Origin of the sequence: Alcaligenes sp. SDU_A2 (assembly GCF_038237375.1) — a bacterium.
Taxonomy (GTDB): domain Bacteria; phylum Pseudomonadota; class Gammaproteobacteria; order Burkholderiales; family Burkholderiaceae_B; genus Alcaligenes.
Map to the genome: position 1 here is coordinate 2,570,411 of NZ_CP151273.1, position 230,686 is coordinate 2,801,096.

General features: G+C 59.5%; 193 protein-coding genes, 5 tRNA genes and 2 pseudogenes (2 of these 200 cut by a window edge). 75 read left to right on the plus strand and 125 right to left on the minus strand.

Translation table 11 applies throughout. The features are described from left to right. The 8 genes from AADW57_RS11915 to hrpA all read right to left on the minus strand — a co-directional run. Positions 1-294, minus strand: the 5' end (the start) of a protein-coding gene (locus tag AADW57_RS11915; RefSeq protein WP_341667113.1) for a glycosyltransferase. It extends 855 nt beyond the left edge of the window; the window shows 294 of its 1,149 coding nt (coding positions 1-294); the start codon lies at positions 292-294; its stop codon lies beyond the left edge, outside the window. Between the two features lie 140 nt (positions 295-434). Continuing rightward, positions 435-1,607, minus strand: a complete 1,173-nt coding sequence (locus AADW57_RS11920) for a glycosyltransferase family 4 protein (RefSeq protein ID WP_341667114.1) — start codon at positions 1,605-1,607, stop codon at positions 435-437. After that, a complete protein-coding gene (locus AADW57_RS11925; protein WP_341667115.1) occupies positions 1,604-2,317 on the minus strand; it encodes a polysaccharide deacetylase family protein in 714 nt (237 codons plus the stop codon). The genes AADW57_RS11920 and AADW57_RS11925 overlap by 4 nt, the downstream gene beginning before the upstream one ends. 32 nt (positions 2,318-2,349) lie before the next feature. Beyond that, positions 2,350-3,144 (minus strand): glycosyltransferase family 2 protein, encoded by a 795-nt coding sequence (locus tag AADW57_RS11930; RefSeq protein ID WP_341667116.1) that lies wholly within the window; start codon positions 3,142-3,144, stop codon positions 2,350-2,352. Then, a complete protein-coding gene (locus AADW57_RS11935; protein ID WP_341667117.1) occupies positions 3,117-3,956 on the minus strand; it encodes a polysaccharide deacetylase family protein in 840 nt (279 codons plus the stop codon). The genes AADW57_RS11930 and AADW57_RS11935 overlap by 28 nt, the downstream gene beginning before the upstream one ends. Then, the gene (locus AADW57_RS11940) at positions 3,953-5,059 is read right to left on the minus strand and encodes a glycosyltransferase family 4 protein (protein ID WP_341667118.1); all 1,107 of its coding nucleotides are present in this window, start codon (positions 5,057-5,059) and stop codon (positions 3,953-3,955) included. The genes AADW57_RS11935 and AADW57_RS11940 overlap by 4 nt, the downstream gene beginning before the upstream one ends. After that, positions 5,056-8,532 (minus strand): DNA polymerase III subunit alpha, encoded by a 3,477-nt coding sequence (gene dnaE, locus AADW57_RS11945; protein WP_341667119.1) that lies wholly within the window; start codon positions 8,530-8,532, stop codon positions 5,056-5,058. Before dnaE ends, AADW57_RS11940 begins: the two co-directional genes overlap by 4 nt. Before the next feature lie 156 nt (positions 8,533-8,688). Next, a complete protein-coding gene (hrpA, locus tag AADW57_RS11950) occupies positions 8,689-12,480 on the minus strand; it encodes an ATP-dependent RNA helicase HrpA (protein ID WP_341667120.1) in 3,792 nt (1,263 codons plus the stop codon). An 84-nt stretch (positions 12,481-12,564) separates the two neighbouring features. Between hrpA and argA the strand changes: the two genes are divergently transcribed. Both argA and AADW57_RS11960 read left to right on the plus strand, forming a co-directional pair. Beyond that, positions 12,565-13,920 carry an amino-acid N-acetyltransferase gene (gene argA / locus AADW57_RS11955; RefSeq protein WP_341667121.1) on the plus strand — a complete coding sequence of 452 codons (1,356 nt, stop codon included), beginning with the start codon at positions 12,565-12,567 and terminating at the stop codon, positions 13,918-13,920. Positions 13,921-13,980: 60 nt separating this feature from the next. Beyond that, the gene (locus AADW57_RS11960; protein ID WP_341667122.1) at positions 13,981-14,253 is read left to right on the plus strand and encodes an oxidative damage protection protein; all 273 of its coding nucleotides are present in this window, start codon (positions 13,981-13,983) and stop codon (positions 14,251-14,253) included. A 73-nt stretch (positions 14,254-14,326) separates the two neighbouring features. Here AADW57_RS11960 and phoU read toward each other — a convergent pair whose 3' ends face one another. The 19 genes from phoU to AADW57_RS12055 all read right to left on the minus strand — a co-directional run bounded on the left by phoU (position 14,327) and on the right by AADW57_RS12055 (position 39,933). Further along, positions 14,327-15,055: a phosphate signaling complex protein PhoU gene (gene phoU / locus AADW57_RS11965; RefSeq protein ID WP_341667123.1), complete on the minus strand. Its 729-nt coding sequence runs from the start codon at positions 15,053-15,055 to the stop codon at positions 14,327-14,329. A gap of 89 nt (positions 15,056-15,144) precedes the next feature. Then, positions 15,145-15,828, minus strand: a complete 684-nt coding sequence (gene rpiA, locus AADW57_RS11970) for a ribose-5-phosphate isomerase RpiA (RefSeq protein ID WP_341667124.1) — start codon at positions 15,826-15,828, stop codon at positions 15,145-15,147. Positions 15,829-15,924: 96 nt separating this feature from the next. Then, the gene (locus AADW57_RS11975; protein ID WP_341669695.1) at positions 15,925-16,281 is read right to left on the minus strand and encodes a Spx/MgsR family RNA polymerase-binding regulatory protein; all 357 of its coding nucleotides are present in this window, start codon (positions 16,279-16,281) and stop codon (positions 15,925-15,927) included. A 97-nt stretch (positions 16,282-16,378) separates the two neighbouring features. Beyond that, positions 16,379-16,639 carry a PAAR domain-containing protein gene (locus AADW57_RS11980; protein ID WP_341667125.1) on the minus strand — a complete coding sequence of 87 codons (261 nt, stop codon included), beginning with the start codon at positions 16,637-16,639 and terminating at the stop codon, positions 16,379-16,381. Between the two features lie 25 nt (positions 16,640-16,664). Continuing rightward, entirely contained in the window at positions 16,665-18,203 is a 1,539-nt protein-coding gene (locus AADW57_RS11985) for a type VI lipase adapter Tla3 domain-containing protein (protein WP_341667126.1), read from the minus strand. 107 nt (positions 18,204-18,310) lie between these two features. Then, positions 18,311-20,524, minus strand: a complete 2,214-nt coding sequence (locus AADW57_RS11990; protein WP_341667127.1) for a T6SS effector phospholipase Tle3 domain-containing protein — start codon at positions 20,522-20,524, stop codon at positions 18,311-18,313. A 40-nt stretch (positions 20,525-20,564) separates the two neighbouring features. Continuing rightward, positions 20,565-23,345, minus strand: a complete 2,781-nt coding sequence (locus AADW57_RS11995; RefSeq protein ID WP_341667128.1) for a type VI secretion system Vgr family protein — start codon at positions 23,343-23,345, stop codon at positions 20,565-20,567. Between the two features lie 129 nt (positions 23,346-23,474). Beyond that, positions 23,475-24,611, minus strand: a complete 1,137-nt coding sequence (locus AADW57_RS12000) for a hypothetical protein (protein WP_341667129.1) — start codon at positions 24,609-24,611, stop codon at positions 23,475-23,477. A 126-nt stretch (positions 24,612-24,737) separates the two neighbouring features. Continuing rightward, positions 24,738-25,874 (minus strand): hypothetical protein, encoded by a 1,137-nt coding sequence (locus tag AADW57_RS12005; protein ID WP_341667130.1) that lies wholly within the window; start codon positions 25,872-25,874, stop codon positions 24,738-24,740. A 16-nt stretch (positions 25,875-25,890) separates the two neighbouring features. Next, positions 25,891-27,543 (minus strand): hypothetical protein, encoded by a 1,653-nt coding sequence (locus AADW57_RS12010; protein WP_341667131.1) that lies wholly within the window; start codon positions 27,541-27,543, stop codon positions 25,891-25,893. Beyond that, the gene (locus tag AADW57_RS12015; protein ID WP_341667132.1) at positions 27,536-30,412 is read right to left on the minus strand and encodes a type VI secretion system Vgr family protein; all 2,877 of its coding nucleotides are present in this window, start codon (positions 30,410-30,412) and stop codon (positions 27,536-27,538) included. Before AADW57_RS12015 ends, AADW57_RS12010 begins: the two co-directional genes overlap by 8 nt. Before the next feature lie 7 nt (positions 30,413-30,419). Next, a complete protein-coding gene (tssH, locus tag AADW57_RS12020; protein ID WP_341667133.1) occupies positions 30,420-33,092 on the minus strand; it encodes a type VI secretion system ATPase TssH in 2,673 nt (890 codons plus the stop codon). A 48-nt stretch (positions 33,093-33,140) separates the two neighbouring features. Beyond that, positions 33,141-34,226, minus strand: a complete 1,086-nt coding sequence (gene tssG / locus AADW57_RS12025) for a type VI secretion system baseplate subunit TssG (protein ID WP_341667134.1) — start codon at positions 34,224-34,226, stop codon at positions 33,141-33,143. After that, a complete protein-coding gene (gene tssF, locus AADW57_RS12030) occupies positions 34,199-36,028 on the minus strand; it encodes a type VI secretion system baseplate subunit TssF (protein ID WP_341667135.1) in 1,830 nt (609 codons plus the stop codon). Before tssF ends, tssG begins: the two co-directional genes overlap by 28 nt. A gap of 18 nt (positions 36,029-36,046) precedes the next feature. Then, the gene (tssE, locus tag AADW57_RS12035) at positions 36,047-36,541 is read right to left on the minus strand and encodes a type VI secretion system baseplate subunit TssE (protein ID WP_341667136.1); all 495 of its coding nucleotides are present in this window, start codon (positions 36,539-36,541) and stop codon (positions 36,047-36,049) included. An 86-nt stretch (positions 36,542-36,627) separates the two neighbouring features. Beyond that, positions 36,628-37,131 (minus strand): Hcp family type VI secretion system effector, encoded by a 504-nt coding sequence (locus AADW57_RS12040; protein WP_341667137.1) that lies wholly within the window; start codon positions 37,129-37,131, stop codon positions 36,628-36,630. 43 nt (positions 37,132-37,174) lie between these two features. Beyond that, positions 37,175-38,668, minus strand: coding sequence for a type VI secretion system contractile sheath large subunit (gene tssC / locus AADW57_RS12045; RefSeq protein ID WP_341667138.1), 1,494 nt, complete (start codon positions 38,666-38,668; stop codon positions 37,175-37,177). Then, positions 38,661-39,179 (minus strand): type VI secretion system contractile sheath small subunit, encoded by a 519-nt coding sequence (tssB, locus tag AADW57_RS12050; RefSeq protein ID WP_341667139.1) that lies wholly within the window; start codon positions 39,177-39,179, stop codon positions 38,661-38,663. Before tssB ends, tssC begins: the two co-directional genes overlap by 8 nt. Before the next feature lie 61 nt (positions 39,180-39,240). Continuing rightward, positions 39,241-39,933, minus strand: a complete 693-nt coding sequence (locus AADW57_RS12055) for a hypothetical protein (protein ID WP_341667140.1) — start codon at positions 39,931-39,933, stop codon at positions 39,241-39,243. A gap of 195 nt (positions 39,934-40,128) precedes the next feature. Between AADW57_RS12055 and tssJ the strand changes: the two genes are divergently transcribed. From tssJ to icmH, 3 genes are all read left to right on the plus strand, one after another. Next, positions 40,129-40,743 (plus strand): type VI secretion system lipoprotein TssJ, encoded by a 615-nt coding sequence (gene tssJ / locus AADW57_RS12060; RefSeq protein WP_341667142.1) that lies wholly within the window; start codon positions 40,129-40,131, stop codon positions 40,741-40,743. A gap of 67 nt (positions 40,744-40,810) precedes the next feature. Next, complete coding sequence (gene tssK, locus AADW57_RS12065; protein WP_341667143.1) at positions 40,811-42,148, plus strand: type VI secretion system baseplate subunit TssK; 1,338 nt, start codon at positions 40,811-40,813, stop codon at positions 42,146-42,148. A 22-nt stretch (positions 42,149-42,170) separates the two neighbouring features. Then, positions 42,171-42,929, plus strand: a complete 759-nt coding sequence (gene icmH / locus AADW57_RS12070) for a type IVB secretion system protein IcmH/DotU (RefSeq protein WP_341667144.1) — start codon at positions 42,171-42,173, stop codon at positions 42,927-42,929. 20 nt (positions 42,930-42,949) lie between these two features. Here the strand turns inward: icmH and AADW57_RS12075 are convergent, their stop codons facing one another. Next, on the minus strand, positions 42,950-43,507 hold the full coding sequence (locus AADW57_RS12075) for a hypothetical protein (RefSeq protein WP_341667145.1): 558 nt from the start codon (positions 43,505-43,507) through the stop codon (positions 42,950-42,952). 444 nt (positions 43,508-43,951) lie between these two features. On the opposite strand from AADW57_RS12075, the gene AADW57_RS12080 reads away from it, so the two are divergent. The 4 genes from AADW57_RS12080 to AADW57_RS12095 all read left to right on the plus strand — a co-directional run bounded on the left by AADW57_RS12080 (position 43,952) and on the right by AADW57_RS12095 (position 50,472). Then, positions 43,952-44,791: a M15 family metallopeptidase gene (locus AADW57_RS12080; RefSeq protein WP_341667146.1), complete on the plus strand. Its 840-nt coding sequence runs from the start codon at positions 43,952-43,954 to the stop codon at positions 44,789-44,791. A 212-nt stretch (positions 44,792-45,003) separates the two neighbouring features. After that, positions 45,004-48,687 carry a type VI secretion system membrane subunit TssM gene (tssM, locus tag AADW57_RS12085; RefSeq protein WP_341667147.1) on the plus strand — a complete coding sequence of 1,228 codons (3,684 nt, stop codon included), beginning with the start codon at positions 45,004-45,006 and terminating at the stop codon, positions 48,685-48,687. Continuing rightward, the gene (gene tagF / locus AADW57_RS12090; protein ID WP_341667148.1) at positions 48,684-49,667 is read left to right on the plus strand and encodes a type VI secretion system-associated protein TagF; all 984 of its coding nucleotides are present in this window, start codon (positions 48,684-48,686) and stop codon (positions 49,665-49,667) included. Before tssM ends, tagF begins: the two co-directional genes overlap by 4 nt. A gap of 1 nt (position 49,668) precedes the next feature. Then, positions 49,669-50,472, plus strand: a complete 804-nt coding sequence (locus tag AADW57_RS12095; RefSeq protein ID WP_445819147.1) for an OmpA family protein — start codon at positions 49,669-49,671, stop codon at positions 50,470-50,472. A 16-nt stretch (positions 50,473-50,488) separates the two neighbouring features. Here the strand turns inward: AADW57_RS12095 and tssA are convergent, their stop codons facing one another. The 10 genes from tssA to alr all read right to left on the minus strand — a co-directional run bounded on the left by tssA (position 50,489) and on the right by alr (position 60,504). Next, on the minus strand, positions 50,489-51,577 hold the full coding sequence (gene tssA / locus AADW57_RS12100) for a type VI secretion system protein TssA (RefSeq protein WP_341667149.1): 1,089 nt from the start codon (positions 51,575-51,577) through the stop codon (positions 50,489-50,491). Positions 51,578-51,695: 118 nt separating this feature from the next. Beyond that, on the minus strand, positions 51,696-52,502 hold the full coding sequence (locus tag AADW57_RS12105) for an ABC transporter permease subunit (RefSeq protein ID WP_341667150.1): 807 nt from the start codon (positions 52,500-52,502) through the stop codon (positions 51,696-51,698). After that, entirely contained in the window at positions 52,499-53,419 is a 921-nt protein-coding gene (locus AADW57_RS12110) for an ABC transporter permease subunit (protein WP_341667151.1), read from the minus strand. Before AADW57_RS12110 ends, AADW57_RS12105 begins: the two co-directional genes overlap by 4 nt. Further along, positions 53,416-54,546 (minus strand): ABC transporter ATP-binding protein, encoded by a 1,131-nt coding sequence (locus AADW57_RS12115; protein WP_341667152.1) that lies wholly within the window; start codon positions 54,544-54,546, stop codon positions 53,416-53,418. Before AADW57_RS12115 ends, AADW57_RS12110 begins: the two co-directional genes overlap by 4 nt. Positions 54,547-54,551: 5 nt before the next feature. Continuing rightward, positions 54,552-55,658 (minus strand): polyamine ABC transporter substrate-binding protein, encoded by a 1,107-nt coding sequence (locus tag AADW57_RS12120; protein ID WP_341667153.1) that lies wholly within the window; start codon positions 55,656-55,658, stop codon positions 54,552-54,554. 76 nt (positions 55,659-55,734) lie between these two features. Next, positions 55,735-56,454: a 3-deoxy-D-manno-octulosonic acid kinase gene (locus AADW57_RS12125; protein ID WP_341667154.1), complete on the minus strand. Its 720-nt coding sequence runs from the start codon at positions 56,452-56,454 to the stop codon at positions 55,735-55,737. 9 nt (positions 56,455-56,463) lie between these two features. Then, positions 56,464-57,237, minus strand: a complete 774-nt coding sequence (locus tag AADW57_RS12130; protein ID WP_341667155.1) for a sulfite exporter TauE/SafE family protein — start codon at positions 57,235-57,237, stop codon at positions 56,464-56,466. 7 nt (positions 57,238-57,244) lie between these two features. Continuing rightward, a complete protein-coding gene (gene radA, locus AADW57_RS12135; protein WP_341667156.1) occupies positions 57,245-58,630 on the minus strand; it encodes a DNA repair protein RadA in 1,386 nt (461 codons plus the stop codon). A 9-nt stretch (positions 58,631-58,639) separates the two neighbouring features. Further along, the gene (locus tag AADW57_RS12140) at positions 58,640-59,356 is read right to left on the minus strand and encodes an SDR family oxidoreductase (protein WP_341667157.1); all 717 of its coding nucleotides are present in this window, start codon (positions 59,354-59,356) and stop codon (positions 58,640-58,642) included. A 17-nt stretch (positions 59,357-59,373) separates the two neighbouring features. Further along, positions 59,374-60,504, minus strand: a complete 1,131-nt coding sequence (gene alr, locus AADW57_RS12145; protein WP_341667158.1) for an alanine racemase — start codon at positions 60,502-60,504, stop codon at positions 59,374-59,376. A gap of 155 nt (positions 60,505-60,659) precedes the next feature. Here alr and hpnC point away from each other — a divergent pair, with 155 nt between their 5' ends. From hpnC to hpnE, 3 genes are read left to right on the plus strand one after another with little or no spacing between them, the layout of a single operon-like run. Next, a complete protein-coding gene (gene hpnC, locus AADW57_RS12150; RefSeq protein ID WP_341667160.1) occupies positions 60,660-61,520 on the plus strand; it encodes a squalene synthase HpnC in 861 nt (286 codons plus the stop codon). A 46-nt stretch (positions 61,521-61,566) separates the two neighbouring features. Beyond that, positions 61,567-62,430 carry a presqualene diphosphate synthase HpnD gene (hpnD, locus tag AADW57_RS12155; RefSeq protein WP_341667161.1) on the plus strand — a complete coding sequence of 288 codons (864 nt, stop codon included), beginning with the start codon at positions 61,567-61,569 and terminating at the stop codon, positions 62,428-62,430. Beyond that, complete coding sequence (hpnE, locus tag AADW57_RS12160) at positions 62,427-63,728, plus strand: hydroxysqualene dehydroxylase HpnE (RefSeq protein ID WP_341667162.1); 1,302 nt, start codon at positions 62,427-62,429, stop codon at positions 63,726-63,728. Before hpnD ends, hpnE begins: the two co-directional genes overlap by 4 nt. Positions 63,729-63,740: 12 nt before the next feature. On the opposite strand, the gene speG is transcribed toward hpnE, so the two are convergent. The 4 genes from speG to alaC form a co-directional block, all read right to left on the minus strand. After that, positions 63,741-64,301, minus strand: a complete 561-nt coding sequence (gene speG, locus AADW57_RS12165) for a spermidine N1-acetyltransferase (RefSeq protein ID WP_341667163.1) — start codon at positions 64,299-64,301, stop codon at positions 63,741-63,743. 938 nt (positions 64,302-65,239) lie between these two features. Further along, positions 65,240-66,649, minus strand: coding sequence for a threonine synthase (gene thrC, locus AADW57_RS12170; RefSeq protein ID WP_341667164.1), 1,410 nt, complete (start codon positions 66,647-66,649; stop codon positions 65,240-65,242). Further along, positions 66,649-67,947 carry a homoserine dehydrogenase gene (locus AADW57_RS12175; protein WP_341667165.1) on the minus strand — a complete coding sequence of 433 codons (1,299 nt, stop codon included), beginning with the start codon at positions 67,945-67,947 and terminating at the stop codon, positions 66,649-66,651. The genes thrC and AADW57_RS12175 overlap by 1 nt, the downstream gene beginning before the upstream one ends. After that, positions 67,944-69,131 (minus strand): alanine transaminase, encoded by a 1,188-nt coding sequence (gene alaC / locus AADW57_RS12180; RefSeq protein WP_341667166.1) that lies wholly within the window; start codon positions 69,129-69,131, stop codon positions 67,944-67,946. Before alaC ends, AADW57_RS12175 begins: the two co-directional genes overlap by 4 nt. 168 nt (positions 69,132-69,299) lie before the next feature. Here alaC and AADW57_RS12185 point away from each other — a divergent pair, with 168 nt between their 5' ends. The 5 genes and pseudogenes from AADW57_RS12185 (at position 69,300) to AADW57_RS12205 (ending at position 73,983) form a co-directional block, all read left to right on the plus strand. Beyond that, a complete protein-coding gene (locus AADW57_RS12185) occupies positions 69,300-69,743 on the plus strand; it encodes an Mth938-like domain-containing protein (protein WP_341667167.1) in 444 nt (147 codons plus the stop codon). After that, the gene (locus AADW57_RS12190) at positions 69,740-70,207 is read left to right on the plus strand and encodes a peroxiredoxin (protein WP_341667168.1); all 468 of its coding nucleotides are present in this window, start codon (positions 69,740-69,742) and stop codon (positions 70,205-70,207) included. The genes AADW57_RS12185 and AADW57_RS12190 overlap by 4 nt, the downstream gene beginning before the upstream one ends. Before the next feature lie 52 nt (positions 70,208-70,259). Next, positions 70,260-71,959, plus strand: a pseudogene (locus tag AADW57_RS12195) (PhoH family protein). A 60-nt stretch (positions 71,960-72,019) separates the two neighbouring features. After that, complete coding sequence (gene pdxA, locus AADW57_RS12200) at positions 72,020-73,015, plus strand: 4-hydroxythreonine-4-phosphate dehydrogenase PdxA (protein ID WP_341667169.1); 996 nt, start codon at positions 72,020-72,022, stop codon at positions 73,013-73,015. After that, positions 73,012-73,983 carry a bile acid:sodium symporter family protein gene (locus AADW57_RS12205; RefSeq protein ID WP_341667170.1) on the plus strand — a complete coding sequence of 324 codons (972 nt, stop codon included), beginning with the start codon at positions 73,012-73,014 and terminating at the stop codon, positions 73,981-73,983. Before pdxA ends, AADW57_RS12205 begins: the two co-directional genes overlap by 4 nt. 783 nt (positions 73,984-74,766) lie before the next feature. Here AADW57_RS12205 and AADW57_RS12210 read toward each other — a convergent pair. From AADW57_RS12210 to AADW57_RS12260, 11 genes are all read right to left on the minus strand, one after another. After that, positions 74,767-76,137 carry a replicative DNA helicase gene (locus AADW57_RS12210; RefSeq protein WP_341667171.1) on the minus strand — a complete coding sequence of 457 codons (1,371 nt, stop codon included), beginning with the start codon at positions 76,135-76,137 and terminating at the stop codon, positions 74,767-74,769. 187 nt (positions 76,138-76,324) lie between these two features. Then, positions 76,325-76,780, minus strand: coding sequence for a 50S ribosomal protein L9 (gene rplI, locus AADW57_RS12215; protein ID WP_341667172.1), 456 nt, complete (start codon positions 76,778-76,780; stop codon positions 76,325-76,327). Between the two features lie 18 nt (positions 76,781-76,798). Further along, entirely contained in the window at positions 76,799-77,071 is a 273-nt protein-coding gene (gene rpsR / locus AADW57_RS12220) for a 30S ribosomal protein S18 (RefSeq protein WP_123051413.1), read from the minus strand. A gap of 91 nt (positions 77,072-77,162) precedes the next feature. Further along, entirely contained in the window at positions 77,163-77,480 is a 318-nt protein-coding gene (gene priB / locus AADW57_RS12225) for a primosomal replication protein N (RefSeq protein WP_341667173.1), read from the minus strand. A gap of 13 nt (positions 77,481-77,493) precedes the next feature. After that, complete coding sequence (gene rpsF, locus AADW57_RS12230; protein WP_341667174.1) at positions 77,494-77,877, minus strand: 30S ribosomal protein S6; 384 nt, start codon at positions 77,875-77,877, stop codon at positions 77,494-77,496. 148 nt (positions 77,878-78,025) lie between these two features. After that, positions 78,026-78,829, minus strand: a complete 804-nt coding sequence (gene folE2, locus AADW57_RS12235) for a GTP cyclohydrolase FolE2 (RefSeq protein ID WP_341667175.1) — start codon at positions 78,827-78,829, stop codon at positions 78,026-78,028. 148 nt (positions 78,830-78,977) lie between these two features. Continuing rightward, on the minus strand, positions 78,978-80,843 hold the full coding sequence (gene dxs / locus AADW57_RS12240; RefSeq protein ID WP_341667176.1) for a 1-deoxy-D-xylulose-5-phosphate synthase: 1,866 nt from the start codon (positions 80,841-80,843) through the stop codon (positions 78,978-78,980). 124 nt (positions 80,844-80,967) lie between these two features. Next, the gene (locus AADW57_RS12245) at positions 80,968-81,876 is read right to left on the minus strand and encodes a polyprenyl synthetase family protein (RefSeq protein WP_341667177.1); all 909 of its coding nucleotides are present in this window, start codon (positions 81,874-81,876) and stop codon (positions 80,968-80,970) included. Position 81,877: 1 nt separating this feature from the next. Continuing rightward, on the minus strand, positions 81,878-82,144 hold the full coding sequence (locus AADW57_RS12250) for an exodeoxyribonuclease VII small subunit (protein ID WP_341667178.1): 267 nt from the start codon (positions 82,142-82,144) through the stop codon (positions 81,878-81,880). Positions 82,145-82,305: 161 nt separating this feature from the next. After that, positions 82,306-83,169 (minus strand): sulfurtransferase, encoded by an 864-nt coding sequence (locus AADW57_RS12255; RefSeq protein ID WP_341667179.1) that lies wholly within the window; start codon positions 83,167-83,169, stop codon positions 82,306-82,308. Then, complete coding sequence (locus AADW57_RS12260) at positions 83,162-84,073, minus strand: DMT family transporter (RefSeq protein WP_341667180.1); 912 nt, start codon at positions 84,071-84,073, stop codon at positions 83,162-83,164. Before AADW57_RS12260 ends, AADW57_RS12255 begins: the two co-directional genes overlap by 8 nt. A gap of 242 nt (positions 84,074-84,315) precedes the next feature. On the opposite strand from AADW57_RS12260, the gene htpX reads away from it, so the two are divergent. Both htpX and AADW57_RS12270 read left to right on the plus strand, forming a co-directional pair. Continuing rightward, a complete protein-coding gene (gene htpX / locus AADW57_RS12265; RefSeq protein ID WP_341667181.1) occupies positions 84,316-85,200 on the plus strand; it encodes a protease HtpX in 885 nt (294 codons plus the stop codon). A 111-nt stretch (positions 85,201-85,311) separates the two neighbouring features. Beyond that, the gene (locus AADW57_RS12270; protein ID WP_341667182.1) at positions 85,312-86,976 is read left to right on the plus strand and encodes a Na/Pi cotransporter family protein; all 1,665 of its coding nucleotides are present in this window, start codon (positions 85,312-85,314) and stop codon (positions 86,974-86,976) included. A 740-nt stretch (positions 86,977-87,716) separates the two neighbouring features. Here the strand turns inward: AADW57_RS12270 and polA are convergent. Further along, the gene (polA, locus tag AADW57_RS12275) at positions 87,717-90,434 is read right to left on the minus strand and encodes a DNA polymerase I (protein ID WP_341667183.1); all 2,718 of its coding nucleotides are present in this window, start codon (positions 90,432-90,434) and stop codon (positions 87,717-87,719) included. Between polA and AADW57_RS12280 the strand changes: the two genes are divergently transcribed. The 4 genes from AADW57_RS12280 to hisM all read left to right on the plus strand — a co-directional run bounded on the left by AADW57_RS12280 (position 90,433) and on the right by hisM (position 93,399). After that, positions 90,433-91,101 (plus strand): LOG family protein, encoded by a 669-nt coding sequence (locus tag AADW57_RS12280; RefSeq protein WP_341667184.1) that lies wholly within the window; start codon positions 90,433-90,435, stop codon positions 91,099-91,101. The two genes, polA and AADW57_RS12280, sit on opposite strands and share 2 nt — an antisense overlap. A gap of 100 nt (positions 91,102-91,201) precedes the next feature. Further along, positions 91,202-91,993 (plus strand): transporter substrate-binding domain-containing protein, encoded by a 792-nt coding sequence (locus AADW57_RS12285; protein ID WP_341667185.1) that lies wholly within the window; start codon positions 91,202-91,204, stop codon positions 91,991-91,993. A 15-nt stretch (positions 91,994-92,008) separates the two neighbouring features. Beyond that, complete coding sequence (locus AADW57_RS12290; RefSeq protein ID WP_341667186.1) at positions 92,009-92,698, plus strand: ABC transporter permease; 690 nt, start codon at positions 92,009-92,011, stop codon at positions 92,696-92,698. Continuing rightward, entirely contained in the window at positions 92,695-93,399 is a 705-nt protein-coding gene (hisM, locus tag AADW57_RS12295; protein ID WP_341669698.1) for a histidine ABC transporter permease HisM, read from the plus strand. The genes AADW57_RS12290 and hisM overlap by 4 nt, the downstream gene beginning before the upstream one ends. A 44-nt stretch (positions 93,400-93,443) precedes the next feature. Here hisM and AADW57_RS12300 read toward each other — a convergent pair whose 3' ends face one another. From AADW57_RS12300 to scpB, 10 genes and pseudogenes are all read right to left on the minus strand, one after another. Then, the gene (locus AADW57_RS12300; protein WP_341667187.1) at positions 93,444-93,902 is read right to left on the minus strand and encodes a DUF1641 domain-containing protein; all 459 of its coding nucleotides are present in this window, start codon (positions 93,900-93,902) and stop codon (positions 93,444-93,446) included. A gap of 14 nt (positions 93,903-93,916) precedes the next feature. After that, on the minus strand, positions 93,917-95,107 hold the full coding sequence (locus tag AADW57_RS12305; protein WP_341667188.1) for an NAD(P)/FAD-dependent oxidoreductase: 1,191 nt from the start codon (positions 95,105-95,107) through the stop codon (positions 93,917-93,919). Between the two features lie 318 nt (positions 95,108-95,425). Beyond that, the gene (typA, locus tag AADW57_RS12310) at positions 95,426-97,243 is read right to left on the minus strand and encodes a translational GTPase TypA (protein WP_341667189.1); all 1,818 of its coding nucleotides are present in this window, start codon (positions 97,241-97,243) and stop codon (positions 95,426-95,428) included. Between the two features lie 3 nt (positions 97,244-97,246). Beyond that, positions 97,247-97,996, minus strand: coding sequence for a tRNA pseudouridine(55) synthase TruB (truB, locus tag AADW57_RS12315; protein WP_341667190.1), 750 nt, complete (start codon positions 97,994-97,996; stop codon positions 97,247-97,249). Between the two features lie 32 nt (positions 97,997-98,028). Continuing rightward, positions 98,029-98,445, minus strand: a complete 417-nt coding sequence (rbfA, locus tag AADW57_RS12320; RefSeq protein WP_341667191.1) for a 30S ribosome-binding factor RbfA — start codon at positions 98,443-98,445, stop codon at positions 98,029-98,031. A 3-nt stretch (positions 98,446-98,448) separates the two neighbouring features. Further along, positions 98,449-101,466 (minus strand): translation initiation factor IF-2, encoded by a 3,018-nt coding sequence (gene infB / locus AADW57_RS12325; protein ID WP_341667192.1) that lies wholly within the window; start codon positions 101,464-101,466, stop codon positions 98,449-98,451. A 68-nt stretch (positions 101,467-101,534) separates the two neighbouring features. Continuing rightward, positions 101,535-103,019 carry a transcription termination factor NusA gene (gene nusA, locus AADW57_RS12330; protein WP_341667193.1) on the minus strand — a complete coding sequence of 495 codons (1,485 nt, stop codon included), beginning with the start codon at positions 103,017-103,019 and terminating at the stop codon, positions 101,535-101,537. Further along, complete coding sequence (rimP, locus tag AADW57_RS12335; protein WP_341667194.1) at positions 103,016-103,507, minus strand: ribosome maturation factor RimP; 492 nt, start codon at positions 103,505-103,507, stop codon at positions 103,016-103,018. Before rimP ends, nusA begins: the two co-directional genes overlap by 4 nt. 329 nt (positions 103,508-103,836) lie before the next feature. Continuing rightward, the gene (rluB, locus tag AADW57_RS12340) at positions 103,837-105,489 is read right to left on the minus strand and encodes a 23S rRNA pseudouridine(2605) synthase RluB (RefSeq protein ID WP_341667195.1); all 1,653 of its coding nucleotides are present in this window, start codon (positions 105,487-105,489) and stop codon (positions 103,837-103,839) included. Positions 105,490-105,578: 89 nt separating this feature from the next. Next, a pseudogene (gene scpB / locus AADW57_RS12345) lies at positions 105,579-106,280 on the minus strand (SMC-Scp complex subunit ScpB); the annotation flags it as partial. A gap of 70 nt (positions 106,281-106,350) precedes the next feature. On the opposite strand from scpB, the gene AADW57_RS12350 reads away from it, so the two are divergent. Both AADW57_RS12350 and AADW57_RS12355 read left to right on the plus strand, forming a co-directional pair. After that, positions 106,351-106,427: transfer RNA gene (locus AADW57_RS12350), tRNA-Met, on the plus strand. Positions 106,428-107,060: 633 nt separating this feature from the next. Beyond that, a tRNA-Met gene (locus AADW57_RS12355) sits at positions 107,061-107,137 on the plus strand. A gap of 96 nt (positions 107,138-107,233) precedes the next feature. Here the strand turns inward: AADW57_RS12355 and AADW57_RS12360 are convergent. Next, on the minus strand, positions 107,234-108,178 hold the full coding sequence (locus AADW57_RS12360; RefSeq protein WP_341667196.1) for a hypothetical protein: 945 nt from the start codon (positions 108,176-108,178) through the stop codon (positions 107,234-107,236). A 140-nt stretch (positions 108,179-108,318) separates the two neighbouring features. On the opposite strand from AADW57_RS12360, the gene AADW57_RS12365 reads away from it, so the two are divergent. Then, a complete protein-coding gene (locus AADW57_RS12365; RefSeq protein ID WP_341667197.1) occupies positions 108,319-109,473 on the plus strand; it encodes a GNAT family N-acetyltransferase in 1,155 nt (384 codons plus the stop codon). Positions 109,474-109,476: 3 nt separating this feature from the next. Here the strand turns inward: AADW57_RS12365 and phaR are convergent, their stop codons facing one another. The 5 genes from phaR to AADW57_RS12390 form a co-directional block, all read right to left on the minus strand. Continuing rightward, positions 109,477-110,022 carry a polyhydroxyalkanoate synthesis repressor PhaR gene (gene phaR / locus AADW57_RS12370; RefSeq protein ID WP_341667198.1) on the minus strand — a complete coding sequence of 182 codons (546 nt, stop codon included), beginning with the start codon at positions 110,020-110,022 and terminating at the stop codon, positions 109,477-109,479. 52 nt (positions 110,023-110,074) lie between these two features. Then, a complete protein-coding gene (gene phbB, locus AADW57_RS12375) occupies positions 110,075-110,812 on the minus strand; it encodes an acetoacetyl-CoA reductase (RefSeq protein ID WP_341667199.1) in 738 nt (245 codons plus the stop codon). Between the two features lie 126 nt (positions 110,813-110,938). Then, the gene (locus AADW57_RS12380) at positions 110,939-112,573 is read right to left on the minus strand and encodes a PHA/PHB synthase family protein (protein ID WP_341667200.1); all 1,635 of its coding nucleotides are present in this window, start codon (positions 112,571-112,573) and stop codon (positions 110,939-110,941) included. A gap of 143 nt (positions 112,574-112,716) precedes the next feature. After that, positions 112,717-113,484: a peptidoglycan editing factor PgeF gene (pgeF, locus tag AADW57_RS12385; RefSeq protein WP_341667201.1), complete on the minus strand. Its 768-nt coding sequence runs from the start codon at positions 113,482-113,484 to the stop codon at positions 112,717-112,719. Continuing rightward, on the minus strand, positions 113,466-114,434 hold the full coding sequence (locus tag AADW57_RS12390) for an RluA family pseudouridine synthase (RefSeq protein ID WP_341667202.1): 969 nt from the start codon (positions 114,432-114,434) through the stop codon (positions 113,466-113,468). Before AADW57_RS12390 ends, pgeF begins: the two co-directional genes overlap by 19 nt. Before the next feature lie 113 nt (positions 114,435-114,547). On the opposite strand from AADW57_RS12390, the gene AADW57_RS12395 reads away from it, so the two are divergent. Beyond that, a complete protein-coding gene (locus AADW57_RS12395; protein ID WP_341669699.1) occupies positions 114,548-115,327 on the plus strand; it encodes an outer membrane protein assembly factor BamD in 780 nt (259 codons plus the stop codon). Positions 115,328-115,477: 150 nt separating this feature from the next. Here AADW57_RS12395 and AADW57_RS12400 read toward each other — a convergent pair whose 3' ends face one another. Further along, positions 115,478-117,532: an ATP-dependent DNA helicase gene (locus AADW57_RS12400; RefSeq protein ID WP_341667203.1), complete on the minus strand. Its 2,055-nt coding sequence runs from the start codon at positions 117,530-117,532 to the stop codon at positions 115,478-115,480. 277 nt (positions 117,533-117,809) lie between these two features. Here AADW57_RS12400 and AADW57_RS12405 point away from each other — a divergent pair, with 277 nt between their 5' ends. After that, entirely contained in the window at positions 117,810-120,164 is a 2,355-nt protein-coding gene (locus AADW57_RS12405; RefSeq protein ID WP_341667204.1) for a Tex family protein, read from the plus strand. 3 nt (positions 120,165-120,167) lie between these two features. Continuing rightward, on the plus strand, positions 120,168-120,683 hold the full coding sequence (locus AADW57_RS12410; RefSeq protein WP_341667205.1) for a hypothetical protein: 516 nt from the start codon (positions 120,168-120,170) through the stop codon (positions 120,681-120,683). Between the two features lie 377 nt (positions 120,684-121,060). Here AADW57_RS12410 and AADW57_RS12415 read toward each other — a convergent pair whose 3' ends face one another. The 5 genes from AADW57_RS12415 to AADW57_RS12435 form a co-directional block, all read right to left on the minus strand. After that, the gene (locus AADW57_RS12415; RefSeq protein ID WP_341667206.1) at positions 121,061-122,386 is read right to left on the minus strand and encodes a tryptophan--tRNA ligase; all 1,326 of its coding nucleotides are present in this window, start codon (positions 122,384-122,386) and stop codon (positions 121,061-121,063) included. A 34-nt stretch (positions 122,387-122,420) separates the two neighbouring features. Then, the gene (zapE, locus tag AADW57_RS12420; protein ID WP_341667207.1) at positions 122,421-123,512 is read right to left on the minus strand and encodes a cell division protein ZapE; all 1,092 of its coding nucleotides are present in this window, start codon (positions 123,510-123,512) and stop codon (positions 122,421-122,423) included. 160 nt (positions 123,513-123,672) lie between these two features. Next, a complete protein-coding gene (gene lpdA, locus AADW57_RS12425; RefSeq protein WP_341667208.1) occupies positions 123,673-125,100 on the minus strand; it encodes a dihydrolipoyl dehydrogenase in 1,428 nt (475 codons plus the stop codon). Between the two features lie 241 nt (positions 125,101-125,341). Then, complete coding sequence (gene odhB, locus AADW57_RS12430) at positions 125,342-126,550, minus strand: 2-oxoglutarate dehydrogenase complex dihydrolipoyllysine-residue succinyltransferase (RefSeq protein WP_341667209.1); 1,209 nt, start codon at positions 126,548-126,550, stop codon at positions 125,342-125,344. A gap of 34 nt (positions 126,551-126,584) precedes the next feature. Further along, positions 126,585-129,455 (minus strand): 2-oxoglutarate dehydrogenase E1 component, encoded by a 2,871-nt coding sequence (locus tag AADW57_RS12435; protein ID WP_341667210.1) that lies wholly within the window; start codon positions 129,453-129,455, stop codon positions 126,585-126,587. A gap of 518 nt (positions 129,456-129,973) precedes the next feature. Here AADW57_RS12435 and AADW57_RS12440 point away from each other — a divergent pair. Next, on the plus strand, positions 129,974-132,262 hold the full coding sequence (locus tag AADW57_RS12440; RefSeq protein WP_341667211.1) for an NADP-dependent malic enzyme: 2,289 nt from the start codon (positions 129,974-129,976) through the stop codon (positions 132,260-132,262). A gap of 646 nt (positions 132,263-132,908) precedes the next feature. Here the strand turns inward: AADW57_RS12440 and AADW57_RS12445 are convergent. Then, complete coding sequence (locus tag AADW57_RS12445) at positions 132,909-134,087, minus strand: MFS transporter (RefSeq protein ID WP_341667212.1); 1,179 nt, start codon at positions 134,085-134,087, stop codon at positions 132,909-132,911. A gap of 376 nt (positions 134,088-134,463) precedes the next feature. Continuing rightward, positions 134,464-136,230 carry an L-lactate permease gene (locus AADW57_RS12450; RefSeq protein ID WP_341667213.1) on the minus strand — a complete coding sequence of 589 codons (1,767 nt, stop codon included), beginning with the start codon at positions 136,228-136,230 and terminating at the stop codon, positions 134,464-134,466. Between the two features lie 248 nt (positions 136,231-136,478). Between AADW57_RS12450 and lldR the strand changes: the two genes are divergently transcribed. The 6 genes from lldR (at position 136,479) to AADW57_RS12480 (ending at position 142,922) form a co-directional block, all read left to right on the plus strand. After that, positions 136,479-137,258: a transcriptional regulator LldR gene (lldR, locus tag AADW57_RS12455; RefSeq protein WP_341667214.1), complete on the plus strand. Its 780-nt coding sequence runs from the start codon at positions 136,479-136,481 to the stop codon at positions 137,256-137,258. Further along, positions 137,255-138,394: an FMN-dependent L-lactate dehydrogenase LldD gene (gene lldD, locus AADW57_RS12460; protein WP_341667215.1), complete on the plus strand. Its 1,140-nt coding sequence runs from the start codon at positions 137,255-137,257 to the stop codon at positions 138,392-138,394. The genes lldR and lldD overlap by 4 nt, the downstream gene beginning before the upstream one ends. A gap of 100 nt (positions 138,395-138,494) precedes the next feature. Then, on the plus strand, positions 138,495-139,247 hold the full coding sequence (locus AADW57_RS12465) for a sulfite exporter TauE/SafE family protein (protein ID WP_341667216.1): 753 nt from the start codon (positions 138,495-138,497) through the stop codon (positions 139,245-139,247). Positions 139,248-139,484: 237 nt separating this feature from the next. Then, positions 139,485-140,492 carry a TRAP transporter substrate-binding protein gene (locus tag AADW57_RS12470; protein ID WP_341667217.1) on the plus strand — a complete coding sequence of 336 codons (1,008 nt, stop codon included), beginning with the start codon at positions 139,485-139,487 and terminating at the stop codon, positions 140,490-140,492. A gap of 91 nt (positions 140,493-140,583) precedes the next feature. Next, entirely contained in the window at positions 140,584-142,494 is a 1,911-nt protein-coding gene (locus AADW57_RS12475; RefSeq protein WP_341667218.1) for a TRAP transporter large permease, read from the plus strand. Further along, a complete protein-coding gene (locus tag AADW57_RS12480) occupies positions 142,479-142,922 on the plus strand; it encodes a GlcG/HbpS family heme-binding protein (protein ID WP_341667219.1) in 444 nt (147 codons plus the stop codon). Before AADW57_RS12475 ends, AADW57_RS12480 begins: the two co-directional genes overlap by 16 nt. 684 nt (positions 142,923-143,606) lie before the next feature. Here the strand turns inward: AADW57_RS12480 and gltA are convergent. From gltA to AADW57_RS12515, 7 genes are all read right to left on the minus strand, one after another. Then, positions 143,607-144,905 carry a citrate synthase gene (gltA, locus tag AADW57_RS12485; protein ID WP_341667220.1) on the minus strand — a complete coding sequence of 433 codons (1,299 nt, stop codon included), beginning with the start codon at positions 144,903-144,905 and terminating at the stop codon, positions 143,607-143,609. 18 nt (positions 144,906-144,923) lie between these two features. Beyond that, positions 144,924-145,184, minus strand: a complete 261-nt coding sequence (locus AADW57_RS12490) for a succinate dehydrogenase assembly factor 2 (protein WP_341667221.1) — start codon at positions 145,182-145,184, stop codon at positions 144,924-144,926. A 17-nt stretch (positions 145,185-145,201) separates the two neighbouring features. Then, the gene (locus AADW57_RS12495; RefSeq protein ID WP_341667222.1) at positions 145,202-145,918 is read right to left on the minus strand and encodes a succinate dehydrogenase iron-sulfur subunit; all 717 of its coding nucleotides are present in this window, start codon (positions 145,916-145,918) and stop codon (positions 145,202-145,204) included. Between the two features lie 13 nt (positions 145,919-145,931). Continuing rightward, on the minus strand, positions 145,932-147,638 hold the full coding sequence (sdhA, locus tag AADW57_RS12500; RefSeq protein ID WP_445819206.1) for a succinate dehydrogenase flavoprotein subunit: 1,707 nt from the start codon (positions 147,636-147,638) through the stop codon (positions 145,932-145,934). A gap of 75 nt (positions 147,639-147,713) precedes the next feature. Further along, complete coding sequence (gene sdhD, locus AADW57_RS12505; RefSeq protein WP_341667224.1) at positions 147,714-148,097, minus strand: succinate dehydrogenase, hydrophobic membrane anchor protein; 384 nt, start codon at positions 148,095-148,097, stop codon at positions 147,714-147,716. Next, positions 148,097-148,510: a succinate dehydrogenase, cytochrome b556 subunit gene (gene sdhC, locus AADW57_RS12510; protein ID WP_341667225.1), complete on the minus strand. Its 414-nt coding sequence runs from the start codon at positions 148,508-148,510 to the stop codon at positions 148,097-148,099. Before sdhC ends, sdhD begins: the two co-directional genes overlap by 1 nt. Positions 148,511-148,611: 101 nt before the next feature. Next, positions 148,612-149,382 carry a GntR family transcriptional regulator gene (locus AADW57_RS12515; RefSeq protein ID WP_341667226.1) on the minus strand — a complete coding sequence of 257 codons (771 nt, stop codon included), beginning with the start codon at positions 149,380-149,382 and terminating at the stop codon, positions 148,612-148,614. 293 nt (positions 149,383-149,675) lie between these two features. On the opposite strand from AADW57_RS12515, the gene AADW57_RS12520 reads away from it, so the two are divergent. After that, entirely contained in the window at positions 149,676-150,665 is a 990-nt protein-coding gene (locus tag AADW57_RS12520) for a malate dehydrogenase (protein WP_341667227.1), read from the plus strand. Positions 150,666-150,737: 72 nt separating this feature from the next. On the opposite strand, the gene prpR is transcribed toward AADW57_RS12520, so the two are convergent. After that, positions 150,738-152,705, minus strand: coding sequence for a propionate catabolism operon regulatory protein PrpR (prpR, locus tag AADW57_RS12525; RefSeq protein WP_341667228.1), 1,968 nt, complete (start codon positions 152,703-152,705; stop codon positions 150,738-150,740). A 238-nt stretch (positions 152,706-152,943) separates the two neighbouring features. On the opposite strand from prpR, the gene prpB reads away from it, so the two are divergent. The 8 genes from prpB to efp all read left to right on the plus strand — a co-directional run bounded on the left by prpB (position 152,944) and on the right by efp (position 161,780). After that, on the plus strand, positions 152,944-153,843 hold the full coding sequence (prpB, locus tag AADW57_RS12530; RefSeq protein ID WP_341667229.1) for a methylisocitrate lyase: 900 nt from the start codon (positions 152,944-152,946) through the stop codon (positions 153,841-153,843). Positions 153,844-153,933: 90 nt separating this feature from the next. Continuing rightward, a complete protein-coding gene (prpC, locus tag AADW57_RS12535; protein ID WP_341667230.1) occupies positions 153,934-155,097 on the plus strand; it encodes a bifunctional 2-methylcitrate synthase/citrate synthase in 1,164 nt (387 codons plus the stop codon). A gap of 111 nt (positions 155,098-155,208) precedes the next feature. Then, the gene (locus AADW57_RS12540) at positions 155,209-155,610 is read left to right on the plus strand and encodes a hypothetical protein (RefSeq protein ID WP_341667231.1); all 402 of its coding nucleotides are present in this window, start codon (positions 155,209-155,211) and stop codon (positions 155,608-155,610) included. A 13-nt stretch (positions 155,611-155,623) separates the two neighbouring features. After that, the gene (locus AADW57_RS12545; protein WP_341667232.1) at positions 155,624-155,899 is read left to right on the plus strand and encodes a GNAT family N-acetyltransferase; all 276 of its coding nucleotides are present in this window, start codon (positions 155,624-155,626) and stop codon (positions 155,897-155,899) included. Positions 155,900-156,025: 126 nt separating this feature from the next. After that, a complete protein-coding gene (gene acnB / locus AADW57_RS12550) occupies positions 156,026-158,611 on the plus strand; it encodes a bifunctional aconitate hydratase 2/2-methylisocitrate dehydratase (protein WP_341667233.1) in 2,586 nt (861 codons plus the stop codon). Between the two features lie 158 nt (positions 158,612-158,769). Then, positions 158,770-159,981 carry a DUF2863 family protein gene (locus tag AADW57_RS12555; RefSeq protein WP_341667234.1) on the plus strand — a complete coding sequence of 404 codons (1,212 nt, stop codon included), beginning with the start codon at positions 158,770-158,772 and terminating at the stop codon, positions 159,979-159,981. Between the two features lie 54 nt (positions 159,982-160,035). Further along, positions 160,036-161,151: an elongation factor P maturation arginine rhamnosyltransferase EarP gene (earP, locus tag AADW57_RS12560; protein ID WP_341667235.1), complete on the plus strand. Its 1,116-nt coding sequence runs from the start codon at positions 160,036-160,038 to the stop codon at positions 161,149-161,151. A gap of 71 nt (positions 161,152-161,222) precedes the next feature. Then, a complete protein-coding gene (gene efp, locus AADW57_RS12565; RefSeq protein ID WP_341667236.1) occupies positions 161,223-161,780 on the plus strand; it encodes an elongation factor P in 558 nt (185 codons plus the stop codon). A 93-nt stretch (positions 161,781-161,873) separates the two neighbouring features. Here the strand turns inward: efp and AADW57_RS12570 are convergent, their stop codons facing one another. Beyond that, positions 161,874-163,022, minus strand: coding sequence for an iron-containing alcohol dehydrogenase (locus AADW57_RS12570; protein WP_341667237.1), 1,149 nt, complete (start codon positions 163,020-163,022; stop codon positions 161,874-161,876). 128 nt (positions 163,023-163,150) lie between these two features. After that, positions 163,151-164,677: an aldehyde dehydrogenase family protein gene (locus AADW57_RS12575; RefSeq protein WP_341667238.1), complete on the minus strand. Its 1,527-nt coding sequence runs from the start codon at positions 164,675-164,677 to the stop codon at positions 163,151-163,153. 243 nt (positions 164,678-164,920) lie between these two features. Here AADW57_RS12575 and AADW57_RS12580 point away from each other — a divergent pair, with 243 nt between their 5' ends. Then, a complete protein-coding gene (locus AADW57_RS12580) occupies positions 164,921-166,762 on the plus strand; it encodes a sigma-54-dependent Fis family transcriptional regulator (RefSeq protein ID WP_341667239.1) in 1,842 nt (613 codons plus the stop codon). Here AADW57_RS12580 and AADW57_RS12585 read toward each other — a convergent pair. The 8 genes from AADW57_RS12585 to AADW57_RS12620 all read right to left on the minus strand — a co-directional run bounded on the left by AADW57_RS12585 (position 166,713) and on the right by AADW57_RS12620 (position 176,908). Continuing rightward, positions 166,713-167,177 (minus strand): DUF1178 family protein, encoded by a 465-nt coding sequence (locus tag AADW57_RS12585; protein ID WP_341667240.1) that lies wholly within the window; start codon positions 167,175-167,177, stop codon positions 166,713-166,715. The genes AADW57_RS12580 and AADW57_RS12585 overlap by 50 nt on opposite strands. 100 nt (positions 167,178-167,277) lie before the next feature. Next, entirely contained in the window at positions 167,278-168,978 is a 1,701-nt protein-coding gene (locus AADW57_RS12590; RefSeq protein WP_341667241.1) for an ABC transporter ATP-binding protein, read from the minus strand. Further along, positions 168,975-170,432 carry an ABC transporter permease gene (locus AADW57_RS12595; RefSeq protein WP_341667242.1) on the minus strand — a complete coding sequence of 486 codons (1,458 nt, stop codon included), beginning with the start codon at positions 170,430-170,432 and terminating at the stop codon, positions 168,975-168,977. Before AADW57_RS12595 ends, AADW57_RS12590 begins: the two co-directional genes overlap by 4 nt. A 7-nt stretch (positions 170,433-170,439) precedes the next feature. After that, positions 170,440-171,417 (minus strand): ABC transporter permease, encoded by a 978-nt coding sequence (locus AADW57_RS12600; protein ID WP_341667243.1) that lies wholly within the window; start codon positions 171,415-171,417, stop codon positions 170,440-170,442. Next, a complete protein-coding gene (locus AADW57_RS12605) occupies positions 171,417-173,603 on the minus strand; it encodes an ABC transporter substrate-binding protein (RefSeq protein ID WP_341669700.1) in 2,187 nt (728 codons plus the stop codon). Before AADW57_RS12605 ends, AADW57_RS12600 begins: the two co-directional genes overlap by 1 nt. Beyond that, complete coding sequence (locus AADW57_RS12610) at positions 173,597-174,160, minus strand: thermonuclease family protein (RefSeq protein ID WP_341667244.1); 564 nt, start codon at positions 174,158-174,160, stop codon at positions 173,597-173,599. Before AADW57_RS12610 ends, AADW57_RS12605 begins: the two co-directional genes overlap by 7 nt. Before the next feature lie 93 nt (positions 174,161-174,253). Next, positions 174,254-175,852 carry an acyl-CoA dehydrogenase family protein gene (locus AADW57_RS12615; protein WP_341667245.1) on the minus strand — a complete coding sequence of 533 codons (1,599 nt, stop codon included), beginning with the start codon at positions 175,850-175,852 and terminating at the stop codon, positions 174,254-174,256. Between the two features lie 51 nt (positions 175,853-175,903). Beyond that, positions 175,904-176,908 (minus strand): magnesium and cobalt transport protein CorA, encoded by a 1,005-nt coding sequence (locus tag AADW57_RS12620; RefSeq protein ID WP_341667246.1) that lies wholly within the window; start codon positions 176,906-176,908, stop codon positions 175,904-175,906. A gap of 91 nt (positions 176,909-176,999) precedes the next feature. On the opposite strand from AADW57_RS12620, the gene AADW57_RS12625 reads away from it, so the two are divergent. The 6 genes from AADW57_RS12625 to wrbA all read left to right on the plus strand — a co-directional run bounded on the left by AADW57_RS12625 (position 177,000) and on the right by wrbA (position 180,627). After that, positions 177,000-177,380 (plus strand): DUF423 domain-containing protein, encoded by a 381-nt coding sequence (locus tag AADW57_RS12625; RefSeq protein ID WP_341667247.1) that lies wholly within the window; start codon positions 177,000-177,002, stop codon positions 177,378-177,380. A 56-nt stretch (positions 177,381-177,436) separates the two neighbouring features. Beyond that, the gene (locus AADW57_RS12630) at positions 177,437-178,477 is read left to right on the plus strand and encodes an adenosine deaminase (RefSeq protein ID WP_341667248.1); all 1,041 of its coding nucleotides are present in this window, start codon (positions 177,437-177,439) and stop codon (positions 178,475-178,477) included. Continuing rightward, positions 178,470-179,069 (plus strand): DNA-3-methyladenine glycosylase, encoded by a 600-nt coding sequence (locus tag AADW57_RS12635; RefSeq protein ID WP_341667249.1) that lies wholly within the window; start codon positions 178,470-178,472, stop codon positions 179,067-179,069. Before AADW57_RS12630 ends, AADW57_RS12635 begins: the two co-directional genes overlap by 8 nt. Before the next feature lie 47 nt (positions 179,070-179,116). Then, positions 179,117-179,428 carry an I78 family peptidase inhibitor gene (locus AADW57_RS12640; protein ID WP_341667250.1) on the plus strand — a complete coding sequence of 104 codons (312 nt, stop codon included), beginning with the start codon at positions 179,117-179,119 and terminating at the stop codon, positions 179,426-179,428. A 5-nt stretch (positions 179,429-179,433) separates the two neighbouring features. Next, a complete protein-coding gene (locus AADW57_RS12645) occupies positions 179,434-179,841 on the plus strand; it encodes a PaaI family thioesterase (protein ID WP_341667251.1) in 408 nt (135 codons plus the stop codon). A 186-nt stretch (positions 179,842-180,027) separates the two neighbouring features. Continuing rightward, positions 180,028-180,627, plus strand: a complete 600-nt coding sequence (gene wrbA, locus AADW57_RS12650) for an NAD(P)H:quinone oxidoreductase (RefSeq protein ID WP_341667252.1) — start codon at positions 180,028-180,030, stop codon at positions 180,625-180,627. A 21-nt stretch (positions 180,628-180,648) separates the two neighbouring features. On the opposite strand, the gene AADW57_RS12655 is transcribed toward wrbA, so the two are convergent. Next, the gene (locus AADW57_RS12655; protein ID WP_341667253.1) at positions 180,649-181,818 is read right to left on the minus strand and encodes an alpha-hydroxy acid oxidase; all 1,170 of its coding nucleotides are present in this window, start codon (positions 181,816-181,818) and stop codon (positions 180,649-180,651) included. A 223-nt stretch (positions 181,819-182,041) separates the two neighbouring features. On the opposite strand from AADW57_RS12655, the gene AADW57_RS12660 reads away from it, so the two are divergent. From AADW57_RS12660 to AADW57_RS12680, 5 genes are all read left to right on the plus strand, one after another. Beyond that, a tRNA-Arg gene (locus AADW57_RS12660) sits at positions 182,042-182,118 on the plus strand. A gap of 131 nt (positions 182,119-182,249) precedes the next feature. Further along, positions 182,250-182,326: transfer RNA gene (locus tag AADW57_RS12665), tRNA-Arg, on the plus strand. A gap of 176 nt (positions 182,327-182,502) precedes the next feature. After that, entirely contained in the window at positions 182,503-183,528 is a 1,026-nt protein-coding gene (locus AADW57_RS12670; protein WP_341667254.1) for a DUF2931 family protein, read from the plus strand. Between the two features lie 741 nt (positions 183,529-184,269). Further along, positions 184,270-184,644, plus strand: a complete 375-nt coding sequence (locus AADW57_RS12675) for a hypothetical protein (protein ID WP_341667255.1) — start codon at positions 184,270-184,272, stop codon at positions 184,642-184,644. Between the two features lie 82 nt (positions 184,645-184,726). Beyond that, the gene (locus AADW57_RS12680) at positions 184,727-185,059 is read left to right on the plus strand and encodes a hypothetical protein (RefSeq protein ID WP_341667256.1); all 333 of its coding nucleotides are present in this window, start codon (positions 184,727-184,729) and stop codon (positions 185,057-185,059) included. 58 nt (positions 185,060-185,117) lie between these two features. Here AADW57_RS12680 and AADW57_RS12685 read toward each other — a convergent pair whose 3' ends face one another. The 4 genes from AADW57_RS12685 to AADW57_RS12700 all read right to left on the minus strand — a co-directional run bounded on the left by AADW57_RS12685 (position 185,118) and on the right by AADW57_RS12700 (position 188,844). Then, complete coding sequence (locus AADW57_RS12685; protein WP_341667257.1) at positions 185,118-186,554, minus strand: NAD(P)(+) transhydrogenase (Re/Si-specific) subunit beta; 1,437 nt, start codon at positions 186,552-186,554, stop codon at positions 185,118-185,120. Further along, positions 186,551-186,871, minus strand: coding sequence for an NAD(P) transhydrogenase subunit alpha (locus AADW57_RS12690; RefSeq protein ID WP_341667258.1), 321 nt, complete (start codon positions 186,869-186,871; stop codon positions 186,551-186,553). The genes AADW57_RS12685 and AADW57_RS12690 overlap by 4 nt, the downstream gene beginning before the upstream one ends. 3 nt (positions 186,872-186,874) lie before the next feature. Then, entirely contained in the window at positions 186,875-187,993 is a 1,119-nt protein-coding gene (locus tag AADW57_RS12695; RefSeq protein WP_341667259.1) for an NAD(P) transhydrogenase subunit alpha, read from the minus strand. A gap of 260 nt (positions 187,994-188,253) precedes the next feature. After that, the gene (locus tag AADW57_RS12700; RefSeq protein WP_341667260.1) at positions 188,254-188,844 is read right to left on the minus strand and encodes a phenylacetic acid degradation protein PaaY; all 591 of its coding nucleotides are present in this window, start codon (positions 188,842-188,844) and stop codon (positions 188,254-188,256) included. 116 nt (positions 188,845-188,960) lie between these two features. Between AADW57_RS12700 and AADW57_RS12705 the strand changes: the two genes are divergently transcribed. Continuing rightward, a complete protein-coding gene (locus tag AADW57_RS12705) occupies positions 188,961-189,212 on the plus strand; it encodes a hypothetical protein (protein WP_341667261.1) in 252 nt (83 codons plus the stop codon). Positions 189,213-189,263: 51 nt separating this feature from the next. Here AADW57_RS12705 and AADW57_RS12710 read toward each other — a convergent pair whose 3' ends face one another. From AADW57_RS12710 to AADW57_RS12760, 11 genes are all read right to left on the minus strand, one after another. Then, entirely contained in the window at positions 189,264-189,623 is a 360-nt protein-coding gene (locus AADW57_RS12710; protein WP_341667262.1) for a DUF4870 family protein, read from the minus strand. Positions 189,624-189,704: 81 nt separating this feature from the next. After that, positions 189,705-190,619: a prohibitin family protein gene (locus AADW57_RS12715; protein ID WP_341667263.1), complete on the minus strand. Its 915-nt coding sequence runs from the start codon at positions 190,617-190,619 to the stop codon at positions 189,705-189,707. Continuing rightward, on the minus strand, positions 190,609-190,749 hold the full coding sequence (locus AADW57_RS12720; RefSeq protein ID WP_341667264.1) for a hypothetical protein: 141 nt from the start codon (positions 190,747-190,749) through the stop codon (positions 190,609-190,611). The genes AADW57_RS12715 and AADW57_RS12720 overlap by 11 nt, the downstream gene beginning before the upstream one ends. Positions 190,750-190,894: 145 nt before the next feature. Next, the gene (locus AADW57_RS12725) at positions 190,895-191,455 is read right to left on the minus strand and encodes a hypothetical protein (RefSeq protein WP_341667265.1); all 561 of its coding nucleotides are present in this window, start codon (positions 191,453-191,455) and stop codon (positions 190,895-190,897) included. A 201-nt stretch (positions 191,456-191,656) separates the two neighbouring features. Next, complete coding sequence (locus AADW57_RS12730; protein ID WP_341667266.1) at positions 191,657-192,892, minus strand: NAD(P)/FAD-dependent oxidoreductase; 1,236 nt, start codon at positions 192,890-192,892, stop codon at positions 191,657-191,659. A 13-nt stretch (positions 192,893-192,905) separates the two neighbouring features. Next, positions 192,906-193,226: a 2Fe-2S iron-sulfur cluster-binding protein gene (locus AADW57_RS12735; RefSeq protein ID WP_341667267.1), complete on the minus strand. Its 321-nt coding sequence runs from the start codon at positions 193,224-193,226 to the stop codon at positions 192,906-192,908. Positions 193,227-193,258: 32 nt separating this feature from the next. Then, the gene (locus tag AADW57_RS12740; RefSeq protein ID WP_341667268.1) at positions 193,259-194,014 is read right to left on the minus strand and encodes an MBL fold metallo-hydrolase; all 756 of its coding nucleotides are present in this window, start codon (positions 194,012-194,014) and stop codon (positions 193,259-193,261) included. 2 nt (positions 194,015-194,016) lie between these two features. Then, positions 194,017-195,555 carry an AMP-binding protein gene (locus AADW57_RS12745; protein WP_341667269.1) on the minus strand — a complete coding sequence of 513 codons (1,539 nt, stop codon included), beginning with the start codon at positions 195,553-195,555 and terminating at the stop codon, positions 194,017-194,019. 28 nt (positions 195,556-195,583) lie between these two features. Further along, positions 195,584-196,255 (minus strand): hypothetical protein, encoded by a 672-nt coding sequence (locus AADW57_RS12750; RefSeq protein ID WP_341667270.1) that lies wholly within the window; start codon positions 196,253-196,255, stop codon positions 195,584-195,586. A 44-nt stretch (positions 196,256-196,299) separates the two neighbouring features. Continuing rightward, positions 196,300-196,551, minus strand: coding sequence for a hypothetical protein (locus AADW57_RS12755; RefSeq protein WP_341667271.1), 252 nt, complete (start codon positions 196,549-196,551; stop codon positions 196,300-196,302). A 75-nt stretch (positions 196,552-196,626) separates the two neighbouring features. Then, positions 196,627-197,319: a TetR/AcrR family transcriptional regulator gene (locus tag AADW57_RS12760; RefSeq protein WP_341667272.1), complete on the minus strand. Its 693-nt coding sequence runs from the start codon at positions 197,317-197,319 to the stop codon at positions 196,627-196,629. A gap of 82 nt (positions 197,320-197,401) precedes the next feature. Here AADW57_RS12760 and AADW57_RS12765 point away from each other — a divergent pair, with 82 nt between their 5' ends. From AADW57_RS12765 to AADW57_RS12775, 3 genes are all read left to right on the plus strand, one after another. Continuing rightward, positions 197,402-197,938, plus strand: coding sequence for a pyridoxamine 5'-phosphate oxidase family protein (locus AADW57_RS12765; RefSeq protein WP_341667273.1), 537 nt, complete (start codon positions 197,402-197,404; stop codon positions 197,936-197,938). Positions 197,939-198,078: 140 nt separating this feature from the next. Then, positions 198,079-199,089 (plus strand): hypothetical protein, encoded by a 1,011-nt coding sequence (locus tag AADW57_RS12770; RefSeq protein WP_341667274.1) that lies wholly within the window; start codon positions 198,079-198,081, stop codon positions 199,087-199,089. A 427-nt stretch (positions 199,090-199,516) separates the two neighbouring features. Further along, on the plus strand, positions 199,517-199,837 hold the full coding sequence (locus tag AADW57_RS12775) for a cupin domain-containing protein (protein ID WP_341667275.1): 321 nt from the start codon (positions 199,517-199,519) through the stop codon (positions 199,835-199,837). A 510-nt stretch (positions 199,838-200,347) separates the two neighbouring features. Here the strand turns inward: AADW57_RS12775 and AADW57_RS12780 are convergent. From AADW57_RS12780 to cysS, 6 genes are all read right to left on the minus strand, one after another. Beyond that, positions 200,348-200,440: transfer RNA gene (locus AADW57_RS12780), tRNA-Ser, on the minus strand. A gap of 60 nt (positions 200,441-200,500) precedes the next feature. After that, positions 200,501-201,754, minus strand: coding sequence for an aspartate kinase (locus AADW57_RS12785; RefSeq protein WP_341667276.1), 1,254 nt, complete (start codon positions 201,752-201,754; stop codon positions 200,501-200,503). Between the two features lie 217 nt (positions 201,755-201,971). Next, positions 201,972-203,078 (minus strand): tRNA lysidine(34) synthetase TilS, encoded by a 1,107-nt coding sequence (tilS, locus tag AADW57_RS12790; RefSeq protein WP_445819148.1) that lies wholly within the window; start codon positions 203,076-203,078, stop codon positions 201,972-201,974. Further along, entirely contained in the window at positions 203,050-204,015 is a 966-nt protein-coding gene (locus AADW57_RS12795) for an acetyl-CoA carboxylase carboxyltransferase subunit alpha (RefSeq protein WP_341667277.1), read from the minus strand. The genes tilS and AADW57_RS12795 overlap by 29 nt, the downstream gene beginning before the upstream one ends. Positions 204,016-204,042: 27 nt before the next feature. Next, entirely contained in the window at positions 204,043-204,714 is a 672-nt protein-coding gene (locus AADW57_RS12800) for a DNA-3-methyladenine glycosylase family protein (RefSeq protein ID WP_341667278.1), read from the minus strand. Next, positions 204,699-206,141 carry a cysteine--tRNA ligase gene (gene cysS, locus AADW57_RS12805; RefSeq protein ID WP_341667279.1) on the minus strand — a complete coding sequence of 481 codons (1,443 nt, stop codon included), beginning with the start codon at positions 206,139-206,141 and terminating at the stop codon, positions 204,699-204,701. Before cysS ends, AADW57_RS12800 begins: the two co-directional genes overlap by 16 nt. Positions 206,142-206,387: 246 nt before the next feature. Between cysS and AADW57_RS12810 the strand changes: the two genes are divergently transcribed. The 3 genes from AADW57_RS12810 (at position 206,388) to AADW57_RS12820 (ending at position 208,517) form a co-directional block, all read left to right on the plus strand. Further along, a complete protein-coding gene (locus AADW57_RS12810) occupies positions 206,388-207,035 on the plus strand; it encodes a tetratricopeptide repeat protein (RefSeq protein WP_341667280.1) in 648 nt (215 codons plus the stop codon). Between the two features lie 170 nt (positions 207,036-207,205). Further along, entirely contained in the window at positions 207,206-207,715 is a 510-nt protein-coding gene (locus tag AADW57_RS12815; RefSeq protein WP_341667281.1) for a peptidylprolyl isomerase, read from the plus strand. Continuing rightward, positions 207,675-208,517: a UDP-2,3-diacylglucosamine diphosphatase gene (locus AADW57_RS12820; protein ID WP_341667282.1), complete on the plus strand. Its 843-nt coding sequence runs from the start codon at positions 207,675-207,677 to the stop codon at positions 208,515-208,517. The genes AADW57_RS12815 and AADW57_RS12820 overlap by 41 nt, the downstream gene beginning before the upstream one ends. 4 nt (positions 208,518-208,521) lie before the next feature. On the opposite strand, the gene AADW57_RS12825 is transcribed toward AADW57_RS12820, so the two are convergent. The 5 genes from AADW57_RS12825 to AADW57_RS12845 all read right to left on the minus strand — a co-directional run bounded on the left by AADW57_RS12825 (position 208,522) and on the right by AADW57_RS12845 (position 214,331). Next, a complete protein-coding gene (locus tag AADW57_RS12825) occupies positions 208,522-209,820 on the minus strand; it encodes a type II toxin-antitoxin system HipA family toxin (protein ID WP_341667283.1) in 1,299 nt (432 codons plus the stop codon). After that, positions 209,817-210,122, minus strand: coding sequence for a helix-turn-helix transcriptional regulator (locus AADW57_RS12830; protein WP_341667284.1), 306 nt, complete (start codon positions 210,120-210,122; stop codon positions 209,817-209,819). The genes AADW57_RS12825 and AADW57_RS12830 overlap by 4 nt, the downstream gene beginning before the upstream one ends. An 890-nt stretch (positions 210,123-211,012) precedes the next feature. After that, positions 211,013-211,876: an undecaprenyl-diphosphate phosphatase gene (locus AADW57_RS12835; protein WP_341667285.1), complete on the minus strand. Its 864-nt coding sequence runs from the start codon at positions 211,874-211,876 to the stop codon at positions 211,013-211,015. Positions 211,877-211,899: 23 nt separating this feature from the next. Continuing rightward, positions 211,900-213,480 (minus strand): TerC family protein, encoded by a 1,581-nt coding sequence (locus AADW57_RS12840; RefSeq protein WP_341667286.1) that lies wholly within the window; start codon positions 213,478-213,480, stop codon positions 211,900-211,902. Between the two features lie 59 nt (positions 213,481-213,539). Then, positions 213,540-214,331 (minus strand): inositol monophosphatase family protein, encoded by a 792-nt coding sequence (locus AADW57_RS12845; RefSeq protein ID WP_341667287.1) that lies wholly within the window; start codon positions 214,329-214,331, stop codon positions 213,540-213,542. Between the two features lie 108 nt (positions 214,332-214,439). On the opposite strand from AADW57_RS12845, the gene AADW57_RS12850 reads away from it, so the two are divergent. From AADW57_RS12850 to AADW57_RS12860, 3 genes are all read left to right on the plus strand, one after another. Then, a complete protein-coding gene (locus AADW57_RS12850) occupies positions 214,440-215,285 on the plus strand; it encodes an RNA methyltransferase (RefSeq protein ID WP_341667288.1) in 846 nt (281 codons plus the stop codon). 6 nt (positions 215,286-215,291) lie between these two features. After that, positions 215,292-216,134 (plus strand): serine O-acetyltransferase, encoded by an 843-nt coding sequence (cysE, locus tag AADW57_RS12855; protein ID WP_341667289.1) that lies wholly within the window; start codon positions 215,292-215,294, stop codon positions 216,132-216,134. Positions 216,135-216,268: 134 nt separating this feature from the next. Continuing rightward, on the plus strand, positions 216,269-217,039 hold the full coding sequence (locus AADW57_RS12860; protein ID WP_341667290.1) for an IclR family transcriptional regulator: 771 nt from the start codon (positions 216,269-216,271) through the stop codon (positions 217,037-217,039). Between the two features lie 109 nt (positions 217,040-217,148). Here the strand turns inward: AADW57_RS12860 and AADW57_RS12865 are convergent, their stop codons facing one another. Both AADW57_RS12865 and AADW57_RS12870 read right to left on the minus strand, forming a co-directional pair. Further along, positions 217,149-217,985, minus strand: coding sequence for a mechanosensitive ion channel family protein (locus tag AADW57_RS12865; protein ID WP_445819207.1), 837 nt, complete (start codon positions 217,983-217,985; stop codon positions 217,149-217,151). A gap of 489 nt (positions 217,986-218,474) precedes the next feature. Continuing rightward, entirely contained in the window at positions 218,475-219,083 is a 609-nt protein-coding gene (locus AADW57_RS12870) for a class I SAM-dependent methyltransferase (protein WP_341667291.1), read from the minus strand. Positions 219,084-219,170: 87 nt separating this feature from the next. Between AADW57_RS12870 and AADW57_RS12875 the strand changes: the two genes are divergently transcribed. The 8 genes from AADW57_RS12875 to AADW57_RS12910 all read left to right on the plus strand — a co-directional run. Beyond that, entirely contained in the window at positions 219,171-220,169 is a 999-nt protein-coding gene (locus tag AADW57_RS12875) for an LLM class flavin-dependent oxidoreductase (RefSeq protein WP_341667292.1), read from the plus strand. Next, positions 220,166-221,077, plus strand: coding sequence for a LysR substrate-binding domain-containing protein (locus tag AADW57_RS12880; protein ID WP_341667293.1), 912 nt, complete (start codon positions 220,166-220,168; stop codon positions 221,075-221,077). The genes AADW57_RS12875 and AADW57_RS12880 overlap by 4 nt, the downstream gene beginning before the upstream one ends. A gap of 93 nt (positions 221,078-221,170) precedes the next feature. Beyond that, on the plus strand, positions 221,171-222,199 hold the full coding sequence (locus tag AADW57_RS12885; RefSeq protein WP_341667294.1) for a Bug family tripartite tricarboxylate transporter substrate binding protein: 1,029 nt from the start codon (positions 221,171-221,173) through the stop codon (positions 222,197-222,199). Positions 222,200-222,218: 19 nt separating this feature from the next. Then, positions 222,219-223,805, plus strand: coding sequence for a gamma-glutamyltransferase family protein (locus AADW57_RS12890; RefSeq protein WP_341667295.1), 1,587 nt, complete (start codon positions 222,219-222,221; stop codon positions 223,803-223,805). A 208-nt stretch (positions 223,806-224,013) separates the two neighbouring features. Next, positions 224,014-225,858: an ABC transporter ATP-binding protein gene (locus AADW57_RS12895; protein ID WP_341669703.1), complete on the plus strand. Its 1,845-nt coding sequence runs from the start codon at positions 224,014-224,016 to the stop codon at positions 225,856-225,858. Between the two features lie 139 nt (positions 225,859-225,997). Then, positions 225,998-226,762, plus strand: a complete 765-nt coding sequence (nagB, locus tag AADW57_RS12900; protein WP_341667297.1) for a glucosamine-6-phosphate deaminase — start codon at positions 225,998-226,000, stop codon at positions 226,760-226,762. A gap of 201 nt (positions 226,763-226,963) precedes the next feature. Further along, positions 226,964-228,124, plus strand: a complete 1,161-nt coding sequence (locus AADW57_RS12905; RefSeq protein WP_341667298.1) for an efflux RND transporter periplasmic adaptor subunit — start codon at positions 226,964-226,966, stop codon at positions 228,122-228,124. Next, positions 228,121-230,686: the 5' portion of an efflux RND transporter permease subunit gene (locus tag AADW57_RS12910; protein ID WP_341667299.1), read on the plus strand. It continues 545 nt past the right edge of the window; 2,566 of the gene's 3,111 nt are visible here — the first part of the coding sequence; the start codon lies at positions 228,121-228,123; its stop codon lies beyond the right edge, outside the window. Before AADW57_RS12905 ends, AADW57_RS12910 begins: the two co-directional genes overlap by 4 nt.

Sequence of the window (230,686 nt, forward strand, 5' to 3'; positions counted from 1 at the left end):
CATGACATGCCGGTGATCGGCACCGCCATTGCAGTGGGCAATGTCAAAACGTTCCGTTTTTAGAAAACGACGTAAATTCCGAATTTCCGGTATGGCAGAAAACACACGCGATGTATACAAGCCCGGCAGAACGCGTACGTGCGACAGTCGCGAAGCTTCACGAAACAGCCGCCCGGTCTCGGGCGCGGCCAGGGTGAATTGGCACCGTCCGGCCATTTCCCGCAACAGACTCAGGACATACGTCACGTGTCCACCGCCATTGCCATGATGGATATCGGTAATAAGTACTTTCAAGAATCGCTCCGCCAGCCGCCAACGAATGAACCCCATGCCGGGGTCCGTCAGGGACGCAGTGTATCTGTTTGTTCGGTCCCTGAACAATAGCTGAACAGCGTCGAATCCGATTCAACGCGACCTAATTACAACACTGGCGATCAACGACGCTGCAACACCTGCTGATAAAGCGCCTGGTAACGAGCGGCAACTGAAGGCCAACTGAACTGGGCCAACAATTGGCGGGAGTTTTCCACTAAATGACGGGCCGCAGCGGGATCTGCGCCCAAACGCTGCACTGCGTCGGCCAGCTCTGCGGCATTTTCGGGATGGGACAGCAAAACAGCGTGATGCCCAGCGCGTACATACTGGGCAAAGCCACACCAAGGGCTGGGGCTGAGCACCACGGGCAGGCCATACGACATGGCTTCCAGCGGAGCCATGCCAAAACTGTCGTTCAGTGTGGGATGCACATAAATGTCGGCAGCCCGATAATAAGGCTCGACATTAGAGGTTTCCCCCACCAGCACCACGCGATCCTCCAGCCCTTGTCCGAGCAGTTGGCGACGCATATCGTCGCGCAGGCTGGGCTTGCCGCCTACCACCAGCAAGCGATAGTGCGAAGGCATCTGAGCCAGGGCCGCCAAAACCGTGGCCAGTCCCTTGCGGATAGGATTGCGCGCTACTAACAAACAGACAATCTGCCCCGTTTCCAAGCCCAGCGCGGCGCGTGTTTGTTCACGCTGCTGTTCCTGACCGTCGGCCTGGGGCAGCAGCACACCCGGAGCAATGACCGGATAAGGATGCACATCGCCGTAAGCCTGCTGCAACTGCTCGGCAATCAGGCCCGACACGGCCACCACTGCCTGCGAACCGGCACGCAAGCGTCGCCCTTCCAGATGCAGATACATCGCGACCCGAGGACTGATATAAGAACCCAGTTTTTTTAGCCACGGCAACGAACGCACTCGCCAGTTATAACGTACCGGAGTGACATGAACGACTTCGACATCGCCGCACCAGCCATTCATGTGCGAATGCACAATATCAAAACCCTGGGCCGTGGCCTGAGCAGCCTTACGGGCAAAAAGCCAGCTACGCACCCAACCCGGCCAGCGTGACCAATGGCGGATTGGCACAAAAGGTAGTTTCAGATCGCAACGGCTGTCATAGTCGCGCGCGAACACCGTAATGTCATGGTGGCGGGACAGTTCGCGCATCAACTCCACCCCATACGCTTCAGCCCCGCCGAAACGGTTGCCGAAACGATCCACCACAAAGGCGATGCGCAGGCGTTGCGAGACCGGATCGGCGAAAGGGGGCGTGTCGCTCATGAGGATAGGGTGCGACGCCGATCTTCCAGACGCGTCAGACACTTTTGCAGAAAACGGAAAATATGGGTGGAACGCGCCACCGTGACGCGAGGCAGATCAAACAGATCATCATCGGCACGCGCCAAGCCCCGATTGGTGGTGGTGGCGTTGTCATAACCGGCCTGACGCACCAATTCGCGGATTGCCCTGGTCTGATCCCCATAGGGATAGCAGAATGCATTGACCTCGACCTGCAACAGATCTTGCAGCTCCTTGCGGGACTGAACGATCTGATAATGCGCTATTTCGGAAGAAACATCGGTCAGATGCACATGATCCAGCGTATGCGATCCTGCCTCGTGCCCCGCCGCCACCCAGGCACGCAGTTCGGGCAGAGACATCAGGCCGGAGTGCGGTACACCCTTGGGCTGATCCCAAAAGTTGGAACCATCCAGATGCCTCGTCACGATGTAGTTAGTCGCGGTAAAGCCCAGTTCGTCCAGCACCGGCATGGCATTCTGGAACACGTTGCGGTAGCCGTCGTCAAAGCTGATGCCCACGACTTTGCCCTGTTTTTCGCCACGCAAATACGGCATGAGCTGGGCCATGGACAAGCCGCGATAACCCAAACGCTTCAACCAGGTCATCTGGCGGCGAAAGTCGGTGGGATGCACGGTCAGGCCCCGGTAAGGCGAACCTTTGGGTGCCGGCACCCCGATCTGATGATACATAAGGATGGGAATCATAGCGGCATTATAAGCAGCTATTTTCTGCCCTGGCGTGTGTAGTACCAAAGCTTGCTGTAACGAAATAAGCTGCCCGACGCGGCCATGCAAGCCAGGATAAAGCCCTGCGCTCCATCCATAAAACCACGCCGCACGACGTAATGGCGCAAAAAAGTCCAGATGGCGTGGCCAGCAATCCCCGGCACACTGGTGGTCTTACCACGCGCCTGCATATGAAGCGCCGCCTCGGTCGAATACGCATTGATCTTGGCGATGAACACTTCCAGGCTGGCATACGGGTAATGCAAAAAATGCCCGTCCAAAATCGCCACCGGCTGATCGGTCTGAACGCTCTCGTGAACTTTGACGTCCTTGAAACGTGCCGTCCCGCGCCGGAACAAACGCAGTACTCGGTCTGGCCACCAACCGCTGTGCCGTATCCACCGACCCGCAAATTCGGACAGGCGGGCGATACGGTAGGCCGTGGCGCGCGGGTTGTCCAGCTCCTGCAATATCAACTGCGCCAATTCGGGGGTGACACGTTCGTCCGCATCGATCGATAGCACCCAGTCGCCTGTGGCCAGATCCAAAGCCCGATTTTTTTGCGGGCCGAATCCGGGCCAGTCGTTTGTAACACTGACCTTGGCACCCAGGCTGCGAGCTATGTCTACCGTGCGATCCGTGCTGCCGGAATCCAGCACAATGATTTCGTCGGCAAACGCCACCGATTCCAGGCATGCCTGGATATGCGCCTGTTCGTTCTTGGTAATCAGGATGACGGACAGGCGCGCAGCCTTGCCCGCGGCTACTTCTGGCGTTGCCGGCGTCGCCATGCTTTCCACCTGTTGAAAATAGGACCAATAAGCGGATGCACGGCCACGTTCAGCCGCCGCCCTACCGATGCGCCGCTGGTATCACGCACGGCAAAGCGGTAGATGTGCAAAGGATCGGTACCGGGCTGGTTGGAGCCAAACGCCCGCGTCGTATACAAATAACGGAAACCGGCCTGCTGGGCAATTTGTACGTAATCCGGGTCGAAATAGCCTTGCGGCCAGCAGAACTGATCCGACACAGAGCCCAAATTATCGATCAGGCTCTGGCGCGACTGCGCCAGCTCCCAACGCATCTTGTCGTTTTTCTGGGCGCGCAACTCGCCCAGATCCCAGCGCGTATGGGTGTGAGTATGGCTATGAAATTCAAATACCCCCTCGTGCTGCATGGCTCGGATTTCGCTCCAGCGCAAGATGACCTCATCGCTACGGCCAGCGGCAATGCGGGCCTCGCATTCGCGATGATCGGGACATTCGGGCACCTCGCCCTGGCCGGCATGCAAACGCACCGGGCCGTCGTTGACCCAGGAGGTCACCACAAAAATAACAGCGTTAAAGCCATATTTCTTGAGCAAGGGATACGCATAGACATAGTTGTCCAGATAACCGTCATCGAAAGTGATAAGGACCGACTTGCGCGGTACGCCCTGCCCTTGCAGATGACCGACAAACTGCTCCGTCGTCAAGCTGGTCCAGCCATGGCGCTTGAGCCATTGCAGATGCTGCTCGAAGTGTTCGGGAGACGCATTAATCATGCCGCCTTGTGGCGTGACATGGTGATACATCATCACCGGCACGGTGGTGGCCATTCTCATTTCTGTAATTCCTTGAGCCAGCGCAGATATGCGCCTTCCAGACGGTCACCCATCGCCGTGGGCGTAAATCGGTCATTGCTGCGGCAAAAGTCGCGTCCGGCTGCGCCCATCGCCTGACGCCGAGCCGGATCAAGGATCAGGCTTTCCAGCGCCTGAGTCAACGCCGCAATATCGTGCAAGGGCACCAGCAAGCCGCTTTGTCCCTCCAGCATCATCTCCGGCACACCGCCCACCCGGGTGCCGACTACCGGCAAACCGGCGCTGCCGGCTTCGACAAACACCGTGCCTGACGCTTCCATATGGGTCGCCAAGGCAAAAACATCCAGATTAGGCAGCAACGAAGGCACGTCAGAGCGAGGGCCCAGCAAGTGAACACGCCCAAGCAGGCCTTGTTCGACCACCAGTGTCTGCAACTCTTGCATGCCAGGTGAACCGCCCCCCACCAGAACCAGATGCAGGTGTGGATACGTGGCCAGCAGCGGCTGCATGGCTGCAATCAGTTCGCGATGTCCTTTTTCGCGCCGCAACACAGCGACACAACCGACCAGCACAGTATCGGATGCCAAGCTCAGCTGCGCCCGCAGATCGAGCGCGGGCGCGGCATCGATCACCGCAGGATCGACACAGGGATAGACCACATCCACCGCCCCCGGCTTGACGCCGCGCTGGATCATATGCTGGCGCACATACTCGCTGGGGGTGATGACACGTTTGGGCACGATGGTATAAGACAGCAAAGAACCGACCTTCTTGGCCAAGTGCCGCGTGCGCACGATCAGGGGGGTGCCGGCCAGCCGCCCTGCCACGCCGGCCAGCATGGCGTCGCGTCGACTGTGGCTGTTGAGCACATCGAAACGGCCATTGCGCAATACGCGCCGTAACTGACACACGCCGCGCAGGTAATTGCGCGTGCCGTCCATATACAAGGTATGAACGACAAAGCCTTCATCGCGCAGCCGCGCAGTCAGTTGGGCATGCGGCTGACACGCTGCCTCTACGTGGTGGCCGCGTTCGCGCAATATGCGCATCGCGCGCAAGATATAGTTTTCCTGCCCGCCAAAGCTAGTCGCGGCTTCTGAATGCAAAATGCGCAAGGGCGTCATCGGTAGCTGATCTCCACTTCGCTGCTAGCGTCCCATTGCTCCAGTTGCTCCAGCATGGCATCGGCCAAACGCACGCGCCATTCGTTACCCAGTTGAATGACACACTCGTAGTCAGGCCGCTGCAACTGCACCTGCACCGCCACCCCGCCACCTTCCTGGGCACGGTGCGGGGCAAGCAAAGCCTGCAAGCGCGCGGCATCGGCCTTGTCGCCCAGCACGATGCTCAGGCAACTGGCGCGTGTCTCGCGGGCCAATTGCAGATCGAAGATGGCATCGGCCGTTACCCGCAATCCCCCGGTATAGTCATCGTTGCTGACTTTGCCCTGGATAATGACCAGTTGGTCTTCTTTAAGACGCTGACGGTGTTCCTCGAACAATTCGTTAAAAATCGCCACTTCCACCTGGGCCGAACCATCGTCCAACATGGCATACAGCATCTTGCCGCGTCGCGTCATGCGTACCCGCACCGCTGACAACACCCCCGCAAACCACTGAGGGCTGCGCGATGCCTCCAGCCGAGCTAAGGGCGTAGGCGCAAAACGGCGCACTTCGTCGCGCCAGGCATCGAACAGATGACCGCTAAAGTAAAAGCCCAACGCTGTTTTTTCCTGGCGCAGTCTGTCCTGCAGACTCCAGGGCGCGACCTTGGCCACTTCGCCCTCGACGATATCGTCCGAGTCATCGGCAAATAAAGAGCACTGATTGGCGCTGCGCTCGGCCTGTTCAGCCGCTTCCACGGCGGCACCGATCGTGGCCAGCAGGGCGGCGCGATTATCGTCGATGCCGTCAAAGGCACCGGCCCGCACCAAGGCTTCGATGGTGCGCTTGTTGACCTGATGACGGTCCACCCGGCGACAAAAATCAAACAGGCTCTTGAATGGCCCCTCTGCTTTACGTGCCTGGACAATCGCCTCGACCGCCGCCTGACCCGTGCCCTTGACCGCACCCAAGCCGTAGCGCATGGTGCGCGGCGGCAGACCCTGGGCGGTATAGCTGTCCTGCACCGGCTCAAAACGATAATTGGACGCATTGATGTCCGGCGGCAACACCTGCACACCGTTGGCCAGCGCGTCTTTCCAGAAGATCTGCACCTTGTCGGTATCGTCCATATCCGATAACAAAGTGGCAGCCAGGAACTCGGCCGGATGATGGGCCTTGAGCCAGGCGGTCTGGTAGGCAATCAGTGCATAAGCGGCCGAGTGACTCTTGTTAAAGCCATAGCCGGCGAATTTTTCCATCAGGTCGAACAGTTTGACCGCCAGTTCTGGATCGTGCCCCTTCTTGACCGCCCCTGCCTCGAACAATTCGCGGTGCTTGGCCATTTCCTCGGGTTTTTTCTTGCCCATGGCACGTCGCAGCAAGTCGGCACCACCCAGCGAGTAGCCACCGATGATCTGCGAGATCAGCATGACCTGTTCCTGGTAGACGATCACCCCGTACGTGCTGCTCAGGGTGCTTTCCAGGTCCGGATGGAAATAATCCACCTCGGCACGACCGTGCTTGCGGTTGACAAAATCAACCACCATGCCCGACTCCAGCGGCCCTGGGCGATACAAGGCCAGCATGGCGATAATGTCCTCAAAGGTGGACGGGCGCAGGCTGCGCAAGAGCTCTTTCATGCCACGCGATTCCAGCTGGAACACGGCCGTGGTGTTGCCTTCGCACAGCAACTTGTAGGACGCGTCGTCATCCAGCGGCAAGGCCATGATGTCAAAGTCGCGCTTGTCCGCATTGAACTGCCGCACATAGCGCACGGCCCAATCCAGAATGGTCAGGTTACGCAAGCCCAGAAAGTCGAATTTGACCAGGCCGGCTGCTTCCACATCGTCCTTGTCATACTGCGAGACGGCGTTGGCATCCGGGCCGGACTGAGCATACAAGGGGCAAAAATCGATCAGCTTGCCCGGCGCGATCAGCACGCCCCCGGCGTGCATGCCCACGCTGCGCGTCAGACCTTCCAGGGGCTTGGCCAGATCGATCAGGGCCTTGACCTCTTCGTCGTTCTCGTAGCGTTCGCGAAAGGCAGGCTCATCAGCCAGGGCCCGCTCCAGCGTCCAGGGGTCAGCGGGGTTGAACGGGATCAGCTTGGACAGGCCATCGCACATGCTGTAGGGCAGCTCCAGCACCCGACCCACGTCGCGCACCACAGCTTTCGCTCCCAGGGTGCCGAAAGTGGCAATCTGGCTGACGGCCTGACGGCCATATTTTTCCTTTACATAGTCGATGACGCGTTCGCGGTTGTCCTGGCAAAAGTCCACATCGAAGTCAGGCATGGAAACCCGTTCGGGATTCAGGAAGCGCTCGAACAGCAAGTCGTAGCGCAGCGGGTCCAGGTCCGTAATACCCAGACTGTATGCCACCAAAGACCCCGCCCCCGAACCACGGCCCGGCCCCACCGGCACGCCATTGTGCTTGCCCCAGTTGATGAAGTCGGCCACGATCAGAAAGTAACCAGGGAAACCCATGGAAATAATGGTGTTGCACTCCCAGGTCAAACGCTCCTGGTAGGTGGGATACTGGGCCTGCCGTTCGGCCTGATCCGGATACAGCTGTTCCATGCGTTTGGCCAGACCTTCCTGGGCCTGATGCACCAGAAAATCGTCCAGCGTCATGCCGTCGGGAGTGGGAAAATCAGGCAGATAGGGTTTGCCCAGCTCCATTTCCAGATTACAGCGCTTGGCGATCTCCAGCGTATTTTCCAGGGCCGAAGGCACATCGGCAAAACGCCGCGCCATCTCGTCCGAATCCAGAAAATACTGCTCGGGCGTAAAGCGTTTGACACGCTTGGGATTAGCCAGCTGTTCGCCTTCTGCAATGCAAACCCGCACTTCGTGGGCGCGAAAATCTTCGGCGTCCACGAACTGAATAGGATGGGTCGCCACCACCGGCAAATCCAGCTCGGCCGCCAGACGCATGGCCGCCTGCACGTACAGCTCGTCGCCATCGGCACCACTGCGTTGCAGCTCGACAAAAAACGCGTCGGGAAACAAATCGGCCCAGTAGCGTGCGCACTGACGCGCCAGTTCCATATTGCCGGCTTCCAGGGCCTGGCCCACATCGCCCATGCGCCCGCCCGACAAGGCGATCAAACCACTGCGCCCCTGCAGCCAGGCGCGCTGCACTTCCGCCCGGCCTTTGTACTGATTGCCCAGCCAGGCCCGCGTCAAGATATCGCACAAGGCCAGATAGCCGGTCTCGTTCTGTACCAGCAAGAGCAGGCGCGCGGGTTTTTCGCGGTCATCCTCGTTCTGCAGCCAGATATCGCAACCCATGATGGCCTTGATGCCGGCTTTGCGCGCCGATCGGTAGAACTTGATCTGACCGAACAGATTGCTCAGGTCGGTCAAGGCCAGCGCCGGCTGACCATAGGCCAGCGCTTTTTTGATCATGTCGGGAATACGGGCGATGCCGTCCACCACCGAAAACTCGGAGTGGGATCGCAAATGGACAAAAGAGGGGTGTGTTTCGCTCATTCAGGAATTGTACTGAACCCGATAAAAAATAGGTTCCTCGCCCAACACCGTGAAACACATCTATTGGAGTTCTGACGATTAAAATCTGCACGCGAAACGGACTCCGGGCAAGGCAAACAGGCCCTGCTTGCCTGTCTGCCCTGCCCGACTGCCCTATCAACGCTGCAGCGCCGCCCAGGCTTTTTCCAGTCGCTTGACCGACACCGGCATGGGCGTGCGCAGTTCCTGTGCAAACAAAGACACGCGCAACTCCTCCAGCATCCAACGAAAATCGCGTAGGCCACTGTCCTGAGCACCTTTCAAGGCAGCCACCGCACGCTGGTACTTCAGCAGCAAAGGCGACATATCCTGCATCAGACGCTGGTCGCGTGCCGGGTCGGCGCGCAGCTTGTCCACCCGCGCCTGCACGGCTTTCAAGTAACGCGGAAAGTGGGCCAGCTGTTTGTATTCGCTGGCCTCCAGAAAGCGCGTCGGCATCAGTGCGGCCAATTGCTGCTGTATGTCCTTCAAGGCCTCGGGGTGGGCCTTGATCTGAGCCAGCTTCTTTTGGGCCGCGCTCCACTCGATCAGAATCTGACCGGCCAGCCGTGCCACCTCCTGGGCCACCAGCCCCAGGCGGCTACGACCTTCTAGAACACGCGCTTCAAAACCGGCCTGATCCTGAGGCCAAGGCTCCATCATGCAAGATTGCTCCAGCGCCACATCAATGATCTGTTCGCGCAATTGCTCCTGCGTACCCAGCGGTATGTACAGCATGCTGATGCGCGTCAGATCAGCAATATTCTTTTCCAGAAAACGCACCTGCTCGCGCAAGGCCAGCCTGAACAGGCAGCGCAACCCCTTGCGGTGTTCACGGCGTGCCTGTCCCGGATCATCGAACACATCCAGGTCACAGTGGGTTTTCTGGTCGATCAGCGCCGGATAGCCGATAAAGCTGCGCCCCTTGCGCTGGATCTCCATCAGTTCGGGCAAGGCCCCGAAAGACCAGCTCGTCAACTGTTCGTGGTCCAGCACCTGCGCCACTTGTTCATCGGCTGCGGCGATCTGCTGGAACGATGCCTGAGCCTGACGGCCATGCTCGGCCTTGAGCTGATCCAGATTGCGCCCGCCCGAGAGCATGCGGCCATGATCGTCGATGACGCGAAAATTCATGAACAGGTGGGCCGGCAATGTTTCTGGCTTGAAGTCGCTGCGCTGCGGACGCTGCTTGACCTGCTCCCACATGTCCTGAGCGATCGCATCCAGCAGACTCATGCCCGGGTCGGCCGCACGATCAAACCAACGCTGATGAAAGGCGTCGGCATATTCGGGCAAAGGCACACAATGGCGACGGGTGCGCTGCGGCAAGGATTTAAGCAGAGCCAGCACTTTTTCCTTGAGCATGCCAGGCACCAGCCATTCGCAGCGCCCGGCATCGATCTGATTCAATGCAAACAGGGGCACGCTAAGCGTGACGCCATCGCGCACCGAGCCAGGTTCGAAGTGGTAGTCCAGTGCCATCTTGACGCCCTGCCACTGCACCGAGCGCGGAAAAACTTCCGTTGTGATGCCCGCGGCGTCATGGCGCATCAGTTCATCGCGGCTCAGCTCCAGGCCCTTGGCCTGTTCCTTGGACAGACCCTTGTACCATTTTTCCAGCGTCGCGGTTTGGTAGACATCCTGAGGGATACGCTGATCATAAAAAGCGTAGATCAGCTCTTCATCGATCAGGATATCGGGGCGGCGCGACTGATGTTCCAGGCGCTCCACCGCGGAAATCTGCTGACGGTTATGTTTCAGGAACGGCAGGCCGGAATCAATCTCGCCCGGCACCAGGGCCTGGCGCAGGAATAGTTCGCGCGCCTGCACAGGATCGATCTTGCCAAAATGCACGCGCCGCCCGCTGTAGATCATCAAGCCATACAAGGTGGCGCGCTCGTTGGCCACCACCTGTCCAGCCTTTTTCTCCCAGCGCGGATCGGACCAGGTCTTGCGCAGCAGATGCGCCCCCACCTTCTCGACCCAGGTGGGTTCGATGCGGGCAATGCAGCGCGCAAACAGGCGCGTGGTTTCCACCAATTCGCCAGCCAGTATCCAGCGCCCCGCCTTCTTGGCCAGGCGGGAGCCAGGATGAATGACAAAACGCAGTTCGCGGGTACCTTGGTACAGTCCCGTCTCTTCGCTTTTCAGGCCTATATTGCCGATCAGGCCGGTCAGCAAGGCTAGATGCACCTGCTCGAAGGTGGCCGGCGAGGGATTGGCGACCCAGCGCTGCTCGTGTACCAGACTGCTCAACTGGGTATGGACATCACGCCATTCGCGTACCCGCACAGGCGAGAGCATGGCTTGCTTTAAGGCATTCATGAACTTGCGTTGCGAACCCTGCTCGGCCGACTGTTCTTGCAACCAATTCCACAATTTGACGTAAGACAGAAACTCGGACTTGTCGTCGTTAAAACGGGCATGGGCCTGATTGGCCGCCTCGCGTTCGTGCATGGGACGGTCGCGCGGGTCCTGCACCGACATGGCGGCGGCAATGATCAGCATTTCGCTCAAACAATGCTGCTCGTGACCGGCCAGCACCATGCGGGCCACTCTGGGGTCCACGGGCAGCTTGGCCAGAGCGCGCCCGACCGGCGTCAGGCCTTGTTGTTCATCCAGCGCGCCCAGTTCCTGCAGAACCTGATAACCATCGGCAATCGCCCGCCCCGTGGGCGGCTCCACAAAGGGGAAGGTTTCCACGTCGTCCAGTCGCAGCGCCTTCATGCGCAAAATGACCGAGGCCAACGAAGAGCGCAAAATCTCGGGGTCGGTGAACGCGGGGCGGCTCTTGAAATCCTGTTCGTCATACAAGCGTATGCACACGCCCGGACCGATACGGCCGCAACGCCCCGCCCGCTGGTTGGCGGACGCCTGGCTGATGGCCTCGATGCGCAACTGCTCGACCTTATTGCGCCAAGAATACCGCTTGATGCGCGCCAGGCCGCTGTCCACCACATAACGTATGCCGGGCACGGTCAACGATGTTTCGGCCACGTTGGTAGCCAGCACCACACGGCGCGCATTGCCCTTGGGGCGGAAGATCTGTTCCTGCTCGGCTTGTGACAGGCGCGCAAACAAGGGCAGGATGACGGTATTGATGGGTTTGTCTTTTTCCAGCGCCTCGGTGGCTTCGCGGATTTCGCGCTCACCGGGCAAGAACACCAACACATCGCCACTGCCGTGGCGCGCGCATTCTTGCACCGCATCGACAATCCCGACCATCAGGTCACGCTCGTCTTCCGATGCGGAGCGGCGCTCCTGGGCATCGCCCTGAGCGGGGTCCAGAATGGGACGATACTGGATATCGACCGGATACAGACGCCCCGACACTTCGATGACGGGCGCGCGCTTGCCCTTGTGGGCAAAATGATTGGCAAAACGTTCGGCATCGATGGTGGCCGACGTAATGATGAGCTTCAGGTCGCGACGCCGGGGCAGCAGTTGCTTTAAAAAGCCCAGCAGAAAATCGATGTTCAGGCTGCGCTCATGCGCCTCGTCGATGATGATGGTGTCGTAGCGGCTCAGCAAGGGATCGCGCTGCGATTCCGCCAGCAAAATACCGTCGGTCATCAGCTTGATGGCCGAACGCGGGCCGGTCTTATCGTTAAAGCGAATCTGGTAGCCGACCCAGTCGCCGATCTCGGACTGCAGCTCCTGAGCGATACGCTTGGCGACCGAAGTCGCCGCCAGACGGCGCGGCTGGGTATGGCCTATGATCTTGCCATTGAGCCCGCGTCCCATCTCCAGGCATATCTTGGGGAGCTGAGTCGTCTTGCCGGACCCGGTCTCGCCACACACAATGACCACCTGGTGGTCCCTGATGGCCTGGGCTATTTCGTCCCGGCGGCCGCTGACAGGCAGGTCTTCAGGGTACAGAATGGGCGGCAGCGTATGTGGGTTTTCAGTCAATTCTACGGACTCGTGCATGAAAGGTAGTTTCTGGTACAGACATCATTATAATTTTGGCTTCAAGCCTTCGTGCTCTCAATTTGGACGCATAGATCACCCGCAATGAACACAGACACCCCCGACTCGTTTACCGCTCTCGAACCACCCGATCAGGCACAGGCTCAATTTGTGCGATGGTTCCGGGAAGTAGCGCCCTATGTGCATGACTTTCGGGGCAAGACATTCGTGGTGGCCTTCGGGGGAGAGCTCATCAACGATGGACTGCTCAATACGCTGATCCCGGATCTGTCCCTGCTCTCGGCCCTGGGCATCAAGCTGGTTCTGGTGCATGGTTCGCGCCCTCAGGTCAATGAACAACTGCGCTTAAAGGGCGAAAGCACGCAGTTCGGGCGCGGCACCGAACCCACCAGTGCCGCCGCGCTGGAATGCGCCAAGGAAGCCGCCGGTGAAATCCGCCTGGATATCGAGGCCGCCTTCAGCCAGGGCTTGCCCAACACGCCCATGTCGCACGCGCAGATCCGCATTATTTCCGGCAATTTCGTCACGGCCCGGCCGGTGGGCGTGATCGACGGGCTGGATTACAGGCACGCCGGCTCGGTACGCAAGCTGGATGTGGACGCCATGCGCGTCATACTTAATCAGGGAGCGCTTATTCTACTCTCCCCGCTGGGTTTTTCTCCAACCGGCGAAGCCTTCAACCTGGACATGGAAGACCTGGCTACCAGCACCGCCATTGCGCTGCGCGCCGAAAAGCTGATCTTCCTGACCCCCGAGCACATCGGCTACTCCAACAATCTGGAGATCGACTCGGAACTGGCGCGCGCCGACGCCGACGCCTTGCTGGCCTCGGGCAAGCTGGACGAGGACTGCTCCACCTTTCTGCGCTACGCCTCCCAGGCAGTCAAGCGCGGCATCGCCCGCGCCCATCTGGTGCCCTACAAACAAGACGGCAGCATACTGCTGGAGATCTTTACCCACGACGGGGTGGGCACCATGGTGGTCGAGGACACCCTGGATGATCTGCGCCCAGCCAATCTGGACGATGTCGGTGCCATCGTGCAGCTGATCGAACCGCTGGAAAACGACGGAACACTGGTACCGCGCGGCCGCTCGGTTATCGAACGCGAAGTGGAACGCTTTACCGTTCTGGAGCACGACGGCATCATCTACGGCTGCGTGGCATTAATTCCCTACCCACAAGAGAGCATGGCCGAAATGGCCTGCCTGATCGTTCACCCCGAATGGCAAGGCTCGGGCGAAGGCGAAATCCTGCTGCGCCACACTGAAGCTAAAGCACGCGCAGCGGGCTTCAAACGTCTGTTCGTGCTGACCACGCGCACCTCGCACTGGTTCATCAAGCGCGGCTTTGTCCAAGGGGGTGTATCGGACCTGCCCAAAGAAAAACAGTCGCACTACAACCGTTCGCGCAACAGCATGGTCTTTATCAAGAAGCTCTGATCCGCGACCGGCATTAGGTACAATGTACCTATCCAAGCATTTGATTGAAAAGGAAAGAACATGGCTCGCATGGTCCAGTGTGTGAAACTCAAGCAAGAAGCCGAAGGGCTGGATTTCCCCCCGTATCCCGGCGAATTGGGCGTGAAGATCTGGCACAACATCTCCAAGCAGGCCTGGGCCAACTGGATGGACGTGCAAACCCGGCTGGTCAACGAAAATCGCCTGAATCTGGCCGATTCACGCGCACGCCAGTACCTGAAGGAACAGATGGAACAATACCTGTTCCAGGACGTCGATGTGGAAGCCCAGGGCTTTGTCGCGCCTAAATCCTGATTAATGCCGTCACCACGCAAAAACACCTGCCGCGGCAGGTGTTTTTGTTGGCAGCAAACAGTCTGTAAAAGACTTATTCCGTGTCTTGCTCTTGCGGCAAAGGCTCGCCGCGCGCGGTGCGCTCGGTGTTCTTGACGCCGGTATGGCGCACATCATCGCCACGCACCATATAGATGACACGTTCGGCCATGTTTTTGGCATGGTCGCCGATACGCTCCAGAGCACGGGCAATGAAGATCAAATCGATGGAATGCGAAATGGTGCGCGGATCTTCAATCATGTAGGTAATGATGTGGCGCAGCGAACCTTTCCACTCGCGATCCACTTCTTTGTCGCTACGCACGATCTGGGCGGCATGCACCGCATCCTGGCGCGCAAAGGCATCCAAGGCATCGTGAATCATGCCGGCCACCGAGGCGCTCATGTGGCGCAATTCAACCACTGGCTCGTAACCCACCGTGCTTTCATGCAGACGACGCGCCATCTTGGCGATGCGCTCGGCCTCGTCGCCGCAACGCTCCATGTCAGTCAACATCTTGGATATCGACAACAGCAAGCGCAGGTCGATGGCGGTCGGCTGATTGCGGGCGATCAGATTGGTGATGCGCTCGTCGATCTCGACTTCCAGACGATTGACTTCCTTTTCACGTTCGCGGACCAGATCGACCAGAGACATGTCTCCGGTCAGCAGAGCATCCGTGGCGCTACGGACCATGGACTCCACAATGCCGCCCATCTGCAAAAATAGCGAACGGGTGGCTTCCAGGTCGGAATGGAACTGCTTATTGGTATGTTCGTTCATAGTGGCCTTCTGTAACGGCGAAGTGGCTTTCGCCAAGCGCTGGGTCAGACACCTAGCTTAAGCACAAATTATGACAGAGACGTTAAGGTTCAGAAACCTGCGCCTGTAAGCACGCGCACCCCCTGCTGCCCGGCCACCAAAGCCACACTGGCCGGCTTCAGGGCGAACAGGCCGCAACAGATCACGCCCGGAATGTTGTTGATGCGCGCTTCCAGCGCCGCCGGATCAGCAATAGACAGACCGGCCACATCCAGTATCAAGCCGCCGTTGTCGGTAACGAATCCGGCACGCTCCACAGGCTGCCCACCCAGTTCGCGCAACTGACGCGCCACCGCGTTCAGGGCCATAGGAATCACCTCGACCGGCAAAGCAAATGCCCCCAGACGCTCGACCAGCTTGGACTCGTCCACGATGCACAAGAACTTGTCGGCCACCGAGGCCACGATTTTCTCGCGCGTCAGCGCGCCGCCGCCGCCTTTAGTCATATTCAGTTGGCCATCGAGCTCATCGGCACCATCGACATACCAGTCCATGCGCTCGATCGTATTCAGATCCTGCACGGCAATGCCCAAAGCCTGCATGCGTTCGGTAGAGCGGTTCGAGCTGGAGGCCGCCGCCTTGAAGCGGTGCTTGTGCGCAGCCAACGCATCAATAAATACATCGACGGTGGAACCTGTGCCTACGCCCAGGATGGCATCGGGCGTCAGCAAAGGCAGGATGTAATCGACGGCAGCCTGAGCCACCTGCTGTTTCAATTCGGACTGTGTATACATGGTTAATCACAAAAAACCGGAAGCCTTGGCCGGGCGGCGCGATGGGAACCGTCCGCGTCCGCGCAGACCTGCACGACCAGGCCGCCAGATCAAAATTCAAAGAAAACGAGCGGCAAATTTGCCTTCGTTGAAACCCACGCTGACCTCGTCTTGTGCCGTCACCAACACGGGCCGACGCACCAATGCCGGAAATTCGGCAATCAAAGCCAGCCACTGCGCATCGCTTTGCGGGTCTTTGCGTTCGTCGGGCAACTGCCGCCAGGTCATGGAGGCTCGATTGACCAGCTTGGGCCAACCACCCAGCTCCTGTGACCAGGCCTGCAAACGGGCCGGCTCTATAGGATGATCGCGGTAATCCACGAAATCCAGCGGCAGGCCGTGCTGCTTGAACCAGGCCTGCGCCTTCTGGCAGGTGCTGCAGTTCTTGAGACCATACAGCGTGGGCATAGCAATACTCCATTGTAATCAGAACTCGTCAATGACGGATTCTAGCGGAATATGCACACGATTTTTTTGGGAAGACTCCAGCGCCGCGATTCAGTCGCGCCCGTCAAATTGTCCCGGAGTGACCGCAAGAGGAAATCAGCCGCGCTCCGCAGGAGGTATGGTGACCGTCAAACGCCAAGGATCGTCCTTTTACTTTAACTCGCTCGTCGCCCTCCACAATAAAGCAGATGCCAGGGCTCGACGTGCAACGACATTGGTCTCCGACCCGGGCGACTGCCTTCCCCAAGACCTGAGACTGCTCATTGCCTGTCAAGACCTGGCAGCCCTTGTCGGTCAGGTCCTCCACTCGAATCACGCCGCGCATAAGCTTGGACTCCTTTTGACTATATTTAACGGAACGGATTGCTGTTGTTCGTCTTGGCCGCCCAGGCGGCTTTGATTTCGTCTTCGGGCGGGCTGACCATGATGAGGGTGGCGGTGCCATCCGGGCGACGGTGTACCGTCGCGCTGACCCCGCCTTGCTGGTAGCTGGCCACCAGCCCCAGTCCGATCTGCACCAGCGGCGAGCTGATGCCAGTATTGCCGATGCGTCGGCCTATGTCGTAGCCTTCTTTTACATGGTTTAGATCCGGCACGTGCGGGCCGATCTGGGCCAGCGCCTGATTCAGGGGGATGACCGAACGCGCATCGCCCGTGGTGTCGTAGAACACCCGCACCGGCGCCTGCCCCGCCGGCAGGGCCGCCAACGCCTGCTCCCAGCCGGCTTTGATCGCGCCCGCCTGATCCGCCTGACGCAACGGCTGGCCGTCTTCTTTACTTAAGGACACTGTCACAGGCCGATGCAGATAGCCCAGCAAGGGTGCCTGGTCGAACTGGCGCACCTGCCAGGTGGTCCAGCGCACGGGGATGTAGGGCGACGGGGTGAACTCCCCTGGGCCGTCGTTGCTCAAGGTCGACCACAAGCGGGGCAGGATGCGGTGCCACCACTCCGAGGACATGTAATCAGCGCTAATGGGCCATTGAGAGCCCAACGCCGCCTCCTGCGCTTTGGAATGCGCATAAAAACTATCCGGTCCTTGATCCCTATCATTTTCCCAGTAGAAGTTCCACAAGCGGGTAATGTCCAGATCCGTGGTGTTGCGATTGACCGGCCCGCTCTGCGCCACGGCATAAGGGCGGATGCGCGCGTCCACGCGATCCGAACGCGCCACCAGTAAAGTGGCGATGCTGTCAGGCATGGGTGGGATGACTTTACCCTCCGATGGCAAACTCGTATGCCCAGGGGTACGCAACAAGGAACGGCGCATGGAGCCGTCCTGACTGACCAACAAGGCTTCAGGCACATCCGGATGCGTATCAAAAAACGCAAACACCCGCTCCAACATCAGCACACCATCCTCGGTGTTGGCATCGTCCTCCCACAGCAGCAAATGCACCCCCAGGCTGGCCCCTTGCCGTAAACCGGCCAGGCGAGAAGAAGGCCGGGTCGCGTCAATATGCTTGGGGGGCTCCCAGATCAGCACTGGCACGGGCCAATGGCTAACGGCGTGTTTTGCGCCCGCTTTGAAACTAGTGTTACTGGACGCTCCCAATTCGGATATGCGTCTGGTATCCGTTGCAAAATAATCATCGATATTTTGCGACATATACGTCGCAAAATTATCGGCCTTCTCCTCGATTTTCTGCCAAATCTCGCGATTGGTGGCATGTTCGGTCACCACCCCCATCCCTCGCACCTCCAGCACATAATCGGCGCCGGTCCGCGCCAGCATGGCGGGCGAGCCATTGAAACCTTGCGGTTCAGTCGGCACGGGCGGCGTAGCCTGCGTCAGGGTAGGCTGGTTTTTTGAACTGAGACCATGCACGCCATAAGTCAACAAACCTAGGGCGGCGATTGCCATGATTCCGTTGCGTATCTGTACTCCCATCTGCGCCCGCTCCTCTTGCCAAAATAGTTCCGTCAATACCCATATCCCGATTGCCCAGACCAGGCACGCCAGGATAAAGAGAGTCACATATCGTCGTAGGCGCGGCGTCATGGCTGCCCACTCCGTGTATGACCGCCTGCTTGCCCTTGCAAGGCCTGCCCATCCGCCGTCAGCTCGCAATCCACCAAGGGCGGCGGCGAAACAGCTACATGGCTCTGGTCAGGAAAAATGCCTTTCCGGTAATACAAAACACACGCTTCGATCAACGCCCGCGTATCAGCCGATAAATTCTTGAAACACGGATTTTTAAGAAAGCCATCCATCTCTTTTTCTCGCCAATCCGCCATCAAATACAACAGTTTCCGCCAGTTTGAATTATCCAGCGTGATCGCCTGACCCACGGCCACGTCCATGGCCGTGACCCAGCGATGGTTCTCGGCGCTGCGCAAAATAGCGGAGTGATAGTTATTCGACTCCAGCTCATCCGGATCCTGCGCCAGCCGCGCACGGGCCTCATTAGGCGTTTCTTCACGCTCTACCGTCCCGCTGCGATCCCAATCCCCAGGCCGTGGCGTAAAGCGCCAGTTGTGCGCCTGGTCGTCCCGGGCCTTGCCTTCGTTGAACGCTGTCTTGTAGGGCGTCAAGTCGAGCGGGAACTCATGAACGGACTGGACAGCCACCCAGTGAAACGAGGCGTATTGATTCCCCAGCGCTACATTCTGGCCCACCTCGTCCAGCCAGAGCTTGCCGGCCACGTCTGCATGGCCGGGGCGCTGCCCGCCGCGCACGGCCTCGCCGCCATGCAGTTCAGGTTCGTGCGGCGGCGTCAGAACCTCGCCATTGATGAGACGTTCGCTGTTCTGCTCGAACGAAGCCTGCAAATACGCGGCCTTGCCACTTTCCACAGCCGTACCCCACACGGTCCCATCCGTATCCGGTCCGGGCTTGCGCCGCTGATGAACCTCGCGCACCCGCATGCGTCCGGCAGACAAACCTACCGCTACCGGATGGAGCTGCCCTGTTTTCGAGTCCCAGCGTCTTAGTCGGGTCCACATGCGCTGAAAAAATCGTTGCTCTTTCAATGCCTCCATAGCATCCAGTGACGGTCCCTTTTCATCCTGCACCGTATCAGGCACCCCAAAAGTGCCGATGCCCTGTATTTTTTTCATGCCGGTGACCGTATCCTCGGGGCAAAAGTACAGATAGACCTTGCCGCGGTTGTCACGCTCTTTGAAGGTAATCCATTCCTGGCCGCTCTTGTCCAGGCGTTCGCCCTGACTCGCACTCCAGCGCGGCCCGGAGCGCCCGCACGACTGCTCCGACGACAGCATCAAATCGGCCAAGGCCGGCACACTATGAGGCTTAGCGGTGACCGCATTGACAATATCCACCAAAGTCTTGAGCTTGCTGCGGCCCGTCAGATGACCATCGCGGTCCGTGGCATGCAAACTGTACGGCGTGTCCACCATGATGATGCAATCAACGCAGCGCTCACCCCAGCTCTTGAGCAGGGCCTGGGCCAACAAGGTAATGATGCTGCCCTGGCTGTGGCCCATGATGGTGATGGTTTCGTTTTGGGGGCTCTGGCCCGAGCGCAGTTCCAGCTTGGCCTGGCGAATCGTCTTGATCAGATGTGCCAGGCGAGTAGCAGCCAGCACAAAATAGCGTCGATCGGGGGCCGTGCCGGCATACACGGCCTTGCCGCCCAAGGCGTTGTGCATAGCAAACTTTTCGATACCCCCAAGCAAAAAACCCGGTTCATACATTTGCGGGATGTTGTTGGTGGCATTGGCAAAAAAACCGCCGCCCTTGGCGAAATTCGCATCCAGCCGATTGCCATGCACATCCTGATACTGGCCGCGCGTCATCAGGCGGCCGTTCTCGTCAGCCTGACGGCTAATGATGCGCCCCGGATTGTCGAGTGTGGCGATGTCCTGGTCAGCCGCCCGCAAACCCCAGTAAAAGGGCAGGAACACACTGGGTCCGTTTTCCCCTGACTCGCGTTGATGGAGATAAGTGTCTGGATCACTAAGGATGTCTTCATCCTTGGCGACTGCACTACGCTCCTGCTCCTGCCTGGCCTGTTGATACTGCCGTCCATACACGCCAGAGCGCATATCCGAGCGCCCCAGACGCTCATTCAGCCCCTGGCACAGGCCCTGTTCGACCGTGCCATAGTTGGCCCCGTTATCGTTCACCCCGTGGATGAAGATGACAATGCCCGGCAAATCCGCCGGGACCTGCACCTGGCGCATGCCGGGGCGGTTCGCCATCGTCAAGGCGCAGGCTCGCGCAATCACGTTGTCTGACATGATGTCCATCCTTCCGACTCCTTCACGCAATGCATGGGCTTATTCCGTACTACTTCATTATTTCGATACGAGCGATGCGCATGACCTCGTCCTGCACCAGAGAGGTTCGACCTTGGTCGTCGGATACTCCCTCCACGACCCGGCCGTCATTCAGACTGATTCGATACGCTTGATTGGCGGCCAGCGCAGGCCGATCAGCACTGTGCTCCGGATAATGCAGTTGAAACTGCTGATCGGTCGGCTTTCGGGAGAAAGCCGACACATCGACCTGATCCTTCGACGGCCCGCCCCATTGATGCGAGGCAGCCAGAAGCTGGATATCGTCTTGCGTGCCCAGCGTGACGCCGTCGCCGATCTTGATATAGCTGCCGTCGGCCGCAACCAGCCGTATGACCGGCGCGGTGATCAGTACTTCGTTTTCGGTGCTGGTCAGCGTCATGCCTTTTTGTGCATTGGCTGTCAGTGCGTCGTCCTGGGCTTGCAGCAGCACTGGGCCTTCACCGGCCACCGCCTGCACCCCTGTGCCGCGCGTAAACAACTGCATGCCTTGCCCCGATGTGACATTGAAACGCTGGCCACTCATCAGTTGCAGGTGCTGCTGCGCCACCTGGTCGATGTTCTCGCCGGCAAAGGTCAGATGCGTCTTGGGCGTCAGGCTGACTGTACCCGCCTGCGCGCCAAAGGCCATCAAGGCCTGGGAAGCCGCGGACACAGTCTTATCCGACGAGGCCTGTTCTGTCGATGTCCAGGTACGCAGCACATCGGACACATTCTGCTGCCCTTGCGTATCGGCTGCCTGCCCACCATGCTCTCCGGCATAGGAGCCCAAGGCGTGGAACAGATCCTGACACTGCTCCAGCAGACCCAGCAATTCTTCTCGGTCCAATTGCCCGCCCTGGGCCTGGCTGCGCGCATACGTGGTCAACAACATGCCCTGCGCCGCGCGCAAGGCCATCGCCGCGTCTGTGCGCAACTCGGCCCCCACGCCACGCTCCTGCCCTTTGCCTTGCTGGCGCGGTTGCGTCAGAAATCCTAAGTTAAGCTGGGAGTGGGCCTGTTCGCTGGCTAGCTGCGTGCTGATCTCTCCCGGCGTATCGTCAAATCGAAGCTGGTTGTACGCGGAGCCCTTGATTTCCTGGGTCTTGATACCCGAGAGATAGCGGTTCCCAGGCAGATTTCCGGTGTGGCTGAAGGTGGTGGGCGGATGCGCGCCATTGCTCAATACGCCCAAAATCACTAGGCGGTCCGGGTCACCTGCCAGGCATCCCAGCAAAACCTCCATGCCGATCCGAGGCAGAAATACGCCGCCAAAGCCATTGCCGGCCAGGCAAGACGACACGCGCAGCGGCGCACTGTCGCGGGCCGATCCGCTGACGCCAGCCCCTTGCGCGTGCGCATGATCAGAAGGGTCTAAGCCATGGATGCGCACCCGCACACGGCCTTGATCGTCGCAAAAAACCTCGTCGTCCTCGGGGCCGACAATGGTGCCTGTCAATAAATGGACCGCTGGCAAGTCTTTGCGAGGGTCGTAGGGGGGTGTCAGGGGAGCGCCCCGGCGCACGCAAGAAAAGCGGTTCTGATAGCGCGTCGGCTCTTGCGGGTAGGCCACGGGGACCCCCCCTCCCCCATCCACAGCAAGGCTTGTTTGGCTGGGCAGCAGTGCCAAGGCGCGCTCGTTCAACTCCTTGGGCAGGTTGTTCCAGATCGAATGATCGATCGAGGTGATCACGAACTGACGCTGCTCGGATGGCAGTTGGCTCCACATAGCCCCGTCATCGAGCAAAATCCAGGACCCGACGGCCAGATCGCGCACGGCACTGATGCCGTCATGACGCTGCGCCTGCCCCTGATGCGCCAGAGCCCGGGCCAGAGTAAGCCTGTCGTGGTCGTCCCAAGAGTCGCCCGTATGTGGAATGTCGATCGCCGTATCGGTCAATAAGCGAGCCAGATCGTTGCCATGGGTTCCCTGCTCCTGTGCAGCCGGAACAACTGACTCGTCCATGCGCGCCTTTTTATAGTCCCAGGACGGGCGGCTGACCGCGCCCGGTGCCAGGCTTTGATGCAAGGCGAAGTGGGTAATAGCGTCACGTTCTTCTACCGCTGCATTGCGTGAATGCAGACGCACCGTACCGGCCGGCCCCAGAGGCAGGCTCATGGGATCGTCACAACACACTAATGTATGAACCGGCGCATCGTCACCCTGGCGGTTCTGGGCCTGTGCCGACCCATGGCGCATGAATACCGTGATGCCTTCACGGCGCAGCAAGCGCCGCACGAAAGCAGCATCCGATTCGTTGACCTGACGGGTCAGTTCGCGGACGGGATACCGCTCGGCACGCAAACCGCTGATATCGAACTCAAAGGCTGCCGCCAGCGTGGCGCTGCGCTGACGCCATTCCGTCAGCAGAATGGTCAGAATATCCACAACGCCTAGTTGCCGAAAGACGCGTGAATTGATGCGCTTGTCCATCAAGGACAAGGCATCGCAGATGCGCAGGCGGTAGACACATAGCTCCCCATCGCTCTGTCCGATGCTCACGTCCTGCACGATAGCACTGATGGCATGCTCACGCCCTTGATCAGTGAGCAGTCGGACCGAGACGGGCACGCCCAAAAAAAGGTGCGGCGACAGATCGCGGCGGGCAGACAGGCACGTTAATTCGCCCTGGATGCCGGTCATCAAGCTTTCGTGAATGCGTGCATGCTGCACGGCCAGAAAGCGTCCCAGCACATCCTGCGCCGGTCCGAAAAACAAGGTCACGGGACGCCGTTCCCACTGCAGGGCACCCTGTGCAAAACGATCGATGGTTTCCAAGAACGACACTGGCATTACCTCTTTATCGGATCGGCATAATTCAAAAAAAGACTCAAGCTAAAGCTACCCTGACTGACACAATGTTCTTGGCTGTAGTCTGGCTCGACAAAAAAGAAGCGGTGAGGAGTGCAGGGGCCATGTGACTCAACACCTTGGACTGTCTTGATGGCTGTCCCACTGCCAGATCACTGAACCGTAGTGGTTACCGGGAATGTCGGGCATGACATCGCCTTCGTCATAGCGAGTTCGGCTGTTGTTCTTAGCAGGAGTGAACCACCAGCCCGATCGAGGGCACGGCTGTCCAGCGAGGGTGGACGGGGGATGGACTGATGCGTTAACGACGCTGCTAGCCTGCGTGTATGTGCCATCGTGTTCTTCGAATTCGCCTTCGATCAGCTCGACGAAATACCAGGAGCAAGGCTGCTCCTCTATGCTGAGACGGGATACCGCTAGTGGCACGGTGCTGAAATCAGGTAAGTTAGATCGAACCTGAAATAGGTCGTCTTTTTGTATGCCCAGATGCAGGTGTTCAAGCGCGAACGCGAACAAGCCCTGCCCGTCATCCCACAGGCCATGCCGCCCAACCGCCTGTAACGCTTGGTGGCCAAATTCGTTCAAGGTACATACTGGCCCCAGTTCTCCATACCCCCCTGTCCAGGCAAATTGCAAGGCACCATAAGGGTCGGTCTGCGGGACGTACAGGCCGGTTCTTGGCGGAACAGAACCACTGTGGCCCTCAATGTCGGTGCGTATCTTGAACCGAGGCAGTCTGGGAAACAAATGTTTGTATTCGTTCCATAAGTTCCAATACGAGAAATCGTTTCGCGTGGGAAAACGCCGCAAGATACCGTCGGCATTATCCGCATAAGAATAAATACAAGCGAACTTCTCCTGGAAGGTGTCTTCTTGTTCGCGGGTGGCCCAGAGCATGGAATGTCCGTATTCACTCAACATGCGAGCGCATTGATAAGCAGCGGTGCTGCTATAAATATCAACCGACCTTTTAGCAATCTGGCGCTGAATACTCTGCTGAAAATCAAGCAGCGCCGGGAAGGCATAGGTGCTGAAATGGGCGCTGGTACTTGTGGGGGACCAACGCAGATCGGCCAGGCCGATGGCGTCGAATGGAGCGCGCTGGCTGAGCACCGCGTCGGTCCAGAGGATGAGTTCATCGACCAAGGGCTTGAGGCCTTGCAGATACTCCAGCGAGGCAAAATGGTTGATCAACGTGGCCTGGCGCTTGTGCCAAGCATGCAATTCGGTGGTGGTGTCGGCCGTCATGAGCAGTCTCGCAGGTCTATTGTCTGAGTTCACTGAGCTGGCCCGGCAGCGCGGGCAAGTCCAGCTTGTTGGCTGTAGCCCGGCTCCACAAAAAAGCAGCGGTGGGGGGTGCAGGGGCCATGTGACTCAACACCTTGGACTGTCTTGATGACTGTCCCACTGCCAGATCACTGAACCGTAGTGGTTACCGGGCATGTCGGGCATGACATCGCCCTCGTCAAAGCGAGTTCGGCTGTTGTTCTTGGCGGGAGTGAACCACCAGCCCGATCGTGGGCACGGCTGCCCGGCGAGGGTGGACGGGGGATGGACTGATGCGTTAACGCTGCTACTAGCCTGCGTGTACGTGCCATCGTGTTCTTCGAATTCGCCTTCGATCAGCTCGACGAAATACCATTTGCAAGGGTGTTCATCAAACGTATGTATGGCGACGACCGGCGGAGCAAGGTGTCGCCTTGGCTCATGCGATATGGACGAAAAAAGATCATCTGTTTGTATGCCTTGATCTTGGTGTTTGAGTGCAAAAGCAAATAAACCCTCTTGATCGTCCCACAAGCCGTCCCGTCCGACAGCGCGCAAGGCTTTCCTGCCCAAATCGTTCAGAGTGCGTACCGGACCTAGCTCTCCGTATCCGCCTGTCCAGGCGAATTGCAGGGCGCCATAGGGATCTGTCTGGGGCACATAAAGGCCGGTTCTAGGTGGTGGGGAGCCGCTTTCGCCCCCGATATCGGTGCGTATGCGAAATCTTGGTAGTTGGGGGAAAAAATGTTTATATTTGTTCCAAATGACCCAATAAACAAAATCGTCGCATATCGGAGGGCGCCGCAAGATGCCGTCGATCTTATCCGCATAAGAATAAATACGAGCGAACTTCTCCTGGAAGGCGTCTTCTTGCTCGCGGGTGGCCCAGAGCATGGAATGCCCGTATTCGCTTAACATGCGAGCGCATTGATAAGCAGCGGTGCTGCTATAAATATCAACCGACCTTTTAGCAATCTGGCGCTGAATACTCTGCTGAAAATCAAGCAGCGCGGGGAAGGCATAGGTGCTGAAATGGGCGCTGGTACTTGTGGGGGACCAACGCAGATCGGCCAGGCCGATGGCATCGAACGGGGCGCGCTGGCTGAGCACCGCGTCAGTCCAGAGGATGAGTTCATCGACCAAGGGCTTGAGGCCTTGCAGATACTCCAGCGAGGCAAAATGGTTTATCAACGTGGCCTGGCGCTTGTGCCAAGCATGCAATTCGGTGGTGGTGTCGGCCGTCATGAGCAGTCTCGCAGGTCTATTGTCTGAGTTCACTGAGCTGGCCCGGCAGCGCGGGCAGGCCCAGCTTGGCGTCGATCATCTGGGCATCGAAATCGGTGTAGCCCCAGCCCGTGTCGAAGGGGCCGCTGATATTGGGATGTGTGATTTCTTCGCGCAAAGGCTCGTACTGAGATTGTTCTTGTGCGGGCAGGCGCTTGTATTGGGCATAGTCCATATCAGTGCGCGTCATTTCGCCTGTGCGGTAGTCTTTGCGATAGAAAACCGACCGGTCGGTATGGCGCACCGCCTGTCCGCCTACAGTGTTGACGGCGTTGCCGGCAGCATCGTACACCTGGGCGGCATCGAACTTGATCTGCTCCCAGCCGCCTTCCAGATAGTGATTAGGCAGAGCATCTTCTTTAATTTGAGCGGCTGCCGGCCCCCGGTAGACTTTCAGGGTCTGGCCGGGCGGAATATCGTAAGTAACGAATTGGCCATCGGCATTCCAGTCGGGCCAGACGGCCAGGTGTTTGCGCCAGGCCGCCTTGGGGTCCGGACTGCTCATGATTTGCTGCCAGACTTCTTCGGTCACCCAGTCCATGCTGGCGGCTTGGTTGCCTGGCGAAACCACGCGGTACAGGCGCATCGGGCCGCGCAGCTCGGCCTTGGTCATGCCTTGGGCGAAACTGGCGATCTCATGATCTTTCAACAGGGGAAAGCCTTCTTTAGCATTTTCAGTAATCTGTGTAAATCGCTGTGCAGGTACTAAAGGCTTATATCTTTCCGGTTCCCCCCGACTCAACCAGGCCGGTGGCGGCTGTGTATCCCACATCAGCGTCACCGCTCGCGCTTCGGGCAAGCCACCGCGAAAGTGCACATTACCGATATCAACAATACCGTGATGCTGCAGAATCTGCTCCAGTTGCAGACGCTGGATAATCGCGTCCATAATGTTGCGCAAAGGAGCCAGCGTACGATCCAGATGGGTGGTAGCCAGAACCCGCACTTTATGTACCATCGCCACCGTGGCTTGGGCTTGTTCGCCCACAACGGGAAGGTAGCGCACCATGTCGGCCAAGTTCTGTAACAGTGCAATGCCTCTGTCAAAAGCCTGCATCAATGTCGATACGCTGATGCGGTTGCGTATTTGCGTGGCTTGCTGCGCCAGCTCGCCAAAGACATTGTCCCAACCCAATAGTGTGCGCCAGTATTTTTGTACTTCGCGCTTGCGCAGCAAGGTAATAACCCAGGTCATGGCCTCGTCCACGGCCTTGCCTAACTGATTGGGCGCTGCCCGCCGTATGGCGACGAAAAAAATCTTCAACACGCCTTTGATGAGCGACCCCACCATGGGAATCAGGCCAATCAGGGTCATGCCCAGGAAGATCCAGCCGTCTATGTCGTCGGGGTCTTCATTGATTTTTTTGCAGTTCGCGACCAGATCGCGCGCATCGCAGACCTGGTCTACGCCGGGCACCATGGAAATAGCGGTATCAAAAACAATCTGCCCGGTACTGCGTTCGTCGTTGAAGTCGCCTTGAATGGCACCCCATAACCATTCGAGCACGTCGCCGGTGCCGTCGCTCAGGTTTTCGTATTGCTCGGTGACGAATGCCAGGGCGCGTCGCAATTGCCCTACGGAGACCAGCTCTGCGCTGTTGGGATTGTGAGAGGGCGATAGATCATCCATGACGTCGGCCTTTTAACGACGTGGGACCGTTCGAAGCGGCCATCAATAGTTTTTCTAGCGGATCAAACTTATGTTCGGCTTGGGCGGGACGGGCTTTATAAATGATGCGACGTACTGGCTTGCGTTTGTCCAGCTCGTGGTAGGCGCGGCCGTGCTCATCGAGCGCGCCGCTGATGGTCTGACCATCTTCGAAGTGGATCTCGTATTCCGCCTTGTCCATGTTGTCGCCGGTTTCTGCGTCCAGGTAATGCAGGCCGATCCAATGTTTGAAGCGGATCTTGCTGGTGGGCATGCGGGGCACCTGGGCTTGATCGCTCGACGGCCCGCCCCATTGATGAGCGGCGGACAAGAGTTGAATGTCCTTTTGAGTACCCACGGTGACGCCGCCGCCGATCTTGATATAACTGCCGTCGGCCGCGACCAACCGGATGACCGGCGCGGTGATCAGTACTTCGTTTTCGTTGCTGGTCAGGGTCATGCCTTTTTGCGCATTGGCGGTCAGTGCGTCATCCTGGGCTTGCAGCAGCACTGGACCTTCACCGGCCACCGCCTGCACCCCTGTGCCGCGTGCAAACAGCTGTATCCCCTGTCCCGCCGTGACATTGAAGCGCTGACCGCTCATCAATTGCAGGTGCTGCTGCGCCACCTGGTCGATGTTCTCGCCGGCAAAGGTCAGATGCGTTTTGGGTGTCAGGCTGATGGTTCCGGCCTGTGCGCCTAGGGCTAGCAGCGCCTGGGCGTCGGCCCTCGCATCGCTTGATGATGCTGCAGGCGGGGTTGCAGACCAATTGCGCATGGCATCGGATACATTCTGCTGCCCTTGCGTATCGGCTGCCTGCCCACCATGCTCTCCGGCATAAGAACCCAAGGCCTGAAACAGATCCTGACACTGCTCCAGCAGACCCAGCAATTCTTCTCGGTCCAATTGCCCGCCCTGGGCCTGACTGCGCGCATACGTGGTCAACAATATGCCCTGCGCCGCGCGCAAGGCCATCGCCGCGTCTGTGCGCAACTCGGCCCCCACGCCGCGCTCCTGCCCTTTGCCTTGCTGGCGCGGTTGCGTCAGAAATCCTAAGTTAAGCTGGGAGTGAGCCTGTTCGCTGGCTAGCTGCGTGCTGATCTCTCCCGGCGTATCGTCAAATCGAAGCTGGTTATACGCCGAACCCTTGATTTCCTGAGTCTTGATACCCGAGAGATAGCGGTTCCCAGGCAGATTTCCGGTATGACTGAAGGTGGTGGGCGGATGAACACCGTTGCTGAGCACGCCCAGGATGACCAGCCGATCTGGATCGCCTCCCAGACAATCCAGTAAGACCTCCATGCCGATCCGGGGCAGAAACAGGCCGCCAAAGCCATTACCGGCCAGGCAAGACGACACACGCAGCGGCGCACTGTCGCGGGCCGATCCGCTGACGCCAGCCCCTTGCGCGTGCGCATGGTCCGCCGCATCCAGGCCATGGATGCGCACCCGCACACGGCCTTGATCGTCGCAAAAAACCTCGTCGTCCTCGGGGCCGACAATGGTGCCTGTCAATAAATGGACCGCTGGCAAGTCTTTGCGAGGGTCGTAGGGGGGTGTCAGGGGAGCGCCCCGGCGCACGCAAGAAAAGCGGTTCTGATAGCGCGTCGGCTCTTGCGGGCAGGCCACGGGGACACCCCCACCCCCATCCGCAGTAAGGCTTGTTTGGCTGGGCAGCAGTGCCAAGGCGCGCTCGTTCAACTCCTTGGGCAGGTTGTTCCAGATCGTGTGTTCGATCGAGGTGATCATGAATTGGCGCTGTTCAGCCGGCAACTGGCTCCAGACCGCTCCATCATCCAAGAGAATCCAGGCCCCGACGGCCAGATCGCGCACGGCACTGATGCCGTCATAGCACTGTGCCTGGGCCTGATGCGCCAAGACCCTGGCTACCGTAAGCCGGTCATGGTCATTCCATGAGTCGCCTACGTGGGGAATGTCGATGGCTACGTCGGTTAGCAGTTGGGCAAGATCATTGCCATGTGCTCCCTGTTCCAGGTTAACCGGAACAAAAGACTCATCCATGCGGGCTTTTTTATAGTCCCAGGACGGTCGGCCGGCCGCGCCCGGCACTAAGTGTTGATGCAAAGCGAAGTGAGTAATGGCATCACGCTCTTCTACCGCTGCATTGCGTGAATGCAGGCGTACCGTCCCTGCCGGTGCCTGGGGCAGGCACATGGGATCGTCGCAACATACCAGCGTGTGCACCGGCGTATCGTCTTCCCGTGGGCTTCCGGTCTGGGCCTGCCCAGGACGAACGAACGCGGTGATGCCGTCACGCCGCAACAGACGCCGCACGAAAGCAGCATCCGATTCGTTGACCTGACGGGTCAGTTCCCGTGCAGGGTAGCGTTCCGCGTGCAAGCCGCTGATATCGAACTCAAAGGCCGCCGCCAGCGTTGCGCTGCGTTGACGCCATTCCGTCAGCAGAATGGTCAGAATATCCACAACGCCTAGTTGCCGAAAGACGCGTGAATTGATGCGCTTGTCCATCAAGGACAAGGCATCGCAGATGCGCAGGCGGTAGACACATAGCTCCCCATCGCTCTGTCCGATGCTCACGTCCTGCACGATAGCGCTGATGGCATGCTCACGCCCTTGATCCGTGACCAGTCGGACCGAGACGGGTACGCCCAAAAAAAGGCGCGGCGACAGATCGCGGCGGGCAGACAGGCACGTCAATTCGCCCTGGATGCCGGTCATCAAGCTTTCGTGAATGCGTGCATGCTGCACGGCCAGAAAGCGTCCCAGCACATCCTGCGCCGGTCCGAAGGACAGTGTGACGGGACGCCGTTCCCACTGCAGGGCCCCTTGGATGAAATGATCGATGGTTTCCAAGAACGACACTGCCATTGCCTCCCTATCCGACCCGGTAACGGAACTGCCCGTTCTTGAGCGCGGTGACACGCACCCGCGTCAGGGGCTGGCCCTGCGCCATGCGGCTCAGTACATGGCCGGCGATCTCCGGCAACAGGCTACCGTTAAGAATGTTGTCCACATTTCGCGCGCCTGAATCGACTTCCGTGCAGCGTGCGTAGATCGCGTCCACCAGGCTGTCATCCCATTCCAGCCTCGCCTGATGGTTCTGCGCAAAGCGATCGGCAATGCGCTGCAGCTTCAGCGTGATAATGCGCGCCAGAGAGTCGTCATCGATCGGATAGAACGGCACAACCGCCAGGCGCCCGAGGAACGCCGGCTTGAACTGACGATACAGAATGGGATTGATCGCCTGCAGCAGCGCTGCCGGTTCGGGACGGACGGGCTGGCCACCCGCCAGACACGCCTGCATGATGGCGCTAGAGGCAACATTGGATGTCAGAATGATGAGCGTATTGCGGAAATCAATTTCCTGGCCCTGAGCATCGTCCATGAAGCCCTTGTCAAAGACCTGAAAAAACAGTTCCAGAACATCGGGATGGGCTTTCTCGACTTCATCCAGCAGCACAACGCTGTAGGGCTGACGACGCACTGCCTCAGTCAGCACCCCGCCCTGGCCGTACCCCACGTAGCCGGGCGGAGACCCTTTCAGGCCGGATACGCTGTGCGCTTCCTGGTATTCGCTCATATTGATAGTGATGAGCTTGCGCTCGCCACCATACAAGGTATCGGCCAAGGCCAGCGCGGTTTCGGTCTTGCCCACGCCCGAAGGGCCCACGAACAGAAACACACCTTTAGGCTTGTGAGGGTCTTCCAGCCCGGCGCGAGAAGTCAGCATGCGTTGCTCGATCGCTTCCAGGGCGTGATCCTGGCCGATGACCCGCTCGGCCAGATGCTGCTTCAACGACAAAACGGCCTGAATTTCGTCAGCCATCATGCGTCCCAGAGGAATGCCAGTCCAGGCCGACACTACCTCGGCCACCGTCTGCGCATCGACCTGGGCCTGCACCAGAGGCTGACCACCCTGCTCGACCCGCAAGCTAGCCTGAAGATCGCGCCATTGCTTTTGCTTGGGCGTCAATACGACACTGCGCCGGCTGCGGCCGGATACAAGCTGCTGCTGCCCAGGCTGCGCCGCGTCGGCCTCCAGTTGCGCCCTCAAGGCATCGATCTGTGCGACCAGCTCTTTTTCTCGGCGATAGCGTTCCTCGTTGGATGCCAGGCGCGCGCTCCCCTGTGCCAGTATCTGGTCCAACTCCTCGATCTTGTCAGCGTGGCCGCCTTCGGCCACCTGTTCACGCACCAGGGCGCTACGCTGAACCCGCAGGCGCTCCAGCTCCTGACGATGCTCGTCGATCAAGGCCGGTTCTGTACTCCGTCCCAGAGCTACCCTTGCGCAGGCCGTATCCAGAACGCTGACCGCCTTGTCCGGCAATTGCCGGGCGCTGATATAACGATGCGACAGGCGTACCGCCGCCTCGACCGCTTCGTCCTGGACCCGCACGCCGAAATGCCGCTCCAGCAAGGGCACCATACCGCGCAACATACTGGCCGCCAAGGACTCGTCCGGCTCGTCCACTTTGACGAGCTGAAAACGCCGCGCCAAGGCCGCATCTTTTTCAAAATACTGCTTGTACTCGCTCCAAGTGGTGGCGGCAATGGTGCGCAGCTCGCCGCGTGCCAAGGCCGGCTTGAGCAGATTAGCCGCATCGTTCTGCCCGGCCTGGCCACCTGCGCCGATCAAGGTGTGGGCCTCGTCCACGAACAACACCACGGGCACCGAGCTCTGGCGCACCTCATCGATTACCCCTTTCAGCCGGTTCTCAAACTCCCCCTTCACGCTGGCACCGGCCTGCAACAGCCCCATGTCCAGCACGCGCAGGCAGACCGGCTGCAATGACGGCGGCACCTGTCCAGCGGCAATCTTCAAGGCTAACCCTTCTACAACAGCCGTCTTGCCCACGCCGGCCTCGCCCGTCAGGATGGGGTTGTTCTGCCGCCGCCGCGTCAGTATGTCGATCAACTGACGGATCTCCGGCTCCCGGCCGATAACCGGATCGATCAATCCCTGCCGGGCGCGCTCGGTCAGATCAATGGTGTATTGATCCAGCGCGGGACTGGCCTGCGCCCCTGTCGCCGTTGGGACCGACGCACTACCCAATAAGACCCCGGACTCCTGGCGCTCCTGAGAGCCGTCGGTCAGCGCATCGAAATGATGCTTGAGCTCATCCAGACGCACCGCTTCCAATTCTGGGGCGCTGCGTCGCATCATCGGACCGGTCTGCTCATCCGTAAGCAAAGCCAGCAGCAGATGCCCGGATCGGATACGCGCTGCGGCTCCATCCAGCGAAGCGATCAGCCAGGCGTGCTCGAACAGCGCTGGCAGACGCACGGCAAAGACTGGCGTACGCTGGCAGCCGCTCTTGAAACGCTTGAGCTCGGCCTCCAGTTGCGTCTGCACCTGCGCGCCATCGATACCGCTGCGGCGCAACACGATTGAAAAATCGGATGCCGGCTGCTCCAGCAGGGCCAAGCTCAGGTGCTCCACGTCCACCTCGTGGTGTCCCAGCGAAACACATAGATTGGCTGCGCGTTCCGCCGCCGCGCGGCTGGTCGCGCTCAGCTTGCCGATCAAAGTCTTCAAAGAAGTTGCCATGAGTTCATCATCCCGCCAGGTTCCGGACACCAAAGTAGATAAAACACATCAATGAATCGTGTGCAGCTCGTAAGTAGCGTCCGAACGGTCCCGCTCGGACGCCTGGGAAATCAAAAACGTGCTCCAGCCCAGCCGGCCCGCCCCGGCATCATCCAGCACACATGGACGTATGGACTGACCTGCCAAGATCAGGCGGACTTCGTACTCGTAGGTGACGCCGGCCAGCAGCGTGAGCAGCCGGCCCAGCGCCCCCGCCCGTTGCCCACCAGGCAGGAAGTCATGAAAAACGTCGGCCTCCAACGGCCCTATCCAAAGCCTGAGTCGCAAGTTGCGTTGCCAGATGCGCTCACCCACATACGCCGCTGCCCCCAGAACTGCGCCGACCTGCCCTAATCGTGTGCGCGCCTGTTCCGGAACCCGATACCAATGCCCCACAAACTGTTCGATGCGCAGCGGCGTACGAAAATAGTCCGCCAGCACCTGCTGCAAATAGACGGCGGACACGGGTCTTTGGCGTATGGCTCCTGCGTAGCGCGCCAGGACCTCGTCGCTGACATCGCCGCAGCCGTCCTGGACCAGGCGATCGCGCAAAGAAACATGTTCCAACCCCGCCAGGGAGAGCAGCACATGCAGATACGCCTGGCGAGGTCGGCTTTCGTGCTGCAGGCCCAGCCTGTACTTTTTCCAACCCGAATAGAACAGCGCCACCAGCCGATCGGAAAACAAATCAAAAAAAGCCTTGGCACCGGGATGACGTTTCAGGCTTTCAGCGTTGATCACGCGTTCGGAGTAGTGATGCGGCAAAGCACCCTGCGCACCCAGCAACCCCATAAAGGCCGGCACAATTTCCACAACGGCAATATCACCCTGGGCAATGGCCTGACTTAGCCGATCAGACGAAATGGGCTTGCCCTCGTGGTCATAGGCTTGGACAGATTCAATTTCGCTGGGCGAAAAGGCCAAGGTCGTCGAATTGCGAAAACGGCGCTGTACGGGCGGTGCGCGCTCCTGCCCTCGGGTCAGGGCGACATGACAGTCCCAACGATCCAGCAGGCGCATGGCCTGGAAGAAGCGAAAGCGCTGTGGACTGCGCAGAAACGCTTCGATCAAACCAGAATCGAGTCGCCGTTGCATGGTTCACACCTCATGATTTCTGTCCCATCTCGCCTGTCCAGCACCAGAAGCTGCACAAAACTGTTGGCATGGACGTACAGCGCAAAAAAATGGTTCAAGACACGCACAAAGGCATGCAGGCTGCTGCCCACGAAATAATCCATGTCCAGGCTCAGGCGAATTTCCACGCCTCGCACGAAAGAGGCGAACGGCTCGCCCGGCATCCATAAAGTGGCGGGCTGGTAGTCCAGCCCCACCAGACCGTCGATCTGGCGTTGCGAGGACGATGAACCGGCAAGGTCATATAATTTGAGGGTTTCCTTCAGAGACGGCAGCCCGCCCTGAACCAGTGATAGATGGTTCAGGGACAAATGCGAAATCAGTCGCCAGTGCGTCCCCCGTCCCATGGGAAAGCGCAAACTGCGGGTAGGCCGACGCAACAGGCGTATTTCCCGCGCCGGCGAACCGCCTTCCAGCGTCAGGTCGCCGCCCGCATGTCCCACAGAAATCAACGCCGGCAGATCGCGATTGGTGCAGCTTAAATCCAGGCTCAAGGTCTCGATCTGCGGCGTTGTCGGGCTGGAGGCCAGATCAACCAGCGTCAGCTCGGTTTCGTAACCTGGACTGATGCGGGCCGTCGTCGGATTGCGACGGGCCAGCCAATACCCCGCCGTGCTGTCCGGCGAATCCCCGTGATGCAGTGAATAGAACGGTTTAAATTCGGTCAGCGAATCGCCATGCGCCGACTGCTTGATCTGGCAGACCCGATCAATACTGTAGACCTCGTAGGCATAGGCGCGACGCGCATCGGCCACTACCGGATAAGCCACTTCAGTATGGGTCAGACGAATGGGCTCTGCCTTCTTGTGAAACAGATTGATGACGGGCACGCAGTCGGTGCGGACATGATGACGCGTCGTGGTCTCGAGCAAACGTCCCAGACTGGAGTCAGCGGCAATGCCTTGCAGCATGAAATGCAGCGTCACCCCACCGCCACCTGACAGCCTGGATATCAAAGGGGTCAGGTCCAGTTCGATAAAATTGAATTTTTCGGGAAAGGCAAAATGCTCCGCCAGCAGGCGGTAAGCCGGGTGCGAGGCGGCAGGAAAGTCGATCAGGGATTCGTGCTCCTGGTAGCCGCATGCCTGAAGCGGGATCTGCTCAAGTGGTTGCCAATCCTGATCTTGACCTTCATCGACGAAGGCCTGCACGGTTTTCAAAAGCAGCGCATCCCGCAACGCCGCTACCAGCGACGCATCCCCATGCAGATACAAGCGCAGGCGGGGCTGAAACGCAGCGCCATCGCGTTTCAGGGCCGATTTCAGGTGCAACGACAAGCGACTGCTTGCTTGAGGATGCACTCGTGCCTTGCTGGGTGCCGCCGGCGCGGCGGTGTAATGCACCTGATCCAACCACACCGGCAAAAGCGGCAGATCGTAGACCGTGCGGAAACTGCAGGTCACGCCTTGAACAGCGTGGGACTTGAGCACCGCCCCCCGAGGCAGCAAACCGGGAGCGGACAGCGCATCGTGGTCAAGCACGAACTGTGCAATAGAGCAGGAGGGGAAAGGACGCAAATAATGCGGATACAGCACATCAAACAGTGCGTGGGTCAGCTCCGGATAATCGTCGTCCAGCCGCTTGCTGACGCGCGCCGTCAGAAGCGCAAAAGACTCGATCAGACGCTCGACATGCGGGTCCTCGCACACCTCCGCCGTCAACCCCAACCCCGATGCTATTTTGGGATAGCGTTTGGAGAACTCTCGTGATGTGCCACGCAGAAAAGCCAGTTCCTGCTCGTAATAAGGCAATAACTCTTGCATATGGATTCCATCGGCCGCTTAGGACAGCTTATCGGCTCCCGCCGTACGCGCGCGGCCGCGGCTAACCTCGTACTGCAAGGTCGTGGGCTGCAGGGTCGCGTCAAACGTCACCGGCTCATGCACCGGCCCGACATCCAGGACCGCCGAAATGGCAAAGAAAAGCACTGCCGTGGCCCGGGCATCCACTTCCAGCGCCACTTTGACGTTACGCAGGCGCGGCTCATGCCGGGCAATGGCATTTTCCAGCGATGTGCAGATAAAGAGCCGGTCATAATGACTGGCCAGGCTGCGCCCGGAAAAATCGTCCATGCCGTAAGTCAAGACAGAACGGCGTATCTGCGGAAACGCAGCGAGACTATCTTTGGAAAACACCATGCGCGTATTCAAAAGCGATTCGATATCACGGGCCACGGCCTGTTTCAGCTCCTCGATATTGAAGCGACGCACCTGGTGCCCCGCTCCCTCATCGGCAAAGAACAGCTTGTCAAGCAGAGTGGGTTCAAAACCTTTCATGCTTCAGGGCATCCTGGCCATCCACAAACAAGAGAGCGCTATGTTCTTGCGCAAAAAACCGCTCTCTTGAGGTCATATCAACACGATCAGACCGAATAGGTCTTGTCGTTCTTGGTCAGGCTCCAGGCCCCCTGAGACACGCCGCCCTGGTTGCCGCCGATCTTTTGCTGGGTGTATTTCCACTGCACAGCGGCATACTTCAAGTGAAAGCGCTCCGAAGGCAAACCTTCCACTTCCACGGCGGGAGTGATGCGACTGATCAGCGCATTCTTGAGCTTGACTTCCAGGTATTTGACGCGCTTGCCTTCGCCGTCGGCACGCATGAAATCGATGGTCACCTCATCGAAGGTAGTGCCGCCGGATGCGTGCTGATACAGCAGCGGACTGACCACATCCAAATCTTTGACAAACACCATGTCGCCATGCTCGGTGCGCTCGGACGTATGGCCGCCGGCGGTGGAAGCGGTTGCTGAACGCGGCTGAATGATGTCATGCTTCCAGGAGCTGACCTCGATCCAATCGGCATGATCCTTGTCTTGCGACTCACCTTTGATGGCAGGCGAGCCGAACTTGATGTAGATGTCTTTCATAGCTTCCTCTTAAGCTGAACGGGAACGAACCAAGAAAAAGAGCTCAGAGTTTCTGTGCCTGGGCCGGCAGCTCCGCTACCAGACGCAGGGAAATCGAGAGCTCGTCGAGCTGGAAATGCGGACGCAAAAACGCGACGGCGCGAAATACGCCGGGTTTTCCCGGCACTTCCGAAACAGTGACCGACGCCTCGCGCAACGGAAACTGGGCTTTCTGCTCTTGACTTGCGTTGTCATCGAGCAAGACATATTGGGACAGCCAACGATTCAGAAAACTTTCCACGGACTGGGCCGATGCGAAACTGCCGATCTTGTCGCGCATCATGGACTTCAGGTAATGCGCCACCCGAGAAACCGAGAAGATGTACTGCAGTTGTGACGACAGCACCGCATTAGCATTGGCACTGTCGCTGTTGTACTTCTTGGGTTTTTGCACCGATTGCGCACCGAAAAAAGCGGCGTAATCAGAGTTCTTACAATGCACCAGCGGAATCAGGCCAAGATCGCTCAACTCTTTTTCGCGTCGGTCCGTGATCGCCAGTTCGGTTGGGCACTTCAGGGCCACTTCGCCGTCATCGGTGCGAAACGTATGCGTGGGCAGATCCTCGACCAACCCGCCGCCTTCGACACCGCGTATGGCCGCGCACCAGCCGAAGTCGGAAAAAGCGTCGGTCAGACGCGCTCCGAACGCCCAGGCGGCATTGCACCAGAGGTACTTGGAGTGATCGGTACCGTCGACATCCTCGACAAAGTTAAATCCCTCGACCGTACTGCCTTCCTTAGGGTCATAAGGCAGACGCCCCAGAAATCGCGGCAAGGTCAAACCCACATAGCGCGAGTCCTCGGATTCGCGGAAGCTGCGCCATTTGACGTACTCCACCGTGTCAAATACCTTGGCCAGGTCGCGTGGCTTGCCCAGGTCGGCAAAGGACTCCAGACCCAACAGCTCGGGCGAAGCGGCAGCAATGAAAGGTGCATGCGCAGCTGCGGCCACGTGCGACATCTGTTCGATGAAATACATATCTTCGGGCTGGCGAGTAATCTCGAAATTGCCCAGCAGCACGCCGAAGGGATCGCCGCCAAAGGTGCCGAATTCCTCTTCGTAGACCTTCTTGAACATGGCGCTCTGGTCAAACTCGATCGCAGTCTGGAAGTCGCGCACCAGTTCGCGCTTTTTGGCATTGAGCAGGCGGATCTTCAAGGTCGTGCTGGTCTCGCTCTGCTGCACCAGGTAATGCAGTCCGCGCCAGGTGCTCTCCAGTTGCTGAAAGGCCGGCGCATGCATGATCTGACTGAGCTGTTCGGAGATCAATTGATCCAGCTCAGCCACCCGCGCATCCAGCGTGGCCGACAGATTGTCCGATACCAGCACCGTGCCCTTCATGACTTCTTTCACCAGTTCGCCGATGATGTCCTTGGCGCGCACATGCTCCTCGTGCGATTTGGCGACCCGGCTTTCTTCCACAATCTGATCCAACAAGCCAGCCCCCTGCTCGGCAACCGGTGCTGTCTCCTGGGCAAGCGCATACTCTTTATTCATGGTCATCCTCCTGGGCAGCGGTTTCTTGTTCCAGCTGACGCAGCTTCTCGGTATTGGCCAGCACCGCGCTCAAAGCGTCCTCCAGCCTATCGTTGCCCGCCATCTTGTTGCGCAGGTCCGCAAGCTTGCTGCGCAGTTCAACCAGCTCGCGCAAGGGTTGAACCTTTTGCACCACGGCCTCGGGGCGAAAGTCGTCGATAGACTCGAAGGTCAGGTCCACGCCGAAACGGCCCCCTTCCTCGGTCAGGCGGTTCTCGGTCTGAAAGGCCGTGCGAGGTTTCAAGCCGGCCATCACATCGTCAAAATTGTCCCGGTCTACGCTTACGAACTTGCGATCGCGCAAGCGCGGCAGATCAACCTCGGACTGATCGCTGAAATCGCCCACTACCCCCACGACAAAAGGCAGCTCCTTCTGTTCGATGGCATCGCCTTTTTCGACGTCATAAGTCAGTTGGACACGCGGCGGACGCACTTTTTGCAGTTTCTTCTGGATGCTTTCTCGTTTCGCCATCATCGGCTCCCTGGTATCTAGATCTCGACCCGTGCAGGCTTGCAAGCCCGGCAGCAGGCCGTCAATTGGATAGGACGTTCAGCAATCCCGAAAACGGGTTGCGTTCTTCTGCACCGCCTTTAGGAGCCGTTGCAGGCGCAGCGACTGGCGCGGCAGGCGGCGCTGTCACCGGAGCCGACGCGGCTTCGGCTGAGCGCTCGACAGAGGTCTCTGTGCCGGTCGATACGGGGCGAGCATCGACGGGCTTAGCACGAGCGCGACGCGGTGACCGCTTGCGCTCTTTGGGAAACAAAGCGTCTTGCCCGAGTGAGTCGCGCAAGGCCTGCGCCAGGGCTTGGGCATCCACCCGGGCATTGCCAGCCAGCAGCGCGTTATCGCGTATATCGGCCAGGGACTGCAAAGCGATGCGCAATCCGCCCACCACACGCACCGACTTGGCCGTGAAATCATCCGGTTCGCGCTGCAGAGTTTCGTCGGCCGCCACAATGGCGGCACCATATTGCGCGTGATCGAAACGCAATTTGGCAATGTGCGACCAGACTAATCCTGATGAGGGATTGCGCCGGGCCAATTCCGTTAATTTCTCGATCGCCAGATCCAGATCATCGTCCTGTGCGGTTTGCAATGCCTGCGCAATAGCCGTGGTCAATTCGTTCTGAGATAAAGGCTCCAGTTCCTTTTGATTAGGCGACGAAGCACAACCCGTCACAAGAGCAAAAACAAGGCCACACGCCAAAAAACGAGGAAACATCATCTTTTTCCGTCAAGAAAAATAAATAAAAATCGGAGCAAATATAGCATCAAAATCAAACAAAGATACCAGAACAAGAAAACAGACCATCAAACAAGCGGCCTCACAAAGAAAGAAAATCAGAGAAACAGCGTAAAATAAAATCGAATTGCAATACGATAAATAAATTCAAATCATGAATAAAAAAGCGGCTTATATATGAAATCTAAATCAATTAGGATGCGGGCTCGATTTTGGGCACTTATGCTGGTCGCACTACCGCTGTTGGAAGGCTGCGTCACTATGGGAGGGGCCAGTGCCATTGGATCTTTGGCAGGTGCTGCGCTAGAGGCCGCCGGTTTGAAAAAACCGGAAAATGCACCGCTGGAAATTGCAGTAGCTATCCATGCCGGTAAGAACCTGAATGCCGCCTATGGTCATGGCGCCGCCGTGGTTACAAAAATATACTATCTAAATAATTACGAAACATGGTTGCGCATGGATATGAAGACCATGCTGTCAAAAGACGAAGAAAAAACAGCCTTGGGATCAGATCTGGAGCAAGTTCGGGAAATATCACTGATACCCGGACGTGTATACAATTCAAAAGAACAGCTACCCAACACAATTCGCTATATAGGAATAGCCACATTTTTTCATTCGGCTTATCCGCAACGCTGGAAATATGTATTTGATGCCAAAGAGGCCGAAAAAACAGGTATTGTTCTAGGGGCGCATGCTTGCGCCCTGTCTGTCACGCGCGGAAAAGCAATAGAGCGTCGGGATATGCCCAGGCATGATCCCGCCAGCTTGAGCATGGTGCGTTGCGAATAAAAGTCCTGCATGACCGGATTGACACTCCACATGCCATTTCCACTGTTCGTCATCGGAATTGAACACTGTGTATTACGCAAAACCTTTATGGGGCGAAGGCTTGTTTTTGCGCCCCCAGAACTTTCAGCAACAAGACGCCTACCACGAGCATCGACTCGGCTACGCCAGCCGCGCCATCCAGCCCTATTGCTGGGGGCTGCAGCACCTGAAGATAGACCTGGACGCGCTGGCTGTAGGCCAACTGCACATTTTGGAAATCGCCGCGATTTTCCCCGATGGCGAACAACTGAGCGCCCCTTCACGCGACGCCCCTCCTCCCGCGCTCAAGCTGTCTGAACTACCCAGCGCAGACAGACTGGTGATCTCGCTGGCCTTGCCGCTACAAAAATCCATGGGCGACAACCTCAGCCAATCCCAAGAGGACCGAGAGGCCCGTTTTGCGGCACGCACCGAGCCCACGGCCGACCTTTACACCAAGGCCGTCACCGCCGACATCACCTACCTTAAAAAAAACACCCGCCTGATCGGCAGCCACTCTCCCAGCGACCACCTGAGCACCATCCCTATTCTGCGCCTGATGCGCAATGCCAATGCCGGCTACGAGATCGACACTTCGTATATGGCACCGGCTCTCTCCATCCAAGCCAATCCAGCCTTGTATGAACAGCTCAAGCAAACGCTGGATGCCTTACAGGCCAAGATCAGCGCGCTGTACGGATTTCACCGCGAACCCAGCCAACATATCATCGAATTTCGTTCCGGCGACGTGGCATCCTTTTGGCTTCTGCACACGGCCAATGCCGCCCATGCGGCCCTGACCCACTTGTACCGCCACCCTCTCTTACACCCGGAGCGATTGTTTCAGGAGCTGCTGCGCCTGGCAGGCGCACTGATGACCTTCTCCAAGCAATACAGCCTGGCTGACCTGCCGGTCTACCAACACGAGCAGCCCGAGGCAGGCTTCGTCAAGCTGGACATCCTGCTGCGCGATTTGCTGGAAACCGTAATCTCCACCCGTTATTTTTCGATTGCACTCAACGAAACACGGCCATCCATCCACAGCGGACGCCTGGACTCGGGCAAGATCGATGCCAAGACCTCTCTTTTCCTGGGCGTGGGTTCGTCCCTGCCCGTAGCCCAACTTGAAGAACTTGTGCCGCTGCGCTTTAAGATCGGCTCTCCGGACGATGTCGAAAAACTGGTTTTGGCCGCCATGCCGGGTATCGTGCTTAATTACACACCGCAAGTACCGGCCGCCATTCCCGTCAAGCCCGGCACCGCCTATTTCGCCCTGCAATCGTCAGGCCCCTTGTACGACGCCATGCTACAAGGTCAAAGCATCGCCATTTATGCCCCGGCCGGCATTCCCGACCTGAAGTTAGATCTGGTCGCGGTCACGCAATAGCCTGTATTCGGAGATACCCACCATGACCACCGCCGTCTCCCCGCCTCCCGATCTTGTCACCGTGTCGGACGCTGTCGCCAAGCCCACGCTGGTCGATCTGTTCTACGAAGGCTTTCTGATGCTGTTCCTGCTCAAGAACGGTTCGGAGCCCATCAGCGCCGCCGATTACACCCGGCGGGTCCAGGACTATCTGGCCGATGTAGATCGCCAGGCACGAGCGATGAACATCGCCGGACAAGACTGCCATGCCGCCAAATACGCCTTCTGCGCCACCGTGGACGAGATCATTCTGCAGTCGGATTTCGCCGTCAAGCAGGAGTGGTACATCCGCCCCTTGCAACTGACGCTTTTTGGCGATCAGTTGGCGGGTGCCAATTTTTTTGAGCGGCTGGAAGAGTTGCGACTGGAAGGGGCCGCCCGCCTGCCGTCGCTGGAAGTCTTTCACATGTGCTTGCTGTTGGGTTTCCAAGGCAAGTACGTCTTTGAGGGACAAGAAAAACTAGGCTTTCTGACCAGCAAACTGGGGGACGAGATTGCCCGTATGCGCAACAAGCGCAGCGGCTTCGCTCCCTTCTGGGCGATACCCGACAAGATCAGCCACACCTTGAAGCGCGACATGCCACTTTGGGCGATGGCCGCTCTGGTATCGCTATGTGCCGTAGCGGGCTTCCTGGGCATCCGCTATGCCTTGGCCCAGGACACGCACGACATGCTGGGGCAGTATCAGCACATCGTCAGCGTAGGGCCTCGCTCGGCCCACCTGACCATCACCCTGCCCTGAAGCTCCGGTATCGGTCGCGCTCAGGGTTCGGGCGATGCGGTCTGCTCAGCCAGGCAGGCTTCATGCGCCAGATGCGCGCGACAAACTTGCGCCCGACAAGACGGACGCTGGAAGAAACTTTGTCGGTCGCATTCCTGCAAACGCGCCGATATCTGATCCACCGGAATGACGCGCATGCGCACTGCCCCGTCATCGACCAGTTGCACGCCAGCCAGATTGGACGACGGCAGGCCCATAGACAGCAAGCCGGCCAACACGGATACATCCACCTGCTTCTGGGCCGCAGCGCCCCGCCCCGGTATCGCTGACGGGGCCGGCTTGCCGGAAGAGGCGTGCGGCACGGTGCCTGACGGCGTGATGTGCGGCGCACGCGTCGAGCCTGCATCCCGCTCCGCTAACAAACCGGCAAGACCAGAACGCGGCGTGGCCGCCTGATCCAGCATCAGCAAGGGATTGCGCAACTCCCCCTGGTCATGCGCATCCGCTTCGTGCGCGGCCTGCGGCCAATCCTCAAGAACAGCCGCTGTCGTTACCGACGCTTCGGGCAAGGCCGGCACGGGCACTGTCGGAGCGTTCACGACGTTTTCCGAGCTGGTTGGAGCGGTAGAGATCCGAAATCCAGAACCGTTGTCCCGCGTCGCGGCGTACAGGGCAAGGCCTGCGCTCAGAACAAGCCCTGTCAGCAACATGGCGGTTTTGCGGCCTGCGCCGGTATTGGCAGGCTGGTCCCTGGCCCGAGCAGGTATTTGGACAACGCGCCCTTCCAATGCAGCCAGAATTCGGTGCTCTTTGTTCGGAGACGATCCGACTGCATTCATCAACGTAGGCACTGTCACGGCCACTCCTTTCTTGAAATTTCCCAGTTTTTTCAGCAAGCATATCAAATTCTCGTCACAAACAAATAATTAGCCGCCTTTTATTATTTACCTTATAAATCTCGCCTTAAACATTAATTAGATTGCAAAAAAACTATTTTTTATTTTGCTAAAATCATTTCTATTTTTTTCTCTTATCACGCCCGCATGCACTTTGCCCTTCTGTTGTTTTTTTATTTCCTGCTGTCCTTGGCGGTGCTGTCGTTTCTGATATTCCCGCCCCTGCGACAGTGGGCAATCGCCGGCAGTCGCCAAGTCTGCCTGCGCGCCGGCCATCTGCTGTCGCGCATTGGGCGCTATGGTCTGCTGATCGTTACCGCGCCCGCCGAAAGCACGGCCAAGGCGGTGCGCCACGCAGGGCGAACAGGTTGGCACCGCAGACACGCACTGGCAGTCGCCGCCCTCTTGCTGATACTGCCACCGCTGGTAGCGGTACTGGGACGAGACAGTCATGTATTTCGTCTGCACCAGGCGGCCCGTATCGACGACCGCATACAGGCCCTGCTGACTGGCGAACGGCTGGCCACGCCAGCGGCCTTGCCGCCGGATATGTTCACCACGCGGGAAGTCGAGCTGATCCGTCCGCAGCTGGTCCAGGCAAGCCGCGACTGGGATCTGCTGGATGCGGAATTCCGCCATCGTCTACTGCTCATCTACCAGATCATGCGCGAAGAGCACGGCTATGAAATGGTGCTGCTAGAGGGCTACCGCAGCCCCGAGCGGCAGGAAAAGCTGGCTGCCATGGGAACACATGTCACTCAGGCCCGCGCCTTTCAGAGCTATCACCAGTTCGGCCTGGCCGCGGACAGCGCCTTTCTGCGCAATGGCAAGATCGTCATCACCGAAAAAGATCCTTGGGCCATGCGGGGTTATGAGTTATATGGCGAAACAGCCGAAAAGGTCGGCCTGACCTGGGGCGGGCGATGGAAGATGATGGATTTCGGGCATGTCGAATATCGCCATCCTGGCGCACGGTCACAGCGCTGATATTTTTTGTTTCTAATTTCTTTCTTTTTCTTTTTCCCGTTTTATATGGACTTATTTCTCTCCCCTACATACACTTTTTCCTTTCTTGCATCGCATTGATTTAATCAAACACTTCTATCACAGCGTGTACGACCAGCCTCATGCCGAACCCATCTGGATTCTTTTCCCGCCTTGCCAGTCTTTTTCATGATTTCCGGTATTGGATCGGACGAATGATCGTCGCCCCGCGCACTTTTTCCCTATTGGGGCTGAGTGCGCTGATCATCATCTACTTTATGCTGGCCGACACTATGCAAACAGCAATGTGGTGGTCCGCATGGACGCTGCTTGTCTTTGCTGTTTTCGGCGCTGTCACGCTACTGTGGCGACGCCGCCGCAATCGCAAGGCCGGCCGCATCCTGGGCCAGGCCCTGGAAGAACAAGTACGGGCCAGCAAGACCCCCAGCGACCTGGGACAACTGCGCGAACGTCTACTGCACGCCGTGCGCTTGCTCAAAACGTCCAGGATCGGCCAGACATCCGGTCATGCAGCTTTGTACGAATTACCCTGGTATATCGTCATTGGCAATCCGGCGGCCGGGAAAAGCAGCGCCATCACCCATTCGGGCTTGCAATTTCCCCTGGAAGACTCCACGGGGGCCGGCATCCGGGGCGTAGGGGGAACACGCAACTGCGACTGGTTCTTTACCACCGAAGGAATTTTGCTGGACACGGCCGGCCGCTATTCAGTCCACGAAGAAGAGCGCACAGAGTGGCTGGGTTTTCTGGATCTGCTCAAGCGATACCGCAGCAAAGCGCCTATCAACGGCATCATCGTGGCCGTCAGCATCAGCGAACTGACTGCCACCGGACCCGAGTTTGCTATTGATCTGGCCAAAAACCTTCGCCAGCGCATTCAGGAACTGACCGAGCGCCTGGAAGTTATCGCGCCGGTCTACATCCTCTTCACCAAAACAGACCTGATCGCCGGCTTCACCGACTTCTTTGCGAACGAGAGCAACCATCAACGCCAGCAGGTCTGGGGCGCAACTTTTCCGTACCAGGCGCAGGATGCGCGGGATGCGGTGGCCTTGTTCGACGAACATTTCGAGATCCTCCACCAAGGACTCAAAGAAATCAGCACGGCCCAGATCGCCGCTCGGTCCACACATACCCTGCCGGCCGGTCTATTGACCTTTCCGCTGGAGTTCGCCGCGATCCAGCCGGCCCTGCGCACCTTTCTGGCCACGTTGTTCGAGCCCAACCCTTACCAGTACAAACCCATTCTGCGTGGGTTCTATTTCACCAGTGCTGTTCAGGAAGGTCAGGCACGCAGCAGTTCCACGCCGCATCTAAAAGCGTCCTTTGGCCTGCGCGGCGGCGAGGACAGCCAAAGCACGCCGGCCGCCCCAGAACGGCACGGCTACTTCCTGAAAAACCTGTTTTCCAACGTTATCTTCGCCGACAAGAACCTGGTCAAGCAGCACGCCAATCCCGGCCGCATCCGTCTGCGCTACGCGGGATTCTTCATGATGGTGCTGGGCCTTGGTCTATCGCTGGGACTGTGGGGCTGGTCCTATTACGCCAATCAGCAACTGGTGCAGAACGTGCGCGCCGACCTGGATGCCGTCGTGCGGCTGCAGGCCGACCGAACCGACTTGCAAAGCCGCCTGGAAGCCATGGAGATCCTGCAGGACCGGATCGAACAATTGGACCGCTTTGATGCCGAGCGTCCCTGGGCGCTGCGTTTTGGACTGTACCAGGGCGGACAGCTCAAGCAGCAACTGCTGGCCGAGTACTATCACGGACTACGCCAGTTCATGCTCACGCCGGTCCAATCCAGCGTAGAGGAATTTCTGTCCAAAATCCGCCTGCGCGCCGATGGGCCCGATGCCCTTGCGTCGACCGTAGCTGTGTCTGCCCCTGCAGACACGCTGTTCCAGGACGCCTCGCCATCCAATGCCGAAGACGTGCACAATGCACTGAAAGCCTATTTGATGATGGCCTCGCGTCAGCACGTGGAACCCAGCCATCTGGCCGATCAGATCACGCGTTTCTGGCGCGGCTGGCTGGAAACCAACCGCGGGGCTATGCCGCGCGACCAGATGATACGCAGTGCCGGTCGCATGGTGTCTTTCTATACTGGACGCCCGAGCGATCCGGCCTGGCCACAGATCGACCAGAATCTGGCCCTGGTCGAGAGCGCACGTCAAAGCCTGCGGGCGGTCATGCAAGGCATGCCTGCCCGCGAACGTGCCTACACCACGATCAAGGCGCGCGCCTCCACCCGTTTCCAGGCCATGACCGTGGCCCGCATCGTGGGCGATGCCGATGCCGACCTGATGACCGGCAGCTACGCCATTCCCGGCACCTTCACCCGCCAGGCTTGGCGTGAATATATCGAACCGGCCTTTCAGGAAGCCTCCCGCAAAGAGCTCCAGACTACCGACTGGGTGCTGGGGGTCAACAGCCGCGACGACCTGACCTTGCTGGGCAGCCCGGAACAGATCTTCAAGGGGCTGTCCGATATGTATAAGACGGAATACGCGCAAGAATGGCAAAAATTTCTGCGCGGGGTCAGCATCGCCTCGTTCAGCACCTTTTCCCAGGCCGTGGACGGCATGAACCGGCTGGGCCACCCCGATAACTCGCCCACCAAGAAACTGCTGCTGGAAGCCTATGCGCAGACCGCTTGGGACAATCCCCGACTGGTTTCTGCCGCTGCAGACACATCGCAGCCGCAGGCCGGCTGGTTCCGGCGCGTCATCCTGCGCCAGGACACACCAGACGCGCCCGACCCGGCTGCGCCCGCCACGGTCGAACCGGGTCCGGTCGGCGAGCAGTTCTCGGACATCGCCCGCCTTATCGCCGATCACGACGGCCAGTCTCTGTTGGGCAATTACATGGGGTCGCTGGCCAGCATCCGGACCCGCTTCAATCAGATCCAGAACCAGGGAGATCCCGGCCCTGGAGCGCTCATGCTCGTTCACCAGACCCTGCAAGGCAAAGGTTCGGAGCTATCCGATGCGCTGCGCCTGGTGGATGAGCAAATTCTGGCCGGACTGAACGATACCCAGCGCCAGACCTTGCGTCCTCTGCTGGTGCGCCCGCTGTCCCAGAGCTTCGCGGCCGCGCTGCCCACGGCCGAGGCCGAACTGAACAAAACATGGCTGGCACAGGTTTACGAGCCTTTTCAGGATAAGCTGGCTGGAAAATATCCCTTCAACCCGCAAGGTACGATCGAAGCCGGACCCGACGAAATCGGACGGATTTTCGGCCCCGAAGGTGCCATCAGCCATTTTGTGTCCGACACGCTGGCACCGCTGGCCATCCGGCGTGGCACCATCCTGACCAGCCGCACCTGGGGCGATCTGGGCATCACACTGCAGCCCGCTTTCACAGCCGGTTTCGCTCGCTGGGTGGCTCCGCTGTCCGGCGGTGCCGCAGGCAGCGCGCAGCAAGTACAGACCCATTTCCAGATCCAGCCCCGGCCGGCGGCAGGTGCCTCGGAATACACTATCGAGATCGACGGCCAGCAACTGCGCTACCGCAATACGCCGCCCCAATGGGTCAACTTCATCTGGCCCAACCCGCAAGGCGCACCGGGCGTGCGCATCACGGCCCAGAGCTTCGAAGGCCGCACCGTGGACATTGTCCAGGAGCCCGGACGCTACGGTCTGGAGCGCCTGTTGGCGTCGGCCCAGCGCACGACCAATGCCGACGGCTCATTCAACATGACCTGGAACGCATCCGGGGTGACTGTGCCTGTGCTGCTGCGCATCATCAGCAATACCCAGGCCAGCGCCGACGACGATGCGGCCAGCCAGGGCCTGTCGGGACTGGCCCTGCCGCGCAGCATTGCCGGCGGATCGGCCCCAGATGCTCCCGCCCCCTTGCAGGCGGGAGGACGGCCATGAGCATCCATGCCACACAAAGAGTCAATACGGCCTACTTCGGCAAGATTCCCACGCGTGGCGATTTTGTTAAAAACGCCTCACACCCGCAACTGATGGCCAGCCTGGACAACTGGGTCGCCCACGCCATGGGTCAGCTGGAACAGGACCTGGACTGGAAGACGCTTTACGACAACCTGCACGCCGTACGCTTCGCTTTCCTGGGCTCGCGCAGCAAGCTGGCCATTGCCGGTCATCTGCAGCCCAGCCGCGACCAGGCAGGTCGGCGCTTCCCTTTTTTATGCGCCACATCCCTGCCTGTCCCCCATTCGCTCGATTTCATCGCCCGCAGCCCCATGGCCTTCAGCCGAATATGGGGGGCAATGGAACGCTCCACGCAAAGCCTCATGACCAGTACCGCGCCTGACCAAGCCTTGTCCGAGCTGGATAATCTGGCCGGCGAAGTGCGTACGCAGGCGGACGACGGATTCGACGCTTTCATCGATCTGCAGACTATAGACGGCATGGTCTCGTTGCTCGCCCAACACGAACACACCATCGACTTCCACGATCTGGTTCTGGCCCTGGGCGCGCTGATGACACCTCTGCAATCCAGTGGCCGCTCACAGGCCGATCAGGGTCTGCTGCTGCCCCTACCCCGCGATCCTCTTTACATGAACCTGAGCGCTGCGTTCTGGCTCAGTCTGATCACTCCTTTTCTGGCGCGCGGCGACTTTGAACTGGCCGTCTTCGTGCTAAGGCTGGAAGGCCGGCAGCGTCTGGCGGTGGGGTTGCGCGGTGCACACCCCGATGATCTGGCCAGCCTGATTTCCACGCCCGCGCAAGCCTACCGACAGTTCCTATGCCTGGACCAGCCAGCCTGGATCAAAGACTTGCCTCAGCTGGACAGTGGCCAAAGCAAGCTGTCCAGCTATCTGCGCCAGCCCAGGCTGTCCCTGCGCACCGTGCGCGACACATTTCACGATGTCTTCACAGGAGCCTGATATGCCCCGTCTGATCGGACTTTCCGGCTTGCTCGGTCTGTGTCTGAGCGCATCCGCGCTGGCAAGCGGATCGGCGACCGTCATCCCCGCCAACATCATCCCCCAGCCGGGCCAGGTCTTGGCCAGCGGTGCCGTACCCGACGAAAAAACCAAGGCCGATGTGCTGCAGCGCTTGCAACAACTATACGGCCTGGGCAATGTCATCGACCAGATCGAGGTCGGCGGCGTCGTGGCACCACCCAATTGGTCGGGCCACGTGAACAATCTGCTCGACAAATCACTACAGCAGGTACACCGGGGACAGCTTGAAATCGACGGCACGCAGATACGTCTGACGGGCGAAGTGGCCAATGAAGCCACACGCCAGCAAGTCGCCAGCACATTGGCCACGGCGCTGAATCCTACTTACCGAATCGCCAACGGATTGCGCGTGGCCGGTGACCGCAATGAGCAAGCCCGGCTGGACAACACCCTGGCCGAGCGCATCGTCGAGTTTCAGACAGGCAGCGCCACTCTGACCAATACAGGTCGCCAACTGCTGGACGAACTGGCCGATGTGCTGCCGCAGATCAGCAGCCAACGGGTTCAGATCATCGGACATACCGACAGTTCGGGCAGTCGAGCCACCAACCTGGCACTGAGTCAGGCGCGCGCGGACGCCGTCAAAGCCTACCTGATCAATAAAGGACTGCCTGAATCGCGCTTCGAGACCAGCGGTGCCGGTCCTGACCAGCCCGTGGCCTCTAACGCGTCCGCCGAAGGACGCGCCAAGAACCGGCGCATCGAATTTCGCGCCAGCAACTGACCTGCCCTGCCGGGCGTCAGGACGAAGCCCGGCCCGCCACCACCCCCAATTGCTCCTGCAGACTGGCCAGCGTATCAGGATTTTTGATGACCTGCTCTAGCCACTGATGCAGCGGCATCTCTCCCCAATCCGCCGCTTTCTGCGCCATGTACGCCACCGGACTGTGCGGTTCGGTTTCCCGGAAAAAAGCGGCTATCTGACGCAACTGTTCCAAGGCCTGTTGGCGCGAGCTGATCAAGACTGGGTGGGCAGACACGGCAAGGCGCTCCTTGGGGATGGTCAACGTAGGTTCAGTGCGAACGACTGCCTGGGTCACTGTAGGATGCACAGGCTGGACGGGCTGCAAATCCACGCCGGCCTGCGCGGCAAAGCGTTGTATCAGTTCGGCATTGCCGTCCAGTTCCGCTGCTAGTCCCGACAGGGCCGGGCCTTCTTCGCCCAGCCGCTCCTGCAGCACCCGGTCCAACTCGGCCAAAGCCGAACGCGCGGCATCCAGCCCGGCCAGCGTCTGAACATAATGCGCGGCAGGCGTGTCCGCCAAGGCCTGATTGAAGTCCTCTAATGTCAATCGTCCGGCCGACAAGGAAGAGGCTTCGTCGGGCGAGCGCCGGATGGCCTGCGCAAGCTGCTGCGCCGCATCCCAATAGGCAATGCCGTAGCGCCCGGCGTCGCTGTGGGCCAGCGGCACATAGCGCGCCAGTTCACGGGCCCGATTGATGATCCAGGCCAGGTTGCCGACACGCGCCTGAATGTCATCGTCTTCCATGCGCGGATGCAAGCCGTCCCAGTAGCGATCGCATAAAGCAGCCAGAAAAGCCAGTCCGCCGGCCATGCCCTGGAATCCCTGCAACTTGATGCGGGACTCGATAAGCCAGCCCGCCACTCGCAAGTCCTTGGTCTGCTCGATCAGCAGGGCCTGCGCCATCTGCTGCACCTTGCTCCAGTCGGCCTCCTTGACCTCGCGCACCCAATCGCCCTGCTCAAGCTGCGGATCGTCTTCGCGTCGTGCCTCCTGGATGCGATCAAACTGGATGGAAAACGACATATCCTGTCCGCAAGGGTCTTGCTCAGAAACAGGCGACAACAACTCCTCTACTGCTCGCATTCCGGTCCCTCCCTGTACTGCGCCCCCTGGGCGCTGCTACAGCCATATTACGGCGCAATCGCAACGGTATGTGGCTAACCACTTTCGCTGCCATGAAGAGCATGGCAGCCCTACACGTTCAGGTGCGCTGTTCACGACGCACCTGAAGGCGGTTGGCGACAATAACAAATGTACCCACCACCAGAATGAACAGCGTGGCCAGGGCATTGATCTCGGGTTTGAGCCCCAGGCGCACGCGCGAGAACACCTCGACCGGCAAGGTCGTGAAACCTGGCCCTGATAGGAAGGAAGCGATCACCACATCGTCCAGCGAGAGGGTAAAGGCCAGCAGCCAGGCAGCCATCAGGGCCGGGGTAATCGAAGGCAGCACGATCTGAAAAAATGCCTTGAGTGGCGTGGCACCCAGATCCAGGGCTGCTTCCTCTTGGGAGCGGTCCAGCTCGCGGATACGCGACTGCAGAATTACCGTGGCATAAGCGGTGCACAAGACCACATGACCGATCCAAATGGTGAACACACCGTTTTGCTCGGGCCAGCCCAACAGGGAATTGAGCTCGACGAACATCAACAGCAAGGAAATGCCCAGCACGACTTCTGGGATGACCAGCGGCGCGCTGACCAAGCCTATATACAAGACAAAGCCCTTGAAACGTCCCATGCGGGCCAGCACGTAACCGGCCCAGGTACCCAGCACCAGCGACATGGTGGCAGTCAGAAAGGCCACCAGAAAAGACAGACGCGCGGCCGACAGCAACACCTCGTCCTGGAACAGGGATTCGTACCAGCGCAGCGAAAATCCTGCCCAGGATGTCATGATGGCCGAATCATTAAAAGAAAAGACCACCAGAAACAAAATAGGCACATACAGAAAGCCGAAGCCTATGGTCAAGGCCAGGGCGCGCAGCCAGGGATTGGGGCGGGTCATACGCGGCCTCCTCGCTGAGACTCGATCTGACGCATCTGGCTGTACTGGAACAGAATGAGCGGGATAATGAGCAAGAGCACCATCATGCAGGTCACCGCCGCCGCCATCGGCCAGTCGGCATTATTAAAGAACTCGGTCCACATGACCCGGCCCATCATCAGGGTGTCGGCACCGCCCAGCATTTCGGGAATGACGTATTCGCCCACGGACGGAATGAACACCAGCATGGCCCCGGCGACCACGCCCGGCATGGACAGAGGCAAGGTGACCCGGCGAAACGCCGCCCAGGGACGTGCCCCCAGATCGTACGCGGCTTCCAACAGACGGACGTCCAGCTTGACCAGATTGGCGTACAGCGGCAGGATGAAAAACGGCAGATAGGCATAGACCAAGCCGATGTACACCGCCAGATCGGTACGATAGATTTCCAGCGGGGCATCGATCAACCCTAACCAGAGCAGTACGTTGTTCAGCAGTCCGTCGTTGCGCAAAATGCCTACCCAGGCATACACACGCAGCAGCATGGATGTCCAGAACGGCAAAATGACAGCCAGCAACAGCACATTGCGCACCGCCGGAGACGAACGGGCAATGTAATAAGCCACCGGATAGCCGATCAGAATGCAACACAGCGTGGTCACTGCCGCCATCTTCAAGGAGCTGATGTAGGTGGCCAGGTACAGGCTATCGCTGAACAGCAGAATATAGCCGCGCAGATTAAGCACGAAGGAAATGCTGTCATCGGCGAACTGCGCCAGCGGCGTGTATGGCGGCACGCCGAAATCCAGATCCGCGAAACTGATCTTGAACACCAGCAGGAACGGCACCAGCAGGAACAGGATCATCCACAGGAACGTGGGCCCCACGACCAACATGCGGGTCGAGGGCAGCAATTTGCGCCAGGAAAAGTTCTTCATGCGCTCAGCACCGTTGCGCTATCATCGGACCAGGAAACGTACACCTCGTCATCCAGAACCGGCGCATCGGGCTGGGCCAGTGTGCCGCTGGGCATCTGCGCCTCGATCAGCATGCCGGCATCCAGACGGATCTGGTAGCGTGTGTAGCTGCCCATCCAGGCCACGTGCGTCACAATGCCGTGCCCCCAATTGGTATCAAGCTCCGGCATGTCGCGGCTGACCTTGATCTGTTCAGGACGAATGGATACCGATACCTCCATGCCCAATGGTTCGCTGATGCCGTGGCTGACATACAGCGGGCGGCTCAGCTCTTCACATTCGATATGCACATAATCGGGTTCGTCCACGGAAATGACACCGTTAAACAAATTGGTCGAACCGATGAAACCAGCCACAAAACGCGAGTTCGGGAAGGCATAGACGTCGTAGGGCGTGCCGTACTGAATGATCTGCCCTTCGGACATGACGGCCAACCTATCGGCCATGGTCATGGCCTCTTCCTGGTCATGCGTAACCATGATGCAGGTAACGCCCACGCGTTCCAGAATCTTGACCAGTTCAATCTGTGTTTTCTGGCGGATCTGCTTATCCAGCGCAGACATGGGCTCGTCCAGCAAGAGCAGCTTGGGGCGCTTGACCAGACTGCGCGCCAGCGCCACACGCTGCTGCTGCCCGCCCGAGAGCTGGTTGGGCTTACGCCGGGAAAAACCGGCCATCTGCACCAGATCCAAGGCCTCGAAAACGCGCTCGTGGATCTCGTTGCGCGGCACCCCTTCCTGCTTCAGGCCGAAGGCCACATTGGCCTCCACGGTCATGTGCGGAAACAGGGCATAGGACTGGAACATCATATTGACCGGCCGACGGTACGGCGGCAGATCGGTAATATCCTCGTTGTCCAGATAGATCCGACCGGAGGTCGGCTCCTCGAAACCAGCCAGCATGCGCAGCAAGGTGGACTTGCCGCAGCCCGAGCTGCCCAACAGGGCAAAACACTCGTGGCGGCGCACATCCAGGCTGACCGACTTGACTGCGACCGTGTCGCCAAAAATCTTCACGACTTCGTCCACGCGCACGAACGCATCCTCACCGCCCATCCAAGACGGCGCTCCGGTACGGATATCTTGCATGATGCCTAGCGCCCCGACTTCAGTTCGGCCCACAGGCGCGTTTGCAAACGCTGTACCTTCAAGGGCTGCGGCTTAATGACGAACAAGGTCTTGGACACCTCGGGCGATGGATAAATCATGGGGTTGTCGGCCACTTCTTTGACCACGAACTTGCGCGCTTCCTTGTTGGCATTCGGGTAGAACATGGTGTTGGTAATGGCCGCGTGGACTTCGGGCGTCTCGATGTAATTGATAAATGCATGCGCCTGCGCCACGTTGGCCGCGCTCTTGGGGATGGCCATCGTGTCAAACCATACGGGCGCGCCGCCCTTGGGAATGTAATAGTCGATAGCGTAGGGCTTTTTGGCCTCGCGGGCACGCGCGGAAGAAATCATGACATCGCCGGAAAAGCCGTAAACCATGCACAAGTCGCCGGCAGCCAGTTCGTCGATATAACCCGACGAGCTGAACTGGCGCACATAGGGACGAATCTGCTTGAGCAGGTCCAGCGCGGCGCGATAGTCGGCTTCGTTGCTGCTGTTGGGGTCTTTGCCCATGTAGTGCAGCACGGCAGGAAACACCTGAGCGGCCTCGTCCAGGATGGAAATGCCGCAGCCCTTGAGCTTTTCTGCATTCTCGGGCTTGAACAGCATGTCCCAGTTACCCAGGTCCACATCCGCGCCCATTATTTCCTTGACCTTGGTGACGTTGTAACCCAGGCCGTTGGTACCGTACCCCCAGGGAATCAGGTATTCGTTGCCCGGGTCTACATCGGACAACAGCGCCATGATGTCGGGGTCCAGGTATTTCCAGTTGGGGATCAAGCTTTTGTCCAGTTTCTGGAACAAACCGCCTTCGATCTGGCGGGCTGCGTAATGCGTGGACGGAACCACCACATCGTAGCCTGATTTGCCAGTCAGCAATTTGGCCTGCAACGTGTCGTTGCTGTCGTATACGTCGTAGCGCACGGTAATGCCCGTGGCTTTCTGAAAGCCGGACAGAGTGTCCGGTGCCGTATATTCGGCCCAGTTGTAGACGTTGACGACCTGATCCTGAGCCTGCGCGGCAGGCAAAATGGCAGCAGCGGCCAGAAGGCCGGCGAGTACCTGTGGCGTGTTCATCCCAAAAGACATCGCGAGTCCCCTTCCTATCGAAAGCGAAAAACCCAAAAGGCGAGATGATAAAGCTTTTTTGCGGCCAATAGTCGTATTAAAACTGCATTTGCTGGCTGTAGAAGAAGAACAGTTTCTGCCACCAGTCATCGCCCGCCTGCCCGCACACTTTACGCAGCGAACGGCGCAGGCGTTGCAGGTTGCCCAAGGCCAGGGAACGACTCAATGTACCCTGGCGGGCGCGGTCAAAATCAATCAGCCAGACCTTACCACTCGCGTCCAACAAAATATTGTAGGCGTTAAGATCGGCATGCCAAACCTGGAATTGATGCATGCGGACAATCTCGCGCGCCACCGCTTCGGGACACGCCGCTCCCAACACCTGGCACAAAGGGCGAACATCGGCCAGACGGCGGGTCATCAGGGCGGCCCGATAGCTTGGGCCACTGCGCCACCAGGCGGCGGCCAGCACCGATGGCACCGCCAAACCTTTGTGGTGTAAATAAGACATCACCTGGAATTCCCGCCAACTGCGGGTGCGTTCCCGACCTTGCCACAAGTAGGCCGATTCGTTGAAACGCGCCACCAAGCCGCCACGCCGATAATGACGCAATACCGCCTGACCGAACGGCCCTTGCACAAACCAGGCTGCCTGACGCCCGCCCTGCCCGACCTTGACCGCCTGATCGCCATACGCCTGCGGCTCAAACCAGCGCTGTAGTGTTGCCGGCGTCAGATCCAAGCCATCGCGCATCTCGGGGGCCAGCAAGGCCCCTCCGCCGGGCAAGGAAAAGACGGATTCGGACAAAGCGTTCACGACAGCTCCTTAGACACGCGCCAGCAGCAAGGACATGATCAGCACCAGCATGCAGGCAAAAATGAATTTCAACCGGACTTCAGGCAGTCTGTAGGCCAGGCGTACGCCGTACGGCACCAGCGCCAGGCTGCCTATGGCCATAGGCAGACCCACCTGCCAGTTGACCTGGCCATGCGCGGCATAGGTAAACAAGGCGACCAAGGTGCCCGGAATGATCATGGACAAGGCCAGCCCCTGCGCTCCAGTCTGGCTGTAGCCCATACGGCTGGTCAGAAACGGCACGACCAGCACCGAACCGCCCACACCAAACACACCGCCGGCCAAACCCGCCATCATGCCTACCGCCACATACCAGAGCGCCCCAAAAGAGCCGGGGTCCGGACGCACGCTTTCCTTGGCCTGCCGACGCGCAGGCCCCAGACTTTGATAAAAATAATACAGGGCGATGGCCAGCACAAACACCGAATAAATGCGGCGCAACAGTACGGCGTCCATACCCAGGGCCAGGCGCGCGCCCAACCAGGTAAAAACAATAGAGGACAATGCGCCCAAAGCGGCGCGGCGAAAATCGATATGATTGCGCCGATGGTACTGACGCACTGTCAACAGCACGGCCGGCACCACCATGACCAGCGCCGTACCCTGTGCCGTCTGCTGGTCCATGCCCAGAATCAGTCCCAGCAACGGAATGGCCAGCAGCCCGCCGCCGATGCCCAGCACGCCACCGCCAAAGCCGATCAGCGCACCGCCCAGCAAACAGGCCAGAATCAATTCAATGCCCATGCGAGCGTTACAGGTTTCGCAACCGCTCGACCGCGTCCTCGACCCGATCCACCGCCCAGATTTCCAAGCCTTCGATGGCCTGACGAGGCGCATTGCTCTTGGGAATCAAGGCAATACTAAACCCTAACTTGGCCGCTTCGCGCAGGCGCTCCTGGCCACGCGGCGCCGGACGAATTTCTCCGGCCAGCCCGATTTCGCCGAAGACCACCAGACCACGCGGCAAGGGCCGGTTGTTCAACGACGACAAAATCGCCAACAGCACGGCCAGATCGGCGGCCGGTTCGGTAATCTTGACGCCGCCGACGGCATTGACGAAAACGTCCTGATCGTAAGTGACCACGCCCGCATGGCGATGCATCACGGCCAGCAGCATGGCCAGACGCGAACTTTCCAGGCCTACGGACAAGCGGCGCGGATTGGGCACATGGGCCGAATCCACCAGGGCCTGGATTTCCACCAGCAGCGGCCGTGTGCCTTCCTGGGTCGCCATGACGCAGGAACCGGCCACACTTTGCGAATGCTGCGACAAAAACAAGGCCGACGGGTTGCTGACGCCTTTCAGGCCTTTTTCCGTCATGGCGAACACGCCCAATTCGTTGACTGCGCCGAATCGGTTCTTGAAGGCACGCACCATGCGAAATGACGAGTGCGTGTCGCCCTCGAAATACAGCACCGTATCCACGATGTGTTCCAGTACGCGCGGACCGGCCAGCGTGCCGTCTTTGGTGACGTGGCCGATGAAAATCATGGCTGTGCCACTTTGCTTGGCCAGCCGGGTCAATTGAGCAGCGCATTCGCGCACCTGCGACACCGAACCGGGCGCAGCGCTAAGTTGGTCCGAGTACAAAGTCTGAATGGAGTCGATGACCACGATGCGCGGCTGATGCGTCTGCAAAGCCTGACTGATCGATTCCAGACGGATCTCGGCCAGCAAGTCCACGCCATCGGTGGGCACGCCCAGACGCCGGGCGCGCAGCGCCACCTGCTCGGCGGATTCCTCGCCGGTGACATACAGTACCTTGGTCTGCTGCGCCAAGGACGACATGGCCTGCAACAGCAAGGTGGACTTGCCCACGCCTGGGTCGCCGCCGATCAGGATCACGCCGCCTTCCACCAGGCCGCCGCCCAGCACCCGGTCAAATTCGCCGATGCCGGTGGGCACACGCGGCAATTCCCGTGCCTGCACATCCGAGAGACTTTGCACAGGACTGGAGCCGGCCAGCGAAGCGAACCGATGCGCGGAAGCGGCCGCTGGCGACTCTACCGTTTCCTGAAGGCTATTCCAGGCTCCGCAGGCCGGGCACTTGCCCGCCCATTTAGGCGTGTCTGCCCCGCATTCGTTACAGACAAAAACAATCTTGGCCTTGCGGCCGGCGCGCGCGCCTGTAGCCATGCTGACTCCTTAGCGGCCGGCCAGGCTGCCGCCGCCATCCACACCTAGATTCTGGCCGGTGATGAACGCCGCCTCGTCGCTAAGCAGGAAGGTAACGGCCGCCGCTACTTCGGCGGCCTGCCCGAAACGTCCCAGCGGAATAGAGGCCAGACTGCGCTGCTCGGCTTCGCTGCCAACGGGATGCGACGCACGGAACAGCTCGGTTTCGATAGGACCGGGCGAGACGGCATTGACCGTAATGCCATAGGGGGCCAGCTCCAGCGCCCAGGTGCGGGTACAGCCCAGCAAGGCGCTTTTTGCCGCCGAATAACTGGTGCGTTCGCTGCCGCCATGCACCACTCGGCTACAGATGTTGACGATGCGCCCTTCCTTGCGCGCCTTCATGGACGGCACAAACGCCTGCGTGACCTGCACAGCCACGCGCACATTCAAGTCAAACACCTGATACAAATTACCCAGATCGACCTGGCCGATAGGCTCGGGAGACACCGCCCCTACATTATTGACCACCGCATCCACCGGGTATTTTTCGCGTATGACGCGCAGCATTTCCTCGGTTTCGCCCGCATTGCTCAGATCGCAGGAATACAAATAGCCGGGGAAATCGATATTTTCCGTGTGGCGGGCCAAGCCCACCACATGCGCGCCCGCATCGGCCAGACGCTGACTGATCGCCCAACCTATGCCTTTGGTAGCGCCGGTAATTAATACACATTTATTTTTCATGGCCTGCCTTGGTGGTGTTAATCCTGGATGGTGCGCGGCACGCGCGGCGCAACCGCGCAAATCAGTTCGTAGCCCAGCGTGCCCGCCGCAGCGGCGACCTCGTCCACGCAAGGGCCGCCCTGACCAAACAACACAACCTGGCTGCCCACGCCGGCAGCCGGCACGGGCGTCAGGTCCACGGCCAGCATGTCCATGGACACACGACCCAGCAAGCGCGTGCGCACACCGTTGACTACAACCGGCGTGCCTGTGCCCGCATGGCGCGGATAACCGTCTGCATACCCGCAAGCCACGACCCCTACCCGCATGGCTTTTTCAGCCACATAGGTATGGCCGTAACCAATACCCTCGCCCTGTTTGACGCCGCGCACACTGATCAGTTCGGCCGCCAGCGTCATGCCGGCCTGCAAGCCGAAATCCTGGGCGCTGATGCCGGCAAAGGGCGAACTGCCATACAGACAAATACCGGGACGCACCCATTGCTCCGGCTCGGCAGGCATATAGGCTCCCAGATCGGGGCTGAGCGTCGCGGCTGAATTACAAATGCTGACTGGTCCGGGCAACTCGTCGGTAATGCGGGTAAAGCAACGGATCTGCTCCAGGGTGGCATCGATATTGTCATCGGCGCGGGCAAAATGGGTCATCTTGCCCACCACTCCCAGCTTGCCGGCCTTTTGCAAACGCTGAGCGCGCTCGAATGCGGCCGGGTAGTCGTCCACATTGAAACCCAGACGATTCATGCCCGTATTGAGCTTGACCATTGCATTGAGCGCCCGCCCCGACTCCCACTGCTCCAGCATCTTGAGCTGCTCGTGGCCGTGGATGACCGTGGACAGGTCGTAATGGGCCAGGACATCCAGGTCTTGGGGCTGGAAAAAACCTTCCAGCAACAAGATGGGTCGTGTCCAACCCGCTTCGCGGCAACGTATGGCCTCCTGGATGTCCAGCATCGCAAAGCCTTCGGCCGCCTGGAACGCGCGCACGGCGTTTTCGATGTCGTGACCATAGGCATTGGCTTTCATGACGGCCCAGATATTGGGTCGCCGCACACCGGTCATGGAGGTCGCGCTATTCAGGCTCTGGATGACGATATCAAGATTGTGGCGCAGCGACGATACATGAATAGTCGCCGATATAGGACGTGGCATGGCTCTCCCCAAAGGAATTTGAGAGTCTAAACCAGCCCCTGTTGAAACGAAAGTGATGCGATGGCCTGCCCACCGTTTAGGACCGATCCATGATCTGACCGCTGCATCCCAAAGATCCTGAACAGCCCCCCGGCTCTGCCGTATACTGGCGGGCTATGTCTATCGAGCACTACGAAAACTTCCCTGTGGCCTCGGTTCTGCTGCCGCGCCGTCTGCGCCGCCCTGTGGTGGACATCTACCGCTTTGCCCGCAGCGCCGACGATATTGCCGACGAAGGCGACCTGAGCGCCGACGAACGCCTGGCCCTGCTGGATCAATTCCAGGCCGGCATCGAACAATTGCAATACCACCAGCCAGCCTTGGTGGATGCGCCGCACAGCCACATCTTTGTGCCGCTGGCCGCGACCATCCGCAATTACCAGCTGCCGCTCAAACCCTTTCTGGATCTGCTCTCGGCCTTCAGACAGGATGTCACTACCCAGCGTTATGCCGACATGACCCAGTTGCTGGACTACTGTTCGCGCTCGGCCGATCCCGTTGGCCGTCTGATGCTGCATTTGTACCAGGCCCACGATCCCGAGCGGCTGGAGATGGCCGACGCTGTCTGTACCGGGTTGCAACTGGTCAACTTCTGGCAGGATGTCGCCCTGGACTGGCACAAAAATCGTGTCTATATCCCACAGGAGCTGTTGCAGCGTTACGATCTGGATGATGACTACATCCAGGCCCGCTGTTCGTTGCAGCGCCATCCCGGTGCCGACGAACGCTGGCAGGAACTGATGGCGCTGCTGACCAGCGATGCGCGCCAGCGACTGCAATCAGGGCTGCCGCTGGCCGCCCTTCTGCCAGGACGCATCGGCCTGGAGCTGAAACTGATGATTCTGGGCGGGCTACGCATTCTGGAGCGCCTGCAGGCCGTTCAGTTCGATATGTTCTCCCACCGCCCTACCCTGACGCGCCTGGATTGGCTGCGCCTGACTGCCCGCGGCCTGGGGCTGACCCGAGCTGTTCGCTGAACCGCATAGATATGATTTCCTTAACCTCCCTGCGTCCTGAACATCCATGAGCCCAGACGAGTACTGTCAGAACAAGGCAGCCCAGAGCGGCTCCAGCTTTTACTACGCCTTCCTGTTCCTGCCGCCGGAGCGCCGCCGCGCCATCACCGCCCTATATGCCTTTTGCCGTGAAGTGGACGATGTCGTGGACGAAGTCCACGAGGAATCCGTGGCACGCATGAAGCTGGTTTGGTGGCGCAACCAGGTAGCCGAACTGTATCAAGGCCGCACCCAGCACCCAGTCATGCAGGCCCTGGCCCCGCATGTGCAGGCCTTTGGCTTGCCCCAGGAGCAACTGCTGGCCGTCATCGACGGCATGGAAATGGATCTGGATCAGGCCCGTTACGAAAGCTGGGAGGACCTAAAACGCTACTGCTGGCACGCCGCCGGGGTGGTCGGCCTGCTGTCGGCGCGGATTTTTGGTCAGACGCAAGAACAGACCAGCGACTACGCCGAAAAACTGGGCCTGGCTTTTCAGTTGACCAATATCATCCGCGATGTGGGCGACGACGCCCGACGCGGACGCATCTACCTGCCCCAGCAAGAGCTGGACCGATTCGAGGTGCGCACCAGCGAGATTCTGAATCATCAGCATTCGGAACGCTTTGAAGCCTTGATGGCTTTCCAGACCGAGCGTGCGCAGGAACTGTACCGGGACGCCATGCGCGCCCTGCCCGCAGCCGATCGGCGCGCCCAGCGCCCCGGCCTGCTGATGGCCGCCATCTACCATGCCTTGCTGAACGAAATCGCGCGTGACCGTTGGCATGTGCTGGAGCAGCGCATTTCGCTCACGCCCATACGCAAATTATGGCTGGCATGGAAAACCTGGGTGTCGGGCGGACGCGGCCTGCAACGCAAACTAGGCCGATGAAGGTCGCCGTCATCGGCGCGGGCTGGGCCGGCTGCGCCGCTGCCTGGGCGCTGAAGTCCCAAGGCCATGCCCCTACCGTCTTTGAGTCTGCCCGCCATATCGGCGGGCGGGCGCGCCGCATCTACAGCCCTAAACTGCAACGCGAACTGGACAATGGGCAGCATATTCTGCTGGGTGCCTACACCCAGACCCTGGGCCTGCTGCGCGAACTAGGGCTAGACGAAAGCACACGCCTGCATCGTCAGGAACTGGACATCGTGGCTGCCCAGGGCGACTTTCGCCTGCGCAACCGCGCCCTGCCCGCCCCCTGGCATCTGCTGGCCGGCCTGCTGAGCGCCCAAGGCATAGGCTGGAGGCAAAAACTGAAGCTGGCCCGTTTCTGCCGCTGGCTTGAAACACAGCGCTGGCGCGCTCCCGACGGGCTGACCGTGCTGCAATTGTTAGACCGACACGGCCAGGACGCGGACCTGATCCGCTTGTTCTGGCAGCCGCTGTGCGTGGCTGCCATGAACACGCCGATCGAACAGGCATGCGCCCAACTGTTCGCCCATGTGCTGCGCGATAGCCTGGGCGGCCCCCGTCAAGCCAGCCAGCCTTTGATTCCCTTGACCGATCTGGGGCGTCTTTGGTGCGAACCCGCGCTACACGAACTGGACGTACATCTGGGCCACCGCGTTCAGAGCCTGCAACTGACCAAGGACGGCGTAGACGTAGACAGCCAGCCGTTCGATGCCGCCATCCTGGCCTGCCCGCCCCCACAGGCCAGACGCCTGCTGTCCACCCTGCCAAGCACCGCGCACAGCGAACAACTATTAGCCGATCTGGACGCCATGCAGTACGTGCCTATCGCCACGCTGTATCTGGATCTGAATCAGCCTTGGAACCTGCCCCACCCTATGCTGATGCTGCACGATGTCACCGGCAGCGCAGGCCAGTGGCTGTTCGATCATAGTGCCCTGAAACCAGACGGCCGGGAAACGCTGCTTGCCATCGTCGTCAGTGATGCGATACGCCTGCAGGCGCTGCCACGGGAACAAGCGATTGCAGCCATTGTGGAGCAGATACGCAGCCAGACGCAGCGTTTCGGCCCTATGCCGACCGTGCGCAACACGGAACTGATCATCGAAAAACGCGCCACCTTCGCGGCCGTGCCCGGCCTGCGGCGGCCCAGCGTTACGACTGCCTGGCCTGCGCTGCGGCTGGCCGGAGACTGGACCAACACCGGCTACCCCGGCGTACTGGAAGGAGCGGTGCGCAGCGGCCTTCAGGCGGCCCACAGCCTGGGAACGACCACGTAACAACGGCTGCGTTTACTGCGCCGGCGGCGTCACCATCACCGTCTGGGCCGGCTTGTACCTGGCAAAAAAGTCCTGCTGAAACAAGCGCATGCGCACCACATCCCGATATTGGCCATTGATGAAGAACTCGTGCTTGAGCTCTCCTTCGACCTCGAAGCCAAATTTCTTGTAAATATGAATGGCTTTGTGGTTTTCCTTGTCCACAATCAAAACGATTTTGTACAGATTCAACACACCAAAGCCATATTCGATGGCCTGCATCGTGGCACGCGACGCAATCCCCTTGCCTTGGTATTCGGGCGCAATAATGATCTGGAACTCGGCCCGTCGATGGACATGATCAATCTCGACCAACTCCACCACCCCGACCGCCAATCCTTCCCATTGCACAATAAAGCGGCGTTCACGCTGGTCATGTATGTGTTCGTCGTAGAGCGCAACCAATTCCCCATAGGTTTCGTAGGGCTCTTCAAACCAGTAACGCATCACAATGGCGTTATTGTCCAGCAGGTGCACAAAGCGCAGATCCTCGCGCTCCAGGGGGCGCAGTTTGACATGGTGGTCGGTACTCATTGGGGGTTTCCTTTTCTGTTCAAGGGCTGAGCCTCTACAGCCGGTCTGAACGACTGGCCTGGATCATACCTAAGCCTCTTTATTTTCCATGCCGGGAATCGATTTATAAAGTTAAAACCCATTCATTGTATTGATGCTTTTGGGGCTTAAAGGTACGAAAGCACCGAATCGAGCGCAGCTTATGCTGCCTGGAGTGTACGACTTTAGCCAAGCAAAGATGGAGCTAAATCCAGGACAGAGATGGGGACTAGGGCTGGGCTATCAGAGTCGGGGCCAGAGATTGGGAATAGGCTAAAAAGCGGTATGCAGCATTCGGCCGCCGTTCAGGCTACCCAGAGGTTTTCTTGGGGCTGACTGCTTGCCGGGGCTACGCGCCGGTTCCCTGGTCGAACACGCGGCTCGGGTGCGCCTTGAACAGCTCACAACACCGATTACATAGCCCCGGCCATATGCGTTCAGTCCAAACAGAACATTCAGCGGATGGCTGATATGTTGGACAGCATACGCTGATGGTTCGCCGTTTGGGCCAAGCACAGCGGTGCCGTTCTCGCCAGGTCAGCCACAGTGGGCCAGCGGGCGAGTCAGGGCCTGCGCCGCAGGCAGGATGCCGGGGCGGGAGGCAAGGGGCGTGTTGTTCGAGCAGGACGCTTGTGATTCGTCCAGCGGACGAATCACCCTGCGAGTTCACGCCCCGCCCGCCCCGGTATCCTGACCAGGGAACCCGCGCACAGCGCGGGCGAAGGCCCCAGCCAAGCCGGCCCGCTGTGGCTGACCTGGCGAGAACCCGGGTTGCTTTCTGCCTGGCCCAAACGGCCCGCCCAATACGAAGGAGTCCCCGAAACATCTCGAAGAAGCAAAAAAAACCCATCAGTTGGAGATGTATCCAACTGATGGGGGTCGTTCACAAGCCAAGGGGATTGTTATCCCCGCGATACGGTTCAGACCGGCGCGTGCTCTTCGATGTAGCGACGCACCTGTTCCAGATCGGCATCCATGACCACGACCTTTTGGGGCAGTTCGGCCAGACCGGCCAGATGGGCCGGGACAGGCGCGGGCTGACCGATGGCTTCTTCGATGGTTTCGGAGAACTTGGCCGGCAAAGCGGTTTCCAATACCAGCATGGGAATGCCTTGATCGCGATGCGCCAGCGCCACTTTGACGCCGTCGGCGGTATGCGGATCGATCAGGGTCTGGTGCTGCTCGTACACCTGGGCAATGGTTTCCAGACGATCCTGGTGCGAACTGGCACCAGCCACGAAACCGTATTCGGCTTCAAAGCGCGGCAGATGTTCGCTAAGATCGAAATAACCATCACGCGCCAATTGTTCCCACAGCGCCTTGACCTTGGCACCGTCGCGTCCCAGCAAATCAAAAATGAAGCGCTCGAAGTTGGAGGCACGCGAAATGTCCATAGAAGGACTGGAGGTGGCGTAAGTGTGCTGCGAGCCGCGTGGACGGTAGATGCCGGTGCGAAAAAACTCTTCCAGCACATTGTTCTCGTTCGTGGCCAGCACCAGCTTATGAACCGGCAGGCCCATCTGGCGGGCGATATGCCCCGACAAGATATTGCCGAAGTTACCCGATGGCACGGCAAAGGATACTTTCTGGCCGGACGCCGAGGTGGCACGCAGCCAACCCCAGAAGTAGTAAACCACCTGGGCGCTGATACGAGCCCAGTTGATGGAGTTGACTGCCCCCAGGTGCATGCGCGACTTGAACTCCAGATCGCCCGCCAACGCTTTGACGATGTCCTGGCAGTCGTCAAATACGCCCTTGACCGACAAGTTATGGATATTGTCGTCCTGCAAGGAATACATCTGGGCGCGCTGAAATGCGCTCATGCGGCCAAAGGGCGAGAGCATGAACACGCTGACGCCGCGTTTGCCGCGCAGCGCGTATTCGGCCGCCGAGCCAGTATCGCCGGAAGTCGCTCCTACGATATTCAGGGTGCTGTTGCGTTTGGCCAGCACATACTCAAAAGCCTGGCCCAGAAACTGCATGGCCATATCCTTGAACGCCAAGGTCGGGCCTTGCGACAGGCCCAGCAATGCAAGACCAGGGGCCAGCGGCTTGACCGGCACGACCTGTTCGCTGTCGAATACGCCGGGCGCATAAGCGCGTTGGGTCAATTCCGCCAGTTCGCCCTTGGGTATATCGGTAACGAACAAGGACAGCACTTCGGCAGCCAGCTCGGGATAGCTGAGCGCGCGCCAGGACTCCAGCGTCTGGGCGCTGACCTGCGGGTATTGCTCGGGCATGGCCAGGCCGCCATCCGGAGCCAAGCCTTCCAGCAGGATGTCCGAAAACGGCTGCGGCGTCATGCCGCCGCGCGTGGATATGTAGTTCATTACAGATTCTCCACGCGCAGGCGGGTAACCGCTGAACGCACGAAAGACTGACCTTGAATCTGGCTGATGGCACCATTGATGGCCCCTTCGCGGGCCTCGTGGGTCAGGAAGATGATATCGGCATGATCGCCGGCCGGTTCCTGGAACATGGAGCCGATGGAAATATCCGACTGAGCCAGGATGCGGGCCACATCGGCCAACACGCCAGGGCGGTCATCCACGCGCAGACGCAGATAGTATGCAGACACGACCTCGTCCATAGGCAGAATAGGCGTATCGGCCATCGCATCGTGCTGAAAAGCCAGATACGGCACGCGGTGCCCGGGATCGGCATTTTGCAAGCGGGTAACATCGACCAGATCGGCCACCACGGCAGAGGCCGTGGGCAGATCGCCCGCGCCGGCACCATAGTACACGGTCTGGCCCACGGCATCGCCATGCACCAGCACGGCGTTCATGGCACCTTGCACATTGGCCAGCATGCTCTGGGCCGGAACCAGGGTAGGATGCACGCGCAGCTCGATGCCCTCGGGGCGGGCGCGGGTAATGCCCAACAACTTCACGCCATAGCCCAGGCGCTGCGCATGCTGCAGATCTTCCAGAGACAGGCTGGTAATGCCTTCCACGTGCGCTTTGCTGAACTGCACGGGAATGCCAAAGGCCAGCGAGGCCAACAGGCTGAGCTTGTGCGCGGCATCCACGCCTTCGATGTCGAAGGTGGGATCGGCTTCGGCATAGCCCAGGCGCTGCGCATCGGCCAGGGCTTCGGCGAAGCTGACGCCCCGGTTGCGCATCTCGGACAGAATGTAGTTGGTGGTGCCGTTGATGATGCCGGCCAGCCACTGAATACGGTTGGCCGACAGGCCTTCGCGGATCGCCTTGATAATGGGAATACCGCCGGCCACCGCTGCCTCGAAGGCCACCATGACGCCACGCTGATGGGCGGCCGCGAAAATCTCGTTGCCGTGTTTAGCCAGCAGCGCCTTGTTGGCCGTGACCACGTGCTTGCCCTGCGCAATGGCTTCCATGACCCATTCACGGGCCAGGGTGGAGCCGCCCACCAGCTCGACCACGATGTCGATCTCTGGATTGCGGACAATGTCCATGCCATCGGTCGTCAGGGTCATGTCGTCCCCGACCAGCGCACGCGCCTTGTCCAGATCGCGCACGGCAACCGCCACGATTTCAATGCGGCGGCCCGCGCGACGGGCGATTTCATCAGCGTTGCGTTTTAGTACGTTCCAGGTGCCGCTGCCGACCACACCCAGACCCAGCAAACCTACTTTGATAGGACTCATTTAACAAAACCGTCCTTACGGAACATTTCTTTGATGCCGCGCACCGCCTGACGGGTGCGTTGCTCGTTTTCGATCAGCGCAAAGCGCACGTAGTTATCGCCATACTCGCCAAAGCCGATGCCGGGGGATACGGCAACCTTGGCGTCGCTGAGCAGGCGCTTGGCGAACTCCAGCGAACCCATGTCCTTGTAGAACTCGGGAATCTTGGCCCAGATGTACATGGAGGCCTTGGGGATATCGACCATCCAGCCGGCTTCGTGCAGGCCCTTGGCCAGCACATCGCGCCGCCGGCGATATTGCTCGACGACCTCGGACACGCAATCCTGCGGGCCTTCCAGAGCCGCAATAGCAGCGACCTGAATGGGCGTGAAGGTGCCGTAATCGTGATAGCTCTTGATCCGCGCCAGGGCGTTGACCAGGGTTTCGTTACCCACCATGAAGCCAATGCGCCAGCCGGCCATATTGTAGCTCTTGCTCATGGTGAAAAATTCCACGGCCACATCGCGCGCGCCTTCCACCTGCATGATGGACGGGGCCACATAACCGTCGAAAGTAATGTCTGCATACGCCAGGTCATGCACGACCAGAATGCCGTGTTCGCGAGCCAGCGCGACGATGCGCTCGAAAAAGGACAGATCCACGCACTGCGCCGTGGGATTGCTGGGAAAACCCAGAATCATCATCTTGGGCTTGGGAATGGACTCGCGCACCGCTTTTTCGATTTCATCGAAAAAATCCACACCCGGCACCATAGGCACGGAACGGATATTGGCACCGGCGATGACCGCGCCATAAATATGGATGGGATAGCTGGGATTGGGCACCAGCACGGTATCACCTTTGTCCAGCGTGGCCAGCATCAGATGGGCCAAGCCTTCTTTGGAGCCGATGGTGACGATGGCTTCGCTATCCGGATCCAGTTGCACGTTATAGCGGCGCTCGTACCAATTCGTGATGGCGCGGCGCAGACGCGGGATACCTTTGGAGACGGAATAGCCATGCGTATCGGGGCGTGTCGAGGCCTCGACCAGCTTTTCCACGATGTGCGCGGGCGTCGCGCCATCCGGATTACCCATCGACATGTCGATAATGTCCTCACCACGACGGCGCGCGGCCATCTTCAGCTCGCCGGTAATGTTGAACACATAAGGGGGCAGGCGCTCGATGCGCGGAAAGCGGATCATGATATTCCTTGGAAAGACAATGGCGGCAGGCGCGATTGAAAAGGCGGGATTAAATCAAAGAGTTTAATCCATGATCGCGCATGTGAGAATCATTGCGCACAGCGCCGCCGCGCCCGTGGACCGTGCCGCTTTGCGCTATGATCAAGGCTGTAACGGGAGATCTTCATCGTGCAACTGCAACGCGAACACAATCCGGCCTTAAATGCCATCACCGCCTACGGCGATGACTACGTGGCCATCAATTTCCAACGTCACGATCAATCCATCTTCTTTGCCCCCGACGGCCCGGTCCAGGAACTGGCCGTACAGCACGCCGCCCAGTTGACGGTCGAGCACCTTCGCGCCTTTGTCGGCCTGGACAAGATCAAGCAAGACCCTATGGCATTTCTGGATGATGCGCCGCCAGCCCGCCCGGCCGACGCGCCGGAACTGCTGTTGATCGGCACCGGCCAACGCCAACATTTCCTGAACCCTGCCATTACACAGGAATTGCTGCAATTGGGCATAGGTGTGGAAATCATGGATACCCAGGCCGCCGCCAGAACCTACAATATTCTCATGGCCGAAGGACGCAAAGTCGTCGTCGCCCTACTGATACAGGAACCCGCATGAGCACCGTACAGACCGGATCACCTATTCCCGAGTTTTCCGTGCCAGCTACCCACGGCCCATTTTCCACGGCCAGCCTACATGGCCAAAAAACCGTGCTGTATTTCTACCCCAAGGACAACACGCCGGGCTGCACCACCGAATCGCAGAACTTTCGCGATGCCCTGCCCCAGTTCCAGGCGGCCGGTACGCAGATCGTTGGTGTTTCGCGTGATTCGCTGGCCTCGCACCAACGCTTTACCGATAAGCAAGAGTTGAATTTTTCCCTCGCCGCCGACACCGACGAAACCCTGTGCCAACTGTTCGGCGTCATCAAGATGAAAAACATGTACGGTAAACAGGTACGAGGCATAGAGCGCAGCACCTTCCTGATCGACGCCCAAGGCGTGCTGATCCAAGAATGGCGTGGCGTGAAAGTGCCCGGCCACGTGGACGCCGTGTTGCAGGCGGCCCAAGAACTGGCCTGAACCCTTATCGCGCCGGCCCGCACGCCGGCGCACAACCAGGAGTACGTCCTACATGCCGCTACCCAAGTTGCCCACCAAGCTGGGAACCCTGCTTAGCGAAGACGACGTGACCGTCGTCGTTGCCGAACCGCCGGCACCGGCACCCGAGCCGGCCGCCACGGTGCCGCAAGCCAAGGCCAAGCCGGCCCGCAACAAACCGACAAGCGCTCCACGCAAGGCCGAACCGGCTCCTGCAGCAGCCCCTCGCGCCGCCGCCACACCCACTGCAACGCCCGCGCCCGCCGCCACTGCGCCGGCCGCCCCCAGCCCCGTCGCGCCCCAGGTGCAGCGCCCAAGCGCGCCCGCCTGTCGCCGCAACTGCGCAAGCTGTTCGTGCTGGACACCAATGTGCTGCTGCACGACTCCAATTCCTTGTTCAAGTTCGAAGAACACGACATCTTCTTGCCCATGATGGTGCTCGAAGAGCTGGACCACCAGAAGAAAGGCCTGTCCGAAGTGGCCCGCAACGCGCGCCAGGTCAGCCGCTCTCTGGAAGGCCTGGTGGGCGATCACGGCCTGGACAAGCCCATCCATCTGGACGGCATCGGCAATACCGAAGCCCTGGGTTCGGTCATATTCCAGACCGTCGCCCTGGACACCCGCCTGCCTATCGAGCTGCCGGTCGGCAAGGCCGACAACGCCATCCTGGCCGTGGTGCATGCGCTTAAAGAGTCCATGCCCAAACGCGAAGTCGTGCTGGTGTCCAAAGACATCAATATGCGCCTGAAGGCCAAGGCGCTGGGCCTGCAGGCCGAAGACTACCGCCACGACCATGTCCTGGACGACTCGGATCTGCTCTACGACGGCGTCATGCCCCTGCCGGCCAATTTCTGGACCAAGCACGGCAAAAACATGGAGTCCTGGCAACAAGGCGGCACCACCTACTATCGCATCAGCGGCCCGCTGTGCAGCCAGTTCATGGTTAACCAGTTTGTCTTTACCGAAGGCGAAGAACCGCTGTATGCCCAGGTACGCGAAACCGCCGGCAACACCGCTGTGCTGGCAACCCTGCGCGACTACAGCCACGGCAAGAACAATGTCTGGGGGATCACGGCCCGCAACCGCGAGCAGAATTTCGCCCTGAACCTGCTCATGAATCCGGATTTCGACTTTGTCTCGCTGCTAGGCCACGCTGGCACAGGCAAAACGCTGTTGGCTCTGGCCAGTGCCTTGACCCAGACGCTGGAAACCAAGCGCTACAACGAAATCATCATTACCCGCGCCACGGTGCCGGTGGGTGACGATATCGGCTTTCTGCCCGGCACCGAGGAAGAAAAAATGCAGCCCTGGATGGGCGCGCTGGAGGACAATCTGGAAGTTTTGCACCTGGGCACGGGCAAGTCCTCGACCAATCTGGGCAGCGGACAGGAGCCTCAGCGCAACTCGACCATGGAACTGATACGCTCCAAGATCAAGGTCAAGTCACTCAGTTTCATGCGCGGGCGCACCTTCATGAACAAGTTCCTGATCATCGACGAAGCGCAGAACCTGACACCCAAGCAGATGAAAACGCTGGTGACGCGCGCCGGTCCGGGGACTAAAATCATCTGTCTGGGCAATATCGCCCAGATCGACACCCCCTATCTGACCGAAGGCAGCTCCGGTCTGACCTATGTAGTGGACCGTTTCAAGGGATGGCCGCACGCCGGCCATATCACCTTGCAGCGCGGCGAGCGTTCCCGTCTGGCCGATTACGCCAGCGACGCACTCTGACCGGTGCCACCGCATAACGAACCGGGTCCTGGACCCGGTTTTTTTATTGACATAGCGCACATGCACACACGCACAGAACACCCTGTCGGACTGACGATGGGCGATGCCGCCGGCATAGGCCCCGAAATCATCGTCCGCCTTTACGAACAAGGCCTGCCCCATCCCGCCGTGGTCTACGGCGATGCACACGCCCTGCGCCGTGCCATAGCCTTGGTCGGCGCGCAGTCGCGCTGGCAGGTACAGGAGGTAGATACTCCGCTGCTCGCCCCGCCCGGCATCATTGCCGTGCTGAACCGCTGGCAGGCACTGCCTGAAGATCTGCCTTATGGCCAGGTCAATGCCCTGGCCGGACGCGGTGCCTACGAATATCTATGCCATGCCATCGACGACGCGCTGGCCGGACGCATCCGCGCCATCGTGACCGCGCCACTGAACAAACAGGCCATGCAGGCCGGTGGCATCGCCGCGCCCGGCCACACCGAGATCCTGGCCGCACGCAGCGGAACCGAACATTTCGCCATGATGCTGGCCAATGACGAGTTGCGCGTGATCCTGGTCACCATCCATGAAGCCCTTGCTCAGGTGCCCGCCCTGATTAGCCACGAACGCGTGTTGCAAACTATTTATCTAGCCCACCGCGCCTGCCTGCAAGCCGGTATTGCCCAGCCACGGGTGGCGGTGGCCGGGCTCAATCCCCATGCGGGCGAAGGCGGCAAGTTCGGCCATGAAGAAATCGAGCACATTGCCCCGGCCATTGCGCAAGCACGCCAGGAAGGACTGAATGTCAGCGGCCCCTGGCCGGGCGACACCATCTTTATGCGGGCCCGCCAAGGCGAATTCGACATTGTGGTGGCGCAGTACCACGACCAGGGCCTGATTCCCGTCAAGTATCTAGGGCTGGACCAGGGCGTGAACGTCACCGTGGGCCTGCCTTTCATCCGCACCAGCGTAGATCACGGCACCGCCTACGACATAGCCGGCCAAGGGCGTGCCGATGCCGCATCGCTGGCCAGCGCGTACCACCTGGCCCTGACCATGAGCGCGCACACCCCATGATAAAGCGCCTGCCCACCGACCCCTTCTTGCTCAAGCTGTTCGCGACCGTCGTGCTGGCCAGCCTGCTGCCCGCTCAGGGCTGGGGTGTTCCTCTGTTCCACCACGCCACCCAGATCGGCATCGCACTGCTGTTCTTTCTGCATGGCGCGCGTCTGTCGCGCGAGGCCATACTGGGCGGTCTGGCTCATTGGCGTCTGCACCTGGCCATTCTGTCGGTCACGTTTCTGCTGTTCCCGCTGCTGGGCACAGGCATGGCGGCCGTGCTGCGCCCCTGGTTGACGGAGAACCTCTACCTGGGCGTGCTGTTTCTGGCCTGTCTGCCCAGTACAGTGCAATCGGCCGTGGCCCTGACGGCGATAGCACGCGGCAACGTACCGGCCTCTATCTGCAGCGCATCGGCCTCGACCTTACTGGGTGTATTCATCACTCCCTTGCTGATCAGTATTGTGTTGGCGGGAGCGACCTCCGCCCAGGCGGGCGTCTCTCTGGAGGCCGTCGGCAAGATCATGCTGCAACTGTTCTTTCCCTTTGTGTTCGGCCACCTGCTGCGGCCTTGGATAGGCGGCTGGGTGGGCAAGCACAATCAGTTGCTGAAAGTGGTGGATCAAGGCTCCATCTTGCTGGTGGTCTACACCGCTTTCTCGGGAGCGGTCGTGGGCGGCCTGTGGTCGTCCACCCCGATCAGCGCCCTGCTGGTCATTGTGCTGGGCAACGCTGTTTTGTTGACGTTGGCGCAAGGACTGGCCTGGTTGCTGGGCGGCTGGCTGGGTTTTTCCCGGCCAGACCGTATCAGCCTGCTGATGTGCGGCTCTAACAAAAGCCTGAGCAGCGGCATTCCGATTGCCAATGTCCTGTTCGCCAGCAGTGCCGTCGGAGCCATCATCCTGCCCATCATGCTGTTTCACCAGTGGCAGTTACTGGTCTGCGCGTGGCTGGCGGGACGGCTGGGCCGAAACGGCCAGGACTGAGGGGCGCTCGGAGCGAGGCGACGCCAGAACAAGGTTCTTCGCATCTTCTCGGGAACCACTGGTCATTCATGAGCAGAATACGAATGCCAGAAATCGCCGCTCAAGTCTAGGGCTGAGCCTCCTGGGCTGACGGCTTGCCGGTGCTGCGCACCGGTGCCCTTGTCAAGCACGCGGGCCGGGCGCAGCCTGAACTCCTGGGGTGTCTCGTCCACTGGACGAGACACAAGCACCCCAGTCGAACAGCAGGCCGCTTGCCTCCCGGCCCACGTACTTGCCGGCGGCAAGCCGTCTGACCCGCCCCCTCGCCCCAGCCCTAGACTTGAACGGCTTGCACCGACTAGACGACGCATCAGTGGTCTTGAATACATCGCTACCACCCACGCCTCATCCCACTGACTCAATAGATCACTCCAACGAAGAAACGCATTGAGCCGTTCGCAGGTGTGCGGGTCTCGTATGGGCGGGTAAGACGGTTTGCCGCAGGCGCAGGAACGATACGGGAGGCAAGCGCCGTTTTGTTCGAGCCCGACGCGTGTTGTTCGCCTGGGGGGCGAACAACCGGGCGAGTTAACGGCGCGCCCGTATCGCTCCTGCGACCAGGGTACCGGTGCGCAGCACCGGCAAGCCGTCAGCCCGAACGAGACCCGCACACCTGCGAACGGCGGCTTCAGTCGTAACTCTTCCTTCCGACGACAAGTCCATTCCGAAGATCAGCGAAGAACAAAAAAGCCAGTCAGCATAGAATGCCGGCTGGCTTTTTTCACGAACGAACCGAATCCCGGCTTAGTTCGGCGTAAAGTTCAAGAAACGCGTGCTGGCTCCGGCAAAGGTCAGGCGCACCGACCCGATGGGACCGTTACGCTGCTTGCCGATGATGATTTCCGCCGTGCCCTTGTCGGGCGAGTCAGGGTTATAGACTTCGTCGCGGTAAATAAACAGAATCAAGTCGGCATCCTGCTCGATAGCGCCTGACTCACGCAAGTCACTCATGACGGGCCGTTTGTTGGGGCGCTGTTCCAGGCTTCGGTTCAACTGCGACAGCGCAATCAGCGGACAATTCAACTCTTTGGCCAATCCCTTGAGCGAACGGCTGATTTCCGAAATTTCCGTAGCGCGGTTCTCGCCGCCGCTGGAGGACATCAGTTGCAGGTAGTCGATAATGATCAGCCCAAGCTGCCCGCATTGACGAGCCAGACGTCGGGCGCGGGCACGCACTTCCATCGAAGACAAGCCCGGCGTCTCGTCGATGTAGATCTGCGCTTCTTGCACCTGCTGCACAGCATGGGTCAGTCGCGGCCAGTCGTCGGCCGTAAGCTTGCCGGTACGCATGCGATGCTGATCTAGCATGCCTACCGAGCCGACCATACGCATGGCCAACTGCACCGCGCCCATTTCCATGGAAAACACTGCCACGGGCAGGCCCTGCTCGATCGCAACGTGTTCGCCGATGTTCATGGAAAACGAGGTTTTACCCATGGACGGACGCCCTGCCACAATGACCAGATCCCCCGCCTGCAAGCCGGATGTCATTTTATCCAAATCGGCAAAGCCGGTAGGCACGCCGGTGACTTCGGAATCGCCTTCGCGGTGATAGAGCTCGTCGATACGCTCGACGACCTGACTGAGCAAAGGCTGGATCTCCAGAAAACCTTGCGATCCGCGAGCACCTTCCTGCGCGATCTGGAACACACGTGTCTCGGCCTCGTCCAGAATCTGGCGCGCTTCCTTGCCTTGCGGGTTGAATGCAGCCGAAGAAATATCGTCAGCCACAGTAACCAGCTTGCGCAGCATGGAGCGTTCGCGCACGATCTCGGCATAGCGACGGATATTGGCGGCCGATGGCGTGTTATGCGCCAGCGCATTCAGGTAGGCCAGACCGCCGACCTCTTCGTTCTTGCCGGCGACCGACAAGGACTCGAATACAGTGACCACGTCAGCCGGGCGGGCCAGCCCGATCAGGCGGGTAATATGCTGCCAGATCAGTTTGTGATCGTGACGGTAGAAATCCTCGTCGGTGACAATGTCGGCCACCCGATCAAAAGCGGCATTATCCAGCAACAAGCCACCCAGAACGGACTGTTCCGCCTCGATGGAATGGGGCGGAACCCGCAAATAATCCAGGGTCGAATCGGTTTGAGCAGTCTTGCTTTCCACGCACACACCTTCAAAAATCAAAAAATCCCATGCTGTATGGCTTATATGCCTGCCTGCAGCGTTGTGGAAAGTTTCCGCCTTAACTTAAAAGAAAAAGCAGAAAACAAAAAAGCCGGCTTGCACCGGCTTTTTTGAGGCTTGGCCGGCACATTCCATAAAGGAATGTACCACGGGCGAAGCGGCAGGCTTAGGCGACGTCGCCCTGCACCACCACAGCGATGTCGGCCACGACATCAGCGTGCAACACGACTTGCACAGGGTACTCGCCAACGGCTTTCAGATGGCCGTCGGGCAGGCGAACCTGGGTCTTGACGATTTCGGCGTAGCCTGCACCCTGCAGGGCAGCGGCGATATCCATCGTGGTGACCGAACCGAACAGACGACCGTCCACGCCGGCTTTCTGAACCAGCGTAAAGGATTGACCGCTCAGCTTTTCGTTCAGGGCCTGGGCGGCAGCCAGTTTTTCGGCTTGCAGTTTTTCCAGTTCGGCACGGCGTGCTTCAAATTCCTGCAGAGCGGCAGCCGTAGCACGGCGGGCGATCTTGCGGGGCAGCAGGAAATTGCGGGCATAACCATCACGCACGCGAACCACGTCACCCAGATTACCCAGGTTGGCGACTTTTTCGAGCAAAATGACTTGCATGACTAATGTTCCTCTGGATTATTTGTGGTTGTCGGTGTACGGCAACAGAGCCAGGAAACGCGCGCGCTTGATAGCGGTGTCCAGCTGACGCTGGTAGTGCGCTTTCGTGCCAGTCAGACGTGCGGGGATGATCTTGCCATTTTCCTGGATGAAGTCACGCAGGGTGTCCAGATCTTTGTAATCGATTTCTTCAACGCCAGCGACGGTGAAGCGGCAGAATTTGCGGCGCTTGAACAGTGGGTTCTGTTGTGCAAATTTGCGTTTTTTGTCTTTGCCTCTACGGAAAGCCATTTTGAGCCTCGTTAGTAACCGGACAAAGTCCGGGAGAATTCAGTGTGAAGCGATGTGTAAGTGAACACGTCGCGACGATCGAGCCAGACTGTCAGACCGTGGCGGTGGCCTGCCCTGCAAAGTGACGCTGAAATTGCTGCACATGCAGCACCAGACGCGTAGACCCTTTGCGGGCCGGGGCGATAAATCCCTGAACTTGCAGACGGGCTCCCAAAGGAGTGTCCACCAAGGCCAAAGCATGCTCACCCAAAGCCACCACCTGCATCGCCAGAGCGATTTGCCGGGGATGGCCGGCTTCCATCACGGAGGATTCGTGTTCCAGAGCCAATTCCAGGGCTGGGACACCGGCCGGCGTATAGCGCAGCGGCTTGATGTCGATAAGTTGCCCGTCGAGACTGATCTGGTTCACGCAGTCGGAACTATTATTCTTCAGCTTCAGCCGCTGGTGCGCTGGCTTCTGCCGTTGCCTTGCGCGCTTCTTCGCGCTCGACGGACTTCATCATGACCGAAGCGCCTTCAGGGGCTTTCTTCGCGCCGGCGATGAGGTAACGCAGAATGGCGTCGTTGTAGCGGAAGGAATGCTCCAGTTCGTCCAGGATGGACTGACCGCATTCGATGTTCAGGCACACGTAGTGAGCCTTAACCAGTTTCTGGATGGGGTATGCCAGTTGACGGCGGCCCCAGTCTTCCAGGCGGTGGATGGTGCCGCCGGCGGAAGTGACGATCGCCGAATAGCGCTCGACCATGGCGGGCACTTGCTCGCTTTGATCGGGATGCACAATGAACACTACTTCGTAGTGACGCATGAAACAACTCCTTGTGGATATCGCCTGTCTGCACCCCGCCAACTACGCAAAAGCACACCAGACGCGACAGCCCGCCCGCTAATTTCGGGTCGAGCAAGAAACCATAAATTCTAGCACCAGGCCAGCACGGCTGACAAGATGCAATGCATCAGCCTTCTACGCTGGCGTAGGCGGAATGATTGTGGATGGACTCGAAATTCTCGGCCTCGATGCGATAACGCAACACTCCAGGCAAGGAACGCACGGTGACGGCCACATCGCGCACCAGGTCTTCGACAAATTTAGGGTTGTCGTAGGCCTGTTCAGTGACGTATTTTTCGTCGCTGCGCTTGAGCAGCCCCCACAGTTCGCACGAAGCCTGGCTTTCCACACGCCGGATCAAGGCAGGCAGATCGATGGCAGCGGGATCGCTAAACACGGCCTGCACGGTAACGTGCGAACGCTGATTATGCGCACCGTATTCGGAGATGGCCTTGGAGCACGGGCACAGACTGGTGACCGGCACCAGCACGGACAGCTCGAACTCGGGCTGCTCGCCCTGGGCCACGCGGGCGGTCCAGCTCAGCGTGTAATCCATCAGACTGGCCACGCCCGAAACCGGCGCGATTTTCTCCAGGAATACCGGAAAAGAGGCGCTGATGTCACCGCGCCCGGCATTGAGCAGCGGCAGCATTTCCTGGGCCATCTGCACGAAGCCGACCGGCGTCAAGGGCTGGCGACGGTATTGTTCGAGCAGCGCCACAAAGCGCGACATATGCGTGCCTTTTTCCTCGGGCGGCAAGGCCACCGTCAGCTCCCACTGAGCAACGGTGGGCACAGGCCCCTGCCCCAGGTCCAGCATCATCGGATGGCGAACCCCGCGCACGCCCACGCGCTGGATGGCAACATGGCGCGTATCCACGCTGCTTTGCACATCCGGCATGATCAAGGGTTTTTCCGACACTGTATTCATATCAGTCAGTCCGGTCGCCGCAGAGCGACAACCGCAATTAATCCGTAATAAGTGATTATCTTACGGTTATCGACCCGACAGTTCGATAACCGTATGAACAAAGCGAATATTTACGTCTTTGCCGACCCACCAGAGCCGGCAAAGTGCATCAGGCCTCAAGCAAACATGAGAAATGCTCACGGATGGCGTGCTCTATGCCCGTCGCATCCAAACCAAGTTCGGCAGCGATTTTTTTCTGGTCGCCGTGATCGATGAACTCGTCCGGATAACCCAACTGCAACACCGGCGCGGCAATACCGGCACGAGCGAAAAACTCCAGCACCGCACTGCCGGCCCCGCCCATGATGCAGGCCTCTTCCAGAGTGACAAATGCTTGATGCCCCTGTACCAGATCCTGCAGCAAGGTCTCATCCAGCGGTTTGACGAAGCGCATGTCCACGACAGTGGCATCCAGACTCTCGGCAGCCTTCAGGGCTTCGTACAGAATAGGGCCGAAAGCCAGCAAAGCCAGGCCCTTGCCCTGACGGCGCACCACACCCTTGCCCAGCGGCACCGTGGCCAGATCGTCGCCAGCCGGCACGCCCGCGCCTGCGCCGCGCGGATAGCGCACCGAACTTGGGCCGGGATGCTGATAGCAACAGGTCAACAGCAAGCGGGCTTCGCGCTCGTCGGACGGCGTGGCGACCACCATATTAGGGATGCAGCGCAGAAACGCAATATCGTAATTGCCGGCATGCGTCGCCCCATCCGCACCGACGATGCCGGCGCGATCCAGCGCGAAGGTAACATCCAGATTCTGCAGGGCCACATCGTGAATCAATTGATCGTAACCGCGCTGCAGAAAGGTCGAGTAAATGGCCACGACTGGCTTTTGCCCTTCGCAGGCCAAACCGGCCGCAAAGGTGACGGCATGCTGCTCGGCAATGCCCACATCAAAATAACGACGCGCAAATTTCTGCTCGAACTCCACCATGCCGCTGCCTTCGCGCATGGCCGGCGTAATGCCGTACAGCCTGGGGTCTTCGGCGGCCATATCGCACAGCCACTGGCCGAACACCTGCGTAAACGTAGGTCGGGGCGGAGTGGCCGGCTGAACCAATCCTACTGATGGATCGAATTTGCCCGGACCATGATAAAGAACCGGGTCGGCCTCGGCCAGCTTATAGCCCTGCCCTTTACGGGTGACCACATGCAAAAACTGCAAGCCGCCTAATTCGCGCAGATTACTCAGCGTATCGACCAAGGCATCCAGGTCGTGGCCATCGATAGGGCCCACATAGTTAAAGCCCAGTTCTTCGAACAGGGTAGCCGGTGTAAGCATGCCCTTGGCATGGCCTTCAAACTTCCGGGCCAGATCCAATACCGGCGGCACATGCTGCAGCACGGCACGACCTACATTCTTGGCCGCTGCGTAAAAGCGGCCCGACATCAGACGGGCCAGATAATGGTTCAAGGCTCCCACGGGCGGGGAGATGGACATGTCGTTGTCGTTGAGTACGACCAGTACGTTGACATCTGGGGTGACGCCCGCATTGTTCAAAGCTTCGAACGCCATGCCCGCCGTCATGGCCCCGTCGCCGATGACGGCAATGTGCTGACGATCGATGCCGGCGTTACGCGAGGCCACCGCCATGCCCAACACAGCGGAGATCGATGTGGACGAATGGGCTGTGCCAAAATCGTCGTAACGCGACTCGGAACGCTTGGGAAAGCCGGAAATACCGCCCTTCTGGCGCAAGGAACCCATCTGTTCGCGCCGACCGGTCAGAATTTTGTGCGGGTAGGACTGATGGCCCACATCCCACACGATACGGTCGTGAGGGGTATCAAAGACATAATGCAGGGCCGTGGTCAGCTCGACCGTGCCCAGATTGGACGACAGATGCCCCCCCGTTCTGGATACGGACTGCAGAACAAATTCCCGCAACTGACGGGCCAGTTCGGGAAGATCGCGCTGATCGAGCTTGCGCAGGTCAGCGGGCGACTGTATCTGTTCTAGAGAAACGGTTGTCATACTGAAGGACATCTATCCGGGCAAATAAGTGGAACGACGCTGCCAGGCAAGCGTCGTCAATCGGTTATTGTAAATCGCTTCGCGGCCAGCGCCAAAACCGGTGCCAAACCGCCTTGCACACGCCCTATCGGTCGCGACCCACAATATAGTCGGCCAACTGGTTCAAGCGCGCTGCCGCCGGACCCACCGGCCGCAAAGCCAACTGGGCCTGAGTATTCAGGGTGCCCAGCAATTCGCGCGACCCATCCATGCCCAGAATGGAGACATAGGTGGGCTTATTGTCGGCCGCATCCTTGCCTGCCGTCTTACCAAGGGTGGCGGTATCAGCCGTTACGTCCAGGATATCGTCCACGACCTGGAACGCCAGACCCACGGCCTGGGCATAGTCTTCCAGGCCATTGCGTACATTGGACGAAGCTCCGGCCACAATGCCACCCAACAATACGCTGGCTTCCAGCATGGCACCGGTTTTCATGCTGTGCATGACCTGCAACTGCTCGCGATTTAACTGCAGACCCACGCTGGCGCAATCGATTGCCTGCCCACCCGCCATGCCTGCGCTACCAGCGGCACGGGCGAGCTGAGAAATCGCCTGCACCACCAAGGCCGGCGCAATCGGCATCTGCGCCAACAACTCAAAAGCCAGCGGCTGCAAGGCATCACCGGCCAGCATCGCGCAAGCCTCGTCGAACTGAACATGCACAGTGGGCCGTCCACGGCGCAACTGATCGTCGTCCATGCACGGCAGATCGTCATGCACCAAGGAATACGCGTGAATCAATTCGACCGCGGCCGCCGCCAACTCCAGTGCCTTTTGCTGCGCAGCCGCCATGGGCTTGCCTTGCAAGGCGGCCTCGCCTGCCGCGTACACCAGGGCGGCACGGACACGCTTGCCGCCGCCCAGCACAGCATAACGCATAGCCTGATGCAGGCGGCACGGCTCCTGGTCGGCGGCGGGCAATAACTGCTCCAGCACGACTTCGGTCTGTTCGACCCGTTGCTGCAACCACTCGGAAAAACTGACAGAACCCATATTAAATGTCTCCATCCGCCTCGTCCCCGGACAAGGGACGCAGCAGATTGCCTTGCAATACACTGACTTGTTCCTGCGCAACGTCCAACTTGCGCTGGCAGAATTTGGCAAGCTCCACACCCTGCTCATAGGCCTGCAAGGCCTGCTCCAACGGCAGAGCACCGCTTTCCATCCGCGCCACCAGAGCCTCCAGTTGCGCCAGCGCGGACTCGAAGTCCTGCCCGGCAGATGTGTCAACGCTCTGATTATCGTCGCGAGATTTAACCATAACTTTTCCTGATCTATGAGGACTGCCCGGGCGCGAGGACGCCCGCTCGAAAAACGCATTGTACGGGAGCCGGGCGCAGAGCGCCGTTCACAGGAGCCAGAGGCGTAAACAGATAGGCAGAAAAAAGGCCGCCCGGCGGCGGCCCATGCACTGGCACCCGCTCAAGCGCGGGCCACGGGTCGGGCCGGATCGCTGACCCATTCGCTCCAGGAACCGGGATACAGATGCGAACCCTTGAGACCCGCCAGTTCCATAGCAAAAAGATTGTGACAAGCCGTAATACCCGACCCACACTGATGCACCACCTGCGCGGCCGGAACACCGCCCAAAAGGGCCGTAAACTCTTCGCGCAGCTGGGCTACCGGCTTAAAGCGCCCCTGCGCATCCAGATTGTTCTGGTGGGAACGATTCAAGGCACCTGGGATATGGCCGGCCACTGGGTCCATCGGTTCGATTTCGCCGCGATAACGCTCGGGAGCGCGGGCATCCAACACGGTAAATACCGGTTTGGCGATATTGGCCAAAACCTGGGCGACCTGAACGGTGGGCATGGCTGCCTGACTGGGCAGGTTCAGGCTCTGAACTGCTTGCGCCTCGGACACCGAAGGCTGGCGCTGTCCGGTCTGCACCGGACCGCCCGCCGCCTGCCAGGCCTGCCAGCCACCATCCAAAATAGCAACATGTTCGTGCCCCAGCCAGCGCAACATCCACCAGACATGGCTGGCAAACAGTCCGCCCTGGGCGTCATACACCACGACCTGCATGCTTGAGGTCAGGCCTTTAAGCCGCATCAAAGCGGCCAACTCCTGACGCGTAGGCAAAGGGTGGCGTCCGTTCAGACCGGTCTTGGGCGCGGCCAGATCGTTTTCGTGATCCAGAAACAAAGCGCCGGGAATATGCCCATGCTCGTAGGCGCGCTGTCCGGCGTGATGATCCGCCAAGTCGTGGCGCACATCGAACACCAGGCAATCGGGCCGCTCCAGGCGTGCCTGCAACTGCTGGGGGGTAATCAGAAAATCAAACATGCTCAGCCTCCTTGGTGGGCGTCTCTGACATGGGCGCGGCTTGCCGCCCGCGCAAGATACGATCTTCGCTATAGGTACGCCACGCCGAGAGCAAACCTGACCCGATGATAAGCGCCATGCCGGCCCAGGCCAGCCAATCGGGCAGATCGCCCCAAAAAACGATGCCGATAAGGGCGGCGAAAATAATGGTGGTGTATTGCAAGGCGGCCGTCAACAGCGCCGAGCCAAGACCAAAGGCCCGTGTCATGGTCAACTGACCGAACAGTCCTGCCAGCCCGACCCCCAGCAAGGCCAGCCACGCGCGCCAATCCAGATCCCGCCAGCCATCGAGCAGCAAACCTACCAGGCTGGACGCCACCACGAAACAGGAAAAAATCAGCACTGTGCGCCATTCCGGCTCACCCGAGCGACCCAGTGCGCGCACCTGCATCATGGCCACTGCCGCCAGGGCTCCGGCGCTCAGGCCCAACATGGCGGCAAACCACTGCTCTTCGGAAATGCTGGGACGCAACACGCCAACCACGCCCAAAAACCCCAGCAACACGGCCAGAATCCGTATCGGGTCACGCTGCGTGCCGCCCCAGGCCAGCATCCAGACGGCGATAAACAAAGGCGCGGTGTAGTTCAGACTGACCGCTGTCGACAAAGGCAGATAGGCCAGCGCGAAAAAACCCAGCCACATCGAAGTCACACCCGACACGTTGCGCCGTATGTGCAACTTCCAGCTTTTGGGTGCAATGGGACGGCGTCCGGCCTTGGCCCAGAAATAAAGCAGCAGAACCGATGGCAAGCCGCGAAACAGCACAATCTGGGGCATGGACGCCCCTGCGTCGGCGGACACTTTGACACAGGCCCCCATAATGGCAAACATGGCACAGGCCACCAGCATCCACAATGACTGCATGCGAACAAACCAGAAAAGAAATTAGGGGAAGCCATTACTATACTCCCCTGACTTGTAAAAATACCCAGACGTCCCCATATTGAACAGACCATGCGACACGATTATTGCCGCCCCCGGCCGAAGCGATACGCACGCAGCCTGCCAGGGCCGGAATTTTCTTGCCGCCGCCCAGCCAAACAACGCTAAAATTTTCTGCGCGCCGCAGGCCGCCTTATTTTTCAGTCATACCGGAATCCGTCTTCATGAAACGAATTGTTCTATTTCTGATCACCAACCTTGCCGTCATGCTGGTGCTGAGTGCCTCCATGAGCATTTTGGGTGTGGGACGATACATGAGCGCCCAAGGGCTGGACCTGACCCAGTTACTGATCTTCTCCTGTCTGGTCGGCTTTACCGGTTCCTTCATTTCGCTGCTGATGAGCAAATGGATGGCCAAGCAAAGCGTCAATGCCCGCGTCATCGATCCGAACGCCCCCGCCAATGCTGAAGAGGCCTGGCTGGTCGATACCGTACACCAATTGGCGGACCGCGCCGGCATAGGCCGTCCCGAAGTGGCCATCTACGACGGCGAACCCAATGCCTTTGCCACCGGTGCCTTCAAGAACGATGCGCTGGTTGCCGTGTCCACGGGCTTGCTGCGCGGCATGACCGAAGAAGAGGTCATGGCCGTGCTGGGCCACGAAGTCGCACACATTGCCAATGGCGACATGGTCACCCTGACCCTGATCCAGGGCGTGGTCAATACCTTCGTCATCTTTCTGGCCCGCGTCGCCGGCTACTTCGTAGACCGCGTGTTGCTGCGCAACGAGCGCGACTCGGTGGGCATAGGCTATTACGTTGCCGTTTTCGTGTTCGAGCTGATCTTCGGCGTGCTGGCTTCCATCATCGTGGCCTGGTTCTCGCGTCAACGCGAATACCGCGCCGACGCCGGTTCGGCTCAACTGCTGGGTTCGCGTCAACCCATGATCCACGCGCTGGCGCGCCTGGGCGGCATGGAACCCGGTGCCCTGCCCAAGAACTTCGAGGCCGCCGGCATCTCCGGGGGCGGTGCCGTCAGCGCCATGTTTGCTTCGCACCCACCCATCCCGGCCCGTATCCAGGCCCTGCAAAACGCCCAGTCCGTCTAAACGCCTGCAGCCCGTATCCCCACCCCGGCAGCCCTGGCTGCCGGGGTTTTTTATTGCCTGGCACTGAGCTCGATCCGATCTTTGTAACAATCGCTGCGCTATGATATTTGGATGAAAGAAATATTCACACTCCTCGATTTCGGTGGCTATATCGCCCTGCTCATGTGGGGCGTACACATGGTGCAAAGTGGCGTACAGCGTGCCTTCGGCGCAGAACTGGGAGTTTGGATGGGGCGCGCGCTGGGTCGCCCCCGACGCGCTTTTCTGGCCGGCGCAGCCATTACCGCCGCCATCCAAAGCAGCACCGCTACCGGACTGATGATTACCAGCTTTGCCGCCGGCGGACTGGTGGCGCTGGTCCCTGGTCTGGCGGCCATGCTGGGTGCCAATGTGGGTACGACCCTGATCGTGCAATTGCTGTCTTTTCAGCTGACTGCCCTGGCTCCGGCACTGATCCTGCTGGGTGTCTGGCTGTTTCGCGCCCACCAGTCGGGCCGCCGCCGCGACCTGGGCCGGGTCTTTATCGGTCTGGGCTTATTGCTGCTGTCTTTGCATGAGCTGGTTGCCCTGTTCTCGCCCATTCAAGACGCCCCTTTGCTCCAGACCTTGCTGCAAGCCCTGTCCGACTCGCCCGTCACCGGACTGGTGCTGGCGGCCTTGCTGACCTGGGCGGCGCATTCCAGCGTCGCTATTGTTGTGCTGATTATTTCGCTGGCCGGTCACCATTACATGGACCCACAACTGACCTACGCGCTGGTGCTGGGTGCCAACCTGGGCACCGCCATCAACCCGGTCCTGGAAGGCACCGGCGGCGACAAAGATCCGGCCAACAAACGCCTGCCCCTGGGCAATCTGGGCACGCGCGTGGTCGGCTGCATCCTGGGCATGTTGCTGTTGCCCTGGATTCCCGCTCTGATGAACTGGTTGACCGATGATCCCGCCCGCGCCGTCGCCAACTTCCATACGATCTTCAATCTGGCGGTCGCTGCACTGTTCATGCCGCTGCTCAAGCCTTACGCGCGCTTGCTCAGCCGCCAATTGCCACGCCGCAACGATCCGGATGACCCGGGCAAGCCGCTGTATCTGGACGAATCGGCCCACGAAGTGCCGGCGGTCGCACTGGGCAATGCCGCCCGCGAGGCCCTGCGCCTGTCCGATATGCTGCAAAGTATCCTGGGCACCGCCCGCCAGGCACTGATCAGCAATAGCGCACACAATCTGAATCACGCCCGCTATATCAATAACGCCGTCAGCCGGCTGGATCAGTTGATCACCGCCTACCTGGCACATCTGGATCAAGAAAATCTAAGCAAAAACGATATGCGGCGCCTGAACGATATATTGGCTTTCTCCACCAATATGGCCCACGCCGCCACCATCAGCGTCAGCGGCCTGCTGACACATACCGGGAAATTGCGTAAACAGGGCTGGCTGCTGCAGCAGGATGAACAAGACGAGATCGCCAAAGTCATGGACAGGCTGATTCGCAACCAGCGTCAGGCCGCCGCCCTGTTCGTGGCCGAGGACGTCAAGACGGCGCGCTTTCTGGCATTCGAAAAAGACTTTTTCCGCGACCTGGAATCCAGCGCCAGCGACCGGCACATCAGCAAGATCAAGTCCGGCCAACTGGATGCGGCCGACCAAGGATCGCTCTACCTGGAAATTTTACGCGACGTGCGCACCATTAATTCTTACCTGGTCAACGCCGCCGCCTACCCCATTCTGGCCAAACACGACGAGCTGCTGCCCAACCGAGTGCGCGACCCAGGCAATTGAACGCCGCGTCCCTAAGCCCCCCCCTGTCTGAGCGGGAAGCACTTTTTTCTAGAGAACGATCCGGCAGCAAAAAAAGGGGCTTCGAGGAGTTCCGAACGTCAATTTACCCAGTCGATGAGGAACTGGCTTTTTTGAAGATGCCATTCAAGGTGCAGCAAGACTGGAAGGCGCTGATAGCGCGCCGCGCCCTGGTCGGGCGTATGATCAGCGCGCTCCTAACTCCAGCGGTTTACATCCCGTCCCCGCGCCCCGCCTGGGGAAAACCATCCAACTCGCCCCTTCGAGCTTGCTGCATCTTCAACGGCTCAAAACACCCATAACATAGCCCCGGTCATACGCATTCATGTCCAACAGAACATTCAGTAGATGACTGATTACGGCGTACGCGGACGTCCCGCCGTTTAGGCCAAGCAGAGAGCCTTGGGTTCTCGCCAGGCCGGCCATAGCAAGCCGGCGGGCGAGTCAGGGACTTCGCCGCAGGCGGGATACTGGGGCGGGAGGCAAGGGGCGTGCTGTTCGAGCAGGGCGCTTGTGATTCGTCCAGGGGACGAATCACCCTGCGAGTTCACGCCCCGCCCGCTCCAGTATCCCGACCAGGGAACCCGCGCACAGCGCGGGCGAAGAACCCAGCCAAGCCGGCCTGCTATGGCCGGCCTGGCGAGAACTGCACTGCTGTGCCTAGCCCAAACGGCCCACCCCCGCAATCTGCACAGGACTTTTTTACGCCCAAAACACCTTGATCAGTGCGCCTGTTCCCAGTTATCGCCCACACCTACTTCGGCAACCAGCGGCACGGCCAGTTCGGCAACATGGCACATCAAACCCGGCAACTGCTCGCGCAGTAGCTCCAGCTCGTCGGGCGGGACATCAAAAACCAGTTCGTCGTGTACCTGCATGACCATCTGTGTCTTCAGGCCCTTTTCCTGAATCCAGTTCTGCACCGCCACCATCGCCATCTTAATCAGGTCTGCCGAGGTCCCTTGCATGGGCGCATTGATCGCCGCGCGCTCGGCACCGGCCATGCGCGGCCCCTTGGCCCCCTTGATCTCGGGCAACCACAGGCGGCGGCCAAAAACCGTTTCCACGAAACCTTGTTCGTGCGCCAGGGCCTTGATACGAGTCATGTAGTCCGCGACACCTGGATAACGGGCAAAGTATCGGTCTATATAAGCACGCGCGGCATCACGGGTAATGCCCAGGTTGCTGGCCAGGCCGAACTCGCCCATGCCGTAGATAAGACCGAAGTTGATGGCTTTGGCCGCACGGCGCTGGTCAGAAGTCACCTGCTCGGCCTGTACACCGAAAATCTCGGCGGCCGTGGCCCTGTGTACGTCCCCACCCTGTTCAAAGACCTGCTGCAGATTCTTGTCGCCCGACACATGGGCCATGACGCGCAGCTCGATCTGCGAATAGTCGGCCGACACGACCTTGCCCTGCTCGGACACAAACGCCGTGCGCACGCGTCGGCCTTCAGCGGTACGAACCGGGATATTCTGCAGATTGGGATCGGACGAGGCCAGACGGCCGGTGACCACGGCCGCCTGTGCATAACGTGTATGCACTCGACCGGTCTGGGCATTGACCATCTTGGGCAGCTTATCGGTATAGGTAGATTTAAGCTTGGCCAGACCACGGTATTCCAGCAATACCGCCGGCAAGGGGTAGTCCTGAGCCAAACGGGTCAATACGTCCTCGTCCGTGGAAGGCGCTCCACTGGCCGTTTTGCGCACCACGGGAATGCCCAGCTTGCCGAACAGAATTTCGCCCACCTGCTTGGGGGAGTTCATATTGAAGGGTTGGCCGGCCAGCTCATGGGCCTTGCCTTCCAGCTCCAGCATCTTCTGACCCAACTCGTGGCTTTGTTGATGCAAGGCCTGCACATCCACCTTGACGCCATTGCGCTCCACAATGGTCAGCACATCGGATGCCTGAACTTCCAGCAGGTAAATGCGCTCCAGGCCATCGTGCTCCGCCACTTTGGGTCGAAGGCATTCGTGCAGGCGCAGCGTATAGTCGGCATCTTCGCAGGCATACCGCGACGCCGTGGCAATGTCCACTTCGTCAAAACCGATCTGCTTGGCACCCTTGCCGCAGATATCCTCGTAAGACATGCCTTTAATGCCCAGCCACTGCAAGGCCAGCTCTTCCATATTGACGCGCTTGTGCGACTGCAACACATAGGCCTGCAGCATGGTGTCCTCGCGTATGCCCCGCAAGGCCACGCCTGCATTGGCAAAAACATGGCTGTCGTACTTGGCGTTGTGCAACACTTTGGCGGCCTTGGCATTTTCCAGCCAAGGACGCAATGCATCCAGCACCACAGCCTTGTCCAACTGCTCCAGCTCGTGCGTAGCACGATGCGCCACCGGCACATAAAAGGCCTGGCCGGTACGCACCGCCACGGATATGCCCACCAACTGGGCCAGCAGGGGATCGAGAGAGGTCGTCTCCGTGTCCAGGGCGGTCAGTTCGGCCTTGTTCAACAATTGGACCAAGGACTGCAGTTGCTGCTCTGTCGTCACCGTCTGGTAATCCAGCTCGGCAGGCAAAGCCGGCGTCTCGGTTTCCACTCGCGCATCCTGCGCTGGAATCCGTGTTGGATCGTCGGTCAGCTCGCGTAGCCAGGTGCGAAAGCCAAATGTTTCGTATACATCCTGCAGCACGGCTACATTGCGCGGTTCGGGCTCCAGCTCGGCAAAGCGGCCGCCAAAGCCGGGCACCTGGCAGTCAAGCTTGACCGTGACCAATTGACGGGTCAACTCGAACTTGGGACTGAAATCGCGCAGATTCTGTCCGGCAACCCCTTTGATACTGTCCGCATGACGCAACAGTTCGTCCAGGCTACCGTATTCGTTCAACCATTTGGCGGCGGTCTTGGGGCCGACTTTAGGCACGCCCGGAATATTATCGGACGTATCGCCGATCAGCATCAGGTAATCGATGATCTGCTCTGGACGCACGCCATACTTGGCCGTAACGCCCTCTACATCCAGACGCTCGTTGCTCATGGTGTTGACCAGTTGCACATGGTCGTTGACCAACTGGGCCAGGTCCTTGTCGCCGGTGGACACCACAGTATCTATACCCTGTTCGGCGGCCAGGCGGGCCAGCGTGCCGATGACATCGTCCGCCTCCACGCCAGGTTCGCAGATCAGGTGCCAGCCCAAGGCGCGCACGGTACGGTGGATGGGTTCGATCTGCACGGCCATATCCGGCGGCATGGAAGGACGGTTTGCCTTGTAGTCTTCGTAGAGATCATCGCGAAAGGTGCGGCCCTTGGCATCAAACACACACACCATGTAATCGGCCTGGTAATCCTGCAACAGACGGCGCAACATATTGATGACACCGTACAGGGCTCCCGTAGGGTGGCCCTGCGCGTTTCGCAGATCGGGCATCGCGTGGTACGCTCGATACAGATAGCTGGAACCGTCAACGAGCAACAAGGTTTTTTTCATGTCTAACAATAAAATCGTCCGTTTACCGGCCACAGAGCAGATTCCGACCATCATGCGGGAACTGCAGACTGCGGCCGATACATTAAAAGAAATGGGCGCTGGCGTCAGTGTATTTGGCAGCGCGCGCATCAAGCCCGGTCATCCGTACTACCAATTGGCTCAAGAAGTGGGACGACGCCTGGCCGGTGCCGGCGTCACCCTGATCGCCGGGGGTGGGCCCGGCCTGATGGAGGCGGCCAACAAGGGAGCCTTCGAGGCCGGCGGGCACAGTATCGGCCTGAATATACGCCTGCCCCACGAAACCACCAACAACCCCTACCAGACTCAAAGCCTGCAGTTTGAATATTTCTATTCGCGCAAGGCCACCTTTTTCATGCACAGCTGGGCCTATATTGCACTGCCCGGCGGCTTTGGCACCATGGACGAGCTGTTCGAGGTCATGACACTGGTGCAAACCGGCAAAGTGCCGTCCGCTCCCATTGTACTGATCGGCACCGAGTTTTGGTCCGGCCTGATCGACTGGATTCGCAGCCAGTTGCTGACCCTGGGCCTGATCTCGCCCAAGGACCTGGATCTGTTGGTGATCACCGACGATCTGGACGAGGTCATGACCTATATAAACAAGTGTTGCGTACTGCCTAGGGCCGAACCCGCATTGCCCCAGTAAGGCAGACGGGTTAAATTTGCATACTTTCTTCGGCCCTCCAACAGTAGGGCCGAATTTGTATTGAACGCCACAAGCCAGTCGATATTTGCAGGAGCACCACATGAACAAAATCCTAGCCCGCCTTCTGATGGCGGCTTTTTGCAGCGCGGCGCTGCCTGCTGTGCAGGCGGCCGGAATCGAGGAAATCCGCTTTGCCACCGAAGCCGGCTACCCTCCTTTTGAATACTTGAGCCCCAGCGGACAGTTGCAAGGCTTTGACATCGATATCGGCAACGAAATCTGTAAGCGCCTGCAAGCAAAATGCGTCTGGACCGACACCTCGTTCGACAGCCTGATTCCCGGTCTGCAGGCTCGCAAATTCGATCTGGCCAATTCCACCATGACGGCCACCGCCGCGCGCGCCAAGGTGATCGACTTTACCGAACCCATGTACATAGTGCCGGTGCGCCTGGCTGCCCGCAAAGGCAGCGGTCTGGAGCCCACGGCCCAATCGCTGGCCGGAAAACGCGTCGGCGTGCAGCAAGGCACCACCATGGAAACCTACGCGCGCCAGAACTGGGCCCCCAATGGCGTCACCGTGGTCGCCTATCCCAGTTACACCGACGCCTTCAACGATCTGGCCGGGGGACGCGTGGATGCCACCTTCCAGGAAGCTCAAAATGCCGTGGAAGGTTTTCTGACCAAGCCGGCGGGTGCGGATTTCGAGCTGACCGGTGCTGTCATCACCGACAGCGCCATTTTGAACGAGCCTATCGCCATGGGTCTGCGCAAGGGCAACAAAAAGCTCAAAAATGCGGTCGATGAGGTACTGCGCGCCATGAAGGCCGACGGCACGCTGCAGACGTTCGCGGACAAGTATTTCCAGAAAGACAACATCCGTATTGCCCCCTGACCTGGACGCCAGATAATGCTGCTTTACGGTTATGGGCCGCAATTGTTGGCCGGCACCTGGGAAACCATCAAACTGGCGATGCTCTCGCTGCTGGTATCCCTGGTACTGGGCCTGCTTGCGGCTCTTATGAAGCTGTCCCGCGCGCCGCTGCTGCGGCTGGCGGGCGGCCTGTATACAACACTGATCCGGGGCATACCGGATCTGGTCTTATTGATGCTCTTTTTTTTCAGCCTGCAAATCTGGCTGAACGATGTGACCGATTGGCTGGAAGTGGACATGATAGAGATCGACCCCTTCGGTGCGGGGGTGGTCACCTTGGGCTTTATCTACGGAGCCTATTTTGCCGAAACCTTCCGTGGCGCCTTACTGGCCATACCCAAAGGTCAGATCGAAGCGGGCAAAGCGTGTGGCTGGAGTCCATTGCTGATCCTGCGCCGCATCCAGATTCCGCAAATGATGCGCTACGCACTGCCGGGCCTGGGCAATAACTGGCAGGTGCTGCTCAAGTCCACCGCTCTTGTGTCGCTGATCGGCCTGAGCGATGTGGTCAAAGTCGCGCAGAACGCAGGCAATGCCACATTCAACACCTTTTTGTTCGTAGGCCTGACGGCCTTGATCTACCTGGCGCTCACAGCGGTCAGCAACGTAGGGCTGCGCTACCTGGAGCGGCGCTACAACATGGGCGTTCGAGGAGCCGAATTCTGATGGATGTACTGAACGAATTCTGGCGCGCCTACTTGTATCACAGCAACGGACAGCTCTCGGGGCTGGCCATGACCCTCTGGCTGCTGGTGCTATCGGTCACGATAGGCTTTTTCCTGTCCATTTTTCTGGCGATGGGCCGCGTTTCGGCCCGGGCCTGGCTGTCGCGCCCGATCGGCGCCTTTACCTATTTCTTTCGCGGCACGCCTTTGTATGTGCAGATCCTGCTGATCTACACGGCCTTATACAAACTGGCCATCATTCAGGCCGTGCCACCGCTGGAAGCCTTTTTCCAAAGTGGGTTTAACTGCCTGGTGCTGGCCCTGACGCTGAACACCGTCGGTTACACGACAGAAATCTTTGCCGGTGCCATACGCAATATGCCGCCCGGCGAAGTGGAATCGGCCCGCGCCTACGGCATGTCGGGCTGGACGCTATACCGACGCGTGATCCTGCCCCAGGCGCTACGCCGGGCGCTGCCCGCCTACAGCAACGAAGTCATTCTGATGCTGCACGCAACCTCTCTGGCGTTCACCGCCACCGTGCCGGATCTGCTCAAGATCGCGCGCGATGCCAATGCCGCCACCTACCAGACCTTTACCTCCTACGGCATTGCCGCCTTGATTTACCTGGGCGTGTCCTTTGCTCTGGTCGGCGCATTTCGTATCGTCGAAAAGCGCCAGATGGCGTTTCTGAACCGCTAGCGTGCGCCGGCGGGGCGCTCCGTCAAGGAGTGCCCCGCCGCGCATTAATCGCCGGTATGGTCCAAATTCTGATAGCGCATCTGCTTACCCATTACCCCGGCCGCCACTAAAAAGAAAGTCAGCCCGCGACGCACGTCCGGCTCTTTGGCCAAGCGCAGCAAACCCATCAATGAAGGTGTCTGCTCGGTAGCCCGTACCTGATCGGCGGCCATGCGCGCGGCATTACCCACCGCCCACACTGCACCTGTCCCCTCCTCCAGCGAACGCGCCAATTTCTCCACCATATAGTCATCCGTCATGTCCACCAGATCGGCCATTAACGATGCCACATCCACCAATCGATTCAAGCGACCGCCGGCCAGCAGTGGCTCTATCTTGGCCAGCAGCTCTTCCAGCCCTTTGACGCCCGGGTCCTCGCCCAGCAACGCCTGCAGCCCCGTCGGTGCCTGGGCAGCCGCCGCTGCCAGACCTGGCTCCAACCCCGTGTCCAGTTGCGTCTTCATACCCATCTCCTTGCTCAAATCAATCCACGGGCCACGGCCCAGTACACGCCCCGATTAAATCCCTTGCGCATCAAACCACCCAATTTGGTGGGCGGCGTGGGATGCACGTCTTCCGTGTAGTCGTACCAAAGAGGCATGCCGCCCTCCAGCCCCATCTGGGCGACGGCGACCACACGTCCTTCGTACTCATCACACGTGTGGCCAAAGCGAATTTCGGAAGCCAGATTATTGACCAATACCGGCGATTGGCTGTGGCAAGAGCCGCCTGCTTTGCTGATCGGTAGATCAACCGTGTCTCCCAACACATAGACATTGTCCAGGCCCAGCACCTTCAGGGTCTGGTGGTCGGTCGGCACCCAGCCCTCGCCATCGGCTGCCTGCGAAATGCCCGAGTCGCGCACAGCCGGCACAGCAGTAATGGGCGGGGTGGCCATCAGAATATCAAAAGGCTCTTCGCCGCCTTCTTCCGAATAAGCGATCTTGCGTTCCGGATCGACGCGGCTGAGCGTAAAGCCACGCTGGTGATGGATACCCCGCTGCTCGAAAATGGGCGGCAGGACCTGGCAAACCTCATCCTGCAGAAATAGACAATTGCGCAGCAACTGAGAAACCGTGGGATAGGTATACGATATCTGCACCTGATCGCGCACACCGCGCCGCCGCAGAAAATCGTCCAGCATCAACGTGGTTTCCACGGGCGCAATGCCGCACTGATGAGGCACATTGTGAGTCTTGGGGAAAGTCACGGTAATCAGCACTCGCCCTTTTTCCAGATGGCCCAGACGCTCGGCCAGCTGACGTGCAGGGGCATGCTGATAAAAATGATCCCCACCCTCTTTCAGACCTTCGATCTTCTCGGGAGCAGGCACGCAACCTGTCGAAAGGACCAGATAGTCATAGGAAATCTTCTTGCCGCTGGCGCAATACAGGCGACTGGCCGAAAAATCAAAACCGCTGACTTCCTCTAGCTGGAAATCGATCTCCGGGCGCAACAAGGAGCGTTGAGGACGCCGCAGTTCATCCCGAAAGAAAGCATTGAAAGCCACGTACATAAAAGCCGGCTTGTAATAATGCCAGGGCGAATTGGATAAAAGAGTGATGCGAACCTTTCCGGAGCGGATTTCCGGATACAGTTTGGTGACCAGGTGATTGGCGGTCATGGTACCGCCTATCCCTCCCCCTACCACGACAATATGCTGCGCCATCGGTGTTCTCCTTCAGGAAAAACGGACCGGCAAGACAGATGCCAAACGCCGGTCACAGGAACCAGCCATCGCATGACAGCAATGTATCGCCCGGCCATCAGAAAACCGGAGCGAGACCCCAAAAAGAAAGCCAACCGGCAGAGGCTCTGCCTGCGCATATAGATTAATAAAACCCTTTTTTATTATCTACAGTTATTAACCCCTAGCTGTTCATTGCGGGAAATGCCGTTCCTGCCCTACACATAAGCGTTGCCCAAAACGCAGAACGCCTGCACAAGGCAGGCGTTCTGGTACTTCGTCAACAAACAGAAGCGGCGATCAACCTTCGCGCATACTGCGGCGACGCTCGTGCTCTTTCAGGAAGCGTTTGCGCAGACGGATGGACTTGGGAGTCACTTCGACCAGCTCGTCATCGTCCAGGAAGTCCACCGCGTACTCCAGGCTCATGCGGATAGGCGGCACCAGGTCGATATGCTCATCCTTGCCGGAAGCGCGCACGTTGGTCAGCTTCTTTTCCTTGATGGGATTGACGACCAGATCGTTGTCGCGGCTGTGGATGCCGATGATCATGCCTTCGTACAGTGCTTCGCCGGGCGAAACAAACATACGGCCGCGATCTTGCAGCTTCCACAGTGCGTAGGCAACGGCGTCGCCTTCGTCCTGGCTGATCAGCACGCCATTACGACGCTCACCCACCGTGCCTTCGCGCATGGGGCGGAATTCGTCGAAAATGTGGCTCATCAAGCCAGTGCCGCGGGTCAAGGTCATGAATTCGCCCTGGAATCCGATCAGGCCGCGCGCAGGAATACGATATTCCAGGCGGGTACGGCCGCGACCATCGGGAATCATATCCTGCAGATCACCGCGCCGACGACCCAGCTCTTCCATGACGCCGCCCTGGTGGCCGTCTTCCACGTCCACGGTCAGCAACTCGTAGGGCTCCATCTTGACGCCGTTCTCTTCGCGGATCAGCACGCGCGGACGCGACACGGCCAGCTCGTAGCCTTCACGGCGCATGTTTTCGATCAGAATGGTCAGGTGCAGTTCGCCCCGACCGCAGACCTCGAACACGGTATCGTCGTCGGTATCGTTAACGCGCAGCGCCACGTTGGACTTCAGTTCGCGGTCCAGACGGTCGCGCAACTGGCGACTGGTCACGAACTTGCCTTCACGGCCCGCCAATGGCGAGGTGTTAACCATGAAGTTCATGGTCAGGGTAGGTTCGTCGATGCGCAGCAAGGGCAAGGCTTCGGGAACGGCCGGGTCCATGACCGTGCAGCCGATGCCGATTTCTTCGATGCCATTGATCAGCACAATGTCGCCGGCCTCGGCTTCTTCGACCTGCACACGCTCCAGGCCCTTGAACTTCAATACCTGATTGATGCGACCCTTGATGGCTTCGCCATCGGGGCCGAACTTGACCACCACATCCTGGCCGGAACGGACACGACCGCGGTTCACGCGGCCCACGCCGATCTTGCCCACGTAGGAGCTGTAGTCCAGCGAACAGATCTGCAGCTGCATAGGCCCGTTTACATCGTCGTCGCGCTGCGGCACGTGCTGCAGGATGGCATCAAACAGCGGACGCATATCGCCTTCGCGCACATCTTCGGTCAGACCGGCATAACCGGACAGCCCCGATGCGTAAATAATGGGGAAATCCAGCTGTTCGTCGGTGGCGCCGAGCTTATCGAACAGATCGAAGGTGGCGTTAATGGCGTAGTCGGGGCGTGCGCCTGGACGGTCGACCTTGTTGACCACCACGATAGGACGCAGTCCCAGTTCCAGCGCCTTGCGCGTCACGAAACGGGTCTGTGGCATGGGGCCTTCGACCGCATCCACCAGCAGCAGAACACCGTCCACCATGGACAACACGCGCTCGACCTCGCCGCCGAAGTCGGCGTGACCGGGGGTGTCGATGATGTTGACGTGCGTGCCTTCGTATTCGACGGCACAGTTCTTGGCCAGAATGGTGATGCCGCGCTCTTTCTCGATATCGCCCGAGTCCATGACGCGTTCCGAGACATGTTCGTTCTCGCGGAACGTACCGGCTTGTCTCAACAGTTGATCGACCAGGGTAGTCTTACCGTGGTCGACGTGGGCAATAATGGCCACATTGCGCAATGCGCGACTCATAACTCATCCTTCTGATTGAAGTTTCTTGGGCAAAATCTCGGTAGGCAAACTCTCGATGGCCAGCAAGGCCGACATCGGGTCTTCCATCGCCTGCAGCGGTTCAAGGCCATAAGCGTCGTCGATGTGAAAAGGACCCAGCTCCGTACGGCGCAAGGCCGACAGGTGGGCATAGCATCCCAGTGCGCGACCGATGTCCTGCGCCAGGGTCCGGATATAGGTTCCCTTGCTGCAGCGTACATACAGACGCGCGAAATGCGGCGTGCATTCCAGCACGTTTAACTCGCGAATCACGACCTGTCGTGCCTCGCGTTCCAGCTCTATGCCCTGACGGGCATATTCATACAGGGGCTTGCCATCGCGCTTGAGCGCAGAATACATGGGCGGCACCTGCGAAATCGGCCCCCGAAATGCCGGCAGCACCGCTTCCAGCGCATCCGGGCTTACTCCGGTGAAATCTGTTGCCTGCGCCACGACATTGCCGGTCAGGTCGCCCGAATCGGTTTCGGTGCCGAAGGCCACGGTGGCCTCGTAAGCCTTGTCGGCCTCCAGCATCGTGGCGGAAATCTTCGTGGCCCGGCCAAAGCAGCAAACCAGCAGCCCAGTGGCAAAAGGGTCCAGCGTTCCGGTATGGCCGGCCTTGCGGGCGTCCAGGGTACGGCGGGCGCGTTGCAGAGCGTGGTTGCTGGACAGGCCTACAGGCTTGTCCAAAAGCAACACACCATCAATCAACTGCCCGCGTCGTCGCGTAGCCATTGTGTATCAGTCCGTGAAAAACAACAGCCGAGTCAGGACTGTTCGTCTGGGTCGTCGGCTGGGGAGGCCGAGCCGTTCATTCGTTCGCTGTCGGCCTGGTTGGCGCTGTCGATCAGCTTGGACAGTGCCATACCGCGTTCCAGTTGCCTGTCGTGATGGAAATGCAGGGTGGGCACCGTATGTATGTGCAGCAGCTTATAGAGCTGCGAATGCAACCAGCCCGCCTTCTCCGATAGGACAGCCTGAGCCGTCTCGGGTTCGGCACCAAGCACCGAATAATAAATTTTAGCGTGTGCGTAGTCCGGAGACAACTCCACGCCAGTCAAGGTAATGAGACCAGCGCGGGTCATATCGATCTCGCGCTGGATCAGGACCGCCAGATCCTTCTGGATCTGGTCGGCCAGGCGCGTATTGCGCCCTGGGTTCGGTTTGGACTTGTGTCTTGCCATGAATTAAAGCGTCCGGGCGATCTCTTTGATCTCGAAGACCTCGAGCTGGTCGCCCACCTGGATATCGTTGTTGCCGCGCAGCGTGATACCGCAGTCGAAGCCGGAACGCACTTCCTTGGCGTCGTCCTTGAAACGGCGCAGCGAATCCAGATAACCGCTCCAGTGGACAACGTTATTACGCAGCAAGCGAACTTGCGAATCACGACGCACCACGCCTTCGGTAACCATACAACCGGCGATATTGCCAATCCGCGACACATTATAGACTTCGCGGATTTCGACCATGCCAATGATCTCTTCGCGCTGCTCGGGGGCCAGCATGCCCGACAGAGCCGCCTTGACCTCGTCGACCGCATCATAAATGATGTTGTAATAACGCAGATCAATACCGTTGGCTTCGGCCAGTTTCTTGGCACTTTGCTCGGCACGCACGTTAAAGCCGATCACGACGGCATTGGAAGCAATCGCCAGGTTCACGTCGCTCTCGGAAATGCCACCCACTGCGGCATGCACCACCACCACGCGCACTTCGTCGGTAGAGAGCTTGACCAGCGACTGCACCAGCGCTTCCTGCGAACCCTGCACGTCGGTCTTGATGATGAGCGACAGCGTCTGCGTGCCTTCGCCCAGGTTGTCGAACATGGACTCCAGCTTGGCGGCCTGCTGTCGCGACAGTTTGACGTCGCGGAACTTGCCTTGACGGAACAGGGCGATCTCGCGGGCTTTACGCTCGTCGGCCATCACGACCAGTTCGTCCCCTGCGCCGGGCACTTCGGTCAGACCCTGGATTTCAACCGGGATCGAAGGGCCGGCCGAGCTGAGCGACTTGCCGGTTTCGTTCAGCATGGCGCGCACCCGACCAAAGGATGCGCCGACCAACACGCTATCGCCACGATTCAAGGTGCCGCTTTGAACCAGGATGGTGGCCACAGGACCGCGGCCCTTGTCCAGACGTGCTTCAATGACGGTACCCTTGGCAGGCGCATCCACCGGCGCTTTGAGCTCCAGCATTTCGGCCTGCAGCAGCACGTTTTCCAGCAGTTCGTCGATACCCTGGCCGGTTTTGGCCGACACAGGAATGAAAGGCACATCGCCGCCGTATTCTTCCGGCACGACCTGCTCGGCAACCAGCTCTTGCTTGACGCGCTCTGGGTTGGCCTCGGGCTTGTCGATTTTGTTGATGGCCACCACCAGCGGCACACCGGCCGCGCGGGCATGGTGAATGGCTTCGCGAGTTTGAGGCATCACACCATCATCAGAAGCCACGACCAGGATAACGATGTCCGTTGCCTTCGTACCCCGGGCGCGCATGGCCGTAAAGGCTTCGTGGCCCGGAGTGTCCAGGAACGTAGCCGTGCCGCGCTCGGTTTTTACGTTGTACGCCCCGATATGCTGCGTAATGCCGCCGGCTTCACCCGAAGCAATCTTGGCGCGGCGAATGTAATCCAACAGCGAGGTCTTGCCATGGTCCACGTGGCCCATGACGGTAACCACAGGCGCGCGCGGCTTGAGCTCAGCATCGGTCGCCTCGGCATCGACCAGGAAGGCTTCCGGATCGTCCAGCTTGGCGGCAATGGCTTTATGGCCCAGCTCTTCCACCAGAATCATGGCGGTTTCCTGATCCAGCACCTGGTTGATGGTGACCATCTGACCCAGTTTCATCAAATGCTTGATGACCTCGGCCGCCTTAACAGCCATGCGGTGCGCCAGATCGCTGACGGAGATGGTTTCCGGCACATGAACTTCGCGTGCGATGAATTCGGCCACCTGCGGCTCGCGACGCTCGGGCTGCGCATTGCGACCACCGCGTCCACCCTTGCCGCGACCGGCCTTGGTGTTGGACTTCCAGCCTTCGCGGGCACCACCGGCCCCAGCCGATGCAACATCGGCCTTGGAGGGCTGCTTTTTGCGATTGGCATCGCCACCCCAACCGGGCGCGGCGTCGGTCTTGACGGTCTTGCCAGGTGCCTTGTCGGTCTTGGCACCCTTGACGTCTTTCTTGACCGCGCTCTTTGCGCCCGCCTTGCCGCTACCTTCGCCTTCAGGCTCAGGAGCACGCAACACTTTGCGCGGACGATTCAGCATTTCACGCAGCGCAGCTGCCTCGGCTTCAGCCGCCTTGCGGGCGCGCTCGCGGTCTTGATCCTGCTCCACATCGGCAGCAACGGGAGGAATGACGGGGCCACGAGCGGCGCGGCGCTGGCCCACGCCAGACATTTCCCGGGGTTTTCCGGTCGAAGCGGGCGACTTGGCCCCTTGAGGATGCTGAGGTTTATTCACAGGAGTAGATTGACGAGCTTCTGAAGCAGATTTAGTAGGTACCACTGGCTTCTCTTCGGCCTTGGCCTGGGTAGATGGAGCCTCGAGCGCTTCGGTCTGGGCCGGCACATGCTCTTCGGATGGCTCCGAAGGCGCGGCAACCTGCTCCTGAGGCTGAGGTTCTGGTTTGGATTGACTCTCTTGGACGGCGGCTACAGGCTCCACAGGAGCAACAGGTTCCGGCGCTGGAGCAGGAGGAGTCGACTGGACGAGCGGTTCGGCTGGTGCAGGTTCCGGCTTGACGGCCGGCGGCTCGGGAGCCGGTGCCGCAGCGACGGGCTCGACAACGGGCGCAACCGGCTCGGCGGGCTCTGGTGCCGCCTGGCTGGCTTGCTCGGCCTGCTCTGCTGCCTGCCTGGCATTTTCCTGGTGCATCGCAGCCGTTGCCTCTGCCACCAGCTCGGACGGGTCACGCTTGACAAACACGCGCTTTTTACGTGTTTCCACCTGAATCGTGCGCGAACGCCCGGAGCCGTCGTCCTGACGGATCTCGGATGTCTTGCGGCGGGTCAGGGTGATTTTATTCCCTTCCTGACTGCCGTGCGAGCGGCGCAACGATTCAAGCAGCTTCGCCTTATCCGAATCGGTGATGGCGTCATCGACCGATTTGAGCTCAATACCTGCGGTGCGCAGCTGCTCCAGCAGAACATTCGCAGGCATTTTCAGTTCTTGAGCGAACTGGGCGACAGTGTTACTCGGCATTCGACTCTCTCTTGCTTTACTACAACTATTCTTAATGAATACAACGCGCGGGACCTAGGGGGTCATGATCAGGCCTCGTCGTCAAACCAGTGGGCGCGAGCGCGCATGATGAGCTCGCTGGCCTCGTCCTGGCCCAGTCCGGTCATCTCGGACAGCTCATCGGTGGCCAGCTCGGCCAGATCGTCCAGCGTTGTAATCTCGTTTTCGGCCAGTTGAGCGATGATCTCGGGCGTAATGCCTTCGATGCCGGCCAGTTCCTTGGCAGCGGTCTGCACCAGCTCTTCCTTGGCGATGGCTTCGCTCAACAGCGCATTGCGGGCACGGGCACGCAGCTCGTTGACCATGTCCTCGTCAAAGGCCTCGATTTCCTGCAGCTCCTGCAAGGGCACGTAGGCAATTTCTTCCAGACCGGTAAAGCCTTCGTCGATCAGGATATCGGCCACGTCCTCGTCCACATCCAGGCGGGACATAAAGGCGGCGCGCACTTGCTCACGTTCTTCGTCCTGACGGTTGCGGCTTTCCTCGGGGGTCATGATGTTGATCTGCCAGCCGGTCAGTTCGGAGGCCAGACGCACGTTCTGGCCACGGGCACCGATGGCCTTGGGCAGGTTTTCTTCGTCCACCACGACATCCATGGCGTGCTTGTCTTCGTCCACCAGAATGGATTCGACATGTGCAGGCGCCAATGCGCCAATGACGAATTCGGCCGGATCATCGGCCCACAACACGATGTCGACCTGTTCGCCGCCCAGCTCGTTGCGCACGGCCGTCACGCGCGAACCACGCATGCCCACGCACGTGCCAATGGGATCGATACGCTTGTCGTAGGCAATGACCGCAATCTTGGCGCGCACGCCGGCATCGCGGGCGGCGGCTTTGATTTCCAGCAGACCCTGCTCGATCTCGGGCACTTCGTTCTCGAACAGCTCCTTGATGAACTCGGGTGCCGTGCGCGACAGAATCACCTGTTGGCCGCGTGCCGCGTAATCCACTTTCTGCACCCAGGCCCGGACACGATCGCCCACGCGGATGTTTTCCTTGGGGATCATCTCGGAACGGGGCAGGCGGGCTTCGATCTTGCCCATCTCGATGATGACATCGCCCTTGTCCATACGCTTGACCGTACCGGACACAATGGTTTCGCCGCGCTCCAGAAAGTCGTTCAGCACCTGTTCGCGTTCGGCATCGCGGATTTTCTGCAGGATGGCCTGCTTGGCCGCCTGCGCCCCGATGCGACCAAACTCGATGGGCTCGAGCTCTTCCTCGATGTAGTCGCCCACCTGCAGCTCGGGATCGATATCCAGCGCGTCGGAGTACAGTTCCTGCTTGTCCGGCTCTTGCAGGCCGGCCTCGTCGGGCACGACCAGCCAGCGCCGGTAGCCTTCGTGGTCACCGGTTTCCCGGTCGATATCCACACGGATATCGACATCTTCTTTGAAGCGTTTCTTCATGGCCGAGGCCAGGGCGCTTTCGAGCGCGCCAAAAACAACTTCTCGTGCTACCGACTTTTCTCGCGCCAGCGCATCGACCAGCAATAGAATTTCGCGACTCATCGCTTCTTACCCTTGAAATCAAGAACGGGGTCCAATTTGGCACGATCCACCTGGTCATAGGTGAAGTCGAGCTGCGTCAGCTTGCCCGATGCATCGTCCAGTTCGAGCCTAAAAACGGTATCCAGAGGCACATCGGCGGCCAAAGTGCCCTCTGGGGCGTGGAGCGTACCCACGAATACTTTACGACTGTCGATCGCCTCGTGCAGACGAACCTGCACACGCTGACCGGCAAAACGCACGAAATCGCCCACGCGCAACAAGGGTCTGTCCACCCCCGGCGAGGTCACTTCCATGCGCTTGTAGTCCACGTTCTCGACCTCGAAAACGCGCGACAATTGTTTGGACACCCATTCGCAGTGCTCGATACGCACCCCTTCCGGATGATCGATGACCACACGCAGCAGGCCCAGCGGCGCACGCTCCACGTCCACCAGTTCGTACTCTGTGCCTGCCAGGGTCTGTTGCACCAACGCTAGAATGTCTGCCATAAAATCCAAAAAAAATGGGCTGTACGCCAGCCCATGGTCACCATGCCAGCCTGCCGTCCGCCTTGCAGACAACAGCACCGGCTTCGCGCACTGCCAACGCCACAGTGAGTCCTGCCACACGCGCAGCCAGACTGACTACCGCACCCCACCCTGAACACAGCCAAGCAAGGCGGATCGCTGGCACGCAGCATCAAAAAAGACCCAGCAGGCACAAGTGCCACTGAGCCAAGTTCTTTATTCTACCAGAAAACCGGAAAATGCGTGCATTCACGCGGCCTTACAGGCTTGAATGCGCAGCGCCGGGCGCACGGCCCGGCACCTGCCTCTAACTATCGACGCCCGCGCCCCAGTTGGGACTCGTGCGCAGCCGAACCGGCCGGCTGCCAGTCATCATCACGACGTGTGCGCCGGCGCACCACCGTGGTCGGCTTCTTGGCACCCGGCTTGCTCCCCTGATGCGCGCCGGCGCGATCCGCACCGGACTTGCCGCGCGCGGCCGAGCGTCCTTCTTGGGGCCGCCCGTCCTGGGGCCTGCGACCCTGGCCGCCACGCGGCGACTCGCTGCGCTGGCGTTGTCCGCCGTGCTCACGCCGCCCCGCGTCGGGGTGACCGTTAGCCAGACCGCCACTGATGAACAAAGCGCCATTGGCCTTTTCATTGACCTGCGCCCCCCTGGCCGGACGCGGACGCGCCCCTGCCAGACGGCCGCCGCGCCCGATCCGGGCACCACTCAGGCCATTGTGCTCCAGCGTACCGAAACCCGGCGGCAAAGCACTGTCGTGTGACAAAGGCTGCCGCTCCCGGCGCGCCTGCCCGCCCTCTTCATCGCCATCCTTGACCAGCCCCAGACGCAGCATGAACGCCAGCACCAGATCGCCGTCCAGCTCTTCCCAACGGCCACGGCGCAGATTCTTAGGCAGGCCAACCTCACCAAAGCGGGTCCGGATCAAGCGGCTGACCGTAACACCCATTGCCTCGAACATGCGTCGCACCTCGCGGTTGCGCCCCTCGTTCAAGGTCACGCGATACCAGCGATTGCTGCCCTCGCCCCCCAGGTACTCCAGCGAACCGAACTTGGCCGGCCCGTCTTCCAGCGCAATGCCGTCGCGCAAAGACTGCATCTGCTCTTCGGTCAGCTCACCCAGAATACGCACAGCGTATTCGCGCTCGGCGCCATAACGCGGGTGCATCAGACGGTTGGCAATATCACCGGACGTGGTGAAAATCAGCAAACCCTCGGTATTCAGATCCAGGCGTCCCACAGACAGCCATTTGCCCATTTTCAAGGAAGGCAGGCGCCCAAACACAGTCGCACGCCCTTCGGGATCGTCGTGCGTCACAATCTCGCCGGCGGGCTTGTGATACAGAATGACCCGTGGCGGACGTTTGCCACCGGCACGATTGAGCAATTGGCCATTGACGCGCACCTTGTCATCCGCGCCCACACGCTGGCCGATATGCGCAGGCTCGCCATTGACGGACACCCGTCCGGCAATGATCAGCTCCTCCATATCGCGCCGCGAGCCTATACCCGCTTCGGCCAGCACTTTATGCAGCTTGGGCTGGACCAATTCACTACCCATATATTTGCCCAGCTTCTGGGACAAACGCGCCTGCTTGTCCAGGTGGCTGAATGCGATCTCATCATCGCCTTCCAGCACAAGCACCGGCGCATCGTCCGCAGAATGCCGTGCATTCGGACGACCACCACGCGCCGACGAGCCTGCCGAGCGACGGTTATTGGAGTTCTGGCCGGCAGCCGGCTTGCGCCGGGCCTGCGGACGGGCCGGCTTGGCCTTGACCTCGGTCGGCGCGGCAGCCTGGGCAGACTCACGCTGGCGAGGGGTCGACTCCTGGGTCGCATCGCCACGGCGGCGGCGAAACGGCGTACGCAGCTTGCGGCCCTGGCCCTTGGCGCGGGCACTTTTGCCATCCTGCGCCTGCGGCGCCGGGGCTGTATTCGTCTCGTGCGAATCAGTCATTTTTAATCATTTACTCCAGAGTTTTTTATTTCGTGCATCGAATCCACCTCTTGCCGCCCCGCATCCAGCGCGACGGCATCTTGCGCATTCGACTCAAATCCGAGCACACCCGGCGCAGCCTGCAACAAGGCCGGTTCTTGCGAACCGCCCATCAAAGCCTGCTCTCGGGCAACAGTGTCAACATGTATATCCAGGGCTTCATCCGCCTGCGGCTCACGGCCGGGCTGCCCCGCCACCGCGACATCGGCGGGCGATGGGTCCAACGCCTGCAGCGCGTCCAAAGACTCGACCGCAGGCAACTCGTCCAGCGAACGCAATCCAAGATCGTTAAGGAACTGGCGCGTGGTTCCCAACAAGGCGGGCCGTCCTGGCGCATCCCTGTAGCCAAGCACCTCGATCCACCCCCGGTCCTCCAGGGTGCGGACAATCTGCGTGGACACACCCACGCCGCGTATATCCTCGATATCTCCACGCGTCACGGGTTGACGCCAGGCAATAATGGCCAGGGTCTCCAGCACGGCACGGGAATATTTGGGCGGACGCTCCAGGTCCAGCCTGGACAAAAAAACCTGCATCGCCGGGCGGCTCTGAAAACGCCAGCCGCTGGCCACCTGAACCAACTCCAGGCCGCGCTCTTTCCAATCCAGCTGCAATAAAGCCAGATAACGCCGCAAATCGTCAGCCGTCACTTCCGGCGACACAAACATCTTGCGCAGTTCGGCGCTGCTCATGGGCTGTCGCGCGCACAGCAGGGCCGTCTCCAGGACGCGAATTATTTCACTTTCGGTCACTACTGGGAAGCCTCACTGTAAGACAAAACTTGCATATATTAAAAGTTCAGTGTTAATATTCTTTTTCCGGCGCGGGGTGGAGCAGCATGGTAGCTCGTCGGGCTCATAACCCGAAGGTCGTAGGTTCAAATCCTGCCCCCGCAACCACTACACCGGAATTCAGCCAAAAGCCAGCCACCACGAGCTGGCTTTTTTCTTGCCCGCTCAAAACACAGCCATCACTGTGCCGGCCACGCAGCACGGCTGTGCGCAGATTGCGCCCAGGCGCAATACCCGACACGGGCCGGCGACAGCAGACAGACAAAGTTAGGTTGACGGAATACATGCCTGGATAAGTCCTGGATCAATACCGGGATGAATCCGCGCCGGCCCAGCCAGCGCAAATACAGCACAAGAAAAAATCAGGGCGACCTGCGGGGCCGCCGATCATCGACAACGCCATCGCATCATCGAGAACCGGCCCAGCAAAATAAAACAGAGAAATTCGTTGCCGGCGCGCCCCTGTTAATGGGGGACCGACTGCGGTTACAACGCTACGTCCGAACTAGGACCAGCGGGGTACGAATGGCTGCTTGCGCGTTTGAGCTTTTTGAAAATGCCAGTCAAGCCATATCTGTACTCACGGTATCTATTACACCACCGCCATCGGCATGACGCAAGAAAATTGACCCGCATCCGTTACGACACGCCACTGCCACAGACAACAACGCACCTGATCGTGAAAAAAAAACCGTCACACTATGTACATATTCAAAAAACGTGTTATAGTTATTCTTCTGACGCGGGGTGGAGCAGCATGGTAGCTCGTCGGGCTCATAACCCGAAGGTCGTAGGTTCAAATCCTGCCCCCGCAACCAAACATCGGCAGCCTGCATTTTAAATCCAGGCTTCGCCTTAAAAAACCGGACTTAGTCCGGTTTTTTTTCGCCTGTTCCTTTTGCGCTCTCCTGTGTTCAGGGCAGGTTCTTGGGCGCGCTCAACACCATGCGCAACCAGTCGCGTACACGCACATAAGCAAACGGCAGATCTCCACGAGCATATCGCGCCTGTACCCGCATGCCGGACATGGCCTTGCGCACTTGATCCATAGATCCCGCCCCGCCCAGAGCCAGGCCATCGAGCGGCGGATCAAAGTCCAGGCGCAAATCCAACTGCCCTTTCGGTGCCGGCAACTCGCCGATAAAGTCCAGCAGGGCCTGACGACTGGCCAACGCCGCCGTGGAAGGCGGCATCAACATCACCGCTGTGCGCGCCGCCAGCAGGCCGGCCTGAATGGTCGGTTTGGGATCTTCATATAGACTGATGGAACTGACGACCGCCGGCATGATCATGCTTTGCACCAGTGCCACATTATCCAAGCGCAGCCGCAGATGCCGCAAACGCAATGCCGGCAGGTCCTCAAGCCGTAAAGGCTGCCCGGCCAACTCCGATGCCTGGGCAAGCACATGCACACTGATTTCTCGCAAACGCTCACCGCGCAGCACGGCTCGTTCGATACGCAACTGACCGGACTGCGCGTCCCACACATAGTCCATCCCAAAGCTCATGGGCAAGGCCTGCAGGCGCATCAGATAATCCTGGCCCGGCATCCGGCCGGTCAGAACATAAATACCAGTCACATCCAGGGCAAGAGTCTGGGGTAGATCCCCTTCCTCTCCACCTGACGCGAATCCCGACCCACTCAGGCGCAACTGGTCAAAGGCCAGTACCATTGACCCTGTCCCGGTTCCCATCTGCCCCTGCCGGATCACGCAAGTTTGCGGCTGATCCTGGACGTCCAAACTGCCTTCGTGCTGCGCATGCACAGCAAAGCGGCTCAGCAAAAATTCGCACACTGGCCCGGCCTGGGCAGCGCCCAGGAACATCATCAGGGCAGGTAAGATCAGCATTTTTTTCATGACTTCTACTCCAGGCGGACCACCCATGCCAGCCTGGACACCGGTTATGCCTTCCCAAGGTTCACAACGCTGGCTAGTATACAAATCCATCCTTGCCTGCGATAGACGGCAAGGGCCGCAACCCTCCGACCCGATTCGCCATGCCGCTGTCCGCACCCGCTCGTTTCTCGTTGCAGACCTGCCTGCAAGACATCCCCGCTTCCAGCTGGGATGCCTTGAGCGCAGGACATGTCTTTCTGCGCCATGCCTTTCTGCTCGCCCTGCAACAAAGCAACTGCGCGAACACAAACACTGGTTGGGGGGCAAACTTCCTGCTGATGCATCGCGGCGAACACTTATGCGGTGCCGTGCCTCTCTATCTGAAACATCATTCGCGCGGCGAATACGTGTTCGATCAAGGCTGGGCCCAGGCCTACCTGCGCAACGGCCTGGATTACTACCCCAAGCTGCTGGTCGCCGTCCCCTTCACGCCCGTCGGCGGGCCGCGGCTGCTGACCACACACCCTCAGGACAAATTGCTGCTGGCCCGCCAGTTGCAACAGCTTGCTCAAGACAATCAGCTCTCGTCCGTTCATGTGCTGTTTCCCTCCACCCAGGACAGGCAGGCTCTGGAGCAAGCGGGCTTCATGATCCGGCACGACGTGCAGTTTCATTGGCACAACCGCGACTATGACGATTACGAGGCTTTTCTGGCGGACATGACGCAACAAAAACGCAAGAAACTGCGTCAAGACAGCCGCAAAATTGCGGATCAAGGCATCACATTCCAACACCGGGAGGGAACAGATCTAGGGGAGCACGAGCTCGATTACTTCTACCAATGCTATGCCAACACGTACACCGAGCGCGGCCAGATTCCGTACCTGACGCGCGATTTCTTCGCTCGCCTGCGCACACACATGCCTGAAAACCTGACTCTGATCCTGGCGCGCCGCGACGGCCGCAACATCGCCAGCGCCCTGTCGCTGCACGACGGTCAAACGCTGTATGGGCGTTACTGGGGATGCACGCACTATGTGCCCGGCCTGCATTTCGAGACCTGCTACATACAGGCCATACGCTATTGCATTGCGCAGCGCCTGCAGCGCTTTGAAGGCGGAGCACAAGGCGAACACAAGCTATCGCGCGGCCTGGTGCCCGCCGCCACCTGTTCGGCACACTGGATGACCGACCCGCGCTTTGCACAAGCCGTCGGACAATTCCTAAACGACGAAGCGGGCCAGGTGGCCCGCTATCGCGACAGTTTGGCGGCACACACTCCGTTCAAGGCGCGCCCGTCACAGGATCAGAGCTAACAATCAGCCTTTTTTATCCTTGCCGCCCGTAGGCTGGACAAAAGGAAAGACCGAGAACATCTGACGTGTCTGATCCTGCATCTGATCCTGCATCTGCACGAACAAATTCTTGCTCTGGTCGATATAGTTGTTCATGACGGACTGCATAATGGGGGCTTGCACGTTCATGAACTGCGCCCAGGTCTCGGGACCGAACTGCGCCCCGTACATGCCCTTGGACTGTTCAGTCATGCGCTCCTGGATTTCCATAAAGGCCTGTATGTTTTTCTCCAGGTACGAGCCCATGACCCCCTGCATGGCATTGCCATAAAAGCGGATGATCTGCATAAGCACCGGCGTGGAAAACATGGGGATTCCACCGCTTTCTTCTTCGAGGATGATTTGCAACAGTATGCTGCGCGTCAGGTCTTCGTTGCTTTTGGCATCGACAACCGCGAACTCCTCGCCCGACAGAACGAGCTGCTTGACATCGACCAAGGTAATGTAGGCGCTGGCCTGCGTGTCATACAGACGTCGATTGGGGTACTTCTTGATGAGTCGAGATCCCATGCTGATGCTTACTTCCTAATCAATAAATACATAGAACAGATGCTTGTGAGCGTCAGCTCATGTGCAGGCCGCCGTTCAGGGAGAAATCCGCCCCCGTGGCAAAACCCGAATCACCCGATGCCAGCCAGGCCACCATAGCGCCGATTTCGTCCGGCGTGCCCAGGCGCCCGACCGGAATGGTAGCAACGATTTTTTCCAGCACATCGGGCCGGATGGCACGCACCATATCGGTTCCGATATAGCCGGGAGAAATAGTATTGACCGTCACGCCCTTGTTGGCAACCTCTTGGGCCAACGCCATAGTAAAGCCATGAATGCCGGCCTTGGCCGTGGAGTAGTTGGTCTGGCCGAACTGCCCCTTCTGGCCATTGACCGAACTGATGTTGATGATACGCCCCCACTTGCGCTCGACCATGCCGTCGATGACCTGCTTGGTCACGTTGAACAGGCTGTTCAAATTGGTATCGATCACTGCGCGCCAGTCCTCCTGGCTCATGCGTCGGAAGGTGCCGTCGCGAGTGATACCTGCATTATTGACCAGCACATCCACTTGTCCGAACTGGGCAAACACGCTCTTGAACGTCTCGACCGTCGACTCCCAGCTGGCCACATTGCCGACCGAAGCGTGGAAGGTATAGCCCTGCTCCGCCTGCTCATCCAGCCATTTCTGGAAATCGCGATTGGGGCCGCAGCCGGCGATCACCACAAATCCATCCTTGGCAAGACGCTGACAAATTGCGGTGCCTATCCCTCCCATACCACCAGTTACATAGGCTACTTTGCTGCTCATATACATCTCCTGAGGGGGTGACGAAGCAGGAATCGGTCTGCGGCGCCGCAGGCAGGCGCGTACCGCTTCCAGACAAGAGGAACAGGCGCACAACAGCCCTGTCCCGAAAAAGAACAGGTACGTCGCTTACTGCGCGCGCACTTTGACATAGCTGCCGGGTGCAGCCTCCAGAACAGGGTAACGCGCATGCCCCAGCGTACGCCGGGCACGCTTTCTGGAGCCGGACAAGGGCTTTAGCCAATCGATCCAGTCCGGCCACCAACTGCCTGGCACCGACTGAGCCTGGGCCATCCACTGCTCGGGATCGACGACCGAAGCCTCGCCCTGGGTCTGTTGCCCCACCCAAAAGTTGCGGCGTTGCTTGGCCGGCGGATTGATGACACCGGCAATGTGCCCCGAGGCTCCCAGCACAAAGCGATGCTGGGCGGCCGGCAAAGCGCGCAAGGACGCGTAGGCCGACTGCCAAGGCACGATATGATCGTCGCGCGAACCATACACATAGACAGGCAGGTCCAACTTGGCCAGGTCGGCGCAATGGTCACCAAAACGCACCCCTCCCGGCTGCACCAGACGGTTTTCCAGATACGTGTTGCGCAGATACCAGGTAAAGAATGGACCGGGCAGATGCGTACCGTCCGAGTTCCAATACAACAGATCAAAAGCCGGCGGAGTTTTACCCTGTAAATAATTGCTGCTGACGTAGTTCCAGACCAGTTCGGCCGGTCGCAAAAACGAGAAAGTGCTGGCCAGTTCGCGGGCGTTGAGCAATCCTCCCTGCCCCAGTTGCCACTCCCGGAAGGCGACATGCGCCTGATCGATGAAGACGTTGAGCACGCCCACATCCGAAAAATCCAGCATGGTGGTCAACAGCGTCATCGATGCCGCCGGGTCCTGGCCACGATCATGCGCCAAGGCCAGCGCGCTGACCAACAAGGTTCCGCCGATGCAAAAGCCCAGAGTATTGATCTTGTCCTGGCCGGACAGCTCCTGACTGACGCGGATCGCCTCCAGCACACCCTGCTCCATATAGTCCTGCCAATCCAGGGACTGCACATGGGCACCGTCGGCAGGCTGCGGGTTGCGCCAGGACATCAGGTAGACAGTCATGCCCTGATCCACGGCATGACGCACAAAGGAATTGCTCTCTTGCAGATCAAGAATGTAGAACTTGTTGATGCAAGGCGGCACGATCAGCAGCGGCACGGCATGCACCATCGTGGTCGTGGGCGCATACTGGATGAGCTGAAAGAGGTCGTTCTGATACACCACGGCACCGGCCGTCGTGGCCACGTTGCGGCCCAGCTCGAACTGACTCTCGTCGGTCTGGGTCATGCGGCCTTTCTGCATGTCCCCCAGAAAATTGCGCATCCCTTGCAACACCGACTGTCCGCCGCTGTCCACCGCGGCCTGCATGGCCTGGGGATTGAGCAACAAATAATTTGAAGGCGACATGGCTTCGGCCCACTGCATCAGGGAAAAATCCAGTCTTTCGCGCTGTGCGGGCTCTATCTGAGCCAGATCGAGCATATCGCGCATGGCCTGCACGCCCAGTTCCCAGACATGCGCATTGAATTTAGCCACCGGATTGCTCTGCCAGGCAGGGTCGGCAAACCGCCTATCCTTCAGTTCAGGCAAGTCGCCCGTCTTGGCCTGCTCCCAAAGACGTTGCCATTGCTGCACGTAGCGCTTTTGGAGTTCTGCGAACTGTTCTGCATCGTTGGAACCTGCAAAACCTTGAAACGCATTTTGATTATTCAACATCGGCCACCTTTAGACGATTCTGCCTCACCCTTTCATCATGGTGTTAGTAACAAAAATCGTCAATTGGGGTAATTAATTAGGCGAATCAGCCAATAGTAACTATTCGCTATTTTCATATACCCCAAAAGCGTACAAGCGGCATGTTACGGACTGGTTAAACGGGCAATAGTGGCCTGCCTACCGGTCTGGGGAGAGCGGCGATACGAATAGAAGCGTTCCGACTCTGTATACGTACATAATTGACTGAAATAAACCTGAATGTCCCCCGGACACAATAATTCCAATTGCCGTGCGGCCATGCCCGATAAATCGGCCTGCCATTTCCCTGCTTGTTGGCCTGCAATAAAAAAAGGCCGGTTTGCAGGATCGGCCTGCACAAAAGCATCAAATACTTCCTGCCCAACCTCAAAACAAGGCTGACTGATGGCAGGTCCTATCCAGGCCCGCCATTGCTGGGCCTGGGGACGCCGCTGCTTGATCAGCGCCATCATCCGCGCCAACACCCCGGCCTGCAGTCCACGCCAGCCCGCATGAGCCACACCGACGACACTGGCCCGTTCATCCCAGACCACGACGGGCAGACAATCGGCCGTCAGGATCGCCAGCACACGATCACTTCGGGTCGTGACGGCTGCATCGAACAAACGCGGTTCATCCGGCAGCACGTCCTGGTCGGCGTCCAGCACATCCGTGCCATGCACCTGTTGGAGCCAGACCGGCTCGGCCCCTAGCACGTCGCGCAGACGTTGCCGATTGGCCTGGACCTGCAGCGGATCATCGCCCGTATTGGTGCCCAGGTTCAGACTGGCGCGCTCACCGCTGCTGCTCCCGCCGATGCGCGTGGTGCAAAAGTAAAGCAGCCCGGACTGGTCCGGGCCGCTGACATTAGGGATCAAGGACGCGTGTTCCACGCAATCACCTCCTGGACAGACTGAAAATCCTGGGGTGGCGCAGCCGTAAAAGACTGGCGCAGGCCCGTATCGGGATCATCGAACTGCAAAATATGGGCATGCAGCATCTGGCGCTGCGCGCCGGCGATCATGCGCCCGCCATACAAGGTGTCGGCCACCAAGGGATGATGAATGGAACTTAAATGAACGCGAATCTGATGCGTGCGTCCGGTCTCCAGCCGACAGGCCACCTCCGTAACCGCTTCGTCATCCGGCGCGTAGCCCTGACGCACCGCCTCGTAATGGGTCACGGCTGGCTTGGGCGCGATCGACGCGGCGGCACTCATGCGTACCGGCACGCGTGCATCCCTGCCGATGGGCGCATCCACCGTGCCTTGCCCCGGCAACACACCGTGTACCAAGGCAAGATACTGACGCCCCATGCTGCGCTCCTGCAATTGACGCACAAAATGCGTCTGCGCCACTTCTGTGCGGGCCACCACCAGCAAGCCGGAGGTATCTTTATCCAGACGGTGCACGATCCCGGCGCGCGGTACCTGACGCAGGGCTGGAAAGCGAAACAACAAGCCATTAAGCAGCGTCCCGCGCCAGTTGCCCGCGCCCGGATGCGTGACCAGACCGACGGGTTTATTGACCACCAGCCAGGAATCGCTCTGGGCCAGGACCTCGAAAGCGACATCGTCAGGCTCGAAAGCCATGTCTTCGGGGGCTTGCTGCTCCCATACCAACACCGTATCGCCGGGATACACGGTATGCTTGGTCTTGACGATTTCGCCATTGACCAGCACATGCCCATTTTCCACCCACGATTGCAGGCGGCTGCGTGAATGCTGCGGAATCAGGCGCGCCAGCGTCTTGTCCAGCCGGTCCGGTGCCGAACTGATGGGAAGTACGAAACGCAGTGGCTCCGCAGAAAAAAGACTATCTTTTTCGGTATCTGTGTCAGGCATGGCGACAAATCATATAATTGACCCGCAATGCTAACACCAAGGATGCTTTTGTGACTCGTCTGAACCTCAACTTGCCGCGCGCGCGTGGCAACAAACTGGCCCGGCTGGCCACGATGATGGTTGCGGCTGCCCTGCTCGCAGGCTGCGGCACCACCAAAAAAGAAGTGGACCCAACGGCAGGCTGGACAGCCGAACGTCTCTATCAGGATGCCCGCCAGGAAATGTCCGCCGGCAACTGGAAAGATGCGCGCGCCCGCCTGGAGGCTGTCGAGTCCCGCTATCCGTTCGGCACCTTTGCCCAGCAGGCCCTGATCGATCAGGCCTACATTAACTGGAAAGACGAAGAACCCGCCAAGGCCTTGGCGGCCATCGACCGCTTCCAGAAACAGTACCCCAGCCACCCCGGCACGGACTACATGCTGTATCTGAAAGGCCTGATTTCCTTTACTCCACCCAGCGCCGCCCTGGCCAACGTCACGCAGCAAGACCCCAGCGAACGCGACCCCAAAGGTCTGCGCGAGTCCTACGAGGCCTTTAACGAACTGCTGCAGCGCTACCCCAACAGCCGCTATGCGCCCGATGCGGCCAAGCGCCAGACCTGGCTGGTCAGCACCATCGCCCAGAACGAAGTGCACGTGGCCGAGTACTACTACAAGCGCGGTGCCTACGTAGCCGCCATCAATCGCGCCCAGACCGTCATCACCGACTTCAAGGGCGTGCCGATTGCCGAAAAAGCCCTGTACCTGATGTACCTGTCTTACGACAAGCTGGGCCAGACCGATTTGCGTGACGACACCAAGCGCGTGCTGGACACCAACTTCCCTGATTCGCGCTATTTCAAAGAAGGCCTGGACGCCAAGGTCAACTACTGGAATCCGATCAACTGGTTCTGAGCCGATCCCAGCCGCACCCCAAACCCGCCATTGCCGGCGGGTTTTTTTTGATTGTGCGGTGGTGATCGTAACGATGACAGAAGAGCCGCCCGTTCTCGGGTGGCGGCTCCAGACAGGCATACTTACGGCGATCGGAACCAGAAATACTGTTTACTCTGGAGCCGCCTCTTGCGCAGAGGGTTCTCCCCTGGAGGACTCGGCCTGGCGCTTGCGCCTGTGCTCGTGCAAAAAAGCCAGAGCGCGAGCCGGGTCGCGTGTGCGGGCAAAGGGCGGCAGACCGCGCCAGAGCAGCTTGCCATACGGTTTGTCCACGATACGCGTATCGCCAACCATCAATACTCCCCAATCGCGTTCGGTGCGGATCAGGCGCCCTGCCCCTTGTTTCAGGGCAATGGCGGCTTCGGGCAACTGGTATTCCATAAAAGGATTACCGCCCCGTTCGCGGCATTCGTTGATGCGCGCCTCCAGCACCGGATCGTCCGGCGGCGCGAAGGGCAACTTATCGATGGCCACCAGCGTGAGGGCATCGCCGGGCAGATCGATGCCCTCCCAGAAGCTGGCGCTGCCCACCAGCACGGCGTTGCCACGAGCGCGGAACTCGTCCAACAAAACCTGACGGGACCGTTCGCCCTGGCGCAATACGCTGCGTTCGATATCGCGTTGCTCGAAGCGGTCGCGCAACATATCGGCGATGCGTTCGACCGAGCGCAAGGTGGTACACAAGACCAACACCCCGCCCTGACCGGCTTCGATCAGGGGCATCAAGGCATCGACAAAGGCTTCGTTAAAGCGTGGGTGACTGGGCAGGGGCAAGGTGCTGGGCACATAGAACAAGGCCTGATTGGCATAATCGAAGGGCGAAGGCCAGGCCTCGGTACGCGCATCGAACAGACCCAACTGACGCTTGAAATGATTGAAATCGCCATGCACGGATAAGGTGGCCGAGGTCAATACCCAGGACTGTTCCTTGCCCCGATAGCGCGAAAAAATCTTGGCTACCGACAAGGGGGCGCTGTGCAGGCGCAGATAATGCTGGCCGCTTTCCACCCAGCGCACAGCCTGATCCGCCTGTTCTCGCTCGTCGGAGTCATCAGGCAAGTAGGCATGGCGCCCCTGGCGATCGGGCTGGCTCCACTGAAACAGGCGGGCGCGCAAATCCAGGCCGGCCTTGTGCGCAGCGGTAAGATCGGGGTGGCGCTCGGCCACCATGGCCAGCATCTTGATGACCTTATCGAACGTTTCCAGCAGTTGTTCCAAAGCCTGGTCAAATGCATCCGGTTCGGGCAAGGCCTGAAACGTAGCGCGCCCCCCTTGCCTGGCCAAAGAAGCGGTACATAGATGCAGGTCGCGGGCGGCCTGCTCCAGCTTGCGCGCCACAGCGCTCCAGTCCACGGTTTCGCGCGCCTGGGCCAGGCCTGCCGCCTCGATCTGCCGACACAGATCCACGATCTGATAGAGCGAGACGCTGCTTCCCAAAAAGCGCGTCGCCACATCGGGCAACTGATGGGCCTCGTCGAACACCACCAGATCCACGCTGGGCAACAAATCGGTGACGCCTTCTTCGCGCAACGCCAGATCGGCCATGAACAAGGCATGGTTGACCACCACCACATCCGCTTCCTGCGCATGACGGCGTGCCTTCATGACAAAACAATCGCGCAGAAATGGGCAATCCTGCCCCAGGCAGTTTTCCCGCGTGGACGTGGCCCGATGCCAGATATCGGCATCTTCGGGGACTTCAGCCAGTTCGCCCTTGTCGCCCGAACGGCTGCGCTCGGCAAATAGTTGTATGGCGCGCAGATAACCGACCTCGGTACGCGATTTCAGCGCCCGGTCGTCCTGGCCCAGGCGCTCCAGATGATAATGACAGACGTAATTGCCACGCCCCTTGAGCAAAGCCACATCCACCGGCAGGGCCAGCGCCTTGCGCAAGTGCGGAATATCGCGCCGATACAGTTGATCCTGCAACGTGCGGGTGCCCGTGGACACCAAGGCCTTGCCCCCACCCATAAAGACAGGCACCAGGTACGCCCAGGTCTTGCCTGTGCCCGTACCGGCTTCGGCAATCAGCACGCCCGCCTCGGACACCGTCTGGCTGATGGCCTGAGCCAGTTCGAGCTGAGCCTGACGCGGACGGTAGTGCGAAACAGATTCGGCCAAAGGCCCCTGGGGGGCGAAAATATCGGAGTAATCCTGCAACAGCATGGGGCAAAAACCGGAAGTGAAATGTAAGCACGCGCCCAAGCGCAGACCTCGCCCTTCGGGCCGGGATGAAGCGCGGCATTACCTGTTATCCAGCGCCAGAGGCGCTCCTGAGCACTGATGAATAAGCGGCGACCTGGCGGCCAAAGTTCTTCTGGGCAGCAAGAACTGTCTACAATCACAGTGGAATACATACAAGATGATACCCGCCATTGCTGCGTCGCTGCCGGTCTTTATGGCAAAATGCGGCGCTTGAAGATCCTTTTACAACGATGGACTCATGACTGAAACGACTGCGCAGACCCTTGCCCGGCAACACGATCAACATCAGATTCTGGCGCTGCTGGCTACCGAACTGAACATCCGCGCCCCCCAGGCTGCCGCCGCGGTGGAATTGCTGGACAACGGGGCCACCGTCCCTTTCATCGCCCGTTACCGCAAGGAAGCCACCGGCGGGCTGGACGACAATGTACTGCGCGAACTGGAAGTGCGCCTGATCTATCTGCGTGACATGCAGGCCCGCCGACACGCCATCCTGGAGTCCATCGGACAGCAAGGCAAGCTCACCCCGGAGTTGGAGCAAGCCATCCTGGCGGCCGATACCAAACAGCGTCTGGAAGACCTGTACACGCCCTACAAGCCTAAACGCCGCACTCGCGCCCAGATCGCGCGCGAAGCGGGTCTGGAACCACTGGCCGACGCCATTCTGGCAGACCGCAACGCCGATCCGCTTGCGCTGGCCGAACGCTACCTGAACCCCGAGGCCAAGATCGAGTCGGCCAAGGCCGCGCTGGACGGCGCACGCGACATTCTGGCCGAACGCTTTGCCGAGCAGGCCGACCTGCTGGAGGCCATGCGCGACTATCTCTGGAAGGCTGGCCACCTGTACTCGAAAGTGGCCCAAGGCAAAGAACAGGAAGGTGACAAGTTCCGCGACTGGTTCGACTTTAACGAAGCATTGCGCCAACTGCCTTCGCACCGGGTGCTGGCCCTGCTGCGCGGCCGCCAGCAAGGAGCGCTGGAACTGCGCATCGGGCTGGACCCGGAAGCCGATCAGCTACTGCCCCACCCCTGCGTGCTGAAAGTAGCCGAACTGACCGCCATCGGCGCGAGCTTTGCCGCCGACGCCAGCCCGCGCGATCACTGGCTGGCCGAAGTCTGCCGCTGGACCTGGCGCGTCAAACTGCTGACCGCCTTTGAAACCGAACTGATCGGTCGCCTGCGCGACGATGCCGAACAAGAAGCCACCCGGGTTTTTGCCGCCAACCTGCGCGATCTGCTATTGGCCGCCCCAGCAGGCCACAAGGCCGTACTAGGCCTGGACCCTGGCATACGCACCGGCGTCAAGGTCGCCGTCATCGATTCAACCGGCAAAGTGCTGGACACCGCCACCGTGTACCCCTTCGAGCCGCGCCGCGATCGCGAAGGCAGCCTGCGTACGCTGGCCGCCTTGGCCACGCGTCACCAGGTCGAACTGGTTGCCATCGGCAATGGCACGGCATCCCGGGAAACGGAAAAGCTGGTCGCCGATCTGCAACAAGCCTTCCCGCAACTGCCCCTGACCCGCGTCATCGTGTCCGAAGCCGGGGCCTCGGTCTATTCGGCGTCCGAAGTCGCAGCGCAAGAGTTCCCCGACATGGACGTCAGCCTGCGCGGGGCGGTATCCATCGCACGCCGTCTGCAAGACCCCCTGGCCGAACTGGTCAAACTCGACCCCAAATCCATCGGCGTAGGCCAATACCAGCACGACGTAAATCAACGCGAACTGGCCCGCAGCCTGGACGCCGTGGTCGAGGACTGCGTGAATGCCGTAGGCGTGGATGTCAACACCGCCTCTTACGCCCTGCTGGCGCGCGTCTCAGGCCTGAACAATACGCTGGCCAAGAACATTGTCAGCTGGCGCGACGAGAACGGCGCGTTCCAAAGCCGTCGCCAACTGCGCGAGGTGCCTCGCTTTGGCGAAAAAGCTTTCGAGCAGGCCGCGGGTTTTCTGCGCATCCCCGGTGCCCAGAATCCGCTGGACGCCTCGGCCGTACACCCGGAAGCCTATCCAGTCGCGGCCCGCATACTGGAGCGCTTGCAGGCCGATGCCGCCAGCGTCATGGGCCAGGCCGGTTCCCTGAAGGGTCTGTCCCCCTCGGACTTTACCGACGAGCGCTTTGGCCTGCCTACCGTGCGCGATATTTTTGCAGAAATCGAAAAACCGGGTCGCGACCCGCGCCCTGAATTCAAGACAGCCCAGTTCCAGGAAGGCGTACACTCCCTAAATGACCTGACCCCCGGCATGGTGCTGGAAGGCGTAGTCACCAATGTGGCCAACTTCGGAGCGTTCGTGGATATCGGCGTACACCAGGACGGTCTGGTCCATATTTCCGCCCTGTCCGACACCTTTATCAAAGACCCACGCGATGTGGTGCGCGTCGGCCAGACCGTCAAGGTCAAGGTGCAAGAAGTGGACGTGGCCCGCAAGCGCATCGCCCTGACCATGCGGCTGAACGACGACGCCCCGGCAGGTGGCCGCCGCAGCGATTCAGGCACGCCCCCCGTACGGCGCGGCGGCCAGCGCCCTGCCAACCCCACCGCTGCGGCCCCGCAAGGTGCCATGGCGGCTGCTTTCAGCAAACTCCGGAGATAAGCCATGAACCAGACCGAGCACCTTTCCAGCCTGCAACGCCTGCTCAATCTGCTGACCGGATTCGAGCAGCACGAACAAGACATCCAGGACATCGCCCAATCCATACAAAACGCCTGCGCCAGCCCGGACGCCATGGGCCAGGCCTATGGCAGCCAGGCCCGCACCCTGATGGAACACGATCCAGAAGGCGCGCTGGTGCTGGCCATCGGCTACGAACTGGACGACTATCTGGCCCTGGCCGATACCGTGGACGAGCTGTGGGAAGAAATCCAGGGGGCCTTCGAGGCACGCGACCTGCCCCCGTTCCCCTACGACGACATGCCTTTTCAGGACGTAGACGGCTTTTTCGAGTGGGCCAACACGCAATTGCTGACCTGCCACCCCGACTACGGTCTGCTCGAATTTGCCCAAAGCTACGACGAGGAATTCCAGCTGATTCTGGTCAAGCGCGAACATATCCAGGAAATTCTGAACCTGTGCCAAAAGCTGGGCATCCCTGCCGAACCCTGCTGGAACTAAGCCGCTCCTGCGAACAGCAAAAGCTGCGGCATCTTGCGGCTTTTGCTGAGCTCGGCACAATCACCGACAGGCTCCTCACGCATCGCCAGACACAACTTGTACGCCATACCCGCACACGTGGGAGCCCTATAAGTCGCCCCCAGTCTTGTTATCAGTGAATCACCCATAGACCAAGGGTTGAGCTCTAGGCCATCAGGGCTTCGCGCCTTGAGCGACGTCTATAGAAAACCGGTTCGGCAATGAACATCCGCATCCAAACGTAATGCAAAAAAATGCCAGCCCACACTCAAGGGCTGGCAAGAGGATTTTACGCAAGGGTTTGTCAGCAGTCTGACATGCCTGCGATGCAGGCATTTTTATGTACGACAAAGCCGCGTTTATTCGTCGCGGAAAGTGGCCAGCGCCAGCTCAAGGGCTTGACGATCGCTTGTGTCCAGTTCGGCCACACGCTGATCCTGCCATAGCACGAACAAACGACCGTCCTGTTCGCTCAGCACTTCAGCCGGTGCCGCGCTTTGCAAGGCCTTGATCACTGCTCCAGCCTGTTTCGGATCGGCGTAGGAGCAAGACAGGAACAATTCCTGACCGTCCGCATCCATCAAGCGGAAACGGAACGTGCCATCACTGTCCCGAAAGTTCACAAAACGAGCCTTGCGGGCCTTGGCATCCGGTGCGGTGCCTGTCGCCGTCAAAGGATCGCGCAACCCAACCGCCGCTTTAAGCTCGTGAATAAACGGCGTTGCGTACGAACGTGCTTTACGGGCACCGACTTGCAGCAGCTCTTCGATATCCTGCGGACGGGCCATCAGGGATTCGTAGCGCTCCCGCATAGGAGCAATCAGATTCTCCAACTGTTCGTACAGGGCCTGCTTGGCTTCGCCCCAGCCCAGACCATCGAGCAACTGTTGACGGAAGGCCTGGCTCTGTTCGCGCGTAGAAAAAGCCTGGTACAAGGCCATCAAGTGCGAATCGTCGGGGTTCTTGGCTTCGCCCGGCCCCTTGGAATCAGTCACGATGCGGGCAATGGCCGACTTGAGCGCCTTCTGGCCACCCTCGAACAACGGGATGGTATTGTCGTAGCTCTTGGACATTTTGCGACCGTCCAGACCGGGCAGCAAGGCGACATCTTCCTCGACCTGCACTTGTGGCAACACGAAGATATCCCGGCCACGCCCGTACTGGTGATTGAAACTCTTGGCAATATCGCGCGCCATCTCCAGATGCTGCACCTGATCGCGGCCCACAGGCACTTTGTGCGCATTGAACATCAGAATGTCCGCCGCCATCAATACCGGGTAGCTGAACAGCCCCATCGTAACGCCATCGTCCGGCTCCACACCGCTTTGCTCGTTCTTATCGACCGAGGCCTTGTAGGCATGGGCGCGATTCATCAAGCCCTTGCCGGTCACGCAGCTGAGCATCCACGCCAGTTCGGGAATCTCCGGAATATCGGACTGGCGATAAAACGTCACTTTGTTGACATCCAGACCGCAAGCGATCCAGGTGGCGGCAATGGCGCGGCGGGACACAGCCACACGCTCGGGATCATCGCATTTGATCAAGGCATGATAGTCCGCCATGAAAAAAAAGGCGTCGACGTCGGACTGCTGACTGGTCCGGATAGCCGGGCGGATGGCACCGGCGTAATTGCCCAGATGCGGGATTCCGGTCGTGGTCACGCCGGTCAATACTCTAATCGTCATGATAGGAATTGCACTCGAAAAACAGGTGTAAGGATTAAAGCGTTACCGTCTGGCGTCGCTCGGACTCCAGATACTCGCGCGACTGCATCTCCAGCAGACGCGAGACGGTGCGATGAAATTCGTTGGCCATGGGACCGTCTACATACAGCTCCTCGGCCGGCACGGCGGCAGACATGATGAACTTGACCTTGTGGTCGTAGAACACATCCACCAGCCAGGTAAAACGACGTGCCGCCGATGCGTCGCGTGCCGTCATGCGCGGAACATCGGACAGAATCACGGTCTGAAAGCGCGTCGCCAATTCCAGATAATCGTTCTGCGAACGGGCGCTCTCGCACAAGGTCTTGAAGTCGAACCAGACCGCCGAGCCGGACAAGGCCACGGCGCGCACCTGGCGGTTTTCCACGGTCAGGACGGGGTCCACGGGTGCCGTGTCGGACAAGGACGAAAAAATGGCGTGCAGCTGGCCAGCGGTTTCCTCGTTCAGCGGCGTAAGGTACGTATGCACCTGCTCCAAAGCGCGACGCCGGTAATCCACGCCGGTATCCACATTCATGATGTCCATATTCTTTTGCAACAAGGCAATCGCCGGCAAGATGCGGTCGCGGTGCAAGCCATCCGGATACAGCGTGGAAGGCTCGTAATTGGAGGTCATGACAAAGGATGTGCCGCGCTCGAACAAGCCCAGCAGCAACTTGTACAGAATCATGGCGTCGGCCACGTCGGACACGTGAAACTCGTCAAAACAGATCAAGCGGTAACGCTTGGCGATGCGTTTGGCCACTTCGTCCAGCGGATCGGCCATGCCTTTGACCTGGTCCAGTTCCTTGTGCACGCCGCGCATGAATTCATGAAAATGGATACGCGTCTTGCGCTTGAGCGGCACGGTCAGGTAGAAAGCATCCATCAGGAAGCTCTTGCCGCGCCCGACGCCGCCCCACAGGTACACGCCACGCGGGATAGCCGGTCGCGACAACAAACGCCGCAAGGCGCTAGAGCGCGCCTGACGATAGGCGACCCAGTCGTCGTAAAAGCCCTGCAGACGCTCGATGGCGGCTTGCTGCGCGCTATCGGCACGGTAGCCTTTTTCGGCCAGGGCGTGATGGTAATACTCTCGAACGTTCATGACACCTGCTGGTAAATCAGTTTTGCCTGAGGAGTTGCCCGACCATATGTCGAGCCCCTCGCTACGCCTTACGCTTCCCCAAGGGGAGCCCGGGATGCAGCCCGACAACAAAAAGGGCGAGCCTGTGCCCGCCCTTTTCAAGTAACACCCTGAAAGTCTATCAGAAGTTCAGAGCGCGCTTATCAACAGCCAGAGCGGCTTCTTTCATGGCTTCGGACAGTGTCGGGTGCGCATGGCAAATACGGGCGATGTCCTCGGCCGCGCCACGGAATTCCATGATGGCCACCGCTTCGGCCACCAGCTCGGAGGCCACGGGACCGACGATGTGTACGCCCAGGACTTCGTCAGTCTTGGCATCGGCCAGCACCTTGACGAACCCGGTGGTGTCACCCAGAGCGCGGGCGCGGCCGTTGGCCAGGAAGGGGAAACTGCCTGCACGGTAGGCACGGCCATCGGTCTTGAGTTGCTGTTCGGTCTTGCCCACCCAGGCGATTTCGGGCGAGGTGTAGATGACCCAAGGCACGGTGTCGAAATTGACGTGCGGCTGCTGACCGGCCAGGCGTTCGGCCACGGCCACGCCTTCTTCTTCGGCCTTGTGGGCCAGCATGGGGCCTCGCACCACATCGCCCACCGCCCAGATGCCGGGCAGGCTGGTGGCGCAATCGTCGTCCACCACCACAAAGCCACGCTCGTCCAGTTTCAGACCAATGGTTTCGGCACCCAGACCGGCGGTGTTGGGCACACGACCGATGGACACGATCAGCTTGTCGGCTTCCAGCTTATGCTCCGCACCAGCAGCGTCCACGTAGTTGATGGTGACTTGCTTGGCGGTCTTCTTGATTTCGCCTACTTTCACGCCCACATTGATCTTCAGGCCTTGCTTGGTCAGAGACTTCAGGGCTTCCTTGGCCACGTCGCGATCCACGGCAGACAGGAACTCGGGCGCGCCTTCCAGAATGGTCACTTCGGCGCCCAGACGGCGCCACACGCTGCCCAGTTCCAGGCCGATGACGCCGGCACCGATAACGGCCAGCTTCTTGGGCACCTTGGGCAGACGCAGCGCGCCGTCGTTGGACAGAATTTGCTCTTCGTCGAACTCGGCACCCGGCAAGGCGCGCGCCGAACTACCGGTAGCGATGATGACGTTCTTGGCAACCAGCTCCTCGGCATTGGCACCGGCCACATTCACCGACCAGCCGCCGTCCACCTTGGCACCGAACGAAGCCGTGCCGTGGAAGAAGTTGACCTTGTTCTTTTTGAACAGGTACAGAATGCCTTCATTGTTCTGCTTGACCACGGTGTCCTTGCGGCCCAGCAACTTGTCCAGATTCAGGGACACGCCCTTGACATCCACGCCGTGGTCGGCCAGGTGCAGGTTGGCATGTTCAAAGTGTTCGGAGGACTGCAGCAAAGCCTTGGAAGGAATGCAACCGACGTTGGTGCAGGTGCCGCCAGGAGCCGCTTTGCCGTCTGCAGTGGACCATGCGTCTACGCAAGCCACGCTCATGCCCAATTGAGCGGCGCGGATAGCTGCTATGTAACCGCCGGGGCCGGCACCGATAACTACGACATCAAACTGTTTAGCCATGAGAATTCCATAAGAGACAAACACATCCGGGACCGCCTTCAGTCAGGCGGGAAAGCATCGGGCCGGTCGGTCCGGCCCCCCATCGTGCTTTGTAAATAAAGTCGGCCAAGGCTCGGAATCAAGCACTTGGCCGTAAAAATGTTCCTACGCAACGCAGCAATGAACCTGCCTGCCGTCCCCCGAAAGGGCTCTTGTCATCGCCGGGGCAGCCCGGCGGGACAAGACGTAGGTTACAGCGTGCTTAGACGTTCAACAGCAGGCGCTGAGGATCTTCCAGCGCTTCCTTCATGGCCACCAGACCCAGAACGGCTTCGCGGCCGTCGATGATGCGGTGGTCGTAGGACATGGCCAGGTAGTTCATCGGACGGATGACGATCTGACCGTTTTCCACGACAGCGCGGTCCTTGGTGGCGTGAATGCCCAGGATAGCCGACTGCGGAGGGTTGATGATGGGGGTGGACAGCATGGAACCGAACACACCGCCGTTGGAGATCGAGAAAGTGCCGCCTGTCATTTCTTCCAGAGTCAGCTTGCCGTCGCGGGCGCGCACGCCGAAGTCGGCGATCTGCTGCTCGATTTCGGCAATCGACATCTGGTCGGCATTGCGCAGGATAGGCACTACCAGGCCACGCGGGCTGCCAACGGCCACGCCGATGTCAAAGTAACCGTGGTAGATGATGTCCTTGCCATCGACCGAAGCGTTCAGCACAGGGTACTTTTTCAGGGCGGCCACAGCGGCCTTCACGAAAAAGGACATGAAGCCCAGCTTGACGCCGTGCTCTTTCTCGAACTGATCCTTGTACTTCTTGCGCAGATCCATGACGGCCTGCATGTTCACCTCGTTGAAGGTGGTCAGGATAGCGTTTTCGGACTGCGACTGCAGCAGACGCTCGGCCACGCGGGCGCGCAGACGGCTCATGGGCACGCGCTGTTCGGGGCGGCCGTCCAGCGACAGGGTGGGCGGTGCCACGGGAGCGGCGGCAGGCTTGCTGGCGGCAGGTGCGTTGGCTTGCAGGGCATCGCCTTTGGTGATGCGACCACCACGACCAGAGCCTTCAACGGCGCTGGCGTCCACGCCTTTCTCGGCCAGGATCTTGGCAGCGGCGGGCGAGGCCACGGAAGACACCGATGCGGCAGGAGCGGCAGCGGCTGGAGCTGGCTCGGCAGCCGGAGCGGCAGCAGCGGCGGGCGCAGCGGCACTGGCCTTGGCGGCCGAGTCGATGCGGGCCAGGATCTCGCCGGAGGTGACGGTGCTGCCGTTGGCCTTGACGATTTCGCTGAGCACGCCCGAAGCGGGAGCCGGCACTTCCAGCACGACTTTGTCGGTTTCGACTTCGATCAGGATCTCATCGGCCTGGACCATTTCGCCAGGCTGCTTCTTCCACTCGAGCAGGGTGGCTTCGGAGATGGACTCGGAGAGTTGGGGAACCAGAACGTCGGTAATTGCCATGATTGTATTTTCCGTATTTAAAAATTTGGGGTGCTTATTTGGTCAGCATGAAAGTTTTGCCACGAGGGCCGAAAGCCGATTCGATCAGGGCTTTCTGCTGTTCCTGGTGTTTGGCCAGGTAACCGACGGCAGGCGAAGCGGAAGCGGGACGACCGGAGTAGCCCAGTTTCTGGCCTTCTGTCATGTTCTCGTAGAGGTGATGCTGAATATAGAACCATGCACCTTGGTTTTGTGGCTCGTCCTGGACCCAGATGACTTCCTTGGCGTTTTCGTACTTCTGCAGCTCGGCCTGGAAAGCTTTGTGGGCAAAGGGATACAGTTGTTCCACACGGATAATTGCAACGTCGTTGCGCTCTTGCTCTTTGCGGGCATTGACCAGGTCGTAGTAGACCTTGCCCGAGCAGACCAGCACGCGCTTGACGGCGGACGCGGAGATGGACTCGTCCTGTTCGCCGATGACAGGCATGAACTGCCCTTCGGCCAGATCCTTCAGCGGCGAAGTGGCGTCTTTATTACGCAGCAAGGACTTGGGCGTCATGATGACCAAGGGCTTGCGGAAAGGACGGATCATCTGGCGGCGCAGCACATGGAAGATCTGCGCGCCATTGGTGGGCTGAACGACCTGGATGTTATTGTCCGCGCACAGTTGCAAGAAGCGTTCGATGCGGGCCGAGGAGTGCTCGGGGCCCTGGCCTTCGTAGCCGTGCGGCAGCATCAGGGTCAGACCACACTGACGGCCCCACTTGGCTTCGCCGGAGGTGATGAACTGATCGATCACGACCTGGGCACCGTTGGCGAAGTCGCCGAACTGGGCTTCCCAGATGGTCAGGATATTGGGTTCGGCAGACGCATAGCCGTATTCAAAAGCCAGCACGGCCTCTTCGGACAGCACCGAGTCGATCACCAAAAAGCTTGCCTGACCTTCGGAGACATTCTGCAGGGGAATGTAGGTGCCGTCGTTCCAGCGTTCGCGCTTCTGATCGTGCAGAACGGCATGACGGTGCGTGAAGGTGCCGCGGCCCGAATCCTGGCCGGTGATGCGGATGGCATAGCCGTTATTGACCAGCGTGGCAAAGGCCAGGTGCTCGCCCATGCCCCAGTCCACCTTGGCTTCGCCGCGCGCCATGGCACGACGGTCGTTCAGCAGACGATTGACCAGCGGATGCACCGTAAAGCCTTCCGGCACGGTGGTCAGCTTTTCGCCAATGCGGGTCAGCTCGGACATGGGCAAGGCGGTGTCGGCCTGATCCGTCCATTTGGCATTCAGGAATGCAGACCAGTCGGTGGCATACTTGTTTTTGTAGTCGGTCAGCACGGGTTCGACCGTGCGCTTGCCGTCTTCCATCAGTTGACGATAAGCCTTGACCAGATCTTCGGGTTCGTTCTCGGACAGCACGCCCTGAGCGACCAGTTTGTCGGCGTATAGCTTGCGCGTGCCGTTGTGCAGGCCGATCTTCTTGTACATCAAAGGCTGGGTCAGCGAGGGAGTGTCCTGCTCGTTGTGGCCCAGTTTGCGGAAACACACTACGTCGATGACGACGTCGTGCTTGAATTCGCGGCGGTAGTCCAACGCCAACTGAGTTACAAATACCACGGCTTCGGGATCGTCGCCATTCACGTGGAACACAGGCGCTTCGATCATTTTGACCACGTCCGTGCAATACAGCGTGGAACGCGTGTCGCGCGGATCGGACGTGGTAAAGCCGATCTGGTTGTTGATGACGATGTGCAGCGTGCCGCCGGTGCCGTAGCCACGGGTCTGGGCCAGGTTGAGCGTTTCCATGACCACGCCCTGGCCGGCAAAGGCCGCGTCGCCGTGCACCAGCACAGGCAGAACCTGGCTGCCGGTCTCGTCGTTGCGGCGATCCTGACGGGCGCGCACCGACCCTTCGACCACAGGGTTGACGATTTCCAGGTGGGAGGGGTTGAACGCCAGGGACAGATGGACCGGACCGCCACGGGTGGACAGGTCGCTGGAGAAACCGTTGTGGTATTTGACGTCGCCGTCGGTCAGGCCTTCTGCATGGCGGCCCTCAAACTCTGCAAACAGGTCGCCGGGCATCTTGCCCATGATGTTGACCAGCATGTTCAGGCGGCCACGGTGGGCCATGCCCACGATGATTTCCTGCACGCCGTTCTCGCCGGCGTGATTAATGACTTCGTCCATGCAGGCGATGAAGCTTTCGCCGCCTTCCAGGGAGAAGCGCTTCTGGCCTACGTATTTGGTGTGCAGAAAACGCTCCAGGCCTTCGGCCTCGGTCAGCTGCTGCAGAATGTGGCGCTTCTGGTCTACCGAGAAGCTGCCGGTGCCATGCACGGATTCCAGACGCTGCTGAATCCAGCGCTTGGCGACCGGGTCGGAAATATGCATGAATTCCGCGCCCACCGAACGGCTGTAGGTATCACGCAAGGCCTTGAGCATGTCGCGCAGCGTCATGGTGTCGGCTTTGGTGAAATAGGTATTGGTCGCGGAGTACACCTGATCCAGATCGGCTTCGGTCAAACCGTAGAAGGCGGGATCGAGCTCGGGGAAGCTGGGGCGCTCGGAACGCTTGAGCGGGTCCAGATCGGCGATGCGCGCGCCCAGCGAACGGTAGGCGGCGATCATGGACTGGATGGACACCTGTTTCATGGCCACGGCCAGGTCCGGTGCCTGGGAACGGGTCAGGAAAGCGTTGGCCTTGGCGCGCTGGGCAAAGGATTCGACGATAGGAGCGTGCGCCTGATCGCGCGTGTTATCGCGGCCGTCGGTGGCGGGCAGATGCTGCAGCTGATCGAAGTAATCGCGCCACTGGTCGGCGACGGAACCTGGGTTGTCGAGATAGGACTCGTAGAGTTCTTCGACATAGGGAGCATTGCTCCCGAATAAATAGGAGTTACTGAGCAGTTCTTTTTGCGATGACATTATTACGCTTCACCTATCCGAGTGCTTCACTCGTGTTGAGATGCAGGAAAACCTTCCGCGACACGGCCACGCCGGTTAGCGGATAGCGGAGCAGAAGGCAACGTGTGACGCCTTATACAAGCCGTATGTTTTCTAGTATAACGCCGCGGGCAGAAGGCGCAATTATTGACATCCAAAATGCTTGGCCCCTGCCGGAGACCGTTGGCATTAACAAACACATCGCCCTGAATGGTCCTTTTCGGCTCCGAAGCCGACTGTAAATCCGAAAACCCCCGATTCGCCCCCCGCAGCGCCCCACACGGGATAAAAATTCCGATATGCTAAATGGTCTGGAAATCCCGGTTGCCGCTGGCCTTTCCTCTTGCGCCGCCTCCCGACCCCCAGGCGCACGAGCGCCTGCACCGCACCCGGTCGCACACATGGCATATGCTGGCTATAACAAATCAGCAACTATCCAGCGCCTGGATTTCTTATAAATTATTGTTTGCACAAAAAATATCCTCAGGAGCTTTACCACAATGGATGCCAACGCCGATCTGGCCAAACTTGCGCTGGACTATCATGCGTATCCCACCCCCGGCAAAATCTCGGTGGTGCCCACCAAGACGCTGGCCAATCAGGACGACCTGTCGCTCGCCTATTCGCCCGGCGTCGCATCGGCCTGCATGGCTATCCATGCCGAAGGCGAGGAAGCCGCCGCCAAATACACCTCGCGCGCCAATCTGGTTGCCGTGGTCACCAATGGCACAGCCGTGCTGGGCCTGGGCAATATCGGCCCACTGGCCGCCAAGCCGGTCATGGAAGGCAAGGGGTGCCTGTTCAAAAAGTTCGCCGGCATCGATGTGTTCGATATCGAGCTGAACGAAAACGACCCCGACAAACTGGTGGACATCATCGCCGCGCTGGAACCCACCCTGGGTGGCGTGAACCTGGAAGACATCAAAGCGCCCGAGTGCTTCTATATTGAAAAGAAGCTGCGCGAGCGCATGAGCATTCCCGTGTTCCACGACGACCAGCACGGCACCGCCATTATTTCCTCGTCGGCCGTCATCAACGGCCTGAAGGTCGTGGGCAAAGACATCGGCGACATCAAGCTGGTCTGCTCGGGGGCCGGCGCGGCCGCCATTGCCTGCCTGGACCTGCTGGTGGCTGTGGGCGTCAAGCGTGAAAACATTTACGTCACCGACTCGCGCGGCATCATCTGGAAGGGCCGCGAAGAAAACATGGAGGCCAACAAGGCCCGTTACGCGCAGGATACCGACGCCCGCACACTGGCTGATGCCTGCGTAGACGCCGACGTGTTCCTGGGCTGCTCGGCCCCCGGCGTGCTGACGGCTGACATGGTCAAGACCATGGCCAGCCAACCCCTGATCCTGGCACTGGCCAACCCCGAGCCCGAAATCCGTCCCGAAGTGGCCAAAGCGGCCCGTCCCGACTGCATCATCGCCACCGGACGCTCGGACTACCCTAACCAGGTCAACAACGTCCTGTGCTTCCCCTTCATTTTCCGTGGCGCGCTGGACGTGGGTGCCAGCGTCATCAACGAAGAAATGAAGCTGGCTTGCGTCAAGGCCATCGCCGAACTGGCTCGGGCCGAACTGAATGACGAAGTCGCCACGGCCTATGCCGGCCAGGACCTGAGCTTCGGTCCCGACTACATCATCCCCAAGCCGTTCGATTCCCGCCTGATCGTCGAAATCGCTCCCGCCGTGGCCCAGGCCGCGATGGATTCCGGCGTAGCCGCCCGTCCTATCGAGGACATGGAGGCTTACCGCCAGAAACTGATCGCCATGACCTACCACTCCGGCCCGCTGATGCGTCCCCTGTACATGCAGGCCAAATCCGCGCCCAAGCGCATCATCTATTCCGACGGCGAAGACGAGCGCGTCCTGCGTGCCGTGCAGACCGTGGTTGACGAAAAACTGGCCCTGCCGATTCTGGTGGGCCGCCCCAGCGTCATCGACATGCGCGTCAAGAAAGCCGGCTTGCGTCTGGAAGCGGGCAAGAACGTGGAAATCGTCGATCCCGAAGACGATGCCCGCTTTACCGAAACCTGGACAGCCTACTACAAGCTCAAGGCCCGCGAAGGCGTCACCCCCGATATCGCCAAGGCCATGATCCGCAAGCACAACTCGCTGATCGGCGTCATGCTGTTGCAACGCGGCGATGCCGACGGCATGATCTGCGGCGTCGCCAGCAACTACGACAGCCAGCTGAACTACGTGGACCAGGTCATCGGCCTGAAGAAAGACGCACAGACCTTCGCGGCCATGAACGTGCTGATGCTGCCTACCCAGACCCTGTTCGTCTGCGATACGCACGTCAACGAAAACCCAACGGCCGAGCAGATCGCCGACATGACCATCCAGGCCGCCGAGGAAGTCAAGCGCTTTGGCGTCATGCCGCGTGTTGCCCTGCTGTCGCACTCGAACTTCGGCAGCCGCCAGACCGAGTCGTCGCGCAAGATGGCCAAGGCCCGCCAGATTCTGGCCGAGCGCGCGCCCGAGCTGGAAGTGGACGGCGAAATGCACGCCGACTCTGCACTGTCGGAAAAAATCCGCCTGAAAGCCTTCCCCGACAGCACGCTGCGCGGGTCGGCCAACTTGCTGATCACGCCTAACCTGGACGCCGGCAACATCACCTACAACATGCTCAAGATGACGGGCAGCAACGGTGTGGCCATGGGCCCCATCCTGCTGGGTGCGGCACGTCCTGTGCATATCCTGACCACCAGCGCCACCGTGCGTCGCATCGTGAACATGACGGCACTGGCCGTGGTGGACGCGCAGATCGAAGCCCGAGGTTAAGCCTGGAACGCCCAGTTCCTGCCGCCTGAAAACGGCGGGAACCAAGCACCCAAAAAGCCTGATGCCCTTGTAGGGATCAGGCTTTTTTTTAGGGTTTCCGAAGAATGCCGAGCGCCAGTTCACCCAGACGATGAGGAGCTGGCTTTTTTAAGACGCCATTCAAGGCACCGATGAAAGCGACCCGGCGATATGCATTCTTGCCAAACAGAACATGCAGCGAATGGCTGATACCTTGTGCAACATACACGGACGCCCCGCATGTGGGCCAAGCACTGCGGTGCCGTTCTCGTCAGGCCGCAGCGGGACGGCGGGCGAGTCAGGGCCTTCGCCGCAGGCGGGATGCTGGGGTGGGAGGCAAGGGGCGTGCTGTTCGAGCAGGGCGCTTGTGATTCGTCCAGTGGACGAATCACCCTGCGAGTTCACGCCCCGCCCGCCCCGGCATCCCGACCAGGGAATCCGCGCGCAGCGCGGGCGAAGGCCCCAGCCAAGCTGACCCGCTGCGGCCGGCCTGGCGAGAACCCAAGGTTCTGTCCGCTTGGCCCAAACGGCCCGCCCAATACGAAGGAACCCCCGATATCTCTCGAAGAACCTTTTTTTATGCCTTGTCGTTGATCGGCGTGATCGCAACCGAACTTCCAAGCGCGTCTTACCCCCGACGCAAGCAAGCGCAAAGCGCCAGACACAATAGCGCTCCTGACAACACCACACCGCTTAATACCGACCAAGCCGCAGCAAATCCAGCCGAACCCTCCAAAAACCAGCCAAATAAAGGCGGCCCGGCCGCAATGCCGCCGAAAAACCCCAAGGACACCATACCGGCCGAGCTTGCTACGCCGCCAAATCGCGCATCCCGCAACAACATGCTCATGGCCAGGGCATTCGTCGCCGCCACGCTCAATCCCATGCCGATTACGCCTAGCCACAAAGGCCAGTGGTGCAGTTGATCCGCTTGTTGCAAGACCCACAAGGACACGCTGGCCAGCAGAAACAAACCGGCCAGAAGCCCGGTTTCGTCGCGCAACCGGGCTCCCAGCGGCGTCAAGATGACTCGCGACGCAATACCCATTACCCCAAAGCTGCTGATCATGGCACCAATCGCCACCGCCGACACGCCTAACTGATGGGCATACACCCCCAAATAAGTCATGAACGAAGACAAGGCCAGCCCCGCGCACAGCTGAATCGACATCAACAGCCGCAACCAGCCGTTGGGCACGCCCGGCCGCACAGTCAGGCCTGGCGCAACCGCCGCCTTTCCAGAAAGCTTGCGGGCTGCGAAAACAGCGAACATCACAGCTAACGGAGCCCATATGAGCAATGCCCCGCGCCACCCCCAGGCCACGGTCAAAGGCGGAAGCACCAGGCCTGCCAACAAGGCAGAGGCCTGTACGCCGGACTGCTTCAAGCCAACCATCCCAGCCTTGCGAGAGGCCGGCACGGCTTGGGCGATCGCCTGATTGGTCGCAGGATTGGCCAGGGACTGCGCCAGGCCGCACAACAGCAAGGCTGCCATCAAACCACCAAAACCGGGCAAGATCCCCACCAACAAAAAGGACAAGCCCACCAGAGCAAACAGACTGACCAACCCGGCCCGCGAACCCATGCGCTGCACCAAAGCGCCGGCCCAGGGCGAAATAAGCGCGGCCAGGCCAAAAGTCGCGGTCGTCAACCAACCCAACTGCTGACGCGCTATGCCCAGATCGGCAATCAACAACGGGCCCAGAATGCCGATGGCATAAAAAATCATCATGGGCATACCCATAGCCGTCAGCAACAAGACGGATAGGCCTAACTGAGGGGAAAGAGTAAACGCGCGTTGCTGCATGAAGCCTCCGGCACCATAGAGAAGGATGGACTGTCGGAGCCGAACGCCATGCCAGGAAGGACTGGAAATCTGCAAGGCACGCAAGCGCCAAGGGTCAACGGCAACAATCCCTTTTTATGATAATGATAATCATTATTTTTATTATTGAAAGCAAATACCGAAATAACTGCGCCTGAGGCTTTGGGTCAAACCCTGACCCTGACCAACAGAGGGAAAAACCGCTATCCCGATGGATCAACACAATAGTCAACGCTCTTGACGCTTTGCCAAACCATAAACATCAAGGGCGACGCCAGATTGGCGTCGCCCTTGATGTTGGCAAGCAGCCCGACGGGCTGCTTGCACTGCGCTTTTCAAGCAATCCTAGCACTGCACATTAGGTCGCCAGGGAGGCTGCCGGTTGACGACCACGCGTCAGGCTCAGGCCGCCGATGACCACGGCCAGCCAGACTGCCGCCGCCACCCACCACCCGATAGACCCGGTAATCAACGCCTGACCAATCAAGCCAGCCTGAATGACGTAATACACCATGGGGATCAGCGTCTTGCGCACAATTTCGCCTTCGCGGCCCAACATCCCCACGACCGCACCGGCTGCAACGACGTTATGCACGCAAATCATATTGCCGGCAGCACCGCCCACCGCTTGCAGGGCGACCACGATCGCGGACTGATCCAGGTTCAAGCCGATCTGTTGCGCCGTCGAGAACTGGAAGTACGAGAACATCATGTTGCTGACGGTATTGGAGCCGGCGATAAAGGCACCCAGGCTACCCACCCAGGGCGAGATGCTGGGCCAAGCCTGACCGGCGGCGGCCGCCGCGCCCTGAGCCAGAACCAGCGGCATGCTGGCCATGGAGCCATCGGCCGCCGCCGAATTGATAAACACCTGGACCATAGGCACGGCCAACAAGAGCGCAGGCGCTGCGCTGCCCATCGTGCGCACCGAGTCCTTGACGCCGACCATGAACTGCTTGCCGCTCATGCTGAAAATAGCGATGCAGGCCAGCGACACCAGAATCAGAATCGCGCCGGGCGAATACAGCAACTGGATGGACGAGGTGATATTGGTGCCCAGAATCCCCGTAATCTTGAAAGTCGCGTCAGGACCGGTCAGCCAAGCTTTGACGGACGGCACGGTACGCGTCAGGATCAACAGCAACACCACCAAGGCGTAAGGCGAGAACGCACGCAGCACGGAGAAGCGCTGAGTCTGTTCGGTGTCGTCCATTTTGACGGTGCCCAGCCAATGCGACGGCCACTGGCGACGATCCGGAAAGTCGAACGTCTTGCTCGGCTGAAACCAACCCTTGCGGGCGGCGGTCACCACAATGACCAGACCCACCATCGCACCCAGCAGCGAAGGAAACTCAGGCCCAAGGGTCACGGCGATCAGGTAGTAAGGCACCGTAAAGGCCACGCCTGCAAACAAAGCGAACTTCCAGGCACCCAGACCTTCGGCAAAAGAGCGGCGTTCGCCAAAGAAGCGGGTCAACAGGCCGCACAGGATCAGGGGAATCGCAAAGCCGATCAGCGCATGCACCAGCGCCACGTTTTCCACGATCTGCTGCAAGTACTCCAAAGGCTGCATAGGCGCAATGGCTGCCGCCACATCGGCCTTGTTATCGATACCCGAGCGCACGCCCACCAACATAGGTGTGCCGACGGCACCGAAAGATACCGGTGTGGACTGGATGACCAGCACCGACATGACAGCGGCCATCGCCGGAAAGCCCAGCGCCAGCAACAGAGGAGCCCCGACCGCCGATGGCGTTCCAAAGCCGGACGAACCCTCGATCATCGAGCCAAACAGCCAGGCCACGATAATGACCTGCACGCGGCGGTCCGGAGAGATGTCCATGAACCCCTGGCGGATGGCGGTCAGAGCACCACCCACCTTTAAGGTATTCAGAAGCAGCACGGCCCCAAATACAATGAACAGCAGCGTCAGGGCCGTGACCACGCCATTGATGGTGGCCGCCGCCACCACCGAGCCCTGGCTGCCCCAGACAAACAAGGCCAGGCAGGCCGTAACCACGTAGGCGGCCCCCATGGACAATTTGGCAGAGCGGCCCATCACCACCATCAATAGGAACACGACCAGCAGCGGAGCCAATGCCAGCAAAGTGTACGCAAGATTCATCCCATTTCTCCTTCGTGTGGATAGCACGGTTATCGGTGAAGGGGCTCTTGAACCCGTCTGGGCGCAAGGCGCGGGCGTGACCTCGGGATGCAGGCACCCACCCTTCTTCTATTTAGATCGGGGAATGATAGCGGTATTACCACTTCTGGATTATTAGCAGTAACCCTTACCTACACCCTGGATTTTTGGCCGTATAATGACCATCAATTCCAAAAGTGGTATTACCACTTAGACTGGAAACCGACTCTATGACTACGCTTTCAAGTGCCCGTCTTTCTGATCAGGTTGCCGAGAAAATCCGGCAACTGATCCATGATCAGCAATTGCAGCCCGGCGACCGGATTCCTTCCGAACGTCACCTGGCCGAACTGCTGGCGGTATCGCGCGTCCCGATCCGCGAAGCCCTGCGCTCGCTCAATTCCCAGGGACTGCTGGTCACGCGACGCGGCGGCGGCACGTATGTGCAAGAAAGCGAACTGATGAATTGGCCGGCGCAAAGCATCGCGCCATTGGGCGAACTCATCAGCCAGGACCCGTTGTACCGCTACGATGTGCTCGAAGCGCGCCATGCCCTGGAAGCATGCACAGTCTGGCATGCCGCCCAGCGCGCCACCGAAACCGACAAGAACCACATCCGTCGCTGTTTCGACATCATGGTGCGTCACCAGCAAAACCAGGATGCGGAACTGTCGGCACGCGCCGATGCCCAGTTTCACCTGGCCATCGCCCAGGCCTCGCACAATGTCGTGCTACTGCAAATCATGAACGGCCTGTTCCAACTGGTCTTTTCCACCGTCAAAGAGAACCGTCGCGCCATGTTCGAATTCGACAATGCGCGCGAAGTCGAACTGCTGACCCGCCAGCACGAAAGCCTGATGGACGCCATTTTGAACGGCGAGGCCGACCAGGCCCGCGACCAGATCGCCCTGCACCTGGATCACGTCCAGACCAAACTGCGGCTCTCTGAAGAAAACAATGCTCGGGAACAGCGCCTGTCCCGTTTCAACAGCCATCTCTCGCAATCATGATCATTTCCTCTCCGACCGATTTCCGCGCCCAGGCGCAACGCCGTCTGCCCCCCTTTCTGTTTCACTACATTGACGGCGGTGCCTATGCCGAAGAAACATTGCGCCGCAACGTACAGGACCTGGCAGGCATCGCACTGCGCCAACGCGTGCTCAGCGACATGTCCAGCCTGGATCTGGGCGTAGAGCTATTCGGAGAAAAATTGTCCATGCCGGTCGCACTGGCCCCGGTGGGCCTGACCGGCATGTATGCGCGGCGCGGCGAAGTCCAGGCGGCCCAGGCCGCCGATCGCCACGGCATCCCCTTTACCATGTCCACCGTTTCGGTCTGCCCGATCGAAGAAGTGGCACCGGCCATCCAGCGCCCCATGTGGTTCCAGCTATACGTGCTACGCGATCGCGGTTTCATGAAAAGCGTGCTGGAACGGGCCCTGGCCGCCGGTTGCTCCACCCTGGTATTTACCGTAGATATGCCCGTGCCCGGCGCGCGCTATCGCGATGCGCACTCGGGCATGAGCGGCCCGAACGCTGCCCTGCGACGCTATGGTCAGGCCGTTACACATCCGCGTTGGTCGCTGGACGTAGGCCTGCGCGGCCGTCCGCATGACCTGGGCAATGTGTCGCGCTATCTGGGGCGGGCAGTGCAGCTGGAAGACTATATAGGCTGGCTGGGTGCCAACTTCGATCCATCCATATCCTGGAAAGACCTGCAATGGATTCGGGACTTCTGGCCCGGTGCCATGGTCATCAAGGGCATTCTGGACGCCGATGATGCCCGTGACGCCGTGCGTTTTGGGGCTGACGGCATCGTGGTGTCCAATCACGGCGGTCGCCAGCTGGACGGGGTGCTGTCCTCGGCCCGTGCCCTGCCGGCCATTGCCGATGCCGTTCAGGACGACCTGACCATTCTGGCTGATTCAGGTGTGCGTAACGGCCTGGATGTGCTGCGCATGCTGGCCCTGGGTGCCAAAGGCGTGCTGATCGGCCGCCCCTTTGTGTATGCCCTGGCCGCTGCCGGCGGTGCCGGCGTGTCCCACTTGCTGGAACTGATGGAAAAAGAACTGCGTGTGGCCATGACCCTGACCGGCACCCGCGACCTGTCCCGCGTCAGCCGCGACTGCCTGGCCGCCTTGCCCTGAGCCCAACGATACCCTGCGGCTGGACCAAGCCAGGGGCATAGCGAATCACTACAATCGGGGGGGAGTTTTCCTCCCGATTTTTTTAGCTTCAACTATTCCCATGCCGACCACGCTGCTGATTGCTCTCATCATAGGCCTGGGCACCTATTTCCAGACCGTTACTGGGTTTGGCCTGGCCATGATTGTCATCGGCCTAAGCAGTCTGCTCAAACTGGCCCCGGTCGCCTTTCTGGCGACGGTCATCAGCCTATTGACGATTGTGAACGGCACAGTCGCCTTGCGGGGCAAACACCATCTGATCCATTGGCCATCCACCTGGGCGGTACTGGCCGGCGTCGTTCCATCCACCGTGGCCGGCCTGATGCTGCTGGACTATCTGAGCAGCCAGGCCAGTTTGCTGCTGGAGTTTCTGCTGGGTCTGGTCATTATGTACAGCGGCATATCCTACGCCCTGAAGTCACCTGTGCGCAGTCGTATGTCCGGTTCCTTGTCTTTTTTCTTGAGCGGTGTCCTGACCGGGCTGTGCGGGGGGCTGTTCGGCATTCCCGGCCCACCCATCATCTTTCAGCTATATCGTCAGCCGCTGGAGTTTCCGACCGTACGGCATATGCTGCTGTTGATCTTCTCGACAACTTCAGCGGTGCGATGCGCGCACGAATGGGCCATCGGCGAACTGCAGACCTCCGCCATATGGACAGCCGCCATCGCCATGCCCCTGGTTATGCTGGCCACCTGGATCGCCCAGCGCCACCCTCCCCCAGTGCGTCCGAGCACATTGCAGCGCCTGACACTGATTATTCTGGTGCTGATCGGCCTGAGCCTGTGCCTGCCCGCATTAAAAGCCTGGCTGTAAAAAACCGCTTGCTTTCTGGACCCATAGCGCAAGTCCAGCACTTTTCATCTACAGGTTTACACTGATTTCGGCACCAAAAGTTCAGATTACAACAAAATCCGATTGACAGCCTAATTACCCATCGCCAATATCCAATCAAGTTCCAGTAAACGGAACTATTAATGTCGTAAAACGATATTTCATACAGCCCGTATGAAAATAGATGCCCAGACATCCATAACGATATTGGAGGTTGACATGAAAGCTCTTGCCTACGCCCTGCCCCTGGCCGCCTGCCTGGCGGCCTTCCCTGCCCAGGCCGACTACAGTGGTCCGGCCATCAAGTTTCGCCTGGCCCACACTGCGCCACCCGGCAATCACATCACCCAGGCCTATCAGACCTTCGCCGACCTGGTCAAAGAAAAATCAGGCAACAAAATCAAAGTGCAACTCTTTCCTGGGGCCGTGCTGGGCAGCGACCGGGTACTGATCGAAGGTGCCCAGAAAGGCTCTCTGGAAGTGGGCGTCAGCTCCACCCCGAATCTGGCCAACTTCTCGGCGATGTACCAGGTATTTGACCTGCCCTACATCACCACCCCTGCAAAACAAAACCAGTTCTATCAATCGATGGACCCCGGCGGCCCGCTGAACAACTACTTTGAAAAAGTCGCCAATGACATCGGCCTGCAACCCATCATGTATGCCGAGTACGGCTATCGACACTTCGTGTCGGCCGCCAAGCCCCTGAGCCGCACCGAAGATCTGCGCGGCCTGAAAATGCGCACGACCGACTCTCCAGTCGAAGTGGATGTGGCCAAGGCACTGGGCACCAACCCCGCTCCCATCGCCTGGGGCGAAGTCTATACGGCCCTGCAACAAGGCACCATCGACGCCGAAGGCAACACCTTTCCCCACCTGGCCGGAGCCAAACATCACGAAGCCCTGAAGTACGCCATTACCTCGGCGCACAACTACGGTATGCAAGTGGCTATGGCCAACAAAGCCTGGTGGGACAAGCTGCCGCCTGAAGCCCAGCAAATTATTCGCGAGTCCGCCCAAGAGGCGGTACAGGCCCAGCGCGAACGCTACTATCCCGACAACGAAAAGAAGGCCCGCGAGGAGTTCGCCAAAGCCGGCGTCGCCATTCACGAGGCCAGTCCCGCCGATCTGGAGCAGCTACGCGCCCTGACCCGGCCGGTCTACGAGCAATACGCTCAGAAGTTGCCCGCCGATCTGGTGCAACTGGTCATAGACACACAACAGTAACAAGGCCCGGCACCACGCCGCGTTCCCGCCTGCCGTTCGCCTTGGCGTTCCGGCAGGCCCTGTGCTGCCTGCGCCGGGAGGACAAAACAATATGAATTCTGCTTCTGCACGACTGAATGCGCTGGAAAAGCCATTCTTGTTCATCGGCCTGTTGCTGATGATTCTGATCATCAATTACCAAACCTTGTTCCGCTACGTCATGGCTACGCTCAGCCATCTGGCGACTGCGCCCGAGCAGCGCGCCTGGCTAAGCACCATCATCGATCCGGACCGCCTGCTGGCCACGCTGCGCTCGATGATAGGCTGGGCAAGCTGGACCGAAGAACTGTCTCGCTACATCTTCATCTGGATATCCTACCTGGCGGTGTCCCTGACCATTCTTACCCGTAGCGGCATCCGCGTGGATGTGCTGCACAAAGCCATGAATCCCGCCTGGAGCCGACGCCTGTGGCTGTCCATTGACTTGCTCAGTCTGCTGCTGACCGGCCTGCTGTGTTTCATGGGCGCAGAGCACATCCAAATGCAGCTGCAGTTCCCCCAAACCACACCCGCCTTGCAGATCAGCTATGCCATTCCGTATCTGATTCTTCCCATCGGCTTTGGCCTGATGGCGTTGCGCTGCGTGCAGGATATCCTGAACATGCGCGCCGAGCTTACCCCCTTGGACTGGGCCGCCGGGCTGTTATTGCCCGCGCTGCTGGCCCTGCCCGTTTTGCTCAGCGACGAGCTCAACCCCAGCCTGCTGCTGTTCGGCTACTTTGCCGTGCTGGTCGCCCTGGGCGTGCCGATTGCATTTTCGTTGGGGCTGGCCACGCTGGCCACTGTCGTGGGGGCCGGAACCTTGCCGATGGACTACCTGGCGCAGATCGCTTTCGTATCCATCGACTCCTTTCCCATCATGGCCATTCCCTTCTTTATCGCCGCCGGCGTATTCATGGGAGCGGGCGGTCTGTCCAACCGCTTGCTGGCCGTTGCTGACAAGCTGGTCGGGTCGCTGCCTGGCGGACTGGCTCTGGCCGCCATCATGACCTGCATGTTCTTTTCGGCCATCAGCGGCTCAGGCCCGGCAACGGTGGCCGCTATCGGCACCATCACCATTCCAGCCATGATCGCACGCGGTTACGACAAAGCCTTTGCCGCCTGCGTGGTGGCCTGCGCCGGTGCCATCGGCGTCATCATCCCCCCCAGCAATCCATTTGTGGTCTACGGCGTGTCAGGGCAGGTATCGATCGGCAAGCTGTTTGTCGCCGGCATCGTACCGGGCATTCTGATGGGCCTGGCACTGATGTTGGTGGCCTACCTGATCTCGCGCCGCCAGGGATGGCGCGGCGAACCCGGCGACCGTTCGCCGGCCGCCATAGGCCGCGCCATCTGGGAGGCAAAATGGGCACTGCTGGTGCCTGTCATCATCCTTGGCGGCATTTACGGCGGCATCATGACGCCTACCGAGTCAGCTGCCGTCGCAGCGCTGTACGGCCTGCTGGTAGGACTGTTTGTGTACAAAGAAATCACACTGACCAAACTGTGGAACGCCACCATCGAATCAGCGGTGACTTCATCCATCATCATCTTGCTGATGGCGATGGCCACGCTGTTCGGCAACATCATGACGATCGAACAGATCCCCGAGTTCATTGCCGAGCAAATACTGAGCCTGACCGACAACCGTATCCTGATCCTGCTGTTCATCAACGTGCTGCTGCTGGTGATCGGCATCTTCATGGAAGCGCTGGCCGCCATTGTGATCGTCACTCCCGTGCTGTTGCCGCTGGCCTTGAAAATGGGCGTGGACCCGATCCACTTCGGCATCATCATGGTCATGAATCTGGCCATCGGCTTTGTTACTCCACCAGTAGGCGTGAACCTGTTCGTGGCCAGCGGCATCGGCAAAATAGGCATAGAAAAAATCGCCCGTGCCGCCCTGCCCTTCCTGGCCATCATGCTGCTGATTCTGATGCTGGTCACTTACGTACCGGAGGTCTCTCTGTGGCTGACGCGATAAGTCCCATTCTGGCCCAGCCCCGCCTGGGCTTGGAGCCGGCACGCCAGATCCTGCTCTGGGCGCTGGAGCGCGCCCGCCAGGATGGCGGCGCACCGGTATGTCTGTCGCTATGCGATGGTCAGGGCGAACTCTTGCACTTTCTACGCATGGACCTGGCACCCGCCCGCTGCATCGCCATCGCGCAAGCCAAGGCTTATACCGCCGCGCGCTTTGGCGTACCAACCCGCAGCCTGGCGGAACGGCTGGAACGCGAAGCCCTTTTCCTGCCCGACTTCCAGGACAGCGGCCTGTGCAGCCTACCCGGCGGCGCACCCTTGCTCTGGCAGGGCCACTGCATCGCCGCGCTGGGAGTAAGCGGTCGCAGCCTGGATGCGGACGAGGTGCTGTGCCGGGAGGCGATACATCATGCGCAGACGCTGTTAGCTTGAGTCCGACCAGTATGGCCGCCAAAAAGTGGGCTTCGCCTATTTTCGGCGACCACCGTCTATTCATGAGCAGAATGCGGGCGCTAGAAATCACCGTTCAAATCGAGTACCGCTGCCCTGATCGGGACGCATGACCGGACGAGTCCTTAACTCCGGCTGCTGGCTTGTCCGCCGGACAAGCAGCAAGCACCGCCATCAAACAGAACGACGCCTGCACCCGGCCCGCACGTCCCTCCGTTTAGGCCAAGCACATCGGTGCCGTTCTCGCCAGGCTGGCCGCAGCGGTCCGGCGGGCGAGTCAGGGCCTACGCCGCAGGCGGGATGCCGGGGCGGGAGGCAAGGGGTGTGCTGTTCGAGCAGAATGCTTGTGATTCGTCCTGTGGACGAATCACTCTGCGAGTTCACGCCCCGCCCGCCCTGGTATCCTGACCAGGGAACCCGCGCAAAGCGCGGGCGAAGGCCCCAGCCAAGCCGGCCCGCTGCGGCCAGCCTGGCGAGAACCCGAAGTTCTCTACGCTTGGCCCAAACGGCCTACCCAATACGAAGGAGTCCCCGAATTTACTGGAAGAGTTCTCCAAAAAAAAGTGCACCTTAAAGGTGCACTTGGCGTCCGAACCAGCAGCCCGGCTGCCATTACCTGCGGTCAGTACGCCTGGAAGACTCCAAACATCTGACCACAAGCCATTCTTAACGCTTAACGTCGCGCTGCGTATCGCCCACGTACAACTGACGAGGACGACCGATCTTGTAGTTTGGATCGGACAGCATTTCGTTCCACTGGGCAATCCAGCCTACCGTACGGGCCAGCGCGAAGATCGCGGTGAACAAGGACGTAGGAATGCCGATGGCGCGCTGAACGATGCCCGAGTAGAAGTCCACGTTCGGGTACAGTTTGCGCTCGACGAAGTACGGATCTTCCAGAGCAATACGCTCCAGCTCCATCGCCAGCTTGAACAAAGGATCGTTCTGCAGGCCCAGGGCTTCCAGCACTTCCTTGCAGGTTTCCTGCATCAGCTTGGCGCGCGGATCGTAGTTCTTGTAGACGCGATGGCCAAAACCCATCAGGCGCACGCCCGAGTTCTTGTCTTTGACCTTCTCCATGAACTCGCCGACCTTGTCGATACCGCCATTGGCCTGCAGCTCTTCCAGCATGTTCAGACATGCTTCATTGGCACCGCCGTGGGCAGGACCCCACAGACACGCCACACCGGCAGCGATGGCGGCAAACGGGTTAGTGCCCGAAGAACCGCACAGACGCACCGTGGAGGTGGAGGCGTTCTGCTCGTGATCGGCGTGCAGAATGAAAATGCGGTCCAGAGCGCGCTCGACCACTTCATTGACGTGGTAGTCCTCGCAAGGAGTGGCGAACATCATGCGCAGGAAATTGCCCGTGTAGGACAGATCGTTCTGCGGGTAGATGAAAGGCTGGCCCAGCGAGTACTTGTAGGTCATGGCCACCAGCGTAGGCATCTTGGCGATCAGACGGATGGCCGAGACATGACGGTGGTGAGGATTGGTGATGTCCGTGGAATCATGATAGAAAGCCGACAGCGCGCCCACCAGACCGGTCAGGATGGCCATAGGGTGCGCATCCGGACGGAAACCACGCAGGAAATACTGCATCTGCTCCTGAACCATGGTGTGGTTCGTGACCAGAGAGTCGAAATCCTGTTTCTGGCCGGCATCGGGCAGATCGCCATTCAGAATCAGGTAACACACATCCATGAAGTCGCAGTTCTGCGCCAACTGGTCGATGGGGTAGCCGCGATACATCAGCTGGCCCTTGTCGCCGTCGATGTAGGTGATGCCCGATTCGCAGGAAGCGGTCGCCATGAAACCCGGGTCGTAGGTAAACATACCCGTCTGACCATAGAGCTTGCGGATATCAATGACCTCCGGGCCCACGGTTCCCTGGTACACAGGGAATTCGACCGCAGGGCTGCCGTCGGAGAAAGATAGCGTGGCTTTCTTGTCTGACAATTCCATCACTTTTTTCCTCAATGGTTAAAGCTTTCGCATAATTTCCACTAGCCGCCGGATGTCGGGCGTATCGAACCGCCCTTCTGGCTCGGAACGAGCCAGAAGGACATCCAGCAAAACTGTATCGTCCATTTCGAACAAGAGGGTCAGGGCCGACACGTCCACATCAGTAAGCTCAGTTTCGTGCCGATCCAGAAAACGGGTGATCATCAGATCGTTTTCCAGCAAGCCCCGCCGAGCGCGCCAGCGCAAGCGGGCGCGTTCCAGTTCCGTCAATGTTCTCATTGGTCCATACCCACCTTTTAGATGCTGCGACGCACCAGCATTTCTTTGATCTTGCCGATGGCGTGCGACGGATTCAGACCCTTGGGACAGACGTCCGTGCAGTTCATGATCGTATGGCAACGGAACAGGCGGTACGGATCTTCCAGGTTGTCCAGGCGCTCGCCCGTGGCTTCGTCGCGCGAGTCGGCGATAAAGCGGTAGGCTTGCAACAGACCGGCGGGACCGACGAATTTATCCGGATTCCACCAGAACGACGGGCAGGAGGTCGAGCAGCAAGCACACAGAATGCACTCGTACAGACCGTCCAGCTCTTCACGCGCTTCGGGGCTCTGCAGGCGCTCTTTTTCGGGAGGCGGCGCGTCGTTGATCAGGTAAGGCTTGACCGAATGGTACTGATCAAAGAAATGCGTCATGTCCACGATCAGATCGCGGATCACAGGCAGGCCGGGCAGCGGACGCAACACGATGGGTTCCTGCAGATCGCGCAGGTTCGTGGTGCAAGCCAGTCCGTTCTTGCCATTGATGTTCATGGCGTCCGAACCGCACACACCTTCACGGCAAGAACGGCGCAGCGCGACACTGTCGTCCACGTCGTTCTTGATGCGCAGGATCGCGTCCAGCAACATCTTGTCGGTAGGCTGCAGCTCGACTTCCAGCTTCTGCATGTAGGGACGCTCGTCCTTATCAGGATCGTAGCGGTAGATTTCGAATTTGACCTTGCGAGTTTGGCTCATTTCAATATCCTGCTTAGAAAGTCCGGGCCTTGGGCGGGATGGATTCGGCCGTCAGTGGCTTCATCTGGACGGGCTTGTAGTCCAGACGGCTGCCTTCGGAGAACCACAGGGTGTGACGCAGCCAGTTCTCGTCGTCACGCTCGGGGTGATCGTTCAGGGCATGGGCACCACGGCTTTCGGTGCGATTCGCCGCAGACTTGGTCGTGGCACGCGCCACTTCGATCATGTTGGCCACTTCCAGCGCTTCGATGCGCGCAGTGTTAAAGACCTTGGACTTGTCTTTGAAGTAGATGTCCTTGACTTCAGGCACCAGCGACTCGATGGCGGTCACGCCCTTGTTGAGCAGATCCATGGTGCGGAACACGCCGCAGTGCGCCTGCATGGCGGTACGGATCTTGTTGCCCACGTCCTGGGCTTTTTCACCCGAGGTGCGCGACTCCAGGCGGTTGACGCGGTCCAGGGAGAACTCAATGGAGGACTCGTTGATTTCCTGGTGGGCGTGCTCTTTCTCGGGGTGCGAGGCCACGATGTGGTTGCCCGAGGCACGACCAAATACGATCAAGTCCAGCAGCGAGTTCGTGCCCAGGCGGTTGGCACCGTGCACCGACGTGGCCGCGCATTCGCCGATGGCGTACAGACCGTTGACGATTTTGTTCTCGCCGTTGGCACCGGGCACCACGACCTGGCCGTAGTAGTTCGTCGGAATACCGCCCATCTGGTAATGGATGGTGGGTACCACGGGAATCGGGTCCTTGATGGGGTCCACGTTGCCAAACTTGATGGCGATTTCGCGGATCGAGGGCAGACGCTTTTTGATGACGTCGGCACCCAGGTGATCGAGCTTGAGCACCACGTAGCTGCCGTCGCCGCAACCGCGGCCTTCCTTGATTTCCTGGTCCATAGAGCGGGACACGAAGTCGCGCGGGGCCAGATCCTTCAGGGTAGGGGCATAACGCTCCATGAAGCGTTCGCCGTCTTTGTTCAGCAAAATGCCGCCTTCGCCGCGCACGCCTTCGGTAATCAGCACGCCTGCGCCGGCCACGCCGGTGGGGTGAAATTGCCAGAACTCCATGTCCTGCAGCGGCAGGCCGGCACGGGCAGCCATGCCCAGGCCATCGCCCGTATTAATGAAGGCGTTGGTAGACGCCGCCCAGATACGGCCGGCACCACCGGTGGCCAGCACCACGCGCTTGCCTTCCAGGATGTAGATTTCGCCGGTTTCCATTTCCAGGGCGGTCACGCCCAGCACATCGCCCGCTTCGTTGCGCAGCAGATCCAATGCCATCCATTCGACGAAGAACTGCGTACGGGCGGCCACGTTACGCTGGTACAGCGTATGCAACATGGCGTGACCGGTACGGTCGGCAGCGGCACAGGCGCGCTGCACGGGCTTTTCGCCGAAATTGGCGGTATGGCCGCCAAACGGACGCTGGTAAATGGTGCCGTCGGCGTTGCGGTCAAAAGGCATGCCGAAGTGTTCCAGCTCGTACACGGCGTGCGGTGCTTCGCGGCACATGAACTCGATGGCGTCCTGGTCGCCCAGCCAGTCCGAACCCTTGACGGTATCGTACATATGCCAGTACCAGTGGTCCTCGCTCATGTTGCCCAGCGATGCGCTGACGCCACCCTGAGCAGCCACGGTGTGGGAGCGGGTTGGGAATACTTTGGACAGGACCGCTACGGACAGACCGGCCTGAGCCAGTTGCAGGGAGCAGCGCATGCCGGCGCCGCCGGCACCGACCACGACCACGTCAAACTGGCGGCGGGGAAGAGAAGTTTTGATGGAAGCCACGGTTTAGAGACTCCAGATAATTTTTGCAAAAAACACGACAGATGCCACCAGCCACAACAGAGTCAGCACTTGCAGCAGCAGGCGCACTCCGGCGGGCTTGACATAGTCCATCCAGATGTCGCGCACGCCGATCCAGGCATGCCAGGACAAAGACAGGAAGAACAGCGTGGCCAGCAATTGGCCCAATGGCAATGCGCCGATACGGAAAGTGAACAGGCCGCGCCAGGTCTCGAAATTCAGTTCGCTGCTGAACAGGATGCCGCCGACGATGACCAGGGTGTAGATGGCCATGATGACGGCCGTAACCCGCTGCGCCAGAAAATCGAGCGTGCCGTAGTGAGCGCCGACAACCAGGCGGTGTGCGCCGATGCGTTCGCGATTAGCCATTACCAGACCCCAAAAAGTTTCAGACCAAAGACCAGAGTCAGCGCCAGGCTGACGCCGAAAACCATGCCCGCCGACTTCTTGGCCGACTCCTTGTCGTTGCCGATGTGCAGATCGAGGATCAGGTAACGGATGCCAGCGCAGAAGTGGTGCAGATAACCCCAGATCAGAGCCAGCAAAATCAGCTTACAGACGGGATTGTCGACATAGCTGCGCAGGGTCTCGAACGATTCGGGAGAGCTGACACTGAGGGAGAACAGCGGCAACAGCACGAGCGGCAGACAAAGGAACAGCAATGCGCCGCTGACGCGATGCAAAATCGACGATTTTGCCGCCAGTGGCAAGCGGTAACTCAATATCTGCGGCACGCTGATATTGCGATACTGCGGGCGCTGCTTGGGTGCGGTATCAGACATGATGGCCTCGAAGTAGATAAAAAAAAGAAATTACAGATAAACCTTGGTATTTTCACCGATTTGACAAGACGATGCAGTATCAAATGCCGTATGCCGTCGGTCTAGTTCAAAGTGTTTCGATAATGAAAGCGCTCGGTGAGGTACAGGCCGCGACGCAGTTCCACAGGACGGTCGCCATACGTGTAGGAGACCCGCTCGACCTGCAGCAAGGGCGTGCCCTGGGCAACCTGCAACACGGCGGCGGCTTCTCCTGCGGCGGCAACGGCGCCGATCTTTTCGTCGGCTCGCACCATGCTGACGCCGAACTTGCTCTCGAACCAGGCATACATAGGGCCTTTGTTCTGTACGGCCGCCTCCAGGGTCAGGCCCTTGAAGGCCGAACCGGGCAACCAGATATCGTCGTAAATGGTGGGGACTTGCTCGAAGGACAGCACCCGACGCAGATTGACCACCATATCCGAAGTGCGCAGATCCAGCAGCACGGCCACATCGGCAGGTGCTTTAAGGCGGCGCACATCCAGGATGCGGCTGGAGGAAGGCACGGGCTTGCCGTCGTCCGGGGCCAGGCGCAGGAAGCGAAAACGCACGCGGGCTTCGTGGTGCGTGGCCACGAAGGTGCCCTTGCCCTGGCGACGGATCAGCAGATTGTCGGCCGCCAGCTCGTCGATGGCTTTACGCACCGTTCCCTGGCTGACCTGAAAACGGGCCGCCAACTCCAGTTCGCTGGGAATGGACTCGCCGGGTTTCCACTCGCCGCGATCCAGCCCTTGTAACAAAAGAGCCTTGATCTGCTGATACAGTGGGCTATAGGCCGCACTGGGCGCGGATTTTTCGATTTCCGAGGCGCGTATGGGCGGCACGTTTTCAGACATGGTTGATAATGAACAAGTGCGCACGACACGCCGGGGCGCGGCGAACTTGTAAACAAAATAGACAGTACGCTAATTTTCGCATGCCCCGCCCCGAATGTCTAACACTCTTCTGTCTTATATAAGATATAAGACGTTTGACGTGCTGCCGGTTTTGGTCTAGGCTGCGCAGTGAAAAAAAGGGCTGTGAACGCCCTGCGAAAAACCGCCAGCCAGGCTCGATGCGACACCCGCAAAAGCATTAAACTGTGTTTTTCGTCCTCGACTTTCAAACCCAAAAACGGAGTCATACTCTCATGTCCAAACCCGCAATGCGTGTTGCCGTCACTGGTGCCGCCGGTCAGATCGGCTACGCCCTGCTGTTTCGCATCGCTTCCGGCGAAATGCTGGGCAAAGACCAGCCCGTGATCCTGCAGTTGCTGGAGCTGCCCGACGAGAAAGCCCAGAAAGCCCTGAAGGGCGTCATGATGGAACTGGACGACTGCGCCTTCCCGCTGCTGCAAGGCATGTCCGCCCACAGCGATGCCGAAGAAGCCTTCAAAGATGTCGACGTGGCCCTGCTGGTGGGCGCACGCCCACGCGGCCCAGGCATGGAACGCAAAGACCTGCTGGCTTTCAACGCCCAGATATTCACCGCCCAGGGCCGCGCCCTGAACAAAGTCGCCAGCCGCGACGTGAAAGTGCTGGTGGTCGGCAATCCGGCCAACACCAACGCCTACATCGCCATGAAGTCCGCCCCCGATCTGCCGGCCAAGAACTTCACCGCCATGCTGCGCCTGGACCACAACCGCGCCCTGTCGCAGTTGGCCACCAAGTCCGGCAAGGCGGTTGCTGACATCGAGAACCTGATCGTGTGGGGCAACCACTCGCCCACCATGTACCCTGACACCCGTTTCGCTACCGTGAACGGCGAGAAGATCGACGCGATCATCAACGATCAGGCATGGAACCGCGACACCTTCATCCCCACCGTGGGCAAACGTGGTGCCGCCATCATCGAAGCCCGTGGCCTGTCCTCGGCCGCTTCGGCTGCCAACGCTGCCATCGACCACGTGCGTGACTGGGTCCTGGGCTCGAATGGCAAATGGGTCACCATGGGTGTTCCTTCGGACGGTTCCTACGGCATCCCAGAAGGCATCATCTACGGTGTGCCTGTGACCACCGAAAACGGCGAATACAAGCGTGTGGAAGGCCTGGAAATCGACGCCTTCTCGCGTGAGCGCATGGACCACACTCTGAACGAGTTGCTGGAAGAGCGTGACGGCGTGAAAGATCTGCTGGGCTGATCGACACACCCAGAAAAATCCCCGCCAGCCCTGCCGGCGGGGATTTTTTTTGACTCTGCCCCCCCCCACCTACTAGGAACGCAGCTTGCGCCACAAGGTCGTGCGGCTGATTCCCAGACGCGCAGCAGCCTGCTCACGATTGCCACCACATTGCTCCAGCACCTGCAACAGATACGCATGTTCGCTACGTTCGCGCTGACCGCGTAAACTCTCCGGCCCCAGCCGCTCTACCCCCGCCGCATCATCGCCCGACGCCACGCCGCCGGCAGACACATCCCTGGCCCGGCTTGAAGCCAGCAGTTCCGGCACCAGCCCCTCCACAGACAGTGCCTGTTCGGGCTGAGCTGCACCCAGCACCATCAGGCGCTCAATCAGATTTTCCAGTTCGCGGATATTGCCCGGCCAATCGTAATCCTGGCCCGCCCGCAGCAAAGCCTGCACCCACCCCTTGGGCATTTGCGCGCCCAGACGCTGCGCCACTTTGTCGGCCAGGTGCGCCGCCAACGCAGGCAAGTCCTGACGTCGCTGCCGCAGCGGCGGCAAATGCAGGACCAGAATATTCAGACGATAAAACAGATCCTGACGAAACCGGCCATCGCGCACCAGCGCCGCCAGATCGCGGTGGGTCGCCGCAATCACGCGCACATCCACCGGAGCAGGCTCTATGGCCCCCAGACGCAACACCTCTTTTTCCTGTAGCACCCGCAGCAGTCGCGTCTGCAAGGACAACGGCATATCGCCGATCTCATCCAGAAACAGCGTGCCGGTGTGCGCCGCCTCGAACAGCCCCACCTTGCCACCGCGGCTGGAGCCGGTAAACGCGCCTTCCACATAGCCGAACAATTCGCTTTCCAGCAGCCCATCGGGAAACGCGGCACAGTTGATCGCCACGAAAGGCTGTGAGCGCCGCCCACTGGCCTGATGCATGCCCTGTGCCAACAGCTCCTTGCCGGTGCCGCTCTCGCCGATAATCAAGGCCGTGGCCGCGCTTTGCGCACAGGCCTGCGCCTGCTTGCGCACCCGACACATAACGGCGCTGTCTCCCACCAGATCGGACAGGCTATAGCGCGCGGCATGCGACACCGCACGGTGGCTGCGCGAGCGCAAGCTGCGGTCCAAGCGCTGAATCGCCGCCGGGTCCTGGCACACCAGCACCGCGCCGGTCAGACGCCCCTGCTCCAGAATGGGCGTGCGGCTGACCACTGCCATGCGCTCACCCACAGGCTGCACCACGTCCTGCTGAGCGTCCAGGCTACGCAGCGTGGAACGTAATTGCAGCTCGGGCTTCAGATCGCTCAGGCAGCGTCCCAGCAGTTCCTGCGCAGGCCGCCCCAGCCAGGCCTCCATTGCCGGATTCACCGTTTCGACCCGCTCCTGCGCATCGACCGCCACGACGCCATCGCGCAACTGAGCCAGAATCGTATTTAATCGCTCCCGACGTGCCGATTCAGCACGCGCCACCCTGGCCAGCTCAATCGCCCCTTCCAGAGCCTCGCACACAGCGCCCTGGGAATAAAGCAGGACACCGTCCATGCCACTGTCCCGCGCCAGATCCACCACCAACCCCGGTGCCAGCACACGCTGCACGCCAAGGCTGCGCAACTCCTGAACACAGCGACGCGCATCGCTTTGGCTACGATAGGCACGCAAATACACCGGCAAACCAAAACGCTCGATAAATGCCTGTAACTCGGGCGGCGGATCGCCATACGTAACGACGGCCATGCTCTGCACGGACGGGGCTGACTGAGCCAAGCCGCGCAAAATATCGAACCCGCCCGGACGCACCAGCACCACCGGCACATCCAGATGTTCACGCAGATAATGGCCATTCGAACCGGCAGACACCAATACATCCAGCTCGCCCAAGCGACGCATGGCCTGAATCATGTCCACCGCCTCGCCATAGGCTTTGTCCACGATCAAGATTTCAGCCTGATCGCGGTACAAGGGCACCAATTCCTCTAGCAGAGAGCGCAAACCGTGCAGGCCGACCGCGACCACACGCAACCGAGGCGAATCTTGCGATACCACAGACATCAAAGCCTCCACAGCCCAAAAACGAAACAGTGTTTCAGATATAGTTTCAATAATGAAACATGATTGAAGATGAATCAAGCGCATGTCCACGCCCCGCCCTTCCTCAAAACCCTGTGCAGCCACGCCCCGGCACACTGATCGGACAGCCTTTAAAATCTGGCACGTTGTTTGCTTAATTTTTTTCAGCATGGCAGCCAGGCCCTGCGCCCTGCCCCACCTTTCTTGATACGGAGCAATCATGAGCCACCACGACACGACATCGGCCGGCAGCCGTTTTCGCCAGGCCCTGCGCGACGAACAACCTTTGCAAATCATCGGCGCGATCAACGCCAACCACGCCTTGCTGGCCCAGCGCGCCGGCTACCGGGCCATCTACCTGTCCGGCGGCGGCGTGGCCGCCGGCTCCCTGGGCTTGCCCGATCTGGGCATCAATACCCTGGACGATGTGCTGACCGATATACGCCGCATCACCGACGTGTGCGAACTGCCGCTGCTGGTCGATATAGACACCGGCTTTGGCGCATCGGCATTCAACATCGCCCGCACGATCAAAAGCCTGATCAAATTCGGGGCCGCCGCCTGCCACATCGAGGATCAAGTCGGTGCCAAGCGCTGCGGCCATCGCCCCGGCAAGGAAATCGTCAGCGCCGGCGAAATGGTGGACCGCGTCAAGGCGGCGGTAGACGCACGGACCGACCCGGACTTTTTCATCATGGCCCGCACCGACGCGATTGCCGTGGAAGGCGTGGATGCCGCCTTGGAGCGCGCGCAGGCCTGCGTGCAAGCCGGCGCCGACGGCATTTTCGCCGAAGCCTGCTATGACCTGGACACCTACCGCCGCTTTACCCAGACTCTGAACGTGCCCGTGCTGGCCAACATTACCGAGTTTGGCAAGACGCCGTTGTTCACCGTGCAAGAACTGGCTTCGGCTCAGGTGGCGATGGTGCTCTACCCGCTGTCGGCCTTCCGTGCCATGAATAAGGCCGCCGAAACCGTGTATCAGGCCATCCGCCGCGATGGTCATCAGAAAAATGTGGTGGACTTGATGCAGACCCGTGAAGAGCTATACGATCGCATCGGCTACCATGACTACGAACAACGGCTGGACGCTCTGTTCCAGAAAAACAAGAAATCCTGAGTCCGGCCCGCTCCCGGCACGGAGCCAGCCAGACCCGCCGCTTATCCAGGCGCACGGCCACACCGTGTGCCCACCAACCAGGAGACCCGCATGAGCAGCACCGAGAACACCCCCGCCGCCGGCTTCAAACCCAAGAAATCCGTCGCCCTGTCGGGCGTGGTGGCCGGCAACACCGCCCTTTGCACCGTTGGCCGCAGCGGCAACGACCTGCACTACCGTGGTTACGACATTCTGGATCTGGCGCAGGCCTGCGAATTTGAAGAAGTGGCCCACCTGCTGATCCACGGAAAACTGCCCAACCGCGACGAACTGCGTGCCTACAAGCAAAAGCTCAAGCGCCTGCGCGGCTTGCCTCTGGCCGTACAAAGCGCGCTGGAAACTCTGCCCGCGCACAGCCACCCCATGGACGTCATGCGTACCGCCGTCTCGGTATTGGGCTGCGTGCTGCCCGAAAAGGACGATCACAATCTGCCCGACGCGCGCGACATCGCCGACCGGCTGATGGCCTGCCTGGGCTCGGCCCTGCTGTACTGGTATCACTACAGCCACAATGGCGAGATGATCGACGTGCAGACCGACGACGACAGCATAGGCGCGCACTTTCTGCACCTGCTGCACGGCGAAAAACCGTCGGCCCAGTGGGAACGCGCCATGCATACCTCGCTGAATCTGTACGCCGAGCACGAGTTCAATGCCTCTACATTCACCAGCCGGGTCATTGCTGGCACGGGTTCGGACTTTTATTCGGCCATCGCCGGTGCCATAGGCGCGCTGCGCGGCCCCAAGCACGGCGGTGCCAACGAAGTGGCCTTTGAAATCCAGAAGCGCTACGACACACCCGATCAGGCCGAACAGGACATACGCCAGCGCGTGGAAAACAAAGAAGTCATCATCGGCTTCGGCCATCCCGTCTACACAGTCTCGGACCCTCGCAACGAAGTCATTAAATCCGTTGCCAAAGAGCTGGCCGAACAGGACGGCAACACGCGCATGTACGACATTGCCGAACGTCTGGAAACCGTCATGTGGGACGTCAAAAAAATGTTCCCCAATCTGGACTGGTTCTCGGCCGTGTCCTACCACACGATGGGCGTGCCAACGGCCATGTTCACCCCGCTGTTCGTCATAGCGCGCACCGCCGGCTGGGCGGCGCACATCATCGAACAACGCATCGACAACAAAATCATTCGCCCTACGGCCAACTATGTAGGACCGGAAAACCAGGCCTTTGTCCCCCTGGATCAGCGCCCCTAAGCACCGGTACGCATGCGCCTGCCCAGCCCGGCATGCGCTATCATGCATCCGTAATTTGATGCACAGCCCCGCAGCCTTCGGCCTGCGGGGCCGATTTTTCCGGTGACCTCGATGTTCTCTGATTTTGTCCACTACGCGCTGCCCCTGGCCGCCACCCTGATGCTGGCCTGCGCCCTGACCGCCTTGGCCAGCGGCGCTTATTTGCTGCTGTTTAATCTGCGCAGCACCCACCAGGCGCTACGCCACCCCTACCTGGACCAGCACCCCTGGAGCCGTCTACCGATCACACTGAAGGCCGGAATCTTGCTGGACTACTTTCTGCGCCTGAACTTTCCATCCCGCCACAGCGGCGTGTTCGGCAACGCCAACCGCCTGCTGGCGCACGTACAGCGCGACCAGGTGCCTATGGGCATCAAATGGCCGCTCATGGGACTGTGGGGCGGTTGTTTCATCGGACTGGTCTGCATGCTGGCGCTATGGGTGCTGATCGCGCTGCAGCCGGCTGCCACCTGAAAGGAATACGTCTATGAATCTGAACATACAGCACGATCCCCACGCCCGGCAGTTCTTCTGCACGGTCGATGCGCTGCGCTGCGTCATCGACTACGAACTGAATGGCACTGTCATGAGCATCACGCATACCGGAGTGCCTGCGGCGCTGGAAGGCCGCGGCATCGCCGGCCAGTTGACCCGTTACGCGCTGGAAACCGCCAAAAAGCAACACTGGACGGTACGGCCTTTATGCAGCTATGCCGCCGTCTACATCCGGCGTCACCCCGAATACGCCGACCTGCTGGCCTGATTCAGCTTTCTGCAAGTCTTATATAAGATATAAGACCCTTGCCTCACTTCCCGCTTCAAATTACAATCGGGACACTATTCGATTTTCCCGAATTCCATTTCAACCCTCACCGATAGGCCCTGCACCATGCTGGACTCTTACCGCGAACACGTTGCCGAGCGCGCCGCGCTGGGCATTCCTCCGCTGCCTCTGTCGGCTCAGCAAACTGCCGACCTGATCGAGCTCATCAAGAACCCGCCTGCCGGCGAAGAAGCATTCCTGCTCGACCTGCTGACGCACCGCGTCCCCGCCGGCGTGGACGACGCCGCCAAGGTCAAGGCCTCTTACCTGGCCGCCGTGGCGCTGGGCACCGAGACCTGTGCCCTGATCAGCCGCGAACGCGCCACCGAATTGCTGGGCACCATGCTGGGCGGCTACAACATCAGCCCACTGATCGAGCTGCTGGATCAACCCGGCCTGGGTCAGATCGCCGCCAACGGCCTCAAGAACACCCTGCTCATGTTCGACTCCTTCCACGATGTGCAGGAAAAAGCCGAAAAGGGCAATGCCTACGCCAAGGAAGTGATGCAGAGCTGGGCCGACGGCGAATGGTTCACCAGCCGCCCCGAAGTCCCCGAAAGCATGACCATCACGGTCTTCAAAGTTACCGGCGAAACCAATACCGACGACCTCTCGCCTGCCCCCGACGCCTGGAGCCGCCCCGACATTCCGCTGCATGCCCTGGCCATGCTCAAGAATCCGCGTCCCGGCATCACCCCCGAAGAACCCGGCAAAAAAGGCCCGGTCGCCTTCATCGAGTCGCTCAAGGAAAAAGGCAATCTGGTGGCCTACGTCGGCGACGTGGTGGGTACCGGCTCGTCGCGCAAGTCCGCCACCAACTCGGTGTTGTGGTTTACGGGCGAAGACATCCCTTACGTCCCTAACAAGCGCTTCGGCGGCGTGTGCCTGGGCAGCAAGATTGCTCCCATCTTCTACAACACCATGGAAGATGCCGGTGCCCTGCCTATCGAGCTGGATGTCTCGCAAATGGAAATGGGCGATGTGATCGAATTGCGCCCCTACGACGGCAAGGCCCTCAAGAACGGCCAGGTCATCGCCGAGTTCCAAGTCAAATCCGATGTGCTGTTTGACGAAGTGCGCGCCGGCGGCCGCATTCCGCTGATCATCGGCCGCGGTCTGACCACACGCGCCCGCGAAGCGCTGGGCCTGCCGCCCACCACGCTGTTCCGCCTGCCGCAAAGCCCCGCCGACACCGGCAAAGGCTATTCCCTGGCCCAGAAGATGGTCGGTCGCGCCTGCGGTCTGCCCGAAGGCACCGGCGTGCGTCCCGGCACCTACTGCGAACCCCGCATGACGACAGTCGGCAGCCAGGACACCACCGGCCCGATGACACGTGACGAACTCAAGGATCTGGCCTGCCTGGGCTTCTCGTCCGACCTGGTGATGCAGTCCTTCTGCCACACCGCTGCCTACCCCAAGCCCGTGGACGTCAAGACCCACCACGAACTGCCCGCCTTCATCAGCACGCGCGGCGGCGTTTCGCTGCGCCCCGGCGACGGCATCATCCACTCCTGGCTGAACCGCATGCTGCTGCCCGATACCGTGGGCACCGGCGGCGACTCGCACACCCGTTTCCCTATCGGCATCAGCTTCCCTGCCGGCTCCGGTCTGGTGGCCTTTGCCGCTGCTACCGGCGTGATGCCGCTGGACATGCCTGAATCCGTGCTGGTGCGCTTCAAGGGCGACATGCAGCCCGGCGTCACCCTGCGCGACCTGGTCAACGCCATTCCCTTGTATGCCATCAAGCAGGGCCTGCTGACTGTGGAAAAAGCCGGCAAGAAGAACATCTTCTCCGGTCGCATCCTGGAAATCGAGGGCCTGCCCAACCTGAAGATCGAACAAGCCTTCGAGCTGTCCGACGCTTCTGCCGAACGCTCGGCCGCCGCCTGCACGGTGCGCCTGAACAAAGAGCCCATCATCGAGTACCTGAACAGCAACATCACGCTGCTCAAGTGGATGATTGCCAACGGCTACGAAGACGAACGCACCCTGGGCCGCCGCATCAAGGCAATGGAAGCTTGGCTGGCCGACCCTCAACTGCTGGAGCCGGACGCCGACGTCGACTACGCTGCCGTCATCGAAATCGACCTGGCCGACATCCACGAACCTATCGTGGCCTGCCCGAACGACCCCGACGACGTCAAGACCCTGTCGGACGTGGCCGGCACCGTCATCGACGAAGTGTTCATCGGTAGCTGCATGACCAACATCGGCCACTTCCGTGCAGCCTCCAAGCTGCTGGAAGGCAAGCGCGACATCCCCACGCGCCTGTGGGTCGCTCCGCCGACCAAGATGGACCAACAGCAACTGACCGAGGAAGGCCACTACAGCGTATTGGGCGTGGCCGGCGCGCGCATGGAAATGCCGGGCTGCTCGCTGTGCATGGGTAACCAGGCACAAGTACGCGAAGGTGCTACCGTCATGTCCACCAGCACCCGCAACTTCCCCAACCGTCTGGGCAAGAACAGCAATGTCTTCCTGGGCTCGGCCGAACTGGCCGCCATCTGCTCGCGTCTGGGCCGCATCCCGACCCGCGAAGAGTATCTGGCGGACATGGGTGTTCTGCAAGCCAATAGCGACAATATCTATCGCTACATGAACTTCGACCAAATCGAAGAGTTCAAGGAAATTGCCGACTCCGTAGGCCTGTAAGCCGCAGGGTTTACTTGCAACGCCTTCGCCGCAGTACGCGGCGAAGGCGTTTTTCTTTGTTTGCTCCCTATTCTCGACACGCCCCTTCCCGGCCCGGTCTCCACCTGGACCGTGCCACGGAGTAAACTAGGGTGTCCATCAACCGGCAACGTATGTCAATGTCGCAACTCAATCCCAAACTGCTCGCTCAACAACCCAAGGAAGTCCAGCGCCTGGTCAACTATGCCGACGCCCTGGTGCGTTCCGGTTCGCAAGTCGAAGACCGCTATTGGCAAGGGCTGGCTGCTCAGTTGCTGACCAAACTGTACGCCGGTCGCCGCAACAATACGGTCGAGCAGACGCTGGAGCTGCTGGGCAACCAACAACAGCATCAGCACTACGAAATCATGATGGAGCTGGCCGAGTCCCAGGCCGAAAGCCTGCGCATCGAACACAACGGCATCCACTACGACGCCTTATTGTTCTCCGCCCCTCTGACGGCATGGACACGCTATCAACTACCCCAAGGCACCTTGACCGACACCCAGCGCCAGGAACTGGTGGCTGCATTGCAATCGAGCATTCTGGCCGAAGGCAGTCTATGCGCACTGGTCCCTGACCTGGTCAGCTACGACGAAATGCCCCAGACCTATCAACAGGCCTACGAATGGACACAGGCGCTGACGGCCAAGGCACTGGGCCGCAGCCGCGACGATGTGCGCCCGATCGCCCCGCAGGAAGCCAGCACGCTGCTGGCCGATGCGCGCTTTCTGGTGGGCGTTGCCCTGGTGCCGGTCGGACAGGCCCTGTTTCGCTGGCAGACGCCCAGCGACAATGCCAACGCCGCCCACCTGGCCTGCATAGAACAATGGGTGCAAAAATGCAGCCCCATCCTGGGCCCCTTGTTCACCGGCTGCCAGATCCAGTACCTGGCCCCCAACGCCTACTACGTCAACACCCGCGAGGCCGACCGCGAAATCCGCCCTTTGTCGGTCCAGGCCGGCGTTACCTGGCTGCAGACCGCTGCCAATATCACACCGGACCAACTGCGCGCGGTAATCGTGGCCTGCGGCAACGAACTGGTCGAAGAATACCGCGTCGGCTTCAGCACCTTGGCCTCGCCCACCGTCATCTACGGCTGCATCTGGCCGGTGCTCAGCCAGGAAGAAGCCGAGGCCTCACTGAGCGACGACAATCACATCGATATTCCGGACATCATCGCCGCCCTGCTGAAAACGCTGGGCGTGCAACATGTACAGCGTCTGCCCGGCCTGCATTCGACCGAAATCTGCGATGACTGCCACGCGCCTTTCTTTCCCGACATTCACGGCGAGATGCAGCATCCCGAACTGCCCGACGAAATCGACCTGGACCCGGTCCAGCTGCACTAAAGGCGTTAAGGTAGCCATCAAGGCATTCCCACAACTTGTCATTGCCCGCGTCTGATGCCATCCATTGACCTATTCTGCCGTGTCGTCGATAACTTCGGCGACATCGGCGTGTGCTGGCGACTGGCCCGCCAGTTGGCCGCCATGCCCGATGTAGGCCAGGTCCGTCTGTGGGTGGACGACCTGCACAGCTTCCGGCGCATCCAGCATCAAGTGCGAGAGCAATTGGACAGCCAAGACATCCTGGGCGTGCGCATCGAGCACTGGCACGCAGCGCGTCTGCACTATCCAGAACCGTACCCACTGTTGATCGAAGCCTTTGCCTGCGAGCTGCCCGCCGCTGTCACAAAACAGTTGCGGGCTGACCGCCACGTATGGATCAATCTGGATTACCTGAGTGCCGAAAACTGGGTGCTCGGCTGCCACGGCCTGCCCTCGCCGCAACCGGGCGGTGCCGCCAAATACTTCTTTTTTCCGGGTTTTCTGCCCGGCACGGGCGGTCTGCTGCGCGAACCCGGTCTGCTCGAACAACGCGCGGCTTTTCAACGCGACGATGCCGCCTACGACGCCTTGCTGGCCCGACTAGGTGTAGCTTTGGACAAGCGCCAGGCGCTGCTGGCCGGCACCCTGCGCCAACTATTCCTGTTCTGCTATCCCAATGCACCGGTGCAGGCGCTTGCCCAGGTCCTGGGGCAACAAGACAGGGACACCCTGCTACTGATTCCCGACTCCGTCGCGGCGCACTTGCCCACCCTGACCGGCCCGCGCCTGCACATCCAGGAAATACCCCATGTCGACCAGGCCGACTTCGATGCCCTGCTCTGGCGCAGCGACGTAAATATCGTGCGTGGCGAAGACTCTCTGGTGCGTGCCATCTGGGCCGGTGTGCCCATGATCTGGCAGCCCTACATCCAGGATGACAATGCCCATCTGGACAAACTGGATGCCTGGTTGGACACCACCCCCCTGTCGGCCCCGGTACGGGCCCTGCATCATGCCTGGAGCAGCGCCGATCCCGCCGCCGCCACCCAGGCGCTGCAACATTGCCTGGCAAAAGACGCGATGGCGCAGTGGCGCAACGATGCCAGAGCCTACTGTGCGCAGCAGGCGCAACGCGCCGATCTGGCCGCCAGTCTGCTCAGTTTTTACACCCAAGTCGTCCGAAAACGCTAAAATAGATTGTTTTTCTTCAAAGCTCCCTGACAGCATGATCGGCGGAGCCACCCCATTCGGAGTTTTTTTTAATGAAAATCGCACAAGAATTGCGCGTTGGCAACGTCGTGATGGTCAATGGTGACCCTCTGGTCGTTCAAAAGACGGAATACAACAAATCCGGCCGTAACTCCGCAGTCGTCAAGCTGAAGTTCAAGAACCTGCTCAGCGGCTCGAACAGCGAAGCCGTGCACAAAGCCGACGAAAAATTCGACATCGTCATGCTGGAAAAGCGCGAGTGCACCTACTCGTATTTCGCCGATCCCATGTATGTCTTTATGGATGACGAGTACAACCAGTACGAAGTCGAAGCCGAAAGCATGGGCGACGCCCTGAACTACCTGGAAGAAGGCATGGCTGTGGAAGCCGTCTTCTACGAAGGCCGCGCCATCTCCGTGGAACTGCCCACCATCATCGTGCGCGAAATCACCTACACGGAACCTGCCGTCAAGGGCGATACCTCCGGCAAGGTGCTCAAGCCCGCCAAGATCAACACCGGCACGGAAATCAGCGTGCCCCTGTTCTGCAACATCGGCGACAAGATCGAAATCGATACCCGCACCAACGAGTACCGCAGCCGCGTCATGTAAGCAGGTCACAGTGGCATCAAAAAAACCGCAGCGTAAAAACACTGCGGTTTTTTTTATCGCCATCAACTTGGCAAAGAGCCTTCCCGGCCGCGGCTACCGCTCGCCATAGGCTTCCTCGAAAATGCCAATGACTTCTTCTTTTTCCGGTTGGATAGGATTGGTCAAGCCACAGACGTCTTTGAGCGCGTTATCCGCCAAGACTGGGAAATCTTCGCGTTTGACGCCCAGCTCCGCCAGCGACTTGGGAATGCCCACGATATCGGCCAGTTTCTTGATGGCGGAAATAACATCCAGCCCTTTCAGATCAGGATTGTTGTCCGAGAGCAGCTTACCCAGATCATTAAGCCGGGGACGCACTGCCTGCATATTGAAGGTCTGGACATGGGGCAGCAACAAGGCATTGCAGACGCCATGCGGCAGATCGTAAAAACCACCTAGCTGGTGAGCCATGGCATGCACATAGCCCAGCGAGGCGTTATTAAATGCCATGCCAGCCAAGAACTGGGCATACGCCATTTGTTCGCGAGCCAGCTTGTTCTTGGGCTCGCGCACGGCCGTCGGCAGATACTTGGCCACCAGCTCCACCACTTTGACTGCGCAGGCATCCGTCAACGGGGTCGCAATCGTGGAAACATAGGCTTCAAACGCATGGGTCAAAGCGTCCATGCCGGTCGCTGCCGTCAAGGCCGCCGGCATGCCCTCCATCAGCTCCGAATCGTTGACCGACATGAAAGGCGTCACGTGCCGATCAATAATGGCCATTTTCACGTGGCGGCGCTCGTCGGTAATGATGGTGAAACGCGTCATTTCCGATCCGGTGCCCGCCGTGGTATTGATGGCCAGCAGCGGCAGCTGAGGTTTGGTGGACTTGTCCAGGCCCTCGTAGTCCTCGATCTTGCCGCCGTTGCTGGCAACCAGCGCAACCCCTTTAGCGCAATCGTGGGACGAACCGCCCCCCAGGGAGACAATCAAGTCGGCACCTTGCTTGCGCAAGGCATCCAGACCGGCATTGACATTGCTGACCGTTGGGTTCGGATTGACCTGGTCAAAGATCGCCGTATCGATCTTCTGGGCCGCCAACTTTTCCGCCACCAGTTTGGCCATGCCCATTTTGGACAAGGACGCATCGGTAATGATCAGCGCCTTCTTGAAACCCATCTTTCCGACAATCGGCATGGAACGGTCCAACGCGCCCGGTCCAAGAATATTGTGAGCCGTGATGAAAAATTCAGAAACTGTCATTTTGTCTACCCCTAGGAAGGATTCAGAATAATCGTTGCTATCACATAGACATACAAACCCAAGTCATGCAAAAAAAACGCTCCCCCGCCTGGAATGCCAGGGGAGCGGTCAAAACAACAGCAATCAAATCAGAAAAAGCCCAGCGCATTGGCGCTATAACTGACCAGCAGGCACTTGGTCTGCTGATAATTGCTCAGGGCTATCTTGTGCGTTTCACGGCCGATGCCCGAACGCTTGTAGCCGCCGAAGGTCGCGTGCGCAGGATACAGGTTGTAGCAGTTGGTCCAGACACGACCGGCTTCCACGCCCCGGCCCACGCGATAGGCACGCGACCCATCGCGGCTCCAGACACCCGCTCCCAATCCGTACTCGGTGTCGTTGGCAATAGCGATGGCCTCGTCTTCGTCCTTGAAGGTCGTAACTGCGGCGACCGGGCCGAAGATTTCTTCCTGGAAAGTACGCATGCTGTTGTTACCCAGCAGCATGGTCGGGCTGACGTAATAACCGCTGTCCAGGCCCTGCCCTGGGCGGTTGCGTTCGCCACCGATCAGGCAACTGGCCCCTTCCTGACGGCCCACATCGATATAGCCCAGGATGCGTTCCATTTGCTGCTCGGACACTTGCGCGCCCACCATCGTGGTGGCATCGAGCGGGTTGCCGCTCTTGATCCGGCCCACACGTTCGATGGCTCGTTCGATGAAGCGTTCGTAAATGGATTCCTGCACCAGGATGCGCGATGGGCAGGTGCAAACCTCGCCCTGGTTCAAAGCGAACATGGTCAAGCCTTCCAGCGCCTTATCCAGGAACGCATCATCGGCCTGCATCACATCTTCAAAAAAGATATTGGGGCTCTTGCCGCCCAGCTCCACCGTGGCCGGGATCAGGCGGTCGGCCGCTGCATGCAGAATCTGCTTGCCCACGGGGGTAGAACCGGTAAACGCGATCTTTGCGATGCGCGGCGACGAAGCCAACGCCTGCCCGGCTTCTTTGCCGTAGCCGCTGACCACATTCAACACCCCGGGCGGCAACAAATCGCCAATAATTTCCATCAGCAACAAGATGGATGCCGGGGTCTGCTCGGCCGGCTTGATCACGACGGGACAACCGGCAGCCAGCGCGGGGGCCAGTTTCCAGGCCGCCATCAGCAGCGGGAAGTTCCAGGGGATGATCTGGCCCACTACGCCAATAGGTTCATGAAAGTGATACGCCACCGTATTGGAATCGATGTCGGAAATGGCTCCTTCCTGAGCGCGCAGGCAACCCGCAAAATAGCGGTAGTGGTCCACGGCCAGCGGCAAGTCGGCAAGGCGCGTCTCGCGGATGGGTTTGCCGTTGTCGATGGTCTCGGCCACCGCCAGACGCTCCAGGTTTTGCTCGATGCGATCGGCAATGCGCAGCAGAATATTGGAGCGCTCGGCCACCGATGTCGCGGCCCACTGGGCACGCACTTTATGGGCGGCATCCAAAGCCAGCTCGATATCGGCGGCACCCGAACGCGGCACTTGGCAGAACACCTGCCCGGTTACAGGGGACACATTGTCGAAGTACTCGCCCGCGACAGGCGGCACCCAGCGACCACCGATATAGTTTTCGTAACGGGACTTGTAGGGGAATTCCAGATCCAGGCCCAGGGATTTCAGGTCTGACAGATTCATGATGTCTCCTTGTTGAAATAAACGGATACGCCAACAGGCGCTCCGAGGATGAGGGTCGTTCAATGCCTTCATCTCGTTTTTATCAAAGCAAATAGCGTGCCAATCTATCTAGCGGTTGTCCCGACTCGTGATAAGGGCCCTCTATCGCCATAATGTTCCAAGCAAGCGGTGCGCAATGCGACAGTCCCTGTCGCGGGCCGCAACCACTGTCGCATTCGGCGACACCTCTACCGGAAAGACGCCATGCCCTCTCCGACTTCCTTACCCCAGCGCGCGGACGATGCGCTGCTGCGCCAGTCCTGGGAACGCTGCCAGGCATTTAGCTATTCCCTCAGCCAGGAACCCCAGGACCTGAGCCAGGGCGCATTGCGCCAACTGCTGGAACAGCAGCACAATCTGCTGCACCACTCGGCGGCGGCCGTACACGAACTGGCCGTTCAGGTGCGCCCCCACCACAGCCTGGTGCTATTGTGCGACGCACAAGGCACCGTGCTGCAACAGGCCGGCGATCCGCATTTTCTGCAACGCGCCGAGCGGGTCGCATTGCGGGCCGGCGTAAGCTGGGCCGAACATCATCGCGGCACCAATGCCATCGGCACGGCCTTGTTCACCGGTCAGGCCATTCGCATACACGGCCAACAGCACTTTTTGCCCGGCAACCGCATTCTGAGCTGCCACGGCGCGCCCATCCGCAATCCGTACGGGCATATTGTCGGCGTCCTGGACATTTCCGGACCGGCGGATCTGGAACACCGCTACGCACTGGACATGGCCCGCCTGTACGCCCGCCAGATCAGTCGCCAAATGCTAAAGTCGCTGTGCTCGCCGCAACACCGCCTGCTGCATCTGCACACCGATCCCTCTCTATTAGAGGGGCCCCTTAGCGGTCGCCTGCTACTGGAAGGCGACACCATTGTCGCCGCCGACGAATTAGCGGCCTCTCTGCTAGGCCAGGATTGGCAGAAACTGCCCGGCATGGAGTTGGACGATGCCCTGGAGCTTGCCCGTCAGCACCAAAGATCTGCTGCTCTGCATGTACGCCCCTCGCCCACAACACGTCCGGCCACGCTGGCACGCGCGCCCCGCAGCCAAGACCGGCTTCTGTCCGACGATCAGCAAGATGTGCTGGAGCCGGCGCTGCGTGCCATGAACATGGGCTTATCCATCCTGCTGAGCGGCGAGAGCGGTTCGGGCAAAGAAGTGCTGGCGCGGGAGCTGCATCGGCGTCACCGCGCACAGCCCGGTCCCTTCGTGGCCGTCAACTGTGCCGCCTTGCCCGAATCCCTGATCGAAGCAGAGCTGTTCGGCTACGAGGCCGGAGCCTTTACCGGCGCGCGTCGCCAAGGTTATGCCGGCAAACTGCGTCAGGCCAACGGCGGCATTTTATTTCTGGACGAAATCGGCGATATGCCGTTGACCCTGCAAAGCCGCCTGCTGCGCGTACTACAGGAGCGCGAAGTGCAGGCCCTGGGTTCGGAGCAGACACATGCGCTGGATTTTCGGCTGATCAGTGCCAGCCATCAGCCCCTGGAGGAGCTGGTGCGCCAAGGACGCTTTCGCGCCGATTTATTTTTCCGGCTGCAGGACTATATCTGCCGTGTTCCGGCCTTGCGCGAACGCACCGATCTGGGTGAACACATTCTGAGCGAACTGGCCCGCCTGAGCGAGCACCACGGCACTCCGCGGCTGCACCAAGATGCCTTGCTGCACCTGCAGAACTACGACTGGCCCGGCAATTATCGTCAACTACGCTCGGTGCTGCTGCAAATCCTGGTGCAGGACAGGCCGGGCCGAATCTGGCGCGCCGCCGATCTGCCCGCCTTGCCCCAGCTCAACCCACAGCAGACTGCCCCCGCCCCTGCGCACGCAGCCGCACCCATTGCCATTCCCACCGCCAGCAATCAGCGTGAACGCGAAAACGCCGCCCTGCGGGCAGCCCTGGCACAGCACAATGGAAATATTTCGCAGGCGGCGCGTGCGCTAGGCCTGCATCGCAGCACCGTACACCGACGACTGAAGGAGCTGGAAGCAACCGCTACTGCAAGCGGTCATCGTCCAGAAAGTCGGGAATCGGCATGGCAATAATGCCTTCCTCGGCCAGTTCCTTGTACTGCTGGAGCGTTGCCTGGCCACGGATCGAGCGTGGATGGCTTTGGCCATCGTGTATGCGTCTGGCCTCGGCCGCAAACTGATCACCGACATTATCGGACTGGCGGATAAGTGCGCGCAGTTGGGCCATCAGTTCGCCTTGGGCGGCACCGCTCATTGCGGTTTGCTGCGAAGGAACAGGCAAACCCTGGCCAGCCCTGGGTGGATCGGCCTGCTGTACCCCCACATTGATGCGTGGCGCAGACAACTTGCGGTTGACCTGTCGGCTATCGCAGACCGGGCAGCACAACACCCCCCGCTGCAGCTGCTCTTCGTAGCTGTCGCGGGAGCTGAACCAACCCTCGAACACATGACCGTGTTCGCATTCGAGATCAAAAACCTTCAGGCTCATGGTGCGCTTATAAATAACTGACCGGACCGCCCTATTGTAGACACATACCCCACACCCAGATAGTCATCCGGATGACGTACGCCGCCAGGGCGTAGTAAGCCTATAACCTGGGCACGGCGGCCAGCAGACGCTGCGTCTGCTCCTGCCGGGGATGAAACAGGACTTGTTCGGCACTGCCCTGCTCGACAATACGTCCCTGCGCCATGATGGCGATACGATCGGCCAGGTATTCCACCACCCCGAAATTATGCGTAATGAACAGATAGGCCAGCCCCAGTTCATCCTGCAACTGCTGCATCAAATCCAGAATCTGCGCCTGCACGGATACATCCAGCGCAGATGTCGGTTCGTCGCAAATCAACACTGCCGGCTCCACCGCCAAGGCACGGGCAATCGCAATACGCTGACGCTGCCCACCGGAAAATTCGTGGGCATAGCGATCCAATGAATTTCTGGGTAAACCCACCTGATCCACCAGCGTTTCCACCCGCTTGCGGCTGGCCTTGCCATCCAGATCGGGGCGCAAGGCCGACAAGCCTTCCTGAAGAATATCGCCCACCAGCATACGTGGGTCCAGCGAACCATACGGGTCCTGAAAAATAATCTGCAAACGCGCGCGCTGTTGCCGCAAAGCCTTGCCATGCGTGTTCAGCAAATCTTGACCGAGCAAGCGTGCCTGCCCGCCGATCTGCGCCTGGCTGTCCAGCAAACGCATCAAGGCCCGGGCCACCGTGCTTTTTCCGCAGCCCGACTCGCCCAACAAGGCCAGCGTTTCCCCCTTGCGCAGTTGCAAGCTTAGCCCCTTGACCACCGCGACAGGCGGCGGACGCCGCCACCAGGAGCCGGACTGCCGGTACGCAACGGACAGATCCTGGATATCCAGCACCACGGACGCGTCCTTGTCCCGCGACCAGGACGGTCGCTTTGCCGGCGAAGGCTCCGACATAGCCGACAGCGGTCGGCCTCGCTTTTCGTAGGTTGGCACAGCACCCAGCAGTTCTTGGGCGTAGGGGTGGGTAGGCCGCAAAAAGAACTGACTGGCCAACCCCGACTCCACGATCTGACCGTGGCGCATCAAAGCCACGTAATCGGCATACTGACGCACCACCGCCAGATCGTGCGTAATGAGCAAGATCGCCAGCCCCATTTCTTTTTGTATGTCAGCCAGCAACTGCAAAATCTGGGCCTGAACGGTCACATCCAGCGCCGTGGTCGGCTCGTCGGCCACCAGCAGTGCCGGTTCGGCGGCCAGCGCAATCGCAATCATGATGCGTTGCTTCTGCCCACCGGAAAACTGGAAAGGAAAATCATCGTATCGCTGCTCGGCCGCTGCAATCCCTACCCGCTGCAACCAACGCACGGCAGCCGCTCGTTCCTGGCCCTTGGGAGCCACGCCGTGCCGCCGTATTACTTCACTGATCTGCCGGCCTATGGACATGACCGGGTTCAGACTGGTGGATGGTTCCTGGAAAATGACACTGACCCGCCGTCCGCGCACATCCTGCATCTGCGCCTCGTTCAGGCTCGGCAAATCCCGCCCGTCCAGCTCGACCGTGCCGGCCTGCATCCACGCGGCCTCGGGCAACAGGCGCAAGATCGCCATCGCCGTCATGCTCTTGCCGCAGCCGGATTCCCCGACCAGCGCAAAGGTCTCGCCGCGATGCACCGCCAGAGACAGATCGCGCACGACGCTCTGCACACCTGCGTCGGACTGCACGCCCACTTGCAGACCGTGGATGTCCAGCACACAGGCACCGCCGGATGCGGCCGGTTCCAGATCGGTTTCGGAGTTGATGGTCATGCTTTGCTCTCTTGCTCCGCCCTGCGCTGGCGCAAGGGCTGGAAACGACGCGTGCGGGGATCAAAGGCGGCCTGCACCGCATCGGCAAAAATATTGGCCGACAGCACCAGTGCCAACATGAAAGCAAATGCGCCGGCCAAGCCCCACCAGATAACAGGATCGCGCGACAACTCGCTGCGCGCCGCATCAATCATGCGACCAAATGAAGGCATGCTGGGGTCCACGCCTATGCCCAGATACGACAGCACGGCCTCATACAGCACCAGCCCGGAAAACTCCAGGATCAAGGTAATCAGCACGATATGCATGACATTGGGCAAAAGGTGACGGAACATGATGCGCAAGGGCCGCACGCCAAAGGCCTGAGCGGCCTGCACATAATCGAGTTCGCGCAGCTTCAGGACCTCGGCGCGCAGCAGCCGGCACAGCCCCGCCCAACCGGTCAGCCCCAGAATCAGACACAACAGGAACAGGCGCAAGTCGGCCCGCGCCGCCACCGTATCGAAACTGTCGGGATGCGTATCGATATACACCTGCATCATCAAGACGCAGGCCGCGATCAGCAACACGCCGGGAATCGACGTCAGGGTGGTGTAGATGTACTGAATGACATCGTCCACCCAACCACGAAAGTACCCTGCCGCCAGCCCCAGGATGATCGCCGGCGGCAGCATGGCGAAGGTGGTCAACGTGCCGATGACCAGCGCGGTGCGCACGCTCTTGAAAGCCTGCCACAGAATATCGTTGCCGGTGCGATCTGTGCCCAGCACATGATAGTTGGCGCTCAGGCTGATGGCCACGCACAGCACCAGCCCCAGCAGGCTGGCGCTGATCCAGACGGCGCGCCACGGCACCAGCCCCTGACCCTGCCACCAATACGTCCACGCCGCGCGCCAACCCGGCTCCAGCGCCTGACTGCGCCCCCAGACTGTCAGAAGCAGAACCAAGCACACTGCCCAGCCCAGTCCCCAAGCCAGTCCGCGCCAGGCTAATTGACGAAGGTCTCGATAATGAGCCTGAACCGTATCCATCCCTACGCCAGCATTGATCAGCCGCGGAAAATCCCGCACCGGCTCCCCACCCACCAACATGCTTTCTTTGGTCAATTGAAAACGGGCCAAAGGCGCGGAATAGGTTTTTTCCACATCCGACAGCCCGGCACCGACCAGCACATCGTCCAGCACGGAACGGGCCACCGGTGCGTACGAGGGCGCAGCAGATGACTGCCCCGGCGCAGGCGGCAACAGCGGACGGTAGTGAATGGAATCGAGCAGCCCCACCAAAAGAAAAAATGCCAGAAACACCGCCGCGCATATGGCCGAAGGCGTACGCGCGACACTGGCCCAGGCCGATCGCAGACCGGGGCGGCGGCTGACCCGAAACGCGTAGACGGCCATGGCCAGAAACAGCGCCAGCACAAAGGTATCGGTCCAGAGAAAGACGAACTGTGGCATGGCGGACTCAACTAAAACGAATGCGGGGATCAACCAGCGTGTAGGAGATATCGGCCAGGATCAAGCCCGCTATGTACAGCAGCGACCCCAAAAACACCATTGCCCTTACGATGGAAAAATCCTGGGCATTGATTGCATCAATGGTAAAGCTGCCCAGCCCCGGAATCCCAAAAAAAGATTCGGAAATCAAGCTGCCCATAAAGAGCAGCGGCAAGGCAGACACCGTCCCGGTCAAAATAGGCAGCAAGGCATTGGGCAGCACATGCCGGAACAACACCCAGCGTTCGCTCAAGCCTTTGGAGCGCGCCGTGCGCACATAATCCCGACTGGCCTCTTCCAGAAACAGGCTGCGGTAAAAACGCGATTCGGCCCCCACTCTGGACAGAATGCCCACCAGCACGGGCAAGACCAGGAAACGCCAATTATCCACGCCTTGCACCCAGCCGGAAAACGGTACCCAGCGCAAAACGCGGGCAAACAGCCACTGCCCGGCAATGATGTAGAACAGCCCGGAAATCGACATCAACACCACGCACAGCACGACCGCCGAAAAATCCAGCCGGCTGCCACGGAAAAACACCATCAACAAGGCAAAGCTGACGCAAACCCACAAGCCAAGAAAAAAAGTAGGCAGTGCCAGAGCCAGGCTAGGGCCCATGCGATTGCGGATCTGGTAGCCGATATCCTGGCCCTGATCGGACAGACCGAAATCCAGACGCAGCAAAGGCAAGGAGCGTTCGTAGAAAATGGTGTCCGTCACGCGCGCGCCGCCCTGCGCCTGGCCGTTGTAGAACAAAGGCTTGTCGTAACCGCGCTCGGCCTTCCAGTTGTCTATGGCCGACTGGCTGACACGCTGGCCACCTATGGACAGACGCGCCATGTCGTCGGGCGTATTCACGGCAAAGAACAAAACAAAGGTCAGCAGGTTTACCCCGATCAGGATCAGGATGCCGTACAGCACGCGCCGCAGCAAATAGGAAAACATCAGGACCTCTCCTTGGGCAGGGCGACACGACGGCGACGCTGCCAAGCCATGCGCCACACAAGCAAGACCAATGCCAGCAAGGCCAATGTCAGGGGAATAAGCGGCCACCAGACAGGACGGTTCCAGGCCTGGATCAGTTGCACGCGCTGCGACGCATCGATCCGGTAATACTGCAGACTGTCGCGTATCATCAGGGACGGCTTGGCATTGCGTACCCAGGACTGATAGGCACCGCCTGCATTGGGCACATAGCCGAACATCCAGGGCGCATCGTGCTGCACGACCCTGACCATGTCGTGGATCAAGGCCTCTTTATCGGGCCCATCGTTCAGAAAGCGCATCTGCTCGTACAGCCGGTCAAATTCCGCGCTCTGGTAGTTGGCCGCATTTTCGCCGCCGTGATCCACTTTGGCCTGCGGCCCGTACAGCAAGGTCAGGAAATTTTCGGCATCCGGGTAATCGGCCACCCAACCCCACAAAAATATCTGCGCCGCCCCCCGCTTCATCTTGTCCTGGAAACGGTTGTAATCGGTGGCACGCACTTCCAGTTGCAGGCCGACCTGCGCCAATTGGCGACGCATCCAGTCTACCGTGGCGTCCGAACCCATGCCGCCCATCGAGTCGTAATACAAAATCAGGGGTTTGCCGGTGCGCTCATCGCGCCCATCAGGGTAGCCGGCCTCGCGCAGCAGCGCGCGCGCCTCGTCCAGACTGCGGCGCTGCACGGTCTGATCCTTGACGGTATACACATACGGATTGGCCCCCTGCGGCAAAGGCTGATAACCCGGCACGCCCGGCGGCAACGGACCGTGCGCCACCTGCGCCTGATCATTCATGAAGATGGACACATACTGCTCCCAGTCAAACGCAATGCTGACCGCCAGCCTCAGCTTGCGATTGCGTTCGGCTTGTTCAGGCGTATCGCCCTTGCCCACCACTGGATCGTGCCAGTTAAACCCCATATAGAACAGTTGCGCCTCGGGGGCCGTGCGCAACTGCAGCCCGAGCTTCTTGTACCGGGCTGCCTTGTCGGCCGAATCGTTGGCCGCCACCGTCATGGCTACACCGTACTCGCCCCGCTCGACCTGGGGAATGTCGTAATAACCCTGCAAAAACTTGCCCATCAAGGGCACGCTTTCTTTTTCCAACGAAAAAACCACTTTATCCAGAAAAGGCATGGTCTGGCCGCAATCGTCCAGCAAACCGGCCTGCTGGTCACCCGGCGCGCCCACGCAAGGGTAAGGTGTGCCCCGATACAGGGGATTGCGGCTCAGCACATGACGCCGATTGGTCTGGGACTCGGTCAGCATGAATGGGCCCGTGCCCACCGGCCAGTTGTCCAGCGTCAGACCGTGCTGCGCCATGCGCGGCTGGCTGTAGAAACGCTCTGCCTCCCAAGGGACCGGGGCGGTAAAGGTCATGGCCAGCCAATACTTGAACTGAGGATATTTGCCCAAGACCTCAATACGCAACGTATGGTCATCCAAGGCCTGTACACCCGGCAAGACAAAGGGACGCAAATCCAGCCAATCGGGACGTGGCGACTGCTTGTCCGCTTGCGCCAATTGATCGCTGAACTCCTTGAAACCACGCACATGCTCGGCCATGACGGCAGAAATCGGGGAGGCCAGACGCGGGCTGGCCAGGCGCTTGAAGGCGTAGACATAATCCTGGGCGCTCAATGCACGCGATCCGACATGCTCGAAATCGCTGATGCTGAATGCCTCGCGCAGATCGGCGGCACGCATCGGGTAGTAGCGATACCGCCCGGCATCATCCTGCGCAAACGCGGGATGGGGCTGAAACGCAATACCCGGTTTAATGGAAATATCGTAACGACTGATTGCGACTTGTTCACCCGGCACATCATCGGGCAGACGCTGTCCCTTGGCATCCAGATAGACCGGCTCTGTCAGCGCGGCGGCTGCCTTTGGAATCAGCCTGTACGGCCGGTCCAGGTAGTGGTAACCATACAAAGGCTCGTAAATAGAATAGGTAAATGGCGTCTCGTCACCCGAATACGACAGCGCCGGGTCCAGATGATTGGGGGATCGCGTCGTAAAAGCGCTGTACAGCACCTTGCCCGCGGCACTATGTTCTTCGTAGGGGCTGTTGACCGGCTTGCTGCATGCCGCGAGCAAAGCACAGGCCAGAACAGGCAGCCAACGCCGCCACCGGCCTAGCATTTTCCACGCTGCCAGCAATGGTAGCGCCATTCCCAAGGCGGCACCGCTTTGCCCTCGGACCAGACTCCCAGGCGCGCCTCCTTGGCCTGCTGCTCCAGTCCGTCAATCCGCGCATCATACAAAAAACGTTCTTTTTTCTCGCGATTAGCCATGGCCAGACCGGCCTGCACCATTTTCTGATTGGCGGTTTCCCCGCCCTCCAGCAGCACATCGCAAATGGCCCGGCCATGCCTGTCCTGTTCCCGACAAGCCAGCCGTACCTGCTTGCCGGCCACCAGTTCGGACAGATAACGCCGGGAAGCCTGGGCATAAGGCTGGCCGGGACGGCGCGCGTCCTTGCTCAGCTCCGGCGCATCGATGCTGGAGAGGCGCACGCGCTGCTGACGGCGATTGTCCAGCAACACCGTCAAAGTATCACCATCAGCCACCCGCACCACCTGCCCGTGCAGATCGAACGGCTCGGCCTGCGCCACCGTACTGAACAAGGCGAACAAGGCCGCCGCCACAGCGACGCCCGGCCATATCGAAAACCACTCAGGCAAAAAATGAACTCTCATGGTACGGACAAGACTCCAGGAAAAAGACACAGGCTGGCTGACAAATTATAGGTTTTGCCCACCCCCTGTCCAGCGTATTGTCCCGGGCTTGGCTTATGCCTGCAGACGTGGCCAACTGCGTAGCAAATAGTCGCGCGCGGCGGACACGCCCTCCAAACCGAATACAGCGCGCGGACCACCGGACAGCCTGTCATCGATAAAAAGATCAGCCAGGCCCGCCGGGGCCAGTTCCCGCATCAGGCAAGCCTGGTACAGCAGCGCCAGCGACTGCGCCCAGGCGCGCCCACCCGCCAATTCCGACACCCCCATCAAAGCCCGGGCAGCAGCTTCCAGTCGCGTATCACCAGCGCAACGCCGGCTCAAATCGTCTTGCAAGGCCGCATGCACCTGCGCTTGGGCCAAGGCGCGCTGCGCATCCAGGCACATGACATTGCCCGAGCCTTCCCAGATGGAGTTGACCGGGGCCTCGCGCAGCAGGCGCGGCATAGGACCGTCCTCGATATATCCGTTACCGCCCCAGGTCTCCATCGCTTCGGCGCACAGCGCCACTGCCCTGCGGCAGACCCAGAACTTGGCAACAGGGGCCAGCACCCGCAATACCCCTTGCGCAGATGCATCGTCACGCCCTTGCAGCTGAACCAGAAAAAACCCCAGATGCGCCGCAGCCTCGCTCTCTAGCGCCATATCCAAAAGCACCGCCTGCATCAAAGGCTGATCGATCAAAACCTTGCCAAACGCGCGTCGATGCCGGCAATAATGCAAGGACTGGACCAGGGCTTGGCGCATCAGGGCAGCACTGCCCAGAACACAATCCACGCGGGTGCGCGCCGCCATGCCGGCCAGCATGGCGATGCCTCGCCCGGGCTGGCCCACGCGCCAGCCCACAGCACCGTCAAACTCTACTTCCGCACTGGCATTGGAGCGATTGCCCAGCTTATCTTTCAGACGCCGGATGCGCACACCGTTACGCTCTCCAGAGGCCAGCAGGCGCGGCACCAAAAAGCATGACAACTGTTCTTGATCGCGTGCCAGCACCAGATGCGCATCGGCCTGAGGCACGGAAAAAAACCACTTGTGACCAAACACACGAAAAGCTGCTGCTTCGGGCTGCGCCTGCGTGGTGCAGCCACGCAAATCGGACCCACCCTGCATTTCCGTCATACCCATGCCCACGACCACGCTACGCTTGCTGCTCACCGGCACACTGGCAGCGTCATACTCGCAGCGGGCCAGGCGGTTGCGCCACTGGCCGAAATCATCACCCTGCAACAAAGGAGCGGCTGCCCGCGTCATGGTCATGGGGCACAAGGTCCCGGCTTCGATCTGTCCATGCATGTAAAAACCCACGGCGCGAGCCAGATGCAAACCGGCCGACCCGGTCTGCGGCCAGACATGCAGACCGCGCTCCATCCCCAACGCCATCAAGGCATGCCAGGCCGGATGAAACTCCAGCTGATCGATGCGTTCGCCTTGCGCTGACCAGAGCCGACATGAGGGCGGCTGAGCATTGGCCAAGGCTGCCTGAGCGCGCCACTGCGCCGAACCCAACGTCCGCCCGTAGCCTTCTAAACCATGCTGTTCCCCTGTCAGCAGGCTACGTTGCAACCAATCAAGCAGTACCGGGTCGTCCAGCAGCAAATCGTCGTCCACCAGATCCGGTACCTGGCTGCGCCGTTCCCTATCCAGATTCATAAGGCCTCCATGCGTACGCTGCGGCCCGATCACTCTGCCCTGACAGTCAGGCTAGAGCCACTTGGCCTGCTTGAACTTCCAATACAAGAACCCACAGGCCCCGCCCATCAAGGACAGCGCCATGGGATAACCCAAAGGCCATTTCAGCTCCGGCATCAGCTCGAAGTTCATGCCGTAGATACCTGCCACCGCGGTAGGCACCGCCAGAATAGCCGCCCAGGCTGCCAGCTTGCGGGTGGTATCGGTCTGCTGCATCTGACCGATCATCAGCCCGCCCTCGAACGCGAAAGCCAGGGCTTCGCGCATGCTGCCGATAAATTCTGATGTACGCGAGACACGATCGGCCACTTCGCCGAAATAAGCACGGCTTTCCGAATCGATGTAACTCAGCTCCACTCTTGAAAGACGGCGGCACAGCTCGGCCAGAGGGGTGACCGCCGTGTGGATGCGCAGCAAATCGCGCCGCAACCGATAAATACGGCGCACATCGCTTTCCTTGAAACCCCGGATCAGAAACTGCTGTTCGATGGTTTCCACCGCCTTTTCCATCTGCTCCAGCGACACAAGATACTGATCGACGATCAGATCCAACAATTCCGAGGCCACATAGTCGCTGCCGCGCTGCAACAGCTCGGGCGAGTTTTCCAGACGAGAACGCAATTCCAGATAGCTGCTGTTCGAGCCCCGGCGCACCGTCAACAAAAAACCGGGACCGATGACCAGTTGCGTACTGCCAAAGACCGGCCGCGTCTCCTTCATGCCCAGGGTAATAGCCACCACGATCAGACAATTGCTGTACTCGACCAGCTTGGGCCGACGGTGCGGAGCAAGCAGCTCTTCGATGGCTTTGCTGGGCAAGCCAAGCTGCCCGGCCACGCTCTCCAACAATTGGTCGTACGGCTCTTTCAGTCCTATCCAGACAAACCCGTCCTGCCCTGGATCGCGCGGCGGCAACTGATGCACATCCAAGGCCTGGGCCGGCTGGCCGGGTTTGTATTGAAACGCGGCCACAACGGCCGCCTGTTCGTCCGGGCTCAAGGCACCCGTCGCATCCATATTCGCTCCTTGCGGGCAACGCCATTTTTTTATCCGATAATAGCACCCGATACTCTCTGCGCCGCATTGGCCGCACCTTGCAAGGATAGACATGACCCCTCGATTCGCAATTGCCGCCGGCGCTCTGCTCATGGCCTTGGGCACAGGACTGGGCGCATTCGGCGCACACGCGCTGCGCGCTATGGTGGACGCTTCTTCACTGGCCGTCTGGCACACTGCCGTTCTCTATCAGATGCTGCACGGTTTGGGCCTGCTCTTGAGCGCATCTCTGGGCGCGTATCTGCACCCGCGCTGGCAGGCACGCAGCGCCACTTTGATGCTGGTCGGCACGCTCATTTTCAGCGGCAGTCTGTACATCCTTGTCCTCACCGGCGTCAAATGGCTCGGAGCCATCACCCCTATCGGCGGCACGGCCATGATTCTGGCCTGGCTGGCGCTGGCGATGGCCGCCCTGCGCCACGCCAGGCCCTGAACCGCAGCAGCTCCGTATAATGACAGGCTCTCTCCCTGTCACTCCTGGAGCCCGACGTGACCGCCTCCCTTCTGTCCCTGCGCGACTTCGTACGCACCCTGCCTAAAGCCGAGCTGCACCTGCATATCGAAGGCACGCTGGAACCGGAACTGATCTTCGCGCTGGCCCGGCGCAATGGCCTGCGCCTGCCCTATCCCGATGTGGAAAGCCTGCGCGCCGCCTATCAGTTCACCGACCTGCAGTCCTTTCTGGACCTGTACTACGCCGGTGCCGGCGTGCTGATCACCGAGCAGGACTTCTTTGACATGACGCTGGCCTACCTGCGTCGCGCCCATCAGGACGGCGTGGTGCATGCAGAAATCATGTTCGACCCGCAAACGCATACGGTTCGCGGCGTGGCGATGGAAACCCTTTTTGCCGGCATTGCCCGCGCTGCCCGTCAGGCCCGCCAGGAACTGGGCATCAGCAGCCTGCTGATCCTGAGCTTCCTGCGCCACCTGAGCGAAGACGATGCCTTCGCCACCCTGGAGGCCGCGCTGCCGCTGCGCGAACAATACGCAGACCTGTGGGTCGCCATCGGCCTGGACTCGGCCGAAAAAGGCAATCCACCGGCCAAGTTCGAGCGCGTCTACGCCCGCTGCCGCGAACTGGGCTTTCGCCTGGTGGCCCATGCTGGCGAAGAAGGTCCGGCCGACTATGTACGCGACGCGCTGGACCTGCTCAAGGTCGAGCGCATCGACCACGGCGTGCGCAGCGAAGACGATCCGCCACTGATGCAGCGCCTGATCGAGCAGGCCATCCCATTGACGGTCTGTCCGCTGTCCAACCTCAAGCTCAAGGTCTTTCCCGAACTGAAGCAACACAATCTGAAACGCCTGCTCGACCGCGGCCTGAATGTAACGGTGAATTCCGACGACCCTGCCTACTTCGGCGGCTATGTGCTGGACAACTATATGCAGACCGCCCAGGCCCTGAACCTGCAAGCCGAGCAATTGCGCGCACTGGCGGCCAACAGCCTGCGCGCCTCGTTCATGCCCGCCCAGGACAAGCAGGCCTGGCTGGAGCGTCTGTCCACCGTGCCCGCACCCCATGCCTGAACAGACACACTGGTTGCCGCGCGCGTTTTTCGCACGCGATGCGCGTCTGGTCGCCCAAGAACTGCTGGGCAAGACCTTGGTGCTGAACGACGAGCGCGGCCAACGCCAGGCCGTGATCGTGGAAACCGAAGCCTACCTGGGCCCACAGGATCAGGCCGCGCACAGCCGACGCGGCATCACAGCCCGCACCCGCATCATGTTCGGTCCGGCCGGCTATGCCTATGTATATCTGATCTACGGCATGCACCACTGCCTTAACCTGGTCAGCGGCATAGAAGGGGACGGCACAGCCGTCCTGCTGCGCGCCGCCAGTTCCCCTGTCGACACGAGCGCCTCGCTATCCGGTCCGGGGCGGCTGTGCAAAGGTTTGAACATCGATAAGCAATACAACGGCATGGACGCCTGCACCGCAGCCCTGCATGTGCTGGATGCCCCACCTTTGCCTCCATCACAAATACGCATCGGTGCCCGGGTGGGCGTGGAGTACGCCGGCGACTGGGCCCAGGCCCCGTTGCGCTACGCGATCGCCGGCCATCCAGCAGCGTCGGCAGGCTGGGGCGGCAAGACACGCCGCCCTAGTCAGGCGGCGTAGAAAAGGTATCATTGACCCCTCGGGTCTGATGTTTTCAAGGATCACTTATGCGACCTTCTTCCCTCCTGACTTTGTTGCCAACCGTCTTGCTGGCAGCCTGCACCGCCACCGGCGGTGCCTCCTCGCACACCCCCGCATCGTCGGCCCAGCCTGACGGCGGACAGTGCAATGCCGACGCGCTTAATCCCGCCGGCCAACAAGCCAGCGAAAAACACGTGCAAAGCCTGGTAAAACAGGCCGGTGCCGTCCAGGCCCGCATCCTGTACCCAGACCGCATGTACACCACCGACTACGACTCCACCCGTCTCAGCATCCGCGTGGACGCACAAAACAATATCATCTCGGTGTACTGCGGCTGACCGGCATGGACATTCAACAAGCGCGAGACGCCCTGGACACCTTGTTCGCCCCCTGGGTCCGGGCCCTGAACCTGCAGGTGGAACACATCGGCGATGGCAGCGCCACCCTGCGCCTGCCCTTTTCCGAGCAGATTACCCACGTCGCCGGTGTCATCTGCGGACAGGTCTACATGGCAGCCGCCGACACAGCCATGGTTCTGGCCGTCAGCAACAGTCTGGGCCAGTTCCGCCCCATGACTACCGTGTCCCTGAACACCAGCTTCGTGCGACCAGTCAGTCAGGGCGACGTAAAGATACAGGCCCAGGTGCTCAAGCGCGGCAAGAGCTTGGCCTTCGGCGACGTCAAACTATTGGATGAGCAGAACCGTCTCGTCGCCCACGCCACTACGACTTACGCGCTGCTGCCCGCTTGAGGCCACACGCCCGAGCACCAGAAATCGGCAATCGGGACTGCTTCCGCCTTAGACCTCTGGCATCGCCGTCCGGCAAGCTCTATCATGCAAATTCGGCGTCCCGAGCAGGCAGGCCATTGATCAAGCTGCCGCCTTGTCCGACACCAGCGCCGCTTTCCACACGGTCACACTTTCGGAGCAGATACGATGGCAAAAGTCCTTGTTCTCTATTATTCCGCCTACGGCCACATCGAAAAAATGGCGCAAGCCGTTGCCGAAGGCGCGCGCAGCGCAGGTGCCACAGTGGACATCAAGCGCGTTCCCGAACTGGTTCCGGAAGCGGTTGCCAAAGCCGCCCACTTCAAGCTCGATCAAGCAGCGCCGGTTGCCAGCATCGCCGAACTGGAACACTACGATGCCATCATCGTAGGAACGGGCACCCGCTTTGGCCGCATCAGTTCGCAAATGGCCAGTTTCCTGGACCAGGCTGGCGGACTGTGGGCACGCGGAGCCTTGAACGGCAAGGTCGGTGGAGCCTTCACCTCCACCGCCACGCAGCACGGCGGCCAGGAACTGACCCTGTTGTCGGTGATTCACAATCTGATGCACTTCGGCATGATCGTGGTGGGCCTGCCCTACAGCTTTGAAGGCCAGACCCGCCTGGACGAAGTCACCGGCGGCAGTCCCTATGGCGCATCCACCCTGGCCGGTGGCGACGGCTCCCGCCAGCCCTCTCAAAACGAACTGGACGGAGCGCGCTACCAAGGCAAGCACATTGCCCAGATTGCCCTGAAACTCAAAGGGTAAAACGGGCTGAGCGATGTCGCGCTAGTAACCGGGGCGATCGAAGATATCGGGGTTAAGCAAGATGGAGCGATCCACTTTATCCACCGATGTACGTCCGCAGAACGCCATGGACACATCCATTTCGTTCGCCATCAGTTGCAACAAGCGCGCAACGCCCGCCTGACCCGCCGCGCCCAGCGCATACAGGAAAGCCCGACCTATCATGGCGCCCTGCGCACCCAGGGCGCGGGCGCGCAACACATCCTGACCGGAACGGATGCCACCGTCCAGCAGCACTTCGATGCGATCGCCCACCGCGTGCGCAATGGCCGGCAGGCAAGAAATGGATGACGGCGCGCCGTCCAACTGACGTCCGCCGTGGTTGGAAATAATCAGGGCGTCCGCGCCGCTGTCCACTGCCCGGCGCGCATCGTCTGCATCCATGATGCCCTTGACGATCAGCTTGCCGCCCCAGACTTTCTTGATCCACTCGATATCATCCCAGCTCAAGGACGGGTCAAACTGCTCGGCCGTCCAGGTCGACAAGGAACTAAGATCGGATACGCCTTTGGCATGGCCCACAATATTGCCGAATGTACGTCTGCGGGTCGCCAGCATATGGCGGCACCAGTATGGCTTGGTCGCCAGATTGATCAAATTGCGCAGCGTGGGCTTGGGCGGCGTGGATAAACCGTTCTTGATGTCCTTGTGCCGCTGGCCCAGCACTTGCAGATCCAGTGTCAGGACCAGGGCGGAACAATTGGCCGCCTTGGCCCGGGCGATCAGATTTTCGATGAAACCCCGGTCGCGCATCACATACAACTGAAACCAGAACGGCGTGCGCGTCGCCTGAGCCACGTCTTCAATCGAGCACACACTCATCGTGGACAGGGTGAACGGAATGCCGAAATCGCGCGCCGCCATCGCAGCCAGCATTTCACCGTCGGCGTGTTGCATGCCGGTCAGACCGGTAGGCGACAAGGCCAGCGGCATCGCCACCTCCTGGCCCAGCAAGGTCGATTTCAGGGAACGGCTTTGAATATCCACGGCCACTTTCTGACGAAACTTCAGTTTCTGGAAGTCCTCTTCGTTGGCCCGGTACGTGCTTTGCGTCCAGGAGCCGGAGTCGGCATAGTCGTAAAACATTTTGGGCACGCGGCGTTTGGCCACGAGCCGGAAATCTTCGGTGCAGGTAATTTTCGAGAGGTCCATCCAGTCGGCTCCAAAACAATGGCGTAATGATGCGCGTTTGTGCCACGGGGGGCAAGCCGCCTGTACGGCGGCCCGCTCCCCTCTGACACCCACCTCCCTGGGTGCAATACAGATTTGCACGTGGCACGGACCGGCTGCTCGCTGCCCTTAGCGTATATTTCGCAAAAAATTACGTTCATATCGTGACACGCCTAAAAACCCGTGTTATAGTTCTACTTCTTTAGCGGCTGTAGCTCAGTTGGATAGAGTACTTGGCTACGAACCAAGGGGTCGTGGGTTCGAATCCTGCCAGCCGCGCCAGTTTCAAGAAATCTTCCCGCCAAGCGGGAAGATTTTTTTTGAAGCAGGTCATAAAGAAAGCACTTGTTTTTTGCGGTTAAATCACAAAAACACTTGCAAACATATCAAGATGGTTTAAAATAATCGTCTTTGCGGCTGTAGCTCAGTTGGATAGAGTACTTGGCTACGAACCAAGGGGTCGTGGGTTCGAATCCTGCCAGCCGCGCCAAATATCATCAAAAAGCCACTTCTTCGGGAGTGGCTTTTTGACGTTCCAAGCCGGGCTATCCGCTTGGCTGGTATGATCTGCACCGCTTACTGTCAAAACGCAGACATACCAAAGGCCCCGTACATACTATGTTCTTGCGCCCCGGAACAGCCGCTGCAGGAGTCGCTATGGTTTTAATGGCAACGCTCCCCATCGCCACCCATTCAAAAAACGCCACCCATCCCGGCAAAGCCGCCTGGCAGGCCACGCTATCGGCTCCGCTGGACTATCCCATCGACATTATCAGTGGCGAGCTCGTATCCACCGATGCCCGGCAAGCCTTCGACCCCATCTGGGGCACCATCAATACCGGCTGGGGCCACGGCTCCGGCTTTCTGGGCCATCCAACCCAAAAAAGCACCGCCCCTGCGTCCATGACACTGACGTGGTATTCCCATGTCGAAAAAAAATTCTTCACCGGGTCCTGGAACCTGGATACACGGCGCTTATCACACTACTTCAACACAGACTATTCAGTCCGCAATCCCTACACGCAACGCATCCATAAAGAAACCTACCACCGCTTTACGATAGGGATGGCCCCTAAAGGGCACGTGCAATTATGGATTGGGGGCGATAACGAACAAAAAGAAGCGGGCACCTACCAAGCCCACGAAATCCAAGTACGTCCCAACGCACTTGCAGAAGATGCCAAATATTTAGCCAACCCCGAATTCTTACGCCTTGTTTATCGGGATGACCTGGACAACAACGCAAAAACCCAACGCTATCTTCAGCTTTACGGAAAAACGACACCCGAACGCCTGCAAGCCTGGAGCACCCCCAGGACATGGAAAATCGTAATAGAGTCCACCGACCAGCAAACCATCCACCAGCCTGCCGTAGATATCTTGCACTTAATTAATGGCGAACGCATCGCCAACCTAAGCCACCCGATCTTAAACTACAAGACCGATCACCTGGCCCCACCCGAATTACTGCTCATTAGTTGGTCCGACCCGCAAGGCCGGCGCAAACGCATCAAAATGCATTTTGATGCCCAAAAAATCCAGCAAGCGATGCGCACCCTGTCTGCCGGCAACACCGACATCATCCTGAGAGTCACCCTTAGCGATCAGCAAAGCAACGCACAAATCATGCTGCAGGCCGCTCAGGAAAAAATCGACCCCACCCTGCTCAAACTGGAATTTGGCTATTTATAATTCGATACAATTGCATGGCGTGGGCCATTTCCCTCCCCTTGCTGCGCGATGATAAATAAACCACTTTTCTACGCACAAACTAATGTGGGGATACCTTTTTTCGTCTTGCATCTGCTTTACACGGTGGATTCGTCATCACAATAAGCCCTCATCCCCGTAATTCCGAACGCCAATTTACCAAGTCGATGACAAACTGGCTTTTTGAAGACGCCATTCAAGGCACAGCACATTCGGACGGGGTTGACGGTTTGCTGGCGTGGCGCGCCGGTGCCCTGATCGGGGCACATGGCCGGGCGTGCCGTTAACTCCGGCTATAAACGGCCTGCCCAATACGAAGAAGTCCCCGGCATTTAGCTAAAAACCTTAATAAGGCGGCACCCCAGCCATTACTGACTACAAAAAACAAGCATGCTTATCTTTCTGGCAGTCAATAATGCGTGAATTTCACGAAACAGAAAAGTCGCAATCGTAACTTTTTTCCACTACAATGAAAAAATAATAAATCCAAACTATTATTGCCCATATTAATTAAAAAGATGGGAGATACGTTTCCAAAAAACGCTTATTCAAAGACGCACCTTGAATGGCGAGTTATAAAAAAAGAAACATGGAAAATAACGTGCCCCCGGCAAGAACCGGCCTACGGTTTCTATCGGGGGCAAAATATCGTGCATCGCCCATCCGCTGGATAAGGCACAAAACAAACTACACCGATGCATTCATCAACTGAAGAGGAAACCTATGACACGTCGTATCCTTGTTGCACTTTTGCTGTCCATTCCACTGACCGCCTGCCAAACCCTACAGGGCGGCGGCATGGGTGGCGAAGATAAATTTACCGCCTCCTATGCGCGCACGCATCTCAAAGAAGGCGTTACAAGCGTCGAGGACGTACGCCGGATTTACGGCCCTCCCCACTCGGTCGATGAAGGCCCGACCGGACCTACGATGTGGGTCTATCGGCCTGACGAAAACAACCCAACCTCGGATCTGCTCTCGACGGCCATGAATGCCCTCGGAGCGGGTGCCATCAGCACTGCCGCCCCCACAAAAAATCGCGTTTTTTTCGTTCATTTTGAACGCAACAAAGTAAGCTCTTACAGCCTGCAACAATAAAAGCGGCTTCTCCAATTTTTCACAAAAAAAGCCTGAGATCGGTTGATCCAGGCTTTTCTGCTGCACCACAACAGGACTCACTATGTTTCAGCGCACATTGCTCTGCCTGCCTGCCGCCCTATTACTGGTGTGCGGCCCCGCCGTCGCCCAGGAAGCCAATCCTTCTATTCAACTGGCCCAAATGAGCGGAGCCATGCACGCGGCCGCTCAGGTCTGCGGCGACTATAGCGATGCCCAATTGCAGGACATGAAAAACAAACAAAAAGAATCCATGAAAGACATGGGCCTGAACGATCAGGACTTTAATGCCGCTTTTGAGCAAGGCCTGCAACGCGGCCGCAAAGACCTGGAAGGGGCAACAGAGGCACAGCGCAAACAAATGTGCGAACAACTGCGCTCCGGCCCAAAATTCTGACTGCGGACAATGCCATCGCGCCGGCCCCGAAAAAAACTCGAAACCGGCGCGCGTCCCACTACAAGGCCTTGACCATATCCTCGATGGTTTTCTTGGCGTCGCCAAACACCATCATGGTCTTGTCCATATAGAACAAGTCGTTATCCAAACCGGCATAGCCAGCGGCCATGGAACGCTTGTTCACGATGACTGTCCTGGCCTTATAAGCTTCCAGAATCGGCATGCCGGCAATCGGCGAAGCCGGATCGGTTTTGGCGGCGGGATTGACCACATCGTTAGCCCCCAACACCAAGACCACATCGGTCTGGGCAAATTCGCTATTGATGTCATCCATCTCGAATACCTGCTCGTAGGGCATCTCCGCCTCGGCCAGCAAGACGTTCATGTGCCCCGGCATGCGCCCGGCCACCGGATGAATGGCGTAACGCACCGACACGCCCTGGCTGGTCAGTTTGTCCGACAGCTCCTTGAGCGCATGCTGCGCACGCGCCACCGCCAATCCATAGCCCGGCACGATAATGACCGATTCGGCATTGCTCATCATAAAGGCGGCATCTTCGGCACTACCCGACTTGGCCGTGCGACTACCCTGCTCCGATGCGCCCGCCGCTCCCGATGCTGCCGCACCGAACCCGCCCAACAAGACATTGAAAAACGCCCGGTTCATGGCCTTGCACATGATGTAGGACAGGATCGCCCCCGACGCGCCCACCAACGAACCAGCAATGATGAGCATGGCATTGTTCAGCGAAAACCCGATACCGGCTGCCGCCCATCCCGAATAACTGTTAAGCATAGACACGACCACCGGCATATCGGCCCCGCCGATAGGGATGATGAGCATCACCCCGAGCAGAAACGACAAGGCCAGCAACAGGAAGAACGCCCACCAGGCCTGCGTCAGCACAAAAACCGCCCCGCACGCCAGCGCCAATAGACCCAGCAGCAGGTTAAGCCAGTGCTGCCCCTTGAAGGTAACGGGAGCCCCCTGGAACAAGCGGAACTTGTATTTGCCGGACAGTTTGCCAAATGCAATGACAGACCCGGAAAACGTGATCGCCCCCACCAGTGTTCCCAGCGCCAGTTCCAGACGGTTGCCCACCGGCAGACTCGCGTCCGCGGACGCAATACCAAAAGCCACCGGCTCCAGCACAACAGCGATGGCAATGGCAACGGCGGCCAAACCTATCATGCTGTGCATGAAGGCCACCAACTCCGGCATTTTGGTCATCTGCACGCGCCGTGCCATGATGGTGCCCAACAAGCCCCCCACCACCAGCCCGGCCAGCACCCGCAACAAGCCAGGCACGGCCTGCCCGGGAGCGGCCAGGGAATAAATCAGCACGCCCGTGGTCAGGATAGCCAGCGCCATGCCAACCATGCCGAACAGATTGCCACGCCGCGAACTGGCCGGATGAGACAAGCCTTTGAGCGCCTGAATAAAACACACCGAGGCCAACAAATAGCACAAAGTCACTGTGTTCATGGAGATCATGGACGCTCTCCCCGGGCTGCATTTTTAGCCGGCTTTTTCTTGAACATCTCCAGCATGCGCCGGGTAACCAGAAAACCGCCAAATACATTCACAGACGCCAAGGCCGTGGCGGCAATCCCCATTGCCTGGGCCCAAGTGCTTTCGGTCAGCGCGGCAGCCAGCATGCCGCCTACAATGATGATGGCCGAAATCGCGTTGGTCACCGCCATCAATGGGGTATGCAAGGCCGGAGTCACGGTCCATACCACGTGGTAACCCACATAAATGGCCAGCACGAAAATAATAAGATTGATAACAACAGGTGAAATGATGTCCATGGCTCAGGCTCGCTGCGTTGGAAAGAGTCGTTGGCCCGCCTGCGTAACCCGACTGGCATTGACGATATCGTCATCCTCGGGGATATGCAGTTCATCGGATTGATCCTTCAGTATCAATCCCAGGAAATTGCGGATGTTACGGGCATACAAAGCCGAGGCATCGGCACCGACGCGAGCCGGAAAGTTGGTTTCCCCGACCAGCGTCACGCCATACCGCTGCACGATCTGATCCGCTTCGGTCAAGGCGCAATTGCCGCCCCGCGCCGCTGCCAGGTCCACGATCACCGAACCGGCACGCATGGAGCGCACCACCTCTTCGCTGATCAGACGCGGAGCCGGCCGCCCCGGAATCAGGGCAGTGGAAATAATCACATCAGCCAATGCGCAACGCTCGGCCACGACCTTGGCCTGTCTTTCCAGCCAGGAAGCCGGCATAGGCCGCGCGTAGCCACCCACGCCCTGCGCCGCTTCGCGTTCTTCGTCCGTTTCGTACGGCACGTCGATAAATTTGCCTCCCAGCGACTCAATCTGTTCGCGGGCGGCAGGCCGCACATCCGAGGCCTCGACCACGGCCCCCAGGCGACGGGCCGTAGCGATGGCCTGCAAACCTGCCACACCGGCCCCCAATACCACGACACGCGCCGCCTTGGCCGTGCCGGCGGCCGTCATCATCAACGGAAAGAAACGCGGATATAAGGTCGCCGCTTTGAGCACTGCGGCATAACCGGCAATATTGGCCTGCGATGAAAGCACATCCATGCTCTGGGCCCGCGTCGTGCGGGGGATCAGCTCCAGCGCATACGCGCTGCAAGCACTGGATGCCAAGCGGTCCAGACCGGCTGTGTCGTACGGGTCAAGCAAACCCACCACCACATGCTCGGGCCGTAGCCGAGCCGGGTCCAGATCCTGTACGCCGACCACCAGCAAGATGACCGCCTGGTAAGGATCGCCAATACGCGCACCCGAACGTTCGTAATCCTCGTCCGAACAGCCTATGCCTTGTCCCGCCCCCGATTCCACAATTAAGACATGCCCTGACTTGACATAGTCTTTCACTGTGTCCGGTGTCGCCGCAACCCGACTTTCTCCTGTTCCCCTGGACCTGAATACACCCAATTGCATATACGTCCCCCACCCATGCTGGAGCCTACATCTGCTTTCCGATCGCGCTGGCTTGCGCGCAAGAGCCAGAGACGCAACCGGGCCATCGATCAGGCCCCCGCCGGACAGGCACACGGCCTGCAGGGGCTGACGCAGCCCGATCGTTCAAACGATAATACCCCTGTGCCTGTTACACCGGAAAACAGATTGACGTCACGTGTTGCAGGACCGCGACTGATCAGGAAGGTTACAGTCAAGTACCGTAGTAAATGACGCGTAGGTCAGTCCTGCGGGTAGATCTGATCATCACGCAAACGGGGACGATCCGGCTCCACCTCGGTCAAAGGATGAACACGCTGCATACTTGCCAACGAACGCTGTGCCAGACGCTGATACATGCGCGTGCCAAAATGCTTGCCGTCGATAGACGCTTGGTCCAGTTCCTTGACCACTCGGGCAGGAGAGCCGGCGACCAGACTGCGCGGCGGCACCGCCATGCCTTTTTTAACAAAAGCCATCGCACCGATAATGCTGTCTGCGCCGATATCGGCACCATCCATGACCACCGCATTCATGCCGACCAGCACATTTCGTCCGATGACACAGCCATGCAACACGGCACCGTGCCCCACATGCCCGTCCTGCTGCACGACGGTGTCCTGCTCGGGCGTGCCATGAATAACGCACGTATCTTGAATATTGGACCCGGCCATCATGACGATGCGTCCGAAATCGCCGCGCAGACTGGCCAGTGGTCCGATATACACCCCTGCCTCAATGATCACATCCCCGATCAACACCGCTGTCGGATGCACATACGCGCTAGGGTGAACGACCGGCACCAGGCCGTCGATAGAATAAATGTTGTGCATGCCTGCCTCTTGATGTGTTCTGAAACCCGGTGCGCCGCAACCCGGAACAAAGTGTGATCATAGACTGTTCAGGCCGATATAATGCCGCATTCCACTTTACGTTTCATGCGATGAACATGTTGTATTACTGGCTCGCCTTCGCGCTGGGCATGCTGTTCTATGCCGCCTATCTGTCCAGCCCCATGCTGATTTCACTGGGCATGATCCACATGAAAGACCGCCGGGAATCGCCTTCGCTACTGTGGCTGTTTGCCCGCCAGATCGGTATCATCGCACGCCTGCTGCCCGCTTTGTTGATGAAACCCGTGCCCTTGCTGCTGTGGATGGGTGGTCTGGGCCTGACCGTCTACCAGGCCTTCGCCCTATAAAAAAAACAGCCCGCGCATGCGGGCTGTTTTAAACGGTTATGTATTGCCGGATCAAGCAATAGGTTTGCCATCGTTCAAGACCAACAGGCCCTTGACCAGGCGGTAGATCACCCAGACGCCCACGATAAGGGCAGTAATAAATCCAATCACAACAAACATCAGCAGGAAAGACACGACGCCGCCGATCACACCGATCCAGAACGTCTTGATCTGCCAGGTAAAGTGCGACTCCAGATAGGTGCCGCGCACGTCGTCACGCTTGATGTAATTGATGATGATGGCCACCAAGGCGGTAATGCCGCCAAAAATGGACAGAATATACAAAGCATAAATAATCAGTGTCAGATTGCGCTGGCTGACCAATTGCTCTGTACCGTCGCGCGAAGGACGTGGACTAAGATCGTTATTCATTAAATAGGTATTTCCAAGAAAATGGCAAAACCCGCACGGCCTGGCCGCGCGGGACACCATACAGGCGTGGGCGCTCTCAGTTTACCGCAGGCCGATGAACGGTAGAGTCGAACCGGGAATCAAACTTTGCGGCAGCTTGCCATCCCACTTCTCCACCGCATTCAGATTGACCAAATTGGTATTTTGCGCAAGGGCCTGCGACTTGGCCCGAATGGCCTCTGCTTCGGCTTCGCCCCGCAGCTTAATGCCGTCAGCCTCGGCCATATAGCGTTCGCGCTGCGCGCGAGCTTCGGCTTCGGCCTGCACCACCTGGATCTCGGCCTGAATAGACGCGGTCTCTTTTTGTTGACGCGTCGTCTCGATCTGCACCTGGGCCAACATGCGATTTTCGATGGACTGCTCGTAAGCCTGCGAAAAAGACACTTCTTCCACCTGCACACCCATCATCTGCAACGGAGCCCCTTCCAGAGACACGCGCATCGCATCGTTAATGTCGCCGCCCAGTTTTTCACGATTCTGAATCGATTGCGCTGCCGTGTACTTGCCGAATACGTTCTTGATGACATCCAGCGCCTTGCGCTCCAACAAGCGCGCCTCCAGCGCTTCGAGCGAACCGTACTCCGAATACAGTTGGGCCACATCACCCTCGGGCACCCGATAGGTCACCGACGCAACCATGGAAGCGGACTGCTGGTCGAAACTATACGCTTCCAGCTGCATGCGCACCGTGTGGTCCCGCACCGAGATCTTGCGCACAGAATCAAAGAACGGCACTTTGAAATCCAGCCCGGGTTCTGCCACCCGCACCAGCTTGCCATTGCGCAGCACCACGCCGCGCTCGCCCTGATCGACCTGCAAAAAAGACCCCATCGACGCGACCAGCAACACCAGAAAAAGCACCAGGCCCAAACCCAGGAACTTCAAGCCAGTCAAGCGGCCTGCCAAGGCACCGCTGAATGCCTTCGAGCCAGGCAGCGAGTTTTTATCAACGCTCATCGCGGCCTCCCTCGTCAGGCAACTGCGCCGGCCCTTTAGGCTGACGGCGTTCGGCCATGACCTGGCGGGCGCCTTTTATAATCAGGTAAGCCACGACCGCAGCCCCCACGAGAATCAGAATGATGCGCATAACGCTTTCTCTTTCACATGATTTGAAACAGAGCAGCATTATCGCCCAAGCATTCCCAACGGACCGGAAAAAAAGCGTCAAAACATGTCAACGGCTTCTTTTTGAACACATATGCCCAAAAAATCAGTCGCGGCCGATGTAAATCCTACTCGATAGACGAGAGCGCCGCATCCAGGTCTGCCATATGCGCTTGCACCAGCGGCGCATCGGGCCGCGTGGACACCACCATGCGGATGTGGTCACGGCTGTCGTAGAAGGTACGCATGATCTGTTCCAACTCGGCCGTAGAATATTGGCGAGAATTATTCAGCAAATCCTGCTCCAGCTCGTCCAGGCTCTCGTAAAGCGCGTCCAGCTCTTTTCGTTCCTGAATATACAGCCGTGTCAGCAGAACGCGGTCACCCACCTGGGCCCACTGATCCACGCCTGAAAAACCATGCCGTTGGGCTTGCCGGTTAAGCTGATGATACAGATCCGAGTCACGCTCGATCCGACCGATATACAAGGCCTCAGGCACACCATCGGGCGCACTGTCCTGCCAGAACTGTTCACCCTGGTCCACCGACTGCAGCATGGGCAACATATCGCCAAGGCTCTGGACATAGCGGGTCACGAGCTTCTCGTTCAGGGAAAACGCAGCCTCATCCGCCATCAGGGGCAAACTGAAAAAGGCAAAACCACATATGCACAGGATTTTTCTGATCATCGCTCGCCCTGGGGAAAAAACGCCTCGCTCCTGAACTGCGCAAAGCATGTCTATCCGATTGTAAACAGAGCGGCACTTTTCATTGCTTGTTGCTGCGCGAATAAACAACACTGGTAAACGCGAATTGCACAGATCTGCGCCAAGGAGCTTGACGAGTCCTAACCCTACAGTGGACACAGACCGACGGGCCCGTGACAACATCTACACGCCGGCCACCACGCCAGCGCGCTGAAAGGCATCAAAATCAGCGGACTGCAGCTCGGACAAGGACAAGTCCCACCCTCCCTCCAGGGCCAACTGCCGACGCGCCACCATATGCGCGGCCGGACAATTGACGGTCGCCACTGCCGCCACGCCCGGTCCCGAAAAACAATATGCCACAGCCATCTGCGCCTGCTCATCCACAAACGTGCGCACCTGGTCATAAGGCCCCTGCTCACCGGCAATCTGTATTTTCACATCCCCCTGGTCAGACCAATACCAAGGCAAGGCCTTGTACACCCCCTGTTCCTGCCCCATCAGCCGGGCCGCCAGATAACGAGCCTGGTCATGCGCATTCTGCACAGACTCCAGCCGTCGGCTCCGGCCGTCCGCACCGCGCACGCGCGCGCAATCACCGATGGCGTAAATCCCAGGCGTGCCGGTCTGCAGATAGGCATCGACCAACACGCCATTCTGAACCTGCAATCCAGCCGCAGCGGCCAATTCATCCTGCGCATCAGAACCCACTCCTACCACCAGCAGATCCAATGGCAAGCGCCGGCCCGACTGCAACAACAACTCGATGACCGTGTTCCCCTCGGTCATGCACTCCAGCACCGAATCGGCCAATACAAACTGCACGCCGGCCAGCTCGTGGCGCACCCGCACATACTCGCTCAGGCTTGGCGGCAGGCTACGCGACATGACACGATCGGCCGAATCCACCACCGTGACCTGCATGCCCGCCGCGCAGGCGGCGCGCGCAAACTCCAGGCCTATAAACCCTGCCCCCAGCACCACGGCATGGCCGCACACCGGCATACGCTGCTTCAAGGCGCGCGCCTGATCCAAAGTGGCAATGGAGAATACATTTTCGGGGGCCTGGGACTGGATCGCCAAGCGGCGCGGCCTGGAACCCAGAGCCAACACCAGCGTATCGTAATTCCAGGCCTGCCCCTGCGCCGATACGGTGCGATCCGCAGGATCGATACTGTCTATACCCGCCCGGTGCAGTTCAATCTGTTGGGCCTGAAAAAAATCGGCTGGACGAAAAGCCAGACGCTCCTGCGGCACCTGTCCCAGCAAATAGCCCTTGGACAAGGGCGGGCGCTGATAGGGCAGCTCCGACTGGGCCTCCATCAGCAAGATCTTGCCCGCATAGCCATTTTTTCGGAGGGCAACGGCTAGATTGACGCCAGCATGCCCCGCCCCTGCCACAATGGTCGTGTGCGCCATGCTCTACTCCACCCTATTCAGCGTGCTCGACAGGAATGCTCAAGCGCATGCCATCGAGCTCGGCACAGGCCATCAACTGACAAGACAGCCTGGAATTGGCCTGTCGACCCTGCGCAAAACCCAGCATATCCCGCTCCATGGCCTGCATCTGCGGCAAGCGCTCCAGCCACGACGGGTCCACGTACACATGACAGGTCGCACAAGAACAGGAGCCCCCACAATCGGCATCGATTCCCTCCACGCCTGCGCGGACTGCACTTTCCATCACACTCATGCCGGACTCGACCTCCAAGGTGCGCTCCAACCCCGTCGCTTCCACAATAAATACTTTCATCTTCCCCATCCTTTTTTATGGTCGACTGCTCATCACAACTGAACGACACACGTCCCCAGTTCCCGGGCCGAAGACGGCGGCGGCGGCCTGTATGCATTTCGCCCGCTGCGCCCGCAGAACATGGCAAATGTCTTCAGATTGCCGATCTTCAGGTACACATTCTTGTCCTTGAGCGCTCCGAAGCACTGGCCGATCGGCTCCAGGTACTGATGGCCCGGATAGACCCGCGTATCCTGCGGCACGCAATCTTTGAGTCGCTGCAGCGACTCGAACATGTCCTGCACCGAGCCGGTAGGCCCACTGCACAACCCCACGCCTTCCATAAACAGGGTATCGCCGGTAAACAGGCAATCCCCCACCAGAAAGCAGCATGAACCGGACGTATGCCCCGGCGTGGGCAGAATCTGGCAAGCCAGGGTGCCGCAATACACCCACTCCCTGCCATGCGTCAGCCGCAAGGCAGGGTCCCGAAACCCGGAAACCTGTGCCTCGATATGCGACAGATAAATAGGGCAGCCCTGCAACTGCGCCAGCTCGGAGGCGGCCGCGATATGGTCGGCATGACTATGGGTAACCAGCAGACCACGACAGTCCAGGCCATGCTCCTGCAGCAAATTCGACAGGAACACCGCGTCCCAGCCTGGGTCGATGACGACGGCGTCGCGGGACTGCGGATCAAATACCACGAACATATAATTGCGAAAAGCCGCCCGCCCTGACTCCACCACCAACAGTTGACAGGAACCAAGCTTGGCTTCGGGCTCTGCGCAGGCAAGCTGCCCAGACATGCTCAGACCTCCTGAAGCTCGGTGACCAAACTGCGGTACTGCTCCCGCAGCACGACCTTTTGTACCTTGCCCATGATGTTGCGCGGCAGGCTGTCCACCAGCACGATCCGCGCCGGCATATCCGTTTTATCCAGCTCCGTATCCAGACGTTCCTGGATTTCCTGAACCGATACCACCGCACCGGGCTTGGATACTACGATCGCCACCGGAACCTGCATGCCCGAACCATCGGGAACAGCAATGACGGCGCTTTCCGCCACGCCGTCGATCCGGTCTATGCACTCCTCGATAACTTTGGGAAACACGACTTTTGTCGCCGTTTTAACGGCGTCCTTGACCCGGCCGACGATATGCAGATAGCCGTCGCCATCGAAATAGCCATAGTCTCCGGTAATAAAGTAGCCATCGGCACGCATGTCTTCGGCCGTTTTCTCGGGCAGTTTCCAATATCCCGAAAACAGGTTTTCACCGCGCAATTCCACAAAACCGACCTGCCCCGTCTCGGCGGCTGTACAACCATCTTCCTGCATGATCCGGATGGATACACCCGGTAATGCCAGCCCTACGCTGTTGGGACGACGCTGGCCGTCATACGGATTGGAGGCAATCATGCTGCCCTCGGTCATGCCGTAACGCTCCAGCACCGTATGGCCGGTGCATTGCTGCCACTGCGCATGGGTCTGGGGCAACATGGGTGCCGAACCGGAAATAAACAAACGCATAGACGCGGCCGCCGCCGCCAGGCCTTCTTGCTTGAGCAAGGCCATATAGAACGGCGGAACCCCCATCAGCACGGTGGCCTGTGGCAACAGACCCAGCACGCGCCGCACCTCGAAGCCAGGCAAATACAGCATGCTTCCTGCACAGGCCAACATGACATTGGTCGCCGTGAACAAGCCATGCAGATGAAATAACGGCAGTGCGTGGATCAACACGTCTTTATCCGTGAAATGCCAGTAATCCACCAAGGTAGTGGCATTCGATGCCAGGGACCGATGCGTATGCACCGCCCCCTTGGGCCTGCCCGTTGTCCCGGAGGTGTAAAGAATCGCCGCGACATCCTGCGCCGCGCGCGCCTGGGCCTGAAAGCCGGGCTCAAAGCGCGCCATGCCATCGACCAGCGTACCGGTCTCGCCCACATCCAACGTCAGGCAACGGGACAAGGCCCGCACAGCCGGCAAGTCCTGGATGGTGGCGTGCATTGCGCTAGAACACACCAGCACGCTAGGTTCGGCATTATCCAAAAAGTACGCCAGATCTTCTTGTCCGTAGGCTGGGTTGACCGAAACATACACAGCCCCCGCCAACACCGTGCCCATATACAGCTCCAGCGAGGTCACGGTTTTTTCGGTGAAGTTCAGCACCCGGTCGCCCGGCCGCACGCCCAGTTCATGCAAAAACGCGGCAATACGCTCGCTGTTCTCAAAAAAGTCGCGATAACTGCGCTCCAGATTCCAGTCCACAGCGCGGATGAACACCTTGTCCTCCAGGCCTATGGATGGTTGTCGCAGTACGGATGCAAGGTAATTATTGGTATACATAGTCTCACTCGGTCTTGGTTTTATTTTTTTACGCTACGGCCTGAGCAAGGCGGCTTTCGTACTTGCTGTAGATTCTGTTGTAGCCCATGCCAAAGCATGCGCTGTACAGATCGCCGCCATCACTGGATTTAATGTCGCAGGACAGGGAAAACGCCTTCAGGTGAAGATTGATGGACCCACACGCCAAGCCGTCCACAATAAACTCGCTTTTCAGATTCTGATTTTCCTGGAACTTCTGGCGAAAATCATTCGCATTGAAAAACGGATCGGTGGCCTTTTCCAGCTCCACATCCAAGCCAATTTGCCGTATCAACCCGGCCACCTGTTGTTTAACATCTTCTATCCATGCCTGGACTACCGCCAGATCAGCCGACAAAAAGATGTATTCCCGCATCAAGAACGAAATCTGCCGTTCTCCAGGCGCGTAATACTTTTCGCATCTGAAGCAAAAACACTTATTACTCAACAAAGTATCTTTGTGTAATTTTTTTCCAGAAAGGTTATAAAAGACCGGATAACAGCAGGTGGGCGACAAAAGATACTTTTCTTTTTCATCTATGTCGTTCCCGACACGAAAGGCATGCTGTGAAAAAGACTGGAAATACTTTTCCGCCAAGACAAAGTCGGCCGGCAACATGGGCGACACACTCATATCGGTCGCCCCGGAAAAACAGGGCAGCGCCGCCAGCCAGCCATCCATGTCGGCCTCGAACTTGGGGCTGATCGCCATTGAATTATTGAAACTCATCCCAGCTCCTTGTCCAGAAAGAATTTGGCGACCATCGCATCGACACTGACCATGTCATCGAGATCCAGCTCCTCAAACGCAATGCTCGTTCCCGACAACTCCTCCAGCAGCAAAACCAGATTCACAATATTCAGGCTGTCCACGATTCCGGACTCGATCAACTCCGTCTGCGCGTTGATCTCCAGCTCACGTGGTTTGATGGCCTCTTTCAAGTAATCAACAATTCTGCTTTTTATTTCGTCAGACATTTTTATCGCTCTCAAAAAAAAGGCCTCCTCCGATAGGCGGCCATCTTGGTCAACCCGTGCGAACAACAGGTTTTTTTAGTCGAAACTTCTGAAACAACTGTCCGCCTCAACCATGCTCTCCAACCTGGCAAGGCGCCGTTCCTGCTCGGCCGCTTCCTGTCTCAAGCGGGCGTTTTCCCCCTCCAGCAACAACAACCTATCCTGCGGCGCTGTCTGCGCCTCCTGGGCAAGGGCTCTTTGGGCAGCATCACATGCGCGCCCAAGCGCCCGCTCCATGGCATTGACATCGTCATCCACCAACAACCAAATCGAGGCTCCTTCCAGGCACGCCACCGCGTCTCTGGCGACCGCCCTTGCTGCCGGCTGCCCGACCTGGGGAGCTTGCATCAGGGCAGCCATCAAATGCGCCTCCAAAGCCACAAAAAAATGCTTGACCGGCACATCCGTCAGAGACAGATCCAACCCGTACAGCAGGTGAAAACCAATACATCTGCGAGTGCTGCTCAACAGCCTGCTCATCTGACCAACAATGGTCTCGAAATCCCGCAAAGCCTCGCCCGTCAATACTGACGCGGCAAGCAGTTCATCCAAAACCCGTTGCAGCGCCAAGGACACCAACTGTTCTTTATTCGCAAAATGGCTATACAGCGATGCCTTCTGCAAGCCTACCGCTTTGGCGATGTCGCTCATGGACACGCCATTGAAACCCCGCTCCCGCACCAACTGCGCAGCCACATCGACGATATGGTCTTTGCTGACTTTTGTCATGAAAACTTCCGACCGTTCGGTTGTAAAAATAGCGAATAAATCGTAGAATTTTGTATCCCATTTGTCAAGCTGGAGTCTTCTAATGACGGATTTGAATTTTCCTACCGACTCTCCCATCGAGCACGAAGGCGAGCTGGAAATGCGACGTCGGTTTCCCAGCAGCTATCAATGGGACGAATACAACATCAAAGGAATGGTGCGCAACGTCATTCACCCCGGCTTTGCCCGCTTCATCGAAGCCCTGCCTTTTTTCTTTATTGCTACCGCCAATCAGCACGGCCATTGCGATGCCAGCTACCGCGGCTGCGAAACATCCAAAACCGGCGAACTGCTCCCCCCGCTCAAAGTCATCGACGAAAAAACACTGATCTTTCCCGACTACAGCGGCAACGGTCTGTACAACAGCCTGGGCAATATCCTGACCAACCCGCACATCGGCATGCTATTTATCGATTTCAGCCGCCGCACCCGCGTTCGCCTGAATGGCATTGCCCATATTTTTGACGCCACTCCCGAAATCCTTCAGATCTGGCCCGACGCCCAGGCCTATGTCCAAGTCAAAGTCGAACAAGCCTACGGAAACTGCCCCGCACGCATTCCCCGCATGGCTCTTATTTAAATCCCGCCGATGACAGCAAGGCCAATACTACGCCAGGCTGTAAAAAACAAACTACCCCGCAAATACCCCACCCTATCGATTAAAAACAGGGTGCAGCCGGGGCGCTCTCAAAATCAATTATCTGGACGGAGTTTTATTTCATGACCGGCACAAAAGAAATCACCATACGTGATCCAAAACACGGCAGGGAGGTGTTTACCAATGAATCCTTCCGAGTCGATCACCCTTTTCGCACGACCCGACAAATCTTCGGCCCCAATGTCTTGGATACCGAAGGCTCTGTTCATTTGAAACGTAAAAGAATCTGGAATACGACGTTCGGGCGGCGTGCCATCAATTCGGAACCGTTTCAGGAAATCATCTGCGACGCCGTTCGACAAGGCTTGATATACGCCCAATCAGCTAACAATCTCTATCTGGCCGCAACCTATATTCCGAACAAAATTGTTCTGGATGTATTGGGCTGCTCGGAGTTGGACCCATTGACGCATTTTGAACAAGTCCGGCCACTGATCGGCTTTCTGGAGTCCGGCCATAAGCCCGACGGTTATGCGCAAGCCAAGCAATACGTGCGCAATCCCATGTTCTATCAAAAAGCAGAATTTTTTGAGGGCTTGAGCGATAAAGAGCGGGAAAACGATATTGCGCTGCTGGTGGGTGCAGGCATCGAAACCACTGTTATTTCCCTGAAAATCCTGATGAGCGCCTGGGCTCGAGACCCCAACCGCTTCAAGGCCGCCATCGAACATCACGGCGTGGAAACTTTTGTCGAACTATTGCTCAACGCCGACCCGCCGCTGGGCATTGCGACAAAATACTGTTCGCAGCCCACATCGTTCAAGGACGTGCAACTGGAAAAAGGCGACATTGTCCATGTCAGCATTCTGGATGCCAACCAAGGCGCACAATGCCCATTTCAACACGCTGCGCCAAGCAATCAAGACAATGGCCCGGCGCTGACATTCGGCCTGGGGCGACACCACTGCCCTGGCCACCTGCTGGCCAAGGCCGAACTGGCCGAACTGGCCCGTGCGCTGCTCAAGCTAGATCCCGCCCACTTTGATTTCCTGGCACCATCCGACCCGCAAGAAAAACGCGCCCTGAACTTTCGTCATCCACCAGACTGGATCATAAGAAACCAGCCCCTCTAATCCAGAAACAGAAAAAACCGCTGCAAAAGCACAAGCTCGTAAACCCGAGCACCTCTGTGCAGCGGTTTTTTTGGTTCTTCGAAGAATTCCCAGAGCCAATTTACCCAGTCGATAAGGAACTGGCTTTTGTAGACGCCATTCAAGACGCAACAACCTCGAACGACGCTGATGGCTTGCCGTTTGGGCCAAGCACAACGGTGCCGTTCTCGCCAGGCCGGCCGCAGGAGGCTGACGGACGAGTCAGGGCCTTCGCCGCACTGAGCGCCGCAACATTAAGCGCCGTGGTATGCGCACAAACCATTCCTTCCCCTGGTCGACTGGAAGGCACAACGGCTTTTCTAAGCCAGGCAGACACCCCGAAAAAAGCCACGAAAAGCCATCCCGAGTGGTTCCGTGGAACCGGTAAATCTACTTTGGCTCACTCGAAATGAAGCCGGGCTACACCTATCCCGCCCACAACCATCCCGCTCCGGAAATTTACTACGTCATCGACGGTGAAGCGGAGTGGTACGTGGATGACGAAAAGAAAACCGTCAAACCAGGCGATGTAATCTATCACCGCCCCTACGCTTCTCATGGCTGGACAGTCACCGGCGACAAGCCGCTTAAAGCAACCTGGTTATGGTGGTCCGAAGGCGACGGCAGCGTTCTGAGCAAAAGCGCCAAGATGATCAATCCGGAAACGGCCAGTAAAGAAGAAACCGCCAACCCCGCTTCCGTACCGCTTCCACCCGTACGCCAGAAGTAATTCGATCAACAAATGTCAAAAAGCCAGCAGGGCCGGGAAACCGGCCCTGCTGGCTTTTTTTAACTAACAGGTCATACGCACCCAAAAGAAACATCGGGCAGCACATAAAATTAAAACCATAACGAGCGAACAGATACGCTGTATCCCATCAAAGCAAGAAAATCGAACACTGCGATCAAGCGAACCCAATGAATACATGCCCCCATTTGCATGAGAAAGTCCGGCCTTAGCAAATACTTCCACACTAAATTGGACATACACCCGCGCCGTGCGTATAAATTCAGGCGTTTTGAACACTACCGACGCAGGTTCTTGGCCCGGCACGGCTGAAACGGAGTGATTAGCGGTTTCTGGCGAAGTCTACCCCCTGTTTATGGGGCAAAGCCTGCGGATGGAATGGTGTAATCAACCGCGCCTGATGAACGACCCTCCCCCGTTTACGGGGTAGCGCCCAACTATTGAACAAAAAGAAAAAGCCCCTGAAAAATCAGGGGCTTAATTCTATCTAGCTGGCGGAGACGGAGGGATTCGAACCCTCGATACGGGTATAAGCCGTATGCTCCCTTAGCAGGGGAGTACCTTCAACCTCTCGGCCACGTCTCCAGCTCTAGGAAAGAAGCTACTATAGCATTTTAAAAAAACCAATGCAAATAGCAAAAGGAATTATTTTTCCTGATCCAGCTCGAATGTTTTGTGCAAGGCGCGCACCGCCAGTTCCATGTACTTATCGGCAATGATGACCGAGGTCTTGATCTCGCTGGTGCTGATCATCTGGATATTGATGCCTTCCTGCGACAGCGCACGGAACATGGAGCTGGCCACGCCTGCGTGGTTGCGCATGCCGATGCCGACAATGGAAACCTTGCACACGGCGTCATCAAAGACAATTTCACCGGCACCCACGGCAGGTCCGATCTGTTGGGTGAGCAAATCGCGGGTGCGCAGCGCATCGTTGCGGCTGACCGTGAACGAGAAGTCCGTGGTGCCTTGCACCGACAGATTCTGCAGAATCATATCCACTTCGATATTGGCTGCGGCGATGGGGCCCAGAATGGAATAGGCCACGCCGGGAGTATCGGGCACGGCGCGCAGGGTGAACTTGGCTTCATCACGGCTGAAGGCGATGCCCGAAACAACGGCAGCTTCCATTTTTTGATCTTCCTCGAAAGTAATCAGCGTGCCCGAAGTCATTTCTTCTTCGAGCGGAATCAGGGGGTCTGTCAGAGAGGACAGGACGCGAACGGGAACCTGGTATTTGCCGGCAAATTCCACCGAGCGGATCTGCAGCACCTTGGAGCCCAAAGAGGCCATTTCCAGCATTTCCTCGAAGGACACCACTTTCATGCGGCGAGCTTCTGGAACCACGCGCGGATCGGTCGTGTAGACGCCGTCCACATCGGTGTAGATCAGACATTCGGCCGCCTTCATGGCTGCCGCCACGGCCACCGCCGACGTATCGGAGCCGCCGCGTCCCAGCGTGGTGATGTTGCCTTCTTCGTCCACGCCCTGGAAGCCGGTCACGATGACCACGCGGCCTGCATCCAGATCCTGGCGGATGCGGGTATCGTCAATCGAGCGGATACGAGCACGCGTATAGGCGTTGTCGGTCTGCACAGGAACCTGCCAGCCGGCGTAGCTGCGCGCTGGAACGCCCTGCGCGGCCAAGGCCATCGCCAACAAGGCGCTGCTGGCCTGTTCGCCGGTAGCCGCCAGCATATCGAGTTCGCGGGGATCGGGTTGGGGACTGAGCTCTTTGGCCAGGCCCAGCAGACGGTTGGTTTCGCCGGACATCGCCGACGGAACCACGACCACCTGGTGACCTGCCGCATGCCATTTGGCAACCCGGCGCGCCACATTCTGGATGCGCTCGATCGAGCCCATCGACGTGCCGCCATATTTGTGTACGATCAGGGACATCTTTTACTCTGCATCAAAGGGCTTAATGTCTGGAATAGACACCAAAACGATCTATTTTAACGATTTTCTGCTATTGCGCTTGGGCTTGAGCCGATAGACCAGAAAAAAAATCAGGATGCGGCAAAAATATAAAAACTGTCGGGCCGCTGCCCGACCAGCCAGCATCGCCCGGGCAGGAGCATTTCCTGCACAGCCCGGCTCTAGGGCGCGAGGTGGATCACTGCGTCACGGAGACGGGCTCGGCCGGCTCCACTTGCACACGACCGCGTACGCAACGGATTAGCCACGGGCCATGCTTGAGCTGCAGCTGGCGATCGTGCCCCAAAGCGTGAACACCCCGCAATTGCCGCATCAGCTCGGTCAGACGCGCCTGCGAAGGCATCCCTATCCCCTGCCCATGAAGCCAATGGCGAAGGACCAACGCCTGACGGGCTGGCTCCAGCGCACGCCAGGCCGCCAAACTGAAACTGCGACCGTCATCGCCCAGTTCCAGGGTCTGCAGGTCCTGTCGGGCAACACTGTCCAACACATCGCGGGTTTCCCGACTAAGATGCGCCTGGCGCTGCAGCACAGCCTGCCAACCCGGCCAACGCGCATTCAGCACGGGCGTCAGCAGTTCGCGCACGGCACCGCGCGTGTAATCGGGGTTCAGATTGGTGGGGTCTTGCACCGCCTGCCAGCCGCAGGCGGCCGCAAAGCGTTCGCCGGCCTGCAAAATACCGTGGCGCGGCTGCTCCAACCAGGGACGCCAATACCGTAGTCCGTCGCGCCGGGTACACGGGGACATCGCCCCCAAACCCGTCGGCCCCGCTCCACGCAACAAACGCAAGAGCACGGTTTCTGCCTGATCGTCCTGATGATGCGCCAGCAAAATATCGCCTACACCCACAAAATCGGCCAGTTCAGCCAAGGCACGATATCGGGCGTCCCTAGCGGCGGACTCCATGCCATCGGAGCTTAATGCTTGGGCACTGAGCTGCACGCGCACACTATGACAGGGACGGTACAAATACCGGGCCAAAGCATGAACCCGCCCTTGCCACTGGTCCGCCGCCATCTGCAAGCCATGATGAACATGAAAAAAATGAAGTTCGATCCCACGCTGTCTGGCCCATACATGCGCATGAACAGCCAGCATGGCCGAATCGGCACCGCCGCTCAGACCCAGCCCCAGGCGATGAGTTGCCTTAAATGGCAGGTTCTGGGCCAAGGCCTGCAACAACGCCGGATCTGGCTCGAAGTCCAGTCCGGCCAGATCCCGCCCTAAAGGGCGGGTACGACGCACAGAGGCATCGTCAGCTGCGGACTTCCTGGAAGCGGCCATACGCCAGCAAACGCTCCATACGCTGCGCCAGCAATTGTTCGGTGGACAGGCCCGAGACCTGACGCAGCGCGTCGGCCAAAGCACGGCCCAGTTGACGCGCCATCATGGTGGGGTCGCGGTGCGCGCCGCCTATGGGTTCATTGATGACCCGATCGACCAGATTCAGCTCTTTCAGACGCGAGGCCGTAATGGCCAGCGCCTCGGCGGCTACGGGAGCCTTATCGGCGCTGCGCCACAAAATCGACGCGCAGCCTTCGGGCGAGATGACGGCATACGTGGAGTACTGCAACATGGACACCACGTCGCCCACGGCAATGGCCAACGCCCCACCCGAGCCGCCTTCCCCGATGATGGTGGAGATAATAGGCACACGCAGCTTGGCCATGGCAAACAGATTGTGGCCAATGGCTTCGGATTGGCCACGCTCTTCCGCCCCGATGCCGGGATAGGCACCGGGCGTATCCACGAAAGTAAAGACGGGAATGCCGAATTTCTCGGCCAGACGCATCAGGCGCAGAGCCTTGCGATAGCCTTCGGGGCGAGGCATGCCGAAATTGCGACGAGCGCGCTCTTTGGTGTCACGGCCTTTCTGGTGGCCAATGACCATGCAGGGCGTGCCGTTAAAGCGCGCCAGGCCACCGACGATGGCCAGATCGTCCGCATACATGCGGTCGCCATGCAGCTCGTGAAAGTCGGAGAAGATCTCGCGCACATAGTCCAGCGTGTAGGGCCGCTGCGGATGGCGGGCCACCAGGGCTGTCTGCCAGGGCGTGAGCTTGGCGTAGATATTCTTGGCCAATGTCTGGCTTTTTTGCTGCAGACGGCTCAGCTCTTCTGAAATATCCACAGCGGAATCAGACTGTACGTAGCGTAGCTCTTCGATCTTGCCTTCGAGCTCTGCCAGCGGCTGCTCAAATTCCAGGAATGTATTTCGCATTGTCGGGTCTTAAGGTTTGGGCCTAATTTAATATCGTACAGCAACCGTGTTCAGGCTGCGCCACAGATGCCAGGTCGCCACCGTACACCACGGTGCCCAGGCCTGGGCTACTTCACGCGCTTCAAACCGGGAAACCGGCTCGCCACTGAAATAGTGCTGGGAAATTGCCTTGAGCAGACCGGCATCGTCCAAAGGCAGGACGTTGGGCCTGTGCAAGTTGAAAATCAGAAACATATCGGCCGTCCAGCGGCCTACGCCGCGAATGGCGCACAGGTCGGCAACCACTGCCTCGTCGGGCATGGCCTGCCAAGCCTGAGGGTCGATTTTACGGGCATCGAAGTGCAAGGCCAAATCGTGAATGTATTCCACCTTGCGCTTGGGCAGCCCAAGAGCACGCAGTTCGTCCGGCGACAGCGCCAGCAAAGCGGCTGGGGATAGCGGCTGCCCACAGCGCTCGAGCAAACGCTGCCAGAGCTGGTCGGCCGTGCGCAACGCCACCTGCTGACCGACGATGGAACGCGCCAGCGTCATGAAAGCGGGTGCCTGATGCTGCAACCAGTGTTCGCCATGCTGAGGAATCAGCTTGCGCAAGATGCGGTCGCGCCGCATCAGTTGCGCGCAAGCCTCATCCCAATACGCCGGCTTGCCGACCAGACGCACCTGGGAATCAGCCAAGGAGCCGGCTATGCCCTGCGCCATTGCGTCGCTCCACCTGGCCGGTCCTCGAGTTCGATACCGTGCTGTTTGAGCTGGTCGCGGATGGCATCGGCCCGGGCAAAATCGCGGTCTTTCTTGGCCTGGGTGCGCTCGGCCACCAGGGCGTCGACGGCATCGCCGTCCAGCGTGCAGGCGGCCGCATTGCCCAGGTAGCGAGAGGGCGATTGCCAGTACATGGCAGGATCAAGCTGCAACAGACCCAGCACGCCGCCCAAGGCACGCATCAAGCCGCTGGCCTGGGCGTCCTGGTCGCGGTTGGCCTGCCCGGCCAGCTCGAACAGCACCGCCACGGCACCAGCCGTATTGAAGTCGTCGTCCATCGCCTGCGCGAACGCCAGCGCCGCTCCTGCAGTCCAGTCTATATCCACCGGCGCAGCGGGCACATTCTGCAGCGTCTGATACAGCCGGTCCAGCGCATGCTGGGCATCGAGCAGATTATCCGGCGCGTAGTTCTGCAGGCTGCGGTAGTGATTGCGGACAATGAAAAAGCGCACCATCTCGGCTTCGCGCGGATTGGCCGCATAGCTGCTTTGCTCATCGTTCAGGCCGTCCGGCGCGATGGTGTCACGGATACGCCGGAAATTGCCCAAGGATTTGGACATTTTTTCGGAATCCACCATGAGCGGGCCGCAATGCATCCAGACATTGGCCAACTGGCCGCCAAAAGCGCCTTCGGTCTGGGCGATCTCGTTCTCGTGGTGGGGAAACTTCAGGTCCGGGCCACCGCCATGAATATCCAACGGCAATCCCAGCAAAGCCTTGCTCATGGCCGAACACTCGATATGCCAGCCTGGACGCCCAAGGCCATACGGAGATTCCCACTTGGACTCGGGCGGCTCTTCGTCCTTGGCCGATTTCCAAAGCACGAAGTCGAGCGGATCGCGTTTGGCCGAATTAAGCGCCACACGTTCGCCGGCACGCAAATCGTCCAGGGAACGCCCCGACAACTTGCCGTAACCGGGGAACTGGCGCACGGCGTAATTGACATCGCCGTCTTCGGACTGATAGGCCAGGCCGTTTTCCTGCAGCTTGCCGATGATGCCCAACATATCCGGGACATGCTGGGTGGCGCGCGGTTCGGAGTCCGGGCTTTGCACGCCCAAGGCCTTTTCATCGGCATGCATGGCGGCAATATAAAAGTCGGTGACCTCGGACATGCGCTGATTACGCTCGACCGCGCGACGAATGATCTTGTCGTCGATATCGGTGATATTGCGCACGTAGCTGACCTGGTAGCCGCTGGCGCGCAGCCAGCGCTGAACCACGTCGAAACTGACCAGCATGCGCGCATGGCCAAGATGACAGAAGTCATACACGGTCATCCCGCACACATACATGCGTACGTGGCCCGGCTCGACGGGGGTGAACACCTCTTTGGAGCGTGACAGCGAGTTATAAATGCGCAACATGGGCTGTAATCGTCATAAAATCGAACTTTTGTGCCAGGGACTATGATGCTGGCCAGCTGTCCGGATTTCCCGCCCTACAATGGGCAAGGTTAGAATGATGGTCGTCAAGTATAGCAAGCAGACCTCGTTAAAGGCAGCAATCAACCAACCTTCCTGGTCTCCAAGCCAGATTTTATAGGCGCTCCCGCTGTGTTCAGTACACCTAGACGGAATCGGTTTCTTGCTCCCTGCGCGCTAGCCCTCTTTATGGCTGCAACGCAGGGCGCAATCGCCCAGCCCCATCCACCCGCCCAGGTCGCACCCGCGCCCACCGCTGCGGATTCGCGCGTCAACGACCCGTTGCTGGATCTTCCCCGCGAACAAGAACGCGGCTGGAAAGGCCTGGCACGCGCTCTGGACGTATTGTCCCCCGGCGTGGACACATCGGTGCCGTTGGGCGCAGCAGAAATCAGCAAGCGCATCAATCGCCTGATCGCCCAAGGTCGCTACGACGATGCGCTGCAAGCCATAGAAAACCGCCTCAAGCAACGTGAAAGCAGTGGCGAACCGGGTGCCGATGTGCAATTGCTGTTCCTGAAAGCCCGTGCCTTGTCAGGCAGCGGCCAGCACAACAAGGCCATCCGCATCTACCAGGACATGACCACCTATTACCCGGAGCTGCCCGAGCCCTGGAACAACCTGGCCGCCGAATACATCGCCCAGGACAAGCTGGACATGGCGCTGGAGGCACTGAAAATGGCCCTGACGGCAGACCCATCGTATGCGCTGGCCCGCAACAACATGGGCGAAGTGCAACTGATGCTGGCCAATGACGCCTATCGCAAGGCGGCTTCCGAAGGCGTGTCCAATGCGGCCCAGCGAGCAGAACAAACCAGCCGAATTCTGCAACAATAAGGCTTTCACTGAACGGGACTTCCCGCTTGCCTATGTTTGCCACCGCTTTTCAATGGAATGCGCAGGCCCGACGCCTGCGCACTCTCGGTATTGCCGCCTGTCTGGCCATGTCCGCCATGGTCAGCGCACCTGCCGCGGCAGATTCTTCAACCCCCTCCCAAGGTACATCCATGAGCACTTCCCCGCGCGTCAAATTGCAGACGAACCAAGGCGATATCCTGATCGAGCTGAACGCCGACAAGGCTCCCGACACCGTCGCCAACTTCCTGAATTACGTAAACAGCGGTTTTTACGACGGCACCGTGTTTCACCGTGTCATCAATAACTTCATGATCCAAGGCGGCGGTTTTGAAGCCGGCATGAAGCAAAAGCCCACCGAAGCCCCTGTCAAGAACGAAGCCGACAACGGCCTGAAGAACAACAAATACACGCTGGCCATGGCGCGCACCTCCGATCCCCATTCGGCCACGGCCCAGTTCTTCATCAACGTCGCCGACAACGACTTCCTGAATTTCACCGCTCCCACCTCCAATGGCTGGGGCTACGCTGTCTTCGGTCAGGTCATCGAAGGCACGGAAATCGTGGACAAGATCAAGACCGTGCGCACCGGCAACAAAGGCTTTCATCAGGACGTGCCCGTTGAAGACGTCGTCATCGAAAAAGCCACTGTCGCTGAATAAGCAAGTCCTGCCCGGTATCGTCTGGATTGCCGCCGACCTGCATCTGGGTCCGGACAATCCAGCGACTATCCAGGACTTTCGTGCCTTCCTGGACAAGGCACAGGCACACGCCGATGCCTTGATCCTGTGTGGCGACATCTTCAACGCCTGGATAGGCGACGACCAGACGGCCCGACCTGCCGCCTGGCTTAACGAAGTCAGTCAGGCGCTGCGCCAGTATGGCGAACACCGCCGCCTGTACCTGATGCGCGGCAACCGCGATTTTCTGCTGGGGCAGGCCTATGCCCGCCATGTTCATGCCACGCTACTGCCCGACCAGATCTTGCTGGACACCAGCGCAGGATGCATCCTGCTCTCGCATGGCGACGAATACTGCCTGGACGACCCCGCCTACCAGCGTTTTCGCCGCTGGGTGCGCAAACCCTGGCTGCAAGCCCTTTACCTGGCCTGCCCCTTGAGCCTGCGACAGCGCATTGCCGACACGGCGCGCGCGCGCAGCCGGCAAGGCAATCGCTACAAGGCGGACAGCATCATGGATGTCAGCCCAAACGCCATCGAACATGCCGCAGCCACCCACTCCATCGTCGCTTTGGTACACGGCCACACCCACCGCCCGGCTCGCCACGCCATTGCCGGCCAGCCCGGCACACAACGCTGGGTACTCCCCGACTGGGACCACCCCAACAGCCATGCGGCACGCGGTGGCTACATCAGCATTGACGGCACCCGCGTGTGCCTGCATCAATGGGGCCAGGCCGATCTGTGCCAGACCATGACAACCGCTAGTGAGCAGCCGGCCTGATTCATCAGCGCGTCAACGCCAATCCACCCTGCAGGCGCTCCATGACGGAGCGTTGCATAGACTCGGGTGCGTCCTTGAGCAAAGCCGGCCATTGCGCTTGCGCCTGGCGCACCCGCTCGCGCGCCAGACGTACGTAGTGCGATGCCCGCGACACGCCCGCCTTGCGAATCAAGGCTTCCAGGTCATTCCAGCTGAACTGGCGCAACTGCTGATCGATACGTCGGTTGACCGTGTAATCTTGCGCCCCTACCGACTCGAAAAAAGCAGTGACGCAGACTGGATCATAAAGCGGGGCAAGCTGGGGTTGACGAGCATCCGGGTAGACCAAAGCCCAATTCTTTAAATGCGCATCGGTATTGCCCAGCAAAATAAAAGCGACGAAACGCAGGATGAACTCTCGCAGATCGTCCACCCGCTGGCTGGACACTGCATCGAGCACCCGCAAAATATCGGCATAATCATCCAGGCCACGGCCATATTTATGTCGGGGCGAGAACCCCAGCACTTGAGCAAACTCCTCCATATGGATGCGTAGGCCATCCGCCCCCCGATCAAAACGAGGCACCGCCAGAATATGCTCGAATGGCACGGCCTCGGGCAGCTCGGCCTGTGCCCGCGAAATAATGCTGGCTTGCGCGCAATCCAGCCCCAAAGCCCGACACAGCTCGTAGCCCGAATACTCGTTGTGCACCAGATCAGGGTGGCGTGACGTCGGCAATTTCAGGATGGTGGACCCGGCCAGCCCGTGGCGACGCACGATATAGCGACGGCCATCGTAAACAGCCGAAAATTTGGTTACGACCCCAGGCAATGCAGCAGCATCCTCGACCGGATCTTCGACAAAGCCAGGTTCCAGCACATCCAGCCCCAGCGCGGTATGCCACAGCCGGACCGCATCGGGGATGCCCTCTCGCACAGGCACGGGTTCTACTTCCAAAGCCCCCATCAAATCATGGCCCGCAGCCGCCAGTAACTCAAACTCGTCATCGACCGAGCAATGGCGCTCATGCGCCAGACGGTCACGGTTGTGGCCTTCTGGCAGCAAATTGGCAAAATAACTGGGCCAGCGCCCATCCGTGCGAACCAGACGAGTATCGCGCGGCGCAGCCAAAATAGCCTGTGTCGCCGCCTCGTCCTGTCCGACATACGCCAGTGACAATACCGGACGCATGGGATCGGCAATATAGTCCTCATCAAATGACACCCGCAGAATATCCCCATACTGGGATAAGTACCCTATCGGGCGGCGGCGGCGATCCGGCAAATGCATCCACATCCGCAGATACTTGATCGAGGTACTCATGATTTTTTCCGCAAGCTATCGGCCAGAGACAACGGTGCTGCCGCACCGACATCCTGCGCCAGATACCGCCCACCTGAAGCCAGAAAAGCTTCCAGCTCCTTGCGCAGGCCTTTAGGGACCACCATGTAATGAGCGCCCAGCACACGCGCCAGCTCCTCCAGGGTAGACAATTGCGGATCTACCTGGCCGCGCTCAATCTTGCTGACCGTCATCCGCGACAAACCGGCCAGACGAGCCAGTTCCGCCTGCGTCAAGCCGTGCGCCTTGCGGAGCCGTATCAAATCCTGAATTAAGCTAATCATGGATTGCTTTTCCTATTATTTGATAACCAAGATTATCAACACAGGAACAACAAGTCAAAAAGATAATCAAGACTATCAAAATATCAAAAAAGATAATCTAAATTATCTTTTATAGGAAAATACAGAAAGACCATCAGGACTACAACGCGCTCTCCCTTCGGTCTACGCAAGACAAAAAAGGCTCTTCGAAGAATTCCGGGAGCCAATTTACCAAATCGATGAGGAACTGGTTTTTTGAAGACGCCATTCAAGACGCAGCGCGCTCGGACAGGGCTGATAGCTTGCCGGCGCTGCGCGCCGGTACCCTGGTCGGGGCGCATGGACGGGCGCGTCGTTAACTCCGGCGGGTTACTTGTCCGCCGGACAAGTAACAAGCGCCGCCGTCAAACAGAACGACGCTTGCACCCCGTCCCCACGCCCCGCCTGCGGCAAGCCATCCGACCCGCCCCGCCCGAGCGCGCTGCGCCTTAAACGGCTCAAAATACCGATGACATCGCCCCGGCTATACATAGTCATACCCAACAGACCATTAAACGGATGGCTGATATCTTGTACGACATATACGGACGTCCTGCCACTTGGGCCAAGCACAGCGGTGCCGTTCTCGCCAGGTCGGCCACAGCGGGCCGGTGGACGAATCACCCGGCAAGTTCACGCCCCGGCATCCTGACCAGGGAACCCGCGCGCAGCGCGGGCGAAGGCCCCAGCCAAGCCGGCCTGCTGCCGTCGGCCTGGCGAGAACCCAAGTTTCTGTCCGTTTGGCCCAAACGGCCCGCCTACTACGAAGGAATCCCCGGCATTTAGCGAAGAACCAAAAAAAACCCAAGCAGACTACCGCCTGCCTGGGCTTCAATAAGATGACGGGCAGGCCTACCTACCCGCAGGAAGAATCAACGGGCCAACAACCAGATCAGCACGACCACGCCCAAGGCAATCCGATACCAGGCAAAAGGCCGGTACGTGTGGTTGGAGACAAAGCGCAACACCGCTTTGACCAGCACTAAAGCGCTCAGAAAAGCAGCAACAAAACCCACCACAATGGCCGAGGTCTGATCGGCGCTCAGCGCCGAACCATTGCGATACAAATCATAGACAGTCGCTGCCAGCATCGTAGGCATGGCCAGGAAGAAGGAGAACTCCGTAGCCGTCTTGCGTTGTATGCCTGCCAACATGCCGCCGATAATCGTGGCACCTGAACGGGACGTACCCGGCACCATTGCCACGCACTGCGCAAACCCCACTACCAATGCTTGCTTCCACGTAATTTCTTCCAGCGCAAACGCCGTGGCGCGCCTGGAGGTCGCCGTTTCTCCATCAGCAGGCGCAGGCGTATTCTTGGCAAACTCGGGCTTGCGTTCCACCCACAACATGAGCAAGCCACCCAAAACCAGGGTCACGACAAACACAATCGGATGGTGAAACAACGCTTTGACATATTTGATGGTCAAAGCCCCGATGACAGCCGCCGGCAGAAAAGCAATGAGCAGATTACGCGTGAACATGAGCTCTTTGCGTTCGCCCCGCAAGGTCCCCCCAATCAGTTGGATAAGACGCGCGCGGAAAATCCAGATAACCGCAAGAATAGAGCCGAACTGGATGACTACTTCAAAAACCTTATCATCCCCCGAGGAAAAATCGATCCAGCTTCCCAGTATCAGCAAATGCGCCGTACTGGATACCGGGATGAATTCGGTAAACCCTTCAATAATCCCCAACAGCAGAGCTTTCAGCAAATACAAAGTGTTTTCTGTCATGTGGCTTGAAATAAGAAAAAAACTTAAACAACCGACTCGTCGGCAAACATGGCCGGATCAGCCGGCAAGCGCTCCAGGCGCACCAATGCAATGCGCCGACCATCCAGCCTGTCGACGGTGAAACGATACAGCATACCTGCTTGCACCAACTCGCAACAATCACCCGCCTCGGGCAGATGCCCGAAACGCTCCAGCAAATAACCCGCCAGGGTCGCGTATTCTTCGTCCTCGTCAACCAGCCCGTCCACGCCCAGGACCTGTTCCAGATGATGCAGGTCGGTAGATCCGTCCAGCAGCCAATGATCCGGGGACTGCTCGACAATATCCGGGGACTCGTCCTCGTCGGGAAAGTCCCCCGCGATGGCCTCGAAAATATCCAGTGGCGTAACCAGACCTTCGATGGCACCAAATTCGTCCGTCACCAACACCAATTGACCACGGCTTTGCTTGATGGTTTCCATCAACTGCAAGATCCCGATGGACTCGTGTACAAACAAAGGCTGGCGCAATTGGTCCACACGTATGTGCCCATGAACCAGCAGGTCGCCCAACATTTCTTTGGCGCGCCCTATGCCGACCACCTCGTCGATCCCGCCACGGCATACCGGCAACATGCTGTGCGGCGCGGCAGTGATTTTTTCGCGCAGCACATCCGGGGCGTCCTGCAGATTGATCCACGTAATATCGTTGCGCGGCGTCATGACCGAGTGCACATTACGTTCGGACAGCGTCAACACGCCGCTGACCATATTGCGCTCCTCGTCCCCAAAGACCATTTGCGCGCCACTGGGCAAGCCCGGACCGGCCACCGCCGACTCAAAGATGGGGCGTTTACCCAACATGCGCAGCACGGCTTCGGCCGTACGTTCACGCATGGGGCGGCGCGCCTCGGCCAGCCGCAATTTACGGCGCGCCAACTGATTGATGACTTCGATAAGAATAGAAAAAGAAATGGCCGCGTACAGATATCCCTTGGGCACATGGACGCCGAAGCCTTCGACCAACAGGGAAAAGCCGATCATGAGCAAAAAGCCCAGACACAGAATGACCACAGACGGACGGCTGTTGATGAACGCCGTCAACGGCTTGGAGGCGACCAGCATAATGCCGATGGCAATAATGACCGCCGCCATCATGATGGGCAGATGGTCGACCATGCCTACCGCGGTAATGACGGCATCAATCGAGAACACCGCATCGAGCACGACGATCTGCGCGACGATGACCCAGAAACTGGCGTACATGCGCGAACCCGACGCATGCGCCCCCCGGTTGTCGATACGCTCGTGCAGCTCCAGCGTGCCTTTGAACAGCAAGAAGAAACCGCCCACGATCAGAATCAGGTCGCGGCCCGAGAAATCCAACCCGGCCACCGACAGCAAAGGATCAGTCAGTTGCACCAGGTGCGAAATGACCGTCAGCAGCCCCAGGCGCATGATCAGGGCCAGCGACAGCCCGACTATCCGCGCACGGTCGCGCTGGTGCGGCGGCAGCTTGTCGACCAGAATGGCAATGAAAACCAGATTATCGATGCCCAGGACAATTTCCAGGACCACCAGCGTCAACAGCCCGACCCAGGCCGTCGGGTCCATCAGCCACTCCATGTCAGTTCCCTTTCCCCGTCATTAAAAAAGAACACCCCGGCAAGCCGGGGTTTTGTATTCTAGTCCTGCAGATGCGCCAACATCTGGGTAAAGATCTTGGGGCTGGCCGCCAGCACATTGCCGGTTTCTTTCCATGTCTGTTCGCCATCGAAATCCGCGACCAGGCCGCCGGCCTCTGTGACCAACAGCGAACCGGCCGCCAGATCCCAGGGCTTCAGATTAATGGCGCAGAACCCATCCAGACGGCCGCAGGCCACATAGGCCAAATCCAGAACCGTTGCGCCGACGCGACGCACTGCCGCGCAGTCGGCCAGCATATCCGCAAACGGCGAGGTGCTTTTGACGCCCGCGCCTGAATCGGGGACGTGCGCGCCGATCAGCGCATCGTGGTAGCGGGTCAGGCCCGAGACGCGGATACGCCTATCGTTCAGGAACGCACCGCCACCCCGTGTAGCCGAGAAAATCTCGTTACGCGTGGTGTCGAAGATGACGGCTTGCATCGTCTGGCCGCGCTGCTGCAAAGCGATGGAAATCGCATAGGCAGGAAAGCCGTGGATAAAGTTCGTTGTGCCGTCCAGCGGATCGATGACCCACTGAAATTCGGGTTCGCCTTCGCCACGCGGCTCCAGGGGAGGACGCACACCCGATTCTTCGCCGATGAAACCGTGGTCGGGGTAGGCTTCGCTGAGGATCTCGACAATGGCTTCCTCTGCTGCGCGATCCACTTCCGTGACATAATCTTTGGGGCCTTTACGCGCAACCGACACGTGTTCGAGATCGAGACTGGCGCGATTGATAATGGTGCCGGCACGGCGAGCCGCCTTGATGGCGGTATTGAGCATCGGGTGCATGGAAATTCCGTTTTTTTAACAATAATTGAGCCTGCCTTGCTCGCCCTGACGCAGGACACGACTGCGTGGGCGAGCACAGGAAGTGCTGCTTCAAACCAGCTATTTTAAATGACTCAGACGCAAGCATCGGCATTTAACGATAATTTTGACCGGGTTCGCTTCATTATGGTGCAACCCAGCCACCCCGGAAACGTCGGAGCGGCGGCGCGCGCCATCAAGACTATGGGTTTTGGCCAGTTATGTCTTGTCGATCCCCAAGACCCACACGTCCAACACGATCCGCAAGCCATCGCGCTGGCCAGCGGCGCAACCGATGTGCTGGCCAGTGCCCGCATTGTTCCCACCCTGGCCCAGGCCCTGGAGCCCGTTACCCTGGCCTTCGCCCTGACTGCGCGGCCCCGCTACCTGGGCCCGCCGGCTGCCGATATACGCCAGACCGCCGAACTGAGCCGCGATCACCTGCGACAGCACACAGGCACCGTCGCCATCGTGCTCGGCACCGAGCGTGTCGGACTGGCCAACGAACACATAGACCAGTGCCAATATGTCTGCCATATCCCGGCCAACCCTGAATACAGCTCGCTGAATGTCGCCCAGGCGCTGCAATTGGCTGCCTGGGAACTGCGCTACGCCCTGATTGCCGATCACGGCGAACTGATTCCACACACTGAAGGCAAGGCCGACCCAGGCAAAGAACTGGCGACCCAGGACAAAGTGCAAGCCCTGATGGCCCACTGGGAGCAAGCCATCGAAAGCGTCAAGTTCCTGGACCCGCGCCACCCCAAGAAACTGGTGCCGCGCATGCGCCACCTGTTCACTCGCAAGCAACTGACCGTGGACGAGGTGGACATGCTGCGGGGCCTGTGCACGGCCATGATCAAGACCGCCCACGCAGCCGGTTTCCCGGTTCCCGAGGCGGCTTCTCCCAGCACGCCGCAAAGCATGCAAGAATAAGCACCTATGCTTAAACAGTTACGCGAAGACATCGCCTGTATCCTGCAGCGCGATCCAGCTGCACGAAGCACGCTGGAAGTGCTGACCTGCTATCCCGGCCTGCACGCCATTCTGGTCCATCGTCTGGCCCACCGCCTATGGAACAACAACTGGTTCTGGCTGGCGCGCTTTTGTTCGCACCTGGGGCGAATGCTGACCAGCATCGAGATCCATCCGGGCGCGCGCATAGGACGGCGTGTCTTCATCGATCACGGTTTCGGCGTTGTCGTCGGGGAAACGGCTGAAATCGGCGACGACTGCACCATTTATCAGGGGGTGACGCTGGGAGGGACCCGCCTGTACAAAGGCGAAAAACGCCATCCCACCCTGGAGAGCGGCGTAGTCGTAGGTGCAGGCGCACAAGTGCTGGGCGGTTTCACGGTCGGCTCGGGCGCGCGCATCGGCTCGAACGCAGTTGTCGTCAAACCCGTCCCCGCCGGAGCAACCGTGGTGGGCAATCCGGCACGCCTCATTGTCAAAGACCAGCCCGAGCAGGCCCAAAAAACGTCGCCCGCAACGGACTCCCCTTGTCAGACCTCTGTCTGGGACAGCGAGCCGCTACAAGACCTTCTACGCCAACGTCGCGCCGAGCCCGACATGAGCAGTGACCACCCTGCCTTTGAGGCCTACGCGGTCGGCGGCTCCAGCGACGATCCGGTCGCCAAAGTGCTGCACGAGCTGATAGACCACACGGCACGCCAGGACGCGCGCATACACAAACTGTGTCAGGCACTGGAAGAGCTCGGGCAACGCGTCGAAAATGGTCAGCAACCCCTGGACGCAGAGCGCCTGAACAAAATGGTGCAGTAAAGCACCGGCAAGGCAGATGCGCAGCACAAGGTCCCATACCCCGCAAAACAGACGACCACCTGATGGACACCTGAGCCCGACGCGTTTATTCTTACCTAAACCATTTTTCGGTCAGCAACAGCGCGTTTCTATTCATGGACACATCCGATATCGTCGAGCCAACGGACATGGCTGGCCCCCGCACCTTGCAACGCGGTCTGCTGGTGCTCAAGACGTTGCAAAATCATCAAGGCAAAGGACTCAGCGTAACCGATCTATCGCGCGCTACCGGTCTGCAGCGCCCCACCATTTATCGCCTTCTGGCCGCACTGATGGACCACGATCTGGTCCAGAGCAGCACCCATAGCCGGCGCTATACGGCCACCCGCCAGGATCATGGCCTGCTGGGCCTGGACCCCCGGGTCACGGTCATGCAACCGATCATGCAGGAACTGGCTCAGTTGACCGGCGACGCTGTTTTTCTGGTGGGCCGGGACGGCGACGATTCCATCAGTCTGTGGCGCGAGATCGGCCCTTACCCGGTACAGATTCTGGCCACCTACGCGGGAAAGCGACAACCGCTGGGAGTGGGTTCGGGAGGGATGGCTTACTTGGCCAAACTAGGCGATGACGCCGTCGACCAGATCATTGAGCGCAACACCGGCCTGCTCGATCAATACGGCGGCATGACTCAACGTGAAATGCGCCAACTGGTGGCCAACACCCGCATACGTGGCTACTCGGTCGTAGGCAACTATGCCGTGCGCGGTGCCCTGGGGGTAGGCGCGGCCTTGTGCGACCATAAAGGACGCCCGATTCTTGCCATGAGCATTACGGCCATTACCGAACGCATGCCGGCACCCCGCCAGAAAGAAATCGCCAGCCTGCTGCGCGATGCCCTGGATTCGGTGGCAGGCAAGTTCTAGCCTGATACCACCCGACAGTTGCTCTCTGTGGCCCTGCAGGAATAATCGGAACGGGCCACGCATAAAAAAACCTCGCCCATATGGGCGAGGTTGACAACAACAATAACGATCAGGCCGCTTTTTCGGACACCGGCGATTTCAGGATTTCGCGCACCGGCACCGGCGTCTGCAAGCCGGCGCGATTCAAGACCTGTACCGCCTGACGATACAAATCGTGGCGCAAGGCCCAGAAATCATCCGCCGTCGCCCAGGCACGCATATTCACGGTAATGACGCTGTCCTTGTATTCCATGGCCATGACTTCCGGAGCCGGGTCTTTCAGAACCTTATCGTGGCCGTCGAGCAGTTCCTTGAGCAGATCGATGGCGCGGTCCAGATCGTCCCCATAGCGCACGCCTACGCCAATATCCAGGCGACGGGTGGCATTGCGGCTGTAATTGATGATGGGATTGCCCCAGATCAGGCTATTGGGCAAAGAAAAATGAATGCCGTCCACCTGCACAAAACGGGTCAGGAAAAGTCCCACTTCCTGCACCGTGCCATCTCCCTTGCCCACGACCGACACGAACTCGCCGGCCCGCAAAGGACGCAGCATCAAGAGCATGATACCGGCCGCGATATTTTGCAGCGTTCCCTGCAAAGCCAGGCCAATTGCCAAACCGGCCGCGCCCAGAACAGCAATGATGCTGGCGGTCTGCACGCCAAAACGCGCCAGCACAGCCACCAACACAAAAATACGTATGGTCCAGACCGTCACGCTCTTGCTCATGGGCACGATCGTAGGATCGATGCGCGGAGAGCTTTTCGCCAAGCGCTCGATGGCACGCCCGGCCATGGACGACAGCCACCAACCGATGATCAGAATCAACAGGGCGATCACCAGATTCAGGGCAATGGCCTCGACGGCGGGAAACTCCACCATCCATGCTTTGAGTTTTTCCACTATCGACTCTCCTTGGCAATACAGTCATAAGGATCGCAGGGGCGATCCGACAGCCGCCATCATAGCCTTTTGGCCCCCCAGAACCCAAGCCGCCACCAGGCCTGGCCTTACCCACAAAAACTGTGGATAGATCACAGGAAAAACTGGGTAAATCGACAAAAGACCATTACAAAACAATGAACTATAAAAACAGAGCAGCAAACGACCAAACCGGGAAAAACCCCGTGCTCTTATCCACCCAAAATGTGGACAAGTCGCAGGATAAGCCGTGCAACACCCACATTAATCCTTTTATATCAACAAGCTACAACCCATGATCATAAAAAAGACAATTTTTGACGTTTTCATGACTGGCGGCAGGTTTTTTTTAGCAAGCTGGCTTATCCACAAAAGGTGTGCATAAAATCCGGGAAAACCCTTGGAGTAACAATAAATATCATTACAAAACAAGCGATTGCTTAGACGGGTCAAGAAATCACCAGCGTGCGTCGTTCAGGGCAGACTGCGCCACACTGAAGCCAGCCACGGCTGTTCGTGGCGCGGCTTGCCTTCGGGCCGGTAAAAATGACGCACCTCCTCGAACCCTGCCTGCCGCATGCGCAGCGCCCATTGCTCCCAGGAGTAATAGCAACCATACCGTTCGCCATGCCAGCCCTCCTCGCCTTGGCCGCGCGGATTAGAAGCGAACAGTATGCCGCCACTGCGCAAGCTGCCCCGCAAACTGGCCAACACCTGGGGCAGATCGGCGCTGGGCACATGAAACAGCACGGCATTGGCAAATACGCCATCAAAGCCAGCCTGGGGTAAGTCCATATCCAGAAAATCCTGCAAAAGAACAGTCAGCCCGGTTTCACGACGTGCCATCTCCACAAAGGCGGGGCAGGCATCCAGGCCTACCGGCCTGTGCCCCAGCGCCTGAAAGGCCAGTAAGTCCCGCCCTGGTCCACAGCCCAGATCCAGAATGTCGTATGGACCAGAGCCCGGCAAGGCATCGAGCAACGCCTGCCGATTCTGGCTGACATCGTGATCCCAAGTGCCGTCTCTGAAGGCCTGGGCATGGCGTTGATAATGATCCACGGTACGGCGGCTGGTTTCTTTCATGATCACCCTTCTCTGTCCTGTGGGCTTGCTTGACGCCCCCTAACTATGGGTTGACTATATCCCGAATCCCCGCCTGAACATTACGCCATGAAGCCTAGCTACCCACTCTCCGTCCTGGATCTGTCCCCTGTCACCCAAGGCTCCACGCCAGCGGAGTCCTTTCGCCGCTCCGTCGATATCGCCCAACATGTGGAAAACTGGGGCTACCATCGCTACTGGCTGGCCGAACACCACGGCATGCCGGGCATTGCCAGCGCCGCCACATCGGTGCTGATCGGTCATATCGCCAGCCAGACCCGCCATATCCGCGTCGGTGCCGGCGGCATTATGCTTCCCAACCATTCGCCTTTGCTGATCGCCGAGCAATTCGGCACGCTGGAATCCCTGCACCCAGGGCGCATCGACCTGGGCCTGGGACGCGCGCCCGGCTCGGACCCCGACACGGCCCGCGCCCTGCGCCGCAACCTGAACAGTGACCCCGATCAGTTCCCGCGCGATGTCATGGAGCTGCTCGATTATCTGTCCGACGAACCGCGGAACCGCATCCTGGCGGTGCCGGGCAAAGGACTGAACGTGCCGGTATGGATATTGGGCTCCAGCCTGTTCGGGGCACAGCTGGCCGCCGCCCTGGGCTTGCCTTATGCCTTTGCTTCGCACTTCGCCCCCGCTCAGTTAATGCCGGCCATCGACATTTACCGACGGCAGTTCCAGCCCTCCGCCTATCTGACCAAGCCCTATGTCATGTTGGGCTTTAACCTGTTTGCCGCCGACTCTCAGGACCAGGCCCAGTGGCTGGCTTCATCCTGGCAACAATCGTTTGTCAATCTGCGCAGCGGCCGTCCCTCGCAACTCCCACCGCCCGTAGACAACTACTACGAACAATGCAGCCCGCCTGCCCAAGCCCTGCTGGACTCTTTGCAAACCTGTAGCGCCATCGGCGATCCGGCACGCGTGCGCGAACAGATGCAAGCCTTCATACGGCTGACCGGTGCCGACGAGCTGATGCTGAATGCCAATATCTACGACCACCGGCAACGCCTGCGATCGTACGAAATTGCAGCCGAACTGCGCAGCACGCTGACATGAACGCGCGCCGCCTGCAGGAAATCGCCCTGCGCTATTTTCTGGAGGTCGCGCGCTGCGGGTCCATTTCCGAAGCGGCCGCCAATCTGCATGTGGCCGCCTCGGCCATCAGCCGCCAGATCAGTGGCCTGGAAGAGAATCTGGGCACGCCGTTGTTCGAACGCCACGCACGCGGCATGACCTTGAACGCTGCCGGTGAACTGTTGGCCGCCCACGCACGGCGCAGCGCCCTGGATGCCGAGCGCACGCTGCACGACATCGCGGCCTTGCAAGGTTTGCAGACCGGTCTGGTACGCATCGCCGCCTCGGAAGGCGTGGCCGCCCAGCTTCTACCCCATTGCATCGGGCAGTTTCGCCAGGCCCACCAGGGCGTGCGCTTTCAACTGGATGTGCTCGGGCCCCAGCACATTTCCATGCTGCTGCTCAGCGGCCAGATCGACATAGGCATCAAATTCACCCAGACAGCGGAAAAAGACATCAAAGTCCTGTTCCGACGCGATGCTCCTGTTATGGCTTTGGCCGCTCCCGGCCATCCACTGATGCGCACACAACGCATCAGCCTGAAAACGCTGCTGGCCCACCCCTTGGCCCTGCCTGGCCCCGACACAACGGTGCGGCAAATGCTGGATGTGGCCTGTAGCGCACAAGATCTGGACTTGCGCCCGGTACTGAGCAGCAACCATATGCATTCGCTGCACCAGTTCGCTCTGTCCGGTGCGGGGGTCACCGTATCGGCCGAACTGTCGGCCAGACACCTGATCGAGCAAGGTTTGCTGCAAGCTTGCCTGATTCAGGAACGCGTACTGCTTAGCCGCCAGATCGAGGTCCAGGCCCTGGCGGGACGCCGCCTGCCACCCGCCGTGCGCAGCTTTGTCGACTTCCTGTTGCCGCGCCTGGACAGCCCGGCTTAACCATTGCCGAAAAGGCAAACCTGTCCTGCTTATTTCTTGCTGGTTCGGCATCAGTGGCTTTCCTATCATCTCTTTATTACTGGAGGAGCCCTGATGACCACCACACACCCCACATCACTGCCGCCCGGCCAAGCGAACCGACGCAGCCGCTGGTTACGTCCCCTGCGCGCCCTGGCCGGCGCACTATTGGCCAGTGCCTGCCTGAGCGCCCAGGCCGGCAACTGGCCCGAACGCCCCATTCGCTTGATTGTGCCCTTTCCCACGGGGGGGGCCACCGATGTGATCAGTCGTCTGATCGCCGAGCAAGCCGCCAAAGAACTGAACGCCAACATCGTGGTGGACAATCGTACCGGCGCAGGCGGCACCATAGGGACTGGCGAAGTAGCCCGCAACAAAGCCGATGGGTACACCCTGTTGCTGACCACCAGCAGCACGCACGCCGTTGCCCCTCATCTGTACAAATCATTGCCCTATGTGGTGGAGCGAGACTTCACGCCCATCGCTCACTTGGGCGATGCCGCCAGCGTGCTGCTGGTGACTCCATCCGTACCGGCGACGACGCTGGGCGAACTGATTGCCCATGCACGCGCACAGCCGGGGGAACTGAACTATGCCAGCAGCGGCAATGGCACCATTGTTCACCTGGGCACCGAAGCCTTTCTGAATCAGGCGGGCATCGAGATGTCGCATGTGCCCTACCGCGGCACCGGACAGGCCATCAACGACATGCTGGCCGGCTCGATCCATGTCTTGCTTGATGCGATTCCTACCGGCATGCCTTATGTGCGCAGCGGTCAGTTGCGCGCCCTGGCCGTGACCGGCAGGCAGCGCTCCGCCCTGGCTCCCGAGCTGCCGACATTTCAAGAGGCTGGATTGCCCGACTACGAATCCCTGACCTGGTTCGGTCTTTATGCTCCGGCAGGATTGCCCGACGAGATCCGGGACAAGGTGTATGCTGCTTTTAACGCCAGCATCCAGAACGACGCCGTTCGCCAGCGTCTGCAAAGCCTGGGCGTAGACGCGCCGCGCAGCACCAGCCGGGATGAGTTCATCACTCTGGTGCGCGAGGACAGCCTGCGCTGGAAGCGCCTGATCGATGCCGCCGGCGTACACATTCAATAACGACACGACAGAGCACCGCATGGACTGGACCAATCCTTACCCTTCATCACGATCGGCCGTGCTGGGCCGCAATATGGTCAGCACATCACACCCGCTGGCCGCCCAGGCCGGACTGCGCATGCTGCTGTCTGGCGGCAACGCAGTCGATGCCGCACTGGCTGCCGCCCAGACCCTGACCGTGGTCGAGCCCACGGGCTGCGGCATAGGCAGCGATGCCTTCGCCATTGTCTGGGACGGCCAGCAACTGCACGGCCTGAATGCCTCGGGCCGCGCCCCGCGTGCCTGGACGCCCGAGCGTTTCCAGGGTCGCGAGCAAATGCCCGACAAAGGCTGGGAAAGCGTCACCGTGCCCGGTGCCGTCTCCGCCTGGGCAGAGTTGTCCAATCGATTCGGCGCACTGAGCATGGAACAGGTCGCGGCCCCTGCCATCCACTATGCCCGCGAAGGCTTTGCCGTTTCGCCCATTATCGCCCGCCTCTGGGAGCTGGGCCGATTGCGCCTGGGCGATCAACCCGGCTTTGCGCAAGCCTTCCTGCCCGAAGGACGGGCTCCCGCCGCGGGCCAGTGGTACCGAAATCAGGATCAGGCCGATACGCTCGAGCGCATCGCCGCCACGCAAGGCCGCGACTTCTATACCGGCGAGTTGGCCAAACGGATTGCCGCCTTTTCTCAAGCGCATGGCGGCGCTCTGACTGAACAGGACTTGGCCGAGCACCGCGCCAACTGGTGCGGCACCATCAGCCGCCCATTCGCCCATTCTGTGTTGCACGAAATTCCACCCAACGGCCAGGGACTGGCGGCGCTGATGGCATTGGGCATCCTGGAGCACGCAGGCATAGGGCGCGAACCCCTGGACCATGCCGATACCGTACACCTGAGCATCGAAGCCATGAAACTGGCCTTTGCCGACCTGTACGAGCACCACGCCGACCTGGAACATATGCGCCACCCGCCCGAGCACCTGCTGGACGATGCGTACCTGCGCGAACGCGCTGCACTGATACGGCGCGACCAGGCCGGCGACCCGGGACATGGCCTGCCCGGCCCGTCCGGCACCGTCTATGTCACCGCCGCCGACGCCAGCGGCATGATGGTGTCCTTGATTCAGTCCAACTACATGGGCTTCGGATCGGGCGTGGTGGTGCCAGGCACCGGCATCAGCCTGCAAAACCGGGGGCATGGCTTCAGTCTGCGTCCCGATCATGTCAATCTGGTGGCTGGGGGCAAACGCCCGTCGCACACGATTATTCCGGCTTTTGCCATGAATGCAGACGGGACGCCGCAAATGTCCTTTGGCGTCATGGGTGGCCCGTTCCAGTCCCAGGGCCATGTGCAAATGGCCTTGCGGGTGCTGCTGTACGGCCAGAATCCGCAGGCAGCGGCCGATGCGCCACGCTGGCGCGTCACCGGTGGGCGCGGCGTGGCCGTGGAACCGGATTTCGATCCCGTCGTCATCCAGTCCTTGCGTGAACGCGGTCACGACATACAGGTGGAAAGCGGCAGCGGCGTGTTTGCCTTTGGCGGTGCGCAATTGATTCTGCGTCAGGGCGAACACTACGTGGGCGGCTCGGACCCCCGCAAAGACGGCCAGGTCGCCGCGTTCTGACCCGGCACAGAGGCGGCGCGGCATCCATCTGCTGCGCCCCTGCCAAACAAACGCAGCGCACAACGGCAGCGCCGCGACCGGCACGGGAATTTCACGCCAATGCAACCCGGCGTGCGTTACGATCGGAACGCGCCGCCTTTAACCTGCAGGCGACGCTTCCATGATCCCTACCCTGCCTTGCGCAGGCTTGCCAGCCGGAGCCCTATTGGTGCTGTCTTTTTTCGAACGACGTGTTTCCCCCTACCCCGAACATCACGCTGACATTCCCCCTACCGGCTTTTTAGCCTTTCTTTGGGCCTGCACACGCGGTTCGCGCGGCTGGCTCGCCCTGTCCATCATCACCTCGGTTGCCTTGTCCGCCTACGAGGCGCTGCTGTTCGGCCTATTAAGCTACATCGTGGACTGGCTGCCGTCGGTCGACCCGTCACTATTCTGGACAGAGCACGGACCGACCTTGCTGGGCATCGCCGGCATATTGCTGGGTAGCGCTTTGTTGCTGGGACTGCACACCCTGATCATGCATCAGGTACTGGCCATCAACTTTCCGATGCGATTGCGTTGGCAATTTCATAAGCTGATGCTGAACCAGAGCATGTCTTTCTATGCCGACGAGTTCGCCGGCCGCATCACCACCAAGATCATGCAGACGGCTCTATCGGTGCGCGATACGCTGTTCATGACGGTAGACGTACTGGTCGGCATGGGTGCCTACCTGATCAGCATACTTATTCTGACCGCCAGCTTTGAGCGCCAGTTGATGATTCCCTTCCTGCTGTGGGTCATCAGCTACGGGCTGCTGTGCTGGTACTTCGTGCCTCGCCTGGGCAAGATAGGCAGCAAGCAGGCCGACGCCCGCGCCCTGATGACAGGCCGCATTACCGATGCCTATACCAATATCAACACCGTCAAGCTGTTCGCGCATACCCGGCGCGAAGCATTGCACGCCCGGCATGCCATGGAACGCTTCCAGGAAACCGGCTATGCGCAAATGCGTCTGGTCAGCCAGTTTGAAGTGGCCAATCATGTCGTGGCCACCTTGATGCTGCTGGGTTCTTCGGGGCTGGCGCTGTACTTGTGGTCCAAGGGCGACATCTCCGCCGGCGTGGTGGCGGCGGTCATGGCCGTCGCACTGCGCTTGACCGGCCATTCCCAGTGGATGATGTGGGAGCTGACCGGCCTGTTCGAGAACGTAGGCACCATTCAGGACGGCATCAACACCCTGACGCGCCAGCCCACCGTGGTGGACGCCCCCGAGGCCCGCCCACTGCAAGTGCAACAAGGACGGATCGAGTTCCAGAACGTCAGCTTTGCCTATCGCGACAAAAGCCGTCAGATCATCGACTCTTTGAACCTGGTCATCGAGCCGGGCGAGCGCGTAGGTCTGATCGGACGCTCGGGCGCGGGCAAGTCCACGCTGGTCAATCTGCTGCTGCGTTTTCACGATGTAGACAACGGCACGATACGGATCGACGGCCAGGACATTGCCCATGTAACCCAAGACAGCCTGCGCGAAGCGATCGGCATGGTGACCCAGGATACCTCTTTGCTGCATCGCTCGATGCGCGACAATATTCTGTACGGACGCCCCGACGCCACCGAGCAACAGTTGGAGCAGGCCACCGAGCGGGCCGCCGCCACCGACTTCATAGCCGGCCTGCACGATCAGGAGGGCCGCCAAGGCCTGGACGCGCATGTGGGTGAACGCGGGGTCAAACTGTCGGGCGGCCAGCGCCAGCGCGTGGCCATTGCGCGCGTCATGCTTAAAAACGCCCCCATCCTGCTGCTGGACGAAGCCACCAGCGCCCTGGACTCGGAGATCGAAGCCGCCATTCAGGAAAGCCTGGATACGTTGATGCAAGGCAAAACGGTGATCGCCATCGCCCACCGCCTGTCCACCATCGCTGCGCTCGATAGGCTGATCGTGCTGGATCAGGGCCGCATCGTCGAGCAAGGCAGTCACCAGGAACTGTTGCAACAAGGCGGCCTGTACGCCCGCCTGTGGGCGCGCCAAAGCGGCGGCTTTCTGGGCGAAACAAGCAAAGAACAGGACTGAGCCCTGGCCTGAGCACAAAAAAATGTACTGACGTAGACTTAGGCTGCCATTAGAATCCACGCAAGCTGATTGCTTCGCCGCCCTGCGGCGAAGCTTTTTTTTCAATCCGATTCGCTTTTACACGCAGACACTCGACACTATGTTCCTTGTCTTTCCTGACTCCGACGCCATCGCCCGTCACCTTAGCGCACGCCTGGTCGAACTCATCCGCAACGATCCGCAGGCCGTCCTTGGACTGGCCACCGGCGGGACTATGGAGCCCATCTACGCCCGTTTCGTCCAGCAAGCCAAGGACAGCAAGCTGGATGTGTCGCGCGTCAGCAGCTTCAATCTGGACGAATATGTGGGCCTGTCGGCAGTGCATCCGCAAAGCTACAACCATTACATGCACCAGCATTTGTTCAATCACCTGGCCTTCGATGAGGCGCGCCTGCGTCTACCCGACGGCCTGAGCGTAGAGCTTGAGCAGCATTGCCAGGACTATTCGGATGCGATTGCCGCGCACGGTGGTGTCGCCCTGCAACTTTTGGGCGTGGGTACCAACGGTCATATCGGCTTTAATGAACCGGGCACGCCCTTTGACAGCCGCACGCACGTGGTTGCGCTGTCCGAACGCACGCGCGTGGATAACAGCCGGTTTTTTGATTCCATGGACCAGGTGCCCGCATCGGCCATTACCATGGGCATACACGACATTCTGAGCGCGCGCGAAATCGTGCTGGTGGTCACCGGTGAACACAAGGCGCGCACGATGCTCAATTACCAGAACGGCGGCATTACCGAAGCGCTGCCGTTTACCGCCCTTAAACGCCATGCCAATGTCCACATCCTGCTGGACGAAGCCGCCGCCAGCCTGCTGGATGACCAGGCCTGCCGTCGTGTCGTGCAGCCCACCTGCGCCTAAGGCCCTTGCCGCGTGATGCACGCGGCGCAAATCGGAACACGGCGCAGGCTTGCGCGCCATCGTTGCAATCGGGCGCGGCGACCTACGCTCTTAATCCCGCCGCCCTTCCTGTCTCTTCACTGTTTATCAACGAGCATGTCGCCATGATGCGAAGATGCCGGCGCCAGTGTCGCGCCGCCCCTTTGCCTCTTGATTGGTCACATGAACTCTCTTGCTGCCTGGTTGACACGTCGTCGGCTCCTGCTCTCTGGACTGATCCTGCTACCCGCCGTCTTCTGGCTTGTGCAGCAGACCGATCCAGCCTCCACCGACATTTCTGCGGCCCCGCCATCGGTCAGCACTGCCGTGGCGCAGCAAGCACAATGGTCCCGGTCGCTGCGCATCTTCGGCACGCTGGTTGCCAAAAATGAAATTGCCATCAGCAGCGCTCAATCCCAACTGCGTATTGTCCGCATCCTGGCCGAAGAAGGCGACCAAGTCGATGCCGGACAGATACTGGCCGAACTGGATGATGGCGAACAACTGGCACTGGTAAACCAAGCCAAAGCAGAACTCAAACAGGCCGAGGCGGGGCTGCGCGAACAAAAGGCCGAGTATGAAGAGGCGCGCGGCCACCACGCGCGACTCAGTGCCCTGGGCACCGGTCCGATCAGCGCCCAACTGATCGATGAGCAAAAGATGCGGGCGCGGACAGCCCTGGCACGCCTGCACGCCGCTCAATCGCAAGTCAATCACGCTCAGGCCAGCCTCAAGCAGACACAGGAACAACTCGACAAGACCATCATATACGCCCCCGAGCCCGGACTGATATTGCGGCGTCATGCCCAGGAGGGGGCCGTCAGCGGTGCCCAGCCCCTGTTCATTCTGGCCGCGCAAGGCACCCTGGAGCTGGAAGGAGAACTGCCCGCCGGGGACCTGGCCCAATTGCAGACCGGTCTGCCCGCCCGCATCCAGTTGCCCGCCCACGAACAACCGCTGCCAGGACAAGTCAGGTTGGTTGCCGTGCGCGTCGATCCCTATTCGCGCTTGGGCAAAGTGCGTATTGCCCTGGACGAAACCGTCGGCCCGGCCCGGGCTGGACTGTTTGCCCATGCCTTGCTGGATTTGCCCGTGCGCCGCCTGCCGGTCGTCGTGCCTGCCAACAGCATTGTTGCCGATGCTTCCGGCCGTCTGTCCGTATTGGTGGTCGGCGCAGATCGCACCGTCAGCCGACGCCAGGTACAAATCGGTGAATACAAGCAAGACCTGGTGGAAATCCGCTCCGGCCTGCAGGCCGGCGAACAGGTCGTCGCTCAAGCCGCCGCCCTGCTGCGCGACGGTCAGGAAATCACCCCAATCAGCCAGGCCTCTGACGCCCCATGAATTTTCAGTTGTCCTCGTGGGCGATACGCCGCCCCGTCCCTACGATCGTGCTGTTCCTGATTCTGACTTTATGCGGATGGCTGGCCTTCAAGATACTGCCCATTCAGGCCAGTCCCCAGGTCAGCTTTCCTGTGGTGTCGATCTCCATCGCGCAAGCCGGCGCGGCACCCAGCGAGCTGGAATTAGATGTGGCGCGTCCTATCGAAGACGTGCTGGCTGCGCTACCCGGCCTGAAACGCATCAGCTCCACCTTGAGCGATGGACTCTACCAAGGCAGTGTCGAGTTTCAACTCGATGTGAATCCGGATCGCGCCGTCAACGATGTGCGCGATGCCATCGCCAAAGTACGGGCGGAACTGCCCGGCTCCATCCAGGAACCCCAGATCAGCCGGGTCGATGTCGAGGACGAAGCGCTGAGCTACTACGCTGTCGCGGGGGACGGGCAGTCTGCGTCCGATCTGTCCTGGTTCGTCGACAATACCGTGCGCCGCGCCTTGCTGGCGGTGCCCGGCGTCGAGCAGGTCGAGCGCATGGGCGGCGTACGACGCGAAATCCGGGTCGAACTCAAGCCCGAACGCTTGCTGGCTCTGGGCATCAGCGCCGCCGAAATCAATACGCAATTGCGGCATCTGAACGTCAATCTGCCCAGCGGCCGCGCCCAGCTGCACGGCCAGGAACAAGCCATACGGACATTGGGAGGGCAGCCCGACCTGCAAGCACTGGCCGCCTTGCCCATCAGCCTGGGCAATCAACGCTGGGCTCGTCTGTCCGAACTGGCTGATGTCCAGGACGGACACGAAGAGATTCGCCAGCAAGCCCGCTTGAACCAACAGCCCGTCGTGGGCTTTGCCATCTATCGCGCCAAGAGCGCCAGCGATACGGTGGTCGACCAGCACGTACGCCAGGCGCTGGCGCAGTTACAGGAGCGCGAGCCCCATATAAAGGTCACGCCAATTCTGACATTGGTGGACTACACCTACGACAGTTTCAAGACATCCATGACGGCGCTGTTGGAAGGGGCTGTGCTGACCGTACTGGTCGTGCTGATCTTCTTGCGCAATCGACGGGCAACACTGGTTGCAGCCCTTGCCTTGCCGCTGTCCATCCTGCCCACCTTCGCCGTCATGGCGCTGCTGGGCTATACCCTGAACAGCATTACCTTGCTGGCCCTGACACTGGTGATCGGCATTCTGGTCGATGACGCCATCGTCGAGATCGAGAACATTGAACGTCATCTGGCCATGGGCAAGCGTCCCTTTCAGGCAGCCATCGACGCAGCTGACGCCATCGGCCCCGCCGTTATTGCGATTACCGCCGCCATTGTCGCAGTGTTCTTGCCGGTCAGCTTTATCGGCGGCTATATCGGCCAATACTTCGAGCAATTCGGGGTGACCGTCTCTGCCGCCGTTCTGGCCTCGCTGCTCGTGGCCCGCCTGGCCACGCCCTTGCTGGCCGCTTATCTGCTACAGCCTGCCGACGCCTCTCATTGCGAGCGGCAAGGGCCTTGGATGAGCCGCTATCTGACACTGCTGTCCCTGGCCTTGCGCCACCGCCGTTTGACGCTACTCTGCGGAGTCGGTGTACTCGCCCTGTCCTTGCTGCTCGTACCGCTTCTGCCCTCGGGCTTTCTACCCGCCTCTGATGTGGGCATCAGCCATTTGAACGTCACATTGCCCCCTGGCTCGACGCTGCAACAAACCGACCACCGTCTGCAGGATCTAAGCCGCATCATCCAAGAACACGAGGACGTATCCGCCGTGTTTGCGACTGCAGGCGGCACAGACTCCAGCGGCGCGCAGGACGTATCACGAGGACGCCTGTTGATACGTCTTAAACCCTATAAACAGCGCAACCACAGCCAAAATGAAGTCGAACAGCAATTGCACGACAAGCTGGCCGGATTCAGCGATCTGCGCTATTTCTTCAGAGGACGCGGCGAAGAGCGCGATCTGAGCATCACCCTGCTGGGCACCAACCCGCAACTACTGTCGCACACCGCCCACGAACTGGCTGCACAGATGCGCACACTGCCCGGCTTGGCCGGCGTACATGTCAACGAACCGTTGCTGCGCCCCGAGCTGCGTGTTCAGATCAATGCCGAACAGGCTGCCCTAAGCGGGGTAACGAGCACGCAAATCGGCACCGCGCTGCGCGTAGCCACCATAGGCGAAACCGATACGGAGTCGGCCCGTTTTTCCTTGCCGGACCGCCAGGTGCCCATACGCGTCCTGATTCAACCAGCCATGCGCGAGGACCTGGATACCCTGCGTCTGCTGCGCATTCCCAATGGCACCGCAGACCATGCCATAGGACTGCTGACCGTGGCCGATTTACATATGGGTGCCGGGCCGGCGCGCATCGACAGGCTGGATCGCCAGCAACGCATCTCGGTCGGTGCCGATCTGCTGCCCGGCCACACCCTGGGGCAGGCGCTTGAAAAAATCGATGCCTTGCCCGCCTTGCAGTCTTTGCCGGCAGGCATCAGCCGCAGCGATACTGGCGATGTCGAGATGATGCAGGAAATGTTCGACAAGTTCGGACTGGCCATGGGCTTTGGCGTGC

Excerpts from the sequence above, each read along its gene's own strand:
- AADW57_RS12720 (WP_341667264.1), bottom strand. The coding sequence starts at position 190,749 with ATGCGCATCATTCTGATTCTCGTGGGGGCTGCGGTCGTGGCTTACCTG.
- tssG (WP_341667134.1), bottom strand. The coding sequence starts at position 34,226 with ATGCAACGGCGACTCGATTCTGGTTTGATCGAAGCGTTTCTGCGCAGT.
- AADW57_RS12705 (WP_341667261.1), top strand. The coding sequence starts at position 188,961 with ATGTTGTATTACTGGCTCGCCTTCGCGCTGGGCATGCTGTTCTATGCC.
- AADW57_RS12190 (WP_341667168.1), top strand. The coding sequence starts at position 69,740 with ATGAGCACCGTACAGACCGGATCACCTATTCCCGAGTTTTCCGTGCCA.
- AADW57_RS12105 (WP_341667150.1), bottom strand. The coding sequence starts at position 52,502 with ATGACCCGCCCCAATCCCTGGCTGCGCGCCCTGGCCTTGACCATAGGC.
- sdhD (WP_341667224.1), bottom strand. The coding sequence starts at position 148,097 with ATGGCTAATCGCGAACGCATCGGCGCACACCGCCTGGTTGTCGGCGCT.
- tssM (WP_341667147.1), top strand. The coding sequence starts at position 45,004 with ATGATCGTCGCCCCGCGCACTTTTTCCCTATTGGGGCTGAGTGCGCTG.
- AADW57_RS12395 (WP_341669699.1), top strand. The coding sequence starts at position 114,548 with ATGATGGTTGCGGCTGCCCTGCTCGCAGGCTGCGGCACCACCAAAAAA.
- cysS (WP_341667279.1), bottom strand. The coding sequence starts at position 206,141 with ATGTTGCGCATTTATAACTCGCTGTCACGCTCCAAAGAGGTGTTCACC.
- AADW57_RS11930 (WP_341667116.1), bottom strand. The coding sequence starts at position 3,144 with ATGGCGACGCCGGCAACGCCAGAAGTAGCCGCGGGCAAGGCTGCGCGC.
- folE2 (WP_341667175.1), bottom strand. The coding sequence starts at position 78,829 with ATGAATACAGTGTCGGAAAAACCCTTGATCATGCCGGATGTGCAAAGC.
- AADW57_RS12770 (WP_341667274.1), top strand. The coding sequence starts at position 198,079 with ATGACCGGCACAAAAGAAATCACCATACGTGATCCAAAACACGGCAGG.
- AADW57_RS11935 (WP_341667117.1), bottom strand. The coding sequence starts at position 3,956 with ATGAGAATGGCCACCACCGTGCCGGTGATGATGTATCACCATGTCACG.
- AADW57_RS12115 (WP_341667152.1), bottom strand. The coding sequence starts at position 54,546 with ATGCAAGATATCCGTACCGGAGCGCCGTCTTGGATGGGCGGTGAGGAT.
- cysE (WP_341667289.1), top strand. The coding sequence starts at position 215,292 with ATGCTTAAACAGTTACGCGAAGACATCGCCTGTATCCTGCAGCGCGAT.
- dnaE (WP_341667119.1), bottom strand. The coding sequence starts at position 8,532 with ATGAGCGAAACACACCCCTCTTTTGTCCATTTGCGATCCCACTCCGAG.
- AADW57_RS12785 (WP_341667276.1), bottom strand. The coding sequence starts at position 201,754 with ATGTCCCTGATCGTACACAAATATGGCGGCACGTCGATGGGCTCGATC.
- AADW57_RS12010 (WP_341667131.1), bottom strand. The coding sequence starts at position 27,543 with ATGGATGATCTATCGCCCTCTCACAATCCCAACAGCGCAGAGCTGGTC.
- AADW57_RS12840 (WP_341667286.1), bottom strand. The coding sequence starts at position 213,480 with ATGGAGTGGCTGATGGACCCGACGGCCTGGGTCGGGCTGTTGACGCTG.
- AADW57_RS12810 (WP_341667280.1), top strand. The coding sequence starts at position 206,388 with ATGGCTGCAACGCAGGGCGCAATCGCCCAGCCCCATCCACCCGCCCAG.
- tssB (WP_341667139.1), bottom strand. The coding sequence starts at position 39,179 with ATGGCGAAACGAGAAAGCATCCAGAAGAAACTGCAAAAAGTGCGTCCG.
- AADW57_RS12555 (WP_341667234.1), top strand. The coding sequence starts at position 158,770 with ATGTCGCAACTCAATCCCAAACTGCTCGCTCAACAACCCAAGGAAGTC.
- AADW57_RS12575 (WP_341667238.1), bottom strand. The coding sequence starts at position 164,677 with ATGAATCTGTCAGACCTGAAATCCCTGGGCCTGGATCTGGAATTCCCC.
- AADW57_RS12110 (WP_341667151.1), bottom strand. The coding sequence starts at position 53,419 with ATGAAGAACTTTTCCTGGCGCAAATTGCTGCCCTCGACCCGCATGTTG.
- pdxA (WP_341667169.1), top strand. The coding sequence starts at position 72,020 with ATGCACACACGCACAGAACACCCTGTCGGACTGACGATGGGCGATGCC.
- alr (WP_341667158.1), bottom strand. The coding sequence starts at position 60,504 with ATGCCACGTCCTATATCGGCGACTATTCATGTATCGTCGCTGCGCCAC.
- AADW57_RS12835 (WP_341667285.1), bottom strand. The coding sequence starts at position 211,876 with ATGACAGAAAACACTTTGTATTTGCTGAAAGCTCTGCTGTTGGGGATT.
- AADW57_RS12040 (WP_341667137.1), bottom strand. The coding sequence starts at position 37,131 with ATGAAAGACATCTACATCAAGTTCGGCTCGCCTGCCATCAAAGGTGAG.
- nusA (WP_341667193.1), bottom strand. The coding sequence starts at position 103,019 with ATGAGTCGCGAAATTCTATTGCTGGTCGATGCGCTGGCGCGAGAAAAG.
- AADW57_RS11980 (WP_341667125.1), bottom strand. The coding sequence starts at position 16,639 with ATGCGCGGCGTGATTCGAGTGGAGGACCTGACCGACAAGGGCTGCCAG.
- prpR (WP_341667228.1), bottom strand. The coding sequence starts at position 152,705 with ATGTCTGTGGTATCGCAAGATTCGCCTCGGTTGCGTGTGGTCGCGGTC.
- tssH (WP_341667133.1), bottom strand. The coding sequence starts at position 33,092 with ATGGCAACTTCTTTGAAGACTTTGATCGGCAAGCTGAGCGCGACCAGC.
- hpnD (WP_341667161.1), top strand. The coding sequence starts at position 61,567 with ATGAGCCCAGACGAGTACTGTCAGAACAAGGCAGCCCAGAGCGGCTCC.
- AADW57_RS12005 (WP_341667130.1), bottom strand. The coding sequence starts at position 25,874 with ATGACGGCCGACACCACCACCGAATTGCATGCTTGGCACAAGCGCCAG.
- AADW57_RS12605 (WP_341669700.1), bottom strand. The coding sequence starts at position 173,603 with ATGCTAGGCCGGTGGCGGCGTTGGCTGCCTGTTCTGGCCTGTGCTTTG.
- AADW57_RS12390 (WP_341667202.1), bottom strand. The coding sequence starts at position 114,434 with ATGCCTGACACAGATACCGAAAAAGATAGTCTTTTTTCTGCGGAGCCA.
- AADW57_RS12205 (WP_341667170.1), top strand. The coding sequence starts at position 73,012 with ATGATAAAGCGCCTGCCCACCGACCCCTTCTTGCTCAAGCTGTTCGCG.
- AADW57_RS12850 (WP_341667288.1), top strand. The coding sequence starts at position 214,440 with ATGACTCAGACGCAAGCATCGGCATTTAACGATAATTTTGACCGGGTT.
- AADW57_RS12760 (WP_341667272.1), bottom strand. The coding sequence starts at position 197,319 with ATGACAAAAGTCAGCAAAGACCATATCGTCGATGTGGCTGCGCAGTTG.
- AADW57_RS12305 (WP_341667188.1), bottom strand. The coding sequence starts at position 95,107 with ATGGCGCAGCATATTGTCGTGGTAGGGGGAGGGATAGGCGGTACCATG.
- polA (WP_341667183.1), bottom strand. The coding sequence starts at position 90,434 with ATGAAAAAAACCTTGTTGCTCGTTGACGGTTCCAGCTATCTGTATCGA.
- earP (WP_341667235.1), top strand. The coding sequence starts at position 160,036 with ATGCCATCCATTGACCTATTCTGCCGTGTCGTCGATAACTTCGGCGAC.
- AADW57_RS12735 (WP_341667267.1), bottom strand. The coding sequence starts at position 193,226 with ATGAAAGTATTTATTGTGGAAGCGACGGGGTTGGAGCGCACCTTGGAG.
- phoU (WP_341667123.1), bottom strand. The coding sequence starts at position 15,055 with ATGAACGAACATACCAATAAGCAGTTCCATTCCGACCTGGAAGCCACC.
- AADW57_RS12880 (WP_341667293.1), top strand. The coding sequence starts at position 220,166 with ATGAACGCGCGCCGCCTGCAGGAAATCGCCCTGCGCTATTTTCTGGAG.
- AADW57_RS12625 (WP_341667247.1), top strand. The coding sequence starts at position 177,000 with ATGACCCCTCGATTCGCAATTGCCGCCGGCGCTCTGCTCATGGCCTTG.
- rplI (WP_341667172.1), bottom strand. The coding sequence starts at position 76,780 with ATGCAAGTCATTTTGCTCGAAAAAGTCGCCAACCTGGGTAATCTGGGT.
- AADW57_RS12415 (WP_341667206.1), bottom strand. The coding sequence starts at position 122,386 with ATGACGATTAGAGTATTGACCGGCGTGACCACGACCGGAATCCCGCAT.
- htpX (WP_341667181.1), top strand. The coding sequence starts at position 84,316 with ATGAAACGAATTGTTCTATTTCTGATCACCAACCTTGCCGTCATGCTG.
- AADW57_RS12545 (WP_341667232.1), top strand. The coding sequence starts at position 155,624 with ATGAATCTGAACATACAGCACGATCCCCACGCCCGGCAGTTCTTCTGC.
- AADW57_RS12450 (WP_341667213.1), bottom strand. The coding sequence starts at position 136,230 with ATGAATCTTGCGTACACTTTGCTGGCATTGGCTCCGCTGCTGGTCGTG.
- AADW57_RS12590 (WP_341667241.1), bottom strand. The coding sequence starts at position 168,978 with ATGACCATCAACTCCGAAACCGATCTGGAACCGGCCGCATCCGGCGGT.
- zapE (WP_341667207.1), bottom strand. The coding sequence starts at position 123,512 with ATGAACGTTCGAGAGTATTACCATCACGCCCTGGCCGAAAAAGGCTAC.
- tagF (WP_341667148.1), top strand. The coding sequence starts at position 48,684 with ATGAGCATCCATGCCACACAAAGAGTCAATACGGCCTACTTCGGCAAG.
- AADW57_RS12300 (WP_341667187.1), bottom strand. The coding sequence starts at position 93,902 with ATGAAGACGCAACTGGACACGGGGTTGGAGCCAGGTCTGGCAGCGGCG.
- AADW57_RS12490 (WP_341667221.1), bottom strand. The coding sequence starts at position 145,184 with ATGAGAACATTGACGGAACTGGAACGCGCCCGCTTGCGCTGGCGCGCT.
- AADW57_RS12885 (WP_341667294.1), top strand. The coding sequence starts at position 221,171 with ATGACCACCACACACCCCACATCACTGCCGCCCGGCCAAGCGAACCGA.
- AADW57_RS12615 (WP_341667245.1), bottom strand. The coding sequence starts at position 175,852 with ATGAATCTGGATAGGGAACGGCGCAGCCAGGTACCGGATCTGGTGGAC.
- AADW57_RS12620 (WP_341667246.1), bottom strand. The coding sequence starts at position 176,908 with ATGGATGCGACGGGTGCCTTGAGCCCGGACGAACAGGCGGCCGTTGTG.
- AADW57_RS12540 (WP_341667231.1), top strand. The coding sequence starts at position 155,209 with ATGTTCTCTGATTTTGTCCACTACGCGCTGCCCCTGGCCGCCACCCTG.
- AADW57_RS12750 (WP_341667270.1), bottom strand. The coding sequence starts at position 196,255 with ATGGATGGCTGGCTGGCGGCGCTGCCCTGTTTTTCCGGGGCGACCGAT.
- rpiA (WP_341667124.1), bottom strand. The coding sequence starts at position 15,828 with ATGTATACACAGTCCGAATTGAAACAGCAGGTGGCTCAGGCTGCCGTC.
- AADW57_RS12585 (WP_341667240.1), bottom strand. The coding sequence starts at position 167,177 with ATGAGCCTGAAGGTTTTTGATCTCGAATGCGAACACGGTCATGTGTTC.
- rbfA (WP_341667191.1), bottom strand. The coding sequence starts at position 98,445 with ATGGCAAGACACAAGTCCAAACCGAACCCAGGGCGCAATACGCGCCTG.
- AADW57_RS12860 (WP_341667290.1), top strand. The coding sequence starts at position 216,269 with ATGGACACATCCGATATCGTCGAGCCAACGGACATGGCTGGCCCCCGC.
- AADW57_RS12245 (WP_341667177.1), bottom strand. The coding sequence starts at position 81,876 with ATGGGTTCTGTCAGTTTTTCCGAGTGGTTGCAGCAACGGGTCGAACAG.
- argA (WP_341667121.1), top strand. The coding sequence starts at position 12,565 with ATGAACACAGACACCCCCGACTCGTTTACCGCTCTCGAACCACCCGAT.
- AADW57_RS12685 (WP_341667257.1), bottom strand. The coding sequence starts at position 186,554 with ATGATCTCCATGAACACAGTGACTTTGTGCTATTTGTTGGCCTCGGTG.
- sdhC (WP_341667225.1), bottom strand. The coding sequence starts at position 148,510 with ATGTCTGATACCGCACCCAAGCAGCGCCCGCAGTATCGCAATATCAGC.
- AADW57_RS12120 (WP_341667153.1), bottom strand. The coding sequence starts at position 55,658 with ATGTCTTTTGGGATGAACACGCCACAGGTACTCGCCGGCCTTCTGGCC.
- AADW57_RS12680 (WP_341667256.1), top strand. The coding sequence starts at position 184,727 with ATGTTTCAGCGCACATTGCTCTGCCTGCCTGCCGCCCTATTACTGGTG.
- AADW57_RS12655 (WP_341667253.1), bottom strand. The coding sequence starts at position 181,818 with ATGGACCTCTCGAAAATTACCTGCACCGAAGATTTCCGGCTCGTGGCC.
- typA (WP_341667189.1), bottom strand. The coding sequence starts at position 97,243 with ATGAGTCGCGCATTGCGCAATGTGGCCATTATTGCCCACGTCGACCAC.
- AADW57_RS12260 (WP_341667180.1), bottom strand. The coding sequence starts at position 84,073 with ATGCAGTCATTGTGGATGCTGGTGGCCTGTGCCATGTTTGCCATTATG.
- AADW57_RS12440 (WP_341667211.1), top strand. The coding sequence starts at position 129,974 with ATGGATGCCAACGCCGATCTGGCCAAACTTGCGCTGGACTATCATGCG.
- alaC (WP_341667166.1), bottom strand. The coding sequence starts at position 69,131 with ATGATCCGCTTTCCGCGCATCGAGCGCCTGCCCCCTTATGTGTTCAAC.
- hrpA (WP_341667120.1), bottom strand. The coding sequence starts at position 12,480 with ATGCACGAGTCCGTAGAATTGACTGAAAACCCACATACGCTGCCGCCC.
- hpnC (WP_341667160.1), top strand. The coding sequence starts at position 60,660 with ATGTCTATCGAGCACTACGAAAACTTCCCTGTGGCCTCGGTTCTGCTG.
- AADW57_RS12600 (WP_341667243.1), bottom strand. The coding sequence starts at position 171,417 with ATGTTTTCCTATTTGCTGCGGCGCGTGCTGTACGGCATCCTGATCCTG.
- rpsR (WP_123051413.1), bottom strand. The coding sequence starts at position 77,071 with ATGGCTTTCCGTAGAGGCAAAGACAAAAAACGCAAATTTGCACAACAG.
- infB (WP_341667192.1), bottom strand. The coding sequence starts at position 101,466 with ATGCCGAGTAACACTGTCGCCCAGTTCGCTCAAGAACTGAAAATGCCT.
- rpsF (WP_341667174.1), bottom strand. The coding sequence starts at position 77,877 with ATGCGTCACTACGAAGTAGTGTTCATTGTGCATCCCGATCAAAGCGAG.
- AADW57_RS11940 (WP_341667118.1), bottom strand. The coding sequence starts at position 5,059 with ATGACGCCCTTGCGCATTTTGCATTCAGAAGCCGCGACTAGCTTTGGC.
- AADW57_RS12515 (WP_341667226.1), bottom strand. The coding sequence starts at position 149,382 with ATGTCTGAAAACGTGCCGCCCATACGCGCCTCGGAAATCGAAAAATCC.
- AADW57_RS12400 (WP_341667203.1), bottom strand. The coding sequence starts at position 117,532 with ATGCTGTTGCAGGATTACTCCGATATTTTCGCCCCCCAGGGGCCTTTG.
- AADW57_RS12280 (WP_341667184.1), top strand. The coding sequence starts at position 90,433 with ATGTCTAACAATAAAATCGTCCGTTTACCGGCCACAGAGCAGATTCCG.
- AADW57_RS12095 (WP_445819147.1), top strand. The coding sequence starts at position 49,669 with ATGCCCCGTCTGATCGGACTTTCCGGCTTGCTCGGTCTGTGTCTGAGC.
- AADW57_RS11995 (WP_341667128.1), bottom strand. The coding sequence starts at position 23,345 with ATGCCAGTGTCGTTCTTGGAAACCATCGATCGTTTTGCACAGGGTGCC.
- AADW57_RS12725 (WP_341667265.1), bottom strand. The coding sequence starts at position 191,455 with ATGATCAGAAAAATCCTGTGCATATGTGGTTTTGCCTTTTTCAGTTTG.
- AADW57_RS12890 (WP_341667295.1), top strand. The coding sequence starts at position 222,219 with ATGGACTGGACCAATCCTTACCCTTCATCACGATCGGCCGTGCTGGGC.
- truB (WP_341667190.1), bottom strand. The coding sequence starts at position 97,996 with ATGGCTACGCGACGACGCGGGCAGTTGATTGATGGTGTGTTGCTTTTG.
- AADW57_RS12635 (WP_341667249.1), top strand. The coding sequence starts at position 178,470 with ATGCCTGAACAGACACACTGGTTGCCGCGCGCGTTTTTCGCACGCGAT.
- lpdA (WP_341667208.1), bottom strand. The coding sequence starts at position 125,100 with ATGGCTAAACAGTTTGATGTCGTAGTTATCGGTGCCGGCCCCGGCGGT.
- AADW57_RS12080 (WP_341667146.1), top strand. The coding sequence starts at position 43,952 with ATGCACTTTGCCCTTCTGTTGTTTTTTTATTTCCTGCTGTCCTTGGCG.
- AADW57_RS12380 (WP_341667200.1), bottom strand. The coding sequence starts at position 112,573 with ATGTTGAATAATCAAAATGCGTTTCAAGGTTTTGCAGGTTCCAACGAT.
- AADW57_RS12520 (WP_341667227.1), top strand. The coding sequence starts at position 149,676 with ATGTCCAAACCCGCAATGCGTGTTGCCGTCACTGGTGCCGCCGGTCAG.
- AADW57_RS12875 (WP_341667292.1), top strand. The coding sequence starts at position 219,171 with ATGAAGCCTAGCTACCCACTCTCCGTCCTGGATCTGTCCCCTGTCACC.
- AADW57_RS11960 (WP_341667122.1), top strand. The coding sequence starts at position 13,981 with ATGGCTCGCATGGTCCAGTGTGTGAAACTCAAGCAAGAAGCCGAAGGG.
- wrbA (WP_341667252.1), top strand. The coding sequence starts at position 180,028 with ATGGCAAAAGTCCTTGTTCTCTATTATTCCGCCTACGGCCACATCGAA.
- AADW57_RS12765 (WP_341667273.1), top strand. The coding sequence starts at position 197,402 with ATGACGGATTTGAATTTTCCTACCGACTCTCCCATCGAGCACGAAGGC.
- odhB (WP_341667209.1), bottom strand. The coding sequence starts at position 126,550 with ATGGCAATTACCGACGTTCTGGTTCCCCAACTCTCCGAGTCCATCTCC.
- AADW57_RS12905 (WP_341667298.1), top strand. The coding sequence starts at position 226,964 with ATGAACTCTCTTGCTGCCTGGTTGACACGTCGTCGGCTCCTGCTCTCT.
- AADW57_RS12055 (WP_341667140.1), bottom strand. The coding sequence starts at position 39,933 with ATGATGTTTCCTCGTTTTTTGGCGTGTGGCCTTGTTTTTGCTCTTGTG.
- AADW57_RS12775 (WP_341667275.1), top strand. The coding sequence starts at position 199,517 with ATGAAGCCGGGCTACACCTATCCCGCCCACAACCATCCCGCTCCGGAA.
- AADW57_RS12495 (WP_341667222.1), bottom strand. The coding sequence starts at position 145,918 with ATGAGCCAAACTCGCAAGGTCAAATTCGAAATCTACCGCTACGATCCT.
- AADW57_RS12730 (WP_341667266.1), bottom strand. The coding sequence starts at position 192,892 with ATGGCGCACACGACCATTGTGGCAGGGGCGGGGCATGCTGGCGTCAAT.
- AADW57_RS12825 (WP_341667283.1), bottom strand. The coding sequence starts at position 209,820 with ATGAGTACCTCGATCAAGTATCTGCGGATGTGGATGCATTTGCCGGAT.
- AADW57_RS12365 (WP_341667197.1), top strand. The coding sequence starts at position 108,319 with ATGCCGCTGTCCGCACCCGCTCGTTTCTCGTTGCAGACCTGCCTGCAA.
- AADW57_RS12670 (WP_341667254.1), top strand. The coding sequence starts at position 182,503 with ATGGCAACGCTCCCCATCGCCACCCATTCAAAAAACGCCACCCATCCC.
- AADW57_RS12675 (WP_341667255.1), top strand. The coding sequence starts at position 184,270 with ATGACACGTCGTATCCTTGTTGCACTTTTGCTGTCCATTCCACTGACC.
- AADW57_RS12870 (WP_341667291.1), bottom strand. The coding sequence starts at position 219,083 with ATGAAAGAAACCAGCCGCCGTACCGTGGATCATTATCAACGCCATGCC.
- AADW57_RS12360 (WP_341667196.1), bottom strand. The coding sequence starts at position 108,178 with ATGAAAAAAATGCTGATCTTACCTGCCCTGATGATGTTCCTGGGCGCT.
- AADW57_RS12815 (WP_341667281.1), top strand. The coding sequence starts at position 207,206 with ATGAGCACTTCCCCGCGCGTCAAATTGCAGACGAACCAAGGCGATATC.
- AADW57_RS11990 (WP_341667127.1), bottom strand. The coding sequence starts at position 20,524 with ATGGACATCATGTCAGACAACGTGATTGCGCGAGCCTGCGCCTTGACG.
- efp (WP_341667236.1), top strand. The coding sequence starts at position 161,223 with ATGAAAATCGCACAAGAATTGCGCGTTGGCAACGTCGTGATGGTCAAT.
- tssC (WP_341667138.1), bottom strand. The coding sequence starts at position 38,668 with ATGAATAAAGAGTATGCGCTTGCCCAGGAGACAGCACCGGTTGCCGAG.
- AADW57_RS12465 (WP_341667216.1), top strand. The coding sequence starts at position 138,495 with ATGCCGACCACGCTGCTGATTGCTCTCATCATAGGCCTGGGCACCTAT.
- AADW57_RS12595 (WP_341667242.1), bottom strand. The coding sequence starts at position 170,432 with ATGCCACAGTTCGTCTTTCTCTGGACCGATACCTTTGTGCTGGCGCTG.
- acnB (WP_341667233.1), top strand. The coding sequence starts at position 156,026 with ATGCTGGACTCTTACCGCGAACACGTTGCCGAGCGCGCCGCGCTGGGC.
- AADW57_RS12405 (WP_341667204.1), top strand. The coding sequence starts at position 117,810 with ATGACTGAAACGACTGCGCAGACCCTTGCCCGGCAACACGATCAACAT.
- rluB (WP_341667195.1), bottom strand. The coding sequence starts at position 105,489 with ATGACTGATTCGCACGAGACGAATACAGCCCCGGCGCCGCAGGCGCAG.
- prpC (WP_341667230.1), top strand. The coding sequence starts at position 153,934 with ATGAGCAGCACCGAGAACACCCCCGCCGCCGGCTTCAAACCCAAGAAA.
- AADW57_RS12015 (WP_341667132.1), bottom strand. The coding sequence starts at position 30,412 with ATGGCAGTGTCGTTCTTGGAAACCATCGATCATTTCATCCAAGGGGCC.
- dxs (WP_341667176.1), bottom strand. The coding sequence starts at position 80,843 with ATGACAACCGTTTCTCTAGAACAGATACAGTCGCCCGCTGACCTGCGC.
- tssF (WP_341667135.1), bottom strand. The coding sequence starts at position 36,028 with ATGCAAGAGTTATTGCCTTATTACGAGCAGGAACTGGCTTTTCTGCGT.
- thrC (WP_341667164.1), bottom strand. The coding sequence starts at position 66,649 with ATGAACTACATATCCACGCGCGGCGGCATGACGCCGCAGCCGTTTTCG.
- phbB (WP_341667199.1), bottom strand. The coding sequence starts at position 110,812 with ATGAGCAGCAAAGTAGCCTATGTAACTGGTGGTATGGGAGGGATAGGC.
- AADW57_RS12845 (WP_341667287.1), bottom strand. The coding sequence starts at position 214,331 with ATGCACCCGATGCTCAATACCGCCATCAAGGCGGCTCGCCGTGCCGGC.
- AADW57_RS12700 (WP_341667260.1), bottom strand. The coding sequence starts at position 188,844 with ATGCACAACATTTATTCTATCGACGGCCTGGTGCCGGTCGTTCACCCT.
- tssE (WP_341667136.1), bottom strand. The coding sequence starts at position 36,541 with ATGAAAGGTTTTGAACCCACTCTGCTTGACAAGCTGTTCTTTGCCGAT.
- AADW57_RS12690 (WP_341667258.1), bottom strand. The coding sequence starts at position 186,871 with ATGGACATCATTTCACCTGTTGTTATCAATCTTATTATTTTCGTGCTG.
- AADW57_RS12475 (WP_341667218.1), top strand. The coding sequence starts at position 140,584 with ATGAATTCTGCTTCTGCACGACTGAATGCGCTGGAAAAGCCATTCTTG.
- tilS (WP_445819148.1), bottom strand. The coding sequence starts at position 203,078 with ATGGCCGCTTCCAGGAAGTCCGCAGCTGACGATGCCTCTGTGCGTCGT.
- rimP (WP_341667194.1), bottom strand. The coding sequence starts at position 103,507 with ATGGCAGACATTCTAGCGTTGGTGCAACAGACCCTGGCAGGCACAGAG.
- AADW57_RS12755 (WP_341667271.1), bottom strand. The coding sequence starts at position 196,551 with ATGTCTGACGAAATAAAAAGCAGAATTGTTGATTACTTGAAAGAGGCC.
- AADW57_RS12140 (WP_341667157.1), bottom strand. The coding sequence starts at position 59,356 with ATGAAAAATAAATGTGTATTAATTACCGGCGCTACCAAAGGCATAGGT.
- icmH (WP_341667144.1), top strand. The coding sequence starts at position 42,171 with ATGACCACCGCCGTCTCCCCGCCTCCCGATCTTGTCACCGTGTCGGAC.
- tssJ (WP_341667142.1), top strand. The coding sequence starts at position 40,129 with ATGAAATCTAAATCAATTAGGATGCGGGCTCGATTTTGGGCACTTATG.
- gltA (WP_341667220.1), bottom strand. The coding sequence starts at position 144,905 with ATGGAATTGTCAGACAAGAAAGCCACGCTATCTTTCTCCGACGGCAGC.
- nagB (WP_341667297.1), top strand. The coding sequence starts at position 225,998 with ATGTTCCTTGTCTTTCCTGACTCCGACGCCATCGCCCGTCACCTTAGC.
- AADW57_RS12610 (WP_341667244.1), bottom strand. The coding sequence starts at position 174,160 with ATGAGAGTTCATTTTTTGCCTGAGTGGTTTTCGATATGGCCGGGCGTC.
- prpB (WP_341667229.1), top strand. The coding sequence starts at position 152,944 with ATGAGCCACCACGACACGACATCGGCCGGCAGCCGTTTTCGCCAGGCC.
- AADW57_RS12795 (WP_341667277.1), bottom strand. The coding sequence starts at position 204,015 with ATGCGAAATACATTCCTGGAATTTGAGCAGCCGCTGGCAGAGCTCGAA.
- AADW57_RS12715 (WP_341667263.1), bottom strand. The coding sequence starts at position 190,619 with ATGAGCGTTGATAAAAACTCGCTGCCTGGCTCGAAGGCATTCAGCGGT.
- lldR (WP_341667214.1), top strand. The coding sequence starts at position 136,479 with ATGACTACGCTTTCAAGTGCCCGTCTTTCTGATCAGGTTGCCGAGAAA.
- phaR (WP_341667198.1), bottom strand. The coding sequence starts at position 110,022 with ATGGGATCTCGACTCATCAAGAAGTACCCCAATCGACGTCTGTATGAC.
- radA (WP_341667156.1), bottom strand. The coding sequence starts at position 58,630 with ATGGCTACAGGCGCGCGCGCCGGCCGCAAGGCCAAGATTGTTTTTGTC.
- AADW57_RS12435 (WP_341667210.1), bottom strand. The coding sequence starts at position 129,455 with ATGTCATCGCAAAAAGAACTGCTCAGTAACTCCTATTTATTCGGGAGC.
- lldD (WP_341667215.1), top strand. The coding sequence starts at position 137,255 with ATGATCATTTCCTCTCCGACCGATTTCCGCGCCCAGGCGCAACGCCGT.
- hpnE (WP_341667162.1), top strand. The coding sequence starts at position 62,427 with ATGAAGGTCGCCGTCATCGGCGCGGGCTGGGCCGGCTGCGCCGCTGCC.
- AADW57_RS12410 (WP_341667205.1), top strand. The coding sequence starts at position 120,168 with ATGAACCAGACCGAGCACCTTTCCAGCCTGCAACGCCTGCTCAATCTG.
- AADW57_RS12445 (WP_341667212.1), bottom strand. The coding sequence starts at position 134,087 with ATGCAGCAACGCGCGTTTACTCTTTCCCCTCAGTTAGGCCTATCCGTC.
- AADW57_RS12285 (WP_341667185.1), top strand. The coding sequence starts at position 91,202 with ATGAACAAAATCCTAGCCCGCCTTCTGATGGCGGCTTTTTGCAGCGCG.
- AADW57_RS11920 (WP_341667114.1), bottom strand. The coding sequence starts at position 1,607 with ATGAGCGACACGCCCCCTTTCGCCGATCCGGTCTCGCAACGCCTGCGC.
- AADW57_RS12130 (WP_341667155.1), bottom strand. The coding sequence starts at position 57,237 with ATGGGCATTGAATTGATTCTGGCCTGTTTGCTGGGCGGTGCGCTGATC.
- AADW57_RS12800 (WP_341667278.1), bottom strand. The coding sequence starts at position 204,714 with ATGGCGCAGGGCATAGCCGGCTCCTTGGCTGATTCCCAGGTGCGTCTG.
- AADW57_RS12830 (WP_341667284.1), bottom strand. The coding sequence starts at position 210,122 with ATGATTAGCTTAATTCAGGATTTGATACGGCTCCGCAAGGCGCACGGC.
- AADW57_RS12580 (WP_341667239.1), top strand. The coding sequence starts at position 164,921 with ATGCCCTCTCCGACTTCCTTACCCCAGCGCGCGGACGATGCGCTGCTG.
- AADW57_RS12740 (WP_341667268.1), bottom strand. The coding sequence starts at position 194,014 with ATGTCTGGGCAGCTTGCCTGCGCAGAGCCCGAAGCCAAGCTTGGTTCC.
- AADW57_RS12710 (WP_341667262.1), bottom strand. The coding sequence starts at position 189,623 with ATGAATAACGATCTTAGTCCACGTCCTTCGCGCGACGGTACAGAGCAA.
- AADW57_RS12000 (WP_341667129.1), bottom strand. The coding sequence starts at position 24,611 with ATGACGGCCGACACCACCACCGAATTGCATGCTTGGCACAAGCGCCAG.
- AADW57_RS12250 (WP_341667178.1), bottom strand. The coding sequence starts at position 82,144 with ATGGTTAAATCTCGCGACGATAATCAGAGCGTTGACACATCTGCCGGG.
- AADW57_RS12270 (WP_341667182.1), top strand. The coding sequence starts at position 85,312 with ATGAAAGAAATATTCACACTCCTCGATTTCGGTGGCTATATCGCCCTG.
- AADW57_RS12290 (WP_341667186.1), top strand. The coding sequence starts at position 92,009 with ATGCTGCTTTACGGTTATGGGCCGCAATTGTTGGCCGGCACCTGGGAA.
- AADW57_RS12695 (WP_341667259.1), bottom strand. The coding sequence starts at position 187,993 with ATGCAATTGGGTGTATTCAGGTCCAGGGGAACAGGAGAAAGTCGGGTT.
- AADW57_RS12470 (WP_341667217.1), top strand. The coding sequence starts at position 139,485 with ATGAAAGCTCTTGCCTACGCCCTGCCCCTGGCCGCCTGCCTGGCGGCC.
- sdhA (WP_445819206.1), bottom strand. The coding sequence starts at position 147,638 with ATGCGCTGCTCCCTGCAACTGGCTCAGGCCGGTCTGTCCGTAGCGGTC.
- AADW57_RS12745 (WP_341667269.1), bottom strand. The coding sequence starts at position 195,555 with ATGTATACCAATAATTACCTTGCATCCGTACTGCGACAACCATCCATA.
- AADW57_RS11985 (WP_341667126.1), bottom strand. The coding sequence starts at position 18,203 with ATGGGAGTACAGATACGCAACGGAATCATGGCAATCGCCGCCCTAGGT.
- AADW57_RS12640 (WP_341667250.1), top strand. The coding sequence starts at position 179,117 with ATGCGACCTTCTTCCCTCCTGACTTTGTTGCCAACCGTCTTGCTGGCA.
- tssA (WP_341667149.1), bottom strand. The coding sequence starts at position 51,577 with ATGCGAGCAGTAGAGGAGTTGTTGTCGCCTGTTTCTGAGCAAGACCCT.
- AADW57_RS11925 (WP_341667115.1), bottom strand. The coding sequence starts at position 2,317 with ATGTATCATCAGATCGGGGTGCCGGCACCCAAAGGTTCGCCTTACCGG.
- AADW57_RS12570 (WP_341667237.1), bottom strand. The coding sequence starts at position 163,022 with ATGACAGTTTCTGAATTTTTCATCACGGCTCACAATATTCTTGGACCG.
- speG (WP_341667163.1), bottom strand. The coding sequence starts at position 64,301 with ATGAGTACCGACCACCATGTCAAACTGCGCCCCCTGGAGCGCGAGGAT.
- AADW57_RS12255 (WP_341667179.1), bottom strand. The coding sequence starts at position 83,169 with ATGTTTGATTTTCTGATTACCCCCCAGCAGTTGCAGGCACGCCTGGAG.
- AADW57_RS12175 (WP_341667165.1), bottom strand. The coding sequence starts at position 67,947 with ATGAGTCCTATCAAAGTAGGTTTGCTGGGTCTGGGTGTGGTCGGCAGC.
- AADW57_RS12645 (WP_341667251.1), top strand. The coding sequence starts at position 179,434 with ATGGACATTCAACAAGCGCGAGACGCCCTGGACACCTTGTTCGCCCCC.